A 230,686-nucleotide genomic window follows, 5' to 3' on the forward strand; every position below is an offset into this window, starting at 1 on the left:
GTTTGTCTTGTCCGCTGCCCAGTTGACCCATCATGACGAATCACTCCCGTCGATCGATGTCTTCCAGGATACCGAACAATCCGCGCGTCGACAGACTTTTTCAACACAATCTTCAAGGTAGAGGACGTCCGCCGCATCAATCCCTGGTCGAGTTATCGGCAAGCGGCATTCCTGATTGGCAGCGCCTCATTTGTCCGCAGGCTCCCACGACGTGACCAAATGCAGCAGCCCTGGAAACCGTGCCTCCAGATCCTCCATGCGTACCCGGCTGCGCCGCTCAAGTCCATATTGCCGCTGGCGAATAACGCCTGCTTCGCGCAACGCCTTGAAGTGATGAGTCAGTGACGATTTCGGACGATCAAAGCCGAACCAGCCGCACGGATGGTCGTAAGCCACTGATTCCAGCACCAACTTGCGAACGATAGTCAAACGTAGCGGATCAGCCAACGCGCCCAGGATTGTCTCGAGGCGCAAGTCGGCCATCGCCGGTTCCGGCAACGGGTTGGGCAGGTCAGCGGGCGCCGCGATGCTTGCATCGCGAAGTTTCAAGTGTTTCATGGCTCAACTATACCACCTGTACGAGTTTTTTCGAACTGAGCTATAGTTCGAAAAAACTCGTATAGGAGAACCGTTGTGGCCGATACCTTTGCAGTGTCTACCGACCGTGCTGTTTCACGCATCATCCCCGACATGTGGCGTGCCGGATGGACGGTCACCGCTGTGTTCATGCTGTCCAATTCGCCAACCCCCCTCTATGTGTTCTGGCAACGGGCGCTTGGTTTTTCATCAGGAACCCTGACAGTTATCTTTGCGTTATATATCGCCGGCTTACTCGGCACTCTTCTGCTTGCCGGCCAGTTGTCCGATCGATACGGCCGCAAGCCCGTGCTCCTGCCGGGTCTCCTCTCGGCGCTGGTCGCATGTGCGCTGTTCGCGAGCGCGTCATCCGTTGCGATGCTTGCTGCCGGCAGGTTGCTGACCGGGATCGCAGTGGGCGTCATCGTGTCGGCAGGCATGGCGTCGATCGGCGACCTTGGTGGCGCGCAACGACGCCGGCAAGCCGCATTACTCGCCTCGACGGCGATGGTGCTCGGTGCGGGTCTGGGACCGCTTCTGGCCGGCGCTGTTGCACGCGCGCTCACGCATCCGGTGCCGTATGTATTTGGCGTCGAATTCGTGATCCTGTTGAGCGCGTTCGTCATTGCGGCGCGACTGCCGTTGAAGCGCCCCGCAGAAGCGGGAGGCCCCGGCGTGCGTCTGCATCTGCCGTCTGTTCCGGCGCACAACCGGCTACACGTCGCGTGCGGCATTGGTGTATTCGGACCCGGCATTACCGCCACCTCGTTCGTGTTGGCGTTGGGACCGTCGTTGCTCTCGCGTCCGCTCGAAGTTCACAGTCCGCTGATCGCGGGCGGAATGGCCTGCGCGATGTTCGCCGCGGCCACGGGCGTGCAGTTCGCCGTGCGCAGCTGGACAGTGCGGGCGACATTTGCGACGGGCACGACGGCGACGGTGCTCTCGATGGGCGCGCTGTGCTTCGCAGTGCATTCGTCGTCGGCGCCGGTCCTCGTGGCGGCCGCCTTGCTCGCGGGTGTCGGCCAGGGCCTGGGTCAGTTGGGCGGCTTGACGCTTATCGGTCTGCACGTGCCGGATACACACCGGGCCGAGGCCAACGCCGTGATGAATATCGGCGGTTATCTGCCAGCCGGACTGCTGCCCGTGTTGACCGGTTATGCGATCGATTTCCTGGGCCTGCCGACGGGCACCACGCTGTTTTCGGCCGTGCTGGCAGGCATTGCACTGGTGTCCGGTGTCGCGGTATTCCGCTATCTGTCATCGCGCGACGCGGTGGGCTGACCGGCGCCATTTCGACAATCCTGAACGACGCAGCGGAGCTTTCCATCCGAAACGGTGACGAATTTATCGGTATCTCACATCTCGAGCGTGTCGCCCGCGAACATGCCTCAATTTGTGAAGCCATGGCCTGTCGCTCCAAGGCCGTTTTCGAAGCGGCATTTGGCAGTTGGCTAGGTCGGGTCGCGACGTGTTACCAGATCGACGTGGGCATGCTGTGGGAAACAGCACGGGGCTGGATCTGCTGAACCTTGGAAAAGCGGGATGGATATTATTTCCTCCGGTCTGCGCGACCAAAGAGCGCACGCACTGGCCAATCCGCACATCAGGCGCAGTTGGCGGGCGTGCAACGGCATATCGCCGCGCGCCTATCGCACGTTCCTGCGGTGATCTTTACTCACAATAAGCTGCATTAATATCCATTGAGCCTCCCCCAATGCATCTCCGATAATGGGATCGCGCCAGAGCCGTGAATCATAGTTGCCGGCACTGGCGGCAAATCCGGCGAACCCGGTTTTCACCTAAAACAATCTGGAGACAACGTGGAGAAGACGATCGAAGGTGGCGCGGCCGCCCGGGTCGCAGTCGTGACAGGCGGCGCAATGGGCATTGGCGCAGAAACGGCGGAGCAACTGGGCAAACGCGGTTATCACGTCGTGCTTGCCGACCTCAACAAGGAAAACGCCGACGACACGGCCGCGCGTTTGTCCGCGCAGCGACTGTCGGTGTCCGCCGTGCAGATGGACGTGGGCAAGCCGGACTCGATCGCGGCCGCGTTCGCGTCGATCGCCAGGGAGCACGGCCGTTGCGACGTGCTCGTCAACGGCGCGGGCATCGCCAAGCTGGTGCCGTTCATCGACTATCCGCTCGATACGTATCTCACCACGATGAACGTCAACGTCACCGGCACGCTGCTGTGCGCGCAACACGCCGCGCGCATGATGATAGAGCGGCGCTGGGGACGCATCGTCAATATCGCGTCGGTGGCGGGCATGCGCGCAGTCGGCCGCGGCAGAACGGCATATGGCACGTCCAAAGGCGCGGTGATCGCACTGACTCATCAGATGGCCGTCGAACTGTGCGATTACGGCATAACCGCCAACGCGGTCGCGCCGGGTCCCGTCGATACGCCGATGACCAGGGCCTTGCACAGCGACCAGTTCCGCGAGGAATACTCGCGCGCCATTCCGATGAAGCGCTATGGCACGACCTCCGAAATCGCCGCCGCGATCTGCTATCTCGCCTCCGACGAAGCCGCCTACACCAACGGCGTAGTGCTGCCGGTCGATGGCGGTTTCCTGTCCTGGGGCGCGGGCGCAGTCTGACGCACAGGCATCACACACGCGGCGACGCCATGAAAGCGCCGTCCGGAACCCGGAGATTCCGAACGGCGTGCTGCTCAGTGACGGCCTGCCGCGCCAAGCATCAGAATGCGCTGGGCCATGCGCAGATTCGCGTAGTCGATCATCTTTCCATCGACGGCCACGGCGCCGCGTCCTTCGTTTTCCGCCTGCCGCATTGCTTCGACGACGCGGGTCGCGAAAGCGAGGTCTTCCGCCGAGGGCGTGAACGCATCGCGTGTTACTTCGATCTGCGAAGGGTGAATCACTTGCTTACCGTCGAAACCGAGAGCCGCCGCCTTTTCCGCCCACGCGCGCGTGAGCGTCGCATCGCGGTATGCGCCACACGGTCCGTCGATCGCGCGCAGACCGAAAGCACGCGCCGCGACCAGCACGCGCATCATCGGATAGGCGAACAGATCGAGCGGCGTTTCGAAGTAACGGCCTGCGGCGCCGGCCACGGTTTGCCGATAGGCGTCCGGCGAGCCGCCGATTTCCGCGCTGCGAGCGCCGATCGAGCCAGCGAAATCGCCGACGCCCAGATGCAGCGCCGCGATGCGCGCGCTGCTCTGCGCGAGGCTGTCGACCATGACGAGGCCGAGCGCGGTTTCGATCAGCAGATCCACCGTCAGCGGCGCGCGGCGTGCGTTGCCTTCCGCCGCGCCGATCATGCGCGTGATGTCTTCGATATGCGCGGGACGCTCGGCCTTCGGCACGATCAGCGAATTGAGCCGCGGGAGCGGACTGAGCGTGCGGATCTCGTGCTCCAAGGTGCGGCTGCCGTGAGCATTCACGCGCACCAGGACGGTCTTGCTGCCCCAGTCCAGTTCTTGCAGCGCGCTGACCGCGCCTTGCAGCGCGCCGGCTTTTTCGGATTCGGGCACGGCGTCCTCGAGATCGAGGAACACAGCGTCCGCAGTGGAGCGCGCCGCCGATTCGACGTGGCGCCGGCGGTTGGCCGGCACCGCGAGCACGGTGCGCGAGAGGCGATAGTCGTCGGCCTGGCTCATGCGGCGCTCCGCTTTCTCAGGCTCAGTTCATCGAGCACGCGCTGCGTGTGCTCGCCGACGGCGGGAATCGGCTTCATGACAGGCTCGACGCCCTCAATCGTGATGGCCGGTACGAACATGGTCAGCGGACCGGTCGGCGAATCGACTGCGCGTGTGCGCTTGCGCGCATGGACTTGCGGATGATCGACGAATTCTTCGACCGAATTCATGCGCGCGTTGGCGATAGCGGCGCTGTCGAGGCGCGCGAGCACGTCGTCGCTGGTCCAGTCGGCGAAGCGCGCTTCGATGAGCGCTTCGAGCGCGTCGCGATGCGCGAGACGCTGCGGATTGCTGTCGAACCGCGGATCGGCGGCGATACTCGCGTCGCCGAGCACGACATTGCAGAACGACACCCATTCGCGCTCGTTCTGGATGCCGAAGAAGATACTGCGGCCGTCCCCGGTGCAGAACGGCCCGTACGGTGCGATGGTCGCGTGGCGCATGCCGTTGCGCTTGAGCGGCTTGCCGCTGCCGCTCACATAGTAGACGGGGTAGCTCATCCATTCGGTCATCGAATCGAAGAGCGAGACCTCCAACGCGGTGCCGCGGCCGGTGCGCTCGCGACTGTACAGCGCCATGAGGATGCCGTTGAGCGCATACATGCCGGTGGCGATGTCGGCGATCGCGAGGCCGCACTTGGCCGGCTCCGCCTCGCTGCCGTTAATGTCGAGAAAGCCCGATTCGCACTGCACGAGCAGGTCGTAAGCTTTCTTCTTGCTGTACGGACCGCCGCTGCCGTAGCCGGAAATATCCACGGCGATCAGGCGCGGGAAACGCTCCACGAGTGCCTTGGCATCGAGGCCGAGCCTGGCGGCCGCGCCGGGCGCGAGGTTCTGCAGGAATACGTCGGCGGTTTCGAGCAGCGCGAAGAGCGCTTGCGCGCCTTCGGGGCTTTTGATGTCGAGCGCGACGCTTTCCTTCGAACGGTTGGTCCAGACGAACTGGCTCGACATGCCGTTCATGACGGTGTCGTAGTCGCGGCAGAAATCGCCATTGCCGGGACGTTCGATCTTGATGATGCGCGCCCCCCAGTCGGCCAGATGGCGGGACGCAAGCGGCGCGGCGATGGCCTGTTCGAGCGATACGACGGTGATGCCCGAAAGCGGAAGCGACATGCTTTGTCTCCTGATTGTGCGGATCGCGATGACGGCACGTGGAGCCGTCTCGCGAAAATCGTAGCGCCGACCGCGCCTCAGGAGGAAATACTGTTTGGAACTATGGGATATAGGCGTGACCAATATGACCTGCGTCAAAGCCTCGCTTACGCGATTGACGGCGCCTCACGCCGACGACGAGCCGAGCGTCGGCGCCATCTCGGCTACGAGTGCAAGCATGCAATCCTGCACCGCGCGCGAAGCGGCGGTCTGTGGCACGGCGTTGAGACGGCACAGCGCGACCGAGCGTTCCAGCGTTGGGCCGACGATGTAGCGCGCCGGCGTGTCCTTCGACTTGTTGCCACCGAGAAAGCCGGAGAGGATCGTGGCCGCTTCGCCGCGGCGCGCGAGTTCGAGCATGGTCGGCAGCGAGTCGATATCCGCGACGACGTTGAGGCTCAGTCCCGCGCTTTCGAACGCGCGCTCGACCAGCAGGCGCAGGCCGTGCGATCTGCCGGGCAGTACCATTGGCACGTCGGAAAGCATCTCCAGGGGCAGGGTCTTGCCGCGTGGATTGCCGACCCACGCTGCGCCGTACACCGCGAGACGTTCGTTGAAGAGCGGAATGACGGTCACACCACGCGTTTCGGTTTCGCGGAACAGCACGGCGATGTCGAGCCGTCCGTTGGCGAGCAGTTCGTTGAGATAGCCGCTCATGCTCTCGAAAATCTGCAACTGGACGCCGGGATAACGCGCGCGCATGCGTTCGAACAAGGGCACCGCGAGTACCGAGGAAACGCTCGTCGGCAGGCCGACCGCGACTTGGCCGGAGAGCGCGTGCTCGCCACGTTTGACGTCCCCGTGCATCTGTGCGAACTGCTTGATGATGGATTGCGCGTGCCGGTAGAAGGTGGTACCGGCCTCGGTCGGCGCGACGCCGGAGTAACTGCGCACGAGGAGCGGCACGCCCAGATCGCCTTCCATTTCGGCTATCTGTTGCGACAGCGAAGGCTGCGAGATGGACAGCACGAGCGCCGCTTTGGAAAGGCTGCCCGCATCGACGCAGGCCACGAAGTACCGCATCTGGCGGATGTCCATGTGTTTCGTCTCCTCTTTTATGCGGCCCTGAGCAGCACCGCCGGCTATAGGCCGGGATTATACCCAATATTGCCAATTCGTATTTGTAGCGGCACTGGTGATGTCCATATACTTTTTTTCACCTAAGCAGCATTGACCATTAACCGCTAGATCGGACAGGAGACAGATGTGCCTACGGAGCCTAAAACCATTTTCATCGCCGGAGAGTGGAGCGGCGCGCAATCGCGGGCATCGCTGGAAGTGCGCTCGCCGATCGACGGTGAAATATTCGCCGCGATCTCGCGGGGCGGCAAGGCCGAAATCGACCGTGCGGTTGCCGCCGCGCGCGCCGCGCTGAGCGGCCCGTGGACCACCATGGCTGGTTTCGAGCGCGGCCGCATCATGAGCAAGCTGTCCGCGCTGATCCTCGACAACACCGAGGAACTCGCGCAACTCGAAGCACGCGACACCGGCAAGCCGATCTCGCAGGCACGCACGGACATCAAGGCTACCGCGCGCTATTTCGAGTTCTATGCCGGCGCCGCCGACAAGGTGCTCGGCGACGTGCTGCCGTTCCTCGACGGCTATCAGGTGACCGTGCAGCGCGAAGCGCGCGGCGTTTGTGGCCTCATCATCCCCTGGAACTACCCGGCGTCGATGTTCGGCCGCACCATCGGTCCGGCGCTTGCAACCGGCAACACCGTCGTGCTGAAGCCCGCCGAGGACGCCAGCATGAGCTGCGCGCGCCTCACCGCGCTCGCGCACCAAGCGGGCTTGCCGCCCGGGGTCATCAACCTCGTCACCGGTCTGGGCGAGGAAGCGGGGGCGGCGCTGTCGCAGCACACGGATGTCGATTTTCTGTCGTTCACCGGGTCGCCCGAAGTCGGCACGCTGATCCAAACAGAGGCCGCGAAGAATCATGTGCCGTGCGTGCTGGAACTCGGCGGCAAGTCGCCGCAGATCGTGTTCGAGGACGCCGATTTCGAAGCGGCTGCGAAGACCATAGTCAGCGTCATCACGCAGAACGCGGGGCAGACGTGCTCGGCGGGCAGCCGCGTGCTGATCCAGCGCTCGATCTATGACCGCTTCGTCGCCGTGCTCCGGGAGAAGATGACCGAGGTGCGCGTGGGCGCACCTGCGGCAGACCTCCAGTGCGGCCCCGTCATCAACCGCGCACAGCAGGTCAAGGTGAAGGGCTTCATCGAGCGCGCGACCAGCGACGGCATCAACGTGATCGCGCAGGGCACGCTCGACAAGAGCGCAGTCGCGACCGGTTACTTCATCACGCCGACGCTGTTCGGACCGGTGCCGGTCAAGCACGAACTGGCACAGGATGAAGTGTTCGGCCCGGTGCTCGCCGCCATCCCGTTCGAAGACGAAGCCGAAGCCATTGCGATCGCCAACGGCACCGCATACGGTCTCGTCGCCGGTCTGTGGACGGAGAACGGCGCGCGTCAGATGCGCGTCGCCAAGAAGCTGCGCGTAGGCCAGGTGTTCATCAATAACTACGGCGCGGGCGGCGGTATCGAACTGCCATTTGGCGGCGTGAAGCGTAGCGGTCACGGCCGCGAGAAGGGTCTCGAGGCGCTGAAGGAATACACCGTCGCGAAGACCGTCGTGTTGAAGCACGGCTAAAAGAACAGGGCCCGCGTCGCACGCGGGCCTCGCGCTATCTATTACAGGCTTCAGGAGACAACATCGCATGAACGCCGTTCCCGAGTTTTCCCGCGCAGCCGTGCTGCGTGAATTCAAGGCGCCGCTCAGCATCGAGGAGGTGCCGATTCCGCGCGAGGTCGAGCCTTCCGCCGCGCTCGTCAAGCTCGAGATGTCGTCGATTTGCGGCACGGACATTCATCTGTGGCAAGGCTCGCTGTCGCTGAAAGTGAATCTGCCGGTGATCATCGGTCATGAGATGGTCGGTCGCGTGGTGCGCGCGGGCGCGGGCGTCACGGCCGATTCCGTCGGCACGCCGCTCAAGGTGGGCGACCGCGTCGTGTACACGCACACGTCGTGTGGCGGCTGCTTCTTCTGCACGACTGCGCGCAAGCCCACGCTCTGCACGAACCGCCGTGCGTACATGTACGAGAACATTGAGGAAGCGCCGTATCTGCTCGGCGGTTTTTCGCAATACGGCTACATCCTGCCGCAGGCAGGCCGTCTGCGTGTGCCGGATTCGGTGCCGAACGAACTGGCGAGCCTCTCCAGTTGCGCACTGCGCTCGGTGATGAACGCGTTCTCGCAGATCGGCGAAATCGAGCCGACCGAAACCGTGGTGATTCAGGGCGCGGGTCCGCTCGGCCTGCTCGCGACCGCGAACGCGCGCGTGCGCGGGGCGAAGAAGATCATCGTGATCGGCTCGCCGTCGGCGCGTCTGACGATGGCCGAGCGTTTCGGCGCGGACGTCTGCATTCCGGTCGAGGGCACGACCGCGCAGGAGCGTCTGGACGCGGTGCTCGCCCAGACCGAGGGCCGTGGCGCGGACATCGTGATGGAATTCACCGGCGTGCCGGCGGCCTTCGCGGAAGGTCTCGCGCTCGCGCGCAAGGGCGGCCGGTATCTCGTGGTCGGCCAACTGGGCGAAGCCACGACCACGATGGCGCCTTCGATGATCGTCAAGAAGAACCTGCAGGTGTTCGGCTCGTTCTCGGGCGATGCGCGCAGCTACTCGCTCGCGCTTCAGTTCATCGAGAAGCATCAACACGACTTCCCGTTCCACGAGATGATCACGGGCCGCTACACACTCGATCAGATCAACATCGCGATGCAGCGCATGAAGAACTTCGAGGAAGTTAAGCCGGTCATCACGATCGATTGAGGAGCACGCCAGTTTCCCCCAGCAGTAATGTTGCACGTCCGCCGGCTCGCTCCGACGGCCTTAAAAAAATACAGCCCTTTCTCGGCGTACCTTTCGCCGGAACGATGCATGGCAGATCTAACAATCAGGAGACAAGGCATGAAAATCGATCGTCGAAGCTTTCTCGTGACTGGCGTAGGGACGGTGGCGGTTGCCGCCTCCGGCATGATGGGCGCGCCGTGGGTCCGACGCGCGCAGGCGGCGGAATTCAGCTACAAGGTCGGCACCGACCTGCCGGCGTCGCATCCCCTGAACGTGCGTATTCAGCAAGCCGCCGATGCCATCAATAAGGAGACCGACGGGCGCATGGAAATTCGCGTGTTCGCGAACAACCAGCTCGGCGGCGACCCCGACATGTTCGCGCAACTGCGCGCCGGTGCGCTGGAGTTCTTCACGCTGTCGGGCGCGAATGCGCTTTCGTCGCTCGTTCCCAAGACGGCGATCACCGGCGTGGGCTTCGCGTTCAAGGACTACAACCAGGTGTTCAGCGCGCTCGACGGTGAATTGGGCGCGCATCTGCGAGGCCTCATCACCAAGGGCGGTCTCGTGGTGCAGGACAAGGTGTGGGACAACGGCTTTCGCCAGATCACGAACAGCTCCAGGCCGATCAAGACGCCGGGCGACCTTCAGGGCATGAAGGTTCGCGTCCCGCCAGGTCGCCTGTGGATCGCGCTGTTCCGTGCGCTGTCGGCCGCGCCGGCTTCCATCAGCTTCAACGAAGTGTATTCGTCGCTGCAGACCAAGGTCGTCGAAGGTCAGGAAAACGCGCTCGCGGTGGTCGACGCGGCCAAGCTCTACGAAGTGCAGAAATACTGCTCGATGACCAGCCACATGTGGGACGGCTTCTGGTTTCTCGGTAATCGCGCGGCGTGGGAAAAGCTGCCGGCGAACATTCGCGACATCACCTCGAAGCACCTCAACGCCCACGCGATGCTGCAACGCCAGGACGTGGCGAAGCTCAATGCGTCGCTGCAGCAGGCGCTGGAAAGCAAGGGCCTGCAGTTCAACGCGCCCGACATGAACAGCTTCCGCGAAGTACTGCAGAAAGGAGGCTTCTACACCGAACAGAAGCAGTTCTTCGGCGACGAGGAATGGGCGCTGCTCGAGAAGGTCACCGGTAAATTAGCATGAGAACGCACATCGCCGAGGACTTCTCGCAAGCGCCGCACGATGGCCGCGCCGTGACAGCTGCCTCTTCCATGCCGTCGGGCCTTGCGCTCGCCGACCGCGCGCTCGGGCTGATCGTGTCCGTGCCCGCGGCTCTGCTCGTGCTGGCGGAGATTGTGCTGCTCTTCAGCGGCGTCGTGGCCCGCTACGCGTTTCACCGCCCGCTGGTGTGGGGCGACGAACTGGCGAGCATCCTGTTCCTATGGCTCGCGATGACGGGCGCCGCGACGGCGCTGCATCGCGGCACGCACATGCGCATGACGGCGATCGTCAATCGTGCGGGCAAGGAGTGGGGGGCGATCTGGGACACCGTCTCGCTGGTCGCGAGCCTGCTGTTCCTCGGGCTGATCGCGGCGCCGGCTTATGCATACTTCAACCAGCAATGGGGGATCGTCACGCCGGCGCTGGAAATCAACGATGCGCTGCGGGTCGCGGCGATCGTCTACGGCGTGTCGGTCATGCTGCTGATGTCGGTCGTCAAGCTGCTGGCGCTCGGCTGGAAGCAGGCGATCATCGGCATCGCGGCGGTCGCCGCAGTCGTCGCGGGCCTGCACACGGTCGGTCCGGTATTGCAATCGCTCGGCAACATCAACCTGCTGATCTTTTTCGTCGGCGTGGTTGGATTCACCGTGCTGTCCGGCATGCCGATCGCGTTCTCGTTCGGGCTGGCGGTGTTTTCGTATCTGTCGCTGTCCACTTCGATGCCACTGGAAATCGTCGTGAGCCGGATGGACGAGGGCATGTCGCAGCTTTTGCTACTCGCCGTGCCGATGTTTATCTTCCTCGGCCTGCTGATCGAAATGTCCGGCATGGCGCGCGCGATGATCAACTTCCTCGCGTCGCTGCTCGGCCACGTACGCGGCGGTCTGTCGTACGTGCTGGTCGGCGCGATGTATCTGATCTCGGGCATTTCCGGCTCGAAGGCCGCCGACATGGCCGCCGTCGCGCCGATCCTGTTTCCCGAGATGAAGAAGCGCGGCGAGAAGCCGGGCGAACTCGTCGCGCTGCTGTCGGCGACGGGCGCGCAGACGGAAACCGTGCCGCCTTCCATCGTGCTGATCACGATCGGCTCCGTGACCGGCGTGTCGATCTCGGCGCTTTTCACGGGCGGTCTGCTGCCGGGCCTCGTGCTCGCGCTCGCCCTGTGCGTGCTGGTGTGGTGGCGCGCGCGGGGCACCGACCCGGTGTCGGCCAAACGTGCGCCGGGTCCGGAAATCGCGAAGCTGCTGGTGATCTCGATTCCGGCGCTGGCGTTGCCGGTGGTGATCCGGTTCGCGGTGGTCGAGGGCGTAGCGACGGCGACGGAAGTGTCGACGGTCGGCATCGTCTATTCGCTATTCGCGGGCTTGTTGATCTATCGCAGGTTCGACTGGAAGCGGATATCGCCGATGCTGGTCGAGACGGCGGCACTGTCGGGCGCGATTCTGATCATCATCGGCACGGCGACGGCGATGGCCTGGGCGCTCACGCAGTCGGGCTTCTCGCATAATCTGGCGTCGTTCATGGAACGTCTGCCGGGCGGTGCGGTGAGCTTCATGGCCGTGTCGGTGGTGATGTTCGTGCTACTCGGCAGCGTGCTGGAAGGCATTCCGGCTATCGTGCTGTTCGGGCCGCTCCTGTTTCCGATCGCGCGCGACGTGGGCATCCACGAAGTGCAGTACGCGATGGTTGTGATTCTGTCGATGGGTCTCGGCCTGTTCTCGCCGCCGTTCGGCGTCGGCTATTACGGCGCGTGCGCGGTCAGCAAGATCCATCCGGACGAAGGCATTCGGCCGATCATCGGCTATATGATCGCGTTGTTCGTCGGCATCATCATCATTGCGGCGGTGCCGTGGATTTCCATCGGATTCCTGAAGTCCTGAGGGTAAAGGTCCGACGGTTCGAGTTCAAGATATGCGGTAGATTTGCAACGACGATGCTTGAGGCATCGTCGCTTTTTCTTGCTTGCACGGGTTCGCGCGAGTGCGTGCCGGAGCTTCACCGCCAGTCGCAGTCGCCGGGATCGACGGGTCGCGAGACGGATTCATCGCGAACAAATGCACACCGCTGCCCCCAGCGGCAAGGAAATCACGACCGACAGGCACACAAAAAGCGGCGAGGTCTCCCCGACATCGTATCCCTCGAGCGTGTGTGTCACTCAGCGCGCATCACGTGACATTCCCGTCCTGCGCACTGACAAAGAAGTCCGCATCGCCCATCTGGCCGCCCTTCAATGCAACCTGAAGTTCACGCAGATGCGGCTTTTCGGAGATCACGCGACACAGCGGCGCACCCGGTGCGAGGCGCGTGTCGATTTCGAGCGCATCCGGCCCGAGCACCTTCGTGACCTGGCTTGACGTATCGCCGCCCGACAGGATCAGACGGCGCAGCGGCTCGGCCTTCAGCACGGCTTCCGCGATCGCGCCGAGCCGCTGCCCGAGCGTGCGGCCGCCGCGGTGACGCGCCTCGTCGCGGGTCATGCCTTGCGCCACGAGTGCGTCGAGCATCTCGCCGATGCGTGGATCGCGCGGCCCGCGCGCCGTGTGCATGACGACGCTGCGGCGCTCGCGCAACGCGTCGAGCGCGCGATTCACGATATCGTCGAATGCGCGCGGGCCCTCGCGGTCGTCGATCAGCGAGCGGGCGTCGATTGCAATGTCCGCGAAACCTGCCGCGATCGCCGCGTCGATTTGCGCCGCCGACAACGGCGATGCGCTGCCCGACATCGCGAGAATCGGCGTGGCCGGCTCGATGCGGTCGAATGAACGGGTGATCGCGGGCAGGGTGCCTTGCTCGGCCCACCATTGCGTCAGCGCGTATTCGAGCCCGGACGAGCCGACCGCGAACACCGGACCGTGAGCCTTCGCATAGCCGTCGAGCAGCCGCCCGACTTCGGTCAGATGCGCGCGCGTCGCGGTATCCAGCAGCAGACCGGCGGGCGCGGCGTCGAGCGCCACCTGCCACGCGCGATCGAGCGCCTCGCGGCCATCGTCGAAATTCGGCAGGAAGAAACCCGCCAGCGGCATGTCCGTCTGCCGCTCCAAGTGGCGCAGGAGATCGCCTTCGTCCATCGGCGTGACCGGATGCGCGCTCATGATCGGATGACGATCAATGCGATAGATCTTGCCGTCCGTGGCGGAGCGCGCGAACAGGTTGCCGAACGTGCAATAGCGTTTCAGCGCCGGCGTGCCCGCGACGATCGGAATGGCCTGCGCGCCGAAGCCTTTGCGCGCGATCTCCATCACGCGTCCGATGCTGCCGATATCCGGCGCGCTGTCGAATGTAGAGCAAACCTTGTAATGAATGACGGGCGCGTCGAGCGCACGCAGCGCCGCAAACACGGGCGTCAGCGCCGGCTCCATTTCGGCGGGCGTCATCGCGCGGCTGTCGCCCGCCACGCCGATCGCGTCGAAGCCGCCGAGCGTGGCGAGCTGCTCGCTCGTGGGCGGGTTCAGGAACAGCGCGCAGCGCAGTCCCGCGAACGCCAGCACTTCGAGCGCGTCGGTGGAGCCGGTGAAATCGTCCCCATAGAAGGCGAGTAGCAACGTCGGATGATTGGTCTCGCTCATCCGGTCAGATCGCCTTGAAGTGGGACATCGCGGCGCCGAGCGCGGGATGCGTCTGTGCGTAGGTATCGAGGTCGATGCCTTGCGTCGCCGCTTCCCAGCCTTCGCGCATGCTCGCGACGCCCGCCGGAATGCCCTGCGGATGCCCGATGATCCCGCCGCCCGCGAGGTGCATCAGATCGATCGAGCCGAGCGCGTTGAAAAGATCCGGCGCCTGCGACGCCCATTGCCCCGACGAGAACACCGGCATCAGCGGCTGCACACCCGCAAACGGCGCGAGGCACGAACGCGCCGAATCGATCACCGATGCATCCGGCTCCCAGAACTTGCCGCGCACGCCGTTCACATGCAGATGATCGACGCCGGCGAGCCGCCACAGCTTCTGATACGCGGCGAACGAAAAGCCGAGCTGCGGGCAACGCGTGAACGCGCCCCAGCCGTTGCGGTGGCCGTGCAGCGGCAGTTGCGAATGACGGCGCATATGCTCCACGCCCGCGAAGCCGACCCAGTTCACGCACACCATGATGCAGGTGCCGCCGGCGGCGAGCACCTGATCGTGACGGCGCAGCATCTCGTCGATGGTGCCCGAGATGTTGATCGCGTACATCGGCATGCGTCCCATGCGGTCGGCGTGGCGATGCAGCACCGGCATCACGGCCGCGAGACGCGCGTCGAAGCTCGCATAGGACGGGTCGCCGAGCAGTTCGTCGTCCTTGATGAAGTCGATGTCGGCGCCGCAGAGATCGTCGACGATCTGCGCGGTCTGCTCCGGCAACAGGCCGATACTGGGCTTGACGATCGTGCCGATCAGCGGACGGCCGTGCACGCCGGTCACGCGCCGCGTGCCTTCGATGCCAAACGCGGGGCCGGGAAAGCGCGCCGCATAGTCGTCGGGCAGGTCGATGTCGAGCAGCCTGAGGCCGGTGATTTCGCCCAGCTCGAACAGATTGCCCGCGATGGTCGAGAGCAACTGGGGCAGGTTCGCGCCCACATTGTCGACCGGAAAAGCGATTTCGATTTCACCGCGATAATAGAGCGGACCGGGTTCGCGGCGCTCGACGAACGCGCTGCGCAGCGAAGGCTCCAGCACCGGCGGCAGCGAATCGACTCGCACCACGCGGGCGCGGGCGCGCTCCTTCAGTTCATCGGTTTCGCCGGGCAGCGCGAGAAAGGTGCCGCTCGACTGTTCACCGGCGATGACTTCGGCGGCTTTTGCCAGCGGCGCCGAGCTTTCCGCGAAGTAACGCACTGTGAATTCCGCGCGGGAGCGAGGGTTTTGGGACATATTGATGGCTTCACCTTGCGGCTGGCGCGAACGGAATGGAGTGCGCCGTCTGTCTCCATATCTCTACTTGTCTGGCGCGCACGAAAAGGCGAGGAACGTTTCTGTATGCGCGTTTCCGAGCGACTATAAGATTGACGCTCAAAAGCTTCAAACGATATGATTTCCGCGCGCGATGCGAAAAACTCACAATAGCCGTAGCGCGCGCCGGCCTGAAATCCTGGCCTGGCCATCCTGCCGCGCCGGCGCACACAAGCTGGCGCGAGCGCTCCGTCTGCGAGGAATTTTGCGCGTGCCCCGTCCCTCACTTAATGCGCTGCGCGCGTTCGAAGCCACCGCGCGGCTGCGCAGCTTCGGCGAAGCGGCGTCTGAACTGTCTGTCACGCACGGTGCGATCAGCCGTCATATCCGCTCGCTCGAAGACAATCTGGGCGTTCTGCTACTGTTGCGCAACGCTCACGCCACCGAGCCGACACCGGAAGGCGCGCGGCTCGCCGAAGGCCTGTCCCGCGCGTTCAACCTGATTCAGGCGAGCATCGATCAAGTGCGGCCCGGGCCGCTCACGCTGTCGTGCTCGGCATCCATCATGATGTACTGGCTTCTGCCGCGCCTGTCGAGGCTGCATCGCAAGGAGCCGCGGTTGGACATCGGTTTTCATACGGGCTATGGCGAAATCGATTTCGCACGCGACCACATCAGCGTGGCGATCCGGCTGTCCACCATCAAGCCGCCGAAGGATGTCGAGCCGAAGCCGCTCGTCGACGAATGGATTGGCGTGGTCTGCTCGCCCGAATACATGCGCACGACGCGCATCAACACTGCCCAAGATCTCGAACGCGCACGGTTGCTCGCCACCGCCACACGCCCCGCAGCATGGGACAACTGGTATGAAGCGAGCCGCCTGTCGCCCGTGCATCCCCCGGCTGTCGCGGAATCCTTCGAGCATTTCTATCTGCAGATCCAGGCCGCGAAATGCGGTCTCGGCGTAGCGGCGGTGCCGCGCATCCTTGTGCGCGACGAACTGGATTCGGGCGCGTTGGTCGCGCCGTTTGGCTTCGTGAAGGGGCCGCGCAAGCTCGTGCTGTGGGTGGCGCCGCATCTGGAGGCGCGGCCGCAGTCGGCGGCGCTCGTCGGCTGGCTCACGGAAGAACTGCTGCGCACCGAAGGCGCAGCAGAATGACGCGGCGAAGGCCGCCTCGCGTTGAGTTTTACATCGCCCCGCCGCCGTCAGCGTTATAGACGGCGCCCGTCACGAACGATGCCTGGGGCGACGCCAGGAAGGCCACCACTTCCGCGATTTCCACAGGCTGCGCGCCACGGCCCATCGGCGTGGCGGCGTAAATCGAATCGATGAAACCTTCCGGCTTGGTCGCCAGTTGGCGCCGCACGAAATCGGTCAGCGTGAAGGATGGCGCGACCGCGTTCACGCGAATGCCCGACGCGGCGAATTCGCGCGCGAGCGACTTGGTCATCGCCAGGACGGCGCCCTTCGACGTCGCATACGCGGCGGTGCCGAGAAGACCACCGCCCTTGATGCCCGCGATCGAGCTGAGATTGACGATCGAGCCGCTTTTCTGCGTCAGCATCTGGCGAATCGCTTCCTGGCAGCACAGCCACGTGCCGGTCGTGTTCACCTCGACCACGCGGCGAAACTCTTCCGGCGTGATGTCGAGGAACGGCTTCGCGCTTTCGATTCCCGCGCTGTTGACCAGCACGTCCAGCCGCCCCCACTTCGCGACGACCGCTTCGACCGTGGCCTTCACACTGGTTTCATCGACGACGTCGACTGTCAGGGGCATCGCTTCGAAGCCGCTCGCGCGGATTGCTTCGGCGGTGTCGAGCGCGGCCTGCCCCCGCAGATCAGCAATAGCAACGCGGTAGCCGCGGCTCGCCAATAGTTGGGCCGTGGACTGACCGATGCCGCTGGCTGCACCGGTGATGATTGCAACGGGTGTCTCGTTCGTCATTGTTGTGATCGTGGTGTTCGTTAGATGGACGGGCGGCCGTGTGGGCGGGAGAAAGGCGGCGAGTGCGCCGGCTCGACAAAAATATAAACCGCTGGCACCCGTGTCAGCAAACGAAAACATCTCGGCGGACGCGGAGAAAAAGTCACAAGAGACGCGCTGGGCGGCGCACAGGGACCGCTCGTCTACTTGCCGGCAAAGCCACTAAGCTGACCAACCGGAAGCATCGTTTCTATGTCGCCGTGCGTGTCCCGTGCTCACCGCGATCATACTTAACCCGTCTGCTCCACGTCTTCCCATGGATTCCGGCCCGCGCGTGGGCCGCCCCGTTTTCCCGGTGCCGGTACGCCGGGGGCGTCGCGGGTATTCGGGTCTGGGTCGGACTCATCTGGCAGCTGTCGAGCCCACCACCGCCGATCGCGGCGCGGGAGGTTAAACGCCCGGTCTCAGGGTCCCGCAGTCGCAAGGTAGCGCCGGCAAAGAACTGAAGCTTCCGTGTGCGGCGCGTCCAGCGCGTCGCCATCTTCCTGTTGGCACTCGCGCATCAGCTGATCGTTGTCCTGAATGTCATCCGGTACGTGCAATGGACGCCCGCCTGTAGTGTGCGTTGTCCGGATTGAGAAGACTTACGCTGCCAAACTGACTGCCTTGCAGGATGGCAGCTACTTGGCCGTTGCGTCCAATAGGGAAATGTTGCCCCTGACCTTCGCCCATGACGCGAGCGTTGCCGTGAATGTCTTGCTTACCGGTCCGAGTTCAAACGATGTGTCACGCGTGACAGGCTGACGGGTTCGCGGTGCCGCGATCCCGTAGCTGAACACGTACGACTGTCTCGCGACAGAGATGCCGACTGCCATCCCGGGAATGCGGTATTTCTCTATCACCGGCCGTACCGCGGAGTCCGCCACGCTCTTATTCCTCGAAATATTGGGGAAAATCGAACCAAATCGATCCAGCGTTATGCGTCTCGTGGCGACAGTTTCTTCCGGCCTGACAGTTTCTTCCCGCCTATGTGTGTCCACAGCCGGCCACGCGGCCGTTGACCCGCAAGACAGCCGGGTCGTCGTGCGTCAGGGCCAAAATCGGGGCGCACCCGCGCCACGCCGATCCGGCTGACGTCCCGGGCATGACGCATGCGCAGTCCCAGGCGCAGGTGTTTCCCGTTGCGTTCCTGCGCGCACATCATGCCAGAGCAGTTGCTCTGAGATCAGGGTCGGCGGCATTCCGCACACGCGTTCGTCATCGCCCCATACATTCGATTTCCATCCAAGGCGTCCTCTTCCGGAGTGTCTTCTGCCGCTTCATGCGGCAAGAACTGCGGTGGTGGAAGCCACAATCGTTCTCTGGAGAAATGCGATGTTTGTGCACAATAAACGGCTTCAGTACACGGTGCGCGTAGCGGCGCCCAATCCCGGTCTTGCGAATCTGCTGCTTGAACAGTTCGGTGGCCCGCAGGGAGAACTGGCTGCAGCGTGTAGGTATTTCACACAGGCGGTAAGCGAAGACGACCCCGGCCGGCGCGACATGTTATTCGACATCGCGACCGAAGAACTCAGTCACCTGGAAATCATCGGTTCGATCGTCGCGATGCTCAACAAGGGCGCGAAAGGTCAGCTTGCAGAAGGCGTCGAGAAGGAAGCCGCGCTTTACCGTTCGCTCACCGGCGGCGGCAACGACTCCCACACCACGGCGCTCCTGTACGGCGGAGGCCCGGCGTTGACCAACTCCGCGGGTGTGCCGTGGACCGCCGCTTACATCGACACGATCGGCGAGCCGACCGCGGACTTGCGATCGAACATCGCCGCGGAAGCGCGCGCGAAAATCGTCTACGAGCGTCTGCTCAATGTGACCGATGACCCGGGCATCAAGGAGGCCCTTGGTTTTCTGATGACCCGCGAGATTGCCCATCAGAAATCATTTGAAAAAGCCTTGCATTCGATCCAGCCGAATTTCCCGCAAGGCAAGTTGCCGGGCGTTCCCGAATTTACCAACGTCTACTACAACATGTCCGATGGCGAGGACGCCCCGCGTGGTCCGTGGAACGATGGACCGGGATGGGACTTCGTCGACAAGCCGCAACCGGCAGTCGACGGCGGCGACGGCCTCGCGAGCGTTCAGGTTTCGGAAAAAGAACTCGAGGTGTTGGGCGCGATGGCGGCGCGCACGGCTTCCGCGACCGAAACCGACCCGGTCACCGGCGCGGACCTGGGCGCTGGACAGAATGCAGCAGCAGCGCAATAAAAGCACCGAGAGAGTAGTGACCGTCGCCAGAAGAGCGATTCCGGCGACGGTGCATGGTCTCGAAGTCACCCGCACAGCACGAATGGCGCGACGGGGTCGCCCGGACGATGCCGTATTACGACGCTGTGCACGCCCAACTATAGCGGAGCCTCTATGCACCTTGATATTGCCGATCAGCTTTCCTCGCGTCGACGTGACGCTGCCGTGAAAGCGGCCTTCGATTGCAACAACGAAGTTTTCGACGGGATCACCAAAGTTGTTGAGCTCAACATACAGACAGTAAAAACATCATTATCCGAGCAGCAAGCGATGGCCGACGCCGCACTTTCTGCACAGTCGCTCAGTGAAGTGGTCGATCTCCAGTCCCGGCAATTCCCGGCTGCCGTTAAAAAGACGTTTGCTTATTGGCGGCACGTGGAAGATATCGCTGCGCAGACCGGTATCGGGCTATTCACTGCGATGCAGACTCACTTTGGCGGCGCGCTCAGGACGCTCGCCGAAATGGCCGACGTTGCGCCCGGCACGGTAGCCACTCAGGAGGGGCTCGGCAAGTGGAGTCTGTTCGTGATGGGGCAACCGGCGGTCGACGCCGCGCAGCCGGGCGTCATCGTAGATAGTTCGGGCAAGGTCGTTTCTTCGGGCGAGGTGCGCAGCGACCTGCACTAGCATCGGATCGGCGCCCGCCAACGGGCGGGCCTTTACCCGGCCTTCGCTACGCGGCTGCGACGAAGCGGGCCGGCGCAGGCATGGGAACGATCGTTGCGCTTGGCTGGTAGCGGTCCTATGCCAACGCCCAACGCCAACAGCGAGAGAAACCCGTGAATTCCCAACCCGAAAACCATCAATGCCCGGACGAACCGACCGGTGGCCCCGACCGCTTTCAAGACGCGGTGCCGGTTCGCGTGCTCGTTGTCGATGACTCCCGCCCATCGGCAGACGCGCTCAGCGCTTACCTGCAGGCCGGCGGGATGAGCGTTCGGACCGTCTATCACGGCTCCGACGCGTTGAGAGAAGCCAGAGCGTGGATTCCTGACTGCATTGTTCTGGATGTTGCCATGCCTGGTTTATCCGGCATAGGCGTCGCGGCGGCGCTCAGGCGGATCGAGGCGACTGCGAAAATACCGCTTCTAGCCTTTACCGCGTTCGATACCGCCGATCACGTCCGCGAAATGAAGGAGGTCGGCTTTGACGCTGTTTGCCGCAAGCCAGCTGAGTTAAGCCAGCTCGAAAACATGATCTTCAGGCTGGCTGGCCATGAAGCCGTCTATGGCTTTCCGGTGGTGCCGGCCGCGGCGCAGCTTGTGCCGCCGGGTTTGGGGCTTGACACACTCGAGCGACATTAGGGGTTGCGTCCTCCGCTGCGGCGCGGGGGCATCAGCATTGCCAATGTGTCCGGCAGAAGCGAACGCCTCTTCACGACGAAGCGTCGATTGCGACCTTGCGCATTGCTGGTTCGTCCGCCACCGGGCATATGAGTTGCTCGACATCGGGTCGGCTGCGGCATTCCGGCCGGGAGCCAAACGGCATCAACCAGGAGACAAGCATGGAAGCGACAAATCAGGACAATGTAGAGACAGGATCCGGTTCGGGGGACGCGTTGGCCATGCTCGAGGCAGACCATCGCGCGGTCGAAAAACTTTTCGAGGCGTTCGAGAAAGCCGCTGACGACGGCCTTGAAGCGAAGGCCGCACTCGCTCAACGCGCGTGCGAAGAGCTGTCGATTCACACGATGCTCGAAGAGGAGCTGCTTTATCCGGCCGCTCAGGAGGCGTTGCCGGACAGCGACAAAATCGACGTCGAAGAAGCGTATGTGGAGCACTTTCTGGTCAAGACCCTGATCGCGAAGTTCGAGACCATGAAGGCGGGCGACAAGGGCTTCGACGCAACCTTCAAGGTGATGAGCGAAATGGTGGGCCATCACGTCGAGGAAGAAGAGGAAGAACTCTTCCCGGAACTGCGCAAGTCGAAATGCGATCTGCGCGCGCTTGGCGACAGGATCGCGAAACGCAAGGCCGAGTTGCAAAGCAAGCTCGACAGGGCGGGCAGCAAGTCGGTGGGCGACAAGACCGCGACGCGCTGAGTTTTACAGCGCAACAGCCTTTCTCGCACGCAAACGGGAAATAGAAAACATCCATGACGCTAGAGCAGCGGCTTCGCAGCATGCGCAAGACGATGCGTGACATGTTCGGCATTGCCCGACTACGCGCTGGTCAGGAAGACATCATTCGCAGCGTGCTGGAACGGCGCGACACGCTGGCGACGATGCCAACAGGCGCCGGCAAATCCCTCTGTTACCAGTTGCCGGCATTGCATCTCGACGGCACGACGCTGGTCGTGTCGCCGCTCATCGCCCTGATGAAAGATCAGGCGGACAAACTGCTGGCTGCGGGCATCGAGTGTACGTTGGTCAACAGCACATTGCGGGAGCGCGAAGAACGGGAGGCGTTGCAACGCATTCTGGATGGCAGGAGCGGCATCGTATTCGTCACCCCGGAACGGCTCTCGCAGCCCGCATTCATGAAGGTATTGCGGGCGGGCGGAACGCAAAGCGTGGGGCTGATTGTAGTCGACGAAGCGCATTGCGTCTCGCAATGGGGCCACGACTTTCGGCCAGCGTTTCTCGGGATTGCTGGCGCGGTCAAGGCGCTTGGCCAGCCACCGGTACTCGCTTTGACCGCGACTGCAACCCAGCCTGTGCTCGACGATGTCACACGTTCGTTGGGATTGCGTGATCCACGCATCGTCCGCACGGGCACGTTGCGGGAGAACCTGCGTTATCGCGTCGTGCAGGTCAGCGTGGGCGGCGGTAAAGACGGTGGCGAGCGGGCCGCGCAGGCCAAGCGCGAACAGTTGCGGGAGGTGATCGCGTCGAACGCGGGGAGCGGCATTATCTACACAGCGACGGTACGCGATGCCGAGGGCATTCACGCGTGGCTCGCGCAGGCGGGGGAGTCAGTGGCGCTCTACCACGGCAAGCTGACTCCGAGCGCGCGGGACGCTGCGCAGGACGCGTTCATGTCAGGCTCGGCGCGGCTCATGGTCGCCACCAACGCGTTCGGCATGGGCATCGACAAAGCCGATATCCGTTTTGTGGTCCATTATCAGATGCCGGGCAGCCTTGATGCCTATTACCAGGAAACCGGACGCGCCGGTCGCGATGGCGAACCCGCCGACTGCGTGCTGCTGTTCGATCTGAACGACCGGCGCATCCAGCAGTTCTTTCTCGCTGGCAGGTATCCAAGCGTCGAACTGGCGCAGCGCCTGTACGACACGCTCGCGGGCCGCTGCAAAGAGACGGGCGCACGCGCCACGTTCGTCGAACTCAAGGACGCGCTGCCCGACGTGGGCCGCGGCAAACTGGAGGTTGCGCTCAACATGCTGGTCGATGCGCGCATTGTGGCGCGCGACCGGCAGCGGCGCTATCGCCTGCGAGCGCGCGACGGTGCGCGAGATAGCGCGCACGAAGCGGTGGCGAAAGCCGCGGGGCAATTCGAAGCAAGGAGCGTTCGCGACAAGGAAACCCTGCAACAGATGATCGATTATGCGCAGAGCGGTCAATGCCGTTGGCGCGTGATACTGGCGTACTACGGCGACACACCGTCGATGCGCCGCTGCGGCGTGTGCGACAACTGCCTGAGCCCGCCGCAAATCGCGCCGGTGGAGCGGTCGATCACGGTGGGCGACGCATCGATCGACGCGGAAGTAGCCAATGGGGCATCGAAGCCGCAACCCTGGTCACCCGGCGACGCAGTGCGCGTGCCGAGGTTTGGCTCGGGAGAGGTGGCGCTCGTGAGCGGCGAGCAGGTCGCGATCGTGTTTCCGGACGGCAGGACCCGGACATTCATGGCGAGCTATGTGAGGGCGGCACGGCGGCCGGTTTAGCTTATCTGCGGCGGGTTGGGCTTTGAACCCGACGGCGGGGTAGGCCGTCGAAGGGCGGCCGGTGCAAGCGCCGCCCTAACTGAGCCGCCGTGATGGACAACCAGGCGGACTTCACTATGCAAACGCACGGCGTGACTTTCCGCACGGACGTAGCCGCGCCATCCTTCGCGGCGACTTAAACGTCCCTAGCGATTGCTTTGCGCGCGGCAAGGCCTAGCCATGCGGTGATTCCCGAGCGGCCCACAATGCTCACGGTCCGCCTCGGTCCGAGGACGATTGCGCCAACACATAACGCAAGGAGAAGCGTCACGCGCGGTGCTTCTGCCAACGAAGTCACGACGCCGGCCACAGTCGAGCGCGTCTGCCCGCGAACAGCCGGAACCGATGGTGGAGCACGGTTCGCTGCGAGCAACGCCTTGCGCGACGCCGCCATGCGCAGCAGGATGGCGGCCTGGGCCTCCCTGGAGGTACGTTCGTGGTTCAACTCAGCGCCTCCTTCAGTGTGTCGAGATCGTCGCGGATTTCCCTCTGCAAAACATGAAGCGATCGACCAGGTTTCTGCGACCGGACGACAACGAGGGAGACGATAGAGATGGCCAGCCACATCGCCGCAACGCCCCATACCACCTGAAGAAAATAGGGCGTTCCCCAAGCCGTCGCGATGACCGCGATGCACACAAACGAAAGGGTAAAAAGGCCGGCGACCGCGAGGGCGACAAGCGCGCTTAACTCGCGGACAAGGCGCTTGCGGGTCTCCTCCAGTTCGACACCGAGGAGTTCGCCATAATCGGTGGCCCGTTCGACACAGAATCTGCCGACGTTCCGCCACTGTGTGACTTTCGAACGCATGGACATTCCGGGACTCCTCGGTATAGTTTGGTTCGCTAACGCGGCAGTGGCCAGTCAACCTCTGTTGTCTGTACCCCTGCATTCCCGCCGAAGTGTGGACGCCATCGTCCTACTCCCGGTCTCTCCAGTCGTCCCTTGAATTGCTGGGCCGCCCACGGTTCGCCGAACGTAGCGCGCCGAGTACAAAGCCGATGCCGGCAGCAATCGCCAGCGCAGCGAATGGCCGCTCCACAGTGCTTTCGCGAACGACATCCGCGATGTCGGCATAGAGTTGCTGTGCCTTTCCGCTCAACTCCCTGGCTTTGCCGCTGACTTGCGCGCCCGCGTCGCCCAGCAACTCGCCGGCGGCTTGCTGCACGTCGCCGACAGCCTCGCGTAGCGCTCCTTCTCCTTTAGTCGTTTCCATTGCCTACTCCTTAAGTGGGTGCGATCGGGCCGCACAGGGAAATGCGTCTGCTTGCACAGTCGAGCCTTCGCTATTCGCACAACGTTCGCTCGATGGGCGGTACGCCATGCCAGGGGATGCGCAAAAGTCGGACCCGCCTCGACGGTCCGTCGCTCGGTGTCAACCCCTGGCACCGAGCGTAACGTCCGCGGATTCTGATTCGCGAGCTAGTCGCAGCACTTCGCCCGTTCCTTGCAACTGACTGCGGCCGACCACGTCGTCCGGACTTAGACTCCGGCAACACGCCGGACAGCCTGGCTTCATGGCGGCAAAGAGAACGTTCTCTCCATCGTATGTACCGGCGTGGGTCAACTTGCGCAGCCGCGCCTGATGCCCACCGGCTCGAAAAGCGCCCGTTTCTATCGTTTCGATAAGGGCTCCCCGATGTCCGCATGAGCATTCGACGTAGGTGAAGATCCGGGTTTTCATGTTGGCCTCCTCCAGTCATCTCACATGCCGCATGAATCGGGCCACTCAGCCATCCCTCGATCCCTTGCTCGATATGAAATCCCCGCGCAGGACGCTGCAAGGAGCTGGCATAAGTTGTGCGAAAGGTCGGGGCGGCAATGTCTGTCGATGTGGCAAGACATCCCCATGCATAAGTCGTTCGGTCCGACGACGACGGGGGCCGAACGCGTTTCATACCGGTCGGCGGAGTTGGGAAATTGAGGCCGGTCGCCAGGAACTGAGCGGTCTGGAGCGAGAGGAACAGGAGAAGACCATGCTCGGTGTCGTCATTCCAGCTCATAACGCAGCCGACTATATGGCGCGCGCGTGCGCTCGGTCATCGAGGCCGCACGGCATCCTGCGCTCGCTGGCGAACAGGTCAGAATCTTTGTGGTCCTCGATAGCTGTACTGACACAACCGGTGACGTTGCCCGCGCACTCGACGCACATGTCCTACTTGTCGAGACCCGCAACGTCGGTGTCGCGCGCGACGGGGGCCGCTGCCGCGTTGGCCGAGCGCGCACGCTGGCTCGCGTTTACGGATGCTGACACTACCGTCGCGCCGGACTGGCTGGTCCAGCAGTTACTCTGCCGCGCAGACGCTGTCTGTGGCGTGATCAGTGTGACCGACTGGCGCGGCCATAGTGACGCCGTGCGCGAAAACTTCGTGACGACGTATCGCGATGCCGACGGTCATCGCCATATTCACAGTGCAAATTTGGGCGTGTCCGCAAGCGCCTATTCGCTGGTAAAGGGCTTTCAGCCGCTTGCAACGAACGAGGACGTTGCTTTGGTGGAGGCGTTGATTGCCGCCGGGGCGACGGTTGCATGGAGCGCCGCTCCCCGTGTGACTACCAGCGCCCGACTGGATTCCCGGGCCCCGGGTGGATTCGGCGATGCATTGCGTCAGGTGAGTCGCCGATTGGCGGCGAAAACTTTGAGCGCAACGGCTCGACTGTTCACTTGACTCGACATGTGCAACCTCACGCTTCAGGCCGTACGGACTTGCTGCGGTAAGTACTCGCAAGCTGTTTTTCCCGTTGACGCCTCGGCGGCATCCTGCGCGTCTATCGTGTTCGCGTCTTGTATCCGGTTACGTCGGATCAGGCTGGTCCTCGTCGACTTCCTCGCCGTCCTCTGACTCAAGCCGGGTGGTGCCTCCGGTCGCTGGTGGGTCGCTGGCGGGAAAGGTGTCTTCAACGGCCCGGTCGATATCGTCTTCTGACTTGTCGCTTGCGGAGTTTTCCTGCTTTGGGGTGGTGGCCATTTGGGTCTCCGGTTCGATGGAATGATTTGCCAGGAGCAAGGCGTATTCCACGGACTGGACGCGTGCAAATTCGTTGAGACGGTCGTCATCTCGGCTGACCGCGTGAGTAACGTAATGTCACCTTCGTTTAGGTCGGCAAGCCGTCTGAGACACCGCATGAAGACCCCGCAGGCATAAAAATGCCGCAGACCAGCTGCGGCCAGTGTTCCGTCGATCGGGACGCTCTTCAAGACACGTTCGTTATTTCAACTCGTCGGGCACCTTGCCGCCATTCGCCGCGAGCTTCTGCATGACTTCCCGATGCAGCCAAACGTTCATAGCGGCGGAATCTTCTGTGCTGCCAGAGTAATGAAGTTCGGCGGCGAGTTGCTTCCGCGCATCGAGACTACTGTCCAATCCGAGAAGTTTGAGCAGGTCTACGATTGACGTTCGCCAGTTCAACTGTTGGCCGCTTCCTTCCTGCAGCTTGGTAAGCACGGCCTCTACGTCGACCGCCGGCATTGGCGCAACCGAGGGTTGTGAGGTCTGCGCTGAAACAGTTGGTGGCGTCGACGGGGTTCCTGCCGGTACCGTAGTGCTGCCGGGTGCTGATGCCGCAGTTGCGGCCGGGGCAGTCGTCGAGGCAGAGGTCGTGTTGGCTGGATGGTCGTGCGGGAAAATCTTGTTCAGGATGGTGGAAAATATACTCATTTGTCGCTCCTTGTTCGTGACCGTCCACTCGGGGCGGTATCACGGCGGCGCAACGGACATGCCCAGGGCGCAAATGCGATGAGTCGTGAGTATGTCCGGCGGCAACGGGAATTCGGCGGCTTGCTCCAGCGAACGCTTCAGTAACCAGTTGTCGCGTGTGTCCGCATGCATCCAAAGATGCAGCCTGAAGATTTCTCCGAGCTTCACCATGCCGCTCATCCTCGTTGACCAAGTATCGCCATCAGGGTGCGCGCGTTTCGCTGCCCTTGGTCTTCGCGGCAGTTATTAAAAATCACGTGCGTCGTTACCACCTGCCTGGCGATATCGCGGATGGGTCCAGATAACTGCGTCAGTTCACCGTCGCTGTAGTCGTAGTCGAAGCGTGTCGAGGCAGTGGAGGCACCGGTCGGGCTCCACGTATCCGCATTGCGGCCATGCAGACGCACGAACGCAAGATCAGGATTGGTCACTTCCCACACGGTATGCGCGCGGTTAGTGACCTCTGCAGGCGCATCCATGATCACGTGTACGAGCTTGTATCGCCTCAGCAGGTCCAATGTGCTCGATGCGTTTTTGTCGTCCAGCCAGGAATTGTTGCGAAACTCTACCGCGACCGTGTATCCCTGCATTCGGTCCGCACACTCTTCGACGTGGGCGTTTCCTTCAGGGCCGCAGCTCAGCCATGGAGCAAACTGAAAAAGAACAGCGCCAAGTTTGCCAGCGCGGCGCAGTGGTTCGAGCGCGTCGCGATAACGCCGCCAGAGTTCATCAAGTACCTCGCTCGGAATATCCCGGTAGTAGAGGTTCTTTTTGCCCGTCTCCGGGATCGCCGTCGCGATGTCCTTTGTCAGAGACGCCCGGACGGCCTGATGTCCGGTCAGCAGCCGAAATGCCTTGATATCGAAAGTGAAATCGTCGGGCGTGCGCTCCGCCCACAGCGCAGCATTCGACGCGGAGGGCATCCCGTAGTAGCTGGAATCAACTTCCACCAGCGGGAACTGCGACGCATAGAACCGCAGCCGTGCCTCGGCGCTTCTACAGCCGGGCGGATAGAAGCGCTTGCACGCGACGAGCGTTTTATCTGTCCAGCCAGCCGAGCCGCAAAGTATTTTCACGACGCCTCCTGATCCGGGTGCGGTGCCTGCCGGACGATGATGGATCATCTCGTGATGGCCGCGTCGTCACGTCCGTGATTGGCGGGACGAGCCAAGGCGCGCTGCAAGAACGCCGCCCAGCAGGCCGCCGAGATGACTCTGCCACGGCAGGCCGGGATAGAGCGGCAAAACGCCGGACAGCATGCTGAGACCGAAGCTGTTTAACACGAGCAATGCCACAAGTATCGAAACGATGTTGCGTGTGTAGTAACCTCGCGCAACCGGGTAGCCGGCATCGCCGAATACCACCCGCTCGCGCTGATGCGTAAGGAGCCGGATGCACCGAATAGCCACGCGCAGAGGCGTGCGCCAAGCATCGCGCCCGCGGCGGCCTCGCAGAAGTTCGAGATGCTTACTCATGCGTGCCGGCGCCGTGCCGGACACCGTCGAGCGACGCAGGATGTGGATGAGGCTGATCATCGACGAGGCGCCGGATCACGGTGTCCGCATTGCGTAGGGGTCACCGGGCATTGTGCATGAGTGTGTGAGAGCGCAAGGATGCTGCAAGTGAGAAGGATAAACACAACTTAGCTATCAAAACTCCTGCGGATAGAGACCCGCGCTCATGTCCAGGTTGCCGGTCTGCGCGTATATCAGCGGGTCACCGTCCGGACTGACTAGCGCCCCGTCGATCACGCGGCCCATCACTAGCCGATGGTCCCCCGCCTCGGTGTCACTAACCACCTGACACTCGAAGTGAGCCAGTGCATCGACCAGCAGCGGCGCGCCGGTCTTGCCGGGCCGCCACGATATCGGCGCGAGCTTGTCGACCGTGCGGCCTGACTGCGTGCCGAAGTGCTCAGCAAGCGCCTGTTGTTGCGCACGCAGCACACTTACAGCGAATACCCGACCTCCAGTAAGAAGCCTGTAGGACTCGTGTTCCGGGTTGATGCTGATCGCCAGAAGCAACGGAGAAAACGAAACCTGCATGATCGAACTGGCTGTGAACGCATCCAGACGACCATTGTCAGCCACGCCGACTACATAGACGCCAGCCGTCAAATGCCGGAAAAGTTGTGCGATACGGTCGGCCATGGTGCAATCCTTTTCTCTCAATGCGAGGGGAGCCGCGAACGTGTCAGTTCACTGCGACGGAAGATGATCGGCGGCATCGAAGCATCGGGATGCCAGGTCATGTACTGACTGTTCGCCTGTCATCGCCGGGAGTATTGCCGACGACGTCTCATCATATCGCCGCCTTTGGACCGCTGCCAACGGCCAGCCCCAATCGCGGTGTGAGCCGCTGGATCGATCTTCGTTGTGAATTCTGGCAGCGCTCCGCGCGAGCTGTCGGCTTCTCGTATTCCTCAGGCATGTGATGTGCACAACGCAGGACTCGATCTGTTCGAACGCGACGAGATCGCAGCGTCCGGACCTGGTCGCGAAGGCGATACGGCCGGACTATGCAATCGGTTCGCACGTCGCCCCACTGGGACTGCTTTTCTACACCGGCAGCAATCTGCCGGCGCAGTATCGAGGCGGCGCATTCATCGGCGAGCACGGCAGCTGGAACCGATCACCACTCAGTGGTTACGTGGTTGCGTATGTCGCGTTCGAAAATGGCAAGCCGGTGGGTGCGCCCAGACCCGTCGTCACGGGCTTCGCCTCCGATGACGAAAAGGAACTGCACGGCGCGCCCGTGGGTCTCGCCCAGGACCGCGACGGCGGCGTCGTCATTGCCGACGACGTTGGTAACGTGGTCTGGCGAGTGACGAAGGCGGGCAGCCAGCCATAGCGCCGATGCCCTGCTCGCGTGGCCATCAGTTGGGCGCAGGTGCACGCACGGATTCAGCGGGTGAGGGGGCAGTTGCTGCTCCAGAGAGCAGGCAGTCGATGAACGTGTGTGCCCGATTGTTCGCATACACGAACGCTTCCCGCTCGGACATGAATTCCAGCCGCTCCGGAAAGCCGGCGGTCACCTGCGCCGAGTTCTCGCATGAACTGATTGTCCAGGAGACCTTGTAGCGACGCCCAACGCCGTGGAACGACAAGGTCCTGGCCGAGACGATGTGGACATCTATGCTGTACCCGCGGTACGGTGTAGACGATTGATAAGACATATGCCCTCCGGGGCTTCGTCGAAGGCAGGGCGCTTCGGCCCTCCACGGTTGACCAGCAAGAAACATGTCCGCTTTGCCATTTGCGTCCTGGTGACCGCATTGCCGCCGGAAATTGCTGGGCGAGGCCAGTACAGGGCCGGGCTACGGCAACGAACCCTCCTGGTGTGGAGCGCATCGCGGGGCTACCCCCGTTCCCCGGCCAGGATCTCGACGAATTCGGCCGCAGCTGGATCCAAAAGTCTCAAGTGTAAGTCGACGAATCGTCCGAGAACGCGCCCCTTTCGCGACGCTGCAAAAAGGTCGCCGCGTCACGTAAATGCCGCGTAATCCGGGCGCCTCCGGGGCCGCATGTCCGCCGCGAGAATTTTCCGGGCTGCGCGCTTGCGCTAGTGCGTCACCGTACAGAACGTTAGCCAGCGAATTGTTATTCTGATCTTCGCATCTCCGCGATGCTCTTACGGGCGACGATGGAACGACAATGACAACCATTCTGATTGTGACCGGCGAAGCGGACTCGGTGGCGGTATGGAATGGCGTGCTTCGCCAGGACGGCTATCGAGTCGTCAGTGCTCGCAATGGACTTGAAGGGCTCGTCGTAGCGAGAAAAGAGAAGCCCGCGCTTATCATCACCGACCGGTCAATGCCCTTGATGGACGGAGTTGAATTTCGCCGACACCTCAAGTCGAAGCGCGCGCTCGCGCGAATTCCGCTGATTCTTGCCAGCGCCGAACCCATCGAGCCGCGCGAACTAGAGATCTGGGACGAGATCTGGCTCAAGCCCGTATCTATCGAGACGCTTCGAGCTTCGGTGCAGCGCCTCTTGAATGCTAGTCACGAAGCGGTATAGTGTTTCGGAAAGACTCGTCGTGCGCTATGCGATGGGGTTGGCGATGAGTTCTCAAGCGGCCTCTCCGATGCAAGCTTGCCTGCAAACAACGCAGATCTGCGTGGCTCCCGGTCTCACTGACATCCGCTCCGCAATTTGAGGGCGACGGGGATCTTTTTCGCCTGAAGGCAGTGATCGTCCTTCGCTGTTTGGTTTAGTCACCCTCCAGGGTTTGTTCTCGAAACATGTGGCAGTTGCTCGTAATTGGTCCCATGCCCAAAGTTCGCTCCCGCCGTAGCGCGCCGTCGGCGCAGAAAAATACTTCCCCCAGCCCCAAATCGGCCTCCTGAATGTCAGGCTACAAACTCGCCTACGCCATCTGATCATCATTCCTCACGCTGGAGGTTCGGTGTCCAAGGCCAAATCAGGCTGTACCTCGGAACACGACGAAGGTGAAGGAGCCCGCAAGCATGATTGCGTTCTCCAGTATTATCTCAGCGGGTTTACTCGCAACCACGATAAAAACTCGCGCTTGTATGTCGTCGACTCGGCGCGCGAACGTGCCTTCGTCGCGACTCCGCAAAGCGTTGTCGCAGAACGCGAATTCAATCGGATCGAGCTCAACGGAGAGGATCCCTGTACCGCGGACCTGGGCTACGCGCAGTTCGAATCGGAATTGGCTTCAGCGCTGGCCCGCATCAACAGGAAGCGCGACTTGTCGGACGACGCCGACCGCGCGCTTGTTCTCAGACTGATCGCGGAGTTGGTGGTGCTTAACCCGGACCGCACGGAAATAATGCGCCAGCACAAGCAGGAGAGCGCTCGCAGGCTGAGCGAGTTGGCAATTGCGAATCGGCAGGGCTGGGAATCACAGAAGGAGAAAGCCGCCGCGGCCGGCATCGAAGGCGCGGCGGCTTTCACTCACGAGGAACTCATGAACTTCGTCGAGCAAGACGACGAGACCATCGCCGCGCACACCACTGAGCACCTCGCGCGGGATTTGCAGTCAGTGACCACCCTGTACAACCTGCTGCATCGACGTAGCTGGATGGTGGCAAGAGCCGCGCGTGGCTCAGGCGGGTTCATCACATCCGATCGTCCCGTCACGCTGACCTGGGACGACATGGAGATGGAGGCCGGTTTTTATGCACCCGGTTTCGGGCTTCAAGGGACATCGGTGTTTTTTCCGCTTACGAAGGACCTGGTCATGCGCGGGCGATTCGATGGCCGCGTGGGAACGCTCGCGCTTCCGGCCGCTTCGGTCGCCGGCATCAATTCGCGGACAGTTTTCTATGCCGGTCACCAGATCTATGCTGAGACTGAGTCGTTCCGATTCCTGGACGAATATCTCGTGATGCGCCGTGGCCAGGATTTGCTGCCCATGTTGCAGCGGTCAGGATGAGGCGCGCGCCGCTCGGCGCACCACCCTCCGGTGAATTGCATCGGCATGCGGGGTTCAGTGGTCGGCTACGGCGTCGTGTACCCGTTCGCGCCGCCGGGCGTGCTCTTTCTGGTTCGTCTTAGCGCAAAGCGGTCGTTTGGCTTCTGGCAGATCCCACGTCATACTCTCTGCGAAAGGGCGTTAAATTTTAGTTGCCTTGCTAACCATATTGGGATTTAATGATTCCATGTTTGATCACTGCCTCTACTTCAATTCGTCGGCACTCGCGCGCCTCGTTGAGCGCGAATGGGCCAGTGTGTACGCACCGTTCGGGCTGACACCGGCGCAGGGCTTTGTACTGCGCGTTGTGCTTGCATCGCCCGGATGCCTGAGTAGTCAGGTTGCGGACACATTAGGCATTGCACGTCCCACCGCTACCCGACTTATCGACAACCTCTCTGATAAGCGTTTGATCGAACGTCGTCAGGCCGAATCGGATGGCAGGGAATGGGGCGTCTACCCGACCCGAGCAGGAAAGGCGCTCGACCGGCCGATCAACGATGCTAGCGCGGAAATTGCGCGAGCACTGCGTGTGAAAGTTGGGCCTGGACTGTTCGAATCAGCGGTCTCCAGCATGCACGGTGTCAGGAGGGCACTTTCTTGATGCCTGACTTACTCACTCTGATAATTGTCTTGCTAACTATGTGGAAAGACCAATGAGAAACGTATCGACACAAAGTACGACTTCCTTTCAAGGTTTGCAGCGACGATCGTGGAGCTCGGGGGATGCAGTGCGATGGACCATAGGCATCGCCGGCGCGCTAGTGGCGATCGCATCGTTGCTCATGGCTGTCGCCTACGCGCCAGTAAGCATTCGCGCAAATAACAACCTTTGTCTTCAGCAGATCGCGAGCGATGAGCACACGAGTCTTGAAGCCTTCTTTCAGAATCCCGCTGAACAAGACGCCTTCGTACAAGCCATCACGGTTTGTTCGCGCTGAGCAAGCCAAGTCTCGCGGCAAACGCTATTGGCGGGCGTGCGCTTCTTCGTTTGTCTAGCAAACTATTGCATCGACTGGTCGAATCCGCCACCGAGAGGCTGCCATTTGAACTTCTTCTGGCTCACTCGGGTTGGGGGAAAAATATTACGAGTGCGTCGCGCCCGACGTCACTGGCGAGGACATGCTGCTGGTCGCCTCACCAATCGCGGCTATTGCGATGTTTGTTCGCCGTCGTGAGAGGAGGGCTTCTGTGGCCCGGTAAAGGACGCGCATTTTTCAGGCCGTCGAACCGTTGCCTCGAGCAGCGTTGGTGGAACCTCGCCTGGAGCCGTATGTTCATCGTATTGGCCTAATAGAAATCAGTTTGGTCTGTTAGGTCGGTAACATTGTCGAAGCAAATAAGCGTGTGTCCACCTACCAGTGATGTCGAATGTCCAGGAATCCCTTGACGCCGCGTCTCTCACCCAGAATCTGGCTCGCGCGACTGTGCACGAACGTACGGAAGTGCGCCACCGACCTACGATAATGTAAGACGGTTTCCGACACTACCGCAACGAGGAGACTGCAATTGGGCCATGCCAAACAATCGCTTGTCATTGGTGGTCAGGGCTTCTTGGGCGCCGCGATCGTACGCCATCTGATCGCCAAGGGAAAACCCGTGACGATCGCCGACAAGTACGCAGATAGTGCGAAATGCCACGCCCTGTTTGGCGATGGCGCGGTGACGGTCGTTCAGGCCGACATCATGGACGCGCAAGCCATGCTTGACCTGACGGAGGGCTACGACACCGTCTACCACATTGCAGGCAAGCTGGGGACGACGGAGCTGGACGACGATGTCATGGCCGGAATCCAGATCAATGTCATCGGCGCGGTCAACGTGTTCGCAGCCTGCGTGCAGAATTGTGTTCCCAATCTCTTCTATCCGTCCAAGCCGAATGTCTGGCTCAACACCTACACGATCACCAAATTTGCATCGGAGCAGTTCGCGAAGCTCTATGCGTCCAAGGGTGGGTCCAACATTTCGAGCTTGCGCTACTTCAATGCCTATGGTCCCGGTCAGGCTACAGGCCCGGTTCGCAAGATCATTCCATCGTTTGCGGAACGTGCAAGCAAGGGAATGCCCATCGAGATTTTCGGCAGCGGGGAGCAGATCGTCGACATGATCCATTCGGACGATATCGGCCGTCTGACCGTGGATTTCGTCGAGGCGGGCGGCAGTCTGGAGCCGATGGACCTGGGGCGGGGCATCGGTCTGAGCGTCAACGAGATTGCCGCTGCGGTGAACGCCTATTTCAGCAATGGTGCAGGCGTCATTCACCTGCCCATGCGGCGTGGCGAGACACCGGAGACCCGGCTGATCGCCGACATGCAGCCGTTGAAGGCGTTGCTGGGCGATTTGCGGTTCCTGGATTGGACGGCGTCGCTTCACGACACGTTGGGATGGTATAGCAGAGCGTTTGCACAACTGCAGGCGGCCTGATGAAAATATTGGCCGTCGTTGCCCATCCCGACGACGAGGTGATCGGCTGCGGCGGAACGCTTTCGAAGCTCTCCGAGGCCGGGCATGAGGTGCGGGCGCTGCTGCCCATCAGGCGCAACGATCCGCGTGGCGTTGCGCATTGGGCGGAACTGGAGGACGCCTTCAGGAGCAGCTGCACCCACTTGGGGGTGCACGCTTTGATTGCCAACGAGCTCGTGGACGAAAGGTCGCTGGAGGCGGGCGTCCATCATCTGCACGATCTGATCATGCCCGAGGTCGAATGGGCGGATACGATCTTTACGCATTGGCCAGGTGACTGCAACCAGGCCCACGGCAGTGTGAGCCGTGCTGTGGAAATCGCAACACGGCCCTTTCGCCGCCGCAAGAATGTCTATCTGTTCGAGGTTTCGACTTCGACGGAGCAGGGCTTCTTCCCCAGCTTCGCGCCGAATATGTGGTCGGTCCTGGAGGAACGGCACGTTAGCCGAAAGCGCGAAGCCATGGGCTTCTATTCGACGGAGCTTGCCGGCGGACGAACACCCGAGGCGCTCGCGCGCCGTATGCAGGCGCGGGGTGACGATATCGGCGCCCACGCCGCGGAAGCTTTTCACATCGCACGCTTTTTCCTTTGATGCCGTCAGGGGCCGACGATACGGCTGATCGTCAGCAACGCGATCCGGAGGTCCAGCCACAGGCTGAACGTCCGGATATATTCCAGATCGTCGTCGATCATGTCGAACACACTGACATTCTTGCGCCGCGCGCGCACTTGCCAAAGGCCGGTCAGACCAGGGCGGACGACCGAGCGGGCATGCCGGATGTCGGGCAGATCGGCCAACATGGAAATCACCAGCGCGCGCGGGCCGATCAGGCTCATGTCGCCGCGCAGCACGTTGATGAGCTGAGGGAGTTCGTCAATGCTCAGCCGGCGTAGCAGCCTGCCAAGGGGGCCAATGCGGGGATCGCGATCATAAGTGAGGGTCTCGCCGTTCGCCCCACGCGTCGCCAGCCCGTGTGCCTTCAGGACCGCGTCGCCGTCCAGGTGCATGGTCCGCAGCTTGTAGCAGATGAACTGCCGATCGTTTCTTCCCCAGCGCTTGGCGAGGTGCAGGACTGGACGGCCGGAGCTGACCAGGATTGCGCCCATGGCGAGCACGATGATGGGACTGAGGCACACGAGAAGCAGCGCCGCGCCCGCAATGTCGAGCCAGCGCTTGACGCGCCATGACCAGCGGCGTTCGGGACAGGGCGGCGGCCTAATTGATCTGCTCCGGTGAGAAATAAGTTGTTTCGGGCACACCGGCCATGATGCGGCGGACAACTTCCAGTCCCTGCAGATAGGCATGGTCCATGTTCGACACCTCATAGCGCCAGCCGCCGAAACGCCCCCGGCTGAAAATGCCGAGCGGCTCCAGGTGCGCATGGATGTCCGCCAGCGCCGCGTCGCGGCCATGGAAGGGCAACGGGTAACCGTGGGCCAGCGTCTTCTCGAAGGTGGAGATGACGGGCTGGTCCTCGATCAGGCCGATGGAGCGCAGCCCCTGCAGAACATCATGGCGCAACCTGTCGTCTATGTCCGCTGCCAGGCCGGGCGCGCGGCTGGTCTCGGAGAGAATCGAATAATGCGGGCCGTCAGACGGCACGTTACCGGGCGAGAAATTCGAGGGGATCGTCACGCGCCAGAAAGGAAGTGCGGCATCGGGACACTGAAAACTATGGACGCCGCGATAGCGGGCCGGAATCACCCCACGCATGCCGAAGCCGAGCAATATCGCGGAGGATCGGCGCAGGCGCTTTGCCAGGCGCTGGACATCCGGTCGATCGACGCAAAGCTCGACTAATGTGTCGAGCGGGATGGATGAGACGAGGGCGGTGTATGTGAACTGCGTGCCGTCCACGAGGTGGAGCTGACGCTTGCCTGTCTCGATCGCCGCGATGCTGCGGCCGAGCAGGACATGCTGCGCGCCGATCCTGTCGACCGCCCGTTGCCAGATCGTGCCCATGCCACCCTCGCGCGGGTAGGGCACGCGATCGCTCGGGGTCCAGCTCGGGTCATCCGTGCCGAGGATGGCATGCTTGAGCATGCGGCGAAAGCCCACCTGCGGAACATTGTGCAAGGCCGATCCGCTGCGCTGACGGACCCACTCGCTGCTCATCTCGCTGGGCTCGAGCGTCCACATTTTGCGGTTGAGCGGCTCCATGATGCGGCGCGTCAACTCGCGGCCGAAGGAGCGGTGAAGATGATCCTGGAAATTGTCGCTAGCGTCCGTGACGGGACGTGGGACCATGCCCATCCGGCTGCCGAGGCGATGCAGGAACAGATCGGAGAAGATCGGCAGCGCATGGGCAGCGGGAAAGCGGTGGACGTGGCGCTGGATGGGCGTGGGGATGAGCTTCCCGAACATGTGGACACCGCGAACCGGCATGGACTCGTGCCACGCTATGTCGAGGGAGCGGAGCGTGTCGCTGAAGGCCGCACATTTCTCGTGGACGAAGAGGACATGCCCACCATAGTCGAACAGGAAGCCCTCCGGCGTGATCGCCGAGGCGGCATTGCCGCCGGGTTGGTTGCGCTCGTCGATGAGGATGAAGGGCGTAGCCGGATACTCCTGGCGGAGGGTCAGGGCAGCGCCGATGCCGCAAGGCCCCGCACCCGCGATGATGATCAACGGTCTTTCCATGCCGCTCCCATAGCGGGTTGGCGCCGGGCCGGCGGATGAAGCATTGCGAGACTACGGAAGCAGCAATTTGCGGCACCGAGTTCGCCGGCGAGGCTTGGTCGAGCACGTGACGAACTGCCGTGCAAGAAAAAGACGGCAGCATGGACCGCGAGACTGGGCCTACATGAGGACGCAATTATACAGACGTTCAGTTTGAAATTAGCCTCAGACGCTGCATCGCGAACACTGACACGGTACTCGCAATAGCATCGCCAGGTGGCCGACAATGTCGGATTGAGTGCGGACCTCGCGTGCCATTGCATCGCTATGCACGAGCAGTTCGATATACCCAGCGACATCAACCGGTTGCAGTTGCATGTGTCCTTTTCGCGCAATCTTCCCGATCTTCTGGATGACTTCGCACGTACAACTGCATCACATCCGGTGGATAGTACAGTCGCTTCAGCACCTTGGCGATGCCAGGGAGCAACGTCTTGCGCGGTGTCTTGGTCGTCCGGGCTATCGTGGCCGTCAGCAATTTCCGTCCGGCCGATTTTGCCTCAACGCCTTGTCGCGACAGAGCCATCATGGGTGCCTGCGGACCGCCGAGTCTCTTAGGATTTTTGTGCCTAGTATCCTGCGATTCGAGGCATGCGCCGTTTTGGGGTGGATTCGCGAATCGCATACAATATCGTCGGAAACTAGAACTGACGGAACCGACGAACTGCGTCGGACACGGCCACCTATACGACTACACACGTGAGCAAAATCGAACTCAACGATATCGACCTTCCGGCGCAGATCGCTGATCAAGTGCGCAAGCTGATCAACAGAGGAGTCCTGTCGCCAGGGCAACAAATGCGCCAATCGGAACTCGCGGACCGCTTCGGTGTCAGTCGGGTGCCTGTTCGCGAGGCGTTGAATCTGCTTGCGGCGTGGGGCGTGATTGTGCATGATCCAAACCGGGGTTTTTTCGTCGGGCCGCTATCGTCTGATGAGGCGGCCCAGCTCTACCGCTATCGTTTTTTGGTAGAGCGCGATTTGTTCGAATCGATAGAGTGGCCCGATCGCACTCAAACGGCTGAGCTCAATGACATGCTTGCCAAGCTCGACGAGTACTTGGGAAGCCATCAGCGCGCCGAATGGCTCGATGAATACTACGCATTCTACGGGCTGCTCTTTGATCTTTCACCCGACAAGATCATACGCCGCGAGGCTCTGCGCTTGATTCGACTGACCGATCGGTACCGCGCATTGGCGACCGAAGCGCATCGGCCGGGTGAACGTCCGAAGGCAGTCCTGGAGCACCGGCTCATGACTGCAATTCGCACCCGCGAGCGTGAAAAAGTCGTGCGAGTCTACGAACTAGAGCGAGAAAAAATAAACCAGTCGATACTGGCCGTGCTTGCCGGGCGGGGGCTCTAAGCGCCAAGTGGTTCACCAGAGGTGCTCCATGGGCGGCATCGTTGAGCAGCGCAGGCAGGTAGGTGCTGACGCTGGAGCTGGTGCCCAGGCTTACACGGCAGTCGAGCAGAGAGCCGGGCAGTTGGTTAACAGTAACCATGCCTTCGGCCACGCCGTATCGGCCGGCCTGTGCAGCGGGCAGTGGTTGATGTTCGGGTGTTGGCGGCCGCGAAGCGCATGGACGGGCGCGACAGTCTCTGCACCTTTACTGCAGCATTCAGTGGATGAGTGATCGGCGTTACGACAGCAGTGCAGATATCGTGACGAGTACCGCGATCAGCATCAATGAGAATGTCAACACCAGAGCGATGCGATACTCAAGAAGGGAGACAGCTCCGGCGTCGTCTTCCTACGTGTGAGCATACGTCGTGTGAGCGGTGAATGCTTCCCTCGTTAATCTGAACATTGCGAAGCTCTTGTTGCAGTTCAGTCTCCGCTCGGCGTCAATGTTTGGGGTAGCCGACGTCGGGAGATTGTAGAGTCCTTCGTTTACCGTCACAAACGCAGCAATCGTCTTCGTGTCGCTTTCAAAAAACCGATGATTTTCACTCGAAAGCACCCAGCTCTCGTATGTGTCACTGTCCTATTTTGAGTCTGCTCTGCGATCATTGTCAGAACCGCGGTACTGGTATCTTACGACTGCTTGTTGTCCGAGAGCACGACCCGCAATGTGAGCATGCAGAACTGCATCGAGATCTCGACGTAGATCGCTGACCGTTTTGATCGACCCCATCCACCTGTCTTTAATGTCCAGCAGATGCGGCTAAATCTGGTGGGCTCTGTTAGAGCGCAAAGCCAGCGGCAGCGCACAGAAGCGCGATGGCGATTGCAAAAACTGAAAAATAGCCGATCGCGAATTTTGAGACCGCACAGAAATAGGAACATGTGAGCGATCGGCACGATTCCATCAGCGACGAGTAGAAGGTTAGCCGAGACGGTGGGGTGACCGGGGGGTTTTGCAGGGTTCGGATTGTTGGGCCTAAGCCAATTCGACGACCTATCGGGTACACGTCTTAATATATGTAGGATTACAGAAGAACAATCAAAAACGACGAAGTCGTGACCATCGAAGCATCGATCTCGAAGCGAACCATGTCGACTCCACGATTGAAGTTCAGTTCAATCGTGGAGCATTCAGCCGCTTTGGCTTTTGCTCAACGAGACCCATGCATGGTATCACGCAATGTCAACGAGGATTGACATATACTACAAAATAGTATTACATTGATGGCGGGGCGAATACATTGGCCTTGCATGCGTCATTTCGAATACGTGGAGACAATTGATGTTGAAACTCAACCGGAAACTCTTCCTCTCGGCAGTCCTCGCAGCAGAGGCACTGATTTCGGGCGTTGCCTTCGCCGGTGCACCTGCTAAACCGGTGCTTCCTCCTGCGGCCAAACCGGCGGCTGCGCCGGTCTCTGCACCCACGGGTGTAGTCTTGGTCGCTGAAATAGGCAAAGGCGTGTCCGGAACCGATATCAAGGACTACGCGGATCTAATTAGCCGCCTGAAGGACAATCCGGACTGCTACACCTTCGGTACGACGGTTGATGGTGGACGTGACCTGAGCGCGATGACCACATTGCAAAAGCGTAACGGCGTTCGCATGGTGAAGTTGTCCTACAAAGACACCGCGGCGGAAATTGAAGGTTTGATGAAGGGGAAGGTGCAAGTGATCCCGGTGCCGTACGATGTCGCAGCCTCGTATATTCGCAATGGTCAGATGCGTCCCCTTGTGGTTTTCGGTTCGGCGCGTATTCCCGACATCAAGGATGTCCCTACCGCTGGCGAAGTGATGCCCGGCTTCGTATACTGATCTGAATTGAAAGTAGCAACAAAGGAAGCCCGCGATTTGCGGGTTTTTTTGAGACCCAAAATCGGCAAACGGGGAAACGACAAGGGATGCTCAGTGAACTACCGTCGTAGCATCTATGGGAGAATTTTGTCGTTGGAGGGGTGGCTGACTATGCGAACTGAATTGCTATGACAGCCTACTTGTAAAGTTGTCGGGCAAAAAATCTGCGATATAATACGAAAATGAATGCGATCGTGAAACGAAGCCGAACGGCTGCCCCTATCCTCCCGGAACTGGACGGCATTGACTTTCCAGCTCAGGTGGCGTCGGAGACGCGAAAACTGATCAATAGGGGAACGCTCGCACCCGGTTTTCAACTGCGACAGTCGGATCTCGCTGAACGTTTCGGCATCAGTCGCGTGCCGGTGCGTGAGGCGTTGAAGCTGCTGGCGGCAGAAGGCATCATCGAACACGATCCGAATCGTGGATTCTTCGTCGCCCAGTTGTCAAGCGATGAGGCCCGGCAATTGTATCGGATGCGCCAACTCCTCGAAGCGGAGTTGCTCATGACGGTCGTGTGGCCCACGTCCGCGCAGATTAGGGAATTCAAGGCCTTGCTCGTCCGGCTTGAAGAACTAATTCAAGCCGGTAATCGTGAGGGGTGGATTGAACTACACCGTGAACTTCACGACAAGATTTTCGACCTCTCGTCTAATAAGGTGCTTAAACGGGAAGTCCTACGATTGATGCGACTCACCGACCGTTATCGGGCGCTGGCTGCTGATATTTCAGCGCATCCGCAACATCGCAGCGCTAATATCGAAGCCAAACTTGTGAAGGCTTTGGAGAGCAAGGACCGCGATTTGCTGCTCGCAACCTATGAGAAGGGAAGAATAGTGGTTCTTGAGGGACTCATGAGAGTGCTCGCGTTGCGAGAATAAACAGGGAACCCGAACCCTTTTCCATGTACAGCTTGCATTGGAACGACGTCAGCAGGTGCGAGTTCGGTTAGGCTCTAAGCCTTGCCGCTGGAAACGATGTCGCCGATTTCATTGGCATACGCGTCATTCGTATGCTAGTACACACTAGGCCGATATACCCGCGTGCGTGGTGACAGTGTGGACGTGCCCTGAAAAGCAGCGTGATTGACGAGAGCGTCTTTCTGCAAGTTGTTGCCAAATTCACCATATACGCCACGTCAACATTCCCTGCCGGCGTCAGATCGTAGCCAGCGCCGGTAGCCTGGGCGGAAATGCGCGCACCGACTCCGTATTGTGTGCGGGCCGCACCCTCTCTCGAAGATATTAGTCGGCCCCCCAGTTTGATATCCACAGCAAATCATGGAAATCGATGGTCTTATCCGTCTGAAATTCGCCGTAAGATCCTTGGGAATACAGCAGCGGCGCCGTTATGTCGCCACTAATGGCCGTACCTTCGACATGCCCAAAAATCACCGCGTGCGTACCGATTTCGATAATACGTTCGACGCTGCAATCGAAATTGACCATGGCACTGACTAAAGCCGGGGCACCTGTCCTAATACGGTTCCACGTCCCTGCTTGAAACTTTTCTCGCGGCGAAATCGATCGGGAGAAACGCTGCGCTAATTCCTGTTCGCTGCGCGCCAGGACGTTGACGACGAAGTTGCCAGTGGACTGCACGTGCGCCAGAGACGAGTTCGCACGATTGATACAGACCAGCAGAATAGGGGGCGCCGCACTGACAGACGTCACAGCGGTTGCCGTCATGCCGGCAAGGGGGCCGTCCGCGTTAGAACCAGTCGTGATCAAACACACGTGCCCGGTCAAGCAGCGCATGGCGTGTTTGAATTCAGATTCTTGTATGCTCATTTCACCTTCCTAATCGTAAAAACTAGACGGATAAAATGACAGGGCGGTGATCCTTACGGACACCACCGCATGCCATATTCCCGCAAGTCTCGGCGGTTTACTGGTCCCAGCCGAAGATACTGAGCGTGCTCTCGCCCGCCTCCAGTCGCTTCATCTGCTGTGCTTCGGCTGCTTCGCGCGCTTCCGATGCAGTGATCACCTCGGCGATCCGCTCGCGAGGGATGCACACCACACCGTCTTCGTCACCAACGATCAGGTCACCTGAATTTACCGTCACGTCGTCGAATCGAGTCGGGGCGTTGATCCAACCTCTGGCACCGAAGTCTTTTCCTGTGCCACGGATACAAAGGCCGCGAGCAAAAACGGGAAACCCGATCTCGGATAACAGCCGCTGATCGCGAACACAGCCGTTAATGACGAGACCGGCAAGCCCACGAGCTTTGGCGGCCGTTGACATGATCTCGCCCCAATACCCATGTTCATAGGCTTCGCTCACGGAGACGACAAGGACATCACCTTGTTGTGCTGAGTAAATCGCACGGTGCAGCCAAAGGTTATCGCCGCCAGGTGAATGGACGGTCACAGCGGGGCCGCAAATCCTGAATCCGGGTGCGACAGGCTTGATTTCATAAGGCAGGACCCCGATCTTCCCGGCAGCCTCGTGAAGTGTTGCTGCCGGCAGATTTGCGGCGGCGTTAAGCAGAGTGATATCGGGCCGTTGGATGTCGAGACGCGTGGTCTCGTGATGATCGAAAACCGGTCCCGTCATGCTTCTTCTCCGATCCGGCGCGTTTGCAGTTGGTGATACTTGAACTGCTTGCGAGCCTCGACCAGACGCATACCTGTTGCAACCGCCTCACGGATTGCCTTCTCGGCTGCATCGATTTCTTCAGCGGCAGCAAGCACGCGCTCTTCGTGTTCTTGCGGAATCGAGATCACGCCGTCAGCGTCACCGCGCAGCAAGTCTCCCGGAGCGACACGCACGTTACCGATATTCACCGGGACGTTGGTGGCTTCGACCTGAACGCGGTCCTTGCCCGTTCGCATCCAGTTGTCCTTGGAGAAAACCGGGTAGCCGAGCGACAGGCAGAGGTGCACGTCGCGGTTGACGCCGTCGATTACGGTACCGGCGATACCACGGCGATGAGCGATCTCGGTGAGGATGTCGCCCCAAACCGTTGCGTCTTCGCGACCGCCGTTGTCCAGGACGATGACCGAGCCGGGCGGAACGTCGTCGATGAAGTCACCCACGGTGCCCGCAGGCGATGCGGCCGGCCCGTAGAGAATTGTGAATGCCCGACCGGCCATACGGAACGAAGAATCACGCGGCTTGATCTTGTAGCACTGACCGTTCAGGCCCAGGCGGTCTAGTGCGTCGCTCAGAGTGGCCGTTTCGAGTTTCGCTGCGCGCGCAACGTTCTTGTCTTGTTCGATTTCCGACATGGTTAGTCCTTAAGCATAAATTCGTAGTTTCCGCCCATGACTTCATGGATCGGCGTGCCTGCCAAGACGGCCTTCGCCATCAAGGCTTCGCGTGCCACGATCGATTCGGCAGTCTCGACCACCTTGGCGATGTTTGCCTGGCTGATGAAGATCACGGCGCTGCTATCGGCGATCACATAGTCGCCGGCTTCTACTACGGCCCCGAACACTTCAACCGGAACATTCACGCCTTTTTCGACGATACGACCGCGAGCGGTGAGGGCCGTGAACCTGTTTGTGAACACCGCCAGTCCCATCTCGCGGGATTCATCGATATCGCGAACCGGGCCGTCGGCGATCACGCCAGCGATACCGCGCACCTTGGCGCCCAACGACAGGATGCCGCCCCACGAACCGGCTTCAATACCGGTACGCTGTTCGATGACGATCACATCGTCGGAGCCGCCGAGTTCGATCGCGGTGGTGCCCAGATGACGCGGCGGCCCCGGAGGCGGATCGCCAACACCGAGTTTCATCGTAATAACGCGACCGGCGATGCGCTTCGTGCCCGCGGCTTGGGCGACGCCGCTCACGACGCCGGGCAAGCCGAGTCTGTCGAGTGCGTCGGAGACAGCGCAGCAATCTAACCGGCGAAGGCGGTGGACATATTCGTCTTTGGGTGCCATATGTTTGATATTTCCTTATTCGGCCTGGGGCTTCCAGTACACAAAGCCCATCGCGTTGCCAGTACCGGCTTCGCTGCGATAGCACGGAACGTAATCGACCACCGTCATGTCGAAGCCAAGTTCATCCATCATGCCGGCGACGGGAATCCAGTTCTTGATTTCCGAAGTGCCAGCCTGGAAGATTGCTTCGCCCAACGCGAACACCGGCGTGAGATCGTGTCTCCTCATCGCATCGAGTATCAGATTGTCGATGCGTTCATCGATGACAAAGTGCGTCAGACCACCGGAGGCGATGACGGCCACGCGTGCGTCCGAATCCCAGGACTCGATTGCGCGAGCAATCGATGCTCCGAAGGCGTGGCAGCGCGCGACCGACGGCTGATTCGGCGGATAGAACGTATTGACGAACACCGGCACGGTCGGAACGACCTGGTCTTTCATCAACTGGCGGAACACGAAGCCGTATGCATGCGGTGTTTCTGTTTCCGACAGGCGGCCGAGAGCGGCCACGTCGAAGTTGTCGGCGATCGCGCTCTTGATGATGTGCTGTGCAAGCTGGGGAACGCCTTCATGCGTGGCAGCTTCCGGCTTGTAACCCGGCATCGAATGACGTACGCCCGGCGGCATTTGCATCAATTTATCGTGGCTGATCATGTTGTTCACGATCGTCGGGCCGTGCATGACGCCAAATGCGGGAATGCAATCCGTGGTGAAGATTTCCATCTGATCGTTGCCGACAATGACAACGACGTCAGGTTTCGCTCCAGCCAGCACGCGCGCCATTTCCTCGATAGCCGCCCTGCATTGAGCATGCCGCTCCTTCCACTTGTCAGGCGTGATCTGAGCCGCGAGGTTTTCGCTACGCCGATATTCGACGAGTTCATCGAAGGCCCATTCGCGGCCCTCGAAGTCATGCCTGGTCACTCGATCATCGGGTACGCGAGCGCCCCAGGTCTCAGGTGGCGTGATGAGCATGGGACCGTGCGACGTTCCCATTCCCAATACGATTTTTGCCATGATTTAGAGTCCTGTGTGCGACGGGGTTATTCGTAGTCCGCGAGGTTCAGCTTGAAGAAGTCGCGAGCGTTGCCGAAGAAAATCGCATCCTTCTCTGCCTGCGAGAGCCAGTCGAAGCCCTCGATATACGGCTTGATGTCGTCGAAAGTGCGGCCGGTGTCCGGGTTGATAGCCGAACCCACGCCGGGGCACTCAGCGCCGAACATGCAGCGGTCAGTGCCAACCGTCTTGATCAGCAGACGCAGCGATTCTTCCGAGTAGAGCACGGTGTCGTAATACAGGTTACGCATGCCGTCGAGGAAGTTGCGGCCGGCGCGCGAAGCGCCCGACTGGAAACGGCCGATCTGATAAGGAATTGAACCGCCGCCGTGCGACACCATGATCTTCAGAGTCGGGAAGTCCTTGAAGACGTTCGAATTGACGAGGTTGAACACCGCGATCGTTTCTTCGTTGATGAAGTGAACGGTGTACGGCGAACGTGCCGAGTGCGAGCCGGTAGCGTGGATGTGGGCCGGTACGTCGAGTTCACATAGCTTTTCGTACAGCGGGTACCAGTAACGGTCACCGAGACCCGGGGCTTCGACACCGCTGTTTTCGAACGGGTCCGGATTCAGCAGCACGCCCTTGAAGCCGAGTTCCTTGATGCAGCGTTCGAGTTCCGGCAGTACGACTTCGATCGGGTCGCCCGACACTTGCGGTAGGCCGCCGATACCGACGAACCGCTTCGGCAGCAACTTGACCGTGCGCGAGATGATGGTGTTGGTTTCTTCCGTGAACCAGTGCACGAGTTTGCCTGGCTTCTGGTTGTGCATCATCTGGAACGGGCGCGGCGACATCAGCTGGACGTTCGTGCCGACGCGGTCGAGCATGTCGAGGTGGCCTACGGGCGCCATTTCCTTCTTGTTGGCGTAGTGCAGGATTTCTTCGTCGGTCACTTCCGGCATCTTGCGACCGTGTTCGCCGCGATGCGACAGAATGTGTGCCTTATAGACCCACAATTCCGCGGGTGCGCTGACGTGACCGTGGCAATCGATAATCACTTACTTGTCTCCTAAATTAACGTGTGCCGATAGGCACGCCCATGCTTCTTAAAGATCGAGGACGAGACGATCGCCCTTGCATCCGGAACAGCAGATAATCATCGTCTTGTTCGAAGCCTTCTCCGGCTCCGAGAGAATGGCGTCGCGGTGGTCCGGCTCGCCTTCCAGCACGCGGACTTCACATGCACCGCATACGCCTTCTTCACACGAATACGAAATCGGTATGCCGGCTTCACGCACGACGTTGAGAATCGTTTTGCCCTGCGGGACCGTCAACGTCTTGCCGCTCTTGCGCAGTTCAACGACGAAGTTGCCATCGAGTGCGGCTTCGTGTTTGGCACTGAAGTACTCGATGTGGACCTGTTCCGGGGGTAACGTGGCGCAGGCCTTTTCGAATGCCTCGAGCATGGGGCCGGGGCCGCAGCAGTAGAAGTGGGCCGACGCTGGTTCCTGCTTCACGACGTCCGCGATATTGAGGAATGTGCCGACTTCGGCATCGACGTGAACGACCGCACCTTCGAACGTCTTCAATTCTTCGGCGTAGGCGACGTCAACCCGGTCGCGGCACGAATAATAGATACGCGGCGACTTTCCGATTTCCTTCAGGCGACGCGCCATGCACAGAATCGGCGTGATTCCGATACCTCCGGCAACCAGAACCGTATGTTCAGCGTCTTCGTCGAGGGGGAAATTGTTGCGTGGGGTTTCGACCTGCACGAGGTCGCCGACACGCATCGTTTCGTGGATATAGCGGGAGCCACCACGCGACTGCGGGTCGAGTTTGACGCCGATGACGTACGAACGCTGCGTCAGGCTATTGCTGGACTCAAGGAGGGAGTACTGACGCGTCAATCCGTTCGGCAGGATCAGTGCGACGTGCGAACCCGCGTCGGCGGCGGGCAGACGCTCGCCTTCGGGGTCTTCAAATGTCAGAGCCAGCGTGTTGCGCGCCAGGTACTGACTCGCTGTTAGGCGCAGAGTCCTCAAATCATTAACTTCAGTCATGTCACCTCCAAAATCGTAGAGCGCGCGGAACCCCGTAAATGGTGCGCAAGCATCACACATCACGCTTCCTCAGGTCCCGGCTTGTTGCATCGCAATCACCAATCATCGAAAGTTTCTCTCAACCCGTTTGACGTGTAATTCTTTTTTGCATATTATTTCGGCTAGATAGAAAAAAGTCAAAGGCTCTTCGGAGCAAAACAGGCGACATCACATGGGGTATTCCCTTACGGAGGAGAAATGATCGCAGTTCTGACCACCAACGGTGGGACCGTTACGCACGGCGATGGCGCGGCAACGACGCTTCTGGTTGCTACGATTGGCGGCATGCTCGTGTTCGAGCGCGCGGACATCAGCGCCCCGTGGAAACTAACGCGCAAGACGCTGGAAGATCGCCACGTGAGCGCATTGCTCCATGTTCCGGATGCGGGCCTGCTGTTCGCGGGCGCACACGGCCAGGGCAGTCTCGTGGTCTCGAAGGATCTGGGCGTGACGTGGGAACCGGCCAACAATGGCCTGAACAGCACGCATATCTATACGCTGGCGCAGCAGAAGCGCGACGGTAAGACTGTCCTGTTCCTGGGCACCGAGCCCTCCGCGCTTTATCGCAGCGACGATCTGGGTGCTTCATGGGTCGAGATTCCCGAAATGATGACGGTGCCGGACCAGGACAAGTGGACGTTTCCGCCTCCCCCGCATATTGCACACGTCAAGAACATTACGTTTCACCCGGCCGAGCCGGAAACGCTCTATGTCTGTATTGAGCAGGGCGCACTGCTCAAGACCACCGACGACGGCAAGACGTGGACCGAGCCACGTTCGTACGAGTCGGAAAACGACAAGTTCTATCACGACAACCATCGCGTGCTGATTCGCCCGTCGAATCCGAAGCAGATGTTTATGTGTGGCGGAGAAGGCCTGCACTACAGCGCAGACGCCGGCGAAACGTGGGTTCACTTGATGACGCGCCAAGACCTTATCGGCTATCCCGACGCCATGTTCATCGACCCACGTGACGAAAATGTTCTGTATCTGGGCGGTCCGGGCAACGCGCCGCGTGATTGGGGCGCCCGCAAGTCGGCGAACGCAACTGTTATCAGGAGCACCGATGGCGGTGTTACCTGGGCACATATGCGCAATGGTCTGCCCGAGGAAGTGATCGGCAACATCGAGGGCATGGGTCTCTACCATTGGGATGACAAGATCATGCTCATCGCCGGTACGGCAACGGGCGAAATCTATGCGACGGAAAACGATGTCGAAAGCTGGTACGTCGTTTCAGACGATGTTCCGCCGATCTCGAAGGGCGGTCACTATCGCTGGTTCCTCGACGCGAAGGAACGTTTAAACGTCGAAGACCGTTACGGTCGCAACGAACACTGACCGATTGATAAACAGAATCATTCTGCGCGCCGAGCCTTGTTCCACGGCGGCAAGTTCTACCAGGAGAATGTCTTGAGCCGTATTAACAGCCGCGAGGATGCCCTTGATATCGCCCGTGGTTTGCATGATGTGATTCGTTCGCGCGTCAAGCAGACCGAAACCGATCGCGTCGTGCCTAAAGAAACGATCGACGCACTGCGTGATTCGGGTCTCTTCAACATCATGACGCCGAAATCGTTTGGCGGTTCCGAATTGGGCTTTACGACGCTCGTCGAAGTGACGTCGGAAATCGCATCGGCCTGTGGCTCTACGGGTTGGGTGTTCGGCGTTTTGGCCGGTCACAGCTGGATGTTGAATCTGTTTCCGTTGCGGGCGCAGCAGGACGTGCTTGGCGAAGGCCACGCATTGACGGCAACCGTGTTCCGCCTGGGCGGCACGGTGACCGAAGTGGACGGCGGCTACAAGCTCGTGAATGGCGATGGCCGCTTCTGTTCGGGTATCGACCACGTGCAGTGGGTCATCATCGGAAACGCTGTGCAGCGTCCGGACGGCCCGCCTGAGCCGCGTTTCTTCGTGATTCCGCGCTCGGATATCGAAATCGTCGATGACTGGCACACCGCTGGCCTGCGTGGCACGGGCAGCCGCACGATCAAGGTCGCGGAAGCGTTCATTCCGAAGCATCGTTCGGTGGCGGTCAAGGACATGATGACGGGCGACGTCGAAGGCGCTGACGCAATGCGCGCCCCCATCTACCGGATGCCGTTCCAGAACGTCACGCCGTTCTCGCTCGTCGGTGCGCCGCTGGGCATCGCGCGCGCGGCGCTCCGTTCGTTTGGCGAGGGTTTGGCGCCGCGTCTGCACGCCATGCCGGCCGAACAGATGGCGGAACAGTCGGCAACCATCGAGCGCCTCGCCCATGCGACGGCGGATCTCGACGCGGCCTATGCGTTGATTCTCGAAGACACACGCCGCATCGATACGGCAGAAAGCGCGCAATCGCTGACAGCACTCGAATGGTCGCGCATTCCGCGCGATTGGGCCTATTCGGCTCAAACCGCTCGTCGCGCGGCCAACAGTGTGTTTGAAGCCGCCGGTGGCACCAGCATTTACAACGCGTCGGATCTTCAACGTATCTGGCGCGACGTCAATTCCGCCGCACAGCACTTCGCGTTCACGTGGGATTCGGCGCTGACGGCCTTTGGCCGTCAGGCGCTCGGCCTCCCATCTTCGCAGTTCGGTCCTGGTCCCAAAAAATAAGGCCTCGCTATGCACGTAGATGATGTTCATACGATCGAAGATTACTCGCCGCAAACGCTGCGTGAACTGATCGGGCGCGTGGAGAAGTCGCGTACGTTCGAACAGATGATTTACCGCGAATCCGAACTAGACGAAGTCTGGCGGTTGCTCGATAGCGACATCCTGACCACTGAACGGAAGGGCTCAAATGTGCCGGAACTGGAGAACCTCGTTGCGCTGCGCAAAATGATTGTCGAAGCGCACGATTTCATTGGCAACGACAGCAACACCGTAGACGCGCGTGATCGACTGCTGAAGGCCGTCGAACTCGTTTAAGGCTAGTGGGGAGAGCAGGTCTCTCCCACACATATTCATAGATAAAGAAATTTAGGAGCAAGCCCATGCTTTCCCGCGAAGATAACGACGTACTGACCCAAGTTGGCAAAGGCACGCCGAACGGCGACATGATCCGTCAATTCTGGATTCCCGCGATGCTGGCATCGGAAATCGGTGAGCCGGGCGGCAAGCCCCTACGTTTGCGTCTGCTGGGCGAAGACCTCGTGGCCTTCCGCGACAGCGACGGCAAGGTCGGTCTGCTCGAAGAACAATGCCCGCACCGTCGTGCATCGCTCGCGCTCGGCGACAACTCGGAAGGCGGTCTGCGCTGTCTGTACCACGGCTGGAAGTTCGGCGTCGATGGCCGCTGTATGGACACCCCGACGGAGCCGGAAGAATCGAAGCTGTGCTCGCGGATCAAGGCAGTGGCGTATCCCGTTTGTGAAGTCGCCGGCGTGATCTGGACGTACATGGGCGACCCGGCGAAGGTCCCGCAATTCCCGGATTTCGACTTCCTCTCGTATCCGGCAGAAAAGGTTGCCGCGTTCAAGGTGCTCGAGGACTGCAACTACGCTCAAGCCGTCGAAGGCACGATCGATTCCGCGCACGCAGGCGTGCTGCACCGCGAACAACCGTGGTCCGCGCCGGCCAAGTACGAACACGAACGCGATCTGCGCCCGAAGATCGAGGTTGAATACACGCTGTACGGCCTACGCTATGCGGGCGTGCGTAATTTCCGAGAGGAAGGCAAGCTGCACGCACGCGTCACGGAAGTGATTCTGCCGTTCTTCACGCTGATCCCGCCCGATGGCTTCGGCGTCCGCAAGAACCGTCGGATGGCCAATGCATTCGTCCCGCGCGATGACGTATCGACGTGGCACATCCAGTGGTTCTTCGACGAAACGCAGCCTGTAGACATCGAATATCGAATTCAGGAAGGCGGTCACTGGGTCGACGAAAACTTCCGCAAGAAACTCAACATCGACAACTGGTACAACCAGGACCGCGAAGCCATGAAGACGTCGTCGATGTCGGGCATCAAGGGCATCCTGACGCAAGACCACGCAGTCAGCGAAACGCAGGGCCGCATTCTCGACCGCACGAAGGAACACCTCGGCACATCGGACGTCGCGGTCGTCGCATGGCGCCGCCAGATGATCCGCTCGGCGCGGACTTACGCAGAAACCGGCGAACTACCGGGGGTGCTGACCAACACGATTCCGTGGAATCAGATTCACGCATCGACGGTGATTTTCCCGAGCGATCGCACGTGGAAGGAAGAAGTGCCCCTCAACCCGGAAGTCGCGCTGAAGGCTTGAGGTCCACATGATCGTCGACAGTCACGCCCACGTTTCGCCTCATTGGTATGAGCCTGTCGAGGCGCTGCTTATTCAAATGAATGAGCATGGTGTTGATATGGCCATTCTCACGCAGATGATCGGACAGACGGATAACCGGTATCAGCAAGACTGCGTCAAGCGATATCCAGGCCGTCTGTCGAGCGTGGCCTGGATTGATGTCGACGCCCCGGACGTTGCAATAACGGTCGAAAAGCTCGCGCGCGAAGGCGTGTCCGGCATCCGGCTTCGTCCTTCCTCGTGTCTGCCGGGCGGTCGTCTTCCGCAAGCGTGGCGTGCTGTGCAGGAAACTGGACTGCCCGTTAGCTGTGTGGGCTCCGCCGAAGCGTTCAACGCGCCGGGGTTTGTCGAGCTGGTTGCGAAGTTGGCGGGGACGACGATCGTCCTGGAACACCTCGGTGGCAGCAGCGCGCCCGTCACGACGGACGAGCAATTGGCGATTCGTCGTCAGGTGTTCGACCTCGCCGCTTATCCGAACGTCATGCTGAAGCTTCCGGGGTTGGGCGAATTGATGCCTCGCGATCCGAAGACATGGCAGTCAGGCCGTCCCTTCGGGGATGCGACGTCGCCGCTAGTGCGCGAGGCTGTCACTGCATTCGGCGCAAATCGGCTGATGTGGGGTTCCGATTTTCCCGTCGTGAGTTCCCGCGAAGGCTACGGGAATGCATTAAAACTTACCCGTATCGCACTCGACGAATTGCCTGATGAGGATCTCAGCGCGATCTTCGGCACTAACGCACGCCGGGTATTTTCGAAGCACTGAGATCGAAAACGAGCAGGAGACAAACACATGACGAAAAAGGTACTGGCTGCAGTCAAGACAGATGTCGAAACCATCGAAATCCGTGAATTTGATTACCCGACTGTCAAGCCTGAAAGCGGAATTCTGCGCATCGAGGCAAGCGGCGTCGGTGGCAGCGACCCTGAGTTGTACCGTAAGGCCGGTCACGTTCCGGTCATCATGGGCCACGAAAACGTCGGAACCATCGAAGAGGTCGGTGAAGTCGCGGCGAAGCGTTGGGGCGTCAAGTCCGGCGACCGCGTTGCTCTCCACGAATATCTCCCGTGCTGGAACTGCGAATGGTGCATGAAAGGCGATTTCCGTCTGTGTATGGAAGTCGACTTCTTCAATGTGAAGGACCGCCTGAATACCGATCGATTCGGTATGTCCACCGCCAACAAGCCACCGCACCTGTGGGGTGGCTACGCTCAGTATATGCATCTGCCACTCAACACGGTGATGCACAAGATTCCGCAAGACATGCCGGCCACGCACGCAACGTTGGCAGTGCCTTTCGGTAACGGCGTGCAATGGGCGTGTCTCGACGGTGGCGCAGGCCCCGGTAAGACCGTCCTCGTCTGGGGACCGGGCCAGCAGGGCTTGGGCTGCGTGCTGGCTGCAAAGGCCGCGGGTTCGTACACGGTGATTCTGGCCGGCATGACACGCGATCAAAGCCGTCTCGATCTCTCGCTGCGCTTGGGCGCCGACTACGCAATCAACGTCGAAACGCAAGACCTCGAAGCCGAAGTGATGCGTATCACGAAGGGGCGGGGCGTGGACGTCGTGGTCGATACGACCGGCGACCCCAAGGGCGAGATCGTCAAGCAGTCGATCGCACTGGCGGCAAAGGGCGCCTATTTGAGCCTGAACGGCCTGGAGCAGCAAGTCCCCATCGGCGAGATCAAGAAGCGCTATCTGACGGTTCGTGCACCGCGTGGCCGCAGCTACGCAGCGGTCGAACTGGCGCTGCGCTATATCGGCTCGGGCCGCTATCCGATCGACCAAGTGTGCTCACACACATTCGGCCTGGCGCAGGTTCACGACGCGATTCTGGCCACCGCAGGTCGAGGGGTTCAAGGCGCGATCCACGTGTGCGTAGAGCCCTGGAAATAAAGCCGCATATGGTTGGCTAAACTGAATTTTATAGAGGTAACGTTATGATTGACAGCCACGCACACCTAATTTCGACCGACCGTGAGAAGTATCCACCGTCGCCGCTGAGCGGTGTTCTTGAAGAAAACGCATTCGATAATCCCGTAACGGCCGAGCGCCTGATCGGCCTGCTCGACCAGTTGGGAATCGATAAGGCGCTTGTGGTCCAACGCGCGCACCTCTACGGGTTTCACAACGACTACGTCGTGGATTCAGCACAGAAATACCCGAATCGTCTGCGTTCGCTGTGCATGCTAGACGCACTGGCGCCGAACGTCGAGGAAACGGTGAAATACTGGGTTGGCGAGCGCGGGTCGGTCGGCATTCGTCTGACTGAACCGAAGAAAGGCGCAGACAGCAGCTGGTTTGCGTCAACGGAAGCGCGTCGCGCCTGGGCTGCCGTGACGGATCTCGGCGGCTCGGTGCGCCTGCACTTCTATCGCTGGAATCGTCTGGCTGCGCTCGAAGCACTCCAGGACGTCGTGAAGGAGTTCCCGAATACGCCGGTCATTCTGGATCACTTCTCGAATATCGTCGTCGAAGGGCCGGAACCGGACTACGGCGTGGACGAAGCGCTGCTCAAGTTCGTGGACAGCCCGAACGTCTTCCTTTTGTACTCCATGATAAACCTCGGCAAGTTGAAGGCACTCGACCTCCCGTCAGCGCCGGTTGTTGAGCGTGTAGTGCGTTCGTTCGGTGCTGATCGTGTGATGTGGGGCTCAGACATCGCTCAGTCGAAGGGCGAGTACAAGGACATGGTTCAGATGGCCACGAGCTCCGTGGCCACGCTGTCGGCTGAAGATCAGCAGAAGGTCCTCCACACGACGGCTGAACGCATCTACTTTAGCCAATGAAGTTGCGAGCATACACGGCGTCCTAGCGGTTTAAACGCCGTTTTTCTACATGTGAGGGTTATCCCGATTCATGTCGCGAGCCGCAACGGATATGATTCAAAGAATACGTAATTGAATACTATTAAGGATACTGGTCCGGAAAGGTCCACAAGATCAGATGCGCAAACTGGTGGTCGGTTGTGTCGCACCTTGTTCCAGACTTATCCGTTCTCGACACCTTTCTCAGGAGACTGAAAATGAAATTCCTCCGGAATTGCTGGTATATGGTTGGATGGTCGAGCGAGTTCCCGGCTACTGATATTGTCCCGTTCACAGTGATGAACGAGGCGCTGGCACTCTATCGCAAGGATGACGGCACGCTGGTAGCGCTCGAAGATCTGTGCCCGCACCGGCTGGTTCCGCTGTCGGTCGGCCGCAAGGAAGGTGACGAACTGCGCTGCATGTACCACGGCCTGAAATTCGCCCCGGATGGACGCTGCACGGAAATCCCGGGCACCGATCGCATCTCGTCGAAGGTCTGCGTTCGTAGCTACCCGATCGAAGAAAAGCATGGCGCCGCATGGGTGTGGATGGGAGACGCTGCAAAAGCCGATCCTGCACTCATTCCACCGATCGAAGGTCCGGACAGTGCTACCTTCGCGATGAAATGCTCGAAGAAGATATGGAAGGGCAATGCGGAAATTGTCGCGGATAACTTGCTCGACCTTTCGCACGCCCCTTATGTTCACGAAGCGACGTTCGGCGCCAACAACAAGGTTTCGCTCAAGATTCAGAAAGATGGCGAAGCAAAGCGCGGTATCGACACGATCGAGCGTGGCGTCGTTGCTGACCGCTGGCACTTGGGACGCCAGTCGAATCCCTACTTCGGTGAAGTTCCCTCCGACGACAACGTGGTCAGCACGTTCCTGGTACCCGGTGTCTTCATCCTTAAGATCCATTCCTACGCACCGGGCGTTCAAGATCGTTTCGTCGATGGCAAGCCCGCGGAAGAGCCGATTTTCCGCCGTTGCACGTGCCAGATGATCACGCCGATCAACGATACGGAATCGATGTTCTTCTACAACTTCGGTCCGGATCACGAGCATACCGATTTGGCGGATCACGCTTTCGCGATTGCCGAAGCTGCATTTGCCGAGGACAAGGCAATCATCGAGACGCAGCAGGCAACGATCTCGAAAGTGCCGGATCGCAAGATGATCATGTTGGCGATGGATCAGCCGGTGCTGCGTTACAACGAAATCTACAACGGTCTTCGCTCGGCGGAGGCAGCCGAACGAGCCGCTGCTGCGTCCGAAGCCTAAGCGGAGCGCGCGGCGCTGGTATGTTTTCTCAGACACACGGAATGACGAAAATGGAATTGAACTGGACCGAGCCCCAATGGGATCGGCAGGCCGATATGGTCGTTGTCGGCTACGGCGGTGCAGGCGCGGTGTTTGCATTCGAAGCCGCTGAACAAGGCGCCGACGTGCTCATTCTGGAAAAGGGTGCGCAGGGCGGCGGCAACTCGGTCTGTGTCGCCGGTGGTCTGATCATGACCTCCGTGGATGAAGCAGAGTCCTTCAAGTATCTGAATTGGCTGTGTGGAGGCCAAACAGATGAAAGCGTTCTTCGCCATTTCGTTTCGAGTCTCAAGAACATACCGGCGTGGCAGCACAAACTCGAATTGCCGCTCAAGGACAACCCGCAGCCGTTCTCGGCACCGGGATTTTTTCCCGAATTCCCGGGCGCTCCGGGGGCGGCAAGCATCAAGGGTATGAGCGTCGTGGCCGCACCGGGCGGTGCAGGCCTCTGGAATGCGATCTCCGCACAAGCGGAGAAGGCGGGCGCCCGCGTCCAGTGCAATACACGCGTCACCGAATTGGTTCAACACCCCATGACCAAGCGGATCCTTGGCGTTCACGCCGAACATGATGGCAAGACGATCGCGGTTCGTGCTCGCAAGGCAGTTGTGTTGGCGAGCGGCGGCTTCGAGGCCAACGATGCTATGTGCAAACAGTTCCTGACTGCTTGCCCGATTTACTTCCTTGGTAGCCCGAATCTGACCGGCGACGGCATTCGCATGGCGCAGGAAGTTGGTGCGCAGCTCTGGCACATGAACGCCGTAGCGGGGCCGCTAAACATGGGCATCAAGACAAAGGAAGGCTATGTCTACGTGACGTACGATCTGAACAAGATCGCAGGCTTCGGCTACAAAAACGGTGCCTTTAAGGACGGCGGCAGCCTGTTGTGGGTGAACCGACAGGCAAAGCGCTTCCATAACGAGACGGTGGATACGTCGGTTGTTCAACACGGATTGGCAAACCGCGATACGTGGTTGGCTACAACGCCGGGCACCCCGGAATTCACGAACGTGCCGGCTTTCCAGATCTTCGATGAGAAGGTCCGTGCCGGTGGTGCGGCAATGACGACGCTGAACTCGCGTGTGCCGCCTTGGTCGCAAGACAACCTCAAGGAACTCGAAGAAGGCCTGATCGTCGAGGCCGATACGCTCGAAGAACTGGCGTTGAAGTGCCAGTGGCCGGAAATCCCGGGTGTGTGCAAGGCCGGCCAGCTCGATCCGGCCGCACTTCGCGAGACGGTCAAGCGTTACAACGATCAATGCCGCAACAACGTCGATCAAGATTGCGGTCGCGAAACATTCCTCGTGCCGCTTAACGACGAAGGCCCGTACTACGCGATCGGGCCGATGCTGCCGACTTACCTGAACACGCATGGCGGTCCGAAGCACGACGCAGATCAGCGTGTTCTCGATCACCAGAACAAGCCGATTGACGGTCTTTACGCAATCGGGGAGTGCGGGTCGTTATGGGGTCCGTACTATAACTCGATGGGCGACATCGCCGAATTCATCGTATCTGGCGTGACCGCGGCAAAGACCGCGCTCGCCGATAGTGAGGCGATGGAAAGTCGCTAAACGGTTATACGAATAATTTTAAGGAGACACCGTTGTGAGCGAGACCGCAGAAGTGCTAACTGAGTCGGCACCAGCCGACAACGTGGAAGACCTGAAAACGTCAAAAGGTGCATGGTGGATGCTTATAGTTTTGACGGCCACGTACGTCATCTCGTTCATCGACAGGGGCGCGCTCGCGCTCGTTGTCGGACCGATTAAGGAAGACCTCGGAATTTCGGATATTCAGGTCAGTTTATTGCTTGGCCTTTCCTTCATGCTGCTGTATAGCGTGCTCAGTATTCCGATGGGTATTCTGGTCGACAAATATCAGCGTAAGACGCTTCTCGGCGGCGCGATCATGGCATGGTCGGTCGTTCAGTTGCTATCTGGTCTGAGCACGACCTATCTCCAGTTGTTCTTGACGCGTGTTGGTCTGGGTGTCGGTGAATCGGCTTTGGCTCCGGGATCGCAATCCATGATCCGTGACGCATTTCCACCGCACCGTCGAAGTATTGCTTTCGGTATCTACAATATCGGCCCGATGTTGGGTACAGGTTTGTCCTTGGCGCTCGGTGCCGTTCTGTTGAAGGCAGCATCGGCAGGCGCATTCGATAACCTGCCCTTCGTCGGTGGAATGAAGCCGTGGCACTTCGTGTTGCTGGTTCCGGGCATCATTGGGATTCCGTTCGCGATACTGCTTTGGCTGCTGCGTGAGCCGGTCCGCCGCTTTCAAACCGATATTTCCGAGGTAACGTACAAGCAGACTATGTGCTTCGTATGGAAGAATCGTGGCGTGTACGTTCAACTCTGGGCTGCGATTTGCCTATACGGTATTGCCATTGGCTCGCAGATGGCATGGCTTCCGGAAATCATCGCTCGCACGCTGCATGTTGCACGTCCGGAAATCGGTAAAGCTATTGGCGGGGTTGCGCTGCTCGCTTCCCCACTCGGTCTCCTGGTCTGCGGCAGTATCGCGGACTGGCTGCGCAAGCGCGGTATGGTCGATGCGCCTGTTCGGGTGGCGGCGGTCACAACCACAATCGCGGCAGTCGCTACGGCATGCTTCCCGCTGGTCCACACGATGAGCGTGGGTATGATCCTCTACTTCATCCAAATGTTCATGTTTGCGATGTTCGCGGTGGCAGGCGGTGCAACGAATGCCAACTTCACCCCGGGTAACATGATGGGCAAGATCACCGCCCTCTACTACTTGATCACGAACCTCGTCGGTTTGGCACTCGGCCCTACCGTGGTAGCGCTCGTCGCTAAATTATTCGACGGTCCGAACGCACTTGGTGTCTCGTTCGTCATCTGCTACGTGGTCTCCGTGGCATTGGCGGTGATTCTGCTGATTCGCGTCAGCTCTGCTTTGCGTCGGCCCGTTGTGCAATAAGTGGTAGTCGTCGCGGCGCGTGATTTTTGCGTGCCTATCCACGAACTATTAACAGGTTCAAATAAAGTGAAAATTACCCGCATTGAGTGCATTCCGATTTCCATGCGGCTGAAGAAGCCGATTAAGCTTCCCAATGTCACAATCACTTGCCTGAATACACTTCTCCTGGCTATTACAGCTGACAACGGTCTCGTCGGCTATGCGGAATCGGGCGATACATCATCGTGGTATCGCGGTGAAAGTCAGGCATCCATGACGGCAATGATTTCCGATGTTTTCGCGCCGCGGATCCTGCTTGGCGAAGATCCGAGCAATATTGAGAAGGTCGTCGGCTTGATGGATCAACTCGCCCGCGACAACAATCAGGCGAAGGCGTTGGTTGACTGTGCGCTGCATGACCTGAAGGCCAAATCATTGGACGTGCCAGTCTACAGCCTGTTGGGTGGGCGCACTCGCGAGAAAATTCCGCTCGGTTGGGTCTTGTCGGCGGGTGAGCCCGAAAAGGTCGCAGAACTGGCGATTCAAGTCCGCGAAAATGGCTTTTCGGCGTTCAAGCTCAAGGTCGGCCGTCATACATTCGACAACGACGTGGCTACGGTCCGCGAAGTGCGAGCGGCGCTCGGCCCCGATGCCAAGATTACCCTGGACGCGAACGGCTCATGGAACTACGAGCAGGCGTTGACGACGATAAAGCGCCTCGATCAGTACAACCTTTCGTTCATGGAACAGCCATTGGCGCATCAATATCGCGACAGCCTGGCAAAACTGCGTGAGCGTATTAACACGCCGATATACGCAGACGAGGGCGCGCAAGAGTTGGGGGATCTGCGCGAAATCGCAGAGCGTCGTTCGGCCGATGGTGTCGTTCTCAAGATTCAGAAGGTAGGCGGACTGCTCAAGGCACAGCGATTCCTGGCTGCATGTCGTATGTACGACATTCCCGTGTTTTGCAGCACTCTGATCGGATCGGGCGTTGAATCCGGGCCGAGCACGCATCTCATGGTCGCAAACGAATGGGCATGTCAGTTCATTAGCGAAAGTATGGGTCCACTCGCGATTCACGCGGCATGGAACAGTGACGATATCCCGATCGATGAAGACTTGGCGATCGGCGGCCAGCGCTTTGCTGGCGGCTTTGCCTATCCGAGTGAAGGCGCCGGTTTCGGATTCGAGTTGAATCGAGAATTGCTGGCCAAGATTCATACGCCGGGACAACAGCATCGGTTTGTCGAGGCGTAGTTGCTTGGCAAAAGGCGGCGGACTCGATTTCGCCGCGGTGCATATCATAAACCGATAGAGGAGATATTCGATGCGCGGACTGAATTCGCCACCGTGGAAATATGCGGTGCTCTGGCTCCGAGTCTATTTTGGTGCCGATCTTTTGTGGTCTGGTTTCCGGTATCTCTCCACAGGATGGGTTCCGTTTATTCCCGGTCTCGCAGGTCAATACGTGCAAGCGCTCGATGCCATCCACATGTTCTATGCCGTGAAGGCAATGGAAATGCTGGCAGGCGTCCTGCTGCTGACGAACCGCTACGTGCTGCTCGGTGCGATTCTTGAGTTCCCGACATCGATCTCGATCTTCTGGATCAATACCTTCATCGTTGGAACTCCCCGTCAATTATTCTCTGGCCCGAATCAACTGCTGATGAATGGCCTCATTCTGCTGGCGTATGGCGGGTACATAGCGAGTGTGTTCAAGCCGAACAAGCCGTTCGCGCTATGGGAAGGCTTCAAGGTGGATGTCTGGAAAGAGCACCTGAGGTTGAGTAAAGATGCCAAATCGGCATCGACAGTTGAAGTATCGGGCGACGTCGCGTAAGGAAGGCGAAAATGAAAAGTAATCGAAATCTTTATATTGGCCTCGCCTGCTGCGTGATCATGACGTGCTGGGTGTTCTTCGGTTCCACAGGACTGGGCTATACCGAATATCGGGCATTGCGTGCACGCGATATGTTCGGTCTGGCAATTCCATGGATCTGCGTCATCATTGTTCTGATTCGGGATCGCCGCAAAGGCGCCATCTAATGGGCCCTCAGGTGGTGGTCTAGATCACCGCCTTTGCGATATGCCTGCTACAGGCATATCTCGTCACAGTATCGCATTAAATTCTTGGAAACATCCTTATGCAAAGTGCTAACTCTTCCCCCTGGAAGTACGTCGTTACGTGGATTCGACTTTATTTTGGCGCACACCTGTTCTTCTCCGGCATCCGATTCGTGATCGACGGGTATGTACCGATGGTTCCAGGCCTCGCCGGTGAATATCTGGCCGGTGCTGACGCAATCGGTATGTATCACTGGGTCAAGTATATGGAGGCGATTTACGGTTTCCTGCTTCTGACGAACCGCTTCGTCTTGCTGACGCTGATCCTCGAAATGCCGACTACCGTCACGATTTTCTGGCTGAATACGTTCATTTCGGCAACGCCGCGTCAACTGTTTTCGGGCCCGCAAGAACTACTGATGAACGGTTTGCTGCTGCTCGCTTATAGCGGCTACATGACGGCGTGCTTCCGTCCGAGCCTGAATCCGATGTGGCCGTGGGATGGTTGGAAGGGTTTCCAGCTGAAGGGTAAAGGTGGTCTGTTGAACACCGACCCGAGCCTGGTCGGTGTGTCGTTCGAAGAAAAAGAATCGGCTTAAGGAGCATTCGCATGAAAAAAAATACTTGGATCGCAATCGGCATCTGTATCGCTCTGACGCTGCTGGTCATCGACGGTTCGACGGGTTGGGGCTGGGCGGACTACCGTCCCCTGCGCAACTTCGACTACTTCGGTCTCGGCATTTCCTGGTTGCTTTTCATTTTCGTGCTCATCCGCGACAGGACCAGAGGGGAAGCTTAATAAGGTTGAACGTCTGGCTAGTTGTGACAGGGCTGGGTCCGGTATTGCACTGGGCTCAGCCCTTATTAGTTCGAGCTCGATTCGCTCGTGACTATAGTGCCGAATATTGCGCTGCAGCCCAGCACGCAACTGCGCAATGCTTCTGAAGGCTGTTCAGATGGAAGAATTTGGATTTCAGCGCGCCGAAGAAGGCCTCCCTCGCAGCGTTGCCAAGACAGTCGCCTTGCGCGACAAGCTTTGTGTGAGCGAGTGCGTGCTCTTGCATGCGACGCCATGCCGGCATCTGGTACTGCCAGGCATGATGGGAATGCAGCCTTGGTCTGTGTCAGCGTTCCAGACGACGTAAGGTCTTGCCCAACATGCGTGTGACCAGCTGGAAGGCTGGCCGGGCCGCATGTCGGTCTCGTAAGCGATGATTTGTCCGTTGTACAGGTCCAGCAGCGTGACAGCTACAGCTTCCGCTGCCAACCTTGAACTCGGTGACGTCAGTTACCCACTTTTCGTTTGGGCGTGGCGCATTGAACTGCCGCAGCAACAGCTGCGGCGTCCAGACGCCGCAGTGCACACGTGATCCGTCGAGAGCCGTAGGCCCCCTGTGCTGCTCGAACAGCTTCCAGATCGGATATTCAGGCTGCATGGCGATCCAGGGCCAGGGGCGGGCTTGCACTAGTCGGAGAACGCGCTGCGGGCCGTACCGGCCACTCATAGTGGCCCAGCGAGCGGGAATGGCTGCATCAGTTCAAGCACAATTTGCGCTTTTTGCGCGGTGTGCCCTGCGCCCCGGTAGCTGGCGCACCACCGGCTAACCGTCGAGCAATCGACCCCATGTACTTGCCCCAGCGCTTCCATGGCCTAGCCCACGATGCATCGCTTCGCAACGTCCAGCTTGAACTTCTCTGTGTGTCTCGTCAGGAAAAAACCCCAAAAGCTGGCGTCCAACTTTTGGAGTCCTGTTCAAAAAGCCAACGTTGTACGGAGGTCGTCCCGATCAGATCTTCGGCCCCACCGAGCACGCTATTAAAAACGCGTGGCCACGCCCAAGCCGATTGCCGTAACGTTGGTGTTCAGGCCAGCGGGCGCACCGAGGCCACCGGGGGGATAGATTGCTTGGTTGGCGATGCCGCGGTTCCACAGTTTCTTGAAGAAGCCGTAGAGCATTGTCGATTTTGAGAGCGAATACGTGTAGCCGATAGCTGCCGAGCGGATGACCCAGTTACCGAAGTAGTTATTCGTGACCAACTGCTTGCCGTCAGGGCCAATATTCTGATCGCTCAGGCCACCATACGAGACGCGAATCGTGCCAGCGGGTCCCGTCGGTACCGTGAAACCGAATTGCCAACCCTTGTCGACCCGGCCCGGATCGTTCGTACGGATCTGACCCGTAGCATACAGTTCCATAAAGTTGAGGTTGTAGCGGACGCCGAGCACATTTTCGTACGTGTTGCGAGCAACGACAGCAGACGGCTGCAGGCTGTGGCCGAACCCGTATTCCGTCAGCAGCGGGCCGTTCTGATAACGGACGGTCACCAACTGGAAATGCTGCGCGGTTTGCAGACCTTGGTTGTCGCCCCACGAATAAGTGGCGCTGGCGGTCAGACCGTGGAATTCGGGCGACAAGTACTGAATCGTGTTGTCCGAGCGTGCCGGGTCTTGCAGCATGTTGTACAGCCACGGACGGGGGGATTCACCGCCCACCGACCCCAGCGGTGATCCGGGCGCGAGCAGCATCGGATCGAATGTGCCGCCCCAGTCGTAACCCATCGTTTGGAGGCGGCCGGCGATCAGTTGCCCGTATTGCTTGCTGTCGAGGCCGACATAGGCGCGGCGACCGAACAGACGTCCGCTCTGGCCGGACGTGCCGTTGTTGATGTTGAAGCCGCTTTCAAGGGTGAAAATCGCGGACAGACCGCCACCGAGGTCTTCGACGCCACGCAAGCCCCAGCGCGAACCACCGGCGCCGCCGCTGTTCAGGCTGATGGCATGTTGGCCGGTCGAGTTCGAGAAGTAGCCGACAAATGCATCGGCAACGCCGTACAGGGTCACGCTGTTCTGGGCGTGAGCCGCAGGGGCGAATGCTGAGGCAACCGCGCAGCTGATAAGCAGTTTACGCACTTCAAGTATCTCCTATGTCTTGAATATTTATTCGTAGAGTGTGGACCACCCTGGCATAAGCGGCGCAGTCGGCGGACGGCGCTGAGCATACAGAATGTTATTTCGTTTCGACTAGCGCAAGTAAATTATTTAAAAATCGTGGTGCTCAAGGGTATTCCCTAGATGCTTACAAAGACAACGCATGCACATCAGTAATGTAGGGAAACGAAGTAAAAAGAGATGGCGGCGATCCGCATTCATCGCCTCGAATTTCTGACGAAAACAATCTACCAGAGGCTCGTATGTGAGGTACGCAGGCCGCATTCAGGAGCGGTGCTGCCCCAGAGCTGCCGACCCCCGCTCCATGGTTCCGAGTTCACCTCAAGTTCACGGGGAATTCAACGTCGAGAGCAACTAGCGAGCGGCTCCGATCTCCCACGAGAGGCGGCATGAATTCGAATGGGGTTTCCCCGCGTTTACATCATCGCCCACGAAAATATACTATTCCGTAGGCGAAAGTGCATTCTAAAAGCAGGGTCGCATATTCATCTTTTCATAAATGCTCAAGGAGGCAGGATGGTGGCTAACCAGGAGGATCTCTCCTCGCATAGTAGTGCTACCCGTGTAAACGCATGGCTCGACAGTTTGCAGGGACGGATGGTCACCGCGCTTCTGGGCGTCTTGTTCATCCTCCAGATCGCCCACCAGCTCCACTCGGATCCGCGTTGGCACTGGCACGCTGGGACCGGTAAGCTCCCGCATGAAATCGTTATGGAGTTCATGGACGAGGCTTACGGAAAGGGGAAGGGCATCGATGCATACAAGACGTACTTTGCAGAGAAGGCCGTCGACAACGCGCCGATGACGATCGATCACCAAGACGGCGAACCGATCCCGCACACGGTGAAGAAACTGATCGTCGAAGGTAATGACGTCGCCGTCTTCCACACGATCGGACCCGCGCGCGGTCAGCCCGCGCAAGACGTTGTCGATGTCTACGAAATCAGCGGCTCGGGTTGGATCATCCGTCACGATCGCGTTGCACAGGCGAGCGTCGCTTCCCCGGCGAAGGCGCAAGCGCCTGCCAAGGCTGCAGAATAACCAATAGGGAGTGGTCAGATTATGTATAGCGATCAGAAAACGATGCCGCAACTCGTTGGCAAAGTCATTCTTCTGTTCTGTCGTTTGTATCTCGGTGGCTGGATGTGCGTCAGCGGCACAAGCTATTGGCTTGCGGCCACGGGCCACGCCCCGATCTTTCCGCAACCGTTCGGCACGTTGCACGCATCGAACGAACTACTGGTCACGATGGTTCACACGCACTTTTTCCATATTGTAAAAATTTGCGAAATCGTGGGCGGTATTTTCCTGATTACCGGTTGCTTCGTGCCCTTGGGGCTGCTGATGCTGCTGCCGGTGTCGTTTGTGGTCTGGTACAACGCGATCGTGCTGAACCATCGCTTCGACAAGGTGCTCACGCCTTATATGGGCGTCGGCTGTCTGTACATGAATCTGGTCCTGATGGTGTGGTACATCAAGTACTACTTCCCGATGATGACATTCAAGCCGACGATCGGCCGTATCGGAGATTGGAAGAAGTTTCCGGATATCTTCAGACAGGACATCGCATAAGTCCGCAAGCCGGATACACGAATTCGCAACTGATGTAGGCGAGTAAGAGCTGACTACGTTGCATAGGTGACGTAGCTCTTTGTTACCTGAATTGAAGGAAAGCGCGATGAACATGGCGCACGAATCACCGTGGAAGTACTTGGTCATGTGGGCGAGGTTGTATTTCGCATTCCACTATCTTGAGTCGGGCCTTTACTACGTAGTTTTTCGATACGTGCCGGATTTCAGCCACGCGGGCAAAGTTGGAGCATATATCGGTGCGATGGCCGACGTCGGCTTCTATCAAATGGTCAAATATCTTGAGACCATACTCGGTACGTTGCTACTACTCGATATCGCCGTGCCGCTGGCGCTGATTGTCATGGCTGGCATCAGTGTAACGATCGTCTTTCTGAATCTTTTCGTCTCGCCTGACCCGCGTGAACTGTTCACCGGCCTTCAAGAGTTGCTGTTGAACGGGACGCTCTTGCTGGCATACGGTGGATACTACGCAAATTTTTTCCGTATCAAAGCGAAGCCGTTCTGGTTTTGGGATGGGATGAAACGTGAGGGATTTGAGCCGGGGAGTAAGTGGTGAAGAGGGATTTCATGGTGGTTTTTGCGGTGGTAGTGGCGGTCACGCTGTTGGTCATTTTCACTTCGACAATTTTCTTCTCGCGTCATCTGCGTCTTTATGATTATGGCCCTCCCCTGGGCGCCGGGATCATTACTTTGGCAATGATGATCCGGGCTGCGTTGTCAGCGCGATAGACAGATGGATGCGCGGTCAACCCCGCATCCATCTCTTCACTTCGCCGTCTTGAGGATGCTGGAAATATGAAGAAGCGATTTGCACGTTTCAAATCAGGCTGGTCCCTGAACCGAATTTTCCATGACGTTACCGGAGCGTTGTTCGCACCGCTTTTGATTTCGCTGCCGGTATGGGCAGATGCCCAACCGATCCAGACGCTCACGATCATGGAATACCGGGCGCACTTAAATTCGGACCAACCGACAGTGCGCGGCATGATCAAGTTCGCGGACCTCGTAAGTGAAGGATCGAACGGACGCCTGGCGGTGACGGTGAGTGGGGCGACAGTTCCCGGATCGCCCGAGGATCAGATCAAGGCGCTGCAGGAGGGAGGTCCTCATGCGCCCGATATGATGCTGCTCGTTACGCCGGCACTGCGTCATGTCGAACCCGAATTCGAGATCATGGATCTTCCCTTCGTAGTCCACAGTGATCGCCAGGCGCATGAACTACTGGACGGCCCCGTAGGGCGGGAATTGATGTCGCGTCTCGAAAGCCATGGACTGGTAGGTCTGGCATGGTGGGAAAACGGCTTCCGGCAGATCACGACATCGGGGAAGTCGTTCATACATGCGACTGATCTGACGGACCGTCCGGTTCGTGTTATTCCGGAGCCGGCATTCGTCGAGACATTTAAGGCATTGGGTGCCACGGTTGTCAGTCTTCCGTATCCACAGCTATATCAGGCTCTAAAGTCAGGACGAGCGGAAGCGCAAGACAACTTTGCGTCGCAAATCCTGGTCGGCCACCTATATGATGTTCAATCGACCATGACGGTCACGAATCATTCTTATAGTGCGATTGCAGTCGTGGCCAACTCCGCAGTATGGCGAAGGTTGTCGGTTCGGGACCGAAATGTTTTACAACACGCGGCGATAGAAGCCGGGCGCTATGAACGCGATCTGATTCGGGAACAGGCGAAGACGGATAGTGCCGAACTTGCACATCACGGGATGACTGTTCATAGCCTCTCGCCAACAGAGCTTGCAAGGATGGAAGCGATGACGGAACCCGTCAGGCAGCAATTCTTCCGCAGCTACGATCCGAAAATTCTCGATCTGTACCGCCATCAGATAGGAACACGCTGGATAACTCGGTGACAGACGAAAATATAACCCTCGGGGCGAAACAAGACGCCAAATTGGCTTCTTTCTCTCGGCACACACGACTGATTCCTATGATCGTCGCTGTGCCGATGTTTTTGCAGGCGGTCGATACATCGATACTGGGTACGGCACTTCCGTCGATTGCTGCGTCGTTGAACGTCGAGATACTTCGCCTCAACTTCGCCATCACCGCATATCTCTTGAGTTTGGCGCTGTTTCTGCCCGCGAGCGGCTGGATCATGGATCGCTTCGGTACCCGCCATGTTTTCTGCGCGGCCGTCGCGATATTTTCGCTCGCATCGGCACTGTGCGGAGCTGCAACATCCGTCACTCAAATCGTCTTGTTCCGGATATTGCAAGGGCTCGGTGGCGCGATGATGGTGCCGGTCGGACGGTTGATCCTCTTGCGCAGCATCCCGCCTGGGCAGTTGATAGTGGCGATGCTGTGGTTTACCGTGCCGGGGACCATCGGTCGTGTCGTAGGCCCGCTTCTTGGAGGTTTCATCGTCACGCTGGCGTCATGGCGTTGGATATTCCTCCTCAACATCCCTTTCGGTGTTTTGGGAATCTTGTTGTCACTAAAGTTCGTGCCGGATGCGCAATCAGGAAAGGCGGGGCGATTCGACTTCACAGGTTTTATGCTGATGGCGGTCGGACTTTCTGGACTGATCTGCGGCCTGGAAACTATCGGGCGGAATTTTGTTTCTCTGAGCGCCACAATTCTCGTCACGAGCATCGGCATCGTGGCGTCGATCTGCTATTGGATTTATAGCAGAGATCGCGATGACGTCATCATCCCGCTCAGCATTTTCGGACACCGAGCATTCAGTATTACAAATATTGGCGGTGTGCCTGTAAGAATAGTGGTCGGTTCGGCTCCCATTTTCGTTCCGCTGCTTTTGCAGATCGGCATGGGATTCACGCCTATTCAATCCGGATTGACGAGTGCGTGGCTTTCGGTTGGTGCTTTTGTGATTCGCCCCATCATGCGCCACGCCATCAATAAATTCGGGTTCAAGCCTCTGATGATCACAGCAACCGTATTGTCCGGTGCTGCATTTTCAGTCAATGGTTTGTACTCGCCCGGAACGTCAATTTATTTCATGTGTGCTGTGCTCTTCGTGGCGGGAGTCGCCAACTCGCTCGCCATGGTCACGATGAATACGGTCGGGTTTTCTGGCGTTGGGAAGCAAATTATGAGCAAGGCAACAGTACTTTCGACGATGATGCAGCAGACGTCGATGAGCTTGGGGGTCGCGCTATTTGCTTACTGCTTGTCGATCACTGCGCGCGCTCACGGGCATAGTGCGGAGGATTTGACGATGAGCGACTTTCCGATGGCGTTTTTTATCGTCGGGGGCTTGAGTTGTCTGTCAGTGGCCGCGTTCAGCCGTCTTCCGGCGAATGAAGGTGCCGAGTTGCGATAAGTAATCGAGGATAAATGTATGAATAACGAAAATCTCCCATCAGGGAACAACGATTACGGACGGGACTTAGGCGAGCATTTTGGTGGTCACGATGCTACAGTCACTTCTTATGCTTCATACGCGCTCGCATCTGACTGCCGACTAGACGTTGTGGAGCGGCACCTCGGACCTGATCGTTAAAGGAAAAAAGCGCCGTTACAACGAACCGCACCGCAAAAGTTGGACGCCGATCCGATAAACATACAACGGTGAACCGCTCCGGTTTCGCGGATAGCCTGTAGCGTTAGTGTCCGGCGTTAAATATTTGAGCGCCCACATGAGGCAGGACTCGTTGTAGTCCCGCTACTAGGCCTCAATCTCGCATTTCGATTCAGCCGAGAGCCGCTCCCGCCGCACCTGCCGCGCGAGGAAGTCATATTCGAACCGGATCCGCTCGGCCCCAAGTGTGCGACGACCAGGCAGCCGCTGAGCGAGGACGTTTCCGAACTGCTCTCGCACGCGTCTCGCCCACGCAGTTCACTCCCGAATGACGACGCGGCCACCCTCCTTAACTACTTCTTTTGGCGGCACTTATCCCGCGCCTGTCAAGCTGACAAAGCTGAGCGCGAATGCCATTGTTTGGGGATGACTCTCGACGCATCAAGAAGCCCAGGGTCTTTACCAGTCCTGGTACTTCGCGATAAAAGGCTAATCGAAATACTATTTAGCCTTGATAAAAAGAAGTATATTGTGTGCTGCGATGATATGTACGTGCACACACGTCAAGCGGCGAAGCGTTGACTGAGCGGACACGTCTTTGTGATTGCCGCGTGCGCGTGGCATGGAAGTCATGCCGGCCAGATGGCTACGGCAGCGTGTTCGGCGAGCGAATTGCCGGCTGTGTGTGTGAATCGTGCCAACGCGTGCTGCGCGAGCATTTGAACGGCCACGCAGTTAACGGTGAAGGTGTCGCCGTGGGCAGGGCTTCACTGGTCGATCGATTCACGAGTCCGCTCGCATCGGAAGAGAAATACACGAAGGACGACTGGCAGGTGAGGCCTGCAGGTGCGCGCCAAAGTTCTCGCAACGATTGAATGCCAGATTGGGAAAGTCATTGAAGCCGACACGCACAACATCTTCATCGCCAATTTGGTGAGCTCGGTCTTTCGACAGGACCGACACCGGTCCCTTGTCGATTCTTCCGACGGCTAAGCGCAGCTGGCAACGGCCTAGGCCAACGGCATCCACAGTGCTTTGGCTGTTCTACCGGATCCCGACGCGGTGTTGGATGCTGCAGATGTTCGGGATGGCAACGGACCGGCGTAACAGATGCATGTACTCGCGTTTCACATTCACTAGCAGTTGATTTCAGAGGCCACCGATAACAATCAGGAGAATGTATGAATTACCAGGGGACCGGGAGGAAACACCGATGGGCCACAGTGCCGTTGGCATGTGCATCACTTTGCATGGGCGCTACGGCCGCGCATGCGCAAAGTAGCGTCATGCTCGGGGGATTCCTTGACGAGGGTGTCGCGACCTATCGTGATTCAGGTGGGGCACGTTTGTATCAAATGCAGGATTCGGCCATCTTTCCCACCAAGCTTTTCTTCCGCGGGAGCGAGGACATGGGGGGCGGCCTGCGGGCCAACTTCAGCCTCGACTCGATGATCAGCCTGAGCACAGGGGGACTTGATCCGCAGTCACGCGGCGCAATGTTCGAGAACTCCTCGTGGGTCGGTCTCAGTCAGACAGGGATCGGCAGCTTCCGCCTCGGACGGCAGAACGATTTCGCCTTCGACTATTACCTGCTTGGCGGTATCGATCCGGCGACGGGCATAGCTGGCGGTATGCTCAACTTTCGGACCGGTAGTTTCGGTGCCGACCTGCTCGGCGTTTCGGGGCCAGCTCAGATTGCTGGCGCCGTCGCAGGGGGGCCGTTCGCGCCTATCACAACGAACGGCCAAATTACTGGGTTGGGCGCGATCAACTGGGATCGTGTCGGCGGCAAACGGATGTCGAATGCCATCAAGGTTGTCTCGGAGGAATATGCCGGGTTGTCGGTTGGCGTGATGTATAGCCTCGGCGGCACAGCGGGGGACTTCAACAACGGCGCCGGAAAAAGCGCGGCGATCAACTTCCGGAATGGGGAAACGCGTGCTGCTGTTGTTTACACTGAGCAGAACTATGCGCCGGTCAACAACGGGCATAGTGGTATCGCCACTCTGCTCGCCGGTGCGAGGACGAGGTACGCCCATTTCACGGTCTCGGGGATGTACAGCGAGGCGCGCAACACCCATACGGGTGCGAAGATTTACGCGCTGGCCGGTGGCATCGGCTATGACTTCTCACCAGCCTGGAACCTTGGCGGCGCTTATACCTACGAAAACGGGAACGCTTTGCTGAAGAACGTCGTGATCAACCAGGCCGCATTGCAGTTGACGTACGCGTTGTCGAGACGGACCTCTGTCTATGCCGCCGGCGTCTATCAACGCACCAACGGCGCATACGTTGCAGAAATCGGGAACATTGTGGCGAGCGGAAATATCCAGTCAGTGTTCCAGCTTGGCATGATGCATCGATTCTGATGCTTCATTGAAAAACGGCAGCGATGAGCATGTTTTCGTCATCGCTGGCGTGGTCTTCACGGGTTATGGAGCGCGGGCTGCGAGTACTGCCACCAGCCTGTTCAGCACGATCGTCCGGCCCTTTTGCGACAGGTGCTGTATTCGATTCATAGCGAACGGATTCTGATGGAAGAGATTTCCTGCAACATGGTGTTTCGCTGATTCGTCGGTCTGCCAATGGACGGGATTGTGTGGGACCACTCGACGTGGCGCTGCCTTTCGACGAGCCAGTCTGGACTGCGCGCGAGCGCAGATATCTTTCTGAGGAGCACTTTAGCGTTGACGGCAAGTTGATGCAGGCAGGCGCGCCAGTTTCCGAAGTACAAGGGAACCGGCGCGATGCTCTGTTATATGGGCGCCCGGCAACCAAGCGACGCACGCGGCCCATGCTCGAGTTGAAGAGGCTCCGGTGCGCATGCATCCTGCTCGATGGCATTGAGGTGCCTCATGTTATTGCCAGGGAATGAAAATCATCGGTGACCGGCAAACTCTTGCGGAAGAGTTCTATACGTTGAGGACATAAGTAGTCTTCGTCATATCAGTCGTTGCTCAACCTGTAATCTTGATCGCGGGCCGAACCAGTCGTTCAGCGGGTGAACCTGATCACTTTTTGCCTTCTCGCCGGGCCTGGCGCTAGCACATCAGGTCAGGTTTCACAATCAAGATTGCCCCCCATCCATACTTAGGGAGTTCATGCCGATATCAAATAGAATACAATTAATTCAGACAACAAAATATGCTTCTGCTTCTTCGCAATCTCAAAGTACGGAACCGGCTGTTTGTTAGCTTCGTAATCGTTATCCTGCTGCTATGCAGCGCCGCTGGATTTGCGCTCTTCCAGGCGCATCGGATTCAATCACATCTACTGGACATCAAACAGAATTGGATGGAGTCAGTGAAAACAATTGCTGATCTTCGTCTGGCCCTCAGTACGGATCGTCGCTCCACGCTGGGTCTTGTCTTGTCTGATACCAAACAAGCCAAAGATGCCAATGCCGCGACTCGGGCCGAAGCCTTGGATCAGCTGAGAAAGGGTGTCGATCGCTATGGGAGACACGCGCTGCCGGGCGAGGATCAGCAGTATTTCGCGAACGATAAGAAAGCGATTGCTGAGTACGCGGTGATCAACAAAGAACTCTACACCCTTGCAATGTCTGACAATCCAGATCTTGCTACAGAGCGGGTGCTGGCTAACACAAAGATCTTCGATGTTTTCAAAGCCGCGGAGAACACGCTCGCCGCCCATCTGGACTTCATTCAGAAGCAGGCAGATGAGGCTGCGGACAAGGCCGTTCACGACTATGATATGGCCCTGGTGCTGACGTTCACCGTAATTTGTATCGCCATTATCGCGACGGTATATGTCTGCAACTCGGTTGCCACGTCGATCGTCTTCCCGTTAACTGACGCGGTAAAGATTGCTGAGGCGGTTGCGTCGGGCGATTTGACGTCACAAGTCAGGGTACATTCCGATACTGAACTCGGCCAATTGATGCGTGCGCTTCGCAGCATGAATGAGAGTCTCGTGAATATCGTGAAGCAGGTCCGCTCGGGTAGTGAGGCCGTATTGGCCGGAGCATCCGAAATCGCGGCAGGTAACGAGAATCTGAGCCAGCGCACCGAGGAACAGGCGGCGTCTCTCGAGCAGACGGTAGCTTCGATCCAGCAGTTGACGGCGACCGTGCAAAATAACGCGGCTAATGCGAGGCATGGCCTCAAACTCGCACAGACTACGTCCGATCTGGCAAACAGCGGCGGAGAGGTCATGAAAGAGGTCGTGATCACCATGACAGGCATCGCCGATCAATCCAAGAAAGTCGCCGACATCATTGCGACTATCGAGGGTATCGCCTTTCAGACCAATATCTTGGCCCTTAATGCGGCGGTTGAAGCTGCACGTGCTGGCAACGAAGGCCGTGGCTTCGCCGTCGTCGCCCAAGAAGTCCGCACGCTGGCTCAACGCTCGGCGACGGCCGCCAAAGAGATCAAGGACTTGGTCAGCAATTCGGTCACCCGCGTTGACCAAGGATCTCAACTGGTGAACGACGCTGGGTCGAAGATCAACGAGGTGGTGAGTGAGTTCGCTCACGTATCGACCCTGATGGAGGAGATCACTCACGCATCCGATGATGGCCACCGGGGCATCATGGAGATAAATAAGGCGATCGGCGAAATCGATACGGTGACCCAGCACAACGCTGCCTTGGTCGAAGAGGCCGCTGCCGCGGCCCGTGGCGTTCATGCAGAAGCAGAACGCCTACAGACACTGGTTACTAACTTCAAGATCGCACGCTCCATCTAAATCACAGTGGCCAGCACAAATAAACCCCAATGAGGGAGTGATTTTATATTGACGAAGGCTCTGTTACTGCGACGTTATCACTTCGGTTCTGCTGCGAATTACGGTGAGTTAAGAAGCGGAACCAGCCGCACGCCGGCGAGGACGTGCCCGTTCGCGGGAACCGCTTTGACAAAACCTTCATAAGCGCGCAACACTGACGTTGCCAGTCCGAAGAGGCCGGCGTCGGCCATTCCTGGATACTTTGCCGGCGATGTTGGATCGGTCGAGAATGCGAGTTCCTCTTCCGACAGAAAGAGTGCTGCGTTGGGCGCTTACCTGCATGCGCACGCCGAGCGGAGCGAGCGCGACACCGACGAGTACCAGCGTCCCGAATATGCCCGCGACACTGCTGCGGAACCGAAGTCAGGCCCCCGTAGTAGCAGCGCGAGAATTGTCCAGAAAGCGCACCAGCCTCGCGCTGCTCCACGACCACAAATCAGCAGGCGACAGCGCCTTCGAGAATAGAAACCCCTGCAGTTCATCGCACCCGATGTCCCGCAGGATGCGAGCCTGATGCTCGCTCTCGACACCTTCGGCGACCACCCGCAGACCCAACTCATGGCCCAGATCAATGATCGCCCGGATGATGGCGAGGTCGGCCGGGGCCTCCAGCATGTCCTGGACGAACGCACGATCGATCTTGAGCCGATCGAGCGGAAAGCGGTTCAGATAGCTGAGGCTGGAGTACCCGATGCCGAAGTCATCGAGGGACAGTTTCACGCCGAGCTTGCGAATCGCGTTGATGGTCGTGAGATAGTCTTCCGCACTGTCCATGAGCACTGTCTCGGTGATCTCCAGTTCGAGCCGCTCGGGGGCGACGCGATGCGATGCGAGACTATGTGCGAGCGTTTCGAGCAGGTCCGGGTCGCGCAGCTGGACGGCCGACAGATTGATCGACACGCGCAAGCGCATCGCCCCCTCCATGTCCCATGCCGCGATCTGTCGGCATGCTTCGTCGATGACCCAGGCGCCGAGTGGAATGATGAGCCGTGTGTCTTCGGCAATTGGAATGAACTGCGCGGGCGACACCGTGCCGATCTGCGCGCTGTTCCACCGCAGTAATCCTTCTACCGCGACCAGTTCGCTCGTGAGCGCATCAACGCAAGGCTGGTATTCGAGCCGGAACTCGTGCGTTGCGATCGCGGTGCGCAGGCACGCTTCGAGCCTCAGGCGGTGGCGCGCGCGTTCGGCCATCTCGGGCGCAAAGAACTTGACGAGGTTGCGTCCCGCGCCCTTCGCTTGATACATCGCCGCGTCGGCATTCTGCATCAGCGTTTCGATGTCCTCGCCATCGTCGGGGAACAGCGCCACGCCGACACTGCACGACACCGGCAACGCGACGCCGCCTAGTTCGTGCGGCTGACGCACGAGCGGCAACAGGCGGTCCTCGATCGTTCGGCTGACGTCCGCCGCATTGCTCACGCCATTCAGAATCACCGTGAACTCGTCTCCGCCGAGACGGCTCACCGTATCGTTGCTGCGCACGGCTTGCAAGAGGCGTCGTGAGACCGAGCGCAGGAGGTTGTCGCCGATGTGATGGCCCAGCGAATCGTTGATGTTCTTGAAGCGGTCGAGATCGATGAACAGTACCGCGACACGCTGCCCCGTGCGGCGCGCGCTATCGAGCACCACGCCGAGGCGCTGCACGAAGAGCTCGCGGTTCGGCAGTTCGGTCAGCACGTCGTGTTCGGCGAGGAACTGGATGCGGGCCTCGCTCTTCTTGCGGTCCGTGATATCGATCAACGTGCAGATATAGTGAGAGAGGTTCGCGCGCCGGTCGCGCACCGCGCTCACCATGAGCCATGCCGGATAATCGCTGCCTGCACGGCGTCGCACATGCGCTTCGCCATGCCATGCGCTGAGTCGATCGACGGAATCGATGATGGCCGGAAAGATGTCGCCTTGCTCCTGCGCGCCGAAAAGGAAAGCGGGCTCCTTGCCCGCCACGTCGTCGGCGCGATATCCGGTCGCACGATAGAACGATGCGTTGGCTGTCACGAGCCGCCGCTGTGCATCCAGAATCAGAATCGCCTCGGATGATGCCTCGAATACCTTGCCCCACAACTCGAGGCGCTGCTCCATCAGCTTGATCTGGTTGATCGGGGTGAATGCGGTCAACACGGCGTCGCGCCCCTGGAAGTCGAGGCGCCGCGCCGACAGCATCGCCCAGGTCGGTTCGCTGCCGGCCTTCCAGTGCACCTCGAATTCATCCACGGCCTCGCGGTCGGAGAGTTGCTGGAAGAAGCGCGCGCGCACTTCCGAGTCGAGCCCGAATCCCCATGGGTCTACCGTGCAGCCATTGAGCCAGGCAAGCGCCGGTCTGTTCGCGTGCAGTACCTCATGCCCCGGGATTGCCGTGACGACCATCGGCACGGGTGTCGCCTCGACGAGCGCATACTGCGCGGCCGACGCGCGGGCTGTCGCCGCAAGTTCCTTCTGCGCGTCACGCTCGCGGTCGAGTTGCGCGAGCATGTCGTTAAAGCCCTGCACGAGCTGGCCGATCTCGTCCTGGCTATGCCAGTTGGCGCGCAGAGAGTGGTCGCCTGTGCGGCGCACCGTGTCCATCACACGCGCGAGCTGGCGCAGGGGGCGCGAGATCTGCTGCGCGACGAAGTACACCATGCTCAGGATCGCGCACAGCAGGAAGAGGGCGGTTCCAAGGTGCAGCCACATCCGCTCGAAGAGGCCGCGCACGCGCTCATGCAAAAGTATTTCGAGCTGATTGCCGGTCACGCTCCACGCGTTGCTGATGCTCGTCACCACGCGCTGCTGGGCGGCATCGAGCGCGGCGAGCCTGGCCGCATCGGCGGGGCCGGCGTCGACAGCGGCGCCAGCCACACGGCGATAAGCGTCGACCGCGGCGAGCATGCGTGCGATCGGCGGTCCGATCGTCCCGCTCAGTGCGCCGTTCGCGGCCGCGGCTTCCGAATAGTCCGAGCGCAGTCCCTGCAATACCGCGTCGAGTTGTCCTTCCAGCACGAGGTAGCGAGTCCGCATCTCGTCGCGGCTCATCGGTGCGGCGCGGCGACTCGCGTCGGCATCATGCAGGTGGCGGCCGATCCGGTTGACGTCGGCGAGCAACTCCGGATAGCGCAGAATCGACAGCGACATGGAGTAGTAGCTGTCGAGGTCCGGATCCAGAATCAGATTCGACTGGTTACCGACGCGCGTCACCAGTGCACGCGTCGCCTCCAGGCCGCTGTCCACCGTCGCTGCACTCGCATGGGGTGCCGAGCTGGCTGAGAGTGCTTCGAGCACCCGTTCATTGAGCGCGGCGCTCTGCATATTCGCGCCGAAGTGGCGCTCGGCATCCGCGAGTTTGCTGGCAGTGCGCTGTAATTGAGCCGCAGTCTGCGGTTGCCCGGCCCCCGCGAGTGCGAAGTCGATAAACGCGTCGTGCACGGCCGCGACGTAGGCATTGCCGATCAACTCCTTGTCAGAGAAGTCGATCGCGATGTACTTCTCGTGGATCAGGATGCCGCTGATGTACAGCACTGCGCTCAGGTCGAGCAGATAGATCAGCAGCAATTTGCGGCCGACGCGAAGGCGTCCGAGAAACCGGAAGAACAGGTTGCGTTTCATGGGTGTGATCGCGTGATCGCGAAGCTTGCGTCCCGGGGGCGATAAGCCAGACGTTTCACTGCGTTTCTCCGTGCTGGGAACGTCGGACCTCGGTCAGGTCCGTCGGGGGAGAAGCCCCTGATCATGCTATCGACCAGTTGGAGAAGTTCTTTAGTTTTCGCTTAAAACGCCCCGGGAAGGTGCTGAAGACGCAACAAGATGGTGCGGGTTTTCTCTGAGGCTTTCTGTAGATGATTTGGACGAACTGGTTGGCGGACCGTACATATCGGGCTGTTACTTGAGGTATGGCGGATTGAATGCCAGGAGCGCTCGCATGGAAGTCGCCAGCGTGCGCCCCGTGCGTCACCGCGCTTTAGAAACCGAGCCCGACGCCGACGCCTCCGAAACCGGACCCGCCGAAGCTGCCCACACCGATACCGACGCCGACACTGGGCCGGGGTGCATAGTATCCGGGCGGGTCGCCGTATCCGTAATAGGGCGGCTGCGCAGCGACGCAGCCCGCAACGCCGAACGCGAAAGCCAGGATGCCGAGTAGCCTGATCATGACACTCTCCCTTTCATGAGCCGGGACATGGATATCGCCAGCAAGATCCGGTCCCCGGTTAGCTGGCGGTCCCCCGATATTCTGACTCGATCTCAGCATCGGCGCTCCGGCACTGCGCTTCAGCAGTCGCGACGGGGCACCCGATCGAACGTTCGTCGATCTGCCGCAGCTGTTGCTGCGGCATTCGTGAATCCGCTTCCTAAGCGTATGCACATTCGAGGGCTGGCGGAAGCGAGCAGGTGAAATTGCAGGCCGTATTTCTATTCGCGTCGATACCGGTCCCTGATCGTGCCGCGAATTCGCTAACGGTGCCAAACGGAATGTCGCGCGTGAACAGGGCTCATGTTCATCGGCGCGATGGCCATATTGGGCGCGGCCTCATAGGTCCTCATTCTCGCCGATATCAAACGCATCGAGTTGCCCGCGGGGCGCGTCGCGGGAAGAATGTCATGAACGCCGCCCGAGTGGTGTATGTTTGATCTACCGCGTCAATCCTTCGAGGACCAACAGATGCAGCGTTCTGACTACGCACGTGAAGACATCGGCAACCTTGTGCTGCTGGAACACGTCAACCTCACGATCCCGGACCAGCGTCTCGCGACCGCGTTCTATGTCAGTGCACTCGGTCTGACGCGCGACCCGTTTCTGATGACGGGCGTGACCAACATGTGGATCAACGTCGGCCGTTCGCAGATTCACCTGCCGCACGGCGACGCGCAGCGCCTTCGCGGACATGTCGGGCTGATCGTGGGCAGGCGCGCGGCGCTCATCGAGCGGCTGCGCGCCGTTCGGCCTCTCCTCGCGCAAACCCGATTCGGATGGACCGAGCGGGACGACCGCGTGCAAGTGATCTGTCCGTGGGGGAATCGTTACGACTGCCTCGATGCCGATGCGTGCGCGGCGAGCGACCCGTGGGCGGGCATCGATCTCGGCATCGCGTATGTACAACTTGACGTGCCCGTCGGTGGCGCGGCGTCGATTGCTGCGTTCTATCACGAGATATTCGATGCGTCTGCCGAGGTACGCGAGCGTAACGGTTCGCTGCAAGCGGCGGTCGCGGTCGGCCGGCATCAACAACTCGTCTATGCGGAAACGCCATCGGCAAGCGAGGAATACGATGGGCATCACATTCAGATCTATGTGGCCAATTTTTCCGGACCTTACGAGCGGCTCGCCGCTCGCGGGTTGAGTTATGGCGAGGAGGCTCACCAATATCGCTTCGCCGAGCTTGTCGATCCTGTGAGTGGTACGCCTTGCTTCACGCTTGAACACGAAGTGCGGAGCTTGCGTCATCCGCTGTACGCGAGGCCATTGGTGAACCGGAATCCGGATGTGACCAACCGTAACTATGGAATGGGTAGTGAGGCGTATGGCGGGGTGGTCTGAGGGGTAAGCCGGCCCCGATAATAGTCAGCTACGTTAAAGTGAACAGGCGCGCATCGCCTCCACGATTGCGTCCTGCTCCGGTGGCGTCTGGAACGAGGCTTCCAGGAGGGTGTGCCCGTCGTTCATTTTCGTCCGGAAACACACCTGATTGACGTGACGGGAAGCCGTCACGCCAGACAGCCCGGCGAGGACCAGAATGGTCATCAATAAACCGGTGAGCGTCAGCGCAGCTACCCATTGTTGCGTCTGCACATCGCAAGCCGATAGGTGCGCACCTTCATCACCCTTCATGCTCTCCTTGATACCAGTCATGTCTATCCTCCTGAACGGATAATGCCAATCTTGGTTCGAGAGATAAAATATGAAAAGTTGAATTTCCTGAAACTTACGTTCAGTTATTCCTAATCTGGTACTGCCATGCGAGAGATTAGTCTGGACCGCCTGCGCACGTTGGTGACGATCGCAGACCATCGTTCCTTTGCGGAGGCCGCACGTGTCCTGCACCTGGCTGCGCCAACTGTCAGCCTTCACATTCAGGAACTGGAGGAGCGCATTGGTGCGCCTCTGCTGTCACGCAAGCGCGGACACGTTCACCCCACAGCGATCGGCGAGACCCTTCTGACAAAGGCGCGGCACCTCCTCGCCGACGCGGGGCGGGCGCTAGACGATGTTCGGCGGCAAGTACAGGGGCTTGAGGGCCGTGTACGGCTTGGCGCATCGACGGGCGCAATAGCCAACCTCCTGCCGCGGGCTCTCGAAGCGTTGGGGCGGCAGCATCCCGCGATCGATGTCCAGATTACGGTGCTGACGTCGCAGGACACGCTTGGCCGCCTCGCTGAAGGGGCATTGGATATTGGACTGGTAGCGTTGCCTCAACCCACGATGCCGGGCCTTGTCATCAAGCCCTGGCGCCGGGATCCGGTCATGGCCTTCATGCCTGCCCAGTGGAAATGCCCGGCCCGCGTCACTCCCAGGTGGCTGGCCAGTAAGCCTCTCGTTCTTAATGACTCGACTACACGGCTTTCGCACCTGAGCACCGAATGGTTCGTAGCAGGAGGGCATCATCCTGTGCCGCGCATTCAGCTCAACTACAACGACGCCATCAGAAGTCTCGTCGCGGCGGGCTACGGCGCAGCGTTGTTGCCTCATGAGTCCACTACTCCATCGTACGATCCGCGCATTGTCATGCGCCCGCTTCGACCAGCGCTGTGGCGTCGGCTCGGCATCGCGCATCGAGCGGGGCGCATCGAGAGTGCTACGCAACACGTGCTCGATGTCTTGTGGGATTTGCGAGTGGTCTAGAAATCGTCATCTGGTGCGTCGGTTCGTGCGTTGAACGCACGTATGCCTCGCTGCATCACTTCGGGCGCCATCGTATTCGTTTCGAGCGCCGTGCCGGCATTCACGGAGCCTTCGCGTTGCCCCTCATTGCCCGTCCGTCGTCGATTGTTGCCGTTCGGACAACATGCTGGACACATTCGAAACGCTACTGGCGTTCGCCCCCGCTGACTAGAATCAGCCACACGGTCGGTCGAAACGCGAGCAAAAAGAAAGCGCGCGAAATTCACGGTCGTGCTCGAGAACCGCACCGCCAGTGCAGCTTACCCACTTAATTCACAGGACTATCGATCATGAGTGAAACAACCCGCAATCTGCAGCCCGTCACCGCCAACCTTGGCAAAGAAGGTTCAGGCGAACTCGTGCCTTCCCGCTACGCCGTGCGCGTGGGTGACGTCGACGTCGTGGTGATCAGCGATGGCGTTCTGCCGCTGCCGACCTCCACCATGTCCACCAACGTGAGCGAAGCGGACCGCAACGAATGGTTCGATGGTCGTTTCCTGCAACGAGACATGTTCGACTGGGCGCTGAATATCGCGCTCGTGCGCAGCGGCGAACGCCTGATCCTGATCGATTCGGGCGTGGGGGATGGGTTTGAATACTTCACGCGCGCCGGTCGGTCGGTGATGCGCCTGGAAGCGGCTGGCATCGACCTCGCTGCGATCACCGATATTGTGGTTACGCATATGCACATGGATCACGTCGGGGGGCTGAACGTTGATGGCGTCAAGGGCAAGCTGCGCCCGGACGTGCGCATTCACGTAGCGGCCGCGGAGGTGGAGTTCTGGAAGAATCCGGACTTCAGCAGGACGGTGATGCCGGAAACGGTTCCTCCCGCGCTGCGCCAAGCCGCTGCAAAGTTCGTAAAGCTCTACAGCGAAAACATCGTGCAGTTCGATCAGACCGTGGAAGTTGCAGCGGGCGTGTCTGCGCGCGTGACAGGTGGGCACACGCCGGGGCACTGCGTCGTGGACGTCGCATCAAACGGCGAGAAGCTGACGTTCGTGGGCGACGCGATTTTCGAAGTCAACTTCGACAATCCCGAATGGCAAAATGGCTTCGAGCACGACCCCGAAGTCGCGGCGAACGTGCGTATCGCGCTGCTCAACGAAGCCGCTGAAACTGGCGCTCTGCTGGCTGCGGCGCACGTCGCATTCCCGTCTGTGGGCCACATTGCAAAGAACGGTGAAGGCTTTCGTTTCGTGCCGGTTACGTGGGACTACTGATTGACGATCGGCGATGAAGCATCGTCGTCGTATAGATTGCACTGACGATTGTCAGAAATCCACCGCGAGTTCACAAGACTCGCGGTGGTTTTTTGCATCGTCGAACCCTCACCAGCACAGGTTTCATGCGTCGATCCGGACTACTACCTTACCGAAGTGCTGACCCGACTCAAGATACCTGTACGCGGCGGGCGCGTCGTCAAAGCCAAAGACGTGATCGACCACCGGCCGGATTTGATGCGTGGAGACGAGCCCGACAACCTCGTCGAGCATCGAGCGGCTGCCCACCATGATTCCATGCAGTCGCTTGATGCCGCCGATCACCGGAAGGAGTCCAAGCTCCGGCGCGCTAAAACTGCTCACACCACCGATGATCGACACGAGGCCGCCCATTTTCGTCGCGGCCACCGAGCGTGGCAGTGTGTCCCGCCCACCGATCTCCAGCACAATATCCGCGCCTACCCCATCGGTCAGCCGGAGAACCTCGTTCTGCCATTCCGGCGTGGCGCGGTAGTTGATCGTCTCATCGGCGCCGAGTTTCTGCGCACGTTCCAGCTTCTCATCGCTCGATGACGTGATGATCGTGCGCAGACCCGCCGCGCGCGCCAGCTGCAGCGCGAAGATCGATACGCCGCCTGTGCCGAGCAGCACCACCGTGGAACCGGGTTTCGTGTCGCCGTCCGCGAATAGCGCGTTCCATGCGGTGACGCCGACGCACGACAACGTGCAGGCTTCTTCATAACCCAGGTGTGCGGGGATCATCGCAAGAGCCGTTTCGTCGACCAGGAACCGCTCGGCCAGCACGCCGTCGACTTTGGCGCCTGGCGAACCGTCGACTTTCCACGGCGCCGGAGCGCCGTCGATCCAACGCGGGAAATATGTGTTGACCACGCGATCGCCCGGTTTGAAGCGGCGCACGTCGCGGCCGGTCTCGACGACTTCGCCCGCGCCATCGCACAGCGGGATCAGCGGCGCATCGCCGATGCCGAGATAGTCACCGCGGGCGTACATCAAGTCCCGATAGTTCAGCGACGCCGCGTGAACCCTGACAACGACCTCGGTCGGCCCCGGCGATCGGATGGTCGCGTCGCTGCGCTTCAGGCCGGAGATACCGGCACCGGGTTTCAGTTTCCATGCGTTCATAGCAACTCCTCATCGGGTAGAAGCACCTATGTTAGTGTTGCCGGAAAGGTCGCATTGACGAGATTTCGACGACTTATCGTCGCCTGAGAGGAAACAGAAGACGCGGTATTGGGAGCTCGCACGATGGACGATCGGCTAAGAGGCATTGCGGAATTTGTGGATGTGGTGGATGCCGGCAGCTTCGCCGCAGCGGGCGAACGCCTTGGTGTCACGCGCTCGGCGATTGCGAAGATTGTCGCGAGGCTTGAGCAGCGTCTCGGGGTGAGACTGCTGCAGCGAACCACCCGCCATCTGAGCCTGACCGACGAAGGACATGCGTACTATGAGCAGTGCCGCCGCGTGATGGCCGAACTCGGCGCGGCCGAGGCGGCGCTGGAGGCGGGCCGCCGCGATCCGTCCGGGCGGCTGCGCATCACCGCGCCGGTGCTGTTCGGCAGGCAGTGCGTCGCACCCGTGATGCTGAAGCTGGTCGAGCGCCATCCGTTGCTTGACGTCGAGATGTCGTTCAGCGATCGCGTTTCGGACCTGGTCGAGGACGGCTTCGATATCGCGGTGCGGATTGGAGCGCTGCCGGACCATGCAACGCTTGTCGGGCGCCGGCTCGGCGTGCAGCGGATGGGCATTTGCGCGTCTCCGGCCTGGCTCGATCGACACGGGCGGCCGGCGGGTCTCGCCGAACTCGGCTCGCACGTCGGCATCGCTTACGGGCGCGGCGGACAGAGCACACCATGGCGCGTGCTCGGCGCAGACGGCGAGGTGCAGGAGTGCCGACTGTCCGCGCGCCTGCGTTATGACGATCTCCAGGCCATCGCCGACGCAGCGGCTGCGGGCGCGGGCCTCGCCTGGTTACCATGCTGGCTCATGGCGCCCTATCTGCGCGACGGCCGGCTAGCGCTCGTGATGGATAGCAACAGCGTGCAGGGCGCCGAGGTTCACCTCGTTCGCCCGCAATCGCGACATCTGCCCTCGAAGGTACGCGTCGCAATCGACGCGCTGGTAGACGAGATACCACGCGTGCTTGCCCGGGTCTGAGCGGCCGCTTCTATCGCGCGCGAACTGAAGTTTCCCAGACGCAGACCGTGGTCGCGACGTTGGTTGCTTTTCATACGCCAGGCAGGATGCAGGATGTGTGCGCATTCATTTCCAGAATATCGAGCCGGCGATCAATTTCCGTTAAGCATCGACCGGTTGAATCCGCAGCCACGAACGGTCGTTCGGCACTACCCTGGATCGTTGACCGAGGAGTTCCGTTAGTCCTTGCGATAGATGGACGTCTTTTAACTCGAAGAGAAGCGTATCGTCGCGTGGGGCCGTTTCGTGGCGGGCAATGCATGACTACATTCGCAGCGTTCTGAAAAGTGCGAAGTCGTGTCTTGCGCGTGTCGATTTCTCCCACGATCATTCGTCGTAGACACAGGAGGCGTCTTTGCCTCCGAACAGCACTGTCTTCAAAGGAGAAACACAAATGCGTGTCATGGTCATCGTCAAGGCAACTCCCGAATCCGAAGCTGGGCAAATGCCAAGCATGGAGCTCATCGCGGCGATGGGCAAATATAACGAGGAACTGGTGAAGGCTGGGATCATGCAAGGCGGCGACGGGCTGAAGCCGAGTTCGGCAGGCGCGCGTGTGAGGTTTTCAGGAAAGGACCGAACCGTCGTTGACGGCCCATTTGCAGAAGTCAAGGAATTGATCGCCGGGTACTGGCTCTGGCAAGTCCAATCGATGGACGAAGCGATTGAATGGGTAAAGCGCTGTCCGAATCCGATGGTGAGCGATTCAGAGATCGAAATTCGGCCTTTTTTTGAGCCTGCTGACTTTGGCGAGGCCTTTACACCCGAGCTTCAAGACCAAGAAAAGCGTCTGCGGCAGCAGATCGAGGGGCAGGCGCGCTGACAGTTTTCACTGCATCAGTCTGCGGGGTGCGCGCAGGCACCCCAAAGTTGGCTATTTGCGTTCTGAGGCAGGCTTCCTGACACCGCGCAGGAAGCCTCATGAGGTAGTGAACGACTACCCGATTGAGCGTCCGCTATCGGCTGATTCGGCTGTCCCATGTGGGTCGTCCCGAGTCGGTCAGCGTGTGGCTCTGTGCGGTCAGGAGCCCCCATTCCCCTAAGCCGGCACGCCCGACGCCGTTCCCGATTCTGACCTCGTAGCGAATGCATCGGGACACTCCCCGGCCCGATGCGTTCGCACGCTCGCTTCCCCACGATCTTTACCTTGACCTACGACGCATTCGCTTCGCTCGCGTGCGTTTTTGGTCACAGAGTTGCACTTTTCCGCGTAAACCCGCTTGCACCTTATTTTTGATGGTTCTATATTGCATTTCACCATTAACTATTACGATGCGATAAATTATGAGTGACGACGTTCTGTTTTCGAATCACGGCCGCGTTGCGGTAATCACGCTGAATCGCCCCGAGCGCCTGAACGCGTGGACCACGCCAATGCGCGAAGCGATCATTGCGGCGCTCGAACGCTTCAATGCCGACGACGCTGTCGCTGCGATCATCATGACGGGCGCGGGCGATCGCGCATTCTCGGCGGGGCAGGATCTGGCGGAGGCGCACGACTTCGACGGCGAGCGCGCGGTGGCGTGGGTCAAGGAGTGGCAGCGCTACTACGCGACGCTGCGCGGCCTGAGCAAGCCGCTCGTGATGGCGCTCAACGGCACGGCCGCGGGTTCGGCGTTCCAGGTCGCCTTGCTGGGCGACATCCGCGTGGGTCACCCGGGCGTGCGCATGGGTCAGCCGGAAATCAATGCGGGCATCGCCAGCACGACCGGGCCATGGATCATGAATTCGATGCTCGGCATGTCGCGCACCATCGAGCTCACGCTCACCGGCCGTCTGATGGATGCCGACGAGTGTTATCGCATCGGATTGATTCATCACATCGTCGAGCAGGACAAGGTCTTCGAGAAAGCGCTGGCAATCGCCACCGAACTCGCCGCCAAGCCGCCCGTCGCCATGCGACTGGACAAGCAGCGTTTGCGCGAGATGACCGAGCCGGGGTTCGCGGACTGCATCGAGGCGGGTGAGCGAATCCAGCGCGAGGCGTACGACTCCGGCGAGCCCGCTCGCATGATGGAAGCGTTCTTCAAAAAGCGCGCGAAATAAAGCGGGCTGAAGTCGGGCCGCTTCTTCTCAGCCCCAGTGCGGGAGACCTGAATCATGACGCAAGACTTCAACCCGACGCGCCGGCGCATTCTGCAAGGCGCGGGCGCGCTCGCAGTGGCCGGCTCGATGCCGCTTGCCGTGCGCGCTCAGTCCAGGCAGATCGTCGTATCGGACCCGGGCGGTCCGTACACGACTGCGTACCGCGAAGCGTTTTACGATCCGTTCGAGAAAGCGACGGGCATCAAGGTCGTCAGCGTCGCGCGCGAATCGCAGCCGGTCGCGCAATTCGCGGCGATGGTGCAAACGAAGAACTACGTGTGGGACGTCACCACGCTGACGCTGTCGGCGGACATTCCGTACCTCGAAGCAAAAGGTCTGCTGGAGCCGATCGGCCTGAAGACGAGCGACTTCCCGGACATCATGCCCGAGGCGGTCACGCCGAACTGGCTCGGCGTCGACGTGTATTCGACCGTGCTGGCGTATCGCGCGGACAAGTTCAAGGACAACGGCCCGAAGTCGTGGGCGGACTTCTGGGACGTGAAGAAATTCCCCGGGCGCCGCTGCCTGCGCCGCAGTCCGCTCGACACGCTCGAGCAGGCGTTGCTCGCGGACGGTGTGCCGCTCGACAAGCTCTATCCGCTCGACGTGGACCGCGCGTTCAAGAGTCTGGACAAGATCAAGCCGCACATCAATATCTGGTGGACGTCTGGCGCGCAGGCGATGCAGGCGATCCAGAGCGGCGACGTCGACATGATCTCGACGTGGAACGGCCGCGCGCAAGCCGCGAAAGACAACGGTGCGCCGGTGACGATCGTCTGGAAGCAGGGCCTTTATTCGATCGAGGGCTGGGCCATCCCAAAGGGCACGCCCCGCGCCGATGCCGCGAGGCAGTTCGTACGTTTCTGCGCCGACGCGAAGCGTCAGGCCGCGCTCACGCGCACGCTGGCCTACGGCCCGACCAACAGGAAGTCCTTCGAGACCATCAGCAAGGAGCGCGCGGCGCTGCTGCCGACCTCGCCGGAGAACATCGAGGACATGAGGCTGCCGAGCCCGCAATGGTGGGAGGCCAACCGCCAGAAGGTCACCGAGCGGTTCAATTCCTGGATCATTTCCTGAGGACGCCACGATGAGCTCGAAACTCGAAGCGATCGGCGTTGCCAAGCGCTATGGCGATGCGCTCGCGCTGGAACCGACTGATCTCGCCGTGCAGGCGGGCGAATTCCTGACGCTGCTCGGTCCCTCGGGTTCCGGCAAAACAACCTTGTTGCAGATGATCTCCGGGCTCGTTGCACCGAGCGCGGGGCGCATCGAGATCGACGGACACGACGTCACGCACGTCGAACCGGGCAAGCGCGGCATCGGCATGGTGTTTCAAAGTTATGCGCTGTTCCCGCACATGAGCGTGTGGGACAACGTCGCATACGGTTTGCGCATGCGACGCAAGTCGCGCGAAGACGTGCGCGCCGCGGTGGACGACGCGCTCGCGATGGTGCGCATGAGCGAATACGCAAAGCGCTATCCGAAGGAATTGTCCGGTGGGCAGCAGCAGCGCATCGCGCTTGCGCGCTGCTTTGCCTACCGGCCTTCGGTGATTCTGCTCGACGAGCCGCTCGGCGCGCTCGACAAGAAACTGCGCGAACACATGCAGGCCGAGATTCGACGCCTGCATAAGGAACTCGGCGCGACCTTCGTCTACGTGACGCACGATCAGGACGAAGCACTCACGCTGTCCGACCGCATCTGCCTGATGAACCAGGCGCGCATCGAGCAGGTGGGCACGCCGTCCGATCTCTATGATCGTCCGGCCACACGTTTCGCCGCGGGTTTCATCGGGCACTCGAACCTGCTCGAAGGCGAACTCGACGCGGCGCGCGGCGCGGGCGGCGAGCCGATCCTGCTCGCGGCGGGCGGCCGCATTCCATTGCCGATGAGCGCAGCGGGTGCGCCTGCCGCGCGTCACACCTTGCTCCTGCGTCCTGAAGCGCCGCGCCTCGTCGAGCCGCATAGCGGCTTTGTCGACGGCACGATCTCGGATGTCGTGTTCTTCGGCAGCGACACGCGCGTACAGCTCGCCATGAGCGACGGCACGGAGCTGACCGTGCGCTGCGAGCGCAGCGTGACGCCGCGCGTCGGCGACCGGGTCGGCCTGACGTGGGATCCGCACCGCACGACGCTGCTACATGCCTGAGGAATCGTCATGACCATCGCTCTACATGTGCAGCGCGAGAACGCAACTGCGCGGCGCGGCCGGTCCATCGTGCTCGCGCGCTGCCTGCGCTTTTTGCCGATCGTGCCCACGCTGCTGTTCCTGCTGGTGTTTTTCATCGTGCCGGTCGGAGAAATCCTGCAAGGCGGTCTTGTCGGCGCTGACGGCCAGATCGGCTTTGCGCAGTTCGAGCGCATCGCGCGCACGCCCGTCTACGCGAAGGTGCTGTGGATCACCTTCGCTATCTCGTTCCTGACGGCGGCGCTGTCCATTCTGCTTGGCTATCCGGTCGCATACATGCTGAGCCGGCTCCCGGAGCGCGTGCGCGAACGCTGGCTGCTGTGGGTCATGCTGCCTTTCTGGACCAGCTATCTCGTCAAGACTTACGCGTGGATGCTGCTGCTGTCCAAAACCGGCGTGCTGTCCATCATCGCGCTCTCGCTCGGCCTCGTGCACGAGACGAGCGGCACGATCCCGTCGCTGACGGGCGTGCTCATCGGCATGGTGCATTCGATGCTGCCGCTCGCGGTCATGACGATGCTTCCCGTGATGCGCGGCATCGACGAGCGCCTCGCGCAGGCGGCGGAAACGCTCGGCGCGCAACGCAGCATGAGTTTCTTCACGGTGTTCCTGCCGCTTTCGTCGCCCGGCGTGGCGGCGGCGGGGCTGCTCGTGTTCATCTCGAGCCTCGGTTTCTTCATCGTGCCGGCGCTGCTCGGTTCACCGAAGGAAACGATGATCGCGCAACTCGTGATCTCGTCCGTGCTCGAACTCTTCGACATGCGTTTCGCCGGCGCGCTCTCGACGGTCCTTCTGATCTGCTCGATCGTCATCTTTTTCGTCTATGACCGCATGGTCGGGCTGACATCGTTGACGGGCGAGGTGACGGAGCGTTCGCGCGGCTCCCGCGCACAGGGCGTCAGGCTTGCGCTGCTGATAACGGCGGGCCGGGTTTTCGCGCCATTCGTGATGCGCCGCAAAGCGCACGCGGATACGACCGCGCGCGCCGCGAGCCCGCTCGGACTCTACACGTGCATCATCATGATCGTGCTCGTGGCGCCGGTGCTCTCGGTGATTCCCTATGCGTTCACCACGAGCGACTACATCGCGTTTCCGCCGAAGCTATTCAGCACGCGATGGTTCGGCACCTTCATGGATTCACCCGTATGGCGCAGCGCGATCATCCGGTCGTTCGAAGTGGGTCTGGGCACTGCGCTGCTGTCCCTGCTGCTGGGCTTCGGCGCGACGCTCGCGATGACGCGCATGCCGCGCCGCGCGAGCAAGCCCGTGTTCGCGCTGCTAGTCGCGCCGCTGATCGTGCCGCGCATCGTGGTCGCGGTAGGCCTCCTGTATCTGTTCGGCCGACTGGGACTCACGGGTACCAATCTCGGACTCGTGATCGGACATACAGTGCTTGCGATCCCCTATGTGGTCGTCACGCTCGCGGCGGGCTTCCAGCGCTTCGACTGGCGGCTGGACGATGCGGCCCGCGTGATGGGGGCATCGCCGTTGCGACGCATCACGTCGATCGTGCTGCCCCTGCTCACGGCGAGCGTGAGCGCGGCATTTCTGTTCGCCTTCCTCGTTTCCTTCGACGATCTGACCATCGCGATCTTCGTGAGCGGTGGCATCAATTCGACGCTGCCGAAGCAGATGTGGGACGACATCCAGCTGGCGATCACGCCGACGCTCGCGGCCGTGTCGACCACGCTGGTCATTCTGATCGCGCTGGTCGTGGCGGTTTCATCCTGGCTCAAGCGCCGCGCGCGCTGAATTCCGCTTTTCAATCGATATCACTATGCATCGCTACTCGAAATATTTCGCCCACCGCCACGCAGACGACGAACTCGACTGCGTGCCCCTGCTCGCTGCCGGATTGCGCCGCGAGCAGGCGCGTACCGTCGCGCACTTCGACGATCAGGCGCTCACCTGCGACGACATTGCGCGGCAAGTCGCCCAGTTGCAGCGCTGGTTCGCGGACGAAGGACTCGTGCAGGGCGACCGCGTCGCCGTCATGCTCGGCAACGGCGCGGGTCACGTTCACCTGATCTATGCGCTCATGCTAAGCGGACTGGTCTGGGTGCCGGTGAACACGAAGCTGCGCGGGGCCGCCCTCGAATATCTGCTGCAGCACGCCGAGCCGAAACTGCTCGTCATCGAGGACGAATTCGACGCCCTGACTGCGTCGATCGATTGCGGGAAGACTCGACGTGTGCCTCTGCCCGCGTTCGATACACAGGAACCGGCTGCTGCATTCACGAGCCCGGAGATCGGCGTGCACGATCCGCTGTGCGTCATCTACACGTCTGGCACGACGGGCGCGCCGAAGGGTGTCGTCTTCACGCACCGGATGATGCGCATCGCGAGCGAAGCTGCGCTGCGCGTCGCCGATGTGCGCGCAGGCGACCGGCTCTTCCTGTGGGAGCCGCTGTGCCATATCGGCGGCGCGCAGATGCTGATGCTGCCGTTCCTCGAGGCGGTGACCTTGCACGCGGTGCCGCGCTTTTCGGCTTCGCAGTTCTGGTCTCAGATCGAGCGCGCGGGTGCCACGCAACTTCACTATCTCGGCGGCGTGCTCGATATCCTCATGCAACTGCCGTTGGATGCACAACCCGAGGCGCACACGCTGCGCGTTGCGTGGGGCGCGGGCGTCAGCGCCTGCGCCTGGGCGCCGGTGCAGGAGCGCCTCAAGGTGCGCTTGCGCGAGTGCTACGGCATGACCGAATGCTCGAGCTTTGCGACTGCCAATGCCACGGGCAAGCCGGGGTCAATCGGTCGCGCGCTGCCGTGGATCGAGGTCGAACTGCTCGACGAAAACGGCCAGCCCGTGAAAGAGGGCGAGGCGGGCGAGATCGTACTCTCGAGCAAGGTGAATGGCACGTTTCTGCCGACCTACCTGAAGAATGACGAGGCGACCCAAGCTGCGCTGCGTAACGGCAAACTGCACACGGGCGATCGCGCGCGGCGCGACGCCGATGGCGATCTTTTCTTCATCGGCCGGCAGACGGATAGCATGCGCGTGCGCGGCGAGAATGTGTCGGCGTGGGAGATCGAGCGGATTTTCGCGGAGCATCCGGCGGTACGCGCGAGTGCTGCGATCGGCGTGGCGTCACCGATCGGCGAGCAGGACATCCTGCTTAACGTGCAGTTCAAGGAGGAACCGGTGGAGTGGGAGATCATGCATGCGTGGGCGCGCGAGCGGCTCGCAAGTTTCCAGTTGCCGCGTTACTACCGTGCGGTGGCGAGCTTCGAACTGACGGCCAGCGAGCGGATCAAGAAGCACCTGCTGCCGCGCAGTGTGGACGACGCGTGGGATCGGACGGTCAAGGCGCCGGTTTGATATCGGATATCGATAGGACTTTAGGGCTATGCGATAATTCACCGATAATCCTAAAGATGAACATGTGATGATCGAAGCGCCCAAAGTCCCGCGTACGCGCAAGAGTGTAGCAACGAAGCCGCAGGTCGAGGCGGCGGATCCGAGTACATCGTCGCTGTACGTGCAGTCCGTCGAAAAGGCGATGAAAGTGCTCACCGCCTTCGACGGCAGCAAGCGTCAGCTGTCCTTGTCGGAGATATCGTCGCTCACCGGCTTCGACATGAGCGCAACGCAGCGCTTCACCTTCACGCTCGCCGCGCTGGGCTATCTTTTCAAGGATCCCGACAGCCGCAAGTACGAACTCTCGCCGAGGCTGCTGGACTTCACCTACCATTACCTGACATCCAACGAGCTCGTGAGCCGCGCGACGCCGTATCTTCAGCAACTGGGCTCGGAGACGGAGGAAGCCACCAATCTCACGGTGCTGGACGATACGGACATCGTATTCGTATTGCGGATCGTCAGCCGCAATGTGTTCAACGCCCATGTGATTACGGGCTCGCGCCTGCCCGCGTACTGCACTGCGCCTGGACTCGCGATACTCGCGACGCTTCCCGATGCAGAGATTGACAATATTCTGTCGCGTACGAATCTCGTGCCTTACACATCGTCGACCGTTTATCAGCCGCGCAAGATCAAGGACCGCATCGCGCAGATTCGCAAGCAAGGGTATGCCCACACCGAGGACGAGTATTTCGTGAGCGACATTTCGACGGCGGCGGCTATCACTAATGCGCACGGGCGGGGTGTTGGCGCCGTGAACATTGCGGTGGCGAGATCGCGCTGGCACGCCGACCGCGACGAGCAGCGTTTCGCCGATCTGGTCATTTCGACGGCATCGGCGATTTCGACGCGGCGTCGCGTGGAATAGCGCTGTTCGGGTGAGGCCATGGGCTAGCGACGAGCCCGGATCAACTCCCGACATCGAACCGTGCGCGCTGGCGATGCCAATCTCGATCACGCGGAGCGCGACGATCCGCTCGACGCGAGCGCGGCGGCGCACGTTGAACTCGACCCGGCCATGTATGCACGGCGGCGGCAGGAAACGATCCGGCGAGGGCGCGCGGCGCGGCGATTGACGGGGGCCGCCGCATGATGACAGCAAAGGTCCCGCTTCCACGAACGTCGACGACGGCCAGCGAGACCCGATTGCGCTTCCGGTGCGATCGCAGATTGGCAATACCGGGTTCGTCTAACTTATCCACTCATGTCTTGGCGGCCTGCTTACAGGACGGGAATGGATCATGGATGAATTCTTGAGGTCGTCCCTTGATCATGCGTGGCACAGGGCGCCGATGCGCTCGACACTTCATGTAATTCGTGGGCGATGATGTTGATCAGCGCTTCAGCAGCAGCGCTCAATGGCCGCCGCGGATGACTGATGCGCACGATATGGCGGACGATGCGCGGCGCGAGAATCGGATAGGCGCGCAATGCCCCTCGACGCACTGCGCGTTCAACCGCGATGCGCGGCAGGATTGTCGCGAAGTGGGTGCTTTCGACGAGCTTGACGATCGTACTCAAGACATCGATTTCGAAGCGCGGCGCAAGCAGCACGTCCTCATGCTGCGCGGCCGTATCGAGCACGCCGCGCAGACCGTGGCGCTTGGTGGGCAGCACGAGTTCGAGTTCGGGCAATTGCGCGAGCTCGATCGCATGCGGCAGTTCGAGGCCGTGTTCGGCGCTGGTGACGAGCACCATCTCTTCGTCGAGGAGCGGCTGCGAGTCGAGCGACAGGCGCGAGCGCGGCTTGTTGATCAGCGCGGCATCGAGCTGGCCGCCCGACACCCAGTCGATGAAGGTCGCGGTGTAGCCGTCGGCGACGGTGACTTCGACATGTGGATAGCGCGCGTGAAAGCGCGACAGCGAATCAGCCAGCACGCTTTCCGTTACCGATGCGATCAGCCCGATCGATACGTGGCCCGTCACGATTTCGTCGCGCTGAACCATTTGCTGACGCGCATGCGCGAGATCGCGGACGATCGGCAGAAAGAGGCGGTACATCAGCCGTCCGGCGGCGGTGGGCGCCATGCCGTGCGCGCCGCGCTCGAACAGTTGCTGATGCAGTTCTTCCTCGAGCTTCGCGATCTGCATGCTGAGTGCCGGCTGCACGATGTTCAGCCGCTTGGCGGCGCGCGTCACGGAGCCGTCCTCGAACAGTGCGATGAAATACTGGATCTGCTTCAGGTCCATGAGAGGTCCATTTGACGTCCGGCAGGAGCGCCGCGGGTTGCATCAGCAAAGTTAATATCCGCTGCGCGGTGCATCAGGTGACTCACGAAAACCGGTTGTAAAAGCACACCGCGCAACTGTCCGATTAGCTGAGAAAGACCATTGCCCTCAGGCGTTGCCTATTGATAACCGAGCGCACGAAGAGCGTCATCGGGGCTAACACTGATATCAAAACTAATGATGAAAAACATCAAAAAACAATATTAGAAGTTATAGCCCGTTCTCGCTACGCTTCATTCCAACTTGCTGCATGTCCGCCCGACAGACTCGTTCCGGCGCCCGGCAGCAAGCATCGATGGAGACGGAAATGAACTCACGCGATGCCGCAGGCAGCGGCACACCTCAATCCTCATGGGCGCCGCAGAGCACCGCGCCGACGCTGCGCCACTGGCTTGAACGCCTGTCGGCCACGGGCCGCGTCGCGACGATCGATCAGCCGGTTTCACTCGAACACGAACTTGCGGCAGTCGCCAAACGGCTCGACGGCGAACAGGCCACCATCTTTCTCAAACCGGGCGGCCACGCCATTCCGGTGGTGAGCGGCTTCATGTCGAAGCGCGCGTGGATCGCCGAAGCGATGGGCGTGCCCGAGGCCGCGCTGCTCGAACGCTTTCGCGATGCGGCCGGGCATCCTGTTGCCTGGCACGAACTGCCACGCGAAGAGGCCGCGTGCCAGCAGGTCGTCCGCACGCAGGGCATCGATCTGCACGCATTGCTGCCGATCCCGACACACAGCGAGCACGACAACGGTCCCTACATCACGGCGGGCCTCGTGATTGCGCGTAATCCGCGGACCGGCATCCAGAATGTGTCGATCAACCGCATTCAGGTGCACGCCCCGGACCGCATGGCGATCCTGATGCTGCCGCGTCATCTGCTGGCGTTCTATCAGGCCGCGGAAGCGGCGGGCGACGCGCTCGACGTGGCGATCGCGATCGGCGTCGACCCGTTGACGATGCTGGCGTCGCAGGCCATTACCCCGATCGACGACGACGAACTGGAGATCGCCGGTGCCTTGCACGGCGCGCCGCTGCCCGTCGTGAAATGCGTGACGAACGACGTGCGTGTACCCGCATTTTCGGAAATCGTGATCGAGGGCCGCATCCTGCCCAAGGTACGCGAGCCCGAAGGTCCGTTCGGCGAATTCCCGAAGTACTACAGCGCGCGCGAAGCGCGTGAGGTGATCGAGGTGACGGCGGTCACACACCGCGAACAGCCCATCTATCACACGATTATTCCGGCTGAAATGGAGCATCTGCTGCTCGGCGCCATTCCGCGCGAAGCGACGTTGCTGGCGCATCTGCAGCGCGGCCATCCGGGCGTGAAGGACGTAGAGTTGTCGGTGGGCGGCGTGTGCCGGTATCACCTGTGGGTCCAGTTCGACAAGAAACGCGAAGGCGAAGCGAAAAACGTGATTTTGTGCGCGTTCGGCGCGCACTACGACATCAAGCAGGTGGTTGTCGTCGATACCGACGTGGACGTGCACGATCCCGCCGAAATCGAATGGGCGATCGCGACACGCTTCCAGGCGGACCGGGATCTCGTGATTGTGGCGGGCGCACAGGGCTCGCCACTCGATCCGTCGACGACCGTCGGCCAGCCCGAGGATGCGGCGCCGCACATGCAAGGCGTCAGCGCCAAGATGGGTCTCGACGCGACGCGCCCGATCGTCTATCCAGCACATGTATTCACGCGCGTGCGGATTCCGGGGCAGGACACCGTCGATCTCGACCGGCTCGTCGCCACGAGCAACGCGGCGTTCGATGCCTACCTGCACAGCGGCCAGCTGCGCGACGCGGTCTGAGCGAGGCACGGCCATGCAGTCAACGCAAACGCGTGAACGGATCGTCGTCGGCATGTCGGGGGCGAGTGGGGCAGTCATCGGCGTGCGACTGCTCGCGGCCCTGCGCCGGCTCGGCACGGCCGAGACGCATCTGATCGTGTCGCCGTCGGGCGCCATTACCGCTGCGCAGGAGCTCGGTCTTACGCGTACGGACCTCGACGGCCTTGCCGACGTCGTCCACAACGTGCGCGACATCGGCGCGACGGTGGCGAGCGGTTCGTTTCTCACCGCGGGCATGGTGATCGCGCCGTGCTCGATGAAAACGCTGGCCAGCGTCGCCAACGGCTTCGCCGATAACCTGCTGACGCGCGCCGCGGACGTGATGCTCAAGGAGCGCCGTCGCCTCGTGCTCGTCGCGCGCGAAACGCCGCTCAATCTCGCGCACCTGCGCAACATGACGCTCGCCACCGAAATGGGCGCGATCGTGATGCCGCCGGTGCCCGCGTTCTATGCGCACCCTCAAACCGTCGACGACGTCGTCGATCACACGGTCGGCCGGATCATGGATCTGTTCGGCATCGAGCATCGCGAGATTGCGCGCCGCTGGAGCGGTCTTGCCAGCGAGTTCATGCGACGCGAGAACGACGACGGCGACGGCGACGACGCCCATGCAACCGCCAGGCGCGGGCAGGGAGGAATGAAATGAATCAGCGGGATACGGTTGCCGAACTGGTAGCGCAAGCACGCGCCGCTGGCGAACCCGAAACGTCCACTGAACGCCAGCGCCAGCGCCATGTGGGTCGCTCGATGGAACGCGTCGAGGATCCAGCGATCCTGACCGGCCGCGGACGTTACGGCGACGATATCGGCGTGAAACCCGGCACGCTGCACGCGGCGGTGTTGCGCTCGCCGCACGCCCATGCGGAACTGCGCAGCATCGATACGGACGCTGCGCTGAAACTGGCCGGCGTGCGCGCCGTGCTTACACGTGACGATCTGCCGGGTTGGTCGCGGCCGTTCGTGGTCGGCGTGAAGTCGCCGATGGAGCAGTGGGCGCTCGCGATGGATCGCGTGCGCTATGTCGGCGAACCGGTTGCCGTGGTGCTGGCCGAATCGCGCGCGCTCGCTGAAGACGCGCTCGATCTGATCAAGGTCGATTACCAGACGCTGCCACCGGTGACGTCGATCGAAAACGCGATCGCCGACGACGCGCCCGTTCTGCATCCGAAGGTGGGCACGAACGTGATCAGCGATCGGCACTATCGCTATGGCGAACCCGAAGCGGCCTTCGAACGCGCGCCGCATCGCGTGACGATTGCTGCGCACTATCCGCGCAACACGTGTGCGCCAATCGAATGCGGCGTGGTAATCGCCGAGTATCTGTCCGGCGATGAAGGCTATGACGTCACGTCGAATTTCATGGGACCGTTCTCGCTGCATGCGGTTATGTCGATGGCGCTGAACGTGCCGGCAAATCGTCTGCGGCACAAGGCGCCGCGCGATTCGGGCGGCAGCTTCGGCGTGAAACAGGCGGTGTTTCCGTATGTGGTGCTGATGTGCCTTGCGTCGCGCAAGGCCGGCGCACCGGTGAAATGGGTCGAGGATCGCCTCGAACATCTGAGCGCGGCGACGTCGGCCACCGCGCGCCTGACGACGCTCGAAGCCGCCGTCGAAGGCGACGGCCGCATTACCGCGCTCGCATACGATCAGATCGAAGACTGCGGCGGCTATCTTCGTGCGCCTGAACCCGCAACGTTCTACCGGATGCACGGCTGCCTGACGGGCGCGTACGCGGTTGCGAATCTCGTCGTGCGCAACCGCGTGACGCTCACGAATAAAACGCCGACGGGCCTCGTCCGCGGTTTCGGTGGGCCGCAGGTGTATTTCCCCCTTGAACGTCTGATACAGCGCATCGCGATGGAACTGAAGCTCGATGTGCTCGACGTGTATCGCCGCAACTTTGTCGCCGCCAATGCGTTCCCGTATCGCGCTGCAGCGGGTGCGCTGCTCGATTCGGGCAACTATCAGGAAGCGCTGCGCCGCTCGCTCGCTGAGGGCGGCTACGACGAACTCGTCGCGCGTCGCGATGCTGCGCGCCGGGAAGGACGTCTGTACGGCATCGGTTTTGCGGCGATCGTTGAGCCTTCCGTGTCGAACATGGGCTACATCACGACCGTGATGCCCGCCGAGGCGCGCAAAAAAGCCGGCCCGAAGAGCGGCGCAATTGCGAGCGCGACGGTCAGCGTCGATCTGCTCGGCGGCGTGGTCGTGACGGTTGCATCGACGCCGGCGGGGCAGGGACATATGACGGTCTGCGCGCAGGTCGTAGCCGATGTGCTTGGTCTGAATCCGCAGGACATCGTCGTCAACGTCGAGTTCGACACGCACAAGGACGCGTGGTCGGTTGCGGCCGGTAACTATTCGAGCCGGTTTGCCGGTGCGGTGGCTGGCACGGTGCATCTGGCAGCGATGCGTGTGCGCGACAAGGTAGCTCGCATCGTCGCGAAGCAATCGGCTTGTGCGCCCGAGGACATCTGTTTCGAAGATGGCCGCGTCTTTGTGAAGGGCAAGGAAGACCGCGCGATGCCGTTTGGCCGCGTCGCTAGCAATGCGCCGCACTGGGCGCCCGCGCTGTTGCCCGAAGGCGAAGAACCGGGCCTGCGCGAGACGGTGTTCTGGACGCCGCCGCACATGGACGCGCCCGATGAGCAGGATCGTATCAACACATCGGCGGCCTACGGTTTTGTGTTCGACATGTGCGGCGTAGAAGTGGACCGCGCAACCGGCCGCGTGCGCATCGACCGCTATGTGAGCGCACATGACGCCGGCACGCTGCTCAATCCGGCACTCGCTGACGGCCAGATTCGCGGCGCGTTCGCGCAGGGCGTGGGCGCGGCACTGATGGAGGAGTTCCGCTACGGCGCAGACGGCAGTTTCCAGTCGGGCACGCTCGCCGACTACCTGATCCCGACCACCTGCGAAGTGCCTGATCCGGTGATCGTGCATCTGGAAACACCGTCGCCGTTCACGCCGCTCGGCGCGAAAGGGCTCGGCGAAGGCAACAACATGAGCACACCGCCGTGCATCGCAAATGCAGTGGCCGATGCACTCGGCGTGGAAGATATCCGCTTGCCGCTCACGCCCGCGAAGGTGATGCACCTGATCGGTATCGACGATCCACCGCCTTCGCGTCCCGAGTTACTTGAAGCGGCAGCGGCCGCTGCGCCGAAAAAGGCGCTTGCAGGCGGCAAGGCGCTGACGGCGCGCGGCGCTGTCGATCTCGACGCCACACCCGAAGCGATCTTTGCGGTGCTGATGGACCCGCAGGCGCTCGCGAAGGTCATGCCAGGCTGCCACGCGCTCGAAGCGACCGGACCGAACCAGTATCGCGCGGATGTGACGGTCGGCGTCGGCATGATCAAGGCGCGCTTCGAAGCTCGGATCGGGTTGTCGGATATCGATGCGCCACATCGTCTGCGTCTGGTGGGTGCCGGCAATTCGCCGCTTGGCACAGCGCGTGGCGAAGGGCTCGTCGAACTGACGCCCACGGAGCACGGCACGCGCCTGTCGTACGACTATGAAGCGCAGGTGTCGGGCAAGGTTGCGGCAGTCGGCGCACGGATGCTCGAAGGCGCGGCCAAAGTCGTGCTGCAGCAACTGTTCGAATCGCTGGGCCGGCAGGCGTCGGGCAAACCCGTCGATCGAGGCCGCGCGCAAGGCTCGTGGCTCTCGCGCTTCCTCGCATTCTTCAGGAGCAGAACATGAAACCGGCGCCGTTCGATTATCTGCGCGCGACGAGTACGCAACATGCGCTCGAAGCGCTCGCGCATGGCGGCGAAGACGCACGCGTGCTGGCCGGCGGCCAGTCGCTGATGGCGGTGCTGAACATGCGCCTCGCGCAACCGCGCTGGCTCGTCGATATTTCCCGCACCGAGGAGCTCAATACGGTGCGTCTCGACAACGAGGCGGGGCAGCTCGTGGTCGGTGCGGCGGCGACGCAGGGCAGCGTCGAGTGGCGCCCGTCGCTGCGCGACGAAGTGCCGTTGCTCGCGCTCGCGTTTCCGCACATTTCCCACTTTCAGATCCGCAATCGCGGCACCGTGTGCGGCTCGATCGCTCACGCGGATCCGAGCGCCGAGTTGCCTCTCGCATTGGCAGCCCTCGGCGGCGATGTGCTGCTGCGCTCGACAAAGCGCAAGCGCGTGCTCGCCGCCGACGACTTTTTTCAGGGGATGTTGATGACGGCGCGCGAGCCGGACGAACTCGTCGAGGCCGTGCGTTTTCCGCTGCAAAAGCCGGGCGAGCGTTACGGCTTCGCGGAATTCTCCGCACGTCATGGCGATTTCGCCCTCGTGTCGTGCGCGGCGGTGGTGACGGATAACACGATCCGGCTGGCGGTGGGCGGTGTCGCCGACCGGCCGGTGGTGGAGCGCTGGCCGCATCTGCAGGGCGACGACCTGCGCACTGCATTGAACGATTTGAGCTGGAAGCTGGGCGCGCAGGACGACACGCATGTCAGTGCGACGTATCGCCGGCATCTGGTCCGGCAACTGGGATGGCGCGTGATAGAGGAGGCAAAGTGAGCAAGACCCCGAAGGCCCCTGTTAGTACCATGCCGCAGGGCATACAACCGCGCGGCGAACGGCGGCGAATCACCGTGACGCTCAACGGCCGGGAACGGAGCGGCTATTGCGAGCCGCGCGATCTGATGTCCGATTTTCTGCGGCACGAACTGGGCGCAACCGGCACGCACGTCGGATGCGAACACGGCGTGTGCGGCGCCTGCACGGTTCACATCGACGGTGTGGCGGCCCGTTCGTGCCTGATGCTCGCGGTGCAGGCGGACGGCCGCCGCATCGAAACGGTAGAAGGCCTCGCGCCGGATCAGACGCTCGGCGACCTTCAGCAGGCGTTCCAGCGTCATCACGCGCTGCAGTGCGGCTTTTGCACCGCGGGCATTCTGATGTCGTGCGCCGACTATCTGAAGCGCGTGCCGGATCCGAACGAGGCGCAGGTGCGCGACATGCTGTCGGGCCATCTGTGCCGCTGTACAGGCTATACGCCGATCGTCGCCGCCGTGCTCGATGTGGCGGCGCGCCGGCGCGAGGCGCAGGAAGAAAAGGAGACGAGCGATGCTTGATCTTGGTAGAACCTTCCTGCAAAGCGTGGAGCGTAGCCCGAACGCGCTGGCGCTCGTCGATGGCGAACTGACGCTCACGTACGCGCAGTGGCACCGGATCATCCTGAACGTTGCGCACGGTCTGCGCGAACTCGGTCTCGCACGCGGCGACCGTCTGCTCGTTGCGCTGCAAAACCGCTGGGAAATGGCGACGCTGCACTGGGCGTGCCAGTTCGCCGGCGTGGCGATCGTGCCGCTGAACTGGCGTGCGAAAGCCGACGAGCTCGACTACTGCGTGGCCGATGCGGGCGTCAAAGCTATCGTGTACGAGCCGGTTTCCGCCGAAGCCGTCACGGACAGTGCCGCCGCGAAGACCGTTCCGCGCATTGCGCTGGACGATGCGGCGGGCGCGTCGATTTCGTTCGATGCACTGCTGGTCGAGCGCCGGCGCGAAGGCGCGGCTACGGCTGCGGCCACCACGCAGGCCACCGCGGAAGACTATTCGCTGATCCTCTACACGTCCGGCACCACGGGCAAGGCGAAGGGCGTGCCGCGCCGGCATCGCCACGAGCGCGCCGCCGCGCTCGCGCACGTCGCACAGAACCTCTATCGCCACGGCGAACGTACGCTCGGCGTGATGCCGCTCTATCACACGATGGGCGTGCGCTCGCTGCTGTCGATGGCGCTCGTCGACGGGCTGTTCGTCTGCGTTCCCCGTTGGAGCGCGACCCTTGCGCTTGATTCGATCTGCACGTACCGGCTGACGTGCCTGTATCTGGTGCCCACGCTTTATCACGATCTGCTCGCCGCGCCGGAGTTCGCGCTCACCGATACAAGCTCGGTGACGAAGCTCGGCTTTGCCGGCGCGCCGATGAACGACGGTCTGCTGAGGCGTCTTTCGGCTGCTTTCCATCCGGAACTGTTCGTCAATCACTACGGCTCGTCCGAGGTGTACACGTTCAGTATCGGTCAGGACGCGACGCTGAAACCGGGCAGCGCGGGGCGCGCCGGCATCAATACGCGGCTGCGCGTCGTGAAGCTCGACGCGAAGTCGCCCGACGAACCCGCGCAAACCGGCGAAGAAGGACAGATCATCGCGGACCTGCTCGGCGACGAGTCGTTCGAAGGCTACTGGAATCGGCCCGACGCGAACGCGAAGTCGTTGCGCGACGGCTGGTATTTCACCGGCGACACCGGCTACTTCGATAACGACGGCGATCTCTACGTGTCGGGCCGCGTCGACGACATGATCATCAGCGGCGGCGAGAACATCTCGCCGGTCGATATTGAATCGGTGTTGTCGCTGCATCCGGCGGTGGACGAAGTGGCCGTCGCTGGCGTGAAAGACGAGCGCTGGGGCCAGCGTGTCGTCGCCTTCATCAAGCGCAGCGAATACGTCGAAGCCCAGACGCTCGATGACTTTTGCCGGGCTTCCGACCTCGTCAACTTCAAGCGCCCGCGCGAATACGTGTTTGTCGACGACATTCCGAAATCGCCGGTCGGCAAGATCCTGCGCCGCAAGCTTTCGGCGGGCGAGTACGAACCGGAGCACGGCGCCACACAACCTGACAGAACCACGAAAGGAGTAACACATGACTGAGCTGACTCATCGCGGCCAGACGCTGCTGCAAGAGCTCGACGGCTTCTCGATCGAAGTCGACGCTGCGCGTGAACGCGCCGATATCATCCTGCACCGCCCGCCGTTCAACGTGATCTCGATGCATGCACGCGAGCAGCTGCGCGCCGCATTCGAAGTACTCGACGAGGACGACCGCGTACGCGTGATCGTGCTGCGTGCCAAAGGCGAGCACTTCTCGAGCGGCGGCGACATCAAGGGCTTTCTCGAAGCGTCGCCGGAACACGTGTCGAAGCTGGCGTGGAATGTCGCCGCGCCCGCACGGTGCTCGAAGCCGGTGATCGCAGCCAATCGCGGCTTCTGCTTCGGCGTCGGTTTCGAACTGTCGCTCGCCTGTGATTTTCGCATCGCGACCGACACCAGCTTCTACGCACTGCCGGAACAGAAGCTTGGCCAGATTCCGGGTTCGGGCGGCTCGGCGCGTCTGCAGAAGATGGTGGGCGTCGGGCGCACGAAGGACATCGTCATGCGCTCGCGCCGCATTCCGGGCAAGCAGGCGTACGACTGGGGCGTCGTGGTCGACTGCGTGGCCGATGCGGAGCTCGAAGCGGCGACCGATGCACTCGTCGATGAGTTGCGTGCCTTCTCGCCGCTCGCGCAGCGCACCGCGAAGAAGCTGCTCAACGACACCGAAGATGCGCCGCTTTCGATCGCGATCGAACTGGAAGGACATTGCTATAGCCGGCTGCGCAGTTCGGACGATTTCCGTGAAGGCGTCGAAGCGTTTCATGGAAAACGCAAGCCCGTATTTCGCGGTAGCTGACAGCAGCGCATAGATCAAGCCATTCAGGAGACAGGCATGGAGCGCGTAAGCGGGCGTTTCGATTATGTGATCGTCGGCGGCGGGTCGGCAGGAAGCGTGCTCGCGCATCGGCTGTCGGCCGTGCCGTCGATGAGCGTCGCATTGATCGAGGCGGGTGCCGATACGCCGCCGGGCGCGGTGCCGGAGGCGATCCTCGACAGCTATCCGATGCCTGTTTTCTGCGGGGAGACCTGGATCTGGCCTGAGCTCAATGCGAAGGCCACGCCGAAGTCGGAGGCTAAAGTCTACGAGCAGGGCCGCGTGATGGGTGGCGGTTCGAGCATCAACGTGCAGTCGGCCAATCGCGGCCTGCCGCGCGACTACGACGACTGGGCCGCCAACGGCGCGACGGGCTGGGCTTGGGAGGACGTGCTGCCGTATTTCCGCAAGCTCGAGAGCGACCTCGACTTTCCACTTGGTCCGCTGCACGGAGCGCACGGGCCGGTGCCCATCCGCCGCATCATGCCGGAGCAGTGGCCGCCGTTTTGCAACGCGTTCGCCCACGGATTGCGCAGCAACGGCTTCGCAGCCTTGGAGGACCAGAACGCGCAGTTCGACGACGGCTATTTTCCCGGCGCGTTTTCGAATCGCGACGACCGGCGCGTATCGACCGCGGTCGCCTATCTCGATGCAGAAACACGCAAGCGGCCTAACCTGCATATCTTTTCGAACCTGCGCGTCGAGCGCATCGTGATGGAAGGGGTGGCCGCACGCGGCGTGGTTGCCGTTTCGCCACACGGCGAGCGACTGCGCTTCAAGGCGTGCGAAACGATCGTGTGCGCCGGCGCGTTGCAGTCACCGGCACTGCTGATGCGCGCGGGCGTGGGCGACGCGAGCGAACTGCACGCACTCGACATCGAGTGTGTGCTCGATCTGCCGGGCGTCGGGCGGAATCTGCAGGACCATCCGTCGCTGACGTTCTGTCATTTTCTCGAGCCACGCTTTCGCATGCCGCGCGCGCGGCGCCGCGCCAGCATGACGGCCGCGCGATTCACGTCGGGCGTTGCGGATTGCGAGGCGTCCGATCTGTATCTGTCGAGCGCGACACGCGCCGCATGGCATGAACTCGGTAACCGGCTGGGCCTGTTTTTCCTGTGGTGCAACCGTCCGTTCTCGCGCGGCCGCGTGCAGCTCGTCTCGAGCGATCCGTTCGCCGCGCCACAGGTCGATCTCAATCTGCTCGACGACGAGCGCGATGTCGCGCGGCTCGCCGCGGGCGTGCGCATGCTGGCGCGTGTGGTCGCGGCCTCGGGACTGAGCGAGGATCAGCGCGACTTTTTTCCCGCCGCTTTTTCGCCGCGCGTGAAGGCGTTGAGCCGCATGACGAAAACCAATGCCGTGATCACGTCACTGCTGGGCCTGCTGCTCGATACACCCGCACCGATGCGTCGGGCGTTGATCGAACGCTTCTTCACGCGCGGCGTGCAGATGTCGTCGGTGCTCACAAACGAGAGCGCATTGAACGACTTCATTCGCGCGAACGTGTTCGGCGTCTGGCATGCGAGCGGTACCTGCCGGATGGGCGACGTGCGCGAGCGCGGCGCGGTGACAGATACCGAAGGGCGCGTACATGGCGCGCATGGGCTGCGGGTGGTCGATGCGTCGCTGATGCCGCGTCTGCCGTCGGCCAACACAAACATTCCCACCATCATGATCGCCGAGAAGATCGCCGACGCGATGCTTGGCAAGGCGCGGTTGGCGGCGCCAGACCAGCGCGGTTTGGCTCTCCCGACATCATAACGACTTTCGTCAACGCAACAAGAGCGCGCCGTGCCTTTTGACGAGGCCGAAGCGCGTCGCACATCGGGCGAGTTCGCATCTGGGCCGGCCCGGTATTAACCCTAGGAGATGGATGATGTCCGTTGCAGCGCAAAGTGGTGGCGCCGCCATGCCCGCAATCAACAGGCGGCAGGTGATGGGCGCAGTCGTGGCCTCGTGTCTGGGATGGGCACTCGATCTGTTCGATCTGTTCGTCCTGTTGTTCGTCGCACCGGTGGTCGGCCGGTTGTTCTTCCCCTCCGAACACGCGATGCTTTCGCTCGCCGCGGTATATGCGTCGTTCGCCGTCACGCTGCTGATGCGGCCGCTCGGATCGGCGTTGTTCGGTTCGTATGCGGACCGGCGCGGCCGCAAGGGCGCGATGATTCTCGCGGTGGTCGGCGTCGGTCTGTCGACGGCGGCGTTCGGTTTGCTGCCGACAGTTGCACAGGTGGGCGTGATCGCGCCGGTGCTCTTTCTGCTGCTGCGCCTCGTGCAGGGCGTATTCGTGGGCGGCGTGGTGGCGTCGACGCACACGATCGGCACGGAATCCGTTGCGCTGAAGTATCGCGGCGCGGTGTCGGGGCTGATCGGTGGCGGCGGGGCAGGCCTTGGTGCGCTGCTCGCTTCGCTGACGTATCTCGCGATGTCGTCGCTGTTTCCCGGCGACCTGTTCGACGTGTGGGGCTGGCGCTGCATGTTCTTCACCGGGATCATCAGCTCGGTGCTCGGACTCTTCGTCTTCAACAGCCTCGAAGAATCGCCGCTATGGAAGAAGCTTGCCGCGGAAAAGGCCGCGCGTGCCGCCGCCGACAAGACGCGTAACGCGCCGGTCGAGGTGGTTCGCTCGCCGATCCGCACGCTGTTCTCGCGCGACTATCGTTCCATCCTGCTCGTCAACCTGCTGCTGACGATCGGCGGCGGCAGCGGTTATTACCTGACGTCGGGTTATCTGCCGACCTTCCTCAAGGTCGTCAACCACGCACCGAATGCGACGGCTGCTGCGATCCTTATGGTGTGCAGCGTGGCCGTGGTGATCGCGTCGGTCGCGGCCGGTCACCTGAGCACGTTCATCGGCCGCAGGCGGACGTTCATCCTGCTCGGCGCAATCCGTCTGTTTGCATTGCCCGCGCTGTTCCTGCTGTTGCCGACGGCGCAGACCATCACGATGGTCGGTGTCTACGCGGTCATCCTGAGTGCGCTCGGCAGCGCCGGTTATGCGCCGATTCTGATCTTCCTGAACGAGCGGTTTCCGACGGCGATCCGCGCGACCGGCACGGGTCTGTCGTGGAATATCGGCTTTGCGATCGGCGGGATGATGCCCACGCTCGTCTCGCTGGTCGCGAAGACGCCGCTCGATCTGCCGATGACGCTCGCCGTGTTCGTCGGCGCGATCAGCGTGATCTTTCTCGTCGGCGCGTTCGTCGTGCCGGAGACGCTCGGCAAGCTCGATAACACGCCGGTGCGGGATCCGTACTGATCGCGCGAGCGCGCGCGATAGGCCGACTTGCGTCGCGCCGTTCGCGACCCGCCGCGACGCGCGTAGCGACGCGCGCCAGCCGGCGCAAGGCCGGCGCCAGCGAAGCGGCTCACGCCTGGTTGCCGTTGGCCGGATCGGGGTCCGCGATCTCGATCCCCGTTGTGACGCGGCGGATCTGGTCGGCGATGATGTCGATGAGCTCGGTCGTGGCAGGACCGATCGGCCGCTTCGGGTGGCTCACGCAAACGATGTGACGCACGATGCGCGGTGCCGAGATCGGTGTCGCGCGCAGCAGGCCGTCGTCGACCTTCCGTTGCACGACCACGCGCGGCATGATCGTCGCGATGCTGCTTTGTTCGACAAATTGCACGATCGTGGTCAGCAGGTCGATCTCGAACTGCGGCTTGATCACGATGTCGGCATTCAGCAGCGCGGCGTCGAGCACGCCGCGCAGGCCGTTGCGACGCGTCGGCAGCACGAGCTCGAGCTCCGTCAACGCGGATGCCGTCATGGTGTCGGGCAGCGCAGGGCCGTGTTCCGCGCTCGTGACGAGCACCATCTCTTCCACTACCAGTGGAGACGTATCGAGCGACAGGCGCCCTCGAGGCCGGTTGATGATGGCCGCGTCGAGCCGGCCCGCTTCCACCGCGTCGATCAGCTGCGCGCTGAAACCATCGGCCACCGACACTTCGACATGCGGGTAGAGCGCGTTGAATAGCGCGAGCGATTCCGGCAGGACGCTTTGCGCTTCCGACGCCACCATCCCGAGCGAGATACGCCCGGTCACGATCACATCGTGCCGGCTGAGCTGCTCGCGCGCGTGGTCGATGTCGCGCATGATCGGCAGGTAGAGGCGGTACATCTGCCGTGCGGCGTCGGTGGGCGTCATGCCATGCGGGCCGCGCTCAAAGAGCTGGCTGTTCAGTTCCGTTTCGAGCTTCGAGATCTGCATGCTGAGCGCGGGCTGCACGATATTGAGCCGCTTCGCGGCGCGCGTCACGGAGCCATCTTCGAACAGCGCGATGAAATACTGAATCTGCTTTAGATCCATGAGCCGGGAGGCGAGGGAGCGATGGCTAGATGTCGAGTGTAACGACTTCGAGGTGTGGGGGTCAACGGCGAACCTGATTTCATCTTGAAGGAAGCACGCTGCTTCGTCGAGACGCCTGAGCTTGAGGGTTTTCGACAGTCAGTCCTTGGCGGGCGCAATTCAGATGTTTCATATTCAGTTCGATTGACGCGTGACTCGGCGGGCGCATCGATGCGAACACAGGCCGATGTCTCGTCACGTCCTTTTGCAAGGCGGGCGCCAGCGCACGCACAGAACAGTGACTGTCAGAGAATGACGTAGATCTTGCGCATCGTTTCGTCGACCTGCCACAGGCCTTCCGTATTGGCTTCGAAAAACAGCGTATCGCCGCCGCGAAAGTGGACGGTGGGTTGTCCGTCCGGGGTAAAGGACCCAGAGCCGCTCAGGAGATGCATCACTTCCGCCTGTTTGACCACGCGACGATAGGCGCCCGGAGAGCACTCGAACACACCGGTATCTACTGCCTCGTTGCCCGGAATCGCGTACCGCTTACCCGATACACGGACTGCCTCATTACCCGGCAGAGATGCGGTGCCCCAGTCTTCAAGTGCGAGTTCGCTGGCCTCTTTGATCTGCTGTACTTTCACGTTGCGTAGTCCTGTTTCTGTTGAGTTGATCTTGCCGCGCGCACAACGCACGCGCGGCACGTGTACACGCAATTGATGCCGGTGTTGGCCGCCACGCGCGTGTTGATATCAGGGAGCCCCATGTCAATAGGATATCCTTCGACACTCATTCGAGTCCGCCCTGGCAGAGATATTTGATCGACAGGTAATCGTCGAGGCCATACTTCGACCCTTCTCGGCCGTAGCCCGATTCCTTGACGCCGCCGAATGGCGCCGCTTCCGATGCAAGGGCCCCCTCATTGATCCCGACGATGCCGGCTTCAAGTGCGCGAGAAACGCGTTCGATACGGCGCAAATCCTGGCTGTAGAAATACGACGCGAGACCGAACGGCGTATCGTTCGACGCATCGATGGCCTGCTGTTCGGTATCGAAACGGAACAGCGGAACGACCGGGCCGAAGGTTTCCTCGCAGCACAGCGCCATCGTCGAAGCCGCGTCGCCGAGCACGGTTGGCGCGAAGTAGTTCGGGCCGAGTTCGGCCAGGCGTTTGCCGCCGGTCAAGACGGTTGCGCCGTGTGCGACGGCATCCTCGACATGGCGCGCGATCTTGTCGACGGCACGCGCATTGATCATCGGGCCGATCTGCGACGCCGGATCGCTGGCGGAACCGACACGCAGCTCGGCAACGCGTGCGCACAGCATTTGCGCAAAGCGTTCATAAACACCCGACTGCACATACACGCGGTTCGGGCACACGCAGGTCTGCCCACCATTGCGGAACTTGGCCGCGAGCAGGCCGGTGACCGCAGCATCGAGGTCGGCGTCGTCGAACACGATGAACGGTGCGTTGCCGCCGAGTTCTAGCGACAGCTTCTTCAACGTACCCGCCGATTCACGGGCAAGATGTTTGCCGACCGGCGTCGAACCAGTAAAGGTGATCTTGCGCACGCGCCCATCGGCGAGCCAGTCCGCCACTGCTTCGACCGTCGATTCCCGGGAGGCCGCAATCAGGTTCAGTACACCATTCGGCACACCGGCTTCGTGCGCGAGATGAACGAGTGCTAGCGCCGTGAGCGGTGTATCTTCGGCCGGCTTGGCGACGACCGTACACCCGGCCGCGAGCGCGGGGGCGATCTTGCGCGCGATCATTGCAAGCGGAAAATTCCACGGTGTAATGGCCGCGACGATGCCGATCGGCTCTCTCACCGCGCTCATCCGTTTGCCGCGCTGCTGCTGCGGAATCAGATCGCCGTAAATGCGCGTCGCTTCGTCGGCGAACCACGCGACGTACGATGCGCCATAAACGACCTCACCGCATGCTTCGGCGAACGGCTTGCCCTGTTCGAGCGAGATCAGCGCGCCAAGCGCGTCCGCATGTTCGCGTATCAGCCCGTGCCAGCGATGCAGCACGGCAGCACGTTCTTTCGGCAGACGTGCGCGCCATTCCGGTAGCGCGCGGGCGGCGGCATCGGTGGCGGCGCGTGCGTCGGATGCCCCGCTATCGGCGACGTCGACGATCAGCTTGCCGGTCGCGGGATTCGTGACGGCGAAGCGCCGGCCGCTTTGCGCGGGCACCCATTCACCGTCGATGAAATTGTCCGCGCGGATCAACGCGGCGGCCTGCTCTTCGAGTGTCATGATCGACTCCACTTTTAATGACGCTATCAATCGACGGATCCTGCGCCGACACGTTGCGCGAGTTGCGCGGCGACCGCGATCCCGACTTCGCTCGTCGATGCCTTGCCACCGAGATCACCCGTGTGCGGACCTTCCTTGAGCACCTGCACGATGGCTTCGAGCATCGCATCGTGCGCGGCGCGCTCGGCACCTTCACCGTTGCCGAGAAAATCGAGCATCATCGCCGCCGACCAGATCATCGCGACAGGATTGGCGATGCCTTGTCCGGCGATATCCGGCGCGGACCCATGCACCGGTTCGAACAGTGACGCAAACGTGCGTTCCGGATTCAGATTGCCCGACGGCGCGATGCCGATCGTGCCGGTGCAGGCGGGACCAAGATCCGACAGGATGTCACCGAAGAGATTGGACGCAACGACCACATCGAAGCGATCGGGGCTCAACACGAAACGCGCACAGAGGATGTCGATATGCTGTTTGTCCCACGCGACATCGGGATAGCGCGCGGCCATCTCGGCGGCGCGTGCGTCCCACCACGGCATGCTGATCGAAATGCCGTTGCTCTTGGTTGCGACCGTGATTTTTTTCTCGCGACGCGCGGCCAGATCGAACGCGAACTTCAGCACGCGATCGGTGCCATGACGCGAGAAAATCGCTTGCTGCATGACGATTTCGCGTTCCGTGCCTTCGTACATCGTGCCGCCTACCGACGAATATTCGCCTTCGGTATTCTCCCGCACGATCATGAAATCGATGTCGCCGGGTTGGCGGCCCGCGAGCGGCGACGGCACGCCGTCGAACAGGCGGGCAGGGCGCAGATTGATGTACTGATCGAACTCGCGGCGGAATTTAAGCAGCGAGCCCCAAAGGGAAATGTGGTCGGGCACCTTCTCGGGCCAACCCACTGCGCCGAACAGGATCGCATCGCAGCCTTCGAGCTGCGCCTTCCAGTCGTCAGGCATCATCTGGCCGTGTTGCGCGTAGTAATCGCAACTTGCCCATTCGATATGTTGATAGTCGATCTTGATACCAAAGCGCTGGCATGCCACATCGAGCACGCGCAGGCCTTCGGGCATCACTTCTACACCGATGCCGTCGCCGGGAATGACGGCAACGCGATAACTGCGGGTCATAGCGAGTTTCTCCTCATTGAGCGCGCACATAAGGCACGCGCTGAGCGACGAGACTCATTCTATGCGGGGGTTCACCGCATAAAAATCTGCATTTGACCCACGGACGCAGCATGCATTCCGAAAAACGCACGCGAACAGAATGCAGCGCAAAACCGCCTGTCGCGGGCTGCATCGAAAGAAGCTGGAAAGGAGCGGAAAGGAGCAGAAAAAAGCGGGGCGCGCATTGAACACTCCGAAAGAGTGCTTAATGCTGATTCGGCGAGAAGAGCGTTTCGAGCGGGTAATGCGTCTTGATGAAGGGCGTCTTGATGATCACGTAGCTGAAGTACTTCTCGATGCCGATATCGCGTTCGAGCAGCCCTTCGACAATGCTCTGATAGTGACCGACGCTGCGCGTGACGAACTTCAGCAGGTAGTCGTAACCACCGCTTGCCAGATGACATTCGACGATTTCGTCGATGTCGCGAATCGCGGCTACGAACTTGATGAAGTCTTCGCGGCGGTGATCTGCAAGGGTGACTTCGGTGAAGACGATCTGCACGTCGCCGAGTTTTTCGAGTTGGATCTGCGCGCCGTAACCGACGATATAACCGGCCTTTTCCAGCCGCTTGACGCGGATCAGACACGGACTCGGTGACAGTCCCACTGCGTCGGCAAGCTCGACGTTCGTAATACGGCCTTTCTTCTGCAGTTGCGAAAGAATACGCAGATCAATCCGGTCGAGTTTGCAGTCGCTGCTCATGGCTTAAATTTTGTCTAACGATCGAAGGTTGTTCCGATCGGGCAGGGCGATGTTATCACGAAGTTATGCGGCTGCGCGGCTTGCCCCGCGAAGCGCGGCGCGGACTTCCGCCTCATTCAGCACATCGTCGAGCGTCTGTTTCAAACGTTCGAACATCAGCGCAAATTCGGCCTCGGTATAGCAGAGCGCGGGTGCAAAGCCGAGAATGTTGTCGCCGAATGCACGGAACACCAGGCGGTTGCGATACGCGGCTGTCGCGATGCGCTCCGACAGCTTCAGCCCCGCATCGAACCCTTGCTTGCTGTTCTTGTCCGATACGAGTTCGAGCGCGCCGAGCAGCCCGCGATGCCGCGAATCGCCGACCAGCGGATGCTCCAGCAGCGCGTCGAGACCCGCGGCGAATTGCGGCGCCATGGCCTGGGCGTTCGCGAGCAGGCCGCCTTCGTGATAGAGGCGCATGACTTCAAGCCCGATCGCCGCGCTCACCGGATGCGCCGAATACGTGTGACCATGACCGACGATCGCGGTGTCGCCGACGTCGCCGGCAATCCCCTGATAAATCGCGTCCGACATCAAGACCGCGCCCATCGGCGCGTAGCCGGCAGTCAGGCCCTTCGCGACGGTCATCAGATCGGGTTCGACCTGTTCGCCCTCACATGCAAACAGCGGGCCGGTGCGGCCGAAGCCGGTAATGACTTCATCGGCGACGAACAGGATGTCGAGACGGCGGCATGCCTCACGCATGGCCTTGAGCCAGCCAACCGGCGGCACGATCACGCCGCCCGATCCCTGAATCGGTTCGCAGAAGAACGCGGCGACGTTATCCGCGCCGAGCGCGGCAACCTTCGCTTCGAGCGCTGCCACGGACGACGCGATCAGCGCCTGCGAGTCGCTGCCATTCGGCTGACGGTAAGCATAAGGCGACGGCAAATGGTGCTGATGTGGCAGCGGCAAATCGAAGTGCCGATGGAATGCGGGCAAAGCCGTCAAGCCGGCGCCGACCGACGACGAGCCGTGGTAGCCGCGTTGCAGCGCGATCATGTGCTTCTTGGTCGGGCGGCCGGTTGCATTGAAGTAATGCGTGATGAAGCGGATCGCCGAGTCGACCGCATCCGAGCCACCGAGCGTGAAATACACATGCTGCAGTGAAGCCGGTGCGAGCGATACGAGCTTTTCGGCCAGCTGGATCGCCGGCTCCGAAGCGAAGTGGAAATAGGTGGTCGCGTAGGGCAGGCGAGCCATCTGTTCGGCGGCTGCCTTGACGATGCTTTCCTGGCCATAGCCGGTATTGACGCACCAGAGCCCGGAGAACGCGTCGAGCAACTCGTTTCCGTCGACATCGCGCAGGTAAGCGCCATGTCCAGAGTCGAGCACGGTGACGCCGCGCGCTTCATGCGCGCGGAAGTTGATGACGGGGTGGATCAGATGCTTGCGGTCGGCTTCGATGAGCGATTGATTCGACATGTTGGGTATCTCGTCGCGGGGTGGACTGTTGACCAATCCATACTACCCATTCACCCCTATCGGCCGCGTCGTCAAAAAAAGTTTGAAAAAGCGCAGGCGTCGCGTTTTGAACCCCGTACGCAGCATTTTGTGCTGCATGCGTTTAAAAGCCTTGCCTGTACGGCGGCGCTTCAATAGCGCGCGTTTTCGCCGCGACTCGCTCGCCGACACTCAATAGCCGCGCGTGCGATCGATCGTGCCCCGCATCGGGCCGCCTGCGCGATGGCGGCGCAGATTGTCGAGCACGGCATCGACCGCGGTGTCGGGCTGCGTCGCGCTCGCGACGTGCGGCGTGATGCGCACGCGCGGGTGATCCCACAGCGGATGACTGACGGGCAGAGGTTCCGGATCGGTAACGTCGAGCACGGCGTTGCGCACCTGGCCGCGTTCGAGCGCATCGAGCAGATCAGTCGTCACGAGTTGCGGGCCGCGTCCGACATGAACCAGCGACGCCCCCATCGGCAATGCATCGAACACGCGTTTGCCGAGCAGGCCGCGCGTCGCGTCGGTCAGCGGCAGCAGGCAGACCAGCACGTCGGTCCGCGCGAGAAACGCATCGAGCGTCGCTTCGCCGGCAAAGCATTGCACGCCTTCAATCTCGCGCGGCGACCGGCTCCATCCCGCGCAGGCAAAGCCGAACAGGCGCAGCCGCTCCAGTACGGCCGTGCCGAGCATGCCGAGCCCGAATAGGCCAACTCGGCGCGTCGCGGCAGTGCGCACGGGGAGCGGCTTCCAGATGCGCTCGCGCTGCTGGAGCGCATAGTCGAACAGATCGCGATGAACGGCCAGCACGGCTTCGCTCACATATTCGACCATGCCGTCGACGATTCCCGGCTCGATCATCCGCACGACCGGCAGATGCTCGGGCACGCGCGTCAGGTCGAACTGATCGACGCCCGCCCCCACCGAGAACACGATCTCGAGATTCGGTAGCGTTTGCGCGAGATCGTCCGGTTGCCATGCGGCGAGATAGCGGATGGCGGCTGGATCGCCGACATCGGGCCAGATACGGAACGGCAGTTCCGGCGCGAGCTGCGCAAAGCGCGCGGCCCATTGTGCGCCGCGAACCGGATCGGCTTTATAGAGGAAGGCCATCTGCGTACCGTGCCTACATCATGGCCTGGTTGATGATGCCGAACTGACGCAGGCGGTCGTCTGGCGGGCCTTCGTGGCGGGCTGGATCATCATTGCGGACCATCTTCACCACGGTATCGACACGCGGGATGCCGAGCCCAATGAGCCAGTCGGTCAGCCCGCTACCGGCCGGCACGTCGATGCGGATGAACGCGCCTTCGTTGAGCGCCAGCCAGTGGTGGATCAGCGCCTTCGCGCGGCTGGAATCGGGGGAATCGACCGCGATCACGGGTCCGATCGCATAGCCGCGGCCGAAGCGCCGGAACAGCGAGAAGCCGAGCAGTTCGCCATCACGATCGAGCGCAATGCCATCCGCACTTTGCCGCAGCGCAGACAGCACAGCGTCGCGGTCGAGCCCGCTCGCACGCGCTGCCAGCGCAATCAGTCGCGGCGTGTCGTTGATGCCGAGCGGGCGTAACCGCTCACCGGCGGGCAGCGACACGAGCGGCGGCTGAAACACCGCGCCTTGATGCTGGTCGAGTGCGCCACATGTGCGGAAGCCGAGCTTCTCGTAGAGTGGCTTACCCGCCGAAGTGGCGTGCAGAAAGGTGACGCGGCTGCCGGTTTCTTCGAGGATCAGTTGCATCAGCTTCGCGCCGATACCTTGTCCCTGGTGTTCCGGCGACACGATCACCATGCCGAGCGTCGCGCGATCGGCGCCGAACTTCCAGCACAGCGCCGTGCCGATCACGACACCGGCCTGCTCTGCGACGAAGCCGCCGCCGGCATCGGCGGCAAAGCGCCAGTCTTCGGGGCGGTGTGGCCAGCTCACGGCCGTCGACAGGCCATGGGCGGCGGGAATGTCGTCAGGGGTAAAGCGTCGGTAGGTCAGCGACCCACTTTCCGATGATCCAGGCACGGCGAACTCCTTCATGTGACGTCACGCTGTCCCGCGACTGTCGCATGTCGGCTGTGTGCTTGATAGGACGATCTTTCTATGTTGCCCCGTTGACGGCCCCAGCACGTTCACACGGTGCGAAACAGCTGTCCAGCCAGCCCGGACAAGCGGATTGTGCTGAATTGGCATTTTTGTCGGCGGCATATATCAGTCGTGTGACTTTACGATGGATGTCAGGGACGCAGCCACGCCGCGCTGCAAGGCTCGTCGCAGGCGGTGCCGGCACGGAGTGCGTGCTGCGCTGCACGGCAAATCATGCTGCGCGACGCGCTGAAAACCACCGAATCGAATGGTTGAAACGTCCCGAATGCGACAACAGCCCCTTTTTTGGGATGCTTAAATCGAGTTGATGCTGCCGGGTTCCAATCCAGCGAAAGTCATGCTGTTGCAACAGATCGGTGCTGAAGCGCGTCCAGCGGCCCGCGCTGCGGGTACCGTGATCAGATCCAACCTTGTCATTGTTAGGAGCAGTTCGCATGAAGGACGACGAAGTCAAAAATGGTTTCAGCCGCCGCGACATGATGCGTGTGCTGGCTGCGGGGAGCATGCTCGCGACCGGCGCGGGAGGACTGCTGGCGAGTGCAAAATCGGCGTTGGCTGCGACCGCACCGGCGCCTATGCCGAAAAAAGGTGGCAAGATTCGTGTGGCTTACGACGCGGGCTCGACGGCCGACACGCTCGATCCCGCGAAAGGCTCGACGGGTTCGGACTACATCCGCTATTTCATGTTCTACAGCGGCCTCACGCAGCTTGACGAAAGCCTGACGCCGCAGATGAACCTCGCCGAAGCGCTCGACACGCACGACGCCAAGGTCTGGGTCATCAAGCTGCGCAAGGGCGCGACCTTCCACGACGGCAAAGCGCTCGCGCCGGCGGACGTGGTGTATTCGCTAAACCGCCACAAGAATGCAGCGACGGCATCGAAGGTGAAAACGCTGGCCGATCAGTTCGCCGAGATCAAGGCGACCGGGCCGAACGAAGTGACCTTGACGCTGACAAACCCCAATGCGGATCTGCCGGTGATCCTCGCGACGCCGCAGTTCGTGATCGTGAAGGACGGCACCACTGATTTCACGACGGCTGTCGGTACCGGTCCCTACAAGGTCAAGACCTTCAAGCCGGGTGTTACAACCATCGGGGTTCGCAACGATAGCTACTTCAAGCCCGGTTTGCCGCATCTCGACCAGGTCGAGCTGATCGCGATCAGCGACAACGCCGCACGGGTGAATGCGCTGCTGTCCGGCGACGTGCATCTGATCAACTCCGTCGATCCGCGTTCCACGCAGCGCATCGCGTCGACGCCGGGTTATGCGGTCAAGGAAACCAAGTCGGGTCTCTACACCGATCTGATCATGCGCCGCGACAATCCGCTCGTCGGCAACCCCGATTTCGTGCAGGGCATGAAGTATCTGTTCGATCGCGACCAGATCCGTTCGGCCGTGTTCCGTGGTTACGCCGTGATCGGCAACGATCAGCCGATTCCGCCGACCCATCGTTATTTCAACGCGTCGCTGCCGCAGCGCCACTTCGATCTCGACAAGGCAAAGTTCCATCTGCAGAAGGCTGGTGCGCTCGGTCCGGCATTGCCGCCGATCTACGCGACCGCCGACGCGAACGGCTCGATCGAAATGGCCGAACTGATTCAGCAGACCGGTGCCAAAATCGGCGCGAACCTCACCATCAACCGCGTGCCCACTGACGGTTACTGGTCGAATCACTGGATGAAGCATCCGTTGGGGTTTGGCAGCGTGAATCCGCGTTCGAGCGCCGATGTGCTGTTCACGCAGTTCTTCAAGTCGGATGCGGCGTGGAACGAGTCGGGCTGGAACAATCCGAAGTTCGATCAATTGCTGCTGTCGGCGCGTTCGGAAACCGACGACGCGAAGCGCAAGCAGATGTACGGCGACATGCAGGTGATTGTCGCGGATCAAGGCGGTATCGGCATCCCTGCGTTCATCAGCCTGCTCGATGCGTACGACCAGCATCTGCAGGGGCTCGGCTCGATACCGAGTGGCGCGATGATGGGCTTCTCGTTCGCTGAGCACGTGTGGTGGAACGCCTGATTTAGTGTAGTAGTAGCACGCAGCAAATCTGACCCGCGCGCCGTGTGTGCCGGGTCAGTCCGGCGCCCCTCGCGCCGGTTCCGGCAGGTGTCATTTTCAGGAGATCTGGACGATGAACCAGAACATAGTCGCACTGATAGTCCGACGCATCGCGGTGACTGCGCTCACGCTGCTGATCGTGTCCGTCATCATCTTCGCGATCACGAACCTGCTGCCGGGCGACGCCGCGCAAGCCGCGCTCGGTCAGTCCGCGACCCCCGAAACCGTCGCGGCGCTGCGCCTGCAGTTTGGCCTCGATCAACCGGCTTATCTGCGCTACGTGCACTGGCTGGCAGGTCTCATGCGCGGCAACTTCGGCGTCTCGCTCTCGAACAATCTGCCGGTCTCGGAACTGATCGAAGGCCGTCTGCCGAAATCGCTGACACTCGCGGCGATCACGACGGCGGTCTCGGTGCCGTTCGCGGTCTCGTTCGGCATTCCCGCGGCGGTCAACCGGAATTCGCTGATCGACCGCATCGTGAGTCTGACCACGCTGTCGCTCGTCGCGACGCCGGAATTTTTGATTGCGACGATCGCGGTGCTGATTTTCGCAGTGAAGCTGCATTGGCTGTCTGCGCTGTCGTACGGCGGCGAAATCGATAGTTTCAACCAGTTCCTGCGTGCGTACGCGATGCCGGTGCTGACGTTGTGCGCGGTCGTGATCGCGCAAATGGCGCGCATGACACGCGCAGCGGTGATCGAACAACTGGGGACGTCCTATGTGGAAATGGCGGTGCTCAAGGGCGCGAGCCCGGCGCGTGTAGTGCTACGCCATGCGTTGCCGAACGCGATCGGTCCGATCGCCAACGCGATTGCGCTGAGCCTGTCTTATCTGCTGGGCGGCGTGATCGTCGTCGAAACCATCTTCAACTATCCGGGCCTCGCGAGCCTGATGGTCGATGCGGTCAGCAACCGTGACTTTCCCCTGGTGCAGGCCTGCACGCTGCTGTTCTGCCTCGGCTATCTGGTGCTGGTGCTGCTGGCCGACCTGTGCGCGATCGTCTCGAACCCGAGGCTGCGGACATGAACTCCAACCGACCATTTCCGCAGGAGGTGCGGCCCATGACCACGCCCGATCTCGTTCAGCGCAGCAGCGCATTGCCGCCAGGTGCGGACCGTCCGCAGCCGTTCGGTGGTAGTTCGACGCCGCCGCCGACCCAACCGCAACCGGCACGCCGCCGCTCGCTCGCCTCATGGATGAGGTTGTCTACGGGCGGCTGGATCGGCTTCGGCATGGTGTGTCTCGCGCTCTTCGTCGCGGTGTTCGCGCCGTTGATCGCGCCGCACGAGGTCGGCTCGATCGTCACGCCCGATGTGTTCGCGAGCTTCAGCGCGAAGCTGCCGCTCGGCTCGGACTACCTCGGCCGCGACATGCTGAGCCGCATCATCTACGGCATGCGGCTGACCGTGTTGCTGTCCCTCGCGGCCGCGCTGCTCGCGGCTGTCACCGGCACGACGCTCGGTTTGCTTGCCGCCGTCGCAGGCAAGGCGATCGATGAAACGATGAGCCGCCTGCTCGACGCGATCACCTCGATACCGTCGAAGATGTTCGCGCTGATGATCGTGGCCGCGTTCGGCTCTTCGCTGACGCTGTTGATCCTGACCGCGGCGATCAGCTACATGCCGGGCTCCTACCGGATCGCGCGTTCGCTCGCGGTGAATATCAGCCAGCTCGAATACGTGCAGGTGGCTCGGGCGCGAGGCGAGAGCTCGCTCTATATCGCATGCGTCGAGATGCTGCCGAATATGCTGCATCCGATGCTGACCGACACCGGGCTGCGCTTCACGTTCGTCGTGCTGCTGCTGAGCGGGTTGAGCTTCCTCGGCTTGGGCGTGCAGCCGCCATTCGCGGATCTCGGTTCGCTGGTGCGTGAAAACATCGCCGGGCTCGGCGACGGAGCACCGGTCGTGATCATGCCGGCGCTGGCCATTGCGATCCTGACGGTCGGCGTCAATCTGTTGATCGACGGTCTGCCGCATCGCGGCGGCAAAAGCAAGATCGCACGCAGCGCCGACGGAGGTCATTAATGAAGACGCAACTGAGAACGAAACCTGACACGAAGCTCGGCACGAACTCGCGCAACCTCGTTGAAGTACGCGGACTGCGTGTGGTCGGCAGCCGTTCGGGCGAGCCGGATACGACGATCGTGCACGATGTCGATTTCGAAGTGGCGCGCGGCGAAGTCCTCGCCTTGATCGGCGAATCCGGCTCGGGCAAGACCACTATCGCGTTGTCGCTGATGGGGCATGCGCGCAGTGGCTGCCGCATCGCCGGGGGTTCGATCCGCGTCGGCGATACGGACGTGCGGGCGCTGTCGCCGAAAGGGCTGGCTTCGTTGCGCGGACGCAAGGTCGCGTATATCGCGCAGAGCGCGGCCGCCGCCTTCAACCCGTCACGGAATATCCTCGACCAGGTGATCGAGAGCGCGCTGATTCACGGCACGCTGAGCAAGCGTGCTGCGCAGGCCAAGGCCATCGAGCTGTTTCGCGCGCTGGCGTTGCCGGAGCCGGACACGATCGGCAAGCGCTATCCGCACCAGGTCTCGGGGGGGCAACTGCAACGTCTGATGGCGGCGATGGCGCTGATTACCGACCCTGAACTCGTGATTCTCGATGAGCCGACCACGGCACTCGACGTCACCACGCAAATCGATGTGTTGCAGGCATTCAAGCGCGTCATCAAGGAGTTCGGGATGACGGCGGTGTATGTGTCGCACGATCTGGCGGTGGTCGCGCAGATGGCCGATCGCATCCTGGTGCTGAGCGACGGCGCGGTCCGCGAGGCGGGCGCGACTGAGCAGATCCTGCACGCGCCCGCGCATCCGTACACGCAGAGCCTGATCGCGGCGGTGACACCGGATGGCGCATCACTCTCTGGCGACCCGCGCAACCCGATCGATCAGGCCACGCAACCTGCGGCCGGTCCTTCGACGCCGCTGCTCGAAGTGCGCAGCATGATGGCAGGTTATGGCCGGCGCAACGCGAAAGGCTCGCCGGCCAAGCTGATTCTGAACGACGTCGATCTCAAGATCGGGCGCGGTCAGACGGTTGGCGTGATCGGCGAATCGGGTTCGGGCAAGACCACGCTCGCGAAGGTCATCGCCGGGCTCGTGACACCGTCGGGTGGCAAATTGCTGCTGGATGGACAACCGCTCGCGGGCGATCTGAGCAAACGCACGAAAGAGCAGTTTCGCCGCATCCAGATCGTGTTCCAGAACGCCGACACCGCTTTGAACCCGACCCACACGGTGGGACGCACGCTGGCACGGCCGCTCGCGTTCTATCACGGCATGAAGGGCGCGCGCGCGCAGGCACGTGTCGCGGAATTACTGGAACTGGTGCGGCTGCCCGCGTCGGTGGCATCGCGCAGTACCGCTGAGCTGTCGGGCGGCCAGAAGCAGCGCGTGAATCTCGCGCGTGCGCTCGCGGCCGAACCCGATCTGATCCTGTGCGACGAAGTCACGTCGGCGCTCGATACGGTCGTCGGTGCCGCGATTCTCGACCTGCTGCGCGATCTGCAGAAAAAGCTCGGCATTTCGTATCTGTTCATCACGCATGACATCGCCAAGGTCCGTGCCATCAGCGACGACATCGTCGTGCTGTACTCGGGTCATCGCGTCGAAACGGGCACGCGTGCCGCCCTGTCGGCGCCGCCATACCATCCGTATTCGCATCTGCTGGTGTCGTCCGCACCGGAGTTGCGCGCGGGCTGGCTCGACGAAGCGAGCGAACGCTGTCACCGCGAGCTTGCGCCCATCGGGCCGTCGAACGACAACCCGGAACTGTGCACGTTCGTGTCGCGTTGTTCGATGCGCGTCGACGGCGTGTGCAATCAGACGACGCCTTCGCTGCGCACGCTCGTAAACGGCGCACAGGTGCTGTGTCATCGCAGCGAGGCCGATCTGATCCGCTTCCAGGCGCCGCTCGAACCGCTATCGGTGGAACAGGCGGAGCGCGCCTGATGCGGCTGGTTCCAACGCAGCGAGCGATGCCGAAGCTGCATTAGCCCGGCGACCGAACCACCCGGTGCGAACCGCAACGGTAACCGTCAAGAAACGTTTTCACACAGGTCCTGAGGCACGGCTTCAGGGCGTGCCGCCTGTCGTCCGGTGAAATCCGGTTCGCCGGGGCTTACGTCGAAAAGGGAACTTCATGGGCATGAGAATCGGGGTGGATATCGGTGGCTCGTTCGCCGATTTTGCCGTGTTGAACGATGAAACCGGCGAGCTGAACACGCTGAAGGTCTTTTCGCGGCCTGACAGTCCGGGCAGCGAAGTGCTGCGTGGGATGGAGCAACTTGCCGAGCGCTATGGCATCGCGCCGCGCGACGTCGATTACTTCACGCATGGCACGACGGTCGGCGTGAACGCGGTCGTGCAGCGCAAGGGCCTGCGTCTCGGTCTGATCACGACGCGCCACTTCGAGGACGTGCTCGACCTCGCGCGCCTCAAAGGCCCGGACATGTACAACCTGCTGTCGAAGCGGCCGGCGCCGCTGGTGCCGCGCGAGCGCGTGTTCGGCGTGGTCGAACGGTTGACGGCGCAAGGTGCTGTCGAAACGCCAGTCGACGAAGCGAGCGTGCTCGAAGCTGCCGCGAATCTGCAACGGGCCGGCTGTGAAGGCGTCGTCGTGTCGCTGTTGCATTCGTACCGCAATCCGGCGCACGAGCACGAAGTGAAAGCGATTATCGAACGCGCGCTGCCGGGCTTCTTCGTGTCGTGTTCCAGCGACGTGTGGCCGATCATCCGCGAATATGAACGCACTTCGACGGCGGTGATCGGCGGCTATGTGCAGCCGAAGGTCTCGCACTATCTCAGCTCGTTACAACGCGCGCTGATCGAAACCGGCATCACCGCCGACATGAAAGTGACCAAGTCGAACGGCGGTGTGATGAGCGCGGAAGCGGGCAAGACCAACTGCGTGCAGATGATCCTGTCGGGTACCGCGTCGGGTGTGATCGGCGCCGCCTATGTCGCGCGACAAAGCGGACTGAAACAGTGCATGAGCCTCGACATCGGCGGCACCACCGCCGACGTCGCGTTGATCGTCGACGGCGAGCCGCAATATGCGAGCGGCGAATACATCGGCGATTTCCAGATTCATATTCCCTCGGTCTCGGTGTCGTCGATTGGTGATGGCGGCGGCTCGATTGCCTGGGTCGACGAATTCGGCGTGCTCAAGGTCGGCCCGGAAAGCGCGGGCTCGAATCCCGGCCCGGTCTGCTACGGACGCGGCGGCACGCGAGCAACGATCACCGACGCGTTTGTCGTGCTCGGTGTGATCGGCAACGCGAGCCTTGGCTACAACTCGGTGCAGGTCGATCATGACGCGGCGCATCGCGCGGTCGAGGTACTCGCCAACCGGCTCGGCAGCAGCGTCTACAAGACCGCCGAGGCGATCGTCAATGTCGCGGTGTCGGGCATGTACGCGGGCGTGAGCCGGATCGTGTCGCGTTTCGGCATCGATCCACGCACCTTTTCTCTGCTGCCGTTTGGCGGCGCGGGTCCGATGCTCGCATGCTACTTCGCCCGCGCGATCGGGATGCAGGAGATCGTCGTGCCGACCGCGCCAGGCGTGCTGAGCGCGCTGGGCGGGCTGATCGCGGACACCCGCAACGACTTCGTCAAGACGACCTATTACGACCTCGATACGGCCTCGATTGCCCGTCTTGCTGACGACGTACGCGGGCTCGAAACGTCCGCCCGTGACTGGATGAGCGGCCAGACCGGCGATGGCAGCGCGGCGCGCATCGTCGTATCGGCGGAGATGCGTTACAAGGGCCAGTCGTTCGAAATCGACACGCCGCTCGATATCGATTGGCTCACTGGCCAGGATCTCGGCGCGGTGCATGAAGCGTTTCATTGCGAGCACGAGCGGCTATACGGTCATCGCGACGCTGCGGCCCGAGTCCAGGTGGTCGCGCTGCGTCTCGTGATCACCGCCGCGACGCCCAAGCCGAAGCTGCAACCCGTCGAATCGAGCGACCGGCCGCCGACGCCGTCGGGCACGATCCGCGTCTTCATGGACGACGCGTTCCACGATGCCGCGCTGTATCACCGCGCTGACCTGAAGGCCGGTCAGCAGATCGACGGGCCTGCGGTGATCGCCCAGGACGATTGCACGACGAGCGTGCTGCCGGGTTATCGCGGCCGCGTCGATGGATACGGCAATCTGGTCTTCACGGTCGTCAACTGATTTCGGACGGAGCATCGCAATGCAATTCGACAAGGCAGTGCTGCAGATTTTCGCCAACTATTGTGTGGCCGCAGCCGAAAGCATGGCGTACACGCTGGTGCGTACTGCGCACTCGACGTTCGTCAAGGAAACCGAGGATTTCTCCTGCGCGATCATGACGCCGGAAGGCCTCACGTTCGCGTCGCCGAAGACACTCGGCGCGACGTGGTATGTCGGTCTCGACTACAGCCCGGTGATCGCGATGATCGATCACTACGAGCCGGGCGACATCTGCATGACCAACGATTCGTATAGCGGCTTCGTCGCCACGCACACGCCCGACATCCTGATCTGGAAGCCGGTGTATTACGGCGGCGAGATCGTCTGTTTCGTCGGCGGACATATTCACAACACGGATATGGGCGGCGCGGTGCCCGCGTCGCTGTCGCGCACGCTGACGGAAATCGAACAGGAAGGGATTCGCTTTCCACCGTGCAAGATCGTGCGCGCGGGTGTGTTCGACGATTCGATCGTAAAGATCATGGCGGCGAACGTGCGCGTGCCGGATCAGAACATTGGCGATCTGCAGGCGCAACTGGCGTCGCTGCATACCGGCGAGCGGCGCGTGCTGGAGATCATCGAACGTTTTGGAATCGACGGTTTCAAGGCGGGCATGGGTGCGCTGCTCGACTATTCCGAAGAGCAGGCGCGCACGATTTTGCGTGGCATTCCGGACGGCGACTATTTCTTCGCCGAGTACGCCGACGAAGATTCGGTGCGCGGCAAGCCGATGCGCGTCGCGCTCACGGTGCGGATCAAGGGCGGCTCGGTGGAGATGGATTACACCGGCAGCGATCCGCAACTGCAGTCGTCGCTCAACATTCCGACTGGCGGGCGGGAGCGCCATGCGCTCGCACTGGTCGGGTTCGTCTATGTGCTCTACACGCTCAACCCCGACATCCTGCTCAACACGGGCATGCTGCGTGTTGCACGCTGCATCCTGCCGGAAGGTACGGTGGTCAACGCGACCAAACCCGCAGCGGTCGGCATGCGCAGCCTGACGTGCAAGCTGCTGCATCTGCTGACATTCGGTGCGTTTTCGCAGGCCGTGCCTGACCGGCTCGCGGCATGTCCGGCCGGCGGTCTGTCAATTCTCAGCGTGAAGACGCTCGACCGTCAGGGCGCGACCGTGATGGCGTCGATCGGACCTATCGGCGGCGGCGCGGGCGGTAGTCCGTCGGATGATGGGGAAGACGGCTCGGGTGCCAACAACGCGTTCCTGCGCAATACGCCGGTCGAAATCAACGAAACCGAGGTGCCGATCCGCATCACCCGCTATGGCGTGGCGCCCGGTTCGGGTGGCGCGGGCCAGTATCGCGGCGGCCAGGGCCTCGTGATGGAATTCAAGGTGTTCTCGCCGAATACGCTCGTGACCGCGCGTAATCGCGATCGCACGCGTTTCGCGTCGTGGGGCGTTCGCGGCGGGCACGCCGGCGGCAATGCGCGCTTCACGCGCAATCCGGATACGCCGAAAGCGGAAGAGCTGGATAACAACGATCTGGTCGTCTGCATGCCGGGCGACGTGATCCGTCTCGTCGGCGCGGGCGCGGGCGGCTATGGACGGCCGATCGATCGCGATCCGCAGAAGGTACGCGAGGACGTGTTGCGGGGCTATGTGAGCATCGACGAAGCACGCGAGGTCTACGGCGTCGCACTCGACGGCGACACGCTGGATAGTGCACGCACGCAACAGTTGCGCGACGATGCACGGGCTCGGATCGGTGCATCGGTACCGCCTGCATTCTCGTTCGGCCCGTATCGCGATGCGTTCGAAGCGAAGTGGACTCGCGAACGCTATGCCGCATTGACGGTGATCCTGGCGGGCGTGCCGGTGCAGTGGCGCTACTTCATCAAGCATCGGCTGTTCGAGGCGCTCGATAACCGGATTGCGTCCGATCCGCATCTCGCGCAAGAGCGCGGCGGCGAGGTTGTGCAGGCGATGTTCGCGGAGCTGCGCCGCGAGTATCCGCAGTTGAATGCGCTGTGAGCGCGGCGCGACACGACGCGGCACCGCATCGTACGACACGGCGCGGTGAACCCCGCACGGTCGATTCGCAGCGCGGCATGCGGCGCTGTCGACACGCGCCCACCCTGTGACATCCCTTCTTCCTAACTGGAGCGGACAAGATGGATAGCTTCGACCCCAACCGAGTCAGCGTGCGCAGCGCGCATTTCATCGGCGGACAGTATGTCGAAGGCGAGGGCGCGCTCGATGTCGCACGGCCGTCCGACGGCGTCTTCTATGCGGCATTGCCAGTCGCCGATGCAGCGGTGGTGGATCGCGCCGTGGAAGACGCATGGCGCGCGTTCAAAACCAGCGACTGGACGCGCCGTGCGCCACGCGAGCGGGCCCGCGTCATGCGCCGCTGGGCTGAACTGATCGAAGCCGATGTGGCGGCCCTCGCGCCGCTCGAAGCGCTCGGCTCGACGCGTCCGGTCGCCGACGCGGCGCGCTGGGACATCCCCTTCACCGCTGAAGGCATCCGCTTCTACAGCGAATTTGCCGACCGGGTCGGCGGCGAGGTGGCCGCGACCCGCCCCGATCACCTCGGCATGACGATCGCCGAACCCTATGGCGTCATCGCTGCGATTTCGCCGTGGAATTTCCCACTTGTGATGGCCTCGTGGAAGATCGCACCGGCGCTCGCCGCGGGTAACGCAGTCGTGCTCAAACCCTCGGAACTGACGCCGTTTTCGGTGCTGCGTCTAGCCGAACTCGCGATCGAAGCGGGTATTCCGCCGGGCATCTTCAATGTCGTGCAAGGCGATGGCCGCACGACGGGCGACGCGCTGTGCCGTCATCCGAAGATTTCGAAAGTCACATTCACCGGGTCGACGCAGACTGGCGCGGCGATCATGGCGGCTTGCGCGCAGAGCGGCACCAAGCCGGTCACGCTGGAGTTGGGCGGCAAGAGTCCGCAACTCGTGTTCGCCGACGCGCCGGATCTTGACCGGGTAGCACGCCGGGTCGCAGCCGCGATTGCCGGTAACGCCGGACAGGTGTGTGTGGCCGGCTCGCGATTGATGGTCGAACGCAGCGCGGCGCCTCGCCTGATCGACGGCATCGCGAGTGCGTTCGCCGCGCTGAAGCCGGGCAAAACCTGGTCGCCGGGCACCACGTTGCCGCCGATCATCTCGGCACCGCAACTGCAACGCATCGACGGCATCGTGCGCCGTACACTCGATAGCGGTGCGCAAGCGGCCGCGGGCGGCGCGCGGATCGAACTGGACGGCGACGGTGCGTTCTACGCGCCGACTATCCTGACCGGCGTGACTCCGGCGTCCGAAGCGGTGCGCGAAGAGATTTTCGGGCCGGTGCTGACTGTGCAGACCTTCGATGACGACGACGAAGCGCTCGCGCTGGCCGCGCATGAAAAGTACGGTCTCGCAGCGGGCGTGCACACCGCCGATCTGAGCCGTGCGCTGCGGATGATGCGCGGCATCGAGGCCGGTACGGTGTGGATCAACCGCTATGGACGCACAGCTGACTTCGTGATTCCGACCGGCGGCTACAAGCAGTCGGGCATCGGCAAGGATCTGGGACGCCAGGCATTCGAGGCGAATCTGCGCTTCAAGAGCGTGTTGATCGACCTGACGGACGGTGCCTGACACCAGGCGCCCGGTCGCGCCCGGTCCTTCTTGCCGCGTACTCTGAAGCGGCTGAAAGATGGCTGCGTGTCGACGCGGCCATTTCGCATTTGCGCGGGCGATACGAGCCCAACTGACGGCCTGACAAGCCACTCGGGACTGCGCAAAAGCCACGCAAAACCCTGCCGCATAGTGTGCTGAACGGGGCGCGAAAAACGGTGGATTCTGTGCTGCTGAACCGCCAATACACGGTAACTCGGCTTTTTTGAGGTGATTTAATGTTTCTTAGCAAGCGAGGCCGCGAACGATTCTCTCCCGCGCCGCGCTACGGGCGCGCGCTGTTTAACGGCGGCGCGTCGCTGGTTTTCGTTTCGTTGACGCGGTTTCAGATCGCGTTCGCTTTCGGTTCTGACTTGATCTTCGCTGACCACAGGGACTAGACATGACCCGCTTCAAACCCAAATACATCACGTTCGACTGCTACGGCACGCTCACTCGCTTTCGTATGGGCGACCTCGCGCGCGACATTTTCGCCGACCGCGTTCCGGCTGATCAGATGGAGCAGTTCGTCAAGGATTTCTCGGCGTACCGCCTCGATGAAGTGCTCGGTGCGTGGAAGCCGTACCAGGACGTGGTGAAGAACGCCGTGCGCCGTACGCTCAAGCGCTGGAATATCGAGTACATCGACGCCGAAGCGCAGAAGTTCTACGACGCCGTCCCGACCTGGGGTCCGCACCCGGACGTCCCGGAAGGCCTCGCCAAGGTGGCGAAGGAAATTCCGCTGGTGATTCTGTCGAACGCCATGAACGAGCAGATCCAGAGCAACGTGGACAAGCTCGGTGCGCCGTTCCACAAGGTCTTTACTGCGCAGATGGCGCAGGCGTACAAGCCGCGCATGCAGGCGTTCGAATATATGCTCGACAATCTCGGCTGCGGTCCCGAGGACATCCTGCATGTGTCGTCGAGCCTGCGTTACGACCTGATGACGGCCCATGATATGGGGATCAGGAACAAGGTGTTCGTGTCACGCGGCCACGAACCGTCAACACCGTTCTACGGCTATACGGAAATCAAGGACATCGGCGGTCTTCCAGGTGTGGTCGGTCTGTAAGCGCGCGTGCTGTCATGCCGTGAACGCCGGCGGTTTAACCTGAACTTCGCTGAAGGGATTGGATGAAACTCGAATCGTACTGGCTGGACACGCGTCCGGCCTTCCGCGGCGGCCGCGAAGGGCCGGTGGAGGGTCATGCCGAGGTGGTCGTGATCGGCGGCGGCTTCACCGGTTTGTCGGCGGCGCTCGAACTCGCGTCGCGCGGCGTCCAGGTGACGGTGCTCGAAGCCGCGCAGATCGCCGGCGAAGCGTCGGGACGAAACGGCGGCCAGTGCAACACCGGACTGGCGCACGACTACGCGTCGCTGGCGGCGAAGATCGGTGCAACCCAGGCGAAGGCGTTCTATCGCGCGTATGAAAGCGCCGTGGCGACGGTCGATTCGATCGTCACCGCGCATCAGATCGATTGTGATTTCGTCCGTACGGGCAAGCTCAAGCTGGCCGCCAAGCCCGAGCATTTCGCCAAGCTGGAGAAGACCTATGAAGTCCTGCTGCGCGAAGTCGACCAGGATATCGCACTGATTCCGCGTGAAAGCCTGCGCGACGAAGTCGGCTCGGATGGTTTTTTTGGCGGGCTGTTGCAGCGTAACGGCGCGCAGATGCATATGGGCAAGTTCGGCGTCGGGCTGGCCCAGGCCGCGGTACGGCACGGCGCGCGGATCTTCGAACAGGCGCCCGTCACGCAGATGAAGCGGCTCGACGGCGAGCGCTATGAAATCACCTGTGCGCGCGGCACGATCCGCGCGGATCGCGTGCTGGTCGCAACCGGCGCGTCGCAGATCGGGCCGTTCCAGTGGTTCCGGCGGCGTATCGCGCCAGTGGGCAGCTTCATCGTCGTGACCGAACCGTTGCCGCCCGAGCAACTGAACCGGCTATTCCCCACGCGCCGCGCCTATGTGACGTCGCGTCAGATCGGCAACTACTTTCGCGTGACGCCCGATAACCGGCTGCTGTTCGGCGGCCGCGCCCGCTTCGCGATGTCGAGCCCCAGCTCCGACGAAAAAAGCGGGCAGATTCTGCGCGCCGGGCTGTCGGCTTATTTCCCCGAACTGGCGAATGTGCGGCTCGACTACTGCTGGGGCGGTCTCGTCGACATTACCGCTGACCGTCTGCCGCGCGCGGGCCAGCATGAAGGTCTCTTTTATTCGATGGGTTACAGCGGCCATGGCGTGCAGATGTCGGTACACATGGGCCGCGTGATGGCCGACGTGCTGTACGGCGCGGCGGCTGGCAATCCCTGGCGCGATCTCGAATGGCCGGCTATTCCCGGTCACTTCGGTCACGCGTGGTTTCTGCCGTTAGTCGGCGCGTATTACCGATTGCAGGACATCCTGCATTGATGGCCATGCCGCCACTGAACGGCATTCACGCTCTGCGTCGCGGCGTCGGCGCGCAATTGGAGTCACGCGCATGAAGTCCAGATTCGTCCGGCTCGCTGAAACCACGCGCGCCACCGTCTCGTTTCGGATCGACGGCGAAATGGTCGACGGTCTCGAAGGCGACACGCTGCTGGTGGCGATGCTGTGCAACACCGGTCACGTGCGGCAGTCCGAGTTTGGTCCGGAAGTGCGCGCGGGTTTTTGCATGATGGGCGCGTGCCAGGACTGCTGGGTCTGGACCGCCGATGGCCAACGCCTTCGCGCCTGCACGACGGTGGTCAGCGAGGAACTCGATATCGTCACCCGTCAACCGGAGCTGCAATGGCCCAACCTCGTGTAATCGTCGTCGGTGCAGGACCGGCCGGGATTCGCTGCGCGCAAGCGCTGGTCGCGGCGGGGCTGCGTCCCCTTGTGATCGACGAAAGCCGGCGTGATGGCGGGCAGATTTATCGCCGGCAGCCTGAGCAGTTTTCGCGGCCCTATACAAAGCTCTATGGCACCGAAGCCGCAAGTGCGCAGAATCTGCACGACAGTTTCGAACGGTTGGGTGCGCAGATCGACTACGCGCCACAGACGCTTGCGTGGAACGTATCAGGCGGCAGGCTCTACACGGCACGCGACAGTGTCGCCAACCATCATGCGTTCGACGCGCTGATTCTGTGCCCCGGTGCAACTGATCGGCTGATGCCGGTCAAGGGCTGGCAGTTTGCCGGTACCTACAGCCTCGGCGCATCGCAGATCGCGCTGAAGGCGCAAGCCTGTTCGATCGGCAGCAACGTGGTGTTCATGGGCTCCGGGCCGTTGCTGTATCTGGTCGCGAACCAGTACGTGCAGGCGGGCGCGAAGGTGGCCGCGGTGCTCGACACGTCGCCGTCGAGCAAGCGTCTGCGCGCGTTGCCCAAGCTGCTCGCGCGGCCCGACGTGCTGCGCAAGGGCGCGGCGCTCGTGTCGTCGCTGAAAAAGAGCGGTGTGAAGATCGAGCAGGGTGTCGAGCCGCTTGAGATTCACGGCGACGCTGAGCGCGGCGTCGAATCGGTCAGCTACCGCGACAAGCGTGGCGCGCACCAGCGTATTTCATGCGATGCCGTCGCGATGGGTTATCACCTGCGCCCTGAGACGCAGCTGGCGGACCTCGCTGGTTGTGAGTTCGCGTTCGATGCGTCGACGCGTCAATGGTTGCCGCAACTCGACCGGATGGGCCGCAGCTCGGTTGAGCGCGTTTATCTGGCTGGGGACGGCGTGCGCGTGCTCGGCGCCGATGGCGCGGAGATCGCCGGAAAACTCGCGGCGCTGGCCGTATTGCAAGACCTTGGACATTCCGTCGATGCTTCGCTGGTTGCTTCGCTCGCGCGTGAGCGCTCGAAGATGGACCGCTTTCGCGCCGGACTTGCCGAAGCATTTCCGTGGCCGGCGCAACAGGCCGCCCGCTTGGCCGACGACACCATAGTGTGCCGTTGCGAAGGAATTAGCGCAGGCGAATTGCGCCGCGTGATCCGCGAGGAAGGCGCGCGCGAAGCGAATCGCGCGAAGGCGTTCAGCCGGGTCGGCATGGGACGCTGCCAAGGCCGCTATTGCGGCCACGCGGCGGCCGAGGTGATCGCCGATGCGGCGGGCGTGCCGCTTGAGCAGGTCGGCCGCTTGCGCGGGCAGGCGCCGGTCAAGCCGTTCGCGATGTCGACCGTTGCTGGTTGGCAACCCGCGGCCGCCACGCCGGCCGCAGCACCGTCGAGTGCAACCAGCACGGTGGAGGAAGAATGAAACGGACCGATACAGATGTCGTGATCGTCGGGGGCGGGTTCATGGGTGTCGCCTCGGCGTTCTTTCTGCGCCAGCGCGGCCGCTCGGTCATTTTGCTGGAACGCGGCCTGGTCGGTCAGCAGGCGAGTGGCGTCAACTTCGGCAACGTACGCCGGCAGGGCCGCTATCTGCCGCAGTTGCCGCTGGCGAACCGCTCGCGCGACATCTGGGGAAAACTGCCGGAGTTGATCGGTCACGATGCCGAGTATCTTCCGACCGGACATATTCGCGTGTGCTATCGGCAGGAACAGGACGATGCGTTCGAGGTGTATGCGCGTGAAGCTGCGCAATATGGGCTCAAGCTCGATCTGTACCGTGGCGCCGCAATGCGCGCGAAGTTTCCGTTTCTGGGTCCCGAGGTACGGGCAGCATCGCACGCACCGATCGACGGACACGCGAATCCTCGTCTTGCGGCGCCGGCTTTTGGACGCGCAGCGGTGAGAGCCGGTGCGCAGATCGAAGAAAACACCGAGATCGCCACCGTCGAGAAAGACGGCGACACGTTCCGCGCGACCAGCACGGATGGCCGTGTGTTCTGCGCGCCGAACCTGGTGATCACTGCTGGCGCATGGGGCAGCCGGCTGAGTGAACAGTTCGGCGAAGCTGTCCCGATCGCGATTCATGGCCCGCAGATGGCGGTCACCGAACCGGTGCCGTATGGCCTCACGCCCGTTGTCGGGGTGTCGTCGCCGCATCTCGAAGAGATCGTGTATTTTCGCCAGGTGAAGCGCGGCAACATCGTGATCGGCGGATGCGCGCGGGGTCCGGCCTATCTCGACGAGCGTCGTGCGAAGGTTCTGCCGGAAAGCACTCTGCTGCAGGTGTGCCAGGCGGCGCGCGTCGCGCCGGCGCTGTCGCGCCTGAACATCATTCGCGTGTGGAGCGGCGTCGAAGGCTACATGCCGGACGACCGTCCGATCATGGGACGCAGCGGCAAAGTGGATGGCCTGTATTACGCATTCGGTTTCTGCGGACACGGCTTTCAGCTCGGTCCGGGCGTCGGCGACGTGATGGCCGAACTGATCGACACCGGGGCGACCAGTACGCCCATCGAGCCTTTCGCGATCGAGCGCTTCGCCGTCCAGGCGAACGCTGCGCCGATCGCCGCGTAGCGGAGAAAATCGTGGCGAAAATGCTCATGTATGCCGCAGGCGAACGTCCGGTTGCCGAACCGATAGCGGGGTCGCGCTCGGTTGCACGAGCGGTGGCGTTCATCGAAGCGTCGTTTGCGCAGCCGGTCAGTCTTGCGATGCTCGCCGCAACGGCGGGATTGAGCGTGTCACGGTTTGCGACGCTGTTTCGTCAGGAAGTCGGCATCTCGCCGCATCGCTATGTGTGTCTCGTGCGCGTGCGGCACGCGCAGGCGCTGCTGCGCAATGGTGTGCCGCCATCGGTGGTGGCGACCGAAGTGGGCTTCTTCGATCAGAGCCATCTTGGCCGTCACTTCCGGCGCACCGTTGGTGTGACGCCGGGAGATTATGTGGCGCGGCCTTCGCTGGTTTCCTGCTAAGCGTCCCGCAGCGGCCGCGATTCTTTTTTTCTTCCAGTTGTGCGGGATGCCGTACGTCGGCCTGCGGGCCTCGCCGTCGTCGCCGCAGCAATTCATGCTGAAAAGCATCGTCAAAACGATCGCTTGTGCTGGCGGGATGGCATCGAACGGAACACCCCCAATATTCTGTAATGTTGAAATTCAATCAAGACGAGCGCTTCTTGACCGGGCTGACCGGGGGACGCAGCGACGAGCAGGTTGGCTCTGGTTTTAACGCCGGCAGGCGTGTACGACAAGCTACAGCACTACCGACGCACATTCCTTCCCGAACGTTTCCAGGAGCACTCGTATGAACGACGACGATATCAAACAGGGTGGCGTCACTCGCCGCGACATGATGCGCATTCTGGCGGCTGGCGGCATGATGGCGAGCGGCGCGGGTGGACTGCTCGCCGGTGCGAACAGCGCGTTCGCGGCCGATGCGCCGAAGCGGGGCGGCAAGATTCGGGTCGCCTACGATTCGAGTTCGACCGCCGACACGCTCGATCCCGCAAAGGGTTCCGCAGGTCCCGACTACATCCGCTTCTTTCTCTTTTACAGCGGCCTCACGCAGCTCGACGAAAGCCTCACGCCGCAGATGAACCTCGCGCAATCGCTCGACAGCAGCGATGCGAAGACGTGGGTCCTCAAGCTGCGCAAGGGCGTGATGTTCACCGATGGCAAGGCGCTCGCACCGGCCGACGTCGTGTATTCGCTGCTGCGTCACAAGAACCCGGCGACGGGGTCGAAGGTCAAGTCAGTGGCCGACCAGTTCGCCGACGTCAAGGCGACCGGCCCCGACGAAGTGACGATCACGCTGAGCGTGCCGAATGCGGATTTGCCGGTGATTCTCGCCACGCCGCAGTTGGTGATTATCAAGGACGGCACGACCGATTTCACGACCGCCGTCGGCACGGGCCCCTACAAGGTGAAATCGTTCAAGCCTGGCGTGTCGACTATCGGCGTGCGCAACGACGGCTTCTGGAAGCCGGGAAAACCGTATCTCGACCAGGTGGAACTGATCGGTATCAGCGACAACGCTGCGCGTGTCAACGCGCTATTGTCGGGCGACGTGCATCTGATCAGCGCTGTCGATCCGCGAGCGACGCAACGGGTTGCATCGACGGCCGGCTATGCGATCAAGGAAACCAGGTCGGGGCTCTATACCGACCTCATCGTGCGGCGCGATAACACGCTGACCGGCAATCCGGATTTCGTGCTCGGCATGAAGTACCTGTTCGACCGCGAGCAGATCCGCACGGCGATTTTTCGCGGCTACGCGGTGATCGGCAACGATCAGCCGATTCCTCCCGGGCATCGTTACTTCAATGCCTCGCTGCCGCAGCGCCCGTACGATCTCGACAAGGCGAAGTTCTACCTGCAGAAGGCCGGTGCGGTCGGCACACCGATTCCGCCGATCTATGCGACCTCGGATGCCAATGGCTCGATCGAGATGGCGGTGCTGATGCAGCAGTCGGCGCAGAAGATCGGCGTGAATCTCACCGTGAACCGCGTGCCGGCCGATGGCTACTGGTCCAATCACTGGATGAAGCATCCGTTGGGATTCGGCAGCATCAACCCGCGGCCGAGCGCCGATGTGCTGTTCACACAGTTCTTCAAATCGGATGCGCCGTGGAATGAGTCGGGCTGGAACAATCCGAAGTTCGACCAACTGCTGATCGCTGCGCGTGCCGAAACCGACGACGCGAAGCGCAAACAGATGTACGGCGACATGCAGGAGATCGTCCACAAGGAAGGCGGCATCGGTATACCGTCGTTCATCAGTCTGCTCGACGGCTACGACAAGCGCGTCAAAGGTCTGGGCTCGATCCCGACCGGTGGATTGATGGGTTTCTGCTTCGGCGAATATGTGTGGTGGCAGGGATGACCGAGCAGGGCACAGCAGGAGACCGCTGTCAGCGGTCTTCTGCGGACTTTGTCGAGTCTCTTCGAGTTCGGGCGAGGTCTGCGTTATGCAAAGCCTCGCCAGCGTGCCGGTGATCAGGCGCCGCTCACGCTCTTTTGCTGACGAGTCCGGAAGTAGTGCTGGGCCAGCGTGATCCAGTACTGGACACCAGCCGGAATGATGTCGTCGTTGAAGTCGTACTTCGGGTTATGCAGACTCTGGGCTGTCGTGCCGGCGTTGGCATTGCCGATCAGCACATACGTGCCGGGACGCTCTTCCAGCATGAAGCCGAAATCTTCCGATGTCATGTTGGCCGGCACGTCGGCGTGCGTACGTTCATCGCCGAACGTCTCGCGAATGACCGCTTCGCATAGGGCGGTCTCCGCCCGCGTGTTGATGGTCGCCGGATAGTACTGGAAGAACGTGACCTCGGCCTGAGCGCCGTGAGCGGCGGCAAGCCCTTCGCACATCTGTCGGATGTCGCGCTGCAATTTCTGCTGCAACTCCGAGGACAACGTGCGTATCGTTCCGCGCAACTCGGCGCTGTCCGGGATGACGTTGTCGGTGTCGCCCGCGTGGATCATGCAGACGGAGATCACGGCGGGATCGACGGGGTCCTTGTGCCGCGCCGCGATGGTCTGACAGTGCAGCACCATCGAACAGGCTAGCGGGATAGGATCGAGGCCAAGATGCGGTTGTGCCGCGTGAGCGCCCTTGCCGGTAACCGTGATCCTGAAGCGCGAGCCGGCCGCCATGATCGGACCAACCCGCAAGCCGAAATGTCCGGCTGGCAACCCAGGCCAGTTGTGCATGCCGAATACCGCCTCGGTGGGATATTGCTCGAACAGCCCATCGTCGATCATCTTTCGCGCACCCGCGCCGCCTTCCTCTCCGGGCTGAAATACGAAATGAACGCTGCCAGGCAACTGCGGCATGCCCATCAGGATGCGCGCGGCGCCGAGCAACATCACCGTGTGACCGTCGTGCCCGCACGCGTGCATGATCCCGTGCGCACACGACGCGTGCGTGAAATCGTTGGCTTCGTGGATGGGCAACGCATCCATGTCCGCACGAAGCACGATGCCCCAAGCCGGATTCGCGCCCGGCAAGCTCGCCACGACGCCAGTTCCTCCCAGTCCGCGCGATACCGTATAACCGAGTTCCTCAAGCTCACGCGCGACGACGTCAGCCGTCCTGTGTTCTTCGAAGCGCAACTCGGGATGTGCGTGAAGGTCGCGTCGCAACTTTGCCCAATGCGGTTGATGCGCGGTTAGCGATGTCTCGGGAATATCCGCGGTTTCCAATCTCAGCACCTTTCGAAAACTGACAGCATCAAGTTGTCGACGTCACTGTGTGACGTCTTGCGGTCGTTTAATTGTAGTACCCGACGATCGACTTCACCTCCATGTACTCTTCCATTCCTTCGATCCCGTACTCGCGGCCGTTTCCGGATTGCTTGTATCCGCCGAACGGAGCCTGCGGGTCCCACGCCGGGTAGTTCAGATGCACCTGGCCTGACTCGATGCGTGCGGCGACCTGACGCATCAGCGTTTTGTCCGTGCCCTGGACATGCGCGCCAAGCCCGTACACGGTGTCGTTCGCGATGGTGATCGCTTCTTCCACCGTGTCATACGCAAGGATCGCAAGGACGGGCCCGAAGATCTCCTGCTGGGCAATCGGCATGTCCGTGCGTACATCGGAGAAGATTGTCGGGCGCGCATAGAAGCCCCGGCTCAGCGCGGTGGGTCTTCCTGGGCCGCCCACGATCAGCTTCGTGCCATCGTCCACGCCCGCTTCGATCATCTGCTGCACCCGGCCGAACTGTGCGCGATTCGCTAGGGGACCATGGGTCGTCGCCTCGGCGAACGGATCGCCGACAACCAGCTGTTTCGTCGCTGCCACGGCGAGTTCATCGACCTGGGCCATGACGCTGCGCGGGACGATCAGGCGCGTCGGCGCGCTGCATGACTGTCCCATGTTGCGAAACGCAGCCGCTACGCCGAGCGTGACCGCACGAGGCAGATCGGCATCAGGCAACACGATGTTGGGTGACTTGCCGCCGAGTTCCTGGGCAACGCGCTTGACCGTCGGCGCGGCCGCCTGGGCGACCAGCACGCCCGCTCGCGTCGAACCGGTGATCGACACCATATCGACCTGTGGATGGGAGGCGAGCGCCGTGCCCACTTCCGGGCCCGTGCCGTTCACGAGGTTGAACACGCCCGCAGGAATGCCCGCATCGGCGATGACCTCGGCAAACAGCAGGGCGCTCAACGGCGACAACTCGCTGGGCTTGAGGACGACGGTGCAGCCGGCGGCGAGCGCCGGCCCGACCTTCGCGGTGATCTGATAGATCGGCCAGTTCCACGGTGTGATGAGCGCGCACACGCCGATCGGCTCGCGGGCGATGGCGGTGGTGCCACGCTGGGCGACGAACGGGTAAGTCGCGAGGTTCTCGCGTGCGACGCGGATATGTTCGGCCGCGAGCGGCACATGGGCACTGCGCGCGTAGTTGATTGGCGCGCCCATTTCCATCGACAGGGCGAACGCGAACAGTTCGGCTCGTTCGAGGAAGAGGGCATGAACGCGCTCGAGCAGCGCGGCACGCTCGTTGGGCGCAGTCATCGACCAACTCGCGAACGCTTTGTGCGCGGCCTGCACGGCGCGGTCGACGTCGCTCGCGTCGCCTAACGGGATGTCGCAGAGCGTCTCTTCGGTGGAAGGGCAGACCACGGCGGCGCGTTCTGTGCCGACAGGCGCGATCCATTCGCCGTCGATAAAGAACCGGTCGAGATGGCCAGCCTGCATGAGATGAAGTACGGGTGATTTCATTGCGGCGTGTCCTTGCGTGGATACCGTGCGCTCGCGGCAGGCGAAAACGCACGGATAAAAGTCGAAACCGTTGTCAGAAGTCGGCGACCTTGCCCCACGCCGATCTGTCGAACCGGTCCGGACGATAAGGCTCGGGGTCGGCGATCGGCGTCACGCCGGTGACCATATCCGCCACGAGATGACCGCATCCCGGCCCGATGCCGAAGCCGTGGCCACTCAGGCCCGCAGCCAGCACGAAGCCGGGCAGCGACCGCGTTTCCCCGATAGCGGGGATGCCGTCCGGTGTCATGTCGATATAGCCGGCCCAGGAGGCGGCCACGCGTGCTTCGCCAATCACCGGACACAGATCGATGGCACGCCCGCGAATCTCGGTGAGGGTGGCTTCATCGACGCTCGGGTCCAGCACGCGCATCTTTTCCATCGGCGTCGGCTGATCGAGCCGCCAGCGGCTCATGCTTTCATGGCCCGACCGCACGCCTTCCAGACTGCCCGGGCTGAGGCTGCGCCAGCGACGCGCGAACATCGGCAGAAAGTCCTTGGCATAGCGGGCCTTTTGCAGCGTGGGGTCGAACTTCGCCAATCCGCTGATGGCGAGCGAATACGCTTCGTCGCCGCGTCGCGTGATGGTGATGTTCTTCGTGTGCAGCGCGTCCGGCAACGTGCCGCGTGGCAGTGAGACCGACATGACCGACGAGCGAATGGTCGCCTGAGGCAGGCGGATGCCGAGCTGCCGACAAAACGTCGAGGCCCATGCGCCGCCCGACAGGACCGCGATCTTCGTGCGGATCACGCCGTGCTCGGTCACGACGCCGCTGACCCTGCCACCCTCGGTTTCGATTCCACGTGCCGCGCAGTTCTGATGAACCGTGCCGCCCAGCTTGATGACGCTGCGTGCCACAGCCGGAGCGGCGTTGGCCGGGTCGGCCGTGCCATCGGTCGGTGCGAACACGCCGCCTTTCCACTTGCGCCCGGTGGCAGCAGCCCGCGCGTTGGCCTGTTTGCTGCCGAGCACTTCGGTCCTGACGCCGGCCGTGCGGGCGAATTCGCACCAGCGCGTCCATCCGCCGAGTTCGTCGTCGTCATTGCTCAGATACAGCAGACCGCTGCGGCGAAAGCCGGCGGATTCCCCGGATTCGTCTTCGAACTGCTGCCACAGTCGCAGGCTTTCGGTCGCAATCGGCAATTCGCGCGCATCACGGTTCTGTTGCCGGCACCAGCCCCAGTTCCGGCTGGATTGCTCGCCGCCTACCATGCCCTTTTCGATCAGCGCGACTTTCACGCCGCGCTTCGCGAGAAACCATGCTGTGAATACGCCGACAATGCCCGCGCCTATCACGACGACGTCGGCGCTACCGGGTAGCGTCGGGGTGGTATCAATGCGGGTCAACGGTACGCGCATCTGTGAAAGCTCCTTCGTGAGTCGCGTGTCGGGTCAATCGTCTGTCGGCAAGTTTGCTTGTCGCAACGCCTAGAACATCGCCTGGCTAATCAGCCCATACAACCGGTAGACCGGATCGGGTGCGCCTCGATGCGCGACGGCGGGCGCGTTGCGGACCATCTTCACCGTGGTGTCGACGCATTTCGGTCCCTGCGCGACCAGCCAGTCAGCCAGACTCGCGCCGCAGGGCACGTCGATTCGAATGAATTGACCTTCGCGACCGTTCAGCCAATAGCCTATCAAGGCTTTCGCACGAAGATCGTCGCGCGAGCGCATCGCGACCACCGGACCGATAACCTGGCCTCTGCCAAAGCGTCGCAGAATCGAGAAGCCGATGATCTCGCTGTCACGTTCGAGCACCACGGTTTCGCCCTTTTCCAGCAACGCCGACACCATCGTTTTTCGTTCAAGGCCCGAAGCGCGCGTCGCGAGTTCGATGAGCGCAGGGGAATCGGTGATAGTCGCGGGCCGCAGCCGTTCATCGTCGGGCAGCGTGACAGGCAAAGTTTCGCCGACGTTTCCCTGATACTGGTCGAGCGAATCGCACACGTTGAAACCGAGCTTTTCATAGAGCGGACGACCTGCTGGTGTCGCGTGCAGGAACGTGATGCGTGGTCCCAACTCTTCGAGTACCAACTCCATCAGCTTGCGGCCAATGCCGCGTCCCTGATGTTCCGGCGACACGATCACGAGACCGAGCGAGCCGCGGTCCGTGCCGTATTTCCAGCACAACGCCGTGCCAATCACCACGCTGTTTTCTGCAGCGACAAATCCGGTTCCCTGCTCGACGGCGAACTGCCAGTCTTCTGGACGGTGCGGCCAGTTGAATGTCATCGACAGAGCATGAGCCGTCGGAATGTCCGCCGGCGTGAAGTTTCGGTAGTGAAGCGCTTGCGTTGAAGGCGTAGCACTCACGACACAATCATCGTTCATTAGATTTCCTTGCCAATCCTGCGACGCTCGAAGTCGAACAGGCTCAACGGCGTCGTCGCTGAAGTGGCAGCGTATCCTCGTGCAGCACGTACCATCTGTGTCCTCGATTAATCCGTCGTGAGCCTGCCAGTGTCCAGATGCTTGCAGTCGGCTTCGAGGAGCCCGCGGATCTGCAAGATTTCACGGGCACTATGGGCCGACAGCGTCTCCATGTTACGTGGTCACTGTCACACTACGACGCTCGAAAAAAATTTCAAAAGAGTACGAAAACTGCGTTTGGCGCGTCTTGGGCAGCATTTTATGTGGCGTGCTCATCGAGCTGACTCGTTGGAGCGGCGAATCACCAGCCGTAGAGACGCGGCCAGGTTTCAAGCGTGCCGTCTGGCATCACGGCCTGATAGGCCGGATGTTGCGCGCCCGTCGCAAGGCTATCGAGCGCTCGGCGTTCGTTGCGCGCGAGATGGACCGCGGGCGCCATCCAGGGACGAGCGAACGCGACCCCAGTTGCGCCTGCTTCATAGGCTTCATCCGCCGATGGCGCGGCGGCGAAGCACTCGTCGAGGTCGTCGGTTTTGAACAGTGTCCACACCCGCGCAACGTGGATGACGCTCACCGATGTACCACGGTCGCTCACGTGCTGCCCGAAAAGACGTCTGGTCGATTCGATGGCGGATTCGACAGCACATAAAACGATTTTGCGCCTGCCTTGCTGCCGCGGCGGCCAACGCGGCAACTGCTCTCACAATGGGGATGGCCGAACTTGCAATTTCTTCGACCGCCGGCCCGAGCATAGCGCAAGTCAGAATGACGGCATCGGAGTGGGCCGCCAGATCCAGAACGCACTGGTTCGCTCTGGTTTGCCGTTGAGCGAAAAGTCGAGCCACACGGCGAAGCCACGTATCATCCTGTCGGCTGCCATGCCATCAAACATGGCGGCCATACATTCGCCGACAACACCGCTAACAGCCCGCGCCACCATGCCGAAGCCTACCGCCGCCGAGACGTTCGCCTCGCACATCCACGCCCGTTCTCTGCGCTATTTCGATGCGATCCGCCGCTGCGGCTCGATTCGCGAAGCGGCGCGGCAACTGCACGTCGCGTCGTCGGCGGTTAACCGGCAATTGCTGAAGCTCGAAGCGGAACTCGGCACGCCGCTGTTCGAGCGGCTCGCCTCGGGGCTCGCGCTGACCGCGGCCGGCGAAGTGTTCGCGCGGCACGTCATCACCGTGTTGCAGGATGCGCGCCGCTTCGAGAGCGAGATGGACGCGCTGCGCGGCATCCGGCGCGGCGAGATCGGCATCGTCACGGTCGAGGGGCTCAACTCCAGTTTTTTGCCGGACCTCGTCGAGCGGATGCTGGCGCGTTACCCGGCAATCCGCTTTCAGGTGCACACGGCGGGATCGGCGACTATCGCCCGGGCCATTCTCGACGGCGACGCGGACCTCGGCCTCGCGTTCTCGCTGCCGCGCACCGGCGACCTGCAACAGCTCGCGGTGGGACGTTTTCAGCTGGGCGCGATCGTCGCCGCCGATCATCCGCTCGCGAGCGAAACGAGCGTGACGTTCGCGCAGTGCGCGCGCTATCCGCTGATTCTCGGCAACGCGCAACTGTCGATCAGCGGCCTGCTTGAACCGCTGATCCGTCATTACGCGAAGCCGTTTCAGACGGTGCTCGAAAGCGATTCGATCGAGTTGATGCGGCGCATGGCGGCGCGCGGTCGCGGTGTGGGCTTCCAGACGCGGCTCGGTCTCGAACGCGATCTCGCCGATGGCACGCTGGCGCACATTCCGCTGCGCTCACCGCGTCCGCTGGTGTCGGAGCTGGGCGCCTACGCACGTGCCGGCCGCATGCTGACTCCTGCGCTGGACGCGTTCGTCCGGCTGCTCGCCGAAGCGCTCGCCGACCGCGAAGGCGGCGAGCCGGCCATGTAATGGCGCCGCTGATGCCGAAACGGCATCGGCATGGACGTTTTTCTGCGCTTTTTTGATCATCCGCCGCGCCCTAGACTCGCTCTGAAGACGAGATCGAAGCAGATCGAACGCGGGTCAAGGTCAAGGGAGCCGGAATGTCCGAAGTACTATCAGCGAGGGCGGTGCCGCACGCGAGCCTGCCCGTCATCGACGTGTCGGGCCTTGCCCGCGTGGATCCGCGGCAACGCGCTGCGCTTGGCGCGGCGCTGCACGCCGCGTGTATCGACAAAGGCTTTTTCTACATCGCGAATCATGGCGTGGACGCGGCGCTGATCGAGGCGGCGCGCAGCGAAGCGGAGCGTTTCTTCGCGCTCGACGAGGCGGAGAAGCGTCAGCTCGACAAGGCGAAGTCGTTCTGCAACCGCGGCTACGAACCTCTGCGCGGCCAGGTGCTGGAGGCCGGCACGCCGCCCGATCTGAAGGAAGGCTTTTATATCGGCAATGAATTGCCGCTCGATCACCCGCGCGTCGTCGCTCGCGCGTTCAACTGCGGGCCGAACCAGTGGCCGACAGCCCAGGCCGGTTTTCGTCCGGCGATGGAAGCCTATTTCGATGCGCTGTTCGACCTGGCCAAACGTCTGACGCGCGGCCTCGCGTTGTCGCTCGATTTGCCGGAAGGCCATTTCGATGCGTTCTGCAACGACGCGATGGGCACGCTGCGCCTGCTGCACTATCCGCCGCAACCGCCGCACGCGCTGCCCGAGCAGAAGGGCTGCGGCGCGCATACCGATTTCGGCTGCCTGACTCTGCTCTGGCAGGACAGCAACGGCGGCTTGCAGGTGCAGGATAGCGACGGCGGCTGGATTCACGTGCCGCCGCTGCCCGGCACCTTCGTCGTGAATCTCGGCGATCTGATCGCGCGCTGGACCAATGACCGCTATCGCTCCACGCTGCATCGCGTGGTCAACGCATCGGGTCGCGAGCGCTATTCGATGCCGTTCTTCTTCACCGGCCGGCCCGACTACGTGGTGAACTGCCTGCCCGGCTGTTGCGCGCCCGGCGAGTTGCCGGCGTATGCGCCGATCACCGTCGCCGGTCATCTCGAAGCGTGCTACCGGAGGACTTACGGATGAGTCCCGCCGCTCGCACGGCGCGCGCGGCGGGCATGCTGCTGATCCACGGCGCGTGGCAGGGCAGTTGGGCGTGGGACGCCTGGCTGCCGGAGATGGCCGCGCGCGGCTGGGCGTGCCGCGCCGTCGATCTGCCCGGCAACGGCGCGCAGCCGGCGCGCGATGCCGGCCTCGACGTCACGCTGCAACGCTATGTCGATGCGCTGCGCGAAGCGCTGGATGCCTTCGCCGGTCCAGTCGTCGTAGTTGCGCATAGCGGCGCGGGCGTGCCCGCTTCGCAACTGGCCGAAGCATGCCCGGAGCGGGTCGCGTGCATCGTGTACGTGGCGGGCATGATGCTGCCTTCCGCGATGGGCTATGCGGAGCTGGTCGAGGCGAGCGCGGCCGAAGTGCCTGGGGCCGCCGGCATCGCGCCGTATCTGCAGTGGAGCGATGATCGCGCGACCACGGTCGTGCCGCCCGCCGCCGCGCTCGAGATTTTCCTGCATGATTGCCCGCCCGACGCCGCGCGCGAGGCAGCCGCCCGGCTGACGCCGCAACGGGAAAGCGGCCGCACGCTGGTCGCCTCGCTCAGCGCCGCGCGCTTCGGCCAGGTGCCGCGCATCTATGTCGAAGCGCTGCGGGACCGCTCGGTGCTGCTGCCTTTGCAGCGCAGGATGCAGGCGCTGGTGCCCGGCGCGATAGTGCGCTCCATCGATTGCGGTCACGTACCCCAACTCGCGCGTCCCGGCGAACTCGCCTCGCTGGTGTGCGATGCGCTTGCCGGCATCGGCATCACGGCCACCAACGATACATCCGCTTCGCCAACCGGCCCGGCTTCCAGCCTGTCCGCCGTCTCCGATTTGCGCACCACGCCCACTACGCTCACCACCGGAACCTCGTCATGACCCGACTCTCCCGCCTCGGCCGGCTTTTTCCCGCGCGCTTATCGTCGCATGGCAGCGCGTGCCTATCCGCACGCTTCGTGCAACGTGCGGGCAGGGCGTTCCTTGCAGGCTCGCTCGGCGCGCTCCTGACCTTGAGCAGTGCCGCTCACGCCGCCAGCAATGCGCCGCTCGACGTCTCCATCGTGTATCTCGGCAATCCGGGCGATGCGGGCTGGACGCATGCGCATGATCTCGGCATCGGCGTCGCCGAAAAACAGCTTGGCTCGGAGATCAAGGTGACGCGTATCGAAGACGTCCCCGAAAACGCCGATGCGGCCCGCGTGTTCCGCGACCGCGCGGCGAAGGGCGACAAGATCGTGATCGGCACGTCGTTCGGCTACATGGACTCGATGATGAAGGTCGCGCGCGACTATCCTGACACGGTGTTCCTGCATTGCTCCGGCTACAAGAGCGCGCCGAATCTCGGCAACTTCAACGGCAAGGTTTACGAGTCGGCGTACCTCGCGGGCGTCGTCGCTGGTTATGTGTCGAAGTCGCACACGCTCGGTTTTGTCGGCTCGGTGCCGATTCCGGAAGTGGTGCGCAATATCGACGCGTTTGCGCTCGGCGCCCGCTCCGTGGCGCCGCAGACCACCGTCAAGGTGGTGTGGATCAATAGCTGGTTCGATCCTGGCAAGGAACGCCAGGCGGCGGAGACGCTGGTCGGCCTCGGCGCCGATGTGCTGCTCCAGAACACCGATTCGACCGCGACAATGGCGGTCGCCGAGCAGCATAAGATTCACGCGTTCGGCTGGGACTCGGACATGAGCCACTGGGGCCCACATGCGCATCTCGGTTCGGTCGCTTATGACTGGGGCATCTACTACAGCAAGGTGATCGACGAAGTGAAGCGCGGCACGTGGACCAACAAGCCGGTGTACTGGGGCGTGAAGGAAGGGATCACCGATCTGGTGAATGTGAACACGACGGCTGTGCCCGCGAATGCGCAGCGCGCGCTCGCGGAGAAGCGCGCCGCGCTGGTCGCCGGCCGGCTCGATCCGTTCGCCGGCCCGCTGAAGGACCAGAGCGGCAAGCTGCGCGTCGCCGCCGGTTCGGTGCTGTCCGCGGACGATACGAACCGGATAGACTGGTTCGTCGACGGTGTGCAGGGCAGCGTCGCGAAATGACGGAGCGGTGGCTATGAGCACGGCACAGGTGCGGAATCCGCACAACGAAGCGACGAACGGCGCGGCGGACCACGCAAGCAGCGATGCGGTGGTCTGGAACGACTGGCATCCGGTCTCAGCGCTGGAAGCGCTGGATGCGCTCGTCGCGGCGGCTTCGTCCGGCGGCGCGCCGGCGCAGGCCGCGACGGCCACCACTGCCACGCGACTCCTCGGTGTGGATCTCGGCGTGGCCGTGACGCGCGTCGTCGCGGCGGCCCGCGCGTCGCACCGTTACCGCGCGTGGCGGCTCGATACGCAGGCCGAGTGTCATGTGCAGGCGCGCTATGGCGTGTTGTGGGTGTGCGTCGGCGAGCCGCGCCGCGATCTGCTCGCGATTCCCGAAGCCGCTGAGCCTGATCGCCGTCTGCTGCATGCGGGCGCGTTTCGCGTGCACGTCAGCGGCTTGCGGGCGATCGAAAACTTCCTCGACATGGGGCATTTCCCGTTCGTGCATACCGGGTATCTGGGCGTCGAGCCGTACACCGAGGTCGCCCCGTACCGGGTCCAGCGCGACGAACTCAACGACGAGCTGTACGCATACGACTGCCGCTTTTATCAGCCGCGTGCGGCGGTGACCGCGGACGCCGGGCTCGACGTTCAGTATGTGTACCGCGTCGCGCGTCCGTACAGCGCGATTCTCTACAAGACCTGTCCGCCGCAGCCCGAGCGCTTCGACGTGATCGCGCTGTTCGTGCAACCGGTCGACGAGGACTGGTGCGTCGCGCACACGGTGATGAGCTATCTCGACGACGCGAGCCGCGACGACGAATTGCGCGGCTTTCAGCAAACCATCTTCGCGCAGGACATCAAGATCCTCGTCAATCAGGTGCCGAAGCGCCTGCCGCTCGGCACCGGAGCCGAACATCCCGTGCGCGCCGATGCGATGTCGGTCGCGTACCGGCGTTGGCTGGCGGCTCAGCGGATCACCTACGGAACCAGCCATGGCCGATAAAGACAGCAGCGCCTTCACCTGGTTTGCGCTGTGCGACGTCGATCAACTCGGCGAACGCGCGATCTATCACACCGAACTGCACGGCAACGAACTCGTCGTGTGGCGCGCCGAAGACGGCGTCGTGAACGTGTGGGAGAACCGTTGTCCGCATCGCGGCGTGCGCTTGTCGATTGGCCATCATCGCGGCGATGCGTTGCAATGCCAGTATCACGGCTGGCAATTCGGCTCGGGCGACGGCGGCTGCCGCTTCGTGCCCGCGCATCCCGACGGCGCTGCGCCGCCGGTCGCGGTGAAGACATGGCCGGTGCAGGTGCGTGATGGCTTCGTGTGGACGTGTCTCGCGCAGTCGGACGAGGCGCCGCCATTCGTGCCGCTCGACGAACTCGAAGACGACCGGCAGCAGGTCCGCTTGCGCACCGTCGCGATCGATGCCTGCGCCGACGACGTGCAGCGCGCGCTGAGCGCATATTGCTTCGACCATGCGGACTTCGACGCATGGCGTACCACCGACTGCGTCGCGTTCGATCTCGGCGCACACGCGGTATTGATCGAACAGCTGGACGACGCAGCGCAACGCGTGGTGTTTCTGATGCAGCCCGCGCGCGCAGGGCGCACGTATCTGCACGGAATCGCGCTCGGCGCGTTCGCGGGGGAAGAGCGGCTGGCTGTTCAGCGACATCATCAGCAGCGGCTCAACGCGTTGCGCGATGCGCTGGAACAGCAAGCCGCACGTGATGAGCATTTATCGTGCGATCGCTTCGCGGACCAGCCGCCACCTGTTATGCCGCATGCGCAGCCGTCCACGCAAGCGGTGTTTCTATCGCCCGCGATGGCCAGAGCCGTTTCCGCCGAAGCGGCTTGCGCGTCCGGCACCATTGACCACGCCGACGAGCACGCATTCACAGTTCATCTGGCGCGCAGCGACCGCACGCTGAGTGTGCCCGCAGGCGTTAGCTTGCTGCAGACTTTGCGCGAGCATCGTATCGACGTGCCGACTTCGTGCGAGCAAGGCGTATGCGGCACGTGCCGCACGCGCGTGCTCGACGGCACGCCGCTACATCGCGACGTTTTTCTGACGCCGCAGGAACGCGCGGCGGGGGACTGCATGATGGTGTGCGTGTCGCGCGCGTGCGGCGCGGCGCTGACTCTGGATCTGTGAGGCCGCGATGCTCAAACTCTACGACGACGAATTGTGCGGAGAAAGCTACAAGGTGCGTCTGATGCTGGGTCTACTCGACGTCAGTTACGAACGAATCCACGTTGAGCTTTATCCGTCGAAGCAGAACGGCACGCCGCGTTTTCTCGCCCTGAATCCACTTGGTACGCTGCCCGTACTCGATGCGGACGGCGCGTTGCTGCGCGGCGCGCACGCAATTCTGGTGTATCTCGCGCGTCGCTACGGCGCGAATGAAGACGTGGCTGAAAAAGATCGCGCACATTGGCTGCCAGCCGATGATCCCTTGCAACTTGCGCAAGTGCAAAGCTGGCTCGATTTCGCCAGCCAGTTGTGCGGTGTGGTGTTGCCGCTGCGCTCGCAAGTGCTGCATGGTGAGCCGCAGCCCGTTCATGCGTCGAGGCACGCGGCGAAGAAGCTGCTGCGCTCTCTCGATGAGACGTGCTGGTTCAACGAAGCGGCTGGCGTGCCCTTCGTCTGCGCGACGCGGAAGCCGACCATCGCCGATATCGCGTGCTTCGTGCCGGTTGCGCTGCTCGACGAAGCGCAGATCGAGTCGATCGACTATCCGGCGCTTGGACGCTGGATGGTTCGACTCAGACGGCTGGAAGGTTTTACGACGATGGCCGGTGTGTACGCGGCCATCTGAGTGACCACCCAAACGACGTCATGTTTGCCGCGTCATCTCACGTGGCCGGCTGCTGCGCGGCGAAAGAAAGTGCGAAGGCGTCGGAGGGCGCTGCCACGTTAAGCGTTTGAACACAATCGCGGAGAGGACGCGCATTTGCTCAGACAGCGGACGGGCCTCGGGCAATCTCACTGAAGCGATGCCGGGCGTCGAAGCGTGCGGCCAGTTGTTTCCGATAGAGCGAGGTGCGCAGTCGATGTCGCCTGAGCGTGACCATTCCGGTACTGCGATCTGAAAAAACAATCAAGGGCTTTTACTTCGATAGATGCAGCTTCTTCGATAGCACGATACCTCGCTGCGGGCTCACCAGCCAGATGGCGTGAATGTTCGTGTACAGCGTCGAGGTTCTTGTTGTGATGTCGGTGGGCTCGTCGTTGCTGGGATCGCTGTGTTCGCGTCGGTCGGTCAGGTAGGGCGGCGCCATGATACACATCAGCACAATCGCGAAGTCTCCATTCGCTTTGTCGAACGCCGCCTGCGAGAGTGTGATGCGTCCGTGAACCCTGGTTTTGCTCAGTTTGCCGGACTTGAGTTCAATCAAATCGATATGTTGGATGTACCCCTTGGCCTTCGCCTCAGGCGCCACCACAAGCCCTCGACCGCGTGGTCCGGTGATGGTCTTCCTGAGCAGGATCACTCCCGGATTGTCCTCATCAGATAGATCTATGTTGACCGTCAGCAAGTGCGTCTTTGACTGATATCGTATTCCGTAGGGCGCCGGTACGACGAAAGCGAGGTCGCGGTCAAGACTGGCTTTCGGCAAGTCGGGACCGCCTGGCGCCTTAAGGACAGGGGCGTGGACCAGGTTTCTGATGCGATCGCTCAGCGAAGGAGAGTCGGCATGGAAGCTGTGCTCCGCCAAAGCGTCTCTGATGGCAACCGGGTCGTCGCCCACGAAAGGCCGAGTCGAGAGGATATCTGCAGAGGCAGACGTTTCAGGCTCATGCGCATGGGTAACTGTGGCTAAGTCTGCCGACGTCCCGGCGTGCGTCAGCAGCGACATGCAAAACAGGGCGCAAGCGGCGTTCGAACGGACCAACATGATTTTAAGATCAGCCACGAAAAACCCCTCCGGGATCAAGGCAGTCTATCGCTAAGCGCTGCCGCAGCGATCGCGTCTGCTCGAAGGGCAGATGTGGGTCGGCAAGACTCATACGCATCTTGGGGAAGCAGAGGTTCACCGGCACTTGCTCTTTAATGCCCGCCAGTCCGGTGGAATCGATGTTGCACCCCATCCAACCCCATCTTCACTCCCTGTCGAGCCCATTATGCCCGTCGTTCCGTTCTGTCGCCCGGCGAGCGAGACAGCCCGTTTGCGTTTCCCGGACGGCCATGACGACGTCATCCGCCACTACACCTTCAGCGAACCGGACCTGTCGCTGATCCGGCAGCGTAGAAGCGCTGAAACCGTCTGGGATTTGCCGTACAGCTCTGCTACATGCGCTATCCCCGAGTAACCTTGGTCGCTGGCGAAACGCCCCGGCCGGCGCTGCTGCAGTTCGTTGCCGGACAACTGGGCGTCGCGCCCACACTCTGGAAAGAGTACGGGCAGCGGGATCAGGCAACAGGGACGCATAGGTGTCGTAGTGCGACACGAGCAATCAAGCATCGTCATTCCCGCGCCGGTTCCAAAGTGACATTTTTTGACACACCTTTCCAACAGATTTGAGGTCGCGATCTCTGTACATTCTCTTCTCGGCGCGCGATACACCTCGTGTGCAATCTGTAAAGGAAGATGCTCATGAAAACTCGAAGGTTTGCCTTGCTGGTGGGCGGGGCTTTGCTCACATCCATGAGTGCTTCGGCATTCGCCGGCGTGGTCGTCGGTGTGGGCGTGCCGGCTCCCGTCGTCGTCGTTCCTGCGGCACCTGTCTATGCGCCGCCGACCGTGGTCGTGCAAAATGGTTACGCAGCAGCCGTGCCACCGGCAGTCGCGCCGGTTGTGACGGTTGCGCCAGCGCCCCGACCTCCCATGGCGGTCGTCGTCATGCCACGTCGTCCTGTGATTGTGGTTAGGGGGCCGCGTCGCATGTGGATGCCCGGTCACTGGGTAGGTGGTGTCTGGGTGGCCGGTCACTGGTTGTGAAATGTCTGCGCCGTACCTGTCTCGTGCGACACATCACCCCCGTCCGTCAAAGCAGCCAAGCAATGTCGCACATCACTTCGGCGCGAGGACTGCTCGTCGGGGTCTGCGGGTTGCCGACTTTGTGCTGCTGGTCGTCCTGAGTGCACTTGCGCTCGGAGGGTACATCAGCCTGAGTGGACGTGCACCGAAACGACTATCCCCCGCCGTGATACCTTCACGATCGTTCAATAGCCTGGCATCGCAGTGCACAGTGCCGTCTGCGGCACTAATGGACCTGGCGCAACTCGCGCGACGCTATGGCAACTCGTCCGCCATCTTTCTGGACGCGCTGTACGGCATGACCGCGCAAGTGGATAAGTGCCTTTCCCAGGCAACGATGCAGGGAACCGGCCGCGGTCGCGGGACCGGTCAATCGAATGCCAAAGGCACCTGACTGTTTTATGTATCACCTGCGTAGCAGGTCATCGAGAGAGCGAGATGAAAGGAAGCGGCATGTCGGTATGGCGGGGTTCCCTTTTCGCGCGCAACGTATTGCTGTTGATTGTACTGATGCTGACAAGTCAGATCCTGGTCATTGCCGTCTATCTGAACTTTATCCAGAAGCCAAGAGTTGACGATGGGGCAGCGCTCGTGGCATCGCAGATCCGGATCCTGGACCGGCTGTTGTCAGTCCTGCCGGACGACGAGCGAAACCGGCAACTGCTTGAAATGAATCGGGCGCCCCAGAGTGAACTGCCTCCGCCGCAGGCTCACGACGGGTTGCCTCCCGACTACATGGCGCACCGCTTCTTCGGTCGACTGGCATCGGAACTTTCCCCGGACGAACAGCTTCGCTGGGAGCGCGACGGGCACCGGATCTGGGTGCGTCTACATGTGCAGGATGTGTGGTACTGGGTGGCGCTGCGTGGAACCTCGGCCATGAGCAGTACGCTGCCCTGGGCTCTGATCGGCCTGTTGTTAAGTGCGGCTACCCTTCCTGCCCTTGGGGCCTATCTGATCCACCGGCCGGTCGAACGGGCGCTGCGCCGGCTGGCGCGAGCTGCCGGCACCATCGAGCGCGGCGTTTGGCCCGAAGCGGTTCCCGTGAGCGGCCCGCGCGAGCTGGCAGCAGTGGAGGAGGCGTTCAACCGGATGGCGTCGACACTCGAAGATCTCGAAGCGACGCGCGCCGAAATGCTTGCGGGCATATCGCATGATATCCGCACGCCGCTGACCAAGCTGCGCATGGCCATCTTCGCACCGGAGTCATTCGAGGCACCGGCCGCCAGCGCGGAACGTTTTGTCGAGGAGATCGACGCGATCGTCCAGCAGTTTATCGATTTCGCCCGTGGGTGGGATAGCGAACCGGCGACGCACGGTGACCTGAACGCGCTGATCGAACAGCTCGCTGCCGACTATGCAGGTCTCGGTCGCACGTTCGAACTGTCGCTCGCGGAATTGCCCCCCGTTGCGTTCCGACCGGTAGGCATGCAGCGCCTGTTGATGAACCTGATGCAGAACGCGGTCGTGTACGGTCAGGTCGGGCTCGCAGTCCGGACTACCATGGACGCGCGAAGTTTCACGATTGTGGTTGAGGATCGGGGACCGGGCGTGCCTCAACAGCTTCTGTCGTTGATAAAGCAACCATTCAGGCGCGGCTCTGAGGCGGATCGAAAGGGCGGGAGCGGCCTCGGCCTCGCGATAGCGGAGCACGTCGCACAGCAGCATGGCGGCACGCTCGAACTCTTCCAGAATGCACCGTCCGGACTCAAGGTCGTGGTGCAAATTCCCATTTTTTAACGGGCGCTTGTCAGCGCGATGACTGCGCCGTCGCCGTAGTGTCGTAAAGACCGCGATTTAATGTGATCCTCGAGCCCCGCCCAAGGTCCGGCAGGGCAGCGTGAGCATTTGTTGAGATGGCCATTTTTCAGGTTGTGTGATGAAAAACTTTACGCGATACTTTGCAATACTAAGTACATTCATGGCCGCCGTCGCGGCTATTGGGTGGTTCCACCAGGCGCACGGTCACCGTCAGACGGCTGTCGTATCCGATCCGATCCCCGTGAGCGCGGTTGCGGCTTCGGTTACCGATGTTCCCGTCTACATCGATTCGCTCGGCACCGTGACACCGACACGTACCGTCACGGTCGTCACGCAGGTCAACGGGATACTGCGTTCCGTCGATTTCAGCGAGGGGCAGACGGTCAGGAAAGGACAGGTGATTGCACGCATCGATTCGCGGGCGCTCGACGCGCAGTTGCTGCAGGCACAGGGTACGCTGCGCCATGACCAGGCTGTACTCGCAAACGCGAAACTGGACCTGCAACGTTATCAGCAGCTGATCAAAGCGGGCTCGATTACGCAGCAGACGCTCGATACGCAAATTGCTACCGTCCAGGAGGACGAAGGCACCGTGCTGGCGGACACGGGCAGCGTGAACAATCTGCAGGTTCAGGTCGGCTATTGCACCATCACGTCTCCCGTGGACGGCGTCGTGGGTCTGCGCCTGGTCGACCCCGGCAACTACGTGAGCAGCACCAGCACGACCGGTATCGCGGTCATCACGCAGATGCAGCCGGCAACCGTGATCTACTCGGTGCCGGAAGACGACCTGGGACGGATCCGGCGAGCGATGTCGCACGGGGAGGTTCAGGTGCTGGCCTACGACCGTGACGGCAAATCGTTGCTCGCCAAGGGCTCGCTGCTTGCGGTCGACAACCTCGTCAATACGAGCGCCGGCACGATCAACGTCAAGGCCGTCTTCCCCGACTCCGGCAGCGCGTTGTTCCCAAACGAATTCGTGAATGTCCGCATGCAGGTCGACACGCTGCGCCGGATTCCGGTCGTGCCGACTACGGCAATCCAGCATGGCGCGAACGGCGATTTCGTTTTCGTGATCGGCGGCGCAGGCGCAGTGGTATTGCGCAACGTGAAGACCGGGCCGGTAAAAGGCGACGACACGGCGATTCTCGATGGCGGTGTGAAGGCAGGGGAGCGGGTCGCGACCGACGGTGCAGACAGGCTTGATACCGGCTCGCTCGTGAAAGTCGTGGCGCACTGAGCGGAGCTGACGATGAACGCTTCACGAATCTTTATCGAGCGGCCTATTGCGACCGCGCTGTTGATGATCGCGTTGTTTCTGGCCGGGGTGCTGGGATACATCCTGCTGCCTGTTTCCGCGCTACCCGAAATCGACTATCCGACGATCCAGGTCTACACGCAGTATCCCGGCGCAAGCCCGGATGTGATCAGCTCGTCGATCACCTCGCCGCTCGAAAGACAGCTCGGCCAGATGTCGGGTCTGAAGGCGATGAACTCGACGAGTTCGAACGGCACGTCGGTGATCACGTTGCAGTTCGATCTGTCGTTCTCGCTCGACGTCGCCGAGCAGGAAGTGCAGGCCGCGATCAATGCGTCGTCGAGCTTTCTGCCCGCTAATCTGCCGTATCCGCCTGTCTACAGCAAGGTCAACCCTGCCGACGCCCCGGTGCTCACGCTGTCGCTGACATCCGACGTGCTGCCGCTGACGAAGATCGAGGACCTGGCCGATACCCGGCTTGCGCAGAGGATCTCGCAGATTTCAGGCGTGGGCCTGGTCACGATCAGCGGCGGTCAGCGGCCGGCCGTGCGCGTGCAGACCGATACCGGCGCGCTCAACGCACTCGGCATGTCGATCGACGACGTGCGTACCGCGCTCGGTAGTGCCAACGTTGACCAGGCGAAGGGCAGTCTCGACGGAAAATACCAGTCGTACTCGATCGGCGCGAACGACCAGCTGCAATCGGCGGCGGACTATCGCGACCTGATCATCGCGTACCGGCAAGGCGCACCGGTTCGGCTGGCGCAGATCGCCAGATCGATCGACAGCGCCGAGAATTTGCAACAGGCGGCGTGGACCAACAGCACGCCGTCTATCGTGCTGAACATCCAGCGGCAGCCGGGCGCCAACGTGATCGATGTAGTCGATAGCGTGCAGAAGCTGTTGCCGCAACTGCGGGCGAGCTTGCCCGCATCGGTGAAGGTGGCCGTGCTGACTGATCGCACAAAGACGATCCGCGCGTCGGTTGCCGACGTCGAAACGGAGTTGGCAATCGCCGTGGCACTCGTCGTGATGGTGATCTTCGTCTTCCTGCGCAATGTGCCCGCTACCGTGATTCCCGCAGTCACCGTGCCGCTTTCGCTGGCCGGCACACTCGCGCTCGCGTACGGCCTCGGCTTTTCGCTCAATAACCTCACGTTGATGTCGTTGACCGTCGCGACAGGCTTTGTCGTCGACGACGCGATCGTCATGATCGAGAACATTACGCGCTACATCGAGGCCGGGCAAACGCCCCTGAGCGCCGCGATCAAGGGTGCGAAGGAGATCGGCTTTACGATCGTCTCGTTGTCCGTGTCGCTGATTGCGGTCATGATCCCGTTGCTGTTCATGGGCGACGTGGTCGGGCGCCTGTTCCGCGAGTTCGCGCTGACGCTGTCCGTTGCGATCGTCCTGTCGGCGTTGGTGTCGCTGACGCTTACGCCGATGATGTGTTCGCGCATGTTAAAAGCGCAGCGACACTCGCATCGGGTCGATTTCTTCGACCGTCTCAACAGCAGGTACATACGCGGTCTCGACTGGGTGTTGTCGCATCGGCGCCTGACGATCGCATCGGTGGTGTTGACGGCCACGCTGACGTTCGTCGTGCTGATGCTGATGCCGAAGGGTTTCTTTCCCGAGCAGGACACAGGTCTGATCGAAGGTGTCGTGCAGGCCGCACCGACCATTTCGTTCCAGCGCATGATCGGCCAACAGCAGCAGGTCGTCGACCGGATCGCACGCGATCCGGCAGTCGCAAGTCTCTCGTCGTTTGTCGGCATCGACCAGACGAGACCGACGATCAATCAGGGCACGCTGTTGATCAATCTGAAGGACAAGGGCGAGCGAGCGCGCATCGACGAGGTGATCCACCGCCTGACCGATGACACCGCGGGCCTCGCGGGCGTGCGCCTGTTTCTGCATCCGGTGCAGGATCTGACGCTCGACGACACCGTCTCAACGACGAGCTATCGTCTCGGCGTACAGTCGACCGATCCGGCGCTGCTTACTCGCTGGACTGGCGAGTTGGTTGGCGCGTTGCGCGGCGATCCGGCGTTTGCCGACGTGCAGAGCGAGGCGATGCAGTCAGGCAATCAGGTGCAACTCACGTTCGACCGCGATACCGCGTCGCGCCTTGGCATCACGCCGCAGGCGATCGACGACGTGCTGTACGACGCGTTTGGTCAGCGCCAGGTGTCGACGATCTACACGCAGCTGAACCAGTATCACGTGGTGCTGGTCGCGAGAAACAACGCCGACGACCTTGCGCATCTGCTTTCAGGACTCTATGTCGATACGTCGTCGGGCAGCCTCGCGCCGCTCGCGTCGATGGCGACGATGAAGGTAATGCCCGCGGCGCTGAGGATCGATCGCAAGGGCCAGTTCCCGTATGCGGACGTGTCATTCAATCTGGCTCCCGGATACAGCCTCGGCACTGCGATCGCCCATCTTGAGCGGGTCAAGGAGCACATAGGGTTGCCGCAGTCCGTCCAGGTGTCGCTGGAGGGATCGGCCGCGACCTTTCAGTCGTCGCTGGCGAGCGAAGGGTATCTGGTCGCCGCTGCCGTGATCGTGGTCTATCTGATGCTCGGCATCCTGTACGAGAGCTTCATTCATCCCGTCACGATCCTGTCCACGCTCCCCTCGGCGGCGCTTGGCGCGCTGCTGGCGCTGCTGATGACCGGAACCCAGTTCGACATCATGGGCCTGATCGGTATCGTGCTGCTGATCGGCATCGTGATGAAGAACGCGATCATGATGATCGACTTCGCGCTGGACGGGCAGCGCAACCACGGCCTGTCCGCACACGATGCGATCCGGCGTGCGGCTGAACAGCGCTTCCGTCCCATTCTGATGACGACGATGGCGTCGCTGTTCGGCGCACTGCCGCTCGCGTTCGGCTCCGGCATGGGCTCCGAGTTGAGGCATCCACTCGGCATCGCGATTATCGGCGGCCTGTGCGTCAGCCAGTTGCTGACCTTGTTCTCGACGCCGGTGATCTATCTGGCAATGCATCGTCTGGAAAGACGCTTTGCCGCGGACGAGCCGATCGCAGCGGAGTATGTGCAATGAACCTGTCTGGCCCATTCGTCAGGCGGCCCATCGCGACGACGTTGCTGGCAGTCGCCCTTGCGCTGTTCGGTATCCTGGCATTCAGGCTGCTGCCGGTCGCGCCACTGCCTGAAATCGACTTTCCTACGATCCTGGTACAGGGGCAACTGCCCGGCGCCGACCCGACGACCGTGGCCACCTCGGTCACAACGCCGCTCGAGCGGCAGTTCGGCCATATTGCGGGTCTCGCCCAGATGACATCGGTCAGCTCGCGCGGGCAGACACAGGTCACGTTGCAGTTCGACCTGAGCCGGAATATCGACGGCGCGGCACGCGACGTGCAGGCCGCGATCAACGCGGCGAAAACCAACCTGTCGCCCAACATGGACGGCAGCCCGACGTATCGCAAGGTCAATCCCGCGGATTCGCCCATCCTGGTGATCAGTCTGACCTCCGACACGGCCACGCCGGCCCAGCTTTACGACGCGGCGTCGACGGTGCTGCAACAGAAGCTGATGCAGACAACCGGCGTGGGCAACGTGGTGGTGGGCGGCGCGGCGTTGCCGGCGGTGCGGGTTGAACTGAATCCAGAGCGGGTGAGCCACTACGGCATCAGTCTGGAGCAGATCCGCAGCACGATCGGGAAGGCGAATGTCGATTTGCCCAAGGGATCGATGTCGGCGAGCGGGCAGAACTATTCGATCGGCGCGAACGACATGCTGTATTCGCCCGCCGACTACGGACGGCTGATCGTCAGGCAGAACAACGGCAACATCGTGCGTGTGTCGGACCTCGGCTATGTACGTCAGGATGTCGAGAAGTTGGAGAACTACGGCCTGTCGAACGGCAAGCCGGCCGTGTTGCTGGTCCTCTATAAGCAACCGGGCGCGAACGTGATCGACGCCGTCGACAACGTGAAGGCCGAACTGCCGGCACTCGAAGCGGCGATCCCGTCGACCATCAAGCTGGCGATTTCGGTGGACCGCACGAAGACGATTCGCGGCTCGCTGCTCGACGTCGAAATCACCCTGCTTGTATCCATCGTGCTCGTAACGGCCGTCACGTTCGCGTTCTTCCGCAGCTGGCGCGCGACGCTCATTCCGGCGATCGTCGTACCGCTGTCGCTGCTGGGTACATTCGGGGTCATGTATTTCCTTGGCTACAGCCTGAACAACCTCTCGCTGATGGCCTTGACCATTTCGACCGGTTTCGTGGTCGACGATGCAATCGTTGTCGTCGAAAACATCATGCGGCATCTGGCGCGCGGCAAGAAGCCCATCGAGGCGGCACTGGCAGGCGCGCAGGAAGTGGGCTTCACGGTGTTTTCGATCAGTATTTCGCTGATCGCGGTGTTCGTCCCGCTGCTGTTCATGGGTGGCCTGATGGGCCGGCTGCTGCGTGAGTTCTCGGTGTCGCTTTCCGTTGCGATCGTCATGTCGATGCTGATTTCGCTCACGGTCACGCCGATGCTGACGAGCATTTTCCTGCGCGCAGGACCGCAAGCCGGGAACGGCGACGACCATCACGAGAGCGGATTTTCTCGCCTGTACGGCACGTCGTTGCGTTGGGTCATCCGGCATCCGCTATTGATGGGTGGCGTGACGGTGCTGGTGTTCGTGCTGAACCTCTGGCTGTTCACCGTGGTTCCGAAAGGCTTCTTCCCGGAGGAAGACACGGGGCTGCTGCTTGGCACGCTGCAGGCATCGCAAAGCATCTCCTGGCACGAGATGCAGCATCAGTTCAAGATGATCAACAAGGCGGTGCAGGAAAATCCGAACGTCGCGTTCGTGGGTGGCTTCGTGGGGGGAGCGAACGCGCTCAACAACGCGCTGCTGTTCGTCACGCTCAAGCCCCTGGGTGAGCGTCGCGCGTCGGCCGATGAGGTGATCGCTCAGGTGCGCCGACGGCTTGCCGATACGCCGGGGGCACAGCTCTATCTGCAGTCGTTGCAGGATCTCGCGGCCGGTGGCCGACAGAGCGCCGCGCAGTATCAGTACACGGTTACCGCGGACGATCAGGCGACACTCGATCAATGGGTGCCCAAGTTAGTCGCGCAGATGCGCCGGATGCCGGAGCTGGTCGACGTCAACACGGACCAGCAGGACAAGAGCACGCAGGTCAGCATCGACGTCGACCGCGATTCCGCCGCGCGAATGGGCGTGAATTTCAACGATATCGACGAGACGCTTTATGACGCGTTCGGCGAACGGCAGGTTTCGGCCATCTACGGGGCCGCGAATCAGTATCACGTCGTGATGGAGGTGGCGCCGGAATACTGGACAAGTCCTTCGGTACTGAAGGACATCCATGTTCCGGCGAGCCAGGCGCTCGCGACGAGCGGCGCATCGACGACCGCCGCCGTGGGCGCAACCGGTGCAAGCGCCGCTACGCCGTCGGCCGCGGCGCAGGCGAACGGCTCAGCGCTGGTGCCACTGGCCGCGATGGCCCGGTTTTCGACCAACCCCACCGCCATTTCGATCAATCACCAGGCTACGTTCCCGGCCATCACCATATCGTTCAACCTGCGCCCCGGTGCATCGATCGGACCCGTGACGCAGCAGATCAGTCAGGCCGTCGCTGCGCTCAGAATGCCGGCGAGCGTCTCCGGCGCGTTCGCCGGCACGGCAGCGGCGTTTCGTGAGTCGATGGCGAGCGAGCCGCTGCTGATCCTCGCCGCGCTGTTGTCGGTGTACGTCGTGCTCGGCATGCTGTACGAGAACCTGGTTCATCCTTTGACGATTCTCTCGACGCTGCCTTCGGCGGGCGTCGGCGCTTTGATCGCACTGCTGCTCACTCACACCGAGCTGTCCATCATCGCGTTGATCGGCGTGCTGATGCTGATCGGCATCGTGAAGAAGAACGCGATCATGATGATCGACTTCGCGATTGCCGAAGGGCGTCAGCATGCGCTGCCGCCGGAGGAGGCGATCGTGCGCGCGGGCCTGATCCGTTTCCGTCCGATCATGATGACGACGGTCGCCGCAATTTTCGGCGCGTTGCCGCTCGTGCTGGGCTCGGGCTATGGGTCCGAATTCCGCAAGCCGCTTGGCATCTCGATCATCGGCGGTCTGGTGTTCAGCCAGGTCATCACGCTCTATACCACCCCTGTCATCTATCTCTGGCTCGATCGGGCGTCGCAGCGGTTGCGGCGCCGAAGGAAACACGCATGAAATCGCCCATCGGATACCTGTCGGCCGTGTCGGTCGGCATGCGCTGCTGCGCCTGTGCGCTCGGCGCCACGCTTTGCCTTTCGGGCTGCGCAGTTGGCCCGGACTATCACCAGCCGGCCATAGCGATTCCAACGCAGTTCAAGGAAGCGGGCACGCAGTGGCGACTTGCGGCGCCCAACCCGCAGGCATCGCTCTCAAGCCGGTGGTGGGACGCCTACGGCGATGCCGAACTGTCCCGGCTCGTCGACGCGGCGCTGCAGTCGAATCAGTCGATTGCAGGCGCGGCGGCCGCCTATCGGCTCGCGCAGGCCACCGTCGCCGCAGACCGGGCGAGCCTGTTTCCGACGCTCGGTGTCGACGCGTCGGCCTCGCACAGCTCAAGCACAACGAACCAATACGCGAAGGCCGAGGCGAGTTGGGAAGTCGATCTGTGGGGCGGCGTGCGCCGGCAGATCGAGTCGGGCAAGGCGAACGCGCAGAGCGCGGATGCGACGCTTGCCGGCGAGCGCCTGTCGATTGCCGCGACGCTGGCGACAGACTATTTCGACATCCGCCAGCTTGATATCGACATCGACCTGTTGCGGCAGCAGGAGGCGGTCAACGGGCGGATTCTCGCGATCACGCGCGCAGCGCTGGCACAGGGGACTGCGTCGCAAGTCGATCTGCTGTATGCGCAGGACACGCAGGAGGCGGTTGTCGCGAACCTGCAAATTTCACAGACCTCGCGCGAGCAGGACGAGCACGCAATCGCGGTGCTCACGGGCGTGCCGCCGGCTTCGTTGTCGATTGCACCGCGACTCGACTATGTGTTTCGCGAGCCCGAGGTGCCATCCGTGCTGCCGTCTGCGCTGCTGGAAAGACGGCCTGACGTGGTCAGCGCGGAACGCACCGCTGCTGCTGCGAACGCGCTCATCGGGGTGGAGAAGGCCGCATTCTTTCCGGACCTCGATCTATCGGCGCAGGGTCTCGTGCAACACAACACCTTCGCGACGCTGTTCTCATTGCCCACCCGGATGTGGTCTCTCGGTCCCTCACTTGCCGCCACGCTGTTTGACGGTGGCGCCCGCGTGGCCGCCGTGCACAAGGCGCAGGCGACCTATGACGAAGACGTCGCATCTTATCGCGAAGCCGTGCTCACGGCGTTCCAGAACGTGGAAGACAGCCTGTCGTCATTGAACCATCTGCGCCAGCAGGAACACGCGTTTGCCGACATTTACCAGCGCAACCGGCAGTTGCTGGAGAGCGTCGCCGCGCAACTGACGGCCGGAACCGCGAGCGAGCAGTCCGATTTGACTCAGCAAGTGACGCTACTGACGGCCAGACAGAACCTGAACGACACGCAAGCGGCATTGGCGAAAAGCGGCGTTGGGCTGGTGAAGAACGTCGGCGGCGGCTGGACGTCGTCGAAGAGCCAGGCCCAGATCCCATGATGGCGGGCGCGCCGTTGTAACGTCGTCTGCCGATCTGCGCGGTCCAGAGTCCAGTCGCGCCCACGACCGTTTTTCAAAGTCCGCGTCTCGAACTGCGTGCAAAGGCCCTGTTACGTTCACTCATGCGGTATCGCTTGCCCGCCACGTGACTTGACATGACATGCAACACATTTCTAACAACATGTAGCGCACAGGTTCTCTACATTGGCGGCTGTGTCATGCGGGGTTCGCCAGCGGGCGGATCCATCACGTGGAGAGTGTGCAATGAAACTTCAAATCGTTCCCGTGTCTGCTGCCAGTGCGGCAATTTCTATGGCTGTCGGCAGGGTGCCTGCGGATTCCCTGGCGATTGATATCAGCGTGGGCGTTGCGGTTCGCCCGGCAACCATCGATGGATGTGTTTGAACATGCATGACTATCGCTCAGTCGCCGCGGTTTTCAAGCGAGGCCGCGCACGACGGTGGCTGGGCGCGCTCGCTGTCATCGCCAGCGCGTGCCTGCCTTACTCACCGGCGTTGGCGCAGTCGTCGCCGGGCAATAGCGTGGGCATCAACGTGACCGCATTGCCCGACTATGAAGGCAGTAAGTCCTATCGCGTACTGCCGTTGCCCACGCTGTCGTTATCGAAGGGGGCAATCTTCGTGCAGGGGTTCACGGGCGGCATTGCCTACCCGTTGTGGCCCAGTGTTGCGGTGGGCCTGCTGATCGGTGTTCAGCCGGGCCGCAACCAGGACGATGCGGCGGTGCTCAACGGTACCGGAGATATCCCAACGTCCCTTGACTTCGGTGCGTTCGCGCGCTGGCACTATGGTCCAGCGAGCGCCGGTCTGCGCTTCCTTCAGTCCGCGCATGCCGGCTATGGCAATCGCGTCACGCTGAGCGCGTCCTATGCGCTGGTCCAGAAGCCCGTTGACCGGGTGTCGGTGTCCGCCGACGCCGTGTGGTCCAACGGACCTTCGCAGCAGACGTGGTTCGGTATCGACAGCGAGCAGGCTGCGTCCAGCACGGCCGGCCTCTCGCCGTATCACCCCTCAGCTGGCTTTTCGCGAGCCGACCTCAAGGTCGACTGGGATCATCGGCTGAACCAGCAGTGGTCATTGCAAAGCGCCTTCGGCGTCGGTTCCTTGCTCGGCGATGCGGCGAACAGTCCGATCGTTGAACGACGCGCGGCTGTATTTGGATCGGTGGGCGCTGCTTACCACTTTTGAGCGCTTACTTTGCGCTGCATCATCGTGAGGAGGACTATCAATGAACCAGAATCTGACATCGACTCGTACCGCGCCGCTGCTTGTCTGCCTAGCTGTTGGGTTAGGCATGGCGGGGTGTGCGGTTATGCCGCCAAGTGCTCCTACCGTCATGGCGGTCCCAGCGAACGGCAAGACCCTCAACCAGTTCCAGCAGGACGACTATAGCTGCCGCAACTACGCGACGCAGGCCGTGAATCCGGCGGCGGCCTCGCATCAGGCGGCAACCTCCGGACTTGCTACTACCGCCGTCGGCACGGCTGGAGGCGCTGCGGCCGGGGCTCTGATCGGCGCCGGGGCGGGCAACGCCGGTGCCGGCGCCGCAATCGGTGCGGGCGCCGGACTGCTGCTCGGCAGCATGATGGGCTCGGCGCAGCACAATCAGACCGAAGCGTCGTTGCAGCAGCAATACGACAACGCGTACGCGCAATGCATCACGGCGAGGGGAGATACGATCGAAACACCTCGTCCGGCAGCGGTTGTCGTGCCCGTACGCCCCGTGCGGCCCCGCGTCCTCATCTATGGCGCCCCCCCACCTTACTACTACGCACCGTACTGATTTCGCTCATATGGTCGTGGCAGGGCTTGATCTGGAATTCTGCCGGCTGGAAATCCTGGTCGAGCTTCGTCCCCTGGCTATTCCGTGCACGTCATTCATTTTCTTAAAGGAATCTTTGATGAAACGTTTATTCATTATTCTGGCTGCGATGTTCGCTGTGTCGTCTGCGTTCGCGCAGAACAGCATGCAGCAGATGTTGGAAGCGCGCTTTACTGCCGCGAACGCAACTCATGACGGCAAGCTCACGAAAGAACAGGCGCAGGCAGGTATGCCGCGCGTCGCAGCCTATTTCGATGAAATCGATACTACGCATCAAGGGTATGTGACGCTTGAGCAGATCGAGCAGTTTGCTGCACAGCATCGGCAGTAGAAGCTTGTAAGACAAGCTTCAATACCCTTGGCTGATCTAACGGTGTACTGAATATGTCCCAGCGGGTCGCCGCATCAAATCGAATGATGGGGCTGCTGCGCGCCTGGCGCACTGAAATCAATCCCCGCGTCGCACCCAGTGGTAACGCCTGAACGCACCCCTACTGCCAGTCGCTGAGTCTCAATTGAAAGGAGTTGAAATAATGCTTAATGCACGTCTTCTTCGTCGTTTTATGCATGCTGCCGGTTTTTGTATGAGTGCCGCGATGCTTAGCGGCTGTGTAGTCGTTCCGGTGGGTCGTCCAATAATGCCCCGGCCACTGGTTATGGTCCCTCGAGCGCCACTGATCGTCGCGCCCGGGTACTATTGACCTGAGTCTATTCGTGTCCGCCCGTGGGCGGGCGGGATGCATAGCGGCCGCTTTGCATCCTGTCCGAAGCTCGACGCAGGGACGATGCGCAACTGTGTCCAGTTCACGGATAGCGACCAGGATAACGGTCGCTCAAAAATCGCGTATATCTGCATGGATCAGTTAGCCGGCGCTCGACGTATCTTCGATTACCCTTGCCACGGCGTTCGCGGCCCAGTTCCCACGTGTGCACTGTTACCGCATAGCAGTTTTGCGACTCGTCGCGCTCGAAAAGCAATCAGCGCATGTTCCGCCAAAGGCGCAACAGCAGCGGGAGGGCAACCGGAGACCTCAGTTTTGCGAATGATGGGCCGATGTGCCGGCAGCATGCTCTTCGAGGTCCGGCACGAAGACGTATCCGCAGCCGCGAACGGTCTGGATGAATCGTGGTGTCGACGGGTCAGTTTCGACGATGCGGCGCAGACGCCAGACCTGAATGTCGATGCCGCGATCGGCAAGCTCGGAGTCCGGGCCATGAAGTGACTTGAGCAGACGCCGACGGGTGAGTGTGCACATGGGAGAATTAACGAAAATCTGCAGCAGCGCAAACTCACTGGCAGATAACGTAAGAGACGTCTCACCCCTGTTCAGAGTGCGCGACTGAAAGTCCAGCGTGAACGCGCCGAATGCGTAAGGCTGCCGTCGTGGGGGAATGGCCGCATCGGGAACGGCGGCCAGGCGTCGCAGCACCGACTGAATCCGTGCTACCAGCTCACGCGGGTTAAACGGTTTGCGGAGATAGTCGTCGGCACCCACTTCAAGGCCAGCGATGCGGTCCTCTTCGTTGGCGCGCGCGGTGAGCATCAAGACGGGAATGTCGTCGCCTGATGCGCGCAACCTGCGCAGTGCCGTCAAACCGTCGACGCCCGGCATCATAAGATCGAGCACTATCAGGTCCGGGCGTTCGTGTCTGAGCCGGTATTCGAGCGAACGCGCGTCATGTAGCACTGACACGTCGAAACCCCAACTTACCAGGTAGCGGCAAGTCGCATCACACAATTCGGCGTCGTCGTCGATTAGAAGAATCTGAGCTGACATAGGAAGAGGATAACGCTCACAAACGAGTGATGATCGGGGCCGCGACTAAGCGCATTGCGAGCGCACCGCAGAAGCTGCAGCAGACGATCGATCGAAGAAATGTAGGCGAATTTCATAACGCCAGGTGTTAGCAAATCATGTCAAGAGATGTCATCGACGGGGCCGGTTTTTTTGTCCGCAAACGCACGGGTGCACGCGCTTTATCGCTGACCACGAGCGACAACTGTAATATGAGCAGTCAAGGATGCCCGGGACGTACCGGTGGCGCCGGGCGGTCGTGGGCTTTCGCCAGTCAGTGTTGTGGCCAGCGCAATCGATGACATCTTTTGACATACCTTTCCAACACATCGAGTGCGGAGATTCTTGTATATTCCGTTGCACCGCAGGCGGGCAGGCCGGCGCAGCACACTTCGACGAGATTGTCGCCGCCCACCGCCGTACGCGACGCTGTCGCAGAGCTAAGCGGTTCGCCGCGCAGCATCGGAAACAGGGACTAAAAGACAGGCTTTAGAGGTGTCTGCTTAATCATATGTCAGATGATTTGCCAACCGGTCGCATCATCGTGCTTGACGATGATGTTGAAATCCGCAATATGCTGCAACGCTTTCTGACGGCACAAGGTTTCTCGGTGCGCGCGGTGAAGACAGGCATTGAGTTGGACGTATTGATCGAGCGCTACCCGTTCGACCTGTTGATTCTCGATATCATGATGCCAGGCGAAGACGGACTGTCCATCTGCCGTCGGTTGCGTGCTCGGAGAGAGACAATCCCCATCCTCATGCTGACAGCGCGTGGCGATCCCGCGGACAAGGTCGTAGGTTTGGAGATCGGCGCCGACGACTATCTTGCGAAACCGTTTCTGCCGAGCGAGCTGATAGCGCGGGTTCGGGCGATGTTACGTCGGCAGCAGTTTCAGGTGCGCCTGCAAAACGTGCGGGGCGAGATGCTGCTCGCAGGCGAGTCGCAATGCTTGCGGTTCGGCGCCTTCAGGCTGGACGTTCGGCGTAGAGAATTGATGTCGGACGAAGCGGGCACCGTCGAGCTCGGCGCAGCTGAAATGCGTCTCCTGTGTGCGCTTGCGGAGACGCCAAACCGTCCCGTAAGCCGCGCAAATCTGATAGAGCGCGCGCGCGGGTCGCAATATGAGGCGAGCGCCCGCAGCGTTGACGTGCAAGTTCTTCGCTTACGACAGGTGATTGAGACAGAGGCAACCTCGCCGCGACATATCCGCACAGTGTGGGGCCTCGGCTACATGCTCGTTGCAACCCCAAACTAAAGCGTCATCTGTTGGACGCTCGAAAGTGACATTCAAAGCCGCTTTCTCGGACTGAACCCGTCAAGCTCTCATCAGCGTCTTTACCAGGCCCTCGAGAAACTGCAGCAGGCGGTTTGTCGGGTGGTCGCGGCGTTGCTTGCTCCGAGGTACATGGATTGTATTGAGAGCTCCTTCTTTCATGGCCAGGTCTGCCTCTATTTACATGTGCTCGCGGAATCATCATCTTGCCGTGCGTGTGCGATCGGTCTGCCGAAGCGGTGCGCGCACGATGCTTTCCTTACTTCCACGGAGTTGTCGCAGATGGATGTATCTACAAAATTCTGGATGGTCGAGCGCGGCCCGACACCGGTAGGCCCCTTCTCCCATGCAACCGAGCACGACGGCTGGGCGTTTCTCACAGGCCAGATGCCAACGTCGCCGGAGGATGACAACGCACCGCTTGCCGAAGGCGTGGCTGCGCAGACGACGCGAGTGATGGACAATCTGCTACTGGTGTTGAAAGGGATGGGTCTGGGCCTTGAACATGTTCTTTCGGCGCGGATTTTCCTGACCGAATTCAAACGGGATTACGCGACGATGAACGCCGTCTATGCAGCTTATTTTCCGACTGGCAGATTGCCGGCGCGGACTTGCATCGGCGTAACCGGATTGGCGCGTGACGCGCTCGTCGAAATTGACTTCATTGCTCGCAGGCCGAGTTGAACAGCGACCCGGCGCAGCCGTTATAGCAGGCAGTCGACGTACTCGTGCTACCGCGCCGTCTCGACAGTCACCTCGCCGTGCAACAGGAATGACGCCATCTCGGGTGCGTCGCGGCGGGCATCGGTCACGAGCGTCCACTCGCGTTCGAGCGGTGTCCAGTGTTGCTGGCTTGCGCGGTCCAGCTTGTGCGAGGTGACCAGTACGAAGAGTTGAGCAGCCTGCCTGATGACGCATTCCTTCAGGTAGGCCTGCTCCGCCGACGCCTCGCAGAGGCCTCGGTCAGCCACCACGCCGTCCGCGCCGAGAAATGCCTTGTCGACGGACAGGCGGCTCAAGGCAAGCTGCGCAAGCGGGCCGAGCGTGCTCATGCTGGTGGGACGCAGATCGCCGCCGATCAGCGTGAGGGGCACTTCGCTCGCAGCGAGCGTGTTGACGGCCAAGAGATTGTTGGTCACAACGCGCACCTTGCGGCGGCCGGCGAGCAAACGTGCCATTGCCGCGGTGGTGGTGCCGCCGTCGAGAAAGATGGTGTCGCCATCTTGCACATGGCTCACGGCCACCCGCGCGATGGCCTCCTTTTGCTCGCGAAAACTCTCGCGGCGACTATCGAGCGATTCCTCGGGTTCGTGAATACCGAGCGAAGCGGCCGCGCCCCCGTAGGTACGCACAATGCGCCGTTCGTCGGCGAGCGCGCGCAGGTCGCGACGGACCGTCGCCTCGGACATGCCGAAGTGCTCGCACAACGCGCTGACGTCGGTCATGCCGGAGAGGACGGCCTGCAGCATTGCCTCGCGGCGGTTCGTAACTTTCATGGTGATGGTTTGCCTGGATGGTGCGCCGTGCAAAGGCGTCGAATCGCGTAAGTGTAATCAAACCGCTGGTGCGGCAATGGGGCGAGGCAGGCGGGTGCGCGCCGCGCGAACGTGCCGCTAGCGCGGGCAGGCCTGCTTCGTCAAATTGACTGGATTGATTGCATCGATCAATTCAGCCGAAAGTCATTGTCCCGGTGATTTCAAAATACCGTCTGAAAGAAGGGTTATTCAGAAAGATTTGCGCGAAGTGGAGCGCGGGCGTACACTCCAAAATGATTGAATCGATCACTAAAGTGATCATATCGATCACAAATAACCGGGAGACACCTATGGCCCAATTACCCATCAAGCGCGCAATCGAACGTGTACCCGGCGGAATGATGATCGTCCCGCTCCTGCTCGGCGCACTCATCGCCACCTTTGTGCCGGGCATGCCGAAATTTTTCGGCTCGTTCACGAATGCGCTGTTTACGGGCGCGTTGCCTATCCTTGCTGTGTTCTACGTGTGCATGGGCTCGTCCATCGATATCAAGGCGACGCCCTATCTGCTGAAGAAGGGCGGCGCACTATTTGCCGCGAAGGTGGGATCGGCGATTGTCGTCGGCTTCGTGCTGGGCCATTTTCTTGGCGAGATGCCCGTTTCTTCCGGACTGTTCGCCGGCATGTCGACGCTCGCGGTGGTCGCCGCGATGAACGACACCAACGGCGGCCTCTACATGGCGTTGATGGGGCAATATGGCAAATCTGAAGATGTCGGCGCGTACACGATCATGTCGCTCGAATCCGGCCCGTTCCTCACCATGGTCACGCTCGGCGTGGCCGGGCTTTCGGCGTTTCCCTGGCAGACGCTGGTCGGCAGCGTCCTGCCGCTGGCGGCCGGCATGCTGCTTGGCAATCTCGACCGGGAAATGCGCGCCTTTCTTGGCCGCGCCGTGCCGGTCATGATTCCGTTCTTCGCGTTGGCGCTCGGTGCGAGCCTCGACCTGCACAAGGTGTGGCAAGCGGGCCTGCTGGGCATCGGCCTCGGCTTTGCCGTGGTGATCGTCACGGGCATTCCCCTTTACCTGACCGATCGGCTGACGGGCGGCACCGGTGTCGCTGGCGTGGCCGCCGCCAACACGGCGGGCAACGGCGCGGCGGTGCCGGCGCTGATCGCCGCGGCCAATCCGGTCTACGCTGAAGCCGCCAAAAGCGCGACGCTGCTGGTTGCCGCTTGCGTGGTCGTGACGGCGATCGTCTCGCCCATACTCACCGCGGCTGTCGCAAAGCGCGCCGCCGCGCGTGCGCAAGCGAGTGGCTCGACCGTCGGAGCGACACGTTGAGCGCGACTAAACTTCTGATCCTCGCCGACGACCTGTCCGGCGCCGCGGATTGCGCGATTGCCTTCGCCGCTGCGGGTCTGCGCACGGCGGTGAGCCTCACGGCGGCGCAGGCGATGCCTCACGCCGAAGTGATCGCGGTGGACACCGACACGCGCCGTATGTCGCCCGCTGACGCGGCACGTTGCACGAGCGCGGCGTGGCAGGTGTACGGCGCGTCGGCCTGCCGGTTGTACAAAAAAATCGATTCCACCTTGCGCGGCAACTGGGCCGCCGAAGTCGCCGGCTTGCAGCCGCTCGCAGGGCTCGCCATTGTCGCGCCGGCGTACCCGGCAACCGGGCGTACCGTGTGTGACGGGCGGGTCTTCGTGCGCGGCGTTCCGCTCGAAGAGACTGAAACCTGGCAGCTCGAACACGCTGGGCGTTCTGCCGATCTCACGACGATGCTGGAGTCCGTGGGCCTCACCGCGGCACTGCTGGCGGTCGCGGCGCTGCGCGGCGATCGACAGGCATTGCGCGAGACGCTTGGCGCGGTGATGCGCAGCGGCACGCAGGCGCTAGTCGTCGATGCACAAACCGATGCGGACCTCAAGGCGCTCGCCGAGGCCACGGCGTCGCTGGACGGCGCGTTCTTCTGGGTCGGCTCTGGCGGACTGGCTCGCGAGTTGGCTTTGGTGTGCGACCGGTCCGCGCCCGCGCCGGACGAAAACGCGGCGCCGTCGCAGATAGACCGGCAGGACGGCGCGGTGCTGATTCTGGTCGGCAGCCTCTCGGCGGTCTCGGAGCGGCAATGCGCGATGCTACGCGAGCGCGCGGGCATCGCCGAGTTCGTGGTGCCGCCCGCCGTGCTGCGAGACGCCGAGCGGCATCCGCAATGGCCGGCCTGGCAGGCCCGCGTGGCCGCGCACCTTGGCGAACGCACCGATCTGCTGCTGCGCATCGGGCGCGACGAGGCGTTCGATCCGGCCGAGGGTGCGCATCTGTCGAAGGTGCTGGCTGCGCTCGTTGCGCCATCGTTTGCGCATCTCAGCGGACTGATCGCCACCGGCGGCGAAACCGCGCGAGCGATGCTAAGCGCGGTCGACATCGCCAGTTTGCAATTGCTGTCGGAGATCGAGCCGGGCGTCGCGGTAGCGCGTCCGCATGGCCGCGAGCACCTCGCGATTGTCACCAAGGCCGGCGCATTCGGCAGCGAGCATGCGCTGTACGGCGCTTACCTTCATCTAAGGAGCGTGACCGACTCGGCGCGCAGCGGGCCGGAACTCAGCAACGCGGCCGGCACCTCCACACCCTCAACGGCTTGCAACACGAGCCCTCGAAATTCAGCCAAAACATTATGAGCAACTACCTTCCTGTCATCGGCATCACGATGGGCGACGCAGCCGGCGTGGGTCCCGAGATCGTGGTCAAGAGCCTGACGCATGAGTCGGTCTATCAGCAGTGCCGCCCGCTCATCATCGGCGACGCGGCACGCCTCGAGCGCGCGAATGAGATTCTCGGCGGCAGCGCCACGGTGCGTCGTATCGAGAAGGCGTCGGATGCCCGCTATGAGCGGGGGAGCATCGAGTGTATCGACCTCGCGCTGATTCCCGCCGACCTGCCGTTTGGCAAGCTGTCGGCACTCGCGGGCGACGCCGCCTACCGCTACATTGCGCGCGCGGTCGAGCTGGCAAAAGCCGGCGAGATCGACGCGATCTGCACGGCGCCCCTGAACAAGGAAGCGCTGCACGCGGGCGGTCACAAATATCCCGGACACACCGAGATGCTCGCGCACCTCACCGGCATCGACGAAGTCTCGATGATGCTCGTGGCGCCTAAATTGCGCGTGATTCACGTGACCACGCACATTGGCATCATCGACGCGATTCGCAAGATCGAGCCGGGCCTCGTGCAGCGCACGATCGAACGCGGTCATGCGACGCTCGTGAAGGCCGGCATCGCCAATCCGCGCATCGCCGTGTGCGGCATCAATCCGCATGCGGGCGAAAACGGCCTGTTCGGTTATGGCGAGGAAGAAGAAAAGATCGTTCCCGCGGTGCAGCGTCTTCGCGAGCGAGGCTGGGACATTGAAGGTCCGTTGCCTGCCGATACGCTTTTCTTCCGCGCCGGACGCGGCGATTTCGACCTGGTGGTCGCGATGTACCACGATCAGGGCCACGGTCCGGTCAAGGTTCTCGGGCTGGAGGCGGGCGTCAATGTGACGGTCGGGCTGGACGTGATCCGCACCTCGGTCGATCACGGCACGGCGTTCGACATCGCCGGCAAGGGCATTGCCGATGAGCGCAGTCTCCTCGAAGCCTTGCGCCAGGGCGCCGAACTCGCCACGCGGCGAGCCTGAGGCGCGGCGATGGGAGCGCCTGTGCGCAGAACCGCGGACTTTCACCAGAAGCTGCTGCACGCCGGCGTCGCCCTGTTTGCCGAAACTGGTTATCACGGCACCGGCGTGAAGGACATCGTTGCGCGCGCCGGCGTGCCGAAGGGTTCGTTCTACAACTACTTCGACAGCAAGGAAGCGTTTGGCGCGGCGATCCTGCGTCACTACGCGGACGAGCAGGCGGCGGAGTGGCAGCAGTATTCGATCGAAGTGGATGCCTCTGATCCGCTGCTCGCGCTACGCGGCATCTACGAGCGCATCACGGCCGACTACGAGGCTTGCGACGATCGTTGCGGATGCCTGTTAGGCAATTTTGCCGGCGAGATCGCGCAGTCGAGCGATCTGTGCCGCCGTGCGGCGCGCCAGACGGTTGACGAATGGCGCATGCGTTGCGCCGAGTACCTGCGCCGAGGACAGGAGTTCGGTTCGGTGCGCCGCGATCTTCCGGCTGAAGCAATGGCAGACCTTTTCTGGAACACGTGGGAAGGCAGCCTGTTGCGGATGAAGCTGGAGGACTCGATCGAACCATTGAACGCCTGTATCCATTCGATGTTCGATCTGTTTTTCAAATCCCGGTAGCAACAGTAAGCGAGGTCGGCACGCCGGGCGGCGCGCAGTCGCTCTGCGGTGCGGCGTTTGTCCGCAGTTGAGACGACCGGTCATATCAATGCAGGAAAGCAAGGTCCCCATGCAAAACTTCATCTTTCACAACCCCACTCGCATTCTGTTCGGCGAAGGCCAGATCGCCGCACTCGACACCGAGGTCCCGGCCAACGCGCGCGTGCTGATTACGAGCGGCGGCGGCAGCATCAAGAGCAATGGCGTGCTCGCGCAAGTGCAGGCAGCGCTCGGCGAGCGTGCCTATTTCGTGTTCGGCGGCATCGAGCCGAATCCCACCTACGAAACCTTGATGCAGGCGGTCGCGTTCGCACGTGAGCGCGACCTCGACTTTCTGCTCGCAGTCGGCGGCGGCTCGGTGATCGACGGCACCAAGTTCATCGCGGCCGCACTGAAGTTCGACGGCGAGCCGTGGGACATCCTCGCGAAACAGGTCGAAGTGCGCGACGCAATGCCGTTCGGCAGTGTGCTGACGTTGCCGGCCACGGGTTCCGAAATGAACAACGGCGGCGTGATCAGCCATCGCGCGAAAGGCGACAAGCTGCCGTTTCGCAGCGAAGCCACCTATCCGCGGTTTTCCGTGCTCGATCCCGTCACGACCTACTCGCTGCCGCCGCGGCAGATCGCCAACGGCGTCGTCGACGCATTCGTTCATGTCGTCGAGCAGTACCTGACCTATCCGGTCGATGCGAAAGTGCAGGACCGCTTTGCCGAAGGGCTGTTGATCACGCTGACCGAAGTGGGCCCGCAGGCGCTTGCCGAGCCGCACAACTATGCGGTGCGCGCGAACCTTATGTGGACCGCGACGCTCGCGCTCAACGGCCTGATCGGCGCAGGCGTGCCGCAGGACTGGGCGACCCACATGCTCGGCCATGAAATCACCGCGCTGCACGGGCTCGATCACGCGCAGACGCTCGCGATCGTGCTGCCGGCCATGCTGAGCGTGCGACGGCAACAGAAGCACGCCAAGCTGCTGCAATACGCGGAGCGCGTCTGGAACATTACCGAGGGCAGCGAGGACGAGCGCATCAGTGCGGCGATCACGGCAACGCGCGTGTTCTTCGAGCGCATGTCGCTCGGGACCCGGTTGCGCGACTACCGGATTGGCGGCAGCTCCATCGGCACGCTGATCAACAAGCTCGAAGAGCACGGGATGACGGCGTTGGGCGAGCACGGCGACGTGACGCTCGAAGTCAGCCGCCAGGTCTATCAACTTGCAGTCTGAGCGATCCCGTGTCCGCTTGACTGTTCTCCTGGATTATCACCATGAAGATTGGATTTGTAGGTCTTGGCTCGATGGGCGCCGCAATTGCGATGAACCTGGTCGAGTCCGGGCATGAGGTGCATGTTTTCAACCGCACGCCCGCGAGGGCGGAGCCTTTGCGCGCCGCCGGCGCACATGTCGCCGCAAGCCCCGCCCACGCCGCGGAATCGGCCGACGTCGTGTTCACGATGGTCGCCGACGATGCCGCGCATGCAGCCGTCACGTTCGGCGAGGCCGGCATTGCTGGCGCGCTGCGCCCGGGTGCACTGCATATCTCGATGAGCACGATTAGCGTCGCGGCCGCGCAGGATCAGGCGACGCGCTACCGCGAAGCGGGGCTCGCTTTCGTGTCCGCGCCGGTGTTTGGCCGGCCCGACGCCGCGGCGGCGCGCAAGCTCTTCATCATGGCCGCGGGCGAGGACGCGCATCTCACCGTCGCGGTCCCGCTTCTCGAGCAACTCGGACAGTCGGTCGGCATCGTCGGCACGGATCCTTCGCAGGCGAACCTCGTGAAGCTGATCGGCAATTTCATGCTGTCCGCGATCATCGAGACGTTGGGTGAGGCCTGTGCGGTGGCCGGTAAGGCGGGCATCGATCCGATGCGCCTCGTCGAATTGCTGACGAGCGCGAACTTCAACGCGCCGCCGTACAAGATTTACGGCTCGTTGATCGCGTCCCAGCAGTTCCAGCCGCCGGGCTTTTCGTTGCCGCTCGGCCAGAAGGACAACCGTCTGATGCTGGTGGCCGCCGAGGCACTCGGTGTGCCGATGCCGTTGGCGAGCCTCGTGCGCGACCGCTTCCTGACCTTGCGTTCGCAAGGGATTGGCGCCGCGCACGACTGGTCGGCCGTAGCGTTGTGTGCGTTGTCCGATGCGGGCATGAGCAAGCCGGCTCACTTGCGAACCTAGCCGCTCCGCGACTGATTCGACGGTCTACACGCTGAGCCACACGATGGCGAGCGCTGCCGCGGCCAGCCGCGGCAGCAGTAAGCCGTTCAGGGGCTGCCATCCGAATTCGACTCTCCATCCTCAATCAAGACAGCCCCTGAGCTCCCCTTTCCCAGATTATCTTCGGGATTCCTCAACGGACATTCGTCAAGCGATAGGCAACCGCATCCAATACAGGACTCCAGATTAGTTTGGAGGCGCAATAACGCGTCAATCCGTTGTTGTAAGGCTTCATTCCATCTGGCGGAAACCTGCGCCCATTCCGCGGTAGTGGGTTTCCTATCGTGGGGTATTGCGGACAAGGCTGCCCCAATCTCGACAAGGGGACGCCGACACGCTGAGCCGCCTTGATGATCGCTATCCGTCTCAGCATCCCACGGCTGTAGAGCCGCTGATTTCCGTTGGTCCGCGTGGGTTTAAGAAGACCTTGGACTCGTAGAAGTGCAGGGTGGAGACCGGAACGCCGCTGCGCCGGGACACTTCTCCGACTGATAGCTGCTGCACGGACGTAAGTTTTTCAGACATAGCGCTTGACCTCAACCACGGTTGAGAATTTAGGAGCGGCTTGCCGACAGGGTTGAACTGGATCTTGTCAGCCTGGCTGAAGTTCCCCTTTACGATGAAGACCTTGAGCATTCGCCCCCGCAAGAAATTACCCGGCTGTGGGATGCGGTAAGAAGCTGTGACGGGATGATCATAGGTACTCCGGAGTATAACCATGGCATGTCGGGTGTGATGAAGAACGCGCTGGACTGGCTTTCGCGGCCTTATCGGAATAGTCCGATCAAGGGCAAGGCAGTCCTGACGTTCACGGCTTCTTCCGCATACACGGGCGGGGTCCGCGCGCAAGCTCAGCTAAATGAAACCATTAGCGCAGTCGAGGCTATTCGTGTTGCCTTTCCTCAAATCGCTGTAGCTTTATCGCACACCAAAATAAGCAATGGAGTCTTCAATGACGAAAAGACGATTGAATTCATGCTTGAAGGAGTCGGCAGTCTCATGGATCTGATTGAAAAAATTTAGTCACGGCTCGATAACGTTATTTTTTACCGGCGCAACTTGGCTCGTTTGTTACGTCGGGAGGTTGATCATGATGAAGCCTTAGGGACGGTGCCGGGCCACGTGGCGAGTCGATGCGGCTCAACGCAATAGTTCACCGCTCAGTCCATCTGTCTTCGACGGCGACCCGGCCCCCGACCTTCTCGTCGGCAACCCATAACTTGCAAGCAGCGCGACCGTGCATGCGCCGATGACATACCAGGCTGGCGCCGCGAGGGAGCCGGTTACGCGAATCAGCATGGTCGCCAGCAACGGCGCAAAGCCGCTGAATGCGACAACCGATATGTTATAAGCCAGCGCGATTCCGCTGAATCTGACCTGGACAGGGAATTGGTCGGCGAGCACCGACGCCCATGTTCCGCTTGCCAGTGAAAAAACCAGGCCGGCAAGCACAAACAGCAACACCGGATTGACGGTATGACTCGCCAGCGCTTCATAGAACGGGTAACTCAACGCGATCAGCAGCGCCGCTGACGCTCGAAGCAGGTACCGGCGCGGGATCTTGTCGCCAAGCCAGCCCGCGGCCAGGAGACCGAAGGAACTGACGACCAGGTAAGCGTTCTGGGCAATTGCCGCGGTCCGCGGCGCATAGTGCAGTTGCTGGACGAGGTAAGCGGGCATATGGCCATAAAGTACGCCATTGATGCCAGCCATCACGGCGATCGACAATGCGCCCGTCGCGACCGCCTTGCCATGACGTCGCAAGGTCTCGCGAAACGGCTGTTTGACGACAGCGCCATGCATCTCCTTGAACTCGGGCGATTCGTCAAGATTGCGACGCATCAGGTAGGAAGCGATCCCGCAAACGCCGCCGAAAAGAAACGCGATCCGCCAGCCATACGCCGCCGCGTCCGCGGCGGACAGGTAGGTCTGGATGCCCAGGTTGACGAACGTGGCGAGCAACACGCCCACGTTCACCGCGCAGATAATAATGCCGGCAGCGAGCCCCGCCCGATGCGGCGCGGCTTCCACTGCATAGGTAATCGCGCCGGGCATTTCTCCGCCGACGCAAAATCCCTGAAGCATGCGCAGCAGGATCAGCAGGAGCGATGCGGTCATGCCCCAGCTCTGATAATTGGGCAGCAGGCCGAGACAGATCGTAGCGGTCGTGACCACAATGATCGAGCCTAGGAACACCGGACGCCGGCCATAACGGTCGCCCCAGCTACTGAGCACAATTCCGCCGAGCGGTCGGATCACGTATCCGACTGCGAGCACGGAGAAAGTAGCCAGCATGCTGATCAACGACGACGCGCTCGGGAAAAACTGGGCCGCGATGTTATGGGCAAAGAAACCGTAGACGATGAAATCGTAAAACTCCAGCGAGCCGCCAAGGCTTGCGATGAGAATCATCTTCCACTGCGACCGGGACAAGCCGGATGACTGCCGACGGTCGGCGCCGCCGACCGGATTGCGGGAAATTCCCATGACTCCTCCAACTGATTGTCGGCTTCTTTGTCCGATGATTTACGTGCGTCGACCGCGAGACGTCTCGCGTGGCAACGGATTTTTGCAGGCTCACACGGCCACGGCACCTTCGGTTTGCAAGCCGGGTACGGCGTGCTGCAGGAGGTGTTGCAACGATTCGCCGTCCTGCGCGACGCCGTACACATACCGGTCGGGGCGGACAAGCACCGCTGCCGCGTTGATCGACTCCAGCCACTCGCGAACGGCCGCCCCGTCGCTGGCCACAATTTCGACGCCCGCTTGTGCAGCGCTATTAACGACGTCGCGGCATTCACGGAGCAACTCCGGTCGCGCAACCAGCGCAAACCGATAGCCGACCACGTCGTCCACCAGTCGTCCGTCCGCCAGGCGCGGTTGCGGTGCAATATGCCCGGCCACGCCCGATGGCTCATCGATCCATGCGCCGGGGCCGAGCCTGGGTTGTGGGGTCACAAAATTGCGAATCGCTGCGCTCAGATCTTCATCACGGACTTCGGCCAGTTCTGGCCTCGTCGTTTGAATGACGGAGCCGAGTTGTACCGCCGTTTCGATAAACAAGCGCACATGCGGCGAGCGTTCCGATTCGTAGCTGTCGAGGAGGGTATCGGGCGCCTCGCCATGAATGACGGCACCAAGCTTCCATGCGAGATTCGACGCGTCGCGAATGCCGGCTCCCATGCCTTGGCCCATAAAGGGTGGCGTTTGATGTGCGGCATCGCCTGCAAGAAACAGTCGGCCACGGCGCCAACCGTTCGCCACGACCGAGTGAAATGTATAGATGGCGGAACGTTCGAGGTGCGCCTCGGCCGGCGAAATCCAGCGCGCGAGTTTGTCCCACAGCCATTCGGGGGACGTGAGTTGCGTCGCATCATCACCGGGCATCACCATGATTTCCCAGCGGCGACGATTTCCGGGACCACGCGTGTAAGTGGTCGGGCGCGTCGGGTCGCAGTATTGGACCGAGTAGTCGCCGAGATCGGGCCGCGGCGTGTCGAGCAATACGTCGACCACAACCCAGCGTTCATGCGATTTCAGGTCGGTCAGTTCGGTGCCCATGAAGCGTCGCGCAATCGAGCGCGCACCGTCGCAGCCGACTACATATCGCGCGGTGGCCTGTCCAAGTTTGCCGCAGCTCGTATCCTCGAAGCGCAACTGGATGCCATCGTCCGCCTCGTCAAGCGCGAAGACCTCGTGGCGCAACCGGACGTCAACGCTCGATTGCCGCGCGAGGCGCTCGCGTAACGCATTCTCGAGATCTGGCTGATGGAACTTGTAACTCGCGCTCCATCCCTGCGGTCCGACGCAGGTCGGTCGTTGCCAGTCGATCAGCAACTTGCCTTCCCGGTTCACGAATTTCATGCCGGGACCCACGAACAGCCTGGGTAGCAGCTTGTCGGTTAAACCGAGGGTCTGGAACACGCGCATGCATTCACCGTCGAAATGCACCGCGCGAGGAAGCGCGAAAATGTCCTTGTCTCTCTCCAGCACCAGAACCCGCAAGCCGTCGATTGCCAGCAGGTTCGCTAACGTCGCTCCGGTGGGCCCGAGGCCGATAACGGCCACGTCGTAGTCGCACGCGTGCGTCGAAATAGTTTTCTCTAACATGTCTTGTTCCGCCTGATAAGACGCCGGGCGCACACGAACGCGCCCGGCTACGACTCTTACGCTTCGTCCGCGATCGGATTGGACAGAACGCCGATCCGGTCAACCTCCACTTCCGACACGTCGCCGGCCTTCATGAACAGCGGCGGATTGCGCTTCGCGCCGACGCCGCCAGGCGTACCGGTCACGATCACATCTCCGGGAGAGAGCGGGGTGAACGTCGACAGGTAGGCAATCTGTTTGGCAATGCCGTGGATCAGCATCTGCGTCGTCGCGCGTTGCACTTCCTGCCCATTCAGGCGCGTGACGAGCGTCATCACTGCGTTGGGTTCGATCTCGTCGCTCGTTACCATCCACGGTCCGAACGCGCCGGTGCGATAGAAATTTTTGCCCGGGCCCCACTGGCCCGTATGAAGCTGCCAGTCGCGCATGGAACCGTCGTTGTAGCAGGCGTAGCCAGCGATGTGATTCCACGCCTCGGCCTCGGCGATGCGTCGTCCACCGCGCCCGATGATGACGGCAATCTCACCCTCGTAGTCGAACTTCTGCGACTCGGGCGGACGCAGCATCGGCTGACCGTGGCCAACCTGCGAAGCCGGCACCCGCATGAAGATGACCGCATGTTCGGTGGTTTCGCGGTTGGTTTCCTTGACATGGTCCGCGTAGTTGAGCCCCACGCAAAAGATTTGTTCGGGGTTCGGAATCACAGGCAGTAGCGTGACTTCGGACAGCGGGTAGTCGCCCTGCGTGCTATCGGCGGCTTGGGCGGCTTCGCCGAAGGCGTCCGCGGCAATCAGTGCCTTCAGATCGGGATAGCGGCCGCCAAGACGCTTAACAAGGTCGAACACGGCTTCATCGCGAACGATGCCGAACGATGAGCCGAGGTGGGTGGAAAAGCTCGCCAGTTTCATTGATGCTCCAGATAGATAAAAAGTCGATCGGATCAACGCCTCGATTCGAAAAAAAACCGTGCATTTATCTTATAGTGAGAATAAGATACATTTAACGAATGTCACAATGGTTTTTTCGTTAGGGTTTATCATTACTAGGAGACAAGCATGAACGGTATGAAGAAGGCGAGGGCGGGACTGTCCCTCAGTCACATGGGCTTCTATGTGAGCGACATGACGCGGGTGGAAGACTTTTATACGCGGGTAATGGAATTCACCGTGACGGATCGGGGTTCGCTGCAGGCGCCGCACGGCGCTGTGCAGTTGGTATTCTTGAGCCGCGATCCCGCGGTGCATCACCAGATCGTGCTCGCGAGCGGCCGTCCCGAGCACCTGGCGTTCAACCCGATCAACCAGATTTCGTTCACAGCCGACAGCCTTGCCACACTGAGGCGGTTTCATCAGCAGTTCATTGCGGAAGGCCTGCAGGAAATCAACCCTGTCACTCACGGCAATTCGGTCTCGATCTATGCGCGCGATCCCGAGGGCAACCGCCTCGAGCTTTACATCGACACGCCCTGGTACGTCGACCAGCCGATGCGAGTGCCGGTGGACTTCGGCTTGCCCGATGCTGAACTGATGACCGCCGTCGAACACCACGCAAGAACGCTATCGGGGTTCAGGCCGCGAAGTGTCTGGCAAGCCGAAATGACCGAGCGCATGGGGCTTGCATGAGCGTGGCGCTGCCTGGCTCGCGTGCGACTGTTCCCGCGCGGTGGTCGTCGAACGCGTCAATGGCGATCTTGCCAGTGGATATAATCCGTTCACACATGAGGAGGCGCAGCGCAGAGATGTCGAGCATTACGAGACTCTTATCCATACTCGAGCTGTTTTCGGAGGCGAAGCCGTTCCTGTCCGTGGAGGACGTTGCCGCCGAACTTGATTGCTCGATTCCAACGGCTTATCGCTATGTGCGCGAGCTCCTGGACGCTGGCTTGCTCATCCGGTTTGCAGGAGGAGACTATGGTCTCGGCCCTCGCATCATCAAGCTTGACTACCACCTGCGCATGTCGGATCCGCTGCTTGCGGTCGGGCAGCCGATCATGCGTGAGTTGAGCGATCACTCCGGCTTCGATGTGGTGATGTCGCGCTGGTACGGCAACGAACTCGTGGACACGCATCGGGAGACTCACGGCGCGGCGCTCGACCTCCGTTACGGCCGGGGTCGTCCTCGTCCCCTGTTTCTCGGTGCCGCTCCAAAAGCGATCTTGTCCACCTTTCCGAAGGCCAAGCTCGCCGTCCTGTTCGATGAGTATGCCGACGAGATCGCGCAAAGCGGCCTTGGGGCGACACTCGACGAGTTTCGCGCGTCGCTGCTCAAAATCCGGCGTGCCGGTTTTTATCTGTCGAGGGGCGAACTGGAAAACAGCGTTTCCGCACTGGCGTCGCCGCTATTTACGGACGACTCCGGTGAGGCAGTCGGTTCGCTTGCGGTGATCGTGCCGACCCAGCGACTCGAATTTGCCAATCTGGACCGTCTTGTCGAATCGATCCAGGAGGCAGCGGCGCGAATCTCGCAGCGTACGCGTGCGTTGATTGAAAGTCGGGGGGCGGGAGCCATCACGCCGTCTCATACCGTTGCGAGAGCCAAGCGGTCCGCATGATGGCCGTCACGTGAACATCATTCGATCGCGCTCGCGCATTTGAACATCGGTGGGTTCGGGGGAAGCTTGTCACGCTTGGCTGCGTTGATTGTGTGGTCCTCGAGGGCGTCGGAACGGAAGCGAACGCCGGACGGAGCGACGATGGCAGCGGGTACTGCGCGCGCGGGTACTGTCAGGATTCTTTTAATTTGTCATCCTATCTAATGATGGCCCCGAGCCATTCTCACACCCCACGCGAAACTAACCTTTGAGGACCTAAGCATGTGAGATCGTACTCTTACGAGCGCCGCCTCTGCACCCTATCGGACCGCTCCCCGGCCAACGCGCATCTACGTCAGGAAGAAATGAAGGAGCAGTGAGGTTCGTTCCTCCACTCACGGAGTCCGCCGTTTGGTGCGGTCAAGGATCAACGGGTTATCGATCCAGGCAGGCGACACTTGCGACAAACGAACTGGTAACACGAACGCGTAGGCCGACGTCGGCAGGAGAGGGCCGCCTTGAAGCGGCAAGAAGGCGGTTGGTCACTTGCGGCCCTGCGGGATACGGCTCTGAAGTGTCGACAGACAAGACGTGCACTCAGGAGCGCCGTCGGAGCGAAAACGCGATCTCCGCCTTGGATTCAGATTTCATTACCCAGTTACCTGGCCGTTTCACAAAACAATCCCAAATAGACGGCCTTTCTTGCCGCACCGCGTACGGAAAAGCCTGCTCGGTCTCAACGACGGCCCGTGGCGGTGGTCGGCCGGCGTCGGAGGGGGCGTCGCCATGGGCGTGCCTCCGACTGCTTTCATGCTTGCCGGCCACCAGTCAGTCGGGCTCATCACTTCTCTCGGCGCCTTCACGGCTCGCTACGGCTCGACGCTGCGCCTGGGCGACCGGCTCCAGGCCTTGCCGTTCGTCGCGGCGGGGTTCGTGGCCGCCTCCACGCTGGGCGTACTGTGCGCGGCGAATGCGTGGCTGGCCATCGCCTGCCTCGTCGCCGTGGCTGCGCTCGCCAGCATCATTGTGCTCGGTGTCGGAATGGGCCCGCCCGGGCCGATGCAGTTCGTGCTGGTCGCCGCTGTCAGCGGTCATCTGGCCGCTTCCGCGCGTTTCAGCGGGTCGCCCCTTGGCGTCTTTATGATCCCCTCTCTGGTAGCGCTCGGCGCGCTCAGTGCGTATTTGCTCGTGATCGCACCCTTCGCGCTGGCGCGCGTGCGCCAGCGCAAGGGCGAAGCGCCCAGTTTGCGTATGCGGTTTCCTGCCAGCTTGCTCGACGGGGAAACGGCCACGATCGCCGCGAGGGTGATCGTTGCGGTTGCCAGCGCCGGCCTGCTGAGCCTGTCTTTCGGAGAGCACCGCGCCTACTGGACGGTTATGGTCGCGGGTGCGGTGCCGCAGGGCAGCCACGTCTCGCGCTCAAGTGCCATTCGGGCCGTGCACCGCGTCGTAGGCACGGTCTTGGGCGCGACTGTCTTTGGCTTGATCCAGCTCGTCGACCCGAAAGGCCTCTGGCTCGTCGGGGTCCTGGCGCTGCTCCAGTTCACGATCGAAGTCGTGGCCGCGCGGCACTACGCCCTGGCTCTAACCTTCATTACCCCAACCGCGTTGACCATCTCAGCGGTGGGTGGGACGAGCGCTCCCGTCGCCCTCGTCGGCGAGCGGATCGTGGACACGTTCCTTGGCGGTCATCGCCATGGTAGTTCTCTTGGGCAGCGAATGCGTCAGGGGACGACGCGCACGATAAGCAGGCGGAGGATTCTGGGCTTGTCGCAAAGCCCATTGGGTGCTGCTGATTACTTTCTGATCATGTTCAGCGCCGTGTCCCGCACCGCGCGCTTGAACCTGGTCCGATCTTCGGGAAGTGACGAGAAAGCCCGAAGCATATGGCTGTAAGCCACGGTATTGCTGATGGCGTTCATCAGCATGGAAAACATGACTTCGGGGTGGTGCGGTTTCAATTCCTTCGCCCTCGATGCATCTTCGAGCAAAGGCACGAACACATCGTGATAGGGGCGCACCAGACGCGCGATGAGTATGTCGAACCGCTCGCCTTCTTCGGTCGCGGCAGTCGAAAAAAACATACCGACGTCGGGTTCGTCGAAAATCTGATCGATGAAAAGAACCACTGCCTGTTCGACACGCTCACGCGCACCTAGCGCGGCCGAGCGCAATCTGGCTGTGGCGTCGATCATCGGCGCAGCCTGTTCCGCGATCTGCTCTACCACCGCAACCCATAGCGCTTCTTTCGACCCGAAGTGATGCGCGATCAGCGCTGGGTCGACACCCGCGTGGCGCGCGATTTCCCGCACGCTGGTCGCGTCGAATCCACGCTTTGCGAAGGTGTGCCGGGCATTTCGCAGGAGGACGTCGGCACCGACGGAAGCACTGTACGCCGGTCGTCCACGGGTGCGCTTTTTCTCGATCAGCTTGGCAGTGCCTGACGTTACGTCGTTCATTTGGGTATGAGTTGTGGATCATCAATTCAGTCGAAGTTTAACTGACGGCGCCTGAGGCGCTGAGGAGCGCCACGGTTTGACGGAGCTCGTCCTTTAGGCTACGATGCGATTTATTCATCACTCGTTGAATTTATTATGTCGCAACCGGTACGGATTGTCATCGTTGGCGGCGGGATTGCTGGAATTTTGCTGGCTACCCGACTCGGCGACCAGTTAGGGCGTAGCGGCCGGGCCAGCGTCACGCTGATCGACAGCAGCCCGACGCACATATGGAAGCCGATGCTGCACACTATTGCAGCCGGCACGCGCGATGTTCAGCAGCAGCAGGTGATCTATCTCGCCCATGCCCGCGATCACGGCTTCACCTATCAGCCCGGCGCAATGCACGGGCTCGATCGAAGCCGGCAGCTGGTCCAGCTTGACGAGCTCAGGACGCCGGAAGGCGAGGTAGTGCTCGGTCCGCGAACGGTCGGGTATGACGTGCTTGTGCTGTCGCTGGGTAGCCGGGCGAACGATTTCGGCGTGCCGGGCGTGAAAGAGCACTGCCATTTCATCGACAGTCAAAAGCAGGCCGAAGCGTTCAACGCCGCGTTGCGAGCGCGCGTATTTCGAAGCGTCGCTAAGGACGAGTCACTGCGTGTGGCGATCGTCGGCGCGGGTGCAACGGGCGTCGAGCTGTCCGCTGAACTGAGCCGCTTGCTTGACGTTGCGTCGAGTTACGGAGACCCGACTGTGCGAGAGCGGCTGAACTTGACGCTGCTCGAAAGCGGCCCGCGCGTGCTCGCGGCGTTTCCCCCGGAGATATCGGCATCGAGCCAGTCGCAACTCGAGCATATCGGTTTTCGCGTGCTGACTTCCGCGCGTGTTACCGCGGCAGAGGCGAATGGTTTTCGCCACGGCGACGGCACGCTTGTCGAAGCCGATCTGATGGTCTGGGCAGCGGGCGTCAAAGCACCGGATTTCATGAACAATCTCGACGGACTCGAAACGAACCGGTCCAACCAGATCGTCGTCGGAGCGAGTCTGCAGTCTTCGCGTGACGATCACGTGTTCGCGCTCGGCGATTGCGCAAGCCTGACGCTTGCCGGTCACGAACGGCAACTTGCACCGACCGCGCAGGTCGCCACGCAGCAGGCCGAGCATCTCGCGCGTCACCTACCGGGGTGGCTTGCTGGCAAGCCGCTTGCCGATTTCAGCTTCCGCGATTTCGGTTCGCTCGTCTCACTGAGCGACTACAACGCGTTCGGCACGCTTGGGCGCTTCGGGCTCTTTCGCGGCGGTTTCATACGCGGACGGTTCGCTCAACTGAGTCACGCGATGCTCTACCGGCGCCATCAGCAGGCTCTCCATGGATTTCGAAAGGCGACGCTGCTGTGGACCGCGGAACGGATCAACGGTCTCGTCCAGCCGAAGATTCGATTGACCTGAACGTGGCGCCGAACCCTTTGCAGATCCCGACGGTTTCGTGGTGCGATTCGCGCAGCGGCCGCTGTGATTACGAGGTCTCACGGGTGCTCATCGCGAAGAGGGCGGGGACGTGCGTGTCGAGCGTTCATCCGATTGAGACGGGCGACGCCGTGCACTGTCCCACAGCAGGCGATCCGCCGCCGTGAAAGGCAGGCACAACGATGGTCGCGGCCTCCGGCAACGTCTGACTGTGACTTTGCGCGCGTTTATATTCTCGCGGACGCGGTTTCGATTTGACATGTCTGAAGCAAGCGAGGCCGCGGCGACGAAACAATGAGCCATGCGCAAATTAATATGGATGCCTACGTATGCAGCATTACCTATCGGGGAGCGACATCGCTACACGCGGCGTTTCGCAGATGAGAGGCTGACGCGCACAAGCATCGAAACAATTGTTGCCGCGAGGGGGCGGTTTTTTACAACCATCAAGGAATCGTGGGTCAACAACACGATTTCTTCTGCCTCGCACGCCATCCTTCTGTACGAGCAGATCGCACCTGGTGTCGTGTCACCTCATAACAATCTGGCTATAGACCCCAGATAATATCCGCATTCTGCCGCCGTGCCTCGCGCATCATATCCAGCAGCGGCCATGGCCGCCGCGCAAGTCCACCACGATCATCGTCCGCATCATAATTGCGCCCATTCGACAAATGGTACAGCGATTCAAGCGCGATTTCCGCATGCGCTTCCTCAGTAATCGCTGCTTCAAGGCGAACGATTGCGTGAGGCATTTCGTCATGCCGTATTACCCCGCGTGTACCGAGGTGTTTGCCGATGAGGGTCAGCAAGTATTCAGCGAGGTTCCTGAGCATGACAACGTCCGGGGCGGCAGGCGATTGGAAACTGACCAGCATGATGTAACCTCCTGTATGGTCCGCGGGGCTTCTATGTGCACCAAAGTTGGACGGACGGCCATCCATTGCACCCGGTCGCCGTGGGCCGCTTGCGATCGCCCCGGAATGGCCATACGCGACCGCCAGGTGGCGCCGGCGACGTATTGGTGAGGACCTTCCGGATGGCTGGCTACCGTGTGTCGGAGGCGGAACTTGGTGTTTTCACTGGCGCACGCAGTCTTCCTGATTCATTGTCATGTGCGCTTCACGTGCCTCTGGTCCAGGTCCAGTCATAAGAAGGCCCGTTTATATTTTATATCACATAGTGACAGATTCAAAGCAGACATTTGAAGCCAGCGGCGGGCCTGATTCAGACGAGCTGGGCTTGCTGTCAAGATGCGTTGGTATGTCACCATATATATCAGTCGAAGATTGCGGTTCCTGGCAGAAAATAATTGACGCTTCGCATTCGACCTATCTGTTCACAATGTGACATTTAATCTATCGATTAGTACAACCATGTTTGTAGCTGATTGGTGTTTGTTCGCCGCGAAGTCTGGCCTACTGCGTTGATATCAAAACAAGACGCGAAATCCCCGGAAATCGTTCAAGCGGGCTTGAAGCGCGCAGGGGCCTCTGCCGAAGGCCGGACACTATGCACGACATCGCCCGCGCTCCATATTGCAGCCCTATGGAGACGTCTTTCATGGCAGACATCGAGGCAAGCTGGCTGCACATTTCTGCGGGATGTGATGCTCAGTTATGCCTCTCCGTGCTCATCCTTCCCGATCAGTACGCTCGTGGGCGAATCAAACATATAGCGCGGCACATCCAGATTCTGCGGTGCCGGTTTGTCTTTGAATACACGGCCTGCAAGGTCGTAGGTAGAGCCGTGACAGGGGCACAGGAACCCTCCTGGCCAGTTGTCCGGGAGATTAGCCTGCGGACCGGCCTGAAACCGCGGTCTGGGCGTACAGCCAAGGTGAGTGCAGACACCCACCACGATGAGAATGCCCTTGTGATCTGCCCGCGACCGGTATTCGTTCCTGCAGTAAGCCGGTAGCGGCATCGAAAACGGTCGCGTCGTGCCGGGATCGGCAACCATCGCGTTCGCCTTTACCACCGCAGCCAGCATCTCCTTCGTCCGGTTGACTACAAACACCGGGACACCGCGCCACGCGACGGTCATCATCCCGCCCGGCTCCAGTTGCTGATGTCCGCAGCAACCGGGGCACCAGCCGCCCTGGCCTTTTCGGACGGGGCAAATGAATCAATGAACGGTACAAGGGTGGCAGCGCCAGCAATGCTTCCAGCAACCGATGTCGCTATCAACCACCTGCGGCGACCGTCGTCCATGCGATCTTGTGCAATTTGCGCCATCTCGTACTCCATGCATCCGCGAGCCCATATGTGTTTGAGTTCGAATCTGGGAACGCGTTCTTTGCTATCACGGGAATGTCCCTAAAGTCTGGTCGTGGGACTGATGGGGAGACCGCGGCAGCAAGGCGCGTGGGAGAGTTGCGTTCATGCAAACGACCGGATCGTCACCGCACGACGTACTGAAGATATTGCGCAAAACTACGAATCGCGTGATGCCGGAAAGGGGCTGGACAGGGGATGACAACGCAGCCGGTTTCGCCATCCCGTCCGGGGCTATTTGCCATCATCGTGTTGCGGCCATTCGAAGCTGTCGCCATGCAAATGCGTACGTCGTTTGTAACGATGCGTGTCGGCGTTCGGGAGCACAGGGTAGAAGGACCACACGCGGGTCGGCGATGACGGCACGTAGGTAATATGGGCAAGAGCACCGCGTTGCGCTGTCAACCCGTTTGCCAGAATGGTCGAGCTCGCATCTAGGTGGTTTGCCATAGCAACGTCGAAGCCGTCTTCCGGACACGCGTGCACGGCACCGCTTGCAATCGAAGTAGCCAGGATTGTCACCCAGGCCATTAGACAGTGTTTCATCCCATTTGCTCCGTTCCGGGGCCGTCCCTCACCGCGTTTGCGACTCTGTGAAACACGACCTGTGCGGTGTCGGAGTGCAAAGCCTGACCCGAAACCTGTGTTCCATCGCCGCTGCGGAGCCGTCCCCCGTGTATGCGATGCAGGAAATCGTTCATCGGAAAGTTCTTTGCGATCTACACGATCTCCATTTATATTAGGTCATCAAATGACATACTTCCAATACTCAACGTAACACTACGGAAAGCAGGCTATGGGCACCAGAACTCGCTCAAAGGATGCCGGGTTAACCAAGCAGGAACTTGAGGAACTGTCTGAGTTTCGCTATCGGTTGCGGCGCTTCCTGCATTTTTCCGAGACGATCGTCCATGCGGAGGGAATCACGCCTCTGCAGTACATGTTGCTGCTACATGTGAAGGGCTTTCCTGACCGGGACTGGGCCACTGTCGGCGAACTGGCCGAACGTCTGCAGGCGTCGCCGCACGGAACCGTTGCGCTCGTGTCCCGTTGCGAGGCTGCGGGGCTCGTCAAACGAAAGCCCAGTGCACAGGACCGCCGCCAGGTGGAAGTGCACCTGCTTGCCAAGGGCGAGCGTTCTCTCGCTAAGCTCGCGCTCTTGCACAAGTCTGAGATCCAGTCATTTGGCTGGGCATTCCGGAATCGCGCGGACCCTGCATGAGCATTCAGGCGTGCCCCGGCGCGGGATGAGGCAACGAAGGAACCTCCCGCGCCGGGGCGCCGACAGGGCAGCGATCCTCTGGTGCGCCCACTGGCCACCTTGCGCATTGCATCAGAACAGTGTCCAAACAACGCCGAAGATTCCGAGAGCGACCGCCAGCACCGCGATCGTGACGGGCAACCTCAGCACTAGAATCAGCAGTCTCCTCGGCGTGGCCGATTCTGCGGGTAACGGCTCAACCGCACTGGACGGCTGTTCTGATGTGCCTGGGCACCGGTCGGCGCGACTACCGGACTGATCCGATCGCAACTGGTTCTCTGTGGATCGCGGGTTCAGTCATGGTCGCGCCAATGGTAGTGGCTGTGAGCGCGCTTTCACCCTCAAATGGCTGAGGATGGCTCGCACGGGTCTCTACCCGCAATGACTGCCGCGTGACAAAAATGGTCACGTGGACTACATGGGCCACATGAAAATCTCGTGAGTATGCGTCTCGTCGGTAACGTTCACTTGCCGATGTTCGGTCTTTCCGTTGTAGGTGGCACTCACGTTGTACCGTCCATGCGGCAACGACACGAGCATGAAAGGCCCATCTGACTGCGCGCTCAGCAGGTCCTTGCCATGCGAATCGGAGATTTGCACCGGCACGTCCGCCAGATAGTCATTTCCCGCGTTCGTGCGAGCAACGAATTCGAGTGCGAGCGGGTACTTGTTCATCACGCTCTTGATCGCCGAAGACTGGTCGTTTCCGATGCCACCGGACAGGTAGGTAATGGCACCCTGCTCGTGCGCGGGTGGAAGACCTAGTGGGGCGGCCAGTACAAGCTGGCTGCCACAGACGGCCAGAGCGGCCACTGATGTGCGTAGCAAGATCGAGCCTGACTTCATTTCAACCCCCATCGAATACATTGAGACTGATGAGGCGTCCGGCACGGACGCGCTCACCCCAAATCGAGCGGTACAAACATCTGCTGACCGTCGCGCAGCACCAGCAACGCAATCATATTTCGGGCGCCGCTTATTCTCTGGCGGAACTGGGCCGGGTCCGACACCGGTTCATGGTTGACTTGCAGAACAATATCGCCAGGGAGGATGCCAGCCACAGCAGCCGGTCCCGCACTCTGTTCGACGCGGACCCCGCTGGATACCTCGGCACGGTGTTTTTCATCGGGTGTCAGGCGCCGCACCGTTAGGCCCAACCTGCCCGGCGTCGCGGCACCAGAACCGATCGAAGCCAGCATGGTGTCGCGCATCGCGCCGAGCACCACAACGGTTTCATGAAGGCCGTGATCACGCCAGTATTGAAGGTGCGCAGACGTGCCCGGACGAAGATCCGCCACGGCGACTGGTAATTGGGATGAGTCGTTGATGTCGGTGCCGTTAAGTTGCAGGATGATGTCGCCACTTCGCAGGCCGGATCGAGCCGCGGGACCATTACGGTCCAGCGAGCTGATGAGTGCTCCCACTGGTTTTTTCAGACCAAAAGACTGCGCGAGCGGCCAGGTGACGTCCTGAATCGTCACACCAAGATGCCCGTGTTCTGCTCGCCCGTGAAGTAGCAATTGCTGCTCGATCCGCATCGCGGCATCGATCGGAATGGCAAACGAGATTCCCTCGAACGCGCCTTCAGGCGGTCGCGCGATCAGGGTAATGCCAATGGTCTCGCCGTTCAGATTGAAGAGGGGAGCGCCTTCGTCACCGGTGGTGGCTGTCATATCCGTCTGGATCAGCGGAATGTAGGTCTCTTGCGGAAGAAGACGCGCGGTGTTGCTGACGATGCCGGCGGTGGCCGAATTTTTGAACCCGTATGGCGCGCCAATTGCGACGACCCATTGTCCGGACTTCATGTCGGACGGTTTGCCGATCGTTACTGTGGGCAGGCCATTCGCATCAATTTTCAGCAGTGCGATGCCACTCGGCCGATCGACGCCGACAACTGACGCCTTGAATTCACAGCGGTCAGTCAGCTTGACCTCGACCTCGGTGGCGTCGGCGACGAGACGGGCATCAGTCAGGATATAGCCGTCCGGCCGGATGATGAAACCCGAGCCGACATTGCGCGGCGGAGTGCTCGTGTCAGGGAGCGGATGGCGCGAGAATTGCCTGAAGAACTGCGGGAAAGGATCGTGCTCACTCGCTGCCGGCGGCCACAGGGACTGCGCATTGGCGATCTGTTCCTTCGGGATCGAACTGATATTGACCACAGCAGGCCCGTTCTGCTGAACGAGCGCTGAGAACTTGTTGACGAAGCCGGGGGCGGTGAGCGGCTGCGCCTTCGCGGCGACCGATGCGAGCGCGAAGTCAGGTGCCGGCGACGGCCTGGACAGTCCGGCAGAACAGCCGGCCGATGAGACCGTCATCGCGCACGCTGTCACCAGTATCGGTATCCACTGTGCGTATGGCATGAGATCTCCCGTGAATGCAGAGCTTGCCGACGTGACGCGCAAACGGTACGTCCGGGCGCCAGACCGGTACTTCACGATGTGACATATCCAACGTAGTCTGCAAGACTTAAAGGAGTCTTAAGTGAGCGATTGGATGGACAGGAGCAGGTGACGCCGTTTGATCGCACGCGGGCAGCGCGCATGTGTGCCGGAGTACCGGACATCTTTCGCCGACAGGAGCAATTACGCACGACAGTCAATGGCGATGATCACGGTGTACTTTATCTACGCGTTGTCCCTAATCTGCCGGCGGGATTTTTCGGTCTGTGACTCCGTCAAAGCTGCCATGGAGGGACGCCTGCGCGCGCATCCGCAGAGAGGGTAAGGGCGATGCTACGTGAGGTAGCCCGGAGAGTCAGAAGGGCGCTTTGGCGCGGGAACGCACGGGAGTTCATCATGAGCACAACCTCACTCACCCTATCGGGGAAATTGCGCCGCGATGCGGGCATCGTGGGCCTCCTGTTTGCCAGTACTACCAGCATGGTTGGGTCGGGTTGGCTATTCGGTTCGTATCATGCGGCGCAAATCGCCGGCCCTTTGAGCATTGGCAGTTGGGTGCTAGGCGCAATCATCATCATGCTGATCGCGCTTTGCTTTGCCGAACTGGCCGCGCTGTTTCCGCGCAGTGGCGCGCTGGTGCACATGAGCCACGCAAGTCATGGCGAGGGTCTAGGTCGCATCTGGTGCTGGCTGCTCTTTCTGGCGTATGTGCCGGTGCCGGCGGTCGAAACGGAAGCCATCGTCACCTACGCCAACAATTACCTGCCGTACTTCATCCGACCCGGCAACGAAGGGTTGCTGACCACGACGGGCTTCATCACCTGTGCGGCACTGTTAGGTGTTACGGCGCTGTTGAACCTGATGGTCGTCAGATGGCTGCTGAACGTCAATTCGACCATCACATGGTGGAAAATTCTCGTGCCCGTGCTGACGATCATCGGGCTGATGGCAGCCAGCTCACACTGGGGGGTGATGAGCGCGGCGCCCGGCAGCTACAAGTTTTCGGGCATGTTCACGGCGCTTCCGGCTGCGGGAATCGTGTTCAGCTATCTTGGCTTTCGCACGGCGATCGATCTTGGCGGCGAAACAGCCAATCCACACCGGAATATTCCGCTCGCGGTGATCGGCGCGGTAGTGCTGGCGGCTGCGCTCTACATCATGCTCCAGGTGGCCTTTATCTGGGCGCTCGCTCCGACCGACCTCGCGCATGGTTGGGCCAACCTGAGTTTCAAGGGTGAGATGGGACCGTTCGCCGGCCTCGCGGCAACGCTCGGGCTTGGCTGGATGGCGACATTGTTGTACATCGATGCGTATCTGTCGCCAGGTGGCACGGGCCTGATGTACGTGACCGGTGGCTCGCGCGTCCTTTTCGCCGCAGGCGAGATGAAAGCAGGACCACGCGTGCTGACGAAGCTCAATGGCAACAAGGTGCCATGGGTTGCGGTGCTCGTGATGTGGGTGATCGGTGCGATCTTCCTGCTGCCCTTTCCTGCCTGGCAACAAATGGTCAGCTACATCACGTCGGTGACGGTACTCACCTATGGGCTCGGCCCGATCGCGCTGCTTGTGCTGCGCCGCAATCTTCCTGACCTGAAGCGGCCGTTTCGCATGGCCGGCGCGTCGATTATTGCGCCACTGGCGTTCATCTGCAGCAATCTCGTGATCTACTGGACCGGGTTCAAGACCAACTCGTTTCTTTTTTCGCTGGTCGCGATCGGTTTCGTGGCCTACGCTGTCTACTACCATCTCATTGCCCGCAAGCCGGCCGGTCAGTTCGGCTGGCGGCAGATCGCGTGGCTGCTGCCGTGGTTTGGCGGCATCTGGGTACTGTCGTGGCTCGGTAACATTGGCGGCGGACGCGACGTGATCGGCTTTGGCTGGGACATCCTCCTTGTGTCGGTCTGGAGCGTGGTCGTCATGCTGCTCGCGATGCGGTGCGCGCTAGGACATGCGGAAACTGCCCTGATGATGCAGCGCATGGACGGTACAAGTTGAGGAAGCAGACATTTGAAATGTGAGGTGCACCCGGCGCATGTTGCTGATCGACGCGCGATGCGATCCGCGTGACCCCTCGAAGCTGGCTGAGCCGGAAAAACTGGTCGAGGAGTAGAGATGGTGAAGTGGCCGACCAGCAGCACCTCAGAGGAAAGCAAACAATGACGGGTGATTCGCACCGGCCTGATACGGCAGCAGACCAGACGCGCCATGTAAAGGTTGCGCCTCTGCAGCCGCGCGCGGTCGCACACCCGGAAGACGATTCCGTGGTCCCGATTGCGCTGTACTGGCTGTGCTTTCTCGCATTCGTCGTGGGAATCGTCACGGGATTGGGGGCCGTTGTGTTCCGGGGTTTGATCGGATTTGTGCACAACGCGTTTTTTCTCGGTCATTTTTCGTTTGTGTACGACGCCAGCCACTTTACGCCGGCGGCGCCGTGGGGCGTGTGGGTGATTCTCGTGCCCGTCGTTGGAGGTCTCGCGGTTACCTGGATCGTGAGTACCTTCGCGCCGGAAGCGAGGGGACACGGTGTACCGGAGGTCATGGATGCGATCTATTACAAACGCGGCGTGATCCGACCGGTGGTGGCGGTTGTGAAGTCGATTGCGTCGGCGCTGGCGATCGGTTCCGGCGCCGCAGTGGGGCGCGAGGGGCCGATTATCCAGATCGGCTCGGCCCTCGGATCGACGCTTGGTCAGGTCGTACGGATGACTGCCGGACAACGCATCACACTAGTGGCCGCAGGGGCTGGTGCAGGCATTGCCGCGACCTTCAACACGCCGATCGGTGGTGTGCTCTTCGCTACAGAACTGATGATGCCGGAGATCAGTGTCAACACGTTCTTACCCGTAGCGATCGCAACCGGCACCGCGACCTTTATCGGCCGGCTCTTCTTTGGCGCGGCGCCCGCCTTCTTTGTCCCCGCGCAGTTGGGTGCGATTCCAAACCAGCCGGGCAGTGCGTTTACGCTGATTCTGTATGCGCTGCTCGGCGTCGTGGCGGGTGCGGCAGCCGCCCTGCTGATCCAGGCGCTGCATTGGGCCGAAGATGCGTTCGACCGGATACCGGGGCGTTACCTGCGCCACGCAGTCGGGATGCTGATTGTCGGGTTGACCATGTATCTGCTGTTTCGCTATGCGGGGCATTATTACGTCGAAGGTGTCGGCTATTCGACTATTCAGGCCACGCTCTATGGTCAATTGCAGGGTGGCGCATTTCTGCTGATGCTGGCGCTTTGCAAGACATTGGCAACGTCCGTCAGTCTCGGGTCGGGCTCATCGGGCGGCGTCTTCTCGCCGTCGCTCTTCATTGGTGCGACGCTTGGCGCGGCATTTTCGTCATTGGTTGCCATGACGTTGCCTGGCGCTCCGGTCAGCGCGCCGGCGTTCGCTATGGTTGGGATGGGCGCGATGGTAGGGGGCGGCACGGGCGCCGCGATGACTGCTGTCGCGATGATCTTTGAGATGACGCGGGACTATGACATCGTGTTGCCGATGATCATCGCGGTGGCATTCAGTCTTGGTGCGCGCCGGTTATTGTCGCCCGAAAGCATCTATACGCTCAAGCTCGTGCGGCGCGGTCATCAGATTCCCAATGCGCTTCACGCGAACATGTTTCTCGTGCAGAGCGCGGCTCAGGTGATGGAGACAGACGTTTTCGTGCTCGATGCGCAGGTACCTTTTCGCGACCTGCTTCCTCACTCGGAAGAACCTGCTTTCCGGCACGTTGTGGTCACGAAGCAGCATGAGATCTACGGCGTACTGCGCATCAACACTGGCTTGCGCCGCGCGGTCAGCCAGAGCGACTCGGAAATTACGCTTGGGGCACTGGCGCAGCGTAATTTTATTGTCGTGCAGGAGAACGATGTGGCGTTTGGTGTAATCACCCGGCTGCGCAAGCAGCGTGCGGTGATGGCGGTTGTCGTGGGGCGACATGAAGGACGAGGTCCCGCGCGCGTGCTCGGCGTGATTGCGAAAGAGCACATTGCGGATGCTGTCGCGAGTAGCATCACGATATTTCCGGGGTAGGCCGTCAGGCGCACGCCCCGGTAGTGGAGCGTCAAGTGAGACTGGGACATCGGCTGGATGCTGCCTGCAAACGCATCGGCAAAGTGCTTCACCTCGATGCCCTGACAGGCTCGTCCACCACGACGGAGGCCGACCCTGAATGGGTGATCATTTACCGGACTGCGCAGGGGTTCTGCTGCGTCTATCGCGGGGTGGCTATAGATTTTAGCGAGATGCTCGACGTCCAGATCTGGGCCGAAGAGATGGATGTGCAGACTTATTTCATCGGTCTCTGAAACGATCCCGCACAGGAGTATGCAGGGCGTTGTCACGTTCGCAGTGCCGGTCGACCAAGATGTCGTGATGAAGAAGACGAAATGCGCGCTTCACTTTATCGCAAGCAGTTCGCCGCGCGGTTGGTCGCATGGCGCGAATTCACCGGAACTGCCCAGAATCCGTCTGCAGTCTTCTGAGTGATTGACTCACATGCCTATGATTCGCCGGGTGGTCGCTAATGTGACAACGCCGTATCGTCCACTTGTCGGCATGTGCTCGACGATGTTGCGCGAGAGGTCATCGGTTTTTTTCTGGGGCTTCTCGTCGGTGTAAAGGCCGTCGCAGCAATTTGTTTCCACGGGGGAAAGTATGAAACCGTCAGGTGCCTTCTTGTGATCGCCGGATGCGGCTGAAACAATCGATTCGTCTGCGCGCCCATTGGGCACGTCGAATTTTCTCGGATCGCATTCGACACGGATGCGGCGCTTCAACCAGAGAGCATCGCATGCCTATTGAAACAATCGAAGTAGAGGGTTTATCGACACCTGTATCACGCATTGGCTTAGGCACGTGGGCGATCGGCGGATGAATTGCATGGGCGGCGCCCACCCAGCTTCAGGAAAGCGATCCTGCTGCGCAGGCACTCGGCTACCGTACCGACGCATCGCGCGTCGATTACGCGAAATATTCCCGCTTCAGTGGCAACCAACGCTGCTCGAATTGCCAGTTCTACCAGGGCAAGCCGACCGACGCGAGCGCCCGCTATGCCTATTCGGCGCGAAGCAGGTGCGCGGCGCGGGATGCATCGCGACCAACGTGTCACACGCGAACGTCGACACGTTTCTGTGGGCAGGGAAGGCGTACTTTGCTCCCTGCTGACGTCGCTCGGGCGTCGGTTTTTTCATTTTTGTTGACATTGCACGTTCGCGCCGGACAATAATCTCAGCCCCAAAGACTCGCCCATCCCAGGTCCGACGCGTGAACGATATAACCACCTTTCCACCTTCGCGTGCCGATCACGTCTATGTCAGCGTGCGCGACGATATCTTCGAGATGCGCCTGCTGCCAGGCGACCGCGTGACCGAAGGCAGCATCGCCGAGCGCTTCGACGTCTCGCGTACTCCCGCGCGCGAGGCCTTGCAGCGCTTGCAAAGCGACGGCCTGATGCGTGGTTATGTCCGGGGCGGCTGGGAAGTGGTGCCGATCGACTTCAAGCGTTTCGAGGACCTGTATGAGATGCGCAAGCTGATTGAAACCTTTGCGGTCTCGAAACTTTTTAGTGCTGAAGGAGCCGCATGCGCGGGTATTGCGCAGATGCTCGATCGACTTGAATTGGTCTGGAAAGTCCCGTGCGATCATCGCAAGCGTGACGGTCGCGAAATGGTCGCGCTCGATGAGGCATTTCATCACGCGCTGGTGCATGCCGCCGATAACGCCGAGCTGACCAACGCGATGCAGCGGGTAACCGACCGCATCCGGGTCGTGCGGCGGCTCGATCTCGTATATGGCGATTGCATCGATGACACCTACGACGAGCATGTCGCGATCCTGGATGCGATTCGCAATCGCGAAACGGATCGTAGCGTTGCGTTGATCGCGCGTCATATCGAGGGCAGCCGCGCGGAGGTGCGTACCTTGACAGAGGAGCGCCTGCAACGCGCTCGCACCGCAATTGGGCCCGATAGCGTCCCGTATGCACCACCCAGGTTGCGGCGCACCAGTTAGCCCCATCGCTGCGCCAGGCCGATCGCGCGAACCCCTTATGTAGCCGACATTCAGCATCGCCTCGCGGCATGGCATGGTTTTCGCTCATGTGATGGGTATGTATACAAGCAAAATGCCCGTCAAATATGTCATCTAGTTTTCCGAATCCCACGCGCGGCGTGCGCGGCATGGCCGCCGCGCCGCACGCGCTCGCAGCGCAGAGCGCGTTGGCCATCCTGCGGGACGGCGGCAACGCCGTCGAAGCCATGATTGCCGCAGCCGCGACGATTGCAGTTGTCTATCCGCACATGAACAGCATTGGGGGCGACGGCTTCTGGCTGATCTCGCGCCCCGGTGCGCAGCCGGTGGGCATCGAGGCCTGCGGCGCGGCCGCGCTTGCTGCGACGATCGACGCATACCGCTCGCGAGGACATGCGACGATTCCTACGCGCGGCCCGCTGGCCGCGAACACCGTCGCGGGGACTGTGTCCGGCTGGCAACTCGCGCACCGCTGGTCGAGGGACGTGCTCGGCGGCAAGCTGCCCGTCAAGCGTCTTCTCGAAGACGCCATTCACTACGCGAAGTCCGGCGTACCTGTCACGCGCAGCCAGGCGCAGTGTGTCGACAGCCGGCGCGCCGAACTGAGCCCGATCGCCGGTTTCGCTGACACCTTTCTGCTCGACGGCCGCGCGCCGGCAGCGGGCGAGCGCTTCGTCGCACCGCGTCTCGCCGCAACCTTGGAGCGCCTCGCCGAAGCAGGTCTGGACGACTTCTATCGCGGCGATCTCGCGCGCAGCATCGCAGGCGATCTTCAGTCCGCCGGCTCGCTACTTGCGCTTGCCGATCTCGAACGGCACGAGGCGCGCTGGCGCAAGCCGCTCGCACTGCAGCACTCGCTCGGCACGATCTACAACATGCCGCCGCCGACACAGGGTCTCGTGTCGCTGCTGATTCTCGGCATTCTCGACCGCGTGCTGACGAAAGACATGGATCCGCTCGGGCCCGAGTTCGTCCACGCGTGCGTCGAGGCAACCAAGCTGGCTTTCGCGATTCGCGACGCGCACCTCACCGATCCCGATCACATGACGGTCGATCCCGCCACGCTGCTCGAACCCGCCGCACTCGACGCGATGGCCGCGCGCGTGTCGCCGACGCGAGCCGCGCCCTGGCCGGCCGGTCGCGGACCGGGCGACACCGTATGGCTAGGCGTGACGGATAGCGAGGGCGTGGCGGTCAGCTTCATCCAGAGCATTTATCACGAGTTCGGCAGCGGCATTGTCCTGCCGGGCTCCGGCATCAACTGGCAGAACCGCGGCTGCAGTTTCTCGCTTGAGGAGCACGCGCTCAATCCGCTGATGCCGCGGCGCAGGCCATTTCATACACTCAATCCGGCGCTGGCGCGCTTTGCCGATGGCCGCACGATGGTGTACGGCAACATGGGCGGAGACGGACAACCCCAATCGCAAAGCGCCGTGTTTTCCCGCATCGCGAATTTCGGCTGGAACCCACAGGCGGCGATCGATGCGCCCCGCTGGCTGCTCGGCCGCACATGGGGCCAATCGACCGACACGCTCAAGCTCGAACCACGCTTCGCCGCGCACACGGCGGCGGCGCTCAGCGCGTTGGGGCACGAGGTCGAGATGATGGCGCCTTACGATGAAGCGATGGGACATGCCGGCGCAATCGTTCGGCATCCTGATGGACTGATCGAAGCGGGCTACGATCCGCGCAGTGACGGGGCCGCTGCGGGCTGGTAGACACCGCGCGCTTTTTCTCAAACGACTTGCAGTTCCGGGCGCTCAGGCCCGGAGGACGGCGCACGTCTCGCCCATGCCGGCTGGCATGCGCTCAGGAAACGGAGAACACCATGAACACACGCTTGCAACCGATGGCGCCGGGTATCGAGAATGCCTCGACGTCCGCCACGCATAACCGCTGGATTCAACTTGGGCTGGGTCTCGTCTGCATGATGGCGATCTCGAGTCCGCAATACGTCTGGACGTTGATGACCAAACCGCTCGCCGCGAAACTGGGCATTGCGTTGCCTGAACTGCAGGTGACGTTCTCGTTGCTGATCATTCTGCAGACGTTCTTTTCGCCGTTTCAAGGCAAGCTGATCGACCGCTTCGGTCCGCGCACGCTGATTTCGTTCGGCACGGTGATGTCCGGCCTGAGCTGGGTGTTCGCCTCGCAGGTCCAGAGTGCGCCGATGCTCTATCTGACCTATGGCGCGATCGGCGGCCTTGGCACGGGCATCGTGTATGTCGGTGTTGTCGGGCTGATGGTGCGCTGGTTCCCCGCGCAGCGAGGCTTTGCGGCGGGCGCTGTCGCCGCCGGCTATGGCATGGGCGCGATCGTCACGACGTTTCCGATCGCGGCGTCGTTGCAGGCGCGCGGTGTCGAGGCCACGCTGTGGATGTTCGGCATCGCGTTCGCAGTGGTGGGGCTGCTGGCATCGCAGGGCCTGCGTGTGCCGCCCGCGCATGGTGCCGCCGGCGGCAATGTGAATGACGCCGGGTCGGCGGTGGCGAATCTGCGGCCGTCACAGGCGCTGCGGACGCCGATCTTCTGGCTGATGTTCGCCATGATGACGATGATGTCGACCTCCGGCCTGATGGTCACGTCGCAAATGGCTACCTTCGCCGCCGATTTCGGCGTGACCAAGGTGCTTGTGTTCGGCATGGCGGCGCTTCCGCTTGCGTTGACGATCGATCGCTTCACGAACGGGCTCACGCGGCCGCTGTTCGGCTGGGTGTCCGACAGACTCGGCCGCGAAAACACGATGTTCTTCGCGTTCGCCCTGGAAGGCATCGCGATGGCGCTGTGGCTGTTCACGCGCGATAACGCGGTGCTGTTCGTGTTGCTCTCGGGCGTGGTGTTCTTCGGCTGGGGCGAAATCTTCTCGCTGTTCCCGGCGACGCTGACCGACACGTTCGGCACGCGGCATGCCACGGAAAACTATGGCTGGCTCTACATTTCGCAGGGCATCGGCTCGATTTTGGGCGGCCCGCTCGCGGCGCTGATGCATCAGCACGCGGGTAGCTGGTTGCCGGTGTTCGGCGCGGCGATCACGCTCGACATTGTCACCGCGGTGCTCGCGATTGCGGTGCTCAAGCCGATGCGCCGCCGTTTTCTTGCGGCTGCGCAACGCTTTTGAGGGCTCCATTCGCTGGCCCCTTGCTTGACTGATTGCCATTGAGGAACACCTATGTCCGTTCAGCTGGCTTTACGCAATATCCGCAAATCGTTTTCGAACAAGATGCGCTCGGTCGATGTGCTAGGTGGACTCACCTTCGATATTCACGAGCGAGATTTCGTCAGCATCATCGGGCCTTCGGGCTGCGGCAAGACAACTGTCTTCAATATCATCGCGGGGCTGCTCGAGTCCGATAGCGGTGAGATCGTGTATCGCGGGCGGCCCATTGAAAGCCTGCGCGGCAGGGTTGGCTACATGATGCAGCGGGACCTGCTGCTGCCGTGGCGCACCGTCCTGGAGAATGTGCTGATCGGGCCGGAACTGAAGAAGATGCCGGCGGCGCAAGCACGCGAGATGGCGATGGAGTACCTCAACACATACGGTCTCGCGGGTTTCGAAAATGCGTACCCGCGCATGCTGTCGGGCGGCATGCGTCAGCGCGTGGCGTTGATTCGCACGCTCATCAACGACCCCGACATCATCCTGCTCGACGAGCCGTTCTCGGCACTCGACTATCAGACGCGGCTCTATCTGGAAGGTGTGCTGATGGAAGCCGTGGAAACGTTCAACAAGACGGTGGTGCTCGTGACGCACGACATCGATGAAGCCGTAGCGTTGTCGAAACGCGTGGTCGTGCTCGGCGGCCGGCCTTCGCAAGTGAAGAAGATCTACGACATCGACATCGCCGCCCGAACACCGATCGGCGCGCGCAGCGATCCGAACTTCGCGGGTTACTTCCACGCGTTGTGCGGCGAACTCGATATCCAGACCGAGGTGAGGGCAGCATGACGCAATCCGTTTCGATCGATAAACCGGTGGCGCAACAGCGTGCAGCGAAAGCACGATCACGGCTCGCGCTGGATAGCGGCTGGGGTCGGGCGCTTTTGCAACTGCTGGCCGTCATTGCGTTCTTTGCGGTATGGGAGGGTGCGGCGCGCGCAGGCTGGGTGTCGAATTTTCTGGTCGGCTCGCCGTCGAAAATCTTCGCAGCGCTGGTGCGCGACATGCAGTCCGGTCAACTCTTCATCGATACCGGCTACACGCTTTTCGAAGCAATTCTCGGCTTCGTGTGCGGCACGGCGGTCGGCTCGGTATGCGGACTCGCGCTCTGGTACTCGCCGTTCGTCGCGCGGCTGATCGAACCGTTCATCGTCGCGATCAACAGCGTGCCGAAGATCGCGTTCGCACCGATCGTGATCCTGTGGTTCGGCACCGGCCTCGTATCGAAGGTCGCGCTCGCGATTTCGCTGACGGCCATCGTCGCGCTGATCGCGGCCTATGAAGCGGCGAAAGACGCCGATCCGGATCTGCAGGCGCTGCTCGTCACGCTCGGCGCCCAGAAGAACGACGTGTTCATGAAGGTGGTGGTGCCGTTCACGCTTCCGTATGTGATCTCGACGTTCCGCATCAACGTCGGATTCGGTCTCGTCGGCGCGGTCGTGGGCGAGTTTATCTCGTCGGAGAAGGGGCTCGGACACATGATTTTCACCGCGTCGAGCCTGTACGACCTCAACACGGTGTGGGCGGGACTCTTCGTGCTGATGGCGATCGGCTTCGTTCTCTACTTCCTGATCGACACGATCGAACGCAAGCTGCTGCCGTGGCGGCAGGCGTCGAATGCCAGCTCGCTGAAGGTCTGAAGGTCTGAACGTATTCCATATTGTCGAATCTCTTCATTTAATACAGGACGATGGCATGAACGCAAGAAAAGCACTCGGGGCACTGACCACTGCCTTTGCACTCGCTGCCGCATCGGTTTCGGTGCCGGCGCTCGCCGCCGACAAGAAAGTCACCATCTCGCAGGCCTTCCAGTCGATGCTCTATCTGCCGCTCTATGTTGCGATCGACGGTGGCTTCTTCGCCAGAGAAGGACTCGACGTCACCAAGCAGACGGCGGGCAGTCCGAGCGCGGCGCTATCGGCGGTGCTCTCGGGAAGCGCCGAATTCTCGCTGCATGGCCCAGAGTGGACGGCTGTTGCGGCCGAGAAGGGCGCGGACGTCGACGTGATTGCGAACGTGGTCAATGGCGCGGCGGTGTGGATTGCCGTTGCGCCCGGTGTGAAATTTAACAGCGTCAAGGACGTCAAGGATCAGGTCGTGGTGTCGGGGCAGATGCCGACCACCAGCACGTCACTGTTCTTCAAGCTGTTGAAGGAAAACGGCATGTCGCAAAGCGACGTCAAGCTGATTCAGGTCCCGCTTGGCTCTGAAATCGGGCCGCTGGTGGCCGCACAGGCGAAGATCGCGGTAATGTATGAGCCGGGCCTCGATCAGGCAGTCGCGAAGGGTATGAAAGTCGTGCTCGGCTTTCCGCAGCACTATGGCGAGTACGCATTTTCGTCGATCACGGCCAAACGGAGCGTCGACCCCGATGCCGCCGCGCGCTTCGTAAAGGGCTTGCAGGGGGCGCTGTCGTACATGCAAAGCAATCCTGCTGAAACGGCTGCTATCGCGCGCAAGGAGTTTCCGACGCTCGACCCCGTCGTGGTCGATGCGGCCGTCAAGCGCATGCTAACCGAGGGCGTATATCCGAAGAGTGTCGACATTACGCCCCAGGCGCTCAAGGTTGCGATGGATACACAGATTGCCCTCGGCAACCTGAAAGCGCAGCCGAAGTACGATGCCTTCATCGTCCATACCTTCATCCAGCCGGCGCTTGCTGCCAAATGAATCAGGAATCCAAGACTTCCATGACCATGTTCTACGAATCTTCGACCGTGGAGGAAATCCGCGCTGCCGTCGCGTCAGGCGAGGTCGGCCTCGAGCATTACGTTTCCCGCGCGTTCGACGCAGCGAGAGATTCGCAATCCCGATTGCGCGCTTTCTGCTATTTGCCGGACACACCGTCCTTCAACCGTGCGGATCGAGTTGCGCCGCTCGCGGGTGTGCCTGTCGCGGTGAAGGACGTCATCGACACCGCCGACATGCCTACCGAGTTCAACTCCGCCGCGTACAAGGGGCGACGCCCCGAGCACGATGCGTGGGTCGTGGCGCGTCTGCGCGCGGCCGGCGCGTCGATTCTCGGCAAGACTGTGACTACGGAATTCGCATGGCGCAATCCTGGGCCGACCGTCAATCCGTGGAATAGCGCGTACACGCCGGGCGGATCGTCGAGCGGATCGGCGGCGGCCGTTGCCGCCGGCATCGTACCGCTTGCGTTCGGCACGCAGACCCAGGGCTCCGTCATCCGGCCCGCGGCGTATTGCGGGATCGTCGGCTTCATGCCCACGTACGGTGCGATTGCGCGCACAGGCGTATTGCCGCTCGCGTGGTCGCTCGACCACGTTGGGCTGTTTGCGAGGCGGGTGGCGGACATCGCGTACACGCTGAAGCTCGTGTCCGGTACGGACACGAGCGACCCGCATGTTTCGCATATCGCGTTAAAAGCGGATCGGCCTGGGGGGCGGCGGATCGGTGTGTTGAGACGGCAGGTGGGCGGCGCTGTCGAACCCGCGCAGCAGGCGGCGCTCGAGGGGCTTGCGACCCGCCTGGCGCGTGACGGGGCTGAGATCGTCACGGTCGATCTTCCGGCTGAGTTGTTCGAGACGCCGGCTTACGCGCTGCAACTGATGTCGGTGGAAGCGGCGATCACGCACGGCAATCTGGTCGATCGCACGCCGGAACTCGTCAGTGCTCCGATGCGCGGTCTTATCGAAGAAGGGCGCGCGCTGCACGCCACGACTTATGCGCGGATCAAGGCATGGCAGGTTCCGATGGCGCTGCGCTTTGACGCATGGCTGGCGCAGACGATGGGGCTCGATGCGCTGCTTGTTGCGCCCGCAACGGGCGAGCCGCCGCGTGGACTTGAATTCACCGGCGATGCCTCGTTCTGCGCGCCGTGGACGTATCTAGGTGTACCAGCCGTGACTGTTCCGGTGGGGTTCGGGCCCGCTGGCCTGCCGCTTGGTGCGCAACTTGTTGGCGCCGCGCACGGCGATGCGCAGTTGCTAGCGCTCGCGGAGTGGGTCGAGGCGCGCGCGGGGTGGAAGGCGGCGGTGGCGGAGCGAGCCGTCGAGATTTAGTGCGGGGAAACGTTGACCTTGTTGTGACGCAACAGCGGGTAACCGAACCGCTTCCTAGCCTTGTCGATTTGTTTAAACACAAATCAGAAACATAGCGGACAGGTAGATGCCTGAAGGAGGGGCGCACGAGCGTTGGGTCCCCTTCGAATTTATGCAAGCTGCCTGTTGATTCACGGACCCGGCTTTGCGCCCTTTGGGGCATTCGTTCCTTTCGTGCGATTTCTGGCGGGGTCCGGGTTCTGTCCTTCATCTGCAACACTCCTGCTTCTCACGCAGCTTCGATCGTGTTGCATCGACCGGTTGAATCCGCAAGCTTGAGCCGACGTTCGAGCATCCTCGCGAGAGCGCGGATCAATGGCCGTAATAGGCCCACGTTAAGCGGTCATTGACTTGCCCGATCTCGCGTTAGCCGCTCCTCGCGCACCTTCAGCAGCGGGACCGGCGCCATTCGCGCTCAGCACTTCCCTTGCGATCGGGCTTTCTCCGCGGCCGATTGTCGTCCAGAATGAATATTCAGTGCGCGAAGCGGCAGCTCAGGCGTATCCGTGTTGCCCGGCCATGCAGAGGTTGGACGCCGTCCTTGACAAAGCGGGGGAGGGCCATGCTTGACGATTCGCTCCCGGACCGAATCAGGCCAGTCACTGTCCGTCATCGCTGGACGATTCTGGTCGCGAGCACGGGCGGCGCGCTCGAAGTCTTCGACTTCGTGATCTACGGGTTTTTTGCCCAAAATATCGGCGCCGAGTTCTTTCCGCGACAAATGGGCGTATCGGGGCAGACGCTGTCGTTCACGGTGCTGGCGGCAGGCTACCTGTCGAGGCCTCTCGGAGGCATCGTCCTCGGTCATTTTGGCGACAGGTATGGCCGGCGCATGGTGTTCATATCGTCGGCGATGATCGCGGCCGTTTCCACGCTCCTGATTGGAATGCTTCCTTCATACGCCTTCTGGGGCGTGACTGCCTCGGTCCTTCTTTTAACGTTACGGCTCGTTCAGGGCTTGTGTCTGGGCGGCGAACTGCCCGGCGCTGTCATCTATGCCGTAGAGACCACGCGCATGAGGCGAGGGTTCGTCTGCGGCATCGTCTTTGTTGCGGTCAATCTTGCGTTGCTGTTGGCCACGACCGTCAACATGGTGGTGCAAAGCACGCTCACCAGCGAGCGGATCAGCGCATCGGGATGGCGCATCGGCTTCCTTATTGGCGGCATGGTGGGCCTGTTGAGCTTCGCGTTGCGCCGTACGCTCGCAGAAACCGATGAGTACGCGCAGGCCATCGGCGCTCGGCACCGTGAACCGCTGGCCGTGCTGTTTCGCAGCCATCTCAAGCCAGTCGTCACGGGTGTTGCCGCGTGCTCGCTGGTGGGTGCATCGAGTGGCATGTTCATCGGGTTCATGCCAAGTTATCTGCAAGGACTTCACTACGAAGCTCGGGAAATTGCGAGCGCGCAGACCTTTTATCTGATTGCCGTTGCGGCTTGCATTCTCGTCACGTCCTATGCTGGCGACCTGTTGCCGCGACACTACGTGTTCAGGGCGGGGACCGTCCTGTCGGCTCTATTCACGCCGATCTTCTTCATGGCGGCCGCCCGTTATCACGTAGACCTGACTGCCTGGTTCTTGCTTGCCGGCGCGGTGGCTTCACTGGCAAACGGGGTCTACGCGTGCGCAATCGCCGAAATGTTTCCCGTCGACGTCAGATTTAGCGGCCTCGCGACGGCCATGAACCTCGGGCTGGCTGCCTCGCTCGGCCTCACTCCTCTCGCCGCTCATATCGCCGCCGCACATGCTCACTGGAGTCCCGCGCTGCCGCTTGTCGCGTGTGCCGCATTCGCATTCGCCGCGTCCTTCGGAATGCGTAGCCTGCCGCGGCGAGGTGACGCCGAGGAGGCAAGCAGGCGCTCTCACCGCAAGGAGCGCGCATGAGTTCGCAAGAGGGTATCAGGATGACTGACGTGGAGCTTGACGTCCAGCGCTACGAATTGCGTCGCGGCGGCGAGATGGTGCGACTCGAGCGGCTGCCAATGGAACTGCTGATGCTGATGGCGTCGCGTCACGGGCAACTGGTCACCCGTGCCGACATTGTGAGGGCACTCTGGGGCACGAACACGTATCGCGAAACCGACAACAGCATCAATACAGCGATCCGTAAGATCCGCGTCGCGCTGGGCGAGGACCCCGAGAGTCCCAGGTACCTCATGACTGTCAAAGGCAAGGGCTATCGGCTCGACGGCATCCGGCTTCCGGACCGTGAGGCGCCGACCGGTTCTGCGCCGGCCGTTCGCGTGCTCGTACTGCCGTTCGAGAACAAGACGGACGATGCCAGCCTCGACGGTTTCTGTTCCGCCGTCGCGGACGAGACTTCGGCCAACATCGGCATTCTCTACCCGGAACAGATCCTGGTCATCGCCAGGACGACCGCTGCATGCTATCGGCGGTCCGCAAAGAGTATCTCCGAGATCGCGCATGAGTTGACCGTCGATTACGTGCTCGAAGGCGCGCTGACGCGTGAGGGCGCAAGAATCCGCATTCTGGCGCAACTGATACGTTCTTTCGATCAGGTCCAGATATGGAGCCGCGCTCATGAACCGATCGCAAAAGGTGCGCTTGATATTCAAAAGGAAGTGGGCGCCGCGTTGGCCCAGGAGGTCTCGCCAGCGCTCGCGGAGCAACAGCAGCACAGGCTGGCGAGGCGCTTGCCCGTCGATCCTTCGGCGCACGACGCTTACCTGCGTGGGCGCTACTACTGGACCCGGCGAGTTCACTTCGACGCGGGGTTTGCCGCCCACCACGGATTGAGCGACGAAGACTTCATTCGCGCGCACGGCTATTTTGAAACCGCCGTCGACCTCGACCCAACCTACGCGCTCGGCTATGTCGGCCTGTCGAACATTTTCGGCTCGACCGCGACACACGGATTCTATGCGCCGTCGCAAGGCTATCCCAAGGCGCGCGAGGCTGCGCTGCGAGCACTTGAACTCGACCCGAACCTGCCCGAAGCCCATCAGGCACTCGCCGGCGTGCACTACTTCTACGACTGGGACTGGCGCCGGGCCGAGGAGGAATTTCTTGAGGCATTACGGCTCAATCCGAGCCACGCCGAAACGAGCCGCCTGTACGCAAGGCTTCTAACCGTGGTCGGACGAGAAGCGGAAGGACGGGCGCAGTTCGAGCTTGCCGAAAGGGTCGACCCGCTCGGCTTCGAAGGCTCGCGCCTGCTCGGTCTGGTACAGTCGGGCAGGTATGACGACGTCATCGGCGAATATATCAAGGCTGGACATGGCAACCGCTCGCCGCTGATTTATCAGCTGCTGGCAATCGCCTTCGAGGTTCGCGGCCAGTACGAAGAAGCGATCGAAGCCACGATCGATGCGCTCACGCGCTGCAACGAATTCACACGGGCATCGACGATTCGAAGCGTGTGGGATTCGGGCGGTTATGCGAAGGTCCTGCAATGGTATTTGCAGGACCTGATGTCGCGGCGTCAGCGGAGCTATACGTCCCCGTTCCTGTTCGCCGAGATTTACGCGAGGCTCGGCCAGCAGGACGAGATGTTCCATTGGCTCGGTGCGGCACTTGCCGAGCATTCGCCGCGCCTGTGTGAACTCCGCACGAACGCATGGTTCCATCGCTATCGATCGATGGGACGGTTCAGAGAGGTGGAAAGGCGTATCGGCTATTAGGATGGCTACGCATGCCACCGGCGGACGACCCGTCCGCCGCACTGGGCCAAGGGCGACGTTCCGGTGACGCGTTTTCCCGACCGCCGTATGCAAGAGGCCGGCCTGATCCTTGAAGCGTTCGGTTCTGGAGGCCCTCGATCATGCCCGCCTTCCCGAAAGGAGGGCAGTGTCCAATTCATCTCGGCCAATTTCGGCCGCTCGCCTGCGCTGTGCGCGCGGACGTCCAAGCGTCTTCATGCACTGGTCAACGGACGTCGGCTCAGCGTCGTGCCGATCGCGTCATCGTTACCTCACAGACCGGGTCTTTTTATCGCGCCGGATTGGGAACTGAACCTGTTCTTTTGAGCCCGATTTCCCTGTTGCCCGCACGAGTTAACGATTTCTTCAGATGCCGTCGATGGCTCTGTTCGCGGTCCCGTCGCAGCATGGCCATAGCGATGCCGGCACGAGGCCTCCTACGCGGACGAGCAGCCGTCCGGGACCGCCTTCGAGGCCAGTCATGCTCTGACCGTGCAGTTCACTTTGCAGGAGTAAATGGACATGAAGACAATCCGAATTGCTGCCGCTTGCGCGCTTGTCGCCCTCGTCCCGGCGCAGTCGTGGGCGCAGGACAAGACGGCAACGTCGCAGGCCGAACCGGCTGCCCAGGACGTCGGAGGCGTTGCAGATACGCCGAAAGGGGAGGCGGGGCACTCCATGGCTTCTACGCGGCAATCTGCCGAGGTGTCCGGCCATTGGCCGCAAGCCGCAGACCAAAGCCGTGTGTCCAGTAACCTGTTCAGTCACCATTGAACATCGCCTTCGTGCTTGCGATGCGAACTTGAGACAGCACTCCCGTGCTCGCTCTGAACATCGGCACGGCGCACGGCCGCCTCATCCCGCGAGGCAATGGGCCCCCGCGCGCCGTGATGTTTCGGTCTGGTTTGGATGACAGGGAGGTTATCGTGAAGATCAAACGAGTCAGCATTTGGTCAGCAACCGCAGTGGCACTCCTCTTACTCGGCGGCGCCGCGCAGGCTGAGGGTCCCGGTGGACACGACGGACGCGACGGACACGGCGGCTCACACGGCCTTTGCTCGAACGCTACGCTCAAAGGACCGTATGCATTTACCGGTCACGGAGAAATCATCGGATTGATAGGACCGAACAATAAGGTTTCTCCGTATGCGTCCACGTCGATTCTTGATGACGTCGCCCTCGTGACGTTCGATGGCACAGGCGGCTTTACGCGCACCGACTTCGGCATGATCGGTGGGCTGCCGAAAGGCGGCCTGACGACCTTCAATCCGAACCAGAACGGAACATACACGGTCAACTCCGATTGCACCGGCACGATGAAAATCGTCTATACCGCTGGCGGAGCGGTGCCGGCGGGAGTCGAAACTGACCTGAACATGGTCGTCGCTGCGGACGGGACGCTCGTGGAATCCGTGGTCTACAGGGCGGTCACCGTCTCTGGCGCGAGCGGGGACGGCTCGGTAACGTGCCCGCAGTTTTGCGAGCAGGCTGTACAAGAAAGTTTCGAGGGGAAGAAGATCGTTGTCTACGGCTTCCGCTAATCGGGTTCCACGGGCTCACGCTCGCTGAGTCGCTGCCATGAGCGGCGCTGAGCCCGACGTTGGGCGCAGATTTTCGGTCCTCTACTTCCCGCACCGTCTGCGTGGGCCATAGGCTCACTTTCCCGACCTGTCGCAATACGGACTGAGGTTGACCCGGTTCGACGGATAGATTTGCAGTTGAGTTTAATGCGGTGTGGCACCTCCAGATAAGCTTGAATCGCGGGTTGTCCACGGCCGGGCGGCGGGTCGCCTGTCACGACCACGACGCTGGAGATCAGGCGCACGTCGGCCGCCCGCGCGTGGCCGTGTGGCGCGCGGCCAGCGCCGCCGGCTCGCCCCACACAAACCCGCCATACGCATGTGGCGCACCACCCGCTTGGGCCCCACGTGTACGCCTTCGCGCGCGAGCTGCGCATGGATAGCGGTGCCCCATACGTGCCGCGCGAGCTCGCATGTAGCGTGCGGATGCGCGAGAGCAGTTGCGCATCGCTACGTGTGTGCATCGCTATATCTAGAGACGACGGTTGTACGGCGTGAGTCTCCGAGGACCCTCGCAACCCATCAGCCGACGTCGTTGGGCTATCCTGTTGCTCTACTACAACCAGGATAATCCGCCGCGCGCCATGGCTCTCACTCCGTTGCCTCCACTCGCATGTCTTCAAGCATTCGAAGCTAGCGCCCGTTATCTCAGCTTCACTCGCGCGGGTCAGGAACTGCACCTGTCCACCAGTGCCGTGAGTCGGCAGATATCTCAGCTCGAAGAATTTCTCGGGCGCCGACTATTCGTGCGGGAGCACAACGCCCTAAGGCTCACACCAGCAGGGGAAACCTATGCGGTGGATGTTCGGCGCATGTTGGAGCTGTGCACTAGCGTGACGTCGAGTCTGATGGCTCGCGTCGTCAAATCTCGCCTCACGGTGTCCTGCACGGCCGGAATCTCGGTGTTCTGGCTTGCGCCCAGAATCGGCTCGTTTATCGACGGGAATCCCGATGTGGACCTGCGCATCATTGTGCGGGACCACTTTGGAGCCGTCTCGCCTGCCGAGTACGACGTCGGCATTTTCTATCTGCGCAACCCTGAGGTTCATGGAACGCATACGCGCAAGCTCTTCGACGAAGAGGTCTTTCCGGTTTGTTCACCGACCTATCTTGAAGGGCGCAAGCTGAAGCCAGTGGAACTACTATCCTGCACGCTGCTTGTTCTTGAGGACGCGGAACGTAGCTGGATGTCCTGGCACACCTGGTTCGAACAGGCGGGGCTTGAACGACCAGCGCTCAATCAAACCATCATTGTCAACAGCTACCCACTCATTGTGCAGCTCGCGACGCATGGCAAGGGCGTCGCGCTCGGTTGGAACCGGGTTATCGACCCGCTCCTCGAGCACGGCGCGCTCGTCAGGGCATCGGACTCTCACGCCTCAATGGGCGGCTCATACTTTGTCACCTGGCCATCAGAGCGTGCGGAAACACCCGCCGCCCGTCGGTTTCGCGAGTGGGTAGTCAGCCAGACCCCCGCTTCCTGACGTCCCCGGTTGCAAGCCTCTGGACGCGGTTGCGTTTTCTGCAAGCGCGTTTGCGAATTTAGCGTTATGCGGTCGTCACGCCAAAAATTACATTGATTGCGTGACGAATCGCGAACGCTCGCCTCGCAAAGCGACAATCCAGAGAGGTCTAAATGGCAACGAGTGCATCAAACGGCATACTGATGGGCGAGCCGCCCACAAGGACGGTGACGCGCCGGAAGGCGATTTTTGCCACTGTCATTGGCAGCGGTCTGGAATGGTTCGACTTTTCCGGGTACGCGTTCTTCGCAGCGACCATCGGTAAGCTATTTTTCCCCGCAGGCAACGAGACAACGTCGCTGCTGCTATCGCTGGCAACTTTTGGCGTTGGTTTCGTGATGCGACCGCTCGGCGGCATCGCGTTCGGCATCTACGGCGACAAGGTGGGTCGCAAGCGAGCGCTGTCGCTCGCCATGCTGATCATGGCGCTCGGCTCGGGCATCATCGCTTTCGCCCCTACGTACCAATCTATCGGCATCGCCGCGCCGTGTCTTATCGTCATCGCGCGATTGCTGCAGGGGCTGTCCGCTGGCGGTGAAATGGGCGGCGCTACCGCGTTCCTTACCGAGCATGCTCCAGCTAAACGTCGTGCTTTCTATTCGAGCTGGATTCAGACGAGTATCGGTTTCGCCGTGGTCATCGGCAGCCTTACCGGTACGCTCATCACGTCGAGCATGTCGGCTGATTCGCTGACCGCATGGGGATGGCGTATTCCGTTTTTCATCGGCATGCTGGTGGCCCCGGTTGGATACTACATTCGGCTGAAAATCGAAGAAACGCCCGAGTTCGTTTCGGAGAAGCGCCACACCAACACGCCGCTGCGTGACGTCATTCGCGAGTATCCCCGCCAGGTGCTCTCCAGCCTGCTGATGGTCGTACTGTGGACCGTCTGCACGTACGTCATCCTGTTCTACATCCCGACTTATGTTGTGAAGTATCTGCACATGACCCAGCGTGAGGGCTTCACGTCGGGCGTCGTCAGCGGTGTCGTGCTGATGGTCATGGCGCCCGTGTTCGGGGCACTGTCCGATAAGGTCGGCAAGCGGCGGGTCCTGTCGGTTGCTGCGCTCGTTATTCTGGTTGCCAGCTATCCACTGTTCTCTCATCTGATTAAATCGCCCGACTTTGCCACTCTGCTGACCTTCCAGGCGATTTTCGGCGTGCTGATTGCGGCATACACCGGCCCGATTCTGGCTCTCTTCACGGAAATGTTCCCGAGCCGTGTCCGTGCAACCGGATTGTCTTTGGCCTACAACGGCGCAGTGACCATCTTCGGTGGCTTTGCCGCTTTCATCATCACCTGGCTTACCCAACACACGGGCGACGCCGGGTCTGCGTCTTATTACATCATCTTCGCCGCGGTGGTTAGCCTGCTCGGCATCTTGCTGACAAAGCCATACCAGGCTTGAGGAAATTCACATGAACATGTTGGTTATCGAAGGGGTGAACATTTTCGACCCCGCAACGAAGAAACGCCAGACGAACACCAATGTCTGCATCGCCGATGGGAGGATTGCGGCAATAGGACAGATACCGTCGTCGTTTGCCGATGCCCGCAGAATGAACCTTCCCGGGCGTACCGTCCTGCCGGGTTTCATCGACCTGCATGTCCACGTCGTCGCGTCGAATGCGAATCTGGGCGCTAATGCGATGATGCCAAACTTCCTGGCGGCGCTTAAAACGTTGCCCATCCTGCGCGGAATGCTGAATCGCGGGTTCACCACCGTTCGTGATGCAGGCGGCGCTGACTTTGCAATGTGCGATGCTGTTAACAGCGGCGTGCTTTGGGGCCCGCGTATCCTGTCGTCGGGCAAGGCGTTATCGCAGACCGGTGGGCACGGCGACTTCCGTCAGCGCAATGACAAGCTTGACGATGCCTGCGGGTGCCTGGGACGTCAGGGAGCGATTGCCCGGGTGGTCGATGGTGTCGAGGCGATGCGCCTGGCAGTACGCGAAGAACTCCTCAAAGGTGCCTCCCAAATCAAGATAATGGCGTCGGGCGGAGTCGCTTCGCCCAACGACCCCATCACCAACACCCAGTATTCGGAAGATGAAATCCGTGCCGCGGTTCAGGAAGCGGAGGCTGCCGGGACTTACGTGATGGCGCACGCCTACACCGCTCGTGCCGTCCGGCGCGCCGTCGAGTGCGGGGTGAAATGTATCGAGCACGGAAACCTCATCGACGAGGAGACTGCCCGTCTGCTCGCGGAGCGTGGCGTAGCGGTTGTGCCCACCATCGCCACTCTCGACCGTCTCATTGAACAAGGTCCCGCGCTTGGTTTCCCCGCTGAGTCGCTCGCAAAGATTGAGGGAGCACGCTCCGTCGGCCGGCAGGCACTTGCGCTGATGGCGCGCGAAGGCGTGAAGGTCGGCTTCGGCTCAGACATGCTGGGCGAGCTGCACGGCTTCCAGTCCGACGAGTTCGCGGTTCGGGCAGAAATCGTCGGTAACGTTGAGGCCATCCGGTCGGCTACGTGCGTCGCCGCCGAAATTACGGGTGAAGCAGGCGTGCGGGGAACGGTCGCCGTCGGAGCCGTGGCTGACCTCATCGTGGTCGACGGTGACCCGATTGAGGACATTTCCCTTCTGCTGGGGCAAGGCGAACACATTCCCGTGGTCATCAAGGCCGGAGTGTGCATGAAGGAAGCCGGCCGACTGCTCGAACCAATCGCAGAGTGAACTGCTGGCGCGCGGCATCGGTCGCGCCCACCCCACCAAAGGCGAACCCGAACATGACCTCTCTCAGCACCCGAAATTTCGACGCCCACGCAACAGCTGCACTCCTGGACTATCCCTCGCTGGTACGCGTGCTTCGGGAGACCATCATCGAATATGGCGCGGGACACGTCGTGAGTCCTGAGCGGCTGGCCATTCCGATGCAGGAAAGCGGCCTGATGCTGTCGATGCCTGCAAGTGCTAAAGACATCGCCATCCATAAGTTGGTGACCGTGTGTCCTTCGAATGGAAAACGCCAGCTTCCGACCATCCATGGTCAGGTCATCGCATGCGACGCGCACACCGGGGAAATGTTGTTCGTGCTCGACGGGCCGACCGTAACCGGGCGGCGAACGGCGGCGGTCACTGTGCTGGGCATCCAGACCCTGCATGGCATGGCTCCGCGCAAAATTCTCATCATCGGCACCGGGAAACAGGCGGCCAATCACGCGGAAGCTTTCGCGGCCTCCTTCCCGGAAGCCAAACTGTTCGTCAAGGGTAGCTCCCAGGCAGTCGCGGAGGCCTTTGTGGCCCGGAGCCGGCCGGTAGCACCGAACCTGTCTGTCCTTGATGGCGATGTGTTTCCCGACGACATTGAAGTCGTCGTCACCTTGACAACGAGCAAGTCTCCGGTCTACACGTTGTCGGCGCGCCCCGACCGTCTCGTCGTCGGCGTCGGCGCTTTCACGGCAGACGCAGCGGAACTCGGCAAGGAGACCGTCGACGGAAGTTTCTTGGTTGTAGATGACCCCGTCGGCGCAAAGCATGAAGCGGGCGACCTTATCCAGGCCAAGGTCAACTGGGCCTCAGTTTCTCCGCTTGCCAAGGCACTGACTGGCGAGCTGAAGCCGAGTGCGCCGATTCTGTTCAAGAGCGTTGGCTGCGCTGCGTGGGACTTGGCCGCGTGCCGCGTGGCGCGTAAAGCGCTCGGCGCAAACGCCTGTCAAGTCGGCGCTGACGTGTAAGTAGCGCCGATTAAAATTGCTTGCCGGTTCCCTACGGCGAGTAAAAGCAGGATACCCACCGACTTCACTGAAGCAGACATGAAAATCACCCGCACCATCTCGACTGTTGAAGTCCACACCGGCGGTGAAGCATTCCGCATCGTTACCAGTGGCTTGCCGCGCCTGCCTGGCGACACTATCGTCAAGCGACGTGCATGGCTGAAAGAAAACGCCGACGAAATCCGCACGGCCCTGATGTTCGAGCCTCGCGGTCATGCGGACATGTACGGCGGTTACCTGACGGAGCCGGTTAGCCCGAACGCGGATTTCGGTATCATCTTCCTGCACAACGAAGGCTACAGCGACCACTGTGGACACGGTGTCATCGCGCTGTCCACGGCGGCGGTCGAACTTGGCTGGGTGCAGCGTCGAGTACCTGAAACGCGCGTAGGTATCGACGCGCCGTGCGGGTTCATCGAAGCATTCGTGCAATGGGACGGCGAGCATGCGGGCAATGTTCGTTTCGTGAATGTGCCGTCTTTTATCTGGAAACAGGACGTGACGGTCGAGACGCCGTCGTTTGGTCCGGTGACTGGCGATATTGCGTTCGGTGGTGCATTCTACTTTTACACCGATGGTCAGCCACACGGGCTTGAAGTTCGTGAATCTTCGGTGGAAGAACTCATCCGTTTTGGAGCAGAGGTAAAGGAGGCTGCGAACAAGGCGTTCCCGGTCGTGCACCCTGATATCCCTGAAATCAACCATATCTACGGGACTATTATCGCTAACGCACCGCGAAGCGACAGTTCCACACAAGCCAACTGCTGCGTATTCGCCGACCGCGAAGTGGACCGTTCACCGACCGGCTCAGGTACCGGCGGACGCGTCGCTCAGCTGTATCTGCGCGGTCAGTTGGGAAAGGGCGACACGCTCGTGAACGAGTCCATCATCGGCACGGTGTTCAAAGGACGGGTGCTGAGCGAGACGACTGTGGGCGATTTCCAAGCCGTCATCCCCGAGGTCGAAGGCAACGCTTTCGTTTGCGGCTTTGCGAATTGGATTGTGGACGATCGTGACCCTCTGACTTACGGGTTCCTTGTACGATAACCGACGCTTAGTCGTGTCAGTTAGCGGCGAATGCCAAGATATCAACGCGTCCGGCGGTCCTGACATTCGCTGCTGGCAAGAGCGAACCTGACAGCGCCGTTACGACATACGAGCCGCTCCAAACGAAGGCGCAAGCACCAATGTAGAGACCTTGCCATCGTTCTCGATTTCGACAAAGCCGATTCGCCTGTACCACTCATAGGCCACCCGGTTGCATACGAAGACATGCAAGTACAGCGGCTTTTGCAAGTGACTGGACAACGACCTGGCCTTGGCAAGCGCTTCGCTGCCGATCGACTTGTTTTGCATCTCCGGCACGATACAAAGCATCCTCAGCCAGACGAGATCAGGTTCGACGTCCCAGTGCACAAGCCCGCACCGGTTGCCTTCCTGCATAACTATCTGACAAGAACCCTGGCGAAGGCTTTTTGCAAACCCCGCTCGTTGCAAGTCCTCATCCCAGCCTTGCGCTGAGGTAACGAAACCCTTCATCGTCCGCTGGTACGTGTCATATAGCCATTCCGAGTCGTCGGATACGGCCTGCCGAAAACCCAGGTTCATAACAACGGCGCGATGATCGATCATGACTTTCCGTTACGGATGCACTGCAGCTGATGCCATCGCCAAGAGCATTCATTGAAACCGGAACTCCGACGCGCATCACGCGATGCGTCCTTCATGCCGTCCGGCATGCATGTGTTTCCCGGACGGCCAATCCCTTTTTGACTGCGGTCCAGATACCGGCGCCCGAACACGGTTACTGCACCATCTGCAGATCAGCAATCGCCGCGGCGAGAAAACGTGCCGCTTCACCGCCCGTGACAACTCGATGGTCGAACGTCAGACTAAGCGGCAAGATCCGATGCACAGCAGGAACCCCGCCGGCCGCCACGACCTGCTCATGAATGCGCCCCGCTCCGAGAATCGCGACAGTGGGCGGCACGACGATGGGAGCCGCGTATTTGCCCGCGATCATGCCGAAGTTCGACAGCGTGATCGTATTGCCTCGCAGTTCTTCCGGTGGAATCTTGCGAGCGCGGATGTCGGCACGCATGCGGTCGAGCCCCGCGCGCAGATCCGCTGCGTCGCGGTGCTCGACGTTGCGCAACACCGGTACGAAGAGACCATCCGGTAGATCGACGGCGATACCTAGATCGACTTTCTCCAGCACGTGGCGCCGTCCCGCATGTCCGTCGAACCATGCGTTGAGCGCCGGTACGGCGCGGCATCCGGACACCAGCGCGCGGATCAGGCGGATCGTCACATCAGTATGTGGCGGCCACGCGTGAATGTCGGCGTCGTCGATGACGGTCGCTGCGGCCACCTCGCTCTGCGCGCGTGCCATGTTCTGGGCCATCGCGCGCCGTACGCCGCGCAGCACTTCAGGCGGCCCGAGATCAGCGAATATTCTCGCGACGCGCCGCACGTCCGCCGCCGTGATGACACCCTCCGGTCCCGACGGTGTCACCATCGCCAGATCGACATCCAGCTTGCGCGCGAGCGCCCGCACGGCCGGGATCGCCTTGGTCGCGCCGACACCCGCGCCCGCACCGCCGCCGAGTGCGGCCGGCGCTTCCTGCACAACGTGCTGGCCGACCTCCACATGGCCGACCACGGTACCGGCATCGGCTTCGTCGGCCGCCCCTTCGAATGCGACTAGCGGCGCCCCCAGATGCACGATGTCGCTCACCTGGCCGAACAGTTTCACGATGCGGCCGGATTGAGGCGACGGGATATCGACGATCGCCTTCGCTGTTTCGACCGACAACAGCGGTTGATCCGCGCGAACGTCATCGCCGCTCTTGACATGCCACTCGACGATCTCTGCTTCCTGCAAGCCTTCGCCGAGATCGGGTAGTTTGAAGATTTTCATGATTTCACTATGCTTCCAGCGCTTGCCTGACCGCGGCAACGATGCGCGCGGTGCACGGCATATATTGACTTTCGAGCCGGAACAGCGGCACCACCACGTCATATCCGGTGACGCGCTGCACCGGCGCGAGCAGTGAGTACAGTCCCCGCTCAGCGATGTTGGCGGCAATCTCCGCGCCGACCCCGCCGGTGCGTGAGCCCTCGTGCACGATCACGCAGCGCCCGGTTTTCGCCACCGACGCGAGAATGGTGTCCAGCTCGAGCGGTTTGAGTGTCACCACGTCGATCACCTCGGCCGCCACGCCTTCCTGCGCGAGCAGATCGGCCGCGGCCTGCACCTCCTGCAACGCCCCGCCCCAACTCACCAGCGTGACGTCGGTTCCTTCGCGCAACGTAAAGCAACTGTCGAGCGGCAGCGCTTCTCCATCGTCCTCCACGGGCTGCCTGAACAGCCGATACAGGCGCGTCGGCTCGAAGAAGATCACCGGGTCCGGGTCCCGGATCGCCGCCAGCAGCAAGCCGTACGCGCGCGCCGGCGAGGACGGCGTCACGACGCGCAGCCCGGGTATGTGGGTGAAGAGCGCTTCAGGGTTTTCGGAATGATGCTCTGGCGCGTGAATGCCTGCGCCGCATGGCGCACGGATCACGAGTGGGCACGTCAGCCGTCCGCGCGTTCGATGCCGCAACCGTGACGCATGATTCAGAATGTGATCGATGACCGGATAGATGAACCCCGCGAACTGGATCTCCACAATGGGCTTCAGGCCCATCGCCGCCATGCCGATCGCGGTGCCGGCAATTGCGGTTTCGGCCAGAGGCGTATCGATTACCCGCTGATTGCCGAAGCGTGTCTGCAGCCCGGCGGTCGTGCGAAACACGCCGCCGTTCACGCCAATGTCCTCTCCGAGCAGCACGACGGCCGGGTCGTGCGCCAGTTCGTAGGCAAGCGCCTGATTGAGCGCGTCGACCATGCTGAGGTCAGCCATTGCCGTTCCCCGCAACCGGCGCGAAGCGCTCTGCCATTGCCAGTTGCTCGCGCATCGCCGGCGGCAACGTCTCATACAGGTGATCGAACATCGCGGACGCCCCCGGCGGCGGTATCGCGAGATACGCATCGACGGCCTGCTCGACCTGCGCATGGCAGGCCTTGCCGAGTTGCTCGTCCCGCGCCTTGTCCCAGACGTTCAGGCGCATCATGAAAGTGCGCAAACGAAGCAGCGGTTCGTATTCCCAGCGCTTGCTGATGACTTCGGAGTCGCGATAGCGCGTCGCGTCATCGGCTGTCGTGTGATCGCCGAGACGATAGCTGAGCGCTTCGATCAGCGTCGGGCCATCGCCTCGGCGAGCCTTGGCGAGCGCCGCGTGGACAACCTCGTGCACGGCGATCACGTCGTTACCGTCGACCTGCAGCCCGTCGATTCCCGCTGCGATCGCTTTTTGCGCGAGCGTTTGAGCAGCGCTCTGGTGGCTACGCGGCACCGAAATTGCCCACTCGTTGTTGTTGACCACGAGGACAAGCGGCGCCTGCCAGGCACCGGCCATGTTCATCGCCTCGTAGAAGTCCCCCTTGGACGTGGCGCCGTCGCCGAAGATCGCCACCGCGACGCGCGGCTCGTGACGCAGCATGAACGCGTAGGCCGCGCCGGCGGCGTGGCATATCTGTGTGGCGATCGGCACACAGTTCGGGAAATCGTTGCGGGGCACGCCGAAGTCGCTGCCGCGCTCGTCGCCGCCCCAGTACAGCAGACTTTCCACCATCGTGACGCCCCGCAGCAATTGCGCGGCGTGATCCCGATAGGAAGGGAACAGCACGTCGTCGGGCTGCATCGCGCTGGCCACGCCGACACCGACCGCTTCCTGGCCGAGCGACGACGCGAAAGTGCCGAGCTTGCCGGTACGCTGCAGCGCGACCGCCTTCGTGTCGAACGCCCGCGTCAGCACCATCGCGCGACAAAGAGAAATCAGCACCGCCGGGTCTCGCGCAAAGGCAGGCAAGGCCTGAACAGCCTCGCCATCGGGGCCAAGATATTGCGTATAGCCGATGTGAAAAGTGGCAGCCGTGCTCATGTCCGCCCCATGTTCTTTCAGATACCGAAGACGTGCCGGAGTTCACGCGCGAGCGACACGATACACGCAGCGCAGTGCGTACAAACTTCAGTTTAGGCAATAGCGGCGCGCGCATGGTGCCTGTTCCTCGCTTTGTCGATCACCCAGCGAGCCAGCCCTTAATGCGAACGTTCGGTTGTCGCAATGCAGCACTGGGCGCTGACAGGAAATCCGCCGTCTGCGCAGGCGCAAGCGTCCCGTCCGCATGACGCGAGCGGAGGCCAGGCGCGGCGCTATACTGTGGTCCCGTCTACAGGACAAGTAGCCGGCGTGGCGAGGCGTCGTGATGCCGTTTCTGTGCGGTGTCCGCAAAGCGCGAATGCCAGCCGGCGAAGACATAAAAAATTGGCAGATCACGATCTGAAGAGGCTGAAAATCGACCGGCCCGCCGTCGCTGCCGCACGGCGGCACAACTGGTTCGCTTACGGGGTCGTCGCGCTGCTTCTCGTCGGTGCGGCAGTCGCCGGCCTCAAGCTGGCCGGTCCGCAGGCCGTCGAAACCACCACCGTGGTGTCCGCTTACCCCTCGCAGACCTATACGCTGCTCAACGCGACCGGCTACGTCGTGCCGCAGCGCAAGGCCGCGGTGGCGTCGAAAGGGCAGGGGCGCCTCGAGTGGCTCGGCGTGCTGGAGGGTACGCGCGTCAAGAAAGACGAGGTGATTGCCCGGCTCGAAAGCGCGGACGTCGAGGCCGCGCTCGCGCAGGCCAAGGCGCAAATCAAGGTGGCGCAGGCCAATCTCGCGCTGCAGGTGGCCGAACTGAAGAACGCCCAGATCAACCTGCGCCGCTCCGCGATACTCGCGCCGCAGGGCGCCATGCCCGCCACCCAGTACGACTCCGATCTCGCCCGTTACGACAAGGCCCGAGCGTCGATCGACAACAGCCGTGCGGCGATCGCGTCGGCGCAGGCCAATGCGCAGGCCGCCCAGGTGGCCGTCGATCAAACAGTGATTCGCGCGCCGTTCGATGGCGTGGTGATCGAGAAGCATGCCAACGTCGGCGACAACATCACGCCGTTCTCGCAGGCATCCGACAGCAAGGGCGCCGTCGTGACGATCGCCGATATGGAAACGCTCGAAGTCGAAGCCGATGTCGCGGAATCGAACATCGCGAAGATCACCGTGGACGAGCCTTGCGAGATCCAGCTCGATGCGCTGCCCGAACTCAGGCTGGCTGGCCGCGTGTCGCGCATCGTGCCGACTGTCGACCGTTCGAAAGCGACCGTCCTCGTCAAAGTGCGCTTCGTCGATCGCGATGAGCGCGTGCTGCCCGACATGAGCGCCAAGATTGCGTTTCTGACGAAGCCTGTTCCGCCGCGGGACCGGAAGCCGGTGGTCGCGGTGCAGCCCGCGGCGATCGTCGAGCGCGATGGCCGCAAGGTCGCTTTCGTGATCAAGGACGATACCGTGCGCGAAGTGCCCGTCACGACCGGCGCGGCGCTCGGCGACCTCGTGGCCGTCAGCGGCGTGCATCCCGGCGATGTGCTCGTACGCGCACCGAACGAGCACATCAAGGACGGCGCCAAAGTCACCGTGGCGAAGAAATAGTGTGGGCACTGTGGACAACGTGAAGCGCGTGAGCGATACAGAGCCGCTCGTCGACATCAGGCACCTCGTCAAATCGTACCGGCGCGGTGTTCAGACGGTGCCCGTTCTCTCCGACATCACGCTCTCGATCGGCGAAGGCGACTTCATTGCGCTGATGGGGCCGTCGGGGTCGGGGAAGAGCACGCTGCTCAATCTGATCGCGGGCATCGACCGGCCGGATGGCGGCGAACTGCGCGTCGGCGGACTCGACATCACGCGGCTGTCGGAGTCGACGCTGGCGGAATGGCGCGCGGCCCATGTCGGCTTCATCTTCCAGTTCTACAACCTGATGCCCGTGCTGACTGCATTCGAGAACATCGAATTGCCGTTGATGCTCACGCGCCTATCGCGCAAGGAGCGGCGCGAGCGCGTGAGCCTCGTCCTCGACATGGTGAATCTGTCGGATCGCGCGCAGCATTACCCGTCCGAGCTTTCCGGCGGCCAGCAGCAACGCGTCGCGATCGCTCGCGCGCTGATCACCGATCCGACGCTGATCGTCGCCGACGAACCGACAGGCGACCTGGACCGCACGTCCGCCGAGGAGGTGCTGACGATGATGCAGCGGCTCAATCGCGAACTCGGCAAGACCATTATCATGGTGACCCACGACGCGCACGCGGCGGGGGCGGCGAAGGCGCTCGTGCATCTGGAAAAGGGGGAACTGATCGATGGAACCACTCGCTGAAGCGCGCCAGGGCCGATCGTCATGTATCTGTTCAAGCTAATCACGAGAAACGCGTTGCGGCACAAGCTGCGCACGTTGCTGACCGTGTTCGGACTCCTGATCGCGGTGCTCGCGTACGGGCTGCTGCATACCGTGGTCGACGCATGGTATGCGGGCGCCGCGGCGGCATCGAACGCAAGGCTCGTGACGCGCAATGCGATCTCACTGGTGTTTCCGCTGCCGTTGAGCTACGAGAACCGCATACGCGGCGTGGAAGGCGTGACGATGGTCGCGCGCTCCAACTGGTTCGGCGGTGTGTATCGCGAGCCGAAGAACTTCTTCGCGCAGTTCGCCGTATCGGACAACTATCTCGACCTGTACCCGGAATTCATCTTGCCCGCGCAGCAGCGCAACGACTACGAGCGGGACCGCAAGGGCTGTCTGATCGGCCGGCAGCTCGCGAGCCAGTTCGGCTTCAAGATCGGCGACGTGATTCCGATCAAGGGCACGATCTATCCGGGCACCTGGGAGTTTGTCGTGCGCGGCATTCTCGACGGCCGCGACGAATCGACGATTACGCGCCAATTGATTTTCCACTGGGAGTACCTGAACGAAACGGTACGCAAGACGCCCGGGCGGAAAGCGGATCAGGTCGGGGTCTATGTGCTTGGTATCGCGAACCCGGACGAAGCCGCTGCGATCTCGCGCAATGTCGACAACGTATTCAGGAACTCGCTCGCCGAGACGCTCACCGAAACCGAGCAGGCGTTCCAGCTTGGCTTCGTGGCGATGTCGAATCAGATCATTGCGGCGATCCGACTGGTGTCGTATGTGGTCATCGTCATCATCATGGCCGTGATGGCCAATGCGATGGCGATGAGCGCGCGCGAGCGCACGGTTGAATATGCGACGCTCAAGGCACTCGGTTTCGGCCCGGGATTTCTCGCGTTGCTGATGTTCGGCGAGTCGGTGACGATCTGCGCGGTGGGCGGCGGTCTCGGCATACTCGCCACCCCGCCCGCCGCAAGCCTCTTCAAGCAGGCGACGGCAGGCGTGTTCCCGGTGTTCCACGTGTCGCGCGAAACGATGCTGTTGCAGGCGGCGTGCGCGCTCGTCGTCGGGATCACGGCGGCGATCATTCCGGCGCTGCAGGCGGCGCGGGTGAGGATCGTCGAAGGCCTGCGGGCTATCGGCTAGAGGCTCACGTGGCGATCCCGCTCTCGTATATCGCTCGCAATCTGTGGATGCGCCGGCTGACCACCGCGCTCACGGCCGGTGGGCTCGCGCTTGTCGTGTTCGTGTTCGCGACCGTGCTGATGCTCGATGCGGGCCTCAAGAAGACGCTCGTGTCCACCGGTGAAGAGGACAACGTCGTGGTCATCCGCAAGGGCGCGGAAACGGAAGTGCAGAGCGCGATCGACCGCGGCCAGGCGAACGTGATCGAAATGCACCCGGCGGTGGCGATCGGTAGCGACGGGCGACGCATGGCGTCGAAGGAGTCCGTCGTGCTGATCTCTCTGACGAAGCTCGCCTCGGGCAAGCCATCGAACGTCGTGATTCGCGGAGTCTCGCCCGCGGGCATGAGCTTGCGGCCGCAAGTGAAGCTCGCGTCGGGGCGCATGTTCAATCCGGGATCGTCCGAAATCATCGTCGGCAGCAGCATTGCGAAGGGCTTCAGCGGTACGCAGCCAGGCGAGCATTTGCGCTTCGCGCAGCGCGACTGGACCGTGGTTGGCACTTTCGACGCGGGCGGCAGCGGCTTCGATTCGGAAATCTGGGGCGATGTCGATCAATTGATGCAGTCATTTCGCCGCACGAGTTATTCGTCGATGGTAGTGCGGCTCGCGCAGTCCGACCGGTTCGGCGGCTTCAAGTCCGACATCGACGTCGATCCGCGCCTCGCCGATGAAGCGAAGCGCGAACAGACGTTCTATAGCGACCAGTCGAAGGCGCTCTCGACGTTCATCAACATTCTCGGCTTCACGCTATCGACGATCTTTTCGATAGCCGCAATGATCGGCGCGATGATCACGATGTACGCGTCCGTGGCCAACCGGGTTGCGGAGATCGGCACGTTGCGTGCGCTCGGCTTCAGGCGCTCCAACGTGCTCGCTGCGTTTCTCGTCGAAGCGATGCTGCTGGGGCTCGTCGGCGGACTGGCGGGACTGGGCTGCGCGGCGTTCATGCAGTTCGCGTCGTTTTCGACCACCAACTTCCAGACCTTCGCGGACCTGTCGTTCCGCTTTATCCTCACCCCGGCCATCGTCGTGAAGACGCTCACATTTTCGATGACGATGGGCCTCGTTGGCGGGTTTCTGCCTGCGATGCGCGCGGCCCGCATGAACATCGTCGATGCATTGCGCGCGCGTTGAGCACATGCAGTCAGGCGTTTAGCCGATGCACATGATCAAGAAAGAACAGATGGAAATTGATGGAATCGCGCGAACTGCTGCCGAGCGGTTCTATTCGTTGGTCATGTAGGATTCCATGCCATTGCACAACGTCTCGCCTTGCCGACCTTATTGCAACACAACCCATCCAAACGCTCTGTGAGTCTCGTCTGCCAGCCCGCAATCCGCTGCATTGATCGCTTAAGGGCTGGTGGCCGCTTCCCTCAGTCGCGGTTGTTCGATCCCGGCACCCGTGCCTTTCGCAAGAGACGCTGCCAGTTCCAGCAAGGGCACAATTCTCCGCTGCTTTTTTTGCGGGTGATTCTGCGCGATATCGGCGATCCGATGATGGAGAAAAGGATTGAGGAAGCGTTCGCGCACTTCGTCCAGATAGGCAAGCGCATCATTGCGTTTCCCCAGAGCCTGGAACACTGGCAACACTTCGTCCATCCAGACCGCTTCAAGCGCGGCACGAAGCACAGGGTCGTTCATTGCGTGGTAGACAGTCTCGTCTGGCGGCCTGCCGTCGCGCAACCAGCGTTCGGCGAGGAACGTGTGCCCCAGGTTCAGAAAAAACAGCTTGAGCTGCTCGAAATGCCTCAGATCGTCGGTCAGCGCGATTGACGCGTGTACGCAAGGCAGCTGCAACCTCGGCTGCCTTTCGATTGCCCACAGCGCGTAAGGCTCCGCAACCGCCCCGACCGGTTTGATCGACTCGGATACGATCCGGTCGACCAGCGAATTGGCCCACACGCAATGCTCGGCCAGGTAGTGAATGAAGTCACCAGGCAAGCGCCATTGCGATGCGAGTCTGACAATAATCGCGCGTAGTGCATCGCCGTTCCTCTCGACCAGTTCACAAGGAAAGAGGGATAGCGGTGCATTGGGCTGGCTTTGCCAACGTCCGTACAACAGGACTAGCAGTTTCGCAGGAAAGCTGTACGGCGCGCGCGCCTGAGCGGTTGCAGCGCCTGCGTCGTCGCGTTCGTCGAGCTGGTAGCCGCTGTCTGCCGTGTTGGAAACAATGACCTGCACCGGTCCGCTTACGGCCTCACGGATCCGCGTCCAGTCGGTTCGCGCATGAGCTGACTGGCGGATCGCACGACAGGAAAGCGTCTGGTCGAGTACCGTGCCTCGAAGTAGGCCGCGTATTTGCACCGGATAGGCGTTCCCGCTTGCAAACGCGGCGGTGCGCGCGGCGCTATCCGCGCTGTCCGTGGTTTGCACGACGGCGATGCCGCCGAGCGCATCGCCTGACTCCAGAGCCTGCGATACGAACAGGTCGACGTGCGCCTGCAGGAACCGGCTGGTGCCGAACTGAAGGATCGGCTGTATCAAAGGCTCTGATGCAGTGCGTGAGCCTGCGTCGAGCCCGGGCATGCTTAGCATTCCACGATCGCCTTGACGACGCCGCCGGCGGGGTCGAGAAGCGTAGCGAAGCTGGCCGGCACGTCGGCGAGTGCGAGTCGATGCGTATTGAGGGCCAAGTGTGGAATATGCCCTGCACGCATCGCCTCGACGACCGTCTCAAAGTCCTCGACCGTTGCGTTCCGACTGGCAAGCAGTGTTGTCTCGCGTTTGTGGAACTCCGGATCGAAAAACGTGATGGTGTCGGACACGATCGACACCAGCACGTAGCGGCCGCCATGCGCGACAAACTCGAAGCCGCGCTCCATCGCCCTGGGGTTGCCCGTTGCGTCGAAGACGACATCGAAGAAATCGCCATCTGTGATTGCCGAGAGTCGGCTCTTGTCGTCCTCCCCGATCTGCACCGCCGCCGTGACGCCGAGTTGCTTCACGCAAAAATCAAGCCGGTCGGCACGCGTGTCGAGCGCCGTCACTGTTGCGCCGCGCAGCTTCGAAAACGTGAGCGCCGCCATGCCGATTGGACCCGCACCGACCACAAGAACCCGCTCGCCTTCCTTCACGTCGCCACGCCGGACCGCATGTGCGCCGATCGCAAGAAACTCGACCATGGCCGCCTCGTCGAGGCTGATGCCTTCGGCCTTGTGGACAAACTGCGCGGGTACGCTCAGGTACTCTGCGAACGCGCCATCCCGGTGTACCCCGAACACCTGAATGTTCACGCAACAGTTGGTTTTTCCGCGACGGCATGCGATGCATTGTCCGCACGACAGATACGGCATCACATAGACCGGATCGCCTGCGACCAGTCCGCTGTCGACCGGTGCCTGTTCGACGAGACCGGACAACTCGTGGCCCATCACGCGCGGATAGGCCAGATAGGGCTGATTTCCCGTAAAGATATGCAGGTCGGTCCCGCAAACGCCAACGCGCTTTACGCGCACCAGCACCTCGTTATCACGGGGTACAGGCTTCATTCGTTCATGGGCGCTCAGCGTGCCGGGCGTCTCGCATATCACCGTAAGCATAGCAATCCTTGTCTGACTGGTCGTTGGCGGGCGCTCAAGCGGGCTGGATCCGCTCGGGCCACGTCAATACAGCACGTTCTTGGCAACCGGCTGGTCGATGTTGTCCTTCGTTACAATCACGACGCCGGTATCGCGGTCCTTCGGCACGGGCTTTTTCTCGATCAGACTGATCACCGTTTTCACGCCGAGATCGCCCATCTGGTACGAGCCCTGCACGGCGGTAGCGGCGAGCGTGCCGTCCTTGACGAAGCCTTGCAGGTCCTGATTTCCGTCGAATCCGATCGCCACCACCTTGCCCGCCTTGCCAGATTGCTCGAGTGCGCGGCCCATGCCTACCGCCGTCGGTTCATTTGCCCCGAAGATTCCTTTCAGATCCGGATTGGCGGTGAGCGTGTCGGTGGTCTGGTTCAGCGCGGTCGCCATCTGCGAGTTCGAATAAAACGGACCGACCACCTGCAGTTGGGAGTGCGCCTTAAGGTAATCCCGGAAGCCGCCAACGCGGCCGATCTCCGAGCCCGCGCCCGCGACATACGACATGATGGCAACCTTGCCGGTCCGGCCGACGCGATCGATCAACGCCTTCGCGCATAGCTCGCCGGCCTTCTTGTTGTCGGTCGACAGGAATGACTGATAGTACTGCTTGCCAGAATCGGCCAAGGCTGAGTCGATGATCACGACCGGGATGTGCGCTTCCCATGCCTTCTTGACGGCAGGCACCAGCGCGTCGGGATCGGACGGTGCAAGCACGATTCCGGCGACCTTACGGTTCACCGCGTTCTCGACCATGTTGACCTCATCGGCAATCGCCGTTTCGGTCGCCGGCCCCTGGAATGTCATCGTGTAGCCCTTGGCGCCGCCGATGGCTGCATTGGCGCCTTTCTGGACGTTTTGCCAATAGTTGGAATTCGAGGTCTTGACGATGACGGCGATCTCGCCACCGGCGGCCTGGGCGAGGCCGGTTGCCAGGGCCAGGGTTGCGGCCAGCAGGCCCAGTTGAAATGTGCGCATGTCTCTACTCCTACGGAGAAGTTGTTGTCGTACGTGGACTTCTCGGCGCTGCAGACCTTCACGTTCCGATGCGCCGATGGATCTCACCGGCGGTTGCGGAGCTGGTCAATCCAGACAGTGCCTAGAATGACCAGGCCGATGATGATTTGCTGAATGAAGCTGGACACTCCATTCATATTCAAGCCGTTGCGCAGGATGCCGATCACAAAGGCGCCGATGGCGGTCCCGGAAATCGTTCCAACGCCTCCCATCAGCGAGGTGCCGCCGATCACAGCACTAGCAATGGCGTCGAGTTCGTACATCACGCCTTCATTCGGCTGCGCGGTCAGTAGCCGGGACATCAGCACGCAGCCGGTGACCCCCGCGAGCGTGCCAGACAACACATACGTGAACATCGTCACGCGCGCGACGTTGACACCGGACAGCCTCGCGGCTTCCGCGTTCGAGCCGACGGCATAGATGTGACGGCCGAGTGTTGTGCGACTTAGCATGATCGATACCGTAACGGCGATGACGATCATCAGCAGGACCGGGTAGGGGATACCGGGGAACGTCACATCCGGAAATCCGTCTGCGCCGATGGTCTCGATCCTGAAGAGCGATCCGTTGCCGAGCACGCCAAATGCTTCGCCCAGTCCCGACACCGGGCGCGCGCCGGTGATTTGCAGTGCGAGGCCGCGGGCCACCAGCATCATGCCGAGCGTGGCGATGAAAGGAGGCAGGCGCATGCGCGTCACACACAGGCCGTTGACGGCGCCGCACAGCCCACCGACGACGATGCCGAGCAGCATGCCGACGGTGACGGGCATGCCGGCTCTCACCGCAAGGGCCGCGACGACACCCGCGAGCGCGAGCACCGAGCCCACTGACAGGTCGATGCCACCCGTGATGATCACGCAGGTCGCGGCAACGCCGAGGTAGGCGATTGAGGTCACCTGCAGCGCGACGGTCATGGCGTTGTCGACCGTATGGAACGCCTCGCTGGTGGAGGAAAACACCGCGATCATGACAATCAGGCTACCGAAGGCGGCGAACTTCTGGATCAGATCCTTGCGCCGTTCGTTGACGTTGGCAGGTGTGGGTCCGGTGACCGTGCTCATCGCGAGACTCCTGGGGCACCTGATATACCCGATGTCCCTGACTTGTCGGAGTTGACCGTGCGACCCGACGCATAGTGCATGATTTCTTCCTGGCTGGTTTGACGGGTTTCGAGAATCGTCACGAGTTCTCCCTCGTGGAAGACGGCGACCCGATCGGTCATGCCGAGTATCTCGGGCAGTTCCGAACTGATCATCACGACGCCGATGCCCTGCCCGGCCAATCTGTCGAGTAGTTCATAGATCGCGAATTTGGCGCCGACGTCGATGCCGCGCGTCGGCTCGTCGAAGAACAGCACGCGTGAGTCGCGGAACAGCCACTTGCTGATGACGACCTTCTGCTGGTTACCGCCCGAGAGATTGCGTGCGATTTGCCTGATGCTGGGGGTGCGTATTCCGAGCGCGTCGATGTAACGTTGCGCCACCGCAGCTTCTGCAGCGAAGCGGATAAATCCGAAGCGGTTCGACACCGCACCCAGGTTAGCAAGGGTGATATTGCTTGCGACCGGCATGTTGATCGACAGACCGCTGGCCTTGCGGTCCTCGGACAGATAGGCAATGCCGTGCCGGATTGCATCGATTGGCGAGCGGATCGCGAGGGTTTCTGTGCCGAGGTGCACCGTGCCGCTATCGAGTGGGTCGGCACCGAAGATGGCGCGGGCCACTTCGGTCCGGCCCGCGCCCAGCAAGCCAGCGAAGCCAAGAATTTCGCCGCGCCGTAGCTCGAAACTGACGGGGCCGAACACGTTCGTGCGTGTCAGTCGGTCGACGGACAGCAGCACGTCGTCGGTGGGCACCGACGTGCGCGCCGGAAACTTGTCTTCAAGTGAGCGCCCGACCATGCGCGCCACGATCTTGTTGATCGTGGTGTCGTGAAACATGTCGGTCGCAACATACCGCCCGTCGCGCATCACGGTGACCCGATCGACGATCTCGGTCATTTCATCGAGCCGGTGTGAGATGTAAATGATTCCGACGCCGGCACGCTTTAGCTCGTGAATGATCTTGAAGAGCTGAGTCGTTTCTTCTTCCGTGAGCGATGAAGTCGGTTCATCCATGATCAACACTTCGGCGTCAAGCGACAGCGCCTTGGCGATCTCCACCATTTGCCGTTGCGCAACCGATAACGTGCGCACCAGCGTCCCCGGCTCAATGTCGACGCGAAGCCGCTCGAGGCAACGTTGGGCGTCGGCGTGCAAACGCGCACGATCGACGAAGATGCCGCGGCGTGGTTCACGTGCAAGAAAGATGTTTTCCGCCACCGATAACTGGGGCACCAGGTTCAGCTCCTGGTGAATAATTGCGATGCCCGCGGCTTGGGCTTCGAGCGAGGACGTGAAGTGACGTTGGCTGCCTTTGTAGATGAGGGTGCCATCGTCGGGCGGGTACTGGCCGCTGATGATTTTCATCAGCGTTGACTTGCCCGCGCCGTTCTCGCCGCATACGGCGTGGACTTCGCCGCGCCTTAGATCGAAACTGACGTTGTCGAGCGCGAGTACGCCAGGAAAACGTTTGGTGATGTTGTTGAGCCGCAGCAAATCGGCTTGATCACCGGAGCGCGTGTTGCCATGCGGAGCGTCGGTGGCGGATCCCCACACCGGGTCGGACGACTGAGTTGCGGTTGCCGCTCGGCGTTCATCCACGATAAGTTCGAAACCGCGGAAATGAACGGAGTCGGCCCGCGCTGGGATCGGGCGACGGGGGGCGGGCTGGGCTCGGAAATCCAGCAAGTCTGTCTCCATTTTTGTGACTTCGCACGAGTGGCTACGTTGGGCGTTCCTGCCGGATCGGTCCCGTGGTCGACGACGGCGACGACGAGCGGCCACGACTGTCAGGACCGATTCCAGCATAGGTAAAGCCGATTAATTGGTCAAGTCACTTTAAACCCTGATGTGGGTAGAGCTTCTGCTGCAACGCGAAGCGCGCCATGTCAGGCTAACCCCGAAGCCTTTGCGCGTCGAGGCACGTTGGCATAGGACAATGTCAGGAAAGGACATCGTATATAATTCTTCTAGCTGATATTTTGGAAATGTGGCCAGACCAATTACACACAAACGCTCGCTCAGGGCTGGCGAGGTAAACCCCCGGGAGAGGGCATTTGACAACACAACTGAAGCAGGTCGAAACCAGGCGCCTGTACCAGCACATCGCCGATCAGATTCGCTCCCTGATTCGATCGGGCGGCTTCGCGCCAGGAACGCGTCTGCCGGCGGAGCGCGATCTCGCGCAGCAACTCGGCGTCTCGCGGCCGTCGG

The 230,686-nt window shown here is 61.5% G+C and carries 203 protein-coding genes and 8 pseudogenes (1 of these 211 cut by a window edge); 140 read left to right on the forward strand and 71 right to left on the reverse strand.

Annotation, left to right across the window (positions count from 1 at the left end):
- Positions 1 to 186: 186 nt before the first annotated feature.
- Positions 187 to 558 (reverse strand): ArsR/SmtB family transcription factor, encoded by a 372-nt coding sequence (locus HV770_RS18905; RefSeq protein ID WP_175161973.1) that lies wholly within the window; start codon positions 556 to 558, stop codon positions 187 to 189.
- Between the two features lie 75 nt (positions 559 to 633).
- Between HV770_RS18905 and HV770_RS18910 the strand changes: the two genes are divergently transcribed.
- Together HV770_RS18910 and HV770_RS18915 are read left to right on the forward strand one after the other, a co-directional pair.
- A complete protein-coding gene (locus tag HV770_RS18910; RefSeq protein WP_217468617.1) occupies positions 634 to 1,857 on the forward strand; it encodes an MFS transporter in 1,224 nt (407 codons plus the stop codon).
- 539 nt (positions 1,858 to 2,396) lie between these two features.
- A complete protein-coding gene (locus tag HV770_RS18915) occupies positions 2,397 to 3,179 on the forward strand; it encodes an SDR family NAD(P)-dependent oxidoreductase (RefSeq protein WP_281366224.1) in 783 nt (260 codons plus the stop codon).
- A 74-nt stretch (positions 3,180 to 3,253) separates the two neighbouring features.
- On the opposite strand, the gene HV770_RS18920 is transcribed toward HV770_RS18915, so the two are convergent.
- The 3 genes from HV770_RS18920 to HV770_RS18930 all read right to left on the reverse strand — a co-directional run bounded on the left by HV770_RS18920 (position 3,254) and on the right by HV770_RS18930 (position 6,435).
- A complete protein-coding gene (locus HV770_RS18920) occupies positions 3,254 to 4,204 on the reverse strand; it encodes an HpcH/HpaI aldolase/citrate lyase family protein (RefSeq protein ID WP_175161975.1) in 951 nt (316 codons plus the stop codon).
- Complete coding sequence (locus tag HV770_RS18925; RefSeq protein ID WP_175161977.1) at positions 4,201 to 5,358, reverse strand: CaiB/BaiF CoA transferase family protein; 1,158 nt, start codon at positions 5,356 to 5,358, stop codon at positions 4,201 to 4,203. Before HV770_RS18925 ends, HV770_RS18920 begins: the two co-directional genes overlap by 4 nt.
- A gap of 165 nt (positions 5,359 to 5,523) precedes the next feature.
- Positions 5,524 to 6,435 carry a LysR substrate-binding domain-containing protein gene (locus tag HV770_RS18930; protein ID WP_175161979.1) on the reverse strand — a complete coding sequence of 304 codons (912 nt, stop codon included), beginning with the start codon at positions 6,433 to 6,435 and terminating at the stop codon, positions 5,524 to 5,526.
- Positions 6,436 to 6,603: 168 nt separating this feature from the next.
- Between HV770_RS18930 and HV770_RS18935 the strand changes: the two genes are divergently transcribed.
- From HV770_RS18935 to HV770_RS18950, 4 genes are all read left to right on the forward strand, one after another.
- Positions 6,604 to 8,049, forward strand: a complete 1,446-nt coding sequence (locus HV770_RS18935; protein WP_175161981.1) for an aldehyde dehydrogenase family protein — start codon at positions 6,604 to 6,606, stop codon at positions 8,047 to 8,049.
- A 67-nt stretch (positions 8,050 to 8,116) separates the two neighbouring features.
- Positions 8,117 to 9,229, forward strand: a complete 1,113-nt coding sequence (locus tag HV770_RS18940) for a zinc-binding dehydrogenase (protein ID WP_175161983.1) — start codon at positions 8,117 to 8,119, stop codon at positions 9,227 to 9,229.
- Positions 9,230 to 9,367: 138 nt separating this feature from the next.
- Entirely contained in the window at positions 9,368 to 10,399 is a 1,032-nt protein-coding gene (locus HV770_RS18945; protein ID WP_175161985.1) for a TRAP transporter substrate-binding protein, read from the forward strand.
- Positions 10,396 to 12,297, forward strand: coding sequence for a TRAP transporter large permease (locus tag HV770_RS18950; RefSeq protein ID WP_425497452.1), 1,902 nt, complete (start codon positions 10,396 to 10,398; stop codon positions 12,295 to 12,297). Before HV770_RS18945 ends, HV770_RS18950 begins: the two co-directional genes overlap by 4 nt.
- A gap of 285 nt (positions 12,298 to 12,582) precedes the next feature.
- Here the strand turns inward: HV770_RS18950 and HV770_RS18955 are convergent, their stop codons facing one another.
- Together HV770_RS18955 and HV770_RS18960 are read right to left on the reverse strand one after the other, a co-directional pair.
- Positions 12,583 to 13,983, reverse strand: coding sequence for a four-carbon acid sugar kinase family protein (locus HV770_RS18955; RefSeq protein WP_175161988.1), 1,401 nt, complete (start codon positions 13,981 to 13,983; stop codon positions 12,583 to 12,585).
- A 4-nt stretch (positions 13,984 to 13,987) separates the two neighbouring features.
- Positions 13,988 to 15,265: a ribulose-bisphosphate carboxylase large subunit family protein gene (locus tag HV770_RS18960; protein ID WP_175161989.1), complete on the reverse strand. Its 1,278-nt coding sequence runs from the start codon at positions 15,263 to 15,265 to the stop codon at positions 13,988 to 13,990.
- Positions 15,266 to 15,554: 289 nt separating this feature from the next.
- Between HV770_RS18960 and HV770_RS18965 the strand changes: the two genes are divergently transcribed.
- Positions 15,555 to 16,442 (forward strand): LysR substrate-binding domain-containing protein, encoded by an 888-nt coding sequence (locus HV770_RS18965; protein ID WP_246291008.1) that lies wholly within the window; start codon positions 15,555 to 15,557, stop codon positions 16,440 to 16,442.
- Between the two features lie 28 nt (positions 16,443 to 16,470).
- On the opposite strand, the gene HV770_RS18970 is transcribed toward HV770_RS18965, so the two are convergent.
- Both HV770_RS18970 and HV770_RS38740 read right to left on the reverse strand, forming a co-directional pair.
- Positions 16,471 to 17,229, reverse strand: a complete 759-nt coding sequence (locus HV770_RS18970) for an SDR family NAD(P)-dependent oxidoreductase (protein ID WP_175161993.1) — start codon at positions 17,227 to 17,229, stop codon at positions 16,471 to 16,473.
- Between the two features lie 659 nt (positions 17,230 to 17,888).
- Positions 17,889 to 18,248: a serine hydrolase gene (locus HV770_RS38740; protein ID WP_343048300.1), complete on the reverse strand. Its 360-nt coding sequence runs from the start codon at positions 18,246 to 18,248 to the stop codon at positions 17,889 to 17,891.
- A gap of 334 nt (positions 18,249 to 18,582) precedes the next feature.
- On the opposite strand from HV770_RS38740, the gene HV770_RS18980 reads away from it, so the two are divergent.
- The 5 genes from HV770_RS18980 (at position 18,583) to HV770_RS19000 (ending at position 23,349) form a co-directional block, all read left to right on the forward strand.
- Positions 18,583 to 19,467 (forward strand): manganese catalase family protein, encoded by an 885-nt coding sequence (locus tag HV770_RS18980; RefSeq protein WP_175161995.1) that lies wholly within the window; start codon positions 18,583 to 18,585, stop codon positions 19,465 to 19,467.
- A gap of 153 nt (positions 19,468 to 19,620) precedes the next feature.
- Positions 19,621 to 20,133 carry a phasin family protein gene (locus HV770_RS18985; RefSeq protein WP_175161997.1) on the forward strand — a complete coding sequence of 171 codons (513 nt, stop codon included), beginning with the start codon at positions 19,621 to 19,623 and terminating at the stop codon, positions 20,131 to 20,133.
- A 152-nt stretch (positions 20,134 to 20,285) separates the two neighbouring features.
- Positions 20,286 to 20,810, forward strand: coding sequence for a response regulator (locus HV770_RS18990; RefSeq protein ID WP_175161998.1), 525 nt, complete (start codon positions 20,286 to 20,288; stop codon positions 20,808 to 20,810).
- Positions 20,811 to 21,010: 200 nt separating this feature from the next.
- Positions 21,011 to 21,547, forward strand: a complete 537-nt coding sequence (locus tag HV770_RS18995; protein ID WP_175162000.1) for a hemerythrin domain-containing protein — start codon at positions 21,011 to 21,013, stop codon at positions 21,545 to 21,547.
- A gap of 53 nt (positions 21,548 to 21,600) precedes the next feature.
- A complete protein-coding gene (locus tag HV770_RS19000; protein WP_175162002.1) occupies positions 21,601 to 23,349 on the forward strand; it encodes a RecQ family ATP-dependent DNA helicase in 1,749 nt (582 codons plus the stop codon).
- Between the two features lie 480 nt (positions 23,350 to 23,829).
- Here the strand turns inward: HV770_RS19000 and HV770_RS19005 are convergent, their stop codons facing one another.
- Both HV770_RS19005 and HV770_RS19010 read right to left on the reverse strand, forming a co-directional pair.
- On the reverse strand, positions 23,830 to 24,204 hold the full coding sequence (locus HV770_RS19005; protein ID WP_121324480.1) for a phage holin family protein: 375 nt from the start codon (positions 24,202 to 24,204) through the stop codon (positions 23,830 to 23,832).
- Between the two features lie 103 nt (positions 24,205 to 24,307).
- Complete coding sequence (locus tag HV770_RS19010; RefSeq protein WP_175162004.1) at positions 24,308 to 24,604, reverse strand: CsbD family protein; 297 nt, start codon at positions 24,602 to 24,604, stop codon at positions 24,308 to 24,310.
- 760 nt (positions 24,605 to 25,364) lie between these two features.
- Between HV770_RS19010 and HV770_RS19015 the strand changes: the two are divergent.
- Positions 25,365 to 26,057 (forward strand): annotated as a pseudogene (locus HV770_RS19015) (glycosyltransferase family 2 protein).
- Positions 26,058 to 26,183: 126 nt separating this feature from the next.
- Here the strand turns inward: HV770_RS19015 and HV770_RS19020 are convergent.
- The 6 genes from HV770_RS19020 to HV770_RS19045 all read right to left on the reverse strand — a co-directional run bounded on the left by HV770_RS19020 (position 26,184) and on the right by HV770_RS19045 (position 29,236).
- On the reverse strand, positions 26,184 to 26,357 hold the full coding sequence (locus tag HV770_RS19020; protein WP_175162005.1) for a hypothetical protein: 174 nt from the start codon (positions 26,355 to 26,357) through the stop codon (positions 26,184 to 26,186).
- 240 nt (positions 26,358 to 26,597) lie between these two features.
- Positions 26,598 to 27,047 (reverse strand): DUF3597 domain-containing protein, encoded by a 450-nt coding sequence (locus HV770_RS19025; RefSeq protein WP_121324474.1) that lies wholly within the window; start codon positions 27,045 to 27,047, stop codon positions 26,598 to 26,600.
- Positions 27,048 to 27,086: 39 nt separating this feature from the next.
- Positions 27,087 to 27,257 (reverse strand): hypothetical protein, encoded by a 171-nt coding sequence (locus HV770_RS19030; RefSeq protein WP_175162007.1) that lies wholly within the window; start codon positions 27,255 to 27,257, stop codon positions 27,087 to 27,089.
- A gap of 5 nt (positions 27,258 to 27,262) precedes the next feature.
- Positions 27,263 to 28,162 (reverse strand): DUF72 domain-containing protein, encoded by a 900-nt coding sequence (locus HV770_RS19035; RefSeq protein WP_175162009.1) that lies wholly within the window; start codon positions 28,160 to 28,162, stop codon positions 27,263 to 27,265.
- 66 nt (positions 28,163 to 28,228) lie between these two features.
- Positions 28,229 to 28,621, reverse strand: coding sequence for a hypothetical protein (locus HV770_RS19040; protein ID WP_246291009.1), 393 nt, complete (start codon positions 28,619 to 28,621; stop codon positions 28,229 to 28,231).
- Positions 28,622 to 28,735: 114 nt separating this feature from the next.
- On the reverse strand, positions 28,736 to 29,236 hold the full coding sequence (locus HV770_RS19045) for a flavin reductase family protein (protein WP_175162011.1): 501 nt from the start codon (positions 29,234 to 29,236) through the stop codon (positions 28,736 to 28,738).
- Positions 29,237 to 29,564: 328 nt separating this feature from the next.
- Here HV770_RS19045 and HV770_RS19050 point away from each other — a divergent pair.
- Positions 29,565 to 29,936: pseudogene (locus HV770_RS19050) on the forward strand (PQQ-dependent sugar dehydrogenase); the annotation flags it as partial.
- Positions 29,937 to 29,961: 25 nt separating this feature from the next.
- On the opposite strand, the gene HV770_RS19055 reads toward HV770_RS19050, so the two are convergent.
- Positions 29,962 to 30,261: a hypothetical protein gene (locus HV770_RS19055; protein WP_175162014.1), complete on the reverse strand. Its 300-nt coding sequence runs from the start codon at positions 30,259 to 30,261 to the stop codon at positions 29,962 to 29,964.
- Positions 30,262 to 30,739: 478 nt separating this feature from the next.
- On the opposite strand from HV770_RS19055, the gene HV770_RS19060 reads away from it, so the two are divergent.
- From HV770_RS19060 to HV770_RS19085, 5 genes are all read left to right on the forward strand, one after another.
- Positions 30,740 to 31,108, forward strand: coding sequence for a response regulator (locus tag HV770_RS19060; protein WP_175162016.1), 369 nt, complete (start codon positions 30,740 to 30,742; stop codon positions 31,106 to 31,108).
- A 388-nt stretch (positions 31,109 to 31,496) separates the two neighbouring features.
- Positions 31,497 to 32,489: a DUF4238 domain-containing protein gene (locus HV770_RS19065; protein WP_175162018.1), complete on the forward strand. Its 993-nt coding sequence runs from the start codon at positions 31,497 to 31,499 to the stop codon at positions 32,487 to 32,489.
- A gap of 226 nt (positions 32,490 to 32,715) precedes the next feature.
- Positions 32,716 to 33,132 carry a MarR family winged helix-turn-helix transcriptional regulator gene (locus HV770_RS19070; RefSeq protein WP_175162020.1) on the forward strand — a complete coding sequence of 139 codons (417 nt, stop codon included), beginning with the start codon at positions 32,716 to 32,718 and terminating at the stop codon, positions 33,130 to 33,132.
- Positions 33,133 to 34,037: 905 nt separating this feature from the next.
- The gene (locus HV770_RS19080) at positions 34,038 to 34,952 is read left to right on the forward strand and encodes an NAD-dependent epimerase/dehydratase family protein (protein ID WP_175162025.1); all 915 of its coding nucleotides are present in this window, start codon (positions 34,038 to 34,040) and stop codon (positions 34,950 to 34,952) included.
- Complete coding sequence (locus HV770_RS19085) at positions 34,952 to 35,584, forward strand: PIG-L deacetylase family protein (RefSeq protein ID WP_175162027.1); 633 nt, start codon at positions 34,952 to 34,954, stop codon at positions 35,582 to 35,584. Before HV770_RS19080 ends, HV770_RS19085 begins: the two co-directional genes overlap by 1 nt.
- Positions 35,585 to 35,589: 5 nt before the next feature.
- Here the strand turns inward: HV770_RS19085 and HV770_RS19090 are convergent, their stop codons facing one another.
- Together HV770_RS19090 and HV770_RS19095 are read right to left on the reverse strand one after the other, a co-directional pair.
- Positions 35,590 to 36,318 carry a sugar transferase gene (locus HV770_RS19090; RefSeq protein ID WP_343048302.1) on the reverse strand — a complete coding sequence of 243 codons (729 nt, stop codon included), beginning with the start codon at positions 36,316 to 36,318 and terminating at the stop codon, positions 35,590 to 35,592.
- Positions 36,209 to 37,621 (reverse strand): protoporphyrinogen/coproporphyrinogen oxidase, encoded by a 1,413-nt coding sequence (locus HV770_RS19095; protein ID WP_175162031.1) that lies wholly within the window; start codon positions 37,619 to 37,621, stop codon positions 36,209 to 36,211. The genes HV770_RS19090 and HV770_RS19095 overlap by 110 nt, the downstream gene beginning before the upstream one ends.
- A gap of 750 nt (positions 37,622 to 38,371) precedes the next feature.
- Here HV770_RS19095 and HV770_RS19105 point away from each other — a divergent pair.
- The 3 genes from HV770_RS19105 to HV770_RS19115 all read left to right on the forward strand — a co-directional run bounded on the left by HV770_RS19105 (position 38,372) and on the right by HV770_RS19115 (position 41,815).
- A complete protein-coding gene (locus tag HV770_RS19105; protein ID WP_175162033.1) occupies positions 38,372 to 39,037 on the forward strand; it encodes a GntR family transcriptional regulator in 666 nt (221 codons plus the stop codon).
- Positions 39,038 to 40,361: 1,324 nt separating this feature from the next.
- The gene (locus tag HV770_RS19110; protein ID WP_175162035.1) at positions 40,362 to 40,895 is read left to right on the forward strand and encodes a tripartite tricarboxylate transporter substrate-binding protein; all 534 of its coding nucleotides are present in this window, start codon (positions 40,362 to 40,364) and stop codon (positions 40,893 to 40,895) included.
- A 221-nt stretch (positions 40,896 to 41,116) separates the two neighbouring features.
- On the forward strand, positions 41,117 to 41,815 hold the full coding sequence (locus tag HV770_RS19115; protein ID WP_175162037.1) for a GntR family transcriptional regulator: 699 nt from the start codon (positions 41,117 to 41,119) through the stop codon (positions 41,813 to 41,815).
- 363 nt (positions 41,816 to 42,178) lie between these two features.
- On the opposite strand, the gene HV770_RS19120 is transcribed toward HV770_RS19115, so the two are convergent.
- From HV770_RS19120 to HV770_RS19150, 7 genes are all read right to left on the reverse strand, one after another.
- Positions 42,179 to 42,724 (reverse strand): flavin reductase family protein, encoded by a 546-nt coding sequence (locus tag HV770_RS19120; RefSeq protein WP_246291011.1) that lies wholly within the window; start codon positions 42,722 to 42,724, stop codon positions 42,179 to 42,181.
- A 97-nt stretch (positions 42,725 to 42,821) separates the two neighbouring features.
- Positions 42,822 to 43,493 (reverse strand): 4-carboxy-4-hydroxy-2-oxoadipate aldolase/oxaloacetate decarboxylase, encoded by a 672-nt coding sequence (locus tag HV770_RS19125; RefSeq protein WP_175162039.1) that lies wholly within the window; start codon positions 43,491 to 43,493, stop codon positions 42,822 to 42,824.
- Positions 43,490 to 44,167, reverse strand: coding sequence for an RraA family protein (locus HV770_RS19130; protein ID WP_175162040.1), 678 nt, complete (start codon positions 44,165 to 44,167; stop codon positions 43,490 to 43,492). Before HV770_RS19130 ends, HV770_RS19125 begins: the two co-directional genes overlap by 4 nt.
- A 2-nt stretch (positions 44,168 to 44,169) precedes the next feature.
- The gene (locus tag HV770_RS19135; RefSeq protein ID WP_175162042.1) at positions 44,170 to 44,832 is read right to left on the reverse strand and encodes an RraA family protein; all 663 of its coding nucleotides are present in this window, start codon (positions 44,830 to 44,832) and stop codon (positions 44,170 to 44,172) included.
- 15 nt (positions 44,833 to 44,847) lie between these two features.
- The gene (locus HV770_RS19140) at positions 44,848 to 45,849 is read right to left on the reverse strand and encodes a DODA-type extradiol aromatic ring-opening family dioxygenase (RefSeq protein WP_175162044.1); all 1,002 of its coding nucleotides are present in this window, start codon (positions 45,847 to 45,849) and stop codon (positions 44,848 to 44,850) included.
- 26 nt (positions 45,850 to 45,875) lie between these two features.
- Positions 45,876 to 46,889 (reverse strand): amidohydrolase family protein, encoded by a 1,014-nt coding sequence (locus HV770_RS19145; protein WP_175162046.1) that lies wholly within the window; start codon positions 46,887 to 46,889, stop codon positions 45,876 to 45,878.
- A gap of 48 nt (positions 46,890 to 46,937) precedes the next feature.
- The gene (locus tag HV770_RS19150) at positions 46,938 to 47,894 is read right to left on the reverse strand and encodes a PDR/VanB family oxidoreductase (RefSeq protein WP_175162342.1); all 957 of its coding nucleotides are present in this window, start codon (positions 47,892 to 47,894) and stop codon (positions 46,938 to 46,940) included.
- Positions 47,895 to 48,131: 237 nt separating this feature from the next.
- Here HV770_RS19150 and HV770_RS19155 point away from each other — a divergent pair, with 237 nt between their 5' ends.
- The 15 genes from HV770_RS19155 (at position 48,132) to HV770_RS19225 (ending at position 62,122) form a co-directional block, all read left to right on the forward strand.
- Positions 48,132 to 49,274 (forward strand): WD40/YVTN/BNR-like repeat-containing protein, encoded by a 1,143-nt coding sequence (locus tag HV770_RS19155; RefSeq protein ID WP_175162048.1) that lies wholly within the window; start codon positions 48,132 to 48,134, stop codon positions 49,272 to 49,274.
- A 72-nt stretch (positions 49,275 to 49,346) separates the two neighbouring features.
- On the forward strand, positions 49,347 to 50,531 hold the full coding sequence (locus tag HV770_RS19160) for an acyl-CoA dehydrogenase family protein (protein ID WP_175162050.1): 1,185 nt from the start codon (positions 49,347 to 49,349) through the stop codon (positions 50,529 to 50,531).
- Positions 50,532 to 50,540: 9 nt separating this feature from the next.
- Positions 50,541 to 50,846: a hypothetical protein gene (locus HV770_RS19165; RefSeq protein ID WP_175162051.1), complete on the forward strand. Its 306-nt coding sequence runs from the start codon at positions 50,541 to 50,543 to the stop codon at positions 50,844 to 50,846.
- Positions 50,847 to 50,911: 65 nt separating this feature from the next.
- Positions 50,912 to 52,165: a Rieske 2Fe-2S domain-containing protein gene (locus tag HV770_RS19170; protein ID WP_175162052.1), complete on the forward strand. Its 1,254-nt coding sequence runs from the start codon at positions 50,912 to 50,914 to the stop codon at positions 52,163 to 52,165.
- A 7-nt stretch (positions 52,166 to 52,172) separates the two neighbouring features.
- Entirely contained in the window at positions 52,173 to 52,967 is a 795-nt protein-coding gene (locus tag HV770_RS19175; RefSeq protein WP_175162055.1) for an amidohydrolase family protein, read from the forward strand.
- Positions 52,968 to 52,994: 27 nt separating this feature from the next.
- Positions 52,995 to 54,098, forward strand: coding sequence for a zinc-dependent alcohol dehydrogenase (locus HV770_RS19180; protein WP_175162056.1), 1,104 nt, complete (start codon positions 52,995 to 52,997; stop codon positions 54,096 to 54,098).
- Between the two features lie 44 nt (positions 54,099 to 54,142).
- On the forward strand, positions 54,143 to 54,991 hold the full coding sequence (locus tag HV770_RS19185) for an amidohydrolase family protein (RefSeq protein ID WP_175162058.1): 849 nt from the start codon (positions 54,143 to 54,145) through the stop codon (positions 54,989 to 54,991).
- Positions 54,992 to 55,227: 236 nt separating this feature from the next.
- Positions 55,228 to 56,292, forward strand: a complete 1,065-nt coding sequence (locus HV770_RS19190; RefSeq protein ID WP_246291012.1) for an aromatic ring-hydroxylating oxygenase subunit alpha — start codon at positions 55,228 to 55,230, stop codon at positions 56,290 to 56,292.
- A 50-nt stretch (positions 56,293 to 56,342) separates the two neighbouring features.
- Positions 56,343 to 57,905: an FAD-dependent oxidoreductase gene (locus tag HV770_RS19195; protein ID WP_175162060.1), complete on the forward strand. Its 1,563-nt coding sequence runs from the start codon at positions 56,343 to 56,345 to the stop codon at positions 57,903 to 57,905.
- Positions 57,906 to 57,939: 34 nt separating this feature from the next.
- On the forward strand, positions 57,940 to 59,277 hold the full coding sequence (locus tag HV770_RS19200; protein WP_175162061.1) for an MFS transporter: 1,338 nt from the start codon (positions 57,940 to 57,942) through the stop codon (positions 59,275 to 59,277).
- Positions 59,278 to 59,343: 66 nt separating this feature from the next.
- The gene (locus HV770_RS19205; RefSeq protein ID WP_246291014.1) at positions 59,344 to 60,516 is read left to right on the forward strand and encodes a mandelate racemase/muconate lactonizing enzyme family protein; all 1,173 of its coding nucleotides are present in this window, start codon (positions 59,344 to 59,346) and stop codon (positions 60,514 to 60,516) included.
- A 70-nt stretch (positions 60,517 to 60,586) separates the two neighbouring features.
- Positions 60,587 to 61,099 (forward strand): hypothetical protein, encoded by a 513-nt coding sequence (locus tag HV770_RS19210; protein WP_175162063.1) that lies wholly within the window; start codon positions 60,587 to 60,589, stop codon positions 61,097 to 61,099.
- An 11-nt stretch (positions 61,100 to 61,110) separates the two neighbouring features.
- Positions 61,111 to 61,305, forward strand: coding sequence for a hypothetical protein (locus HV770_RS19215; protein WP_175162065.1), 195 nt, complete (start codon positions 61,111 to 61,113; stop codon positions 61,303 to 61,305).
- 98 nt (positions 61,306 to 61,403) lie between these two features.
- A complete protein-coding gene (locus HV770_RS19220; protein ID WP_246291016.1) occupies positions 61,404 to 61,922 on the forward strand; it encodes a hypothetical protein in 519 nt (172 codons plus the stop codon).
- 11 nt (positions 61,923 to 61,933) lie between these two features.
- Positions 61,934 to 62,122: a hypothetical protein gene (locus HV770_RS19225; RefSeq protein WP_175162067.1), complete on the forward strand. Its 189-nt coding sequence runs from the start codon at positions 61,934 to 61,936 to the stop codon at positions 62,120 to 62,122.
- 17 nt (positions 62,123 to 62,139) lie between these two features.
- Here HV770_RS19225 and HV770_RS19230 read toward each other — a convergent pair.
- Positions 62,140 to 62,902: pseudogene (locus HV770_RS19230) on the reverse strand (IS3 family transposase); the annotation flags it as partial.
- 237 nt (positions 62,903 to 63,139) lie between these two features.
- A complete protein-coding gene (locus HV770_RS19235) occupies positions 63,140 to 64,234 on the reverse strand; it encodes a porin (RefSeq protein WP_246291017.1) in 1,095 nt (364 codons plus the stop codon).
- Positions 64,235 to 64,789: 555 nt separating this feature from the next.
- On the opposite strand from HV770_RS19235, the gene HV770_RS19240 reads away from it, so the two are divergent.
- The 8 genes from HV770_RS19240 to HV770_RS19275 all read left to right on the forward strand — a co-directional run bounded on the left by HV770_RS19240 (position 64,790) and on the right by HV770_RS19275 (position 74,076).
- Positions 64,790 to 65,314, forward strand: coding sequence for a hypothetical protein (locus tag HV770_RS19240; RefSeq protein WP_175162068.1), 525 nt, complete (start codon positions 64,790 to 64,792; stop codon positions 65,312 to 65,314).
- A 21-nt stretch (positions 65,315 to 65,335) separates the two neighbouring features.
- Positions 65,336 to 65,845: a DoxX family membrane protein gene (locus HV770_RS19245; RefSeq protein WP_175162070.1), complete on the forward strand. Its 510-nt coding sequence runs from the start codon at positions 65,336 to 65,338 to the stop codon at positions 65,843 to 65,845.
- Between the two features lie 106 nt (positions 65,846 to 65,951).
- Complete coding sequence (locus tag HV770_RS19250; protein WP_175162072.1) at positions 65,952 to 66,422, forward strand: hypothetical protein; 471 nt, start codon at positions 65,952 to 65,954, stop codon at positions 66,420 to 66,422.
- Positions 66,419 to 66,595, forward strand: a complete 177-nt coding sequence (locus HV770_RS19255; protein ID WP_175162074.1) for a hypothetical protein — start codon at positions 66,419 to 66,421, stop codon at positions 66,593 to 66,595. Before HV770_RS19250 ends, HV770_RS19255 begins: the two co-directional genes overlap by 4 nt.
- 66 nt (positions 66,596 to 66,661) lie before the next feature.
- Complete coding sequence (locus HV770_RS19260) at positions 66,662 to 67,735, forward strand: DctP family TRAP transporter solute-binding subunit (protein ID WP_175162076.1); 1,074 nt, start codon at positions 66,662 to 66,664, stop codon at positions 67,733 to 67,735.
- A 77-nt stretch (positions 67,736 to 67,812) separates the two neighbouring features.
- Positions 67,813 to 69,168 (forward strand): MFS transporter, encoded by a 1,356-nt coding sequence (locus tag HV770_RS19265; RefSeq protein WP_175162078.1) that lies wholly within the window; start codon positions 67,813 to 67,815, stop codon positions 69,166 to 69,168.
- 1,379 nt (positions 69,169 to 70,547) lie between these two features.
- Positions 70,548 to 71,735: a porin gene (locus HV770_RS19270; protein ID WP_175162080.1), complete on the forward strand. Its 1,188-nt coding sequence runs from the start codon at positions 70,548 to 70,550 to the stop codon at positions 71,733 to 71,735.
- Between the two features lie 775 nt (positions 71,736 to 72,510).
- Entirely contained in the window at positions 72,511 to 74,076 is a 1,566-nt protein-coding gene (locus tag HV770_RS19275) for a methyl-accepting chemotaxis protein (RefSeq protein ID WP_175162082.1), read from the forward strand.
- A gap of 402 nt (positions 74,077 to 74,478) precedes the next feature.
- On the opposite strand, the gene HV770_RS19280 is transcribed toward HV770_RS19275, so the two are convergent.
- Complete coding sequence (locus HV770_RS19280) at positions 74,479 to 77,697, reverse strand: bifunctional diguanylate cyclase/phosphodiesterase (protein ID WP_175162084.1); 3,219 nt, start codon at positions 77,695 to 77,697, stop codon at positions 74,479 to 74,481.
- Positions 77,698 to 78,049: 352 nt separating this feature from the next.
- Positions 78,050 to 78,241 carry a hypothetical protein gene (locus HV770_RS19285; protein WP_175162085.1) on the reverse strand — a complete coding sequence of 64 codons (192 nt, stop codon included), beginning with the start codon at positions 78,239 to 78,241 and terminating at the stop codon, positions 78,050 to 78,052.
- A gap of 471 nt (positions 78,242 to 78,712) precedes the next feature.
- On the opposite strand from HV770_RS19285, the gene HV770_RS19290 reads away from it, so the two are divergent.
- Complete coding sequence (locus tag HV770_RS19290) at positions 78,713 to 79,627, forward strand: VOC family protein (protein WP_246291019.1); 915 nt, start codon at positions 78,713 to 78,715, stop codon at positions 79,625 to 79,627.
- A gap of 33 nt (positions 79,628 to 79,660) precedes the next feature.
- Here the strand turns inward: HV770_RS19290 and HV770_RS19295 are convergent, their stop codons facing one another.
- The gene (locus HV770_RS19295; RefSeq protein WP_175162087.1) at positions 79,661 to 79,939 is read right to left on the reverse strand and encodes a hypothetical protein; all 279 of its coding nucleotides are present in this window, start codon (positions 79,937 to 79,939) and stop codon (positions 79,661 to 79,663) included.
- 105 nt (positions 79,940 to 80,044) lie between these two features.
- Here HV770_RS19295 and HV770_RS19300 point away from each other — a divergent pair, with 105 nt between their 5' ends.
- The 3 genes and pseudogenes from HV770_RS19300 to HV770_RS19310 all read left to right on the forward strand — a co-directional run bounded on the left by HV770_RS19300 (position 80,045) and on the right by HV770_RS19310 (position 82,191).
- Positions 80,045 to 80,929 (forward strand): LysR family transcriptional regulator, encoded by an 885-nt coding sequence (locus HV770_RS19300; protein WP_175162089.1) that lies wholly within the window; start codon positions 80,045 to 80,047, stop codon positions 80,927 to 80,929.
- A 29-nt stretch (positions 80,930 to 80,958) separates the two neighbouring features.
- Positions 80,959 to 81,042, forward strand: a pseudogene (locus HV770_RS19305) (IS5/IS1182 family transposase); the annotation flags it as partial.
- A gap of 216 nt (positions 81,043 to 81,258) precedes the next feature.
- Positions 81,259 to 82,191, forward strand: coding sequence for an MBL fold metallo-hydrolase (locus tag HV770_RS19310; RefSeq protein WP_175162091.1), 933 nt, complete (start codon positions 81,259 to 81,261; stop codon positions 82,189 to 82,191).
- Between the two features lie 123 nt (positions 82,192 to 82,314).
- On the opposite strand, the gene HV770_RS19315 is transcribed toward HV770_RS19310, so the two are convergent.
- A complete protein-coding gene (locus HV770_RS19315; RefSeq protein WP_175162093.1) occupies positions 82,315 to 83,334 on the reverse strand; it encodes a zinc-dependent alcohol dehydrogenase family protein in 1,020 nt (339 codons plus the stop codon).
- A gap of 123 nt (positions 83,335 to 83,457) precedes the next feature.
- On the opposite strand from HV770_RS19315, the gene HV770_RS19320 reads away from it, so the two are divergent.
- The 9 genes from HV770_RS19320 to HV770_RS19360 all read left to right on the forward strand — a co-directional run bounded on the left by HV770_RS19320 (position 83,458) and on the right by HV770_RS19360 (position 93,132).
- A complete protein-coding gene (locus tag HV770_RS19320; RefSeq protein ID WP_175162095.1) occupies positions 83,458 to 84,366 on the forward strand; it encodes a LysR family transcriptional regulator in 909 nt (302 codons plus the stop codon).
- A gap of 433 nt (positions 84,367 to 84,799) precedes the next feature.
- A complete protein-coding gene (locus tag HV770_RS19325) occupies positions 84,800 to 85,228 on the forward strand; it encodes a YciI family protein (protein WP_175162097.1) in 429 nt (142 codons plus the stop codon).
- 461 nt (positions 85,229 to 85,689) lie between these two features.
- Positions 85,690 to 86,451, forward strand: a complete 762-nt coding sequence (locus HV770_RS19330) for an enoyl-CoA hydratase/isomerase family protein (RefSeq protein ID WP_175162099.1) — start codon at positions 85,690 to 85,692, stop codon at positions 86,449 to 86,451.
- Positions 86,452 to 86,505: 54 nt separating this feature from the next.
- On the forward strand, positions 86,506 to 87,567 hold the full coding sequence (locus HV770_RS19335) for an ABC transporter substrate-binding protein (RefSeq protein ID WP_175162101.1): 1,062 nt from the start codon (positions 86,506 to 86,508) through the stop codon (positions 87,565 to 87,567).
- Between the two features lie 10 nt (positions 87,568 to 87,577).
- Positions 87,578 to 88,639, forward strand: coding sequence for an ABC transporter ATP-binding protein (locus HV770_RS19340; protein ID WP_175162103.1), 1,062 nt, complete (start codon positions 87,578 to 87,580; stop codon positions 88,637 to 88,639).
- A 9-nt stretch (positions 88,640 to 88,648) separates the two neighbouring features.
- Positions 88,649 to 90,430 carry an ABC transporter permease subunit gene (locus HV770_RS19345; RefSeq protein ID WP_175162106.1) on the forward strand — a complete coding sequence of 594 codons (1,782 nt, stop codon included), beginning with the start codon at positions 88,649 to 88,651 and terminating at the stop codon, positions 90,428 to 90,430.
- Between the two features lie 25 nt (positions 90,431 to 90,455).
- Positions 90,456 to 91,997 (forward strand): AMP-binding protein, encoded by a 1,542-nt coding sequence (locus HV770_RS19350; RefSeq protein WP_175162108.1) that lies wholly within the window; start codon positions 90,456 to 90,458, stop codon positions 91,995 to 91,997.
- Between the two features lie 67 nt (positions 91,998 to 92,064).
- A complete protein-coding gene (locus HV770_RS19355) occupies positions 92,065 to 92,907 on the forward strand; it encodes an IclR family transcriptional regulator (protein WP_175162110.1) in 843 nt (280 codons plus the stop codon).
- A 60-nt stretch (positions 92,908 to 92,967) separates the two neighbouring features.
- On the forward strand, positions 92,968 to 93,132 hold the full coding sequence (locus HV770_RS19360) for a hypothetical protein (RefSeq protein WP_175162112.1): 165 nt from the start codon (positions 92,968 to 92,970) through the stop codon (positions 93,130 to 93,132).
- A gap of 146 nt (positions 93,133 to 93,278) precedes the next feature.
- Here HV770_RS19360 and HV770_RS19365 read toward each other — a convergent pair whose 3' ends face one another.
- Complete coding sequence (locus HV770_RS19365) at positions 93,279 to 94,229, reverse strand: LysR family transcriptional regulator (RefSeq protein ID WP_175162114.1); 951 nt, start codon at positions 94,227 to 94,229, stop codon at positions 93,279 to 93,281.
- A gap of 346 nt (positions 94,230 to 94,575) precedes the next feature.
- Here HV770_RS19365 and HV770_RS19370 point away from each other — a divergent pair, with 346 nt between their 5' ends.
- From HV770_RS19370 to HV770_RS19410, 9 genes are all read left to right on the forward strand, one after another.
- Positions 94,576 to 96,072 carry a UbiD family decarboxylase gene (locus HV770_RS19370; RefSeq protein WP_175162116.1) on the forward strand — a complete coding sequence of 499 codons (1,497 nt, stop codon included), beginning with the start codon at positions 94,576 to 94,578 and terminating at the stop codon, positions 96,070 to 96,072.
- 13 nt (positions 96,073 to 96,085) lie between these two features.
- Positions 96,086 to 96,757, forward strand: coding sequence for a UbiX family flavin prenyltransferase (locus HV770_RS19375; RefSeq protein ID WP_175162118.1), 672 nt, complete (start codon positions 96,086 to 96,088; stop codon positions 96,755 to 96,757).
- Positions 96,754 to 99,816 carry a xanthine dehydrogenase family protein molybdopterin-binding subunit gene (locus HV770_RS19380; RefSeq protein WP_175162120.1) on the forward strand — a complete coding sequence of 1,021 codons (3,063 nt, stop codon included), beginning with the start codon at positions 96,754 to 96,756 and terminating at the stop codon, positions 99,814 to 99,816. Before HV770_RS19375 ends, HV770_RS19380 begins: the two co-directional genes overlap by 4 nt.
- Positions 99,813 to 100,634, forward strand: coding sequence for an FAD binding domain-containing protein (locus HV770_RS19385; RefSeq protein WP_175162122.1), 822 nt, complete (start codon positions 99,813 to 99,815; stop codon positions 100,632 to 100,634). Before HV770_RS19380 ends, HV770_RS19385 begins: the two co-directional genes overlap by 4 nt.
- A gap of 29 nt (positions 100,635 to 100,663) precedes the next feature.
- Entirely contained in the window at positions 100,664 to 101,191 is a 528-nt protein-coding gene (locus HV770_RS19390) for a (2Fe-2S)-binding protein (RefSeq protein WP_175162349.1), read from the forward strand.
- Positions 101,184 to 102,770, forward strand: coding sequence for an AMP-binding protein (locus HV770_RS19395; RefSeq protein ID WP_175162123.1), 1,587 nt, complete (start codon positions 101,184 to 101,186; stop codon positions 102,768 to 102,770). The genes HV770_RS19390 and HV770_RS19395 overlap by 8 nt, the downstream gene beginning before the upstream one ends.
- Positions 102,763 to 103,569, forward strand: coding sequence for an enoyl-CoA hydratase/isomerase family protein (locus HV770_RS19400; protein ID WP_175162125.1), 807 nt, complete (start codon positions 102,763 to 102,765; stop codon positions 103,567 to 103,569). The genes HV770_RS19395 and HV770_RS19400 overlap by 8 nt, the downstream gene beginning before the upstream one ends.
- A 36-nt stretch (positions 103,570 to 103,605) precedes the next feature.
- A complete protein-coding gene (locus HV770_RS19405; protein WP_175162127.1) occupies positions 103,606 to 105,348 on the forward strand; it encodes a GMC family oxidoreductase in 1,743 nt (580 codons plus the stop codon).
- 115 nt (positions 105,349 to 105,463) lie between these two features.
- Positions 105,464 to 106,846 (forward strand): MFS transporter, encoded by a 1,383-nt coding sequence (locus HV770_RS19410; protein ID WP_175162350.1) that lies wholly within the window; start codon positions 105,464 to 105,466, stop codon positions 106,844 to 106,846.
- A 109-nt stretch (positions 106,847 to 106,955) separates the two neighbouring features.
- Here the strand turns inward: HV770_RS19410 and HV770_RS19415 are convergent, their stop codons facing one another.
- The 8 genes from HV770_RS19415 to HV770_RS19450 all read right to left on the reverse strand — a co-directional run bounded on the left by HV770_RS19415 (position 106,956) and on the right by HV770_RS19450 (position 115,512).
- Positions 106,956 to 107,897, reverse strand: a complete 942-nt coding sequence (locus tag HV770_RS19415) for a LysR family transcriptional regulator (RefSeq protein WP_175162129.1) — start codon at positions 107,895 to 107,897, stop codon at positions 106,956 to 106,958.
- A gap of 284 nt (positions 107,898 to 108,181) precedes the next feature.
- Positions 108,182 to 108,523, reverse strand: a complete 342-nt coding sequence (locus tag HV770_RS19420; RefSeq protein WP_175162131.1) for a cupin domain-containing protein — start codon at positions 108,521 to 108,523, stop codon at positions 108,182 to 108,184.
- Positions 108,524 to 108,668: 145 nt separating this feature from the next.
- Positions 108,669 to 110,141 carry an NAD-dependent succinate-semialdehyde dehydrogenase gene (locus tag HV770_RS19425; protein ID WP_175162133.1) on the reverse strand — a complete coding sequence of 491 codons (1,473 nt, stop codon included), beginning with the start codon at positions 110,139 to 110,141 and terminating at the stop codon, positions 108,669 to 108,671.
- Between the two features lie 26 nt (positions 110,142 to 110,167).
- Positions 110,168 to 111,274 carry a tartrate dehydrogenase gene (locus tag HV770_RS19430; protein ID WP_175162135.1) on the reverse strand — a complete coding sequence of 369 codons (1,107 nt, stop codon included), beginning with the start codon at positions 111,272 to 111,274 and terminating at the stop codon, positions 110,168 to 110,170.
- Between the two features lie 244 nt (positions 111,275 to 111,518).
- Positions 111,519 to 112,016 carry an Lrp/AsnC family transcriptional regulator gene (locus HV770_RS19435; protein ID WP_121324435.1) on the reverse strand — a complete coding sequence of 166 codons (498 nt, stop codon included), beginning with the start codon at positions 112,014 to 112,016 and terminating at the stop codon, positions 111,519 to 111,521.
- Between the two features lie 63 nt (positions 112,017 to 112,079).
- Positions 112,080 to 113,480, reverse strand: coding sequence for an aspartate aminotransferase family protein (locus tag HV770_RS19440; protein ID WP_175162137.1), 1,401 nt, complete (start codon positions 113,478 to 113,480; stop codon positions 112,080 to 112,082).
- Positions 113,481 to 113,690: 210 nt separating this feature from the next.
- A complete protein-coding gene (locus tag HV770_RS19445; protein ID WP_175162138.1) occupies positions 113,691 to 114,614 on the reverse strand; it encodes a 2-hydroxyacid dehydrogenase in 924 nt (307 codons plus the stop codon).
- Positions 114,615 to 114,627: 13 nt separating this feature from the next.
- Positions 114,628 to 115,512: a GNAT family N-acetyltransferase gene (locus HV770_RS19450; protein WP_246291020.1), complete on the reverse strand. Its 885-nt coding sequence runs from the start codon at positions 115,510 to 115,512 to the stop codon at positions 114,628 to 114,630.
- 515 nt (positions 115,513 to 116,027) lie between these two features.
- On the opposite strand from HV770_RS19450, the gene HV770_RS19455 reads away from it, so the two are divergent.
- The 14 genes from HV770_RS19455 (at position 116,028) to HV770_RS19520 (ending at position 135,178) form a co-directional block, all read left to right on the forward strand.
- Complete coding sequence (locus HV770_RS19455; RefSeq protein ID WP_175162142.1) at positions 116,028 to 117,614, forward strand: ABC transporter substrate-binding protein; 1,587 nt, start codon at positions 116,028 to 116,030, stop codon at positions 117,612 to 117,614.
- A 112-nt stretch (positions 117,615 to 117,726) separates the two neighbouring features.
- Positions 117,727 to 118,680: an ABC transporter permease gene (locus tag HV770_RS19460; protein WP_175162144.1), complete on the forward strand. Its 954-nt coding sequence runs from the start codon at positions 117,727 to 117,729 to the stop codon at positions 118,678 to 118,680.
- A 35-nt stretch (positions 118,681 to 118,715) separates the two neighbouring features.
- Positions 118,716 to 119,681: an ABC transporter permease gene (locus HV770_RS19465; protein WP_175162146.1), complete on the forward strand. Its 966-nt coding sequence runs from the start codon at positions 118,716 to 118,718 to the stop codon at positions 119,679 to 119,681.
- A complete protein-coding gene (locus tag HV770_RS19470; protein ID WP_175162148.1) occupies positions 119,681 to 121,615 on the forward strand; it encodes an ABC transporter ATP-binding protein in 1,935 nt (644 codons plus the stop codon). The genes HV770_RS19465 and HV770_RS19470 overlap by 1 nt, the downstream gene beginning before the upstream one ends.
- A gap of 190 nt (positions 121,616 to 121,805) precedes the next feature.
- On the forward strand, positions 121,806 to 123,848 hold the full coding sequence (locus tag HV770_RS19475) for a hydantoinase/oxoprolinase family protein (RefSeq protein WP_175162150.1): 2,043 nt from the start codon (positions 121,806 to 121,808) through the stop codon (positions 123,846 to 123,848).
- 19 nt (positions 123,849 to 123,867) lie between these two features.
- Positions 123,868 to 125,874 carry a hydantoinase B/oxoprolinase family protein gene (locus tag HV770_RS19480; protein WP_175162152.1) on the forward strand — a complete coding sequence of 669 codons (2,007 nt, stop codon included), beginning with the start codon at positions 123,868 to 123,870 and terminating at the stop codon, positions 125,872 to 125,874.
- A gap of 140 nt (positions 125,875 to 126,014) precedes the next feature.
- Entirely contained in the window at positions 126,015 to 127,496 is a 1,482-nt protein-coding gene (locus tag HV770_RS19485) for an aldehyde dehydrogenase family protein (protein WP_175162154.1), read from the forward strand.
- A 421-nt stretch (positions 127,497 to 127,917) separates the two neighbouring features.
- A complete protein-coding gene (locus HV770_RS19490) occupies positions 127,918 to 128,586 on the forward strand; it encodes a haloacid dehalogenase type II (protein WP_175162156.1) in 669 nt (222 codons plus the stop codon).
- Positions 128,587 to 128,648: 62 nt separating this feature from the next.
- Complete coding sequence (locus HV770_RS19495; RefSeq protein ID WP_175162158.1) at positions 128,649 to 129,926, forward strand: NAD(P)/FAD-dependent oxidoreductase; 1,278 nt, start codon at positions 128,649 to 128,651, stop codon at positions 129,924 to 129,926.
- 70 nt (positions 129,927 to 129,996) lie between these two features.
- Positions 129,997 to 130,305, forward strand: coding sequence for a (2Fe-2S)-binding protein (locus tag HV770_RS19500; RefSeq protein ID WP_175162160.1), 309 nt, complete (start codon positions 129,997 to 129,999; stop codon positions 130,303 to 130,305).
- Positions 130,287 to 131,723, forward strand: a complete 1,437-nt coding sequence (locus tag HV770_RS19505) for an FAD/NAD(P)-dependent oxidoreductase (protein ID WP_175162162.1) — start codon at positions 130,287 to 130,289, stop codon at positions 131,721 to 131,723. Before HV770_RS19500 ends, HV770_RS19505 begins: the two co-directional genes overlap by 19 nt.
- Positions 131,720 to 132,874, forward strand: a complete 1,155-nt coding sequence (locus HV770_RS19510) for an NAD(P)/FAD-dependent oxidoreductase (protein ID WP_175162164.1) — start codon at positions 131,720 to 131,722, stop codon at positions 132,872 to 132,874. Before HV770_RS19505 ends, HV770_RS19510 begins: the two co-directional genes overlap by 4 nt.
- Before the next feature lie 20 nt (positions 132,875 to 132,894).
- Positions 132,895 to 133,272, forward strand: coding sequence for a helix-turn-helix domain-containing protein (locus HV770_RS19515; RefSeq protein WP_246291041.1), 378 nt, complete (start codon positions 132,895 to 132,897; stop codon positions 133,270 to 133,272).
- Positions 133,273 to 133,600: 328 nt separating this feature from the next.
- Entirely contained in the window at positions 133,601 to 135,178 is a 1,578-nt protein-coding gene (locus HV770_RS19520) for an ABC transporter substrate-binding protein (RefSeq protein ID WP_175162166.1), read from the forward strand.
- A gap of 113 nt (positions 135,179 to 135,291) precedes the next feature.
- On the opposite strand, the gene HV770_RS19525 is transcribed toward HV770_RS19520, so the two are convergent.
- The 5 genes from HV770_RS19525 to HV770_RS19545 form a co-directional block, all read right to left on the reverse strand.
- Positions 135,292 to 136,500: a M20 aminoacylase family protein gene (locus HV770_RS19525; RefSeq protein WP_175162168.1), complete on the reverse strand. Its 1,209-nt coding sequence runs from the start codon at positions 136,498 to 136,500 to the stop codon at positions 135,292 to 135,294.
- A 67-nt stretch (positions 136,501 to 136,567) separates the two neighbouring features.
- Positions 136,568 to 138,025 (reverse strand): aldehyde dehydrogenase family protein, encoded by a 1,458-nt coding sequence (locus HV770_RS19530; RefSeq protein WP_175162170.1) that lies wholly within the window; start codon positions 138,023 to 138,025, stop codon positions 136,568 to 136,570.
- A 73-nt stretch (positions 138,026 to 138,098) separates the two neighbouring features.
- Positions 138,099 to 139,424 (reverse strand): NAD(P)/FAD-dependent oxidoreductase, encoded by a 1,326-nt coding sequence (locus HV770_RS19535; protein ID WP_175162172.1) that lies wholly within the window; start codon positions 139,422 to 139,424, stop codon positions 138,099 to 138,101.
- A 69-nt stretch (positions 139,425 to 139,493) separates the two neighbouring features.
- On the reverse strand, positions 139,494 to 140,396 hold the full coding sequence (locus HV770_RS19540; RefSeq protein WP_175162174.1) for a GNAT family N-acetyltransferase: 903 nt from the start codon (positions 140,394 to 140,396) through the stop codon (positions 139,494 to 139,496).
- 340 nt (positions 140,397 to 140,736) lie between these two features.
- Positions 140,737 to 141,009 (reverse strand): hypothetical protein, encoded by a 273-nt coding sequence (locus tag HV770_RS19545; RefSeq protein ID WP_175161971.1) that lies wholly within the window; start codon positions 141,007 to 141,009, stop codon positions 140,737 to 140,739.
- A gap of 364 nt (positions 141,010 to 141,373) precedes the next feature.
- Between HV770_RS19545 and HV770_RS19555 the strand changes: the two genes are divergently transcribed.
- The 7 genes from HV770_RS19555 to HV770_RS19590 all read left to right on the forward strand — a co-directional run bounded on the left by HV770_RS19555 (position 141,374) and on the right by HV770_RS19590 (position 148,303).
- Complete coding sequence (locus HV770_RS19555) at positions 141,374 to 142,327, forward strand: LysR family transcriptional regulator (protein ID WP_175162179.1); 954 nt, start codon at positions 141,374 to 141,376, stop codon at positions 142,325 to 142,327.
- A 134-nt stretch (positions 142,328 to 142,461) separates the two neighbouring features.
- Positions 142,462 to 143,439, forward strand: coding sequence for an isopenicillin N synthase family dioxygenase (locus HV770_RS19560; RefSeq protein ID WP_175162181.1), 978 nt, complete (start codon positions 142,462 to 142,464; stop codon positions 143,437 to 143,439).
- Positions 143,436 to 144,323 (forward strand): alpha/beta fold hydrolase, encoded by an 888-nt coding sequence (locus tag HV770_RS19565; protein ID WP_175162183.1) that lies wholly within the window; start codon positions 143,436 to 143,438, stop codon positions 144,321 to 144,323. Before HV770_RS19560 ends, HV770_RS19565 begins: the two co-directional genes overlap by 4 nt.
- Positions 144,320 to 145,489: a BMP family ABC transporter substrate-binding protein gene (locus tag HV770_RS19570; protein WP_175162185.1), complete on the forward strand. Its 1,170-nt coding sequence runs from the start codon at positions 144,320 to 144,322 to the stop codon at positions 145,487 to 145,489. The genes HV770_RS19565 and HV770_RS19570 overlap by 4 nt, the downstream gene beginning before the upstream one ends.
- Positions 145,490 to 145,502: 13 nt before the next feature.
- A complete protein-coding gene (locus HV770_RS19575) occupies positions 145,503 to 146,480 on the forward strand; it encodes an aromatic ring-hydroxylating oxygenase subunit alpha (RefSeq protein ID WP_217468619.1) in 978 nt (325 codons plus the stop codon).
- Positions 146,470 to 147,639: a Rieske 2Fe-2S domain-containing protein gene (locus tag HV770_RS38215; RefSeq protein ID WP_217468620.1), complete on the forward strand. Its 1,170-nt coding sequence runs from the start codon at positions 146,470 to 146,472 to the stop codon at positions 147,637 to 147,639. The genes HV770_RS19575 and HV770_RS38215 overlap by 11 nt, the downstream gene beginning before the upstream one ends.
- A gap of 7 nt (positions 147,640 to 147,646) precedes the next feature.
- A complete protein-coding gene (locus HV770_RS19590; protein WP_175162186.1) occupies positions 147,647 to 148,303 on the forward strand; it encodes a glutathione S-transferase family protein in 657 nt (218 codons plus the stop codon).
- 292 nt (positions 148,304 to 148,595) lie between these two features.
- Here HV770_RS19590 and HV770_RS19595 read toward each other — a convergent pair whose 3' ends face one another.
- Positions 148,596 to 149,402, reverse strand: a complete 807-nt coding sequence (locus HV770_RS19595; RefSeq protein WP_246291021.1) for a hypothetical protein — start codon at positions 149,400 to 149,402, stop codon at positions 148,596 to 148,598.
- 183 nt (positions 149,403 to 149,585) lie between these two features.
- Here HV770_RS19595 and HV770_RS38755 point away from each other — a divergent pair.
- The 11 genes and pseudogenes from HV770_RS38755 to HV770_RS19650 all read left to right on the forward strand — a co-directional run.
- Positions 149,586 to 149,918 (forward strand): annotated as a pseudogene (locus HV770_RS38755) (DUF4158 domain-containing protein); the annotation flags it as partial.
- A 778-nt stretch (positions 149,919 to 150,696) separates the two neighbouring features.
- Positions 150,697 to 150,861 (forward strand): hypothetical protein, encoded by a 165-nt coding sequence (locus HV770_RS19605; RefSeq protein ID WP_175162189.1) that lies wholly within the window; start codon positions 150,697 to 150,699, stop codon positions 150,859 to 150,861.
- A gap of 44 nt (positions 150,862 to 150,905) precedes the next feature.
- On the forward strand, positions 150,906 to 152,207 hold the full coding sequence (locus HV770_RS19610) for an ATP-binding protein (protein WP_246291022.1): 1,302 nt from the start codon (positions 150,906 to 150,908) through the stop codon (positions 152,205 to 152,207).
- Between the two features lie 181 nt (positions 152,208 to 152,388).
- Positions 152,389 to 153,468 carry an efflux RND transporter periplasmic adaptor subunit gene (locus HV770_RS19615; protein WP_246291023.1) on the forward strand — a complete coding sequence of 360 codons (1,080 nt, stop codon included), beginning with the start codon at positions 152,389 to 152,391 and terminating at the stop codon, positions 153,466 to 153,468.
- Positions 153,469 to 153,480: 12 nt separating this feature from the next.
- Positions 153,481 to 156,555, forward strand: a complete 3,075-nt coding sequence (locus HV770_RS19620; RefSeq protein WP_175162190.1) for an efflux RND transporter permease subunit — start codon at positions 153,481 to 153,483, stop codon at positions 156,553 to 156,555.
- On the forward strand, positions 156,552 to 159,704 hold the full coding sequence (locus HV770_RS19625; RefSeq protein ID WP_175162191.1) for an efflux RND transporter permease subunit: 3,153 nt from the start codon (positions 156,552 to 156,554) through the stop codon (positions 159,702 to 159,704). Before HV770_RS19620 ends, HV770_RS19625 begins: the two co-directional genes overlap by 4 nt.
- The gene (locus HV770_RS19630; RefSeq protein ID WP_217468621.1) at positions 159,701 to 161,134 is read left to right on the forward strand and encodes an efflux transporter outer membrane subunit; all 1,434 of its coding nucleotides are present in this window, start codon (positions 159,701 to 159,703) and stop codon (positions 161,132 to 161,134) included. Before HV770_RS19625 ends, HV770_RS19630 begins: the two co-directional genes overlap by 4 nt.
- A 264-nt stretch (positions 161,135 to 161,398) precedes the next feature.
- On the forward strand, positions 161,399 to 161,539 hold the full coding sequence (locus HV770_RS19635; protein WP_175162192.1) for a hypothetical protein: 141 nt from the start codon (positions 161,399 to 161,401) through the stop codon (positions 161,537 to 161,539).
- A gap of 2 nt (positions 161,540 to 161,541) precedes the next feature.
- Positions 161,542 to 162,342 carry a MipA/OmpV family protein gene (locus HV770_RS19640; protein WP_175162193.1) on the forward strand — a complete coding sequence of 267 codons (801 nt, stop codon included), beginning with the start codon at positions 161,542 to 161,544 and terminating at the stop codon, positions 162,340 to 162,342.
- A gap of 148 nt (positions 162,343 to 162,490) precedes the next feature.
- Positions 162,491 to 162,937, forward strand: a complete 447-nt coding sequence (locus HV770_RS19645; protein ID WP_175162194.1) for a glycine zipper domain-containing protein — start codon at positions 162,491 to 162,493, stop codon at positions 162,935 to 162,937.
- A 10-nt stretch (positions 162,938 to 162,947) separates the two neighbouring features.
- Positions 162,948 to 163,307 (forward strand): EF-hand domain-containing protein, encoded by a 360-nt coding sequence (locus HV770_RS19650; protein ID WP_343048309.1) that lies wholly within the window; start codon positions 162,948 to 162,950, stop codon positions 163,305 to 163,307.
- A 700-nt stretch (positions 163,308 to 164,007) separates the two neighbouring features.
- Here the strand turns inward: HV770_RS19650 and HV770_RS19655 are convergent.
- Positions 164,008 to 164,754 carry a response regulator gene (locus tag HV770_RS19655; protein WP_175162195.1) on the reverse strand — a complete coding sequence of 249 codons (747 nt, stop codon included), beginning with the start codon at positions 164,752 to 164,754 and terminating at the stop codon, positions 164,008 to 164,010.
- 529 nt (positions 164,755 to 165,283) lie between these two features.
- Here HV770_RS19655 and HV770_RS19660 point away from each other — a divergent pair.
- Both HV770_RS19660 and HV770_RS19665 read left to right on the forward strand, forming a co-directional pair.
- Positions 165,284 to 166,030, forward strand: a complete 747-nt coding sequence (locus tag HV770_RS19660; protein WP_175162196.1) for a response regulator — start codon at positions 165,284 to 165,286, stop codon at positions 166,028 to 166,030.
- A gap of 300 nt (positions 166,031 to 166,330) precedes the next feature.
- Positions 166,331 to 166,732, forward strand: coding sequence for a RidA family protein (locus HV770_RS19665; protein WP_175162367.1), 402 nt, complete (start codon positions 166,331 to 166,333; stop codon positions 166,730 to 166,732).
- 47 nt (positions 166,733 to 166,779) lie between these two features.
- On the opposite strand, the gene HV770_RS19670 is transcribed toward HV770_RS19665, so the two are convergent.
- Positions 166,780 to 167,544 (reverse strand): DeoR/GlpR family DNA-binding transcription regulator, encoded by a 765-nt coding sequence (locus HV770_RS19670; protein ID WP_175162198.1) that lies wholly within the window; start codon positions 167,542 to 167,544, stop codon positions 166,780 to 166,782.
- 329 nt (positions 167,545 to 167,873) lie between these two features.
- On the opposite strand from HV770_RS19670, the gene HV770_RS19675 reads away from it, so the two are divergent.
- The 6 genes from HV770_RS19675 (at position 167,874) to HV770_RS19700 (ending at position 174,027) form a co-directional block, all read left to right on the forward strand.
- A complete protein-coding gene (locus tag HV770_RS19675; RefSeq protein ID WP_175162200.1) occupies positions 167,874 to 168,866 on the forward strand; it encodes a 2-keto-3-deoxygluconate permease in 993 nt (330 codons plus the stop codon).
- On the forward strand, positions 168,863 to 170,203 hold the full coding sequence (locus HV770_RS19680; protein ID WP_175162202.1) for a four-carbon acid sugar kinase family protein: 1,341 nt from the start codon (positions 168,863 to 168,865) through the stop codon (positions 170,201 to 170,203). The genes HV770_RS19675 and HV770_RS19680 overlap by 4 nt, the downstream gene beginning before the upstream one ends.
- Positions 170,200 to 171,201 (forward strand): 4-hydroxythreonine-4-phosphate dehydrogenase PdxA, encoded by a 1,002-nt coding sequence (gene pdxA / locus HV770_RS19685; protein ID WP_175162203.1) that lies wholly within the window; start codon positions 170,200 to 170,202, stop codon positions 171,199 to 171,201. Before HV770_RS19680 ends, pdxA begins: the two co-directional genes overlap by 4 nt.
- Positions 171,202 to 171,222: 21 nt before the next feature.
- The gene (locus HV770_RS19690) at positions 171,223 to 171,816 is read left to right on the forward strand and encodes a TetR/AcrR family transcriptional regulator (protein WP_175162205.1); all 594 of its coding nucleotides are present in this window, start codon (positions 171,223 to 171,225) and stop codon (positions 171,814 to 171,816) included.
- Positions 171,817 to 171,925: 109 nt separating this feature from the next.
- Entirely contained in the window at positions 171,926 to 173,080 is a 1,155-nt protein-coding gene (yqhD, locus tag HV770_RS19695; RefSeq protein WP_175162207.1) for an alcohol dehydrogenase, read from the forward strand.
- Between the two features lie 41 nt (positions 173,081 to 173,121).
- Entirely contained in the window at positions 173,122 to 174,027 is a 906-nt protein-coding gene (locus tag HV770_RS19700) for an NAD(P)-dependent oxidoreductase (RefSeq protein WP_175162210.1), read from the forward strand.
- A gap of 86 nt (positions 174,028 to 174,113) precedes the next feature.
- Here the strand turns inward: HV770_RS19700 and HV770_RS39775 are convergent, their stop codons facing one another.
- Entirely contained in the window at positions 174,114 to 174,368 is a 255-nt protein-coding gene (locus HV770_RS39775) for a MerR family transcriptional regulator (RefSeq protein ID WP_425497453.1), read from the reverse strand.
- 68 nt (positions 174,369 to 174,436) lie between these two features.
- Positions 174,437 to 174,702, reverse strand: a pseudogene (locus HV770_RS39780) (MerR family DNA-binding transcriptional regulator); the annotation flags it as partial.
- Between HV770_RS39780 and HV770_RS19710 the strand changes: the two are divergent.
- Positions 174,664 to 175,089, forward strand: coding sequence for an NADPH-dependent FMN reductase (locus HV770_RS19710; protein WP_246291043.1), 426 nt, complete (start codon positions 174,664 to 174,666; stop codon positions 175,087 to 175,089). The pseudogene HV770_RS39780 and the gene HV770_RS19710 overlap by 39 nt on opposite strands.
- A gap of 117 nt (positions 175,090 to 175,206) precedes the next feature.
- Here the strand turns inward: HV770_RS19710 and HV770_RS19715 are convergent, their stop codons facing one another.
- The 3 genes from HV770_RS19715 to HV770_RS19725 form a co-directional block, all read right to left on the reverse strand.
- The gene (locus tag HV770_RS19715; RefSeq protein ID WP_175162212.1) at positions 175,207 to 176,553 is read right to left on the reverse strand and encodes an MFS transporter; all 1,347 of its coding nucleotides are present in this window, start codon (positions 176,551 to 176,553) and stop codon (positions 175,207 to 175,209) included.
- 90 nt (positions 176,554 to 176,643) lie between these two features.
- The gene (gene mhpA, locus HV770_RS19720; RefSeq protein ID WP_175162370.1) at positions 176,644 to 178,176 is read right to left on the reverse strand and encodes a bifunctional 3-(3-hydroxy-phenyl)propionate/3-hydroxycinnamic acid hydroxylase MhpA; all 1,533 of its coding nucleotides are present in this window, start codon (positions 178,174 to 178,176) and stop codon (positions 176,644 to 176,646) included.
- Between the two features lie 56 nt (positions 178,177 to 178,232).
- Positions 178,233 to 179,084: a fumarylacetoacetate hydrolase family protein gene (locus HV770_RS19725; RefSeq protein ID WP_175162214.1), complete on the reverse strand. Its 852-nt coding sequence runs from the start codon at positions 179,082 to 179,084 to the stop codon at positions 178,233 to 178,235.
- A gap of 147 nt (positions 179,085 to 179,231) precedes the next feature.
- Between HV770_RS19725 and HV770_RS19730 the strand changes: the two genes are divergently transcribed.
- The 3 genes from HV770_RS19730 (at position 179,232) to HV770_RS19740 (ending at position 182,602) form a co-directional block, all read left to right on the forward strand.
- A complete protein-coding gene (locus HV770_RS19730; RefSeq protein WP_175162216.1) occupies positions 179,232 to 179,798 on the forward strand; it encodes a VOC family protein in 567 nt (188 codons plus the stop codon).
- A 116-nt stretch (positions 179,799 to 179,914) separates the two neighbouring features.
- Positions 179,915 to 180,727: an IclR family transcriptional regulator gene (locus tag HV770_RS19735; RefSeq protein WP_175162217.1), complete on the forward strand. Its 813-nt coding sequence runs from the start codon at positions 179,915 to 179,917 to the stop codon at positions 180,725 to 180,727.
- A gap of 789 nt (positions 180,728 to 181,516) precedes the next feature.
- Entirely contained in the window at positions 181,517 to 182,602 is a 1,086-nt protein-coding gene (locus tag HV770_RS19740; protein WP_175162219.1) for an FUSC family protein, read from the forward strand.
- Here HV770_RS19740 and HV770_RS19745 read toward each other — a convergent pair.
- A complete protein-coding gene (locus HV770_RS19745; RefSeq protein WP_343048319.1) occupies positions 182,503 to 183,018 on the reverse strand; it encodes a TetR/AcrR family transcriptional regulator in 516 nt (171 codons plus the stop codon). The two genes, HV770_RS19740 and HV770_RS19745, sit on opposite strands and share 100 nt — an antisense overlap.
- Here HV770_RS19745 and HV770_RS39575 point away from each other — a divergent pair.
- Positions 182,968 to 183,150, forward strand: coding sequence for a hypothetical protein (locus tag HV770_RS39575; RefSeq protein ID WP_343048321.1), 183 nt, complete (start codon positions 182,968 to 182,970; stop codon positions 183,148 to 183,150). The genes HV770_RS19745 and HV770_RS39575 overlap by 51 nt on opposite strands.
- 150 nt (positions 183,151 to 183,300) lie before the next feature.
- Entirely contained in the window at positions 183,301 to 184,593 is a 1,293-nt protein-coding gene (locus HV770_RS19750) for an NAD(P)/FAD-dependent oxidoreductase (RefSeq protein ID WP_175162223.1), read from the forward strand.
- Positions 184,594 to 185,159: 566 nt separating this feature from the next.
- Here HV770_RS19750 and HV770_RS19755 read toward each other — a convergent pair.
- From HV770_RS19755 to HV770_RS38220, 3 genes and pseudogenes are all read right to left on the reverse strand, one after another.
- The gene (locus HV770_RS19755; RefSeq protein ID WP_175162225.1) at positions 185,160 to 185,489 is read right to left on the reverse strand and encodes a DUF1840 domain-containing protein; all 330 of its coding nucleotides are present in this window, start codon (positions 185,487 to 185,489) and stop codon (positions 185,160 to 185,162) included.
- Between the two features lie 739 nt (positions 185,490 to 186,228).
- Positions 186,229 to 186,848, reverse strand: a pseudogene (gene petA / locus HV770_RS19760) (ubiquinol-cytochrome c reductase iron-sulfur subunit).
- Between the two features lie 273 nt (positions 186,849 to 187,121).
- Positions 187,122 to 187,433, reverse strand: coding sequence for a hypothetical protein (locus HV770_RS38220; RefSeq protein ID WP_217468622.1), 312 nt, complete (start codon positions 187,431 to 187,433; stop codon positions 187,122 to 187,124).
- Positions 187,434 to 187,683: 250 nt separating this feature from the next.
- Here HV770_RS38220 and HV770_RS19765 point away from each other — a divergent pair, with 250 nt between their 5' ends.
- The gene (locus tag HV770_RS19765) at positions 187,684 to 188,109 is read left to right on the forward strand and encodes a MarR family winged helix-turn-helix transcriptional regulator (RefSeq protein ID WP_175162227.1); all 426 of its coding nucleotides are present in this window, start codon (positions 187,684 to 187,686) and stop codon (positions 188,107 to 188,109) included.
- Between the two features lie 453 nt (positions 188,110 to 188,562).
- Here the strand turns inward: HV770_RS19765 and HV770_RS19770 are convergent, their stop codons facing one another.
- Together HV770_RS19770 and HV770_RS19775 are read right to left on the reverse strand one after the other, a co-directional pair.
- Positions 188,563 to 188,976 (reverse strand): carboxypeptidase regulatory-like domain-containing protein, encoded by a 414-nt coding sequence (locus HV770_RS19770; RefSeq protein ID WP_246291024.1) that lies wholly within the window; start codon positions 188,974 to 188,976, stop codon positions 188,563 to 188,565.
- Between the two features lie 71 nt (positions 188,977 to 189,047).
- Positions 189,048 to 190,511 carry a trypsin-like peptidase domain-containing protein gene (locus HV770_RS19775; protein WP_175162229.1) on the reverse strand — a complete coding sequence of 488 codons (1,464 nt, stop codon included), beginning with the start codon at positions 190,509 to 190,511 and terminating at the stop codon, positions 189,048 to 189,050.
- A gap of 435 nt (positions 190,512 to 190,946) precedes the next feature.
- On the opposite strand from HV770_RS19775, the gene HV770_RS19780 reads away from it, so the two are divergent.
- From HV770_RS19780 to HV770_RS39785, 4 genes and pseudogenes are all read left to right on the forward strand, one after another.
- Positions 190,947 to 192,545 (forward strand): APC family permease, encoded by a 1,599-nt coding sequence (locus tag HV770_RS19780; protein WP_175162231.1) that lies wholly within the window; start codon positions 190,947 to 190,949, stop codon positions 192,543 to 192,545.
- A 125-nt stretch (positions 192,546 to 192,670) separates the two neighbouring features.
- Complete coding sequence (locus tag HV770_RS19785) at positions 192,671 to 194,572, forward strand: chloride channel protein (protein ID WP_246291025.1); 1,902 nt, start codon at positions 192,671 to 192,673, stop codon at positions 194,570 to 194,572.
- Positions 194,573 to 194,607: 35 nt separating this feature from the next.
- The gene (locus HV770_RS19790; RefSeq protein ID WP_175162232.1) at positions 194,608 to 194,847 is read left to right on the forward strand and encodes a hypothetical protein; all 240 of its coding nucleotides are present in this window, start codon (positions 194,608 to 194,610) and stop codon (positions 194,845 to 194,847) included.
- A gap of 81 nt (positions 194,848 to 194,928) precedes the next feature.
- A pseudogene (locus HV770_RS39785) lies at positions 194,929 to 195,024 on the forward strand (IS6 family transposase); the annotation flags it as partial.
- Between the two features lie 9 nt (positions 195,025 to 195,033).
- Here the strand turns inward: HV770_RS39785 and HV770_RS19795 are convergent.
- Positions 195,034 to 195,318: a hypothetical protein gene (locus HV770_RS19795; RefSeq protein WP_175162234.1), complete on the reverse strand. Its 285-nt coding sequence runs from the start codon at positions 195,316 to 195,318 to the stop codon at positions 195,034 to 195,036.
- 98 nt (positions 195,319 to 195,416) lie between these two features.
- Here HV770_RS19795 and HV770_RS19800 point away from each other — a divergent pair, with 98 nt between their 5' ends.
- The 12 genes from HV770_RS19800 (at position 195,417) to HV770_RS19855 (ending at position 208,986) form a co-directional block, all read left to right on the forward strand.
- The gene (locus HV770_RS19800) at positions 195,417 to 195,767 is read left to right on the forward strand and encodes a high-potential iron-sulfur protein (protein ID WP_246291045.1); all 351 of its coding nucleotides are present in this window, start codon (positions 195,417 to 195,419) and stop codon (positions 195,765 to 195,767) included.
- Positions 195,768 to 195,805: 38 nt separating this feature from the next.
- Complete coding sequence (locus tag HV770_RS19805) at positions 195,806 to 196,552, forward strand: GntR family transcriptional regulator (protein ID WP_246291026.1); 747 nt, start codon at positions 195,806 to 195,808, stop codon at positions 196,550 to 196,552.
- Between the two features lie 125 nt (positions 196,553 to 196,677).
- On the forward strand, positions 196,678 to 198,288 hold the full coding sequence (locus HV770_RS19810; protein ID WP_175162236.1) for a gamma-glutamyltransferase family protein: 1,611 nt from the start codon (positions 196,678 to 196,680) through the stop codon (positions 198,286 to 198,288).
- A gap of 110 nt (positions 198,289 to 198,398) precedes the next feature.
- Complete coding sequence (gene oxlT, locus HV770_RS19815; RefSeq protein ID WP_175162238.1) at positions 198,399 to 199,688, forward strand: oxalate/formate MFS antiporter; 1,290 nt, start codon at positions 198,399 to 198,401, stop codon at positions 199,686 to 199,688.
- 51 nt (positions 199,689 to 199,739) lie between these two features.
- Positions 199,740 to 200,516 (forward strand): ABC transporter ATP-binding protein, encoded by a 777-nt coding sequence (locus tag HV770_RS19820; protein WP_175162240.1) that lies wholly within the window; start codon positions 199,740 to 199,742, stop codon positions 200,514 to 200,516.
- On the forward strand, positions 200,513 to 201,367 hold the full coding sequence (locus HV770_RS19825; RefSeq protein ID WP_175162242.1) for an ABC transporter permease: 855 nt from the start codon (positions 200,513 to 200,515) through the stop codon (positions 201,365 to 201,367). The genes HV770_RS19820 and HV770_RS19825 overlap by 4 nt, the downstream gene beginning before the upstream one ends.
- A gap of 55 nt (positions 201,368 to 201,422) precedes the next feature.
- Positions 201,423 to 202,397, forward strand: a complete 975-nt coding sequence (locus tag HV770_RS19830) for an ABC transporter substrate-binding protein (RefSeq protein ID WP_175162244.1) — start codon at positions 201,423 to 201,425, stop codon at positions 202,395 to 202,397.
- Positions 202,394 to 203,749, forward strand: coding sequence for an amidase (locus tag HV770_RS19835; protein ID WP_246291027.1), 1,356 nt, complete (start codon positions 202,394 to 202,396; stop codon positions 203,747 to 203,749). The genes HV770_RS19830 and HV770_RS19835 overlap by 4 nt, the downstream gene beginning before the upstream one ends.
- Before the next feature lie 466 nt (positions 203,750 to 204,215).
- Entirely contained in the window at positions 204,216 to 205,670 is a 1,455-nt protein-coding gene (locus tag HV770_RS19840) for an MFS transporter (protein WP_246291029.1), read from the forward strand.
- A complete protein-coding gene (locus HV770_RS19845) occupies positions 205,667 to 207,427 on the forward strand; it encodes a winged helix-turn-helix domain-containing protein (protein ID WP_175162246.1) in 1,761 nt (586 codons plus the stop codon). The genes HV770_RS19840 and HV770_RS19845 overlap by 4 nt, the downstream gene beginning before the upstream one ends.
- 540 nt (positions 207,428 to 207,967) lie before the next feature.
- Positions 207,968 to 208,219: a hypothetical protein gene (locus HV770_RS19850; RefSeq protein ID WP_175162248.1), complete on the forward strand. Its 252-nt coding sequence runs from the start codon at positions 207,968 to 207,970 to the stop codon at positions 208,217 to 208,219.
- 152 nt (positions 208,220 to 208,371) lie between these two features.
- Positions 208,372 to 208,986, forward strand: coding sequence for a hypothetical protein (locus tag HV770_RS19855; protein ID WP_175162250.1), 615 nt, complete (start codon positions 208,372 to 208,374; stop codon positions 208,984 to 208,986).
- Positions 208,987 to 209,169: 183 nt separating this feature from the next.
- On the opposite strand, the gene HV770_RS39790 is transcribed toward HV770_RS19855, so the two are convergent.
- Positions 209,170 to 209,406 (reverse strand): IS3 family transposase, encoded by a 237-nt coding sequence (locus HV770_RS39790; protein ID WP_425497455.1) that lies wholly within the window; start codon positions 209,404 to 209,406, stop codon positions 209,170 to 209,172.
- Positions 209,407 to 209,609: 203 nt separating this feature from the next.
- Between HV770_RS39790 and HV770_RS19865 the strand changes: the two genes are divergently transcribed.
- From HV770_RS19865 to lhpH, 5 genes are all read left to right on the forward strand, one after another.
- A complete protein-coding gene (locus tag HV770_RS19865; RefSeq protein ID WP_175162381.1) occupies positions 209,610 to 210,509 on the forward strand; it encodes a LysR substrate-binding domain-containing protein in 900 nt (299 codons plus the stop codon).
- A 152-nt stretch (positions 210,510 to 210,661) separates the two neighbouring features.
- The gene (locus HV770_RS19870; protein ID WP_246291031.1) at positions 210,662 to 211,957 is read left to right on the forward strand and encodes an MFS transporter; all 1,296 of its coding nucleotides are present in this window, start codon (positions 210,662 to 210,664) and stop codon (positions 211,955 to 211,957) included.
- 10 nt (positions 211,958 to 211,967) lie between these two features.
- Positions 211,968 to 213,227 (forward strand): metal-dependent hydrolase family protein, encoded by a 1,260-nt coding sequence (locus HV770_RS19875; RefSeq protein ID WP_175162254.1) that lies wholly within the window; start codon positions 211,968 to 211,970, stop codon positions 213,225 to 213,227.
- Between the two features lie 53 nt (positions 213,228 to 213,280).
- On the forward strand, positions 213,281 to 214,228 hold the full coding sequence (gene lhpI, locus HV770_RS19880; protein ID WP_175162256.1) for a bifunctional Delta(1)-pyrroline-2-carboxylate/Delta(1)-piperideine-2-carboxylate reductase: 948 nt from the start codon (positions 213,281 to 213,283) through the stop codon (positions 214,226 to 214,228).
- Between the two features lie 78 nt (positions 214,229 to 214,306).
- Positions 214,307 to 215,314, forward strand: a complete 1,008-nt coding sequence (gene lhpH, locus HV770_RS19885; RefSeq protein ID WP_175162259.1) for a trans-3-hydroxy-L-proline dehydratase — start codon at positions 214,307 to 214,309, stop codon at positions 215,312 to 215,314.
- A 99-nt stretch (positions 215,315 to 215,413) separates the two neighbouring features.
- Here the strand turns inward: lhpH and HV770_RS19890 are convergent, their stop codons facing one another.
- The 4 genes from HV770_RS19890 to pdhA form a co-directional block, all read right to left on the reverse strand.
- Positions 215,414 to 215,899, reverse strand: a complete 486-nt coding sequence (locus HV770_RS19890) for a GNAT family N-acetyltransferase (protein WP_246291033.1) — start codon at positions 215,897 to 215,899, stop codon at positions 215,414 to 215,416.
- Between the two features lie 172 nt (positions 215,900 to 216,071).
- Positions 216,072 to 217,187, reverse strand: a complete 1,116-nt coding sequence (locus HV770_RS19895; protein ID WP_175162260.1) for a dihydrolipoamide acetyltransferase family protein — start codon at positions 217,185 to 217,187, stop codon at positions 216,072 to 216,074.
- A gap of 7 nt (positions 217,188 to 217,194) precedes the next feature.
- The gene (locus tag HV770_RS19900) at positions 217,195 to 218,172 is read right to left on the reverse strand and encodes an alpha-ketoacid dehydrogenase subunit beta (protein WP_175162262.1); all 978 of its coding nucleotides are present in this window, start codon (positions 218,170 to 218,172) and stop codon (positions 217,195 to 217,197) included.
- Complete coding sequence (gene pdhA, locus HV770_RS19905) at positions 218,165 to 219,253, reverse strand: pyruvate dehydrogenase (acetyl-transferring) E1 component subunit alpha (protein WP_175162264.1); 1,089 nt, start codon at positions 219,251 to 219,253, stop codon at positions 218,165 to 218,167. The genes HV770_RS19900 and pdhA overlap by 8 nt, the downstream gene beginning before the upstream one ends.
- Before the next feature lie 384 nt (positions 219,254 to 219,637).
- On the opposite strand from pdhA, the gene HV770_RS19910 reads away from it, so the two are divergent.
- The 4 genes from HV770_RS19910 to HV770_RS19925 are packed head-to-tail and all read left to right on the forward strand — an operon-like array spanning position 219,638 to position 223,915.
- Positions 219,638 to 220,840 carry an efflux RND transporter periplasmic adaptor subunit gene (locus tag HV770_RS19910; RefSeq protein WP_175162266.1) on the forward strand — a complete coding sequence of 401 codons (1,203 nt, stop codon included), beginning with the start codon at positions 219,638 to 219,640 and terminating at the stop codon, positions 220,838 to 220,840.
- A gap of 1 nt (position 220,841) precedes the next feature.
- Complete coding sequence (locus HV770_RS19915; RefSeq protein ID WP_175162268.1) at positions 220,842 to 221,564, forward strand: ABC transporter ATP-binding protein; 723 nt, start codon at positions 220,842 to 220,844, stop codon at positions 221,562 to 221,564.
- Positions 221,565 to 221,585: 21 nt separating this feature from the next.
- On the forward strand, positions 221,586 to 222,740 hold the full coding sequence (locus HV770_RS19920) for an ABC transporter permease (RefSeq protein ID WP_175162270.1): 1,155 nt from the start codon (positions 221,586 to 221,588) through the stop codon (positions 222,738 to 222,740).
- Positions 222,741 to 222,748: 8 nt separating this feature from the next.
- The gene (locus HV770_RS19925) at positions 222,749 to 223,915 is read left to right on the forward strand and encodes an ABC transporter permease (RefSeq protein ID WP_175162273.1); all 1,167 of its coding nucleotides are present in this window, start codon (positions 222,749 to 222,751) and stop codon (positions 223,913 to 223,915) included.
- Between the two features lie 219 nt (positions 223,916 to 224,134).
- On the opposite strand, the gene HV770_RS19930 is transcribed toward HV770_RS19925, so the two are convergent.
- The 5 genes from HV770_RS19930 to HV770_RS19950 form a co-directional block, all read right to left on the reverse strand.
- Positions 224,135 to 225,271, reverse strand: a complete 1,137-nt coding sequence (locus tag HV770_RS19930) for a mannitol dehydrogenase family protein (protein ID WP_175162387.1) — start codon at positions 225,269 to 225,271, stop codon at positions 224,135 to 224,137.
- A 44-nt stretch (positions 225,272 to 225,315) separates the two neighbouring features.
- Positions 225,316 to 226,326 carry a zinc-binding alcohol dehydrogenase family protein gene (locus tag HV770_RS19935; RefSeq protein ID WP_175162275.1) on the reverse strand — a complete coding sequence of 337 codons (1,011 nt, stop codon included), beginning with the start codon at positions 226,324 to 226,326 and terminating at the stop codon, positions 225,316 to 225,318.
- Positions 226,327 to 226,389: 63 nt separating this feature from the next.
- Complete coding sequence (locus HV770_RS19940) at positions 226,390 to 227,334, reverse strand: ABC transporter substrate-binding protein (RefSeq protein WP_175162389.1); 945 nt, start codon at positions 227,332 to 227,334, stop codon at positions 226,390 to 226,392.
- 83 nt (positions 227,335 to 227,417) lie between these two features.
- A complete protein-coding gene (locus HV770_RS19945) occupies positions 227,418 to 228,434 on the reverse strand; it encodes an ABC transporter permease (protein ID WP_175162277.1) in 1,017 nt (338 codons plus the stop codon).
- On the reverse strand, positions 228,431 to 229,969 hold the full coding sequence (locus HV770_RS19950) for a sugar ABC transporter ATP-binding protein (RefSeq protein WP_425497456.1): 1,539 nt from the start codon (positions 229,967 to 229,969) through the stop codon (positions 228,431 to 228,433). Before HV770_RS19950 ends, HV770_RS19945 begins: the two co-directional genes overlap by 4 nt.
- A 560-nt stretch (positions 229,970 to 230,529) precedes the next feature.
- Between HV770_RS19950 and HV770_RS19955 the strand changes: the two genes are divergently transcribed.
- Positions 230,530 to 230,686, forward strand: the start of a protein-coding gene (locus HV770_RS19955) for a FadR/GntR family transcriptional regulator (protein WP_175162281.1). Its footprint extends 539 nt past the window's final position; the window shows 157 of its 696 coding nt (coding positions 1-157); it begins with the start codon at positions 230,530 to 230,532; its stop codon lies off the right edge, out of view.

Origin of the sequence: Paraburkholderia fynbosensis (assembly GCF_902859935.1) — a bacterium.
In the GTDB taxonomy this organism is placed as follows: domain Bacteria; phylum Pseudomonadota; class Gammaproteobacteria; order Burkholderiales; family Burkholderiaceae; genus Paraburkholderia; species Paraburkholderia fynbosensis.

What these genes read in the sequence shown, in the direction of transcription:
- HV770_RS19295 (WP_175162087.1), bottom strand. Translation starts at nt 79,939, where the DNA reads ATGACTGGTATCAAGGAGAGCATGAAGGGTGATGAAGGTGCGCACCTA.
- HV770_RS19265 (WP_175162078.1), top strand. Translation starts at nt 67,813, where the DNA reads ATGATCGTCGCTGTGCCGATGTTTTTGCAGGCGGTCGATACATCGATA.
- HV770_RS19655 (WP_175162195.1), bottom strand. Translation starts at nt 164,754, where the DNA reads ATGTCAGCTCAGATTCTTCTAATCGACGACGACGCCGAATTGTGTGAT.
- HV770_RS19275 (WP_175162082.1), top strand. Translation starts at nt 72,511, where the DNA reads ATGCTTCTGCTTCTTCGCAATCTCAAAGTACGGAACCGGCTGTTTGTT.
- HV770_RS19150 (WP_175162342.1), bottom strand. Translation starts at nt 47,894, where the DNA reads ATGACTGAAGTTAATGATTTGAGGACTCTGCGCCTAACAGCGAGTCAG.
- HV770_RS18970 (WP_175161993.1), bottom strand. Translation starts at nt 17,229, where the DNA reads ATGACGAACGAGACACCCGTTGCAATCATCACCGGTGCAGCCAGCGGC.
- HV770_RS19210 (WP_175162063.1), top strand. Translation starts at nt 60,587, where the DNA reads ATGCGCGGACTGAATTCGCCACCGTGGAAATATGCGGTGCTCTGGCTC.
- HV770_RS18985 (WP_175161997.1), top strand. Translation starts at nt 19,621, where the DNA reads ATGCACCTTGATATTGCCGATCAGCTTTCCTCGCGTCGACGTGACGCT.
- HV770_RS19090 (WP_343048302.1), bottom strand. Translation starts at nt 36,318, where the DNA reads ATGAGGTGTCGAACATGGACCATGCCTATCTGCAGGGACTGGAAGTTG.
- HV770_RS18995 (WP_175162000.1), top strand. Translation starts at nt 21,011, where the DNA reads ATGGAAGCGACAAATCAGGACAATGTAGAGACAGGATCCGGTTCGGGG.
- HV770_RS19610 (WP_246291022.1), top strand. Translation starts at nt 150,906, where the DNA reads ATGAAAGGAAGCGGCATGTCGGTATGGCGGGGTTCCCTTTTCGCGCGC.
- HV770_RS19325 (WP_175162097.1), top strand. Translation starts at nt 84,800, where the DNA reads ATGCGTGTCATGGTCATCGTCAAGGCAACTCCCGAATCCGAAGCTGGG.
- HV770_RS19030 (WP_175162007.1), bottom strand. Translation starts at nt 27,257, where the DNA reads ATGGTGAAGCTCGGAGAAATCTTCAGGCTGCATCTTTGGATGCATGCG.
- HV770_RS19225 (WP_175162067.1), top strand. Translation starts at nt 61,934, where the DNA reads ATGAAAAAAAATACTTGGATCGCAATCGGCATCTGTATCGCTCTGACG.
- HV770_RS19515 (WP_246291041.1), top strand. Translation starts at nt 132,895, where the DNA reads ATGCTCATGTATGCCGCAGGCGAACGTCCGGTTGCCGAACCGATAGCG.
- yqhD (WP_175162207.1), top strand. Translation starts at nt 171,926, where the DNA reads ATGCAAAACTTCATCTTTCACAACCCCACTCGCATTCTGTTCGGCGAA.
- HV770_RS19485 (WP_175162154.1), top strand. Translation starts at nt 126,015, where the DNA reads ATGGATAGCTTCGACCCCAACCGAGTCAGCGTGCGCAGCGCGCATTTC.
- HV770_RS19300 (WP_175162089.1), top strand. Translation starts at nt 80,045, where the DNA reads ATGCGAGAGATTAGTCTGGACCGCCTGCGCACGTTGGTGACGATCGCA.
- HV770_RS19165 (WP_175162051.1), top strand. Translation starts at nt 50,541, where the DNA reads ATGCACGTAGATGATGTTCATACGATCGAAGATTACTCGCCGCAAACG.
- HV770_RS19195 (WP_175162060.1), top strand. Translation starts at nt 56,343, where the DNA reads ATGGAATTGAACTGGACCGAGCCCCAATGGGATCGGCAGGCCGATATG.
- HV770_RS19365 (WP_175162114.1), bottom strand. Translation starts at nt 94,229, where the DNA reads ATGGACCTGAAGCAGATCCAGTATTTCATCGCACTGTTCGAGGACGGC.
- HV770_RS19935 (WP_175162275.1), bottom strand. Translation starts at nt 226,326, where the DNA reads ATGCTTACGGTGATATGCGAGACGCCCGGCACGCTGAGCGCCCATGAA.
- HV770_RS19400 (WP_175162125.1), top strand. Translation starts at nt 102,763, where the DNA reads ATGACTGAGCTGACTCATCGCGGCCAGACGCTGCTGCAAGAGCTCGAC.
- HV770_RS19735 (WP_175162217.1), top strand. Translation starts at nt 179,915, where the DNA reads ATGTCGAGCATTACGAGACTCTTATCCATACTCGAGCTGTTTTCGGAG.
- HV770_RS19535 (WP_175162172.1), bottom strand. Translation starts at nt 139,424, where the DNA reads ATGCGCGTACCGTTGACCCGCATTGATACCACCCCGACGCTACCCGGT.
- HV770_RS19350 (WP_175162108.1), top strand. Translation starts at nt 90,456, where the DNA reads ATGCATCGCTACTCGAAATATTTCGCCCACCGCCACGCAGACGACGAA.
- HV770_RS19510 (WP_175162164.1), top strand. Translation starts at nt 131,720, where the DNA reads ATGAAACGGACCGATACAGATGTCGTGATCGTCGGGGGCGGGTTCATG.
- HV770_RS19900 (WP_175162262.1), bottom strand. Translation starts at nt 218,172, where the DNA reads ATGGCTGACCTCAGCATGGTCGACGCGCTCAATCAGGCGCTTGCCTAC.
- HV770_RS19455 (WP_175162142.1), top strand. Translation starts at nt 116,028, where the DNA reads ATGAAGGACGACGAAGTCAAAAATGGTTTCAGCCGCCGCGACATGATG.
- HV770_RS19215 (WP_175162065.1), top strand. Translation starts at nt 61,111, where the DNA reads ATGAAAAGTAATCGAAATCTTTATATTGGCCTCGCCTGCTGCGTGATC.
- HV770_RS19460 (WP_175162144.1), top strand. Translation starts at nt 117,727, where the DNA reads ATGAACCAGAACATAGTCGCACTGATAGTCCGACGCATCGCGGTGACT.
- mhpA (WP_175162370.1), bottom strand. Translation starts at nt 178,176, where the DNA reads ATGTTAGAGAAAACTATTTCGACGCACGCGTGCGACTACGACGTGGCC.
- HV770_RS19335 (WP_175162101.1), top strand. Translation starts at nt 86,506, where the DNA reads ATGACGCAAGACTTCAACCCGACGCGCCGGCGCATTCTGCAAGGCGCG.
- HV770_RS19470 (WP_175162148.1), top strand. Translation starts at nt 119,681, where the DNA reads ATGAAGACGCAACTGAGAACGAAACCTGACACGAAGCTCGGCACGAAC.
- HV770_RS19010 (WP_175162004.1), bottom strand. Translation starts at nt 24,604, where the DNA reads ATGGAAACGACTAAAGGAGAAGGAGCGCTACGCGAGGCTGTCGGCGAC.
- HV770_RS39575 (WP_343048321.1), top strand. Translation starts at nt 182,968, where the DNA reads ATGCGCGATCAGCGCTGGGTCGACACCCGCGTGGCGCGCGATTTCCCG.
- HV770_RS19630 (WP_217468621.1), top strand. Translation starts at nt 159,701, where the DNA reads ATGAAATCGCCCATCGGATACCTGTCGGCCGTGTCGGTCGGCATGCGC.
- HV770_RS19740 (WP_175162219.1), top strand. Translation starts at nt 181,517, where the DNA reads ATGCTTGCCGGCCACCAGTCAGTCGGGCTCATCACTTCTCTCGGCGCC.
- HV770_RS19870 (WP_246291031.1), top strand. Translation starts at nt 210,662, where the DNA reads ATGGCAACGAGTGCATCAAACGGCATACTGATGGGCGAGCCGCCCACA.
- HV770_RS18920 (WP_175161975.1), bottom strand. Translation starts at nt 4,204, where the DNA reads ATGAGCCAGGCCGACGACTATCGCCTCTCGCGCACCGTGCTCGCGGTG.
- HV770_RS18905 (WP_175161973.1), bottom strand. Translation starts at nt 558, where the DNA reads ATGAAACACTTGAAACTTCGCGATGCAAGCATCGCGGCGCCCGCTGAC.
- HV770_RS18955 (WP_175161988.1), bottom strand. Translation starts at nt 13,983, where the DNA reads ATGAGCGAGACCAATCATCCGACGTTGCTACTCGCCTTCTATGGGGAC.
- HV770_RS19380 (WP_175162120.1), top strand. Translation starts at nt 96,754, where the DNA reads ATGAATCAGCGGGATACGGTTGCCGAACTGGTAGCGCAAGCACGCGCC.
- HV770_RS19025 (WP_121324474.1), bottom strand. Translation starts at nt 27,047, where the DNA reads ATGAGTATATTTTCCACCATCCTGAACAAGATTTTCCCGCACGACCAT.
- pdhA (WP_175162264.1), bottom strand. Translation starts at nt 219,253, where the DNA reads ATGAGCACGGCTGCCACTTTTCACATCGGCTATACGCAATATCTTGGC.
- HV770_RS19085 (WP_175162027.1), top strand. Translation starts at nt 34,952, where the DNA reads ATGAAAATATTGGCCGTCGTTGCCCATCCCGACGACGAGGTGATCGGC.
- HV770_RS19715 (WP_175162212.1), bottom strand. Translation starts at nt 176,553, where the DNA reads ATGGGAATTTCCCGCAATCCGGTCGGCGGCGCCGACCGTCGGCAGTCA.
- HV770_RS19465 (WP_175162146.1), top strand. Translation starts at nt 118,716, where the DNA reads ATGACCACGCCCGATCTCGTTCAGCGCAGCAGCGCATTGCCGCCAGGT.
- HV770_RS18940 (WP_175161983.1), top strand. Translation starts at nt 8,117, where the DNA reads ATGAACGCCGTTCCCGAGTTTTCCCGCGCAGCCGTGCTGCGTGAATTC.
- HV770_RS19110 (WP_175162035.1), top strand. Translation starts at nt 40,362, where the DNA reads ATGTTGAAACTCAACCGGAAACTCTTCCTCTCGGCAGTCCTCGCAGCA.
- HV770_RS19425 (WP_175162133.1), bottom strand. Translation starts at nt 110,141, where the DNA reads ATGACACTCGAAGAGCAGGCCGCCGCGTTGATCCGCGCGGACAATTTC.
- HV770_RS19825 (WP_175162242.1), top strand. Translation starts at nt 200,513, where the DNA reads ATGACGCAATCCGTTTCGATCGATAAACCGGTGGCGCAACAGCGTGCA.
- HV770_RS19405 (WP_175162127.1), top strand. Translation starts at nt 103,606, where the DNA reads ATGGAGCGCGTAAGCGGGCGTTTCGATTATGTGATCGTCGGCGGCGGG.
- HV770_RS19430 (WP_175162135.1), bottom strand. Translation starts at nt 111,274, where the DNA reads ATGACCCGCAGTTATCGCGTTGCCGTCATTCCCGGCGACGGCATCGGT.
- HV770_RS19060 (WP_175162016.1), top strand. Translation starts at nt 30,740, where the DNA reads ATGACAACCATTCTGATTGTGACCGGCGAAGCGGACTCGGTGGCGGTA.
- HV770_RS18980 (WP_175161995.1), top strand. Translation starts at nt 18,583, where the DNA reads ATGTTTGTGCACAATAAACGGCTTCAGTACACGGTGCGCGTAGCGGCG.
- HV770_RS19140 (WP_175162044.1), bottom strand. Translation starts at nt 45,849, where the DNA reads ATGGCAAAAATCGTATTGGGAATGGGAACGTCGCACGGTCCCATGCTC.
- HV770_RS19830 (WP_175162244.1), top strand. Translation starts at nt 201,423, where the DNA reads ATGAACGCAAGAAAAGCACTCGGGGCACTGACCACTGCCTTTGCACTC.
- HV770_RS19000 (WP_175162002.1), top strand. Translation starts at nt 21,601, where the DNA reads ATGACGCTAGAGCAGCGGCTTCGCAGCATGCGCAAGACGATGCGTGAC.
- HV770_RS19070 (WP_175162020.1), top strand. Translation starts at nt 32,716, where the DNA reads ATGTTTGATCACTGCCTCTACTTCAATTCGTCGGCACTCGCGCGCCTC.
- HV770_RS19270 (WP_175162080.1), top strand. Translation starts at nt 70,548, where the DNA reads ATGAATTACCAGGGGACCGGGAGGAAACACCGATGGGCCACAGTGCCG.
- HV770_RS19155 (WP_175162048.1), top strand. Translation starts at nt 48,132, where the DNA reads ATGATCGCAGTTCTGACCACCAACGGTGGGACCGTTACGCACGGCGAT.
- HV770_RS19920 (WP_175162270.1), top strand. Translation starts at nt 221,586, where the DNA reads ATGTATCTGTTCAAGCTAATCACGAGAAACGCGTTGCGGCACAAGCTG.
- HV770_RS19495 (WP_175162158.1), top strand. Translation starts at nt 128,649, where the DNA reads ATGAAACTCGAATCGTACTGGCTGGACACGCGTCCGGCCTTCCGCGGC.
- HV770_RS19500 (WP_175162160.1), top strand. Translation starts at nt 129,997, where the DNA reads ATGAAGTCCAGATTCGTCCGGCTCGCTGAAACCACGCGCGCCACCGTC.
- HV770_RS19945 (WP_175162277.1), bottom strand. Translation starts at nt 228,434, where the DNA reads ATGAGCACGGTCACCGGACCCACACCTGCCAACGTCAACGAACGGCGC.
- HV770_RS19520 (WP_175162166.1), top strand. Translation starts at nt 133,601, where the DNA reads ATGAACGACGACGATATCAAACAGGGTGGCGTCACTCGCCGCGACATG.
- HV770_RS19875 (WP_175162254.1), top strand. Translation starts at nt 211,968, where the DNA reads ATGAACATGTTGGTTATCGAAGGGGTGAACATTTTCGACCCCGCAACG.
- HV770_RS19540 (WP_175162174.1), bottom strand. Translation starts at nt 140,396, where the DNA reads ATGAACGATGATTGTGTCGTGAGTGCTACGCCTTCAACGCAAGCGCTT.
- HV770_RS19645 (WP_175162194.1), top strand. Translation starts at nt 162,491, where the DNA reads ATGGCGGTCCCAGCGAACGGCAAGACCCTCAACCAGTTCCAGCAGGAC.
- HV770_RS19435 (WP_121324435.1), bottom strand. Translation starts at nt 112,016, where the DNA reads ATGAGCAGCGACTGCAAACTCGACCGGATTGATCTGCGTATTCTTTCG.
- HV770_RS19055 (WP_175162014.1), bottom strand. Translation starts at nt 30,261, where the DNA reads ATGTCTTATCAATCGTCTACACCGTACCGCGGGTACAGCATAGATGTC.
- HV770_RS19330 (WP_175162099.1), top strand. Translation starts at nt 85,690, where the DNA reads ATGAGTGACGACGTTCTGTTTTCGAATCACGGCCGCGTTGCGGTAATC.
- HV770_RS19320 (WP_175162095.1), top strand. Translation starts at nt 83,458, where the DNA reads ATGGACGATCGGCTAAGAGGCATTGCGGAATTTGTGGATGTGGTGGAT.
- HV770_RS19725 (WP_175162214.1), bottom strand. Translation starts at nt 179,084, where the DNA reads ATGAAACTGGCGAGCTTTTCCACCCACCTCGGCTCATCGTTCGGCATC.
- HV770_RS19865 (WP_175162381.1), top strand. Translation starts at nt 209,610, where the DNA reads ATGGCTCTCACTCCGTTGCCTCCACTCGCATGTCTTCAAGCATTCGAA.
- HV770_RS19820 (WP_175162240.1), top strand. Translation starts at nt 199,740, where the DNA reads ATGTCCGTTCAGCTGGCTTTACGCAATATCCGCAAATCGTTTTCGAAC.
- HV770_RS19370 (WP_175162116.1), top strand. Translation starts at nt 94,576, where the DNA reads ATGAACTCACGCGATGCCGCAGGCAGCGGCACACCTCAATCCTCATGG.
- HV770_RS19395 (WP_175162123.1), top strand. Translation starts at nt 101,184, where the DNA reads ATGCTTGATCTTGGTAGAACCTTCCTGCAAAGCGTGGAGCGTAGCCCG.
- HV770_RS19640 (WP_175162193.1), top strand. Translation starts at nt 161,542, where the DNA reads ATGCATGACTATCGCTCAGTCGCCGCGGTTTTCAAGCGAGGCCGCGCA.
- HV770_RS19625 (WP_175162191.1), top strand. Translation starts at nt 156,552, where the DNA reads ATGAACCTGTCTGGCCCATTCGTCAGGCGGCCCATCGCGACGACGTTG.
- HV770_RS19480 (WP_175162152.1), top strand. Translation starts at nt 123,868, where the DNA reads ATGCAATTCGACAAGGCAGTGCTGCAGATTTTCGCCAACTATTGTGTG.
- HV770_RS19530 (WP_175162170.1), bottom strand. Translation starts at nt 138,025, where the DNA reads ATGAAATCACCCGTACTTCATCTCATGCAGGCTGGCCATCTCGACCGG.
- HV770_RS18945 (WP_175161985.1), top strand. Translation starts at nt 9,368, where the DNA reads ATGAAAATCGATCGTCGAAGCTTTCTCGTGACTGGCGTAGGGACGGTG.
- HV770_RS19375 (WP_175162118.1), top strand. Translation starts at nt 96,086, where the DNA reads ATGCAGTCAACGCAAACGCGTGAACGGATCGTCGTCGGCATGTCGGGG.
- HV770_RS19115 (WP_175162037.1), top strand. Translation starts at nt 41,117, where the DNA reads ATGAATGCGATCGTGAAACGAAGCCGAACGGCTGCCCCTATCCTCCCG.
- HV770_RS18950 (WP_425497452.1), top strand. Translation starts at nt 10,396, where the DNA reads ATGAGAACGCACATCGCCGAGGACTTCTCGCAAGCGCCGCACGATGGC.
- oxlT (WP_175162238.1), top strand. Translation starts at nt 198,399, where the DNA reads ATGAACACACGCTTGCAACCGATGGCGCCGGGTATCGAGAATGCCTCG.
- HV770_RS19355 (WP_175162110.1), top strand. Translation starts at nt 92,065, where the DNA reads ATGATCGAAGCGCCCAAAGTCCCGCGTACGCGCAAGAGTGTAGCAACG.
- HV770_RS19835 (WP_246291027.1), top strand. Translation starts at nt 202,394, where the DNA reads ATGAATCAGGAATCCAAGACTTCCATGACCATGTTCTACGAATCTTCG.
- HV770_RS19475 (WP_175162150.1), top strand. Translation starts at nt 121,806, where the DNA reads ATGGGCATGAGAATCGGGGTGGATATCGGTGGCTCGTTCGCCGATTTT.
- HV770_RS19005 (WP_121324480.1), bottom strand. Translation starts at nt 24,204, where the DNA reads ATGTCCATGCGTTCGAAAGTCACACAGTGGCGGAACGTCGGCAGATTC.
- HV770_RS19250 (WP_175162072.1), top strand. Translation starts at nt 65,952, where the DNA reads ATGAACATGGCGCACGAATCACCGTGGAAGTACTTGGTCATGTGGGCG.
- HV770_RS38215 (WP_217468620.1), top strand. Translation starts at nt 146,470, where the DNA reads ATGGCCGATAAAGACAGCAGCGCCTTCACCTGGTTTGCGCTGTGCGAC.
- HV770_RS19890 (WP_246291033.1), bottom strand. Translation starts at nt 215,899, where the DNA reads ATGATCGATCATCGCGCCGTTGTTATGAACCTGGGTTTTCGGCAGGCC.
- HV770_RS19780 (WP_175162231.1), top strand. Translation starts at nt 190,947, where the DNA reads ATGAGCACAACCTCACTCACCCTATCGGGGAAATTGCGCCGCGATGCG.
- HV770_RS19130 (WP_175162040.1), bottom strand. Translation starts at nt 44,167, where the DNA reads ATGTCGGAAATCGAACAAGACAAGAACGTTGCGCGCGCAGCGAAACTC.
- HV770_RS19310 (WP_175162091.1), top strand. Translation starts at nt 81,259, where the DNA reads ATGAGTGAAACAACCCGCAATCTGCAGCCCGTCACCGCCAACCTTGGC.
- HV770_RS19340 (WP_175162103.1), top strand. Translation starts at nt 87,578, where the DNA reads ATGAGCTCGAAACTCGAAGCGATCGGCGTTGCCAAGCGCTATGGCGAT.
- pdxA (WP_175162203.1), top strand. Translation starts at nt 170,200, where the DNA reads ATGAGCAACTACCTTCCTGTCATCGGCATCACGATGGGCGACGCAGCC.
- HV770_RS19135 (WP_175162042.1), bottom strand. Translation starts at nt 44,832, where the DNA reads ATGGCACCCAAAGACGAATATGTCCACCGCCTTCGCCGGTTAGATTGC.
- HV770_RS19575 (WP_217468619.1), top strand. Translation starts at nt 145,503, where the DNA reads ATGAGCACGGCACAGGTGCGGAATCCGCACAACGAAGCGACGAACGGC.
- HV770_RS19020 (WP_175162005.1), bottom strand. Translation starts at nt 26,357, where the DNA reads ATGGCCACCACCCCAAAGCAGGAAAACTCCGCAAGCGACAAGTCAGAA.
- lhpH (WP_175162259.1), top strand. Translation starts at nt 214,307, where the DNA reads ATGAAAATCACCCGCACCATCTCGACTGTTGAAGTCCACACCGGCGGT.
- HV770_RS19810 (WP_175162236.1), top strand. Translation starts at nt 196,678, where the DNA reads ATGTCATCTAGTTTTCCGAATCCCACGCGCGGCGTGCGCGGCATGGCC.
- HV770_RS19120 (WP_246291011.1), bottom strand. Translation starts at nt 42,724, where the DNA reads ATGAGCATACAAGAATCTGAATTCAAACACGCCATGCGCTGCTTGACC.
- HV770_RS19750 (WP_175162223.1), top strand. Translation starts at nt 183,301, where the DNA reads ATGTCGCAACCGGTACGGATTGTCATCGTTGGCGGCGGGATTGCTGGA.
- HV770_RS19505 (WP_175162162.1), top strand. Translation starts at nt 130,287, where the DNA reads ATGGCCCAACCTCGTGTAATCGTCGTCGGTGCAGGACCGGCCGGGATT.
- HV770_RS19390 (WP_175162349.1), top strand. Translation starts at nt 100,664, where the DNA reads ATGCCGCAGGGCATACAACCGCGCGGCGAACGGCGGCGAATCACCGTG.
- HV770_RS19605 (WP_175162189.1), top strand. Translation starts at nt 150,697, where the DNA reads ATGGACCTGGCGCAACTCGCGCGACGCTATGGCAACTCGTCCGCCATC.
- lhpI (WP_175162256.1), top strand. Translation starts at nt 213,281, where the DNA reads ATGACCTCTCTCAGCACCCGAAATTTCGACGCCCACGCAACAGCTGCA.
- HV770_RS19560 (WP_175162181.1), top strand. Translation starts at nt 142,462, where the DNA reads ATGTCCGAAGTACTATCAGCGAGGGCGGTGCCGCACGCGAGCCTGCCC.
- HV770_RS19045 (WP_175162011.1), bottom strand. Translation starts at nt 29,236, where the DNA reads ATGGCCGACCGTATCGCACAACTTTTCCGGCATTTGACGGCTGGCGTC.
- HV770_RS19675 (WP_175162200.1), top strand. Translation starts at nt 167,874, where the DNA reads ATGGCCCAATTACCCATCAAGCGCGCAATCGAACGTGTACCCGGCGGA.
- HV770_RS19410 (WP_175162350.1), top strand. Translation starts at nt 105,464, where the DNA reads ATGTCCGTTGCAGCGCAAAGTGGTGGCGCCGCCATGCCCGCAATCAAC.
- HV770_RS19415 (WP_175162129.1), bottom strand. Translation starts at nt 107,897, where the DNA reads ATGGATCTAAAGCAGATTCAGTATTTCATCGCGCTGTTCGAAGATGGC.
- HV770_RS19565 (WP_175162183.1), top strand. Translation starts at nt 143,436, where the DNA reads ATGAGTCCCGCCGCTCGCACGGCGCGCGCGGCGGGCATGCTGCTGATC.
- HV770_RS19730 (WP_175162216.1), top strand. Translation starts at nt 179,232, where the DNA reads ATGAACGGTATGAAGAAGGCGAGGGCGGGACTGTCCCTCAGTCACATG.
- HV770_RS19635 (WP_175162192.1), top strand. Translation starts at nt 161,399, where the DNA reads ATGAAACTTCAAATCGTTCCCGTGTCTGCTGCCAGTGCGGCAATTTCT.
- HV770_RS19665 (WP_175162367.1), top strand. Translation starts at nt 166,331, where the DNA reads ATGGATGTATCTACAAAATTCTGGATGGTCGAGCGCGGCCCGACACCG.
- HV770_RS19440 (WP_175162137.1), bottom strand. Translation starts at nt 113,480, where the DNA reads ATGTCGAATCAATCGCTCATCGAAGCCGACCGCAAGCATCTGATCCAC.
- HV770_RS19590 (WP_175162186.1), top strand. Translation starts at nt 147,647, where the DNA reads ATGCTCAAACTCTACGACGACGAATTGTGCGGAGAAAGCTACAAGGTG.
- HV770_RS19040 (WP_246291009.1), bottom strand. Translation starts at nt 28,621, where the DNA reads ATGATCAGCCTCATCCACATCCTGCGTCGCTCGACGGTGTCCGGCACG.
- HV770_RS19490 (WP_175162156.1), top strand. Translation starts at nt 127,918, where the DNA reads ATGACCCGCTTCAAACCCAAATACATCACGTTCGACTGCTACGGCACG.
- HV770_RS19185 (WP_175162058.1), top strand. Translation starts at nt 54,143, where the DNA reads ATGATTGACAGCCACGCACACCTAATTTCGACCGACCGTGAGAAGTAT.
- HV770_RS19765 (WP_175162227.1), top strand. Translation starts at nt 187,684, where the DNA reads ATGGGCACCAGAACTCGCTCAAAGGATGCCGGGTTAACCAAGCAGGAA.
- HV770_RS19700 (WP_175162210.1), top strand. Translation starts at nt 173,122, where the DNA reads ATGAAGATTGGATTTGTAGGTCTTGGCTCGATGGGCGCCGCAATTGCG.
- HV770_RS19615 (WP_246291023.1), top strand. Translation starts at nt 152,389, where the DNA reads ATGGCCGCCGTCGCGGCTATTGGGTGGTTCCACCAGGCGCACGGTCAC.
- HV770_RS19385 (WP_175162122.1), top strand. Translation starts at nt 99,813, where the DNA reads ATGAAACCGGCGCCGTTCGATTATCTGCGCGCGACGAGTACGCAACAT.
- HV770_RS19175 (WP_175162055.1), top strand. Translation starts at nt 52,173, where the DNA reads ATGATCGTCGACAGTCACGCCCACGTTTCGCCTCATTGGTATGAGCCT.
- HV770_RS19240 (WP_175162068.1), top strand. Translation starts at nt 64,790, where the DNA reads ATGGTGGCTAACCAGGAGGATCTCTCCTCGCATAGTAGTGCTACCCGT.
- HV770_RS19850 (WP_175162248.1), top strand. Translation starts at nt 207,968, where the DNA reads ATGAAGACAATCCGAATTGCTGCCGCTTGCGCGCTTGTCGCCCTCGTC.
- HV770_RS19755 (WP_175162225.1), bottom strand. Translation starts at nt 185,489, where the DNA reads ATGCTGGTCAGTTTCCAATCGCCTGCCGCCCCGGACGTTGTCATGCTC.
- HV770_RS19940 (WP_175162389.1), bottom strand. Translation starts at nt 227,334, where the DNA reads ATGCGCACATTTCAACTGGGCCTGCTGGCCGCAACCCTGGCCCTGGCA.
- HV770_RS19260 (WP_175162076.1), top strand. Translation starts at nt 66,662, where the DNA reads ATGAAGAAGCGATTTGCACGTTTCAAATCAGGCTGGTCCCTGAACCGA.
- HV770_RS19570 (WP_175162185.1), top strand. Translation starts at nt 144,320, where the DNA reads ATGACCCGACTCTCCCGCCTCGGCCGGCTTTTTCCCGCGCGCTTATCG.
- HV770_RS19220 (WP_246291016.1), top strand. Translation starts at nt 61,404, where the DNA reads ATGCAAAGTGCTAACTCTTCCCCCTGGAAGTACGTCGTTACGTGGATT.
- HV770_RS19245 (WP_175162070.1), top strand. Translation starts at nt 65,336, where the DNA reads ATGTATAGCGATCAGAAAACGATGCCGCAACTCGTTGGCAAAGTCATT.
- HV770_RS19620 (WP_175162190.1), top strand. Translation starts at nt 153,481, where the DNA reads ATGAACGCTTCACGAATCTTTATCGAGCGGCCTATTGCGACCGCGCTG.
- HV770_RS18930 (WP_175161979.1), bottom strand. Translation starts at nt 6,435, where the DNA reads ATGGACATCCGCCAGATGCGGTACTTCGTGGCCTGCGTCGATGCGGGC.
- HV770_RS19660 (WP_175162196.1), top strand. Translation starts at nt 165,284, where the DNA reads ATGTCAGATGATTTGCCAACCGGTCGCATCATCGTGCTTGACGATGAT.
- HV770_RS19125 (WP_175162039.1), bottom strand. Translation starts at nt 43,493, where the DNA reads ATGACGGGACCGGTTTTCGATCATCACGAGACCACGCGTCTCGACATC.
- HV770_RS18960 (WP_175161989.1), bottom strand. Translation starts at nt 15,265, where the DNA reads ATGTCCCAAAACCCTCGCTCCCGCGCGGAATTCACAGTGCGTTACTTC.
- HV770_RS19190 (WP_246291012.1), top strand. Translation starts at nt 55,228, where the DNA reads ATGAAATTCCTCCGGAATTGCTGGTATATGGTTGGATGGTCGAGCGAG.
- HV770_RS19285 (WP_175162085.1), bottom strand. Translation starts at nt 78,241, where the DNA reads ATGATCAGGCTACTCGGCATCCTGGCTTTCGCGTTCGGCGTTGCGGGC.
- HV770_RS19670 (WP_175162198.1), bottom strand. Translation starts at nt 167,544, where the DNA reads ATGAAAGTTACGAACCGCCGCGAGGCAATGCTGCAGGCCGTCCTCTCC.
- HV770_RS19775 (WP_175162229.1), bottom strand. Translation starts at nt 190,511, where the DNA reads ATGCCATACGCACAGTGGATACCGATACTGGTGACAGCGTGCGCGATG.
- HV770_RS19650 (WP_343048309.1), top strand. Translation starts at nt 162,948, where the DNA reads ATGGTCGTGGCAGGGCTTGATCTGGAATTCTGCCGGCTGGAAATCCTG.
- HV770_RS19345 (WP_175162106.1), top strand. Translation starts at nt 88,649, where the DNA reads ATGACCATCGCTCTACATGTGCAGCGCGAGAACGCAACTGCGCGGCGC.
- HV770_RS19280 (WP_175162084.1), bottom strand. Translation starts at nt 77,697, where the DNA reads ATGAAACGCAACCTGTTCTTCCGGTTTCTCGGACGCCTTCGCGTCGGC.
- HV770_RS18925 (WP_175161977.1), bottom strand. Translation starts at nt 5,358, where the DNA reads ATGTCGCTTCCGCTTTCGGGCATCACCGTCGTATCGCTCGAACAGGCC.
- HV770_RS19845 (WP_175162246.1), top strand. Translation starts at nt 205,667, where the DNA reads ATGAGTTCGCAAGAGGGTATCAGGATGACTGACGTGGAGCTTGACGTC.
- HV770_RS19445 (WP_175162138.1), bottom strand. Translation starts at nt 114,614, where the DNA reads ATGGCCTTCCTCTATAAAGCCGATCCGGTTCGCGGCGCACAATGGGCC.
- HV770_RS19180 (WP_175162056.1), top strand. Translation starts at nt 52,995, where the DNA reads ATGACGAAAAAGGTACTGGCTGCAGTCAAGACAGATGTCGAAACCATC.
- HV770_RS19555 (WP_175162179.1), top strand. Translation starts at nt 141,374, where the DNA reads ATGCCGAAGCCTACCGCCGCCGAGACGTTCGCCTCGCACATCCACGCC.
- HV770_RS19315 (WP_175162093.1), bottom strand. Translation starts at nt 83,334, where the DNA reads ATGAACGCATGGAAACTGAAACCCGGTGCCGGTATCTCCGGCCTGAAG.
- HV770_RS19290 (WP_246291019.1), top strand. Translation starts at nt 78,713, where the DNA reads ATGTTTGATCTACCGCGTCAATCCTTCGAGGACCAACAGATGCAGCGT.
- HV770_RS19895 (WP_175162260.1), bottom strand. Translation starts at nt 217,187, where the DNA reads ATGAAAATCTTCAAACTACCCGATCTCGGCGAAGGCTTGCAGGAAGCA.
- HV770_RS38220 (WP_217468622.1), bottom strand. Translation starts at nt 187,433, where the DNA reads ATGAAACACTGTCTAATGGCCTGGGTGACAATCCTGGCTACTTCGATT.
- HV770_RS19170 (WP_175162052.1), top strand. Translation starts at nt 50,912, where the DNA reads ATGCTTTCCCGCGAAGATAACGACGTACTGACCCAAGTTGGCAAAGGC.